Origin of the sequence: Acinetobacter sp. NIPH 542, from assembly GCF_000369825.1 — a bacterium.
GTDB lineage: Bacteria > Pseudomonadota > Gammaproteobacteria > Pseudomonadales > Moraxellaceae > Acinetobacter > Acinetobacter oleivorans.
On record NZ_KB850206.1, the window covers coordinates 327,243 to 557,928 of the forward strand.

The following is a 230,686-nucleotide window of genomic DNA, read 5'->3' on the forward strand; positions in this document are numbered from 1 at the left end:
AAAGGCAGGGTCATACCACCAACAATTGCATACGATAAATTATAAGAAAATGAAATGCCCGAGAAACGTACAGGCGCGGGGAACATTTTGACCATACTGCTCGACACCATGCCGACTGTACCTGAGCATAGACCCAACAACATATATAAACCAAAAATAGTTGAATGGGCTGCATGTCCTAAACTGTTATAAAAAACTGCTGCTGTGAGTGCAACGGCAAGCGCACCGACCATCATGACTTTGCCACAGCCAAAACGGTCAGCAAAATAGCCAGCCAAGATACAGCCGACCATTTGCATAACAATTGCTGCACTTTGCATTTCAAAAGTCTGTGCGCGTTCAAAGCCAAATGAACCAATCAATAAATTTGGCATGGCTAAAATCACTACCACCACACAACCAGTTAAAAACCACGTAAATAACATGCCAATCGCAACGGCTATTTTATGCGTTTTTAAGACTTGTTTTACAGGCATTTCTTTTGAAATTTCTTTACGTGCCTGCATGGCTTTAAACACTGGGGTTTCTTTTAAATAAGTCCGTAAATAAAGTGCGACTAGACCAAAAATACCACCTGCAATGAAAGGAATACGCCAAGCCCAGTCATGGATTTGTCCCTCACTAAAATTCAGTGAAATCCATAGAGACATGAGCGCGCCTAGTAAAATTCCTAGAGACAGTCCGGCAGTGAGTAAACCATTTGCCAGCCCAATTTTTCTTTCAGGTACATGTTCAGACACAAATGTCCACGCGGCTGGAATTTCACCCCCAATCGCAATCCCTTGTACCACTCGCATAAGCAATAAAAGTAGCGGTGCCAAATACCCAATATTTTCAAAGGTCGGCAATATCCCGATAAACAGGGTAGGTAGCGCCATTAGCAAAATAGAAAGTGAAAATAGTTTTTTACGCCCGACCAGATCACCAAAATGAGCCATGACAACCCCGCCTAATGGCCTAAAAAAGTAACCTGCTGCAAAAATACCGTAGGTGTTAAGCATGGCCCAAAAAGGGCTAAGCGTGCTTGGGAAAAAGAGGTCAGAAATGATTTTGGCGTAAAACACATAAATCACGAAATCGTAAAACTCTAAAGCACCGCCCAATGAAGAAAGGGCAAGGGTTCGTTTATCTTCTTTATTAAGATAGTTCGCATCCTGCAAAGTTAAGTCCTGATCCATTTTTTACTTAATTGTTGTAATTGAAGTTTGGATATTAATGGAAAAGTGAAGTAAAAGTAAATGGAGGAAATTTGTTCTATGAAGAGGTTTAGATTTTGCAATCACTCAAATAAAAAAGCTTTAAAACAAAAAACGCATTAGATGAAACAAAAACAGATGTAGGAATGACTTTTCTTTTGAGCTATTCAACGACACAATAAAACTTGTCTAGCTAGTTTAATGAGAGATTCAAAGGATGAGTGTAGTTTTACCAGTCGCAAAGCGTGGTGAAGATATCTTAAAACTGATTGCGGCCCCTGTCTCGGCAAATGAATTAAATAGTGACTGGCTTTATCAGCTTGCTGCTGCTATGCAAGCAACCATGCTTGAGCGTAATGGAGTAGGGATTGCCGCACCGCAAGTTTATATTTCTAAACGCGTCATTATTGTGGCTTCCAGACCAAACCCACGCTATCCCGATGCACCTGAAATGGATGCTGTGGTGATGGTGAATCCTAAAATTTTAGAGTTCTCAAATGAAACGCTTTTGGGTGAAGAAGGCTGCTTAAGTGTGCCAGATGAGCGTGGACAAGTTGAACGTGCAGAAATGGTTAAGGTTAAATATTTAACACTTCAGGGTGAAGCCGTTGAAACAGTTTTCCATGGTTTTCCAGCTCGAATTGTTCAACATGAAGTGGATCATTTAAATGGAGTTCTATTTGTAGAAAGAATAATCTAATTTTCTGTTTAAAGTTTTTAAAAACGTATAATGAGCTTGAAATAAATAAGCCATCGGAATTACAATACTTATATCGTGATTTTTATTTCACTAAAAAATTATAATTTTAATATTATCAGCAGGTTGTGCTGAAAAAATGATCGAAAGTGTAAATCTCCTCATTTAAGGTTACTGACCATGAAAACCCCTCTCCCAGATTATTTGGCAAATGTGATAGAAGCCTGTGAGGTAGATAATAGCGGACATCTAGCTGACTATATTCCAGAGTTAGCAAATGCAAATCCAGATCGATTAGCTTTAGCCATGTCTACGGTAGATGGCGAAATTTATTCGATTGGAGATGATGATGTTGAATTCACCATTCAATCGATTTCTAAACCGTTCGTATATGCCTATGTTTTACAACAGCTTGGTATTGATGCAGTACTTGCGAAAGTAGGGGTAGAGCCTTCGGGGGAAGCCTTCAATGAAATTTCATTGGGTAAAGACGGACGTCCGAAAAACCCGATGATTAACTCTGGCGCAATTACTGTACATTCCTTGATTCAGGTCAAGCATGGTTTACATAGTGCAGAAATTCTACGCCGTTTTATGAGCGAGCTTGCAGGACGTGAATTAAGTTTTGATGAGTCTGTCTATGATTCGGAAGTCAAAACTGCCTACCGTAATCTTTCGATCGGTTATATGTTGCGAACTGTTGGAATTTTAGAGACTGACCCTGTCGATATTGTGAATGGTTACATTCGTCAATGTGCGATCATGGTTACAGTTAAAGACTTGGTACGTATGGGCAGTGCACTTGCCAATGGTGGGGTTGACCCTAAAACTGGAAAGCGTTTGTTAAACCGATCTGTGGTTAGACAAGTGCTCAGTGTCATGATGAGCTGTGGTATGTATGATGCCGCGGGTGACTGGTTGTCGACTGTAGGTATTCCTGCTAAGAGTGGTGTAGCAGGCGGTATTTTGGGTGTACTACCGGGTCAGGTCAGTATTGCTGCTTTTTCTCCTCGTTTAGATGAGCATGGTCATAGTATTCGAGGCATCGATATTTTAGAACGGTTATCCCGTGACATGGGATTACACCTCATGGAAGGTACACCTTCTGCACAAACGATTGTGCAAAGCCATTACCGTACAGGAAAAGATGCTTCATTAAGTGTATATGTGCTTCGCGGTGTATTGAAATTTACCGAAGCTGAAATGTTGTTGCGCATTTTACAAGATGAGACAACTGACCAAAGCACAATCGTCATTGATTTAACCCAGATTTCACTTATCCACGATGTGGGTAAACGTATGTTCTTAGAAGGCGTTGATCGTCTGATTGATGATGGCCATACGCTTGTTTTAGTGGATCCTGAACAACGATTAGATCATGCGAGAACTGGTAAAGATCGTGAGCTTCATGTCTACCACGATTTTGATGATTTGCTCGAAAAGCATGACCTACCTGCAAAAAAAAAGACTTATAGCGACATCGCAGAACTTCTAAACTGCTGAGGTGTTTTTCCTAGATGTCGCTTAAACATCGCACTGAACGCGCTGGGGTTGTTATACCCCAGTGATTCAGAAATTCGAGCAATAGATTCACCATTCGCAATTTTACTTAAGGCAAGTGCAATATGCATTTGCTGGACCCATGCCCGATAAGACAGTCCAGTTTCTTTTTGGAACATACGCATTAGGGTTCTAGAACTCGCACCAATCTCATCAGCCCAATCTGTTAAGTCTTTTGAATGGTCAGGAGTGTGTAATAACTCTTGGCAAATTTTTAATAGTCGCTTGTCTTTCGGCCAAGGAATTTGAATAGGCAACAAATTGGCCCGATGGATTTCTTCAAAAATCAAAATTTGTAAAGAACGGGAAAGCTTTTGAGACGTCGCAGTATTTGGCGTGTCTTCTCGTTCAATTTCATTTAAACGAATCAAAAGCTCATGCAACAGGTTGCTTACCCGAATAATAAAGCAATGCTGACCCATTAGAGCGGCTGCATTTACTTCAACCAACGCCGTATTTAACTTCACGTGACTTAGTGAAATCACACTGTGCTCAACATGAGCAGGAATCCATAAGGCACACATGGGCGGCACAATCCAGACATTGTTCGGCGTAAACACCTGAATGTTTCCTGTGGATGCATACAAAAACTGCGCACGTGTATGTGTATGAGTCGGCGTGATTTCTCGGTAAGAATGCTCAGAAGATAGCCCAATCACAAGTTCAGACAAATCAGACTGAATAAGAGAATCGGACATAAACTATCCTAAAAATTGTCACTTATACAATGATTATTGGAAGATAACTTTATAAGCGACAATTTACAATAAGCATCTTACTTAGAATATTGGAGTTTTTCAGGTATGACGTCTTCAATACAATTGAAAGATGGTATTGCCAATACCGTTGCAAATGATCAGCCTCAAGGAATGATTATTAAAATTGTAGGCGCCGTGGCGGTCGCACATTTACTGAATGATTTGATTCAAGCAGTGCTACCCGCTATTTATCCAATGCTAAAAGCAAACTTTTCACTTAGTTTTGCTCAAGTTGGCCTGATTTCGTTTGTATATCAAATTACAGGTTCACTGCTCCAGCCTTGGATTGGACTATATACCGATAAACATCCAAAACCATATCTTCTACCACTCGGAATGATGGTCACATTCTGCGGCATTATCTTGTTGGCATTTTCACCAAGCTTTACAGTGTTGTTATGTGCATCTGCGCTAATTGGAGTAGGCTCTGCAACTTTTCACCCTGAAGCTTCACGGGTGGCACGAATGGCATCGGGTGGGCGTTTCGGTACGGCACAGTCGACTTTTCAGGTGGGCGGAAATACAGGTACTGCCATTGGTCCATTATTAGCAGCGTTATTGATTGTTCCATTTGGGCAGCATGCAGTTGCGGGCTTAGTGATATTTGCACTTTTAGCCATTTGGGTTTTATTTGGCGTAAGCCGTTGGACGGTGAGTCATGCTAAAAATCAGGTGGCTGCGCGTGCAAACCAAGCACAGAGTAAATTGCATGGCCGTAAGCTTATTATTGCTTTGAGCACAATTAGTTTATTGATGTTTGCTAAATTTACCTACATTGCCAGCATTAGTAACTACTTTACCTTTTACTTAATTCAAAAGTTTCATATCAGTATTCAAACAGCTCAATTACATTTGTTTGCCTTTTTAGCAGCTGTTGCTTTAGGTACATTTGCGGGTGGCCCAATTGGTGACAAAATTGGCCGTAAAGCTGTTATTTGGGTTTCATTTGTGGGTATGGCGCCGTTTGCATTAATGATGCCGTATGCAAACTTATTTTGGACAACAGTTTTCTCAATTATTGCAGGTTTAGTGTTGTCGTCTGCTTTTGCTGCAATGGTGGTTTACGCACAAGAAGCTGTTCCGGGCCGTGTAGGTATGATCGCAGGTTTAATGTTTGGTCTTATGTTTGGGGTAAGTGGTATTGCCGCTGCAGGGTTGGGACATTTAGCTGATATTAACGGCATTGAATGGGTATTTGGTTTATGTTCATTCTTGCCATTACTTGGATTTGCCACCGCATTTTTACCAAACACAAAAGTTAAATAAATGAAAAATACTCTCAGTCATATTCGGCTGAGAGTATTTTTAGATAACTATAGTTCCAATTAAAAAGACTATTTCTGAATACCAAATTTAAATACGGTGACACTGTTATAAGTTTGATTTGGGTTCAAACGTGTAGAAGGGAAAGATGGTTGATTCGGACTATCTGGAAAATGCTGCGTTTCTAATGCTAGCGCATCTGCTTGTCGATAGAGTACGCCATTTGCCCCAGCCACATTTCCGAGTAAATGATTGGCTGTATACATTTGAACGCTTGGTTCTGTGGTTAAAACCTGCAGTGTCCGTTTAGATTTCGGATCAAAAACATGAGCTGCAAGATTTAACTTTCCTTGAGACTTTTGATTAATTACCCAAGTTTGGTCATAGCCATATCCATATGCCAATTGCTGATGATTCGCTCGAATATCTTTTACGATTGCTTTAGGCGTTCGAAAATCAAAAGGTGTACCTGCAACTGAGGCAATCTCACCTGTTGGTAAAGAGTTTTGATCGGTTACCAATACACGGTCTGCATTAAGTTGCACAACATGATCCAGTACGCCATAAGGGTTACCAGCGCCTGACAAGTTGAAATAACTGTGGTTGGTGAGATTGATGACAGTCGGTTGATCAGTTTTAGCCTTATATTCGATTTGGAATTCATTTTGATCAGAAAGACTGTAGATCACTTCTACATCTAATTTCCCCGGAAAACCTTGATCACCATTCGGACTGGTTAACTTAAGAGAAGCTTTAACGATTTCACCTTTAGAAACGAGGGGCTTAACTTGCCAAACACGTTTATCAAAACCCGGATTACCGCTATGCAATGAATTCGGTCCATTATTTTTTTCAAGGTTATACGTTTTTCCATCTAAGCTAAATTTAGCATTGCCAATCCGGTTCGCATAACGCCCAATCAATCCACCAAAATGAATGCCTTCCTTGGTATCAGTGACTTCATAGCCTTTTAGGTCATCGAAGCCCAAAACTATATTATTTTGTTTACCTTGTGCATCGGGAGTCAAAATCTGGGTAATTACACCACCAAAGCTAATAAAAGAAACCGAAACTCCTTTGTTATTGCTCATGGTGTATAGATCAACTTTTTGACCATCTTGTGTTGTGCCATAGGGTTTTACGTTTAATGTTGCTGCATTTGTAATTTGCGCAAAGCTATAAAGGGTGAAACTTAAAATTACTAATTTTTTCATGCTTATACTCTATTTTTTAATCGTAGGATTGGATGAATATAAGATTGATTTTTCGTCTTTTTAAAGAGTTTTTTATTATATATAGTGTTAATGAGGATTAGCGCTGTTAACGCTAAGCATTGAACAAACTGGCACTAATCCTATTAGTAAAACTCAACGGTAAGCAATTTCATGACTCATCCCGACTCGGTTTTAAAATTTTCACTTGGTCTTAATGGCTTGTCATTTGACATAGATAATCAAAATATTCAACTCGAACAGGGCTTGGGGTTTGTTGATTCAAAAAGTATCGGCCATGGTGTTATTGATGAACTTGCTATCGAAAAGATGATTTATTTTATTGAAGAAATCATCGAGTCAAAGCCACTCAGAAATCTAAAGATAAGTGGTGTAGCTGTTACGTCTGATGCCGCTATGACACACCTCAGTCAGTTATTTTTTAGTGCAAAAAAGAAAATCAGCCGTATTGAGCTTGAGCATGGATTCAATGATTTTATTGAGCGTTTGAGCTATTACATAAACCAAGTAGCTCCAGATCAGCTTTATATTTTTACTTACTTTGTATTTGTTCGAGAGATGATGCATCACTTAAGAGTTGAGGAAATTCAGATCCTTTAAGAAATGACTTTCTCAATCCGCCAACTCATCATAAATCCAGTTTAAAAAAAGCTCAATTTTAGGAATAAATTGATGCGTTCGCGGATACACCAAATGATGAGCAGAAATAGGAATCGATAGCTCATCTGCAAAAACTCTAACCAACTTTCCAGAGTCCAAATAATTTTGAGTAAGCAAATTACTTTCTAAAACAAAACCTAGCCCATGTGTGGCTGCTTCAAGTGACATATAAGAGCGATCAAAACTCAAAGTATAAGGAAATTCAGGAATGCTTAAACCCTGATGGGCAAACCATTGTGGCCAAGTAACCAAGGTTGAGCGCGATAAAATCAGTTCTTTTTTTAATAAATCTTGAGGTTTATTTACTGGACTGCGTTCAAGTAGTTTGGGGGATGCAAGTACTTCTAGCTTTTCATTACGAATCGTTCTGATTTCTACCCCTGTCCAGTTGGGCAAACCATGACGAATATCAATATCGATCTTATCGCGAGTAAAGTGCAAATTTTCATAAGAACATGACAAGTTGACCTGAATCATTGGAAATTTTTCTTTAAATGATTCAAGGCGAGGCAGTAACCAGAGCAAACCAAAACTTGGAGATGAATGAATATATAAACTGTCTTTAGGACTTTTATCGGCAGCTTTTTCAGTCGCTAACATTAGGTTATGCAAAATGGTCGTGACATCTTGAAAATAGCGTTCGCCAGAAGGGGTAAGCGTTACACCACGAGCACCACGAATAAATAAACTCTGCCCAATCATTTCTTCAAGTTTAGCAATTTGGTGACTTACTGCCGAAGGCGTGAGATTCAAATGCTCGGCTGCCTTGGCAACATTGCCGAAACGGGCAGTTTGTTCAAAAGCCTGTAATGTTTTAATTGAGGGCATCTGGTTGAAATTGTTTTCACTACTATCCATGAAATGATCCGTTTTTATCCCTAAAACTTATTTAAAAATAGCATAGACATGAATTTTTTTCATGCCTTGTTGAATTCGAGCTGATTGCTGGGCTTTGTGAAAAAAGAGATTCTAAGTCAGAACTCAGGATATAAAGCGTAAAAGAGGATTGAACATGTTACTACAAGGAAAAGTGGCATTAATTACCGGTGCAGCATCAGAACGTGGAATTGGGCGAGCAACCGCAGAAATCTTTGCACAACAAGGTGCTAAGGTCATTATTATTGATTTAGATCTTGCTCAAAGCCAAAACGCTGCAAAGGCACTTGGTGAAGGACATTTAGGTCTTGCTGCAAATGTTGCAAATGAAGAACAGGTCAAAGCAGCTGTTGAACAAGCACTACAGCACTATGGAAAAATCGACATTTTAATTAATAATGCAGGCATTACCCAACCTGTAAAAACACTTGATATTCAACGCAATGATTATGACCGTGTTTTAGATGTCAGCCTGCGCGGAACACTCATTATGTCGCAAGCCGTTATTCCATCCATGAAAGCAAATGGTGGTGGAAGCATTGTGTGCTTATCTTCAGTTTCAGCGCAGCGCGGCGGTGGTATTTTTGGCGGACCACATTATAGCGCTGCCAAAGCAGGGGTATTAGGTCTGGCAAAAGCGATGGCTCGAGAGTTCGGCCCTGACCAAATTCGTGTAAATTCGCTTACTCCGGGTCTAATTCATACTGATATTACTGGCGGTTTAATGAATGATGACCGTCGTCACGACATTCTTACAGGTATTCCACTCGGGCGTTTAGGTAAAGCGCAAGACGTTGCAAATGCAGCATTATTTTTGGCAAGTGATCTGTCAGCTTACTTAACTGGCGTAACACTCGATGTAAATGGTGGCATGCTGATTCATTAAGGCTTGTCATTTAAAAACTAAAAATAGAATGATGGTCACAAGAGGATACTGTGGCCAAATGTAAAGGGATTCGCATGATGGATACAGTATTTTCATCTGAAGTAGATACAACGATTCGTAAATCGGCGTATCGAAAAATTGCATTTCGGCTCATGCCATTTTTAATGCTTTGTTATTTTTGTGCCTACTTAGATCGAGTAAATGTGGGTTTTGCCAAACTCCAAATGATGAGCGATTTACAGTTTAGTGAAGCTGTATATGGGCTAGGCGCAGGGATTTTCTTTATTGGTTATTTTCTTTGTGAAGTACCAAGTAACATCGTACTTCACAAGGTAGGCGCAAGACGTTGGATTGCCCGTATCATGATTACATGGGGAATTTTGTCAGGCTGTTTTGCTTTTGTTCAAACTGAATGGCAATTTTACACCTTACGTTTTTTATTGGGTGTCGCCGAAGCTGGACTAGCTCCGGGTTTGTTGCTCTATCTCACTTATTGGTTCCCGTCTTACCGCCGTGCACGCATGACCGTACTTTGGTTTATCGCGATTCCAATTTCGGGAATGATTGGTGGACCACTTTCAGGCTTAATTATGGACCGAATGAGCGGTGTACATGGTTGGTTTGGCTGGCAGTGGATGTTCCTTATTGAAGCCATTCCTACTGTGCTCGTTGGTCTATTGGTACTCGCTGTTTTAAAAGATTCAGTTCAAGATGCCAACTGGTTAACTCAAGACGAAAAAAACTTGGTGAAGCAAGAGCTTGCTCAAGATAACCAGCACAAAGAAGGTCATGCTAGTGTCAAAGAGTTTATTGCGGATAAACGGTTATGGTTACTCGCAGGCATCTATTTTTGTGTAGTGATGGGCCAATACGCTATTACATTTTGGCTACCAACTCTCATTCGTAACTCGGGCATTAGTGATAATTGGCATATCGGTTTGCTCACCAGCTTGCCTTATATGTGTGCCATTGTGGTCATGATTTTGGCAGGGCGTAGTGGTGACCATTTCCAAGAACGCCGCTGGCACTTAATTATTCCAATGTGTGCAGGTGCTATAGCACTCACATTTGCGACTTTATTCGCTTCAAATCTAATGCTCTCTTTAATTTGTCTTTGCATCGCAGCCTCAGGTGTGCTGACGGCATCCTCTTTATTCTGGATGTTACCGACCAACTTTTTGGGTGGTGTTTCCGCAGCGGCAGGTATTGCAGCCGTCAATAGCTTCGCCAATCTTGCAGGATTTTGCTCACCTTATTTAATCGGTTGGGTCACCACCAACACAGGTTCAAATGCAATCGGCATGTTCTTAATCACAGCAGTTTTAATTTTCGGTGCCAGTCTGGTTCTGCGTGTTCCGGCAAAACTGGTCAATCGTTAATAAGGAATAGTAAATGACAATGTTAAATATTGATAAATCAGGCCAAATTGCCGAGTTGCAACAACGTGCCTACCACATTCGCCAACATGCTTTACGTATGGGGCAAGTACAAGGTCAAGGCTATGTTGGACAAGCTTTGGGTGCAGCAGATTTGCTAGCAGTATCTTATTTCCATGCGATGAAATATCAGCCAGAAAACCCCGAATGGGAAGGCCGTGACCGTTTTTATCTCTCTATTGGGCATTATGCAATTGCACTTTATGCAGCCTTAATTGAAGCAAAAATTATCCCGCTTGAAGAACTTGAAACCTACGGTGCAGATGATAGTCGTCTACCGATGTCGGGCATGGCTTCTTACACACCAGGTATGGAAATTACAGGTGGTTCATTGGGGCATGGTCTTGGAATTGCAGTCGGCGCATGTTTAGGACTGAAACAGAAAAAGTCGGATGCTTTTGTCTATAACTTACTATCCGATGGTGAGTTAAATGAAGGCTCAACATGGGAGGCGGTGATGTCTGCTTCTCATTGGAAACTAGATAACTTGATTGCCATTATTGATGTGAATAATCAGCAGGCAGATGGGCACTCCAGCGAAATTTTAGCGTTTGAGCCGATTGTAGACCGTTGGCAGTCATTTGGTTGGTACACCCAACGCGTAGATGGCAACAATATGGAAGCTTTACTTACGGCATTCGATCAGGCGCGAAACCATAAAGGTACATGCCCACGCGTCATTATTTGTGACACCAAAATGGGTAAAGGCGTGTCGTTCTTGGAAAGCCGCGAAAAAACACACTTCATTCGTGTTGATGAACATGAATGGGATGACGCTTTAAATATTTTGACCCACTACGGACAGTAAGGAATACAACATGAGCCAGTTAGCTAATCCCCCTAAGAAAAAACTAACCACTTCGGCAATGATTGCTTCTATTGCTGCCGAGGGTCAACCAACAAAACCAGCGCCATTTGGTCATGCACTGAATGCCTTGGCAAATGAGCGTGACGATATTGTGGGGTTATCAGCAGATTTATCTAAATATACAGACCTACATATTTTTGCTAAAGAAAATCCAGACAAGTTTTTCCAAATGGGCATGGCAGAACAACTTTTGATGAGTGCAGCAGCAGGACTTGCTCGTGAAGGATTTGTTCCTTTTGCAACAACTTATGCTGTATTTGCATCACGCCGTGCCTATGACTTTATTTGTATGGCAATTGCGGAAGATAATCTGAATGTCAAAATTGTGGCGGCACTTCCGGGCTTAACCACAGGCTACGGCCCAAGCCATCAGGCGACTGACGATATTGCGATTTTTCGTGCAATGCCGAACCTCATGATCATTGACCCTTGTGATGCCTTAGAAATCGAACAAGCGATTCCACAGATTGCTGCTCATAATGGCCCTGTATATATGCGTTTATTGCGTGGACAGGTTCCATTAGTGCTCGATAAATATAATTACCAGTTTAAATTAGGTAAGGCACAGGTGATTAAACCGGGTAAAGACTTACTCATCATTTCCACTGGTTTATTGACCATGCGTGCGCTTGAGGCAGCCGAAGAGCTTGAAAAAGAGGGCATTGAGGTTTCAGTGTTGCATGTACCTACGATTAAACCTTTAAATGAACAAACCATTCTGGATGAAGTCGCAAAAGGTGGCCGTCCTGTTTTAACTGCTGAAAATCATTCAGTCATTGGCGGCTTAGGCGAAGCTGTCGGGTCCTTACTCCTAAGAAATGGACAACATCCTCGTTTTGACATGATTGGTTTGCCAGATGCATTTTTAGATGCAGGAGCATTACCAACCTTGCATGATCGATATGGTATTTCAACTGAGGCGGTTAAAGAAAAGATTAAGGCACATTTGAAGTAAAGATTAAATTTTCAAATTGAAAAGGGCGTGATGGAATTTCCTTCACGCCCTATTTTTAATCAGGATAATTCAAAACTTAAGCAATCGAATCATCTAAATTCGGTCCTAACCAGCGTTTTGCTTCATCAAGTGTCCAACCTTTACGTTTTGCATAATCTTCAAGTTGGTCTTGAGAGATTTTACCTACGTTAAAATATTCACTTTGAGGATGAGAATAATAGAAACCACTTACTGAAGATGGTGGCATCATCGCAAAGTGTTCAGTCAGTTTAGTACCGATCTTGTCAGTAGAACCTAACCAGTCAAACAACACCGCTTTTTCAGAGTGCTCTGGGCAAGCTGGGTAACCCGGTGCAGGGCGAATACCGACATATTTCTCTTTAATCAGCTCTTCATTGCTAAGCTGTTCATCAGCTTTATAACCCCAGAACTCTTTACGAATACGTTCATGTAAATGTTCTGCAAAAGCTTCGGCAAAACGGTCAGCTAGTGATTGAACTAAAATTGCAGAGTAGTCATCACCTTTGGCTTTGTATTCATTTGCCAATTCTTCTGCACCAAAAATCGATACAGTGAAACCGCCTAAGTAATCCTGTTGCTCACGGTCAGCGCGAATGTAATCTGCCAAAGACAAGTTTGGTTTACCTGTGACTTTGTCAGATTGTTGACGTAAGTGCTCAAAAGTATGCGTAACATTTTGGCCAGCTTCATCAAATACGCTGACAGTGTCGGCATCTGTGCGCTGAGCAGGGAACATACCAAATACAGCACGTGCGTCAAAAAGGTTGTTGTCGATAATATCTTTCAACATTGCTTGAGCTTGGTTGTACAGATCAGTTGCCGCTTCACCAACCACTTCATCTTCTAAAATTTTCGGGAACTTACCTGCCAAGCTCCAAGAAATGAAGAATGGTGTCCAGTCAAAATATTCTACAAGTGTTGCAAGTGGGTAATTTGTTAAGACCTGTGTTCCCAAAAGATTTGGTTTTGCAGGAACATAACTCTCATCAATTTTAAAGCCGTTTTTAACAGACTCTGCATAAGTTAGCTTGGCAGCTTTAGGCTGTTTGTTAGCTAAGCGCTCACGAATTTTGACATATTCAGCACGGTGCTCTGCAATAAAATTCCCACGCATTTCTTTTGAAAGGAGAGTGGTTGCGACACCCACAGCACGTGAAGCATCGGCAACATAAATCACCGCATCGTTTTGGTACTGAGGATCAATTTTTACTGCTGTATGTGCTTTTGAAGTTGTTGCACCACCGATCAATAAAGGAATGTTAAAGCCTTTGCGTTGCATTTCTTTCGCAACAAACACCATTTCATCTAAAGATGGCGTAATCAGACCTGATAATCCAATGATGTCACATTTTTCATCAATTGCAGTTTGTAAGATTTTCTCGCAAGGCACCATCACGCCAAGGTCAACAATATCGTAACCATTACAGCCCAGTACCACGCCTACAATATTTTTACCAATATCGTGTACGTCACCCTTAACAGTTGCCATCAGGACTTTACCTTTAGATTGGCTACCTGTTTTTTCAGCTTCAATGTACGGGTTGAGCCAAGCCACAGCTTGCTTCATAACACGTGCAGATTTCACAACCTGAGGTAAGAACATTTTGCCTGAACCGAACAAGTCACCAACAACGTTCATGCCGTCCATCAAAGCGCCTTCGATTACATCTAAAGGACGTTTGGCTTTTAGGCGAGCTTCTTCTGTGTCTTCGTCAATGTAGGTGGTAATACCTTTAACCAAAGCATATTCAAGACGTTTTTCTACAGGTTCGTTACGCCATTCAAGATTTTCTGCTTCGCGTTGAGCACCACTATGACCACGGAACTTTTCAGCGACTTCAAGTAGTTTTTCAGTCGCAAGTTGACCAGATTCACCTTGGTTCTGGTTTAAAACAACATCTTCAACTGCATCTTTGAGTTCTTTAGGAATATCGTCATAAATTGCCATTTGACCGGCATTTACAATACCCATAGTCATGCCTTGTTTAATGGCATGGTACAAGAACACAGAGTGAATCGCTTCACGAACAGGCTCATTTCCACGGAATGAGAATGAAACGTTCGATACACCGCCAGAAATCATGGCGTGAGGTAAATTCTGTTTAATCCAACCTGTAGCTTCAATAAAGTCGACGCCATAGTTATTGTGTTCTTCAATACCTGTTGCCACTGCAAATACGTTCGGGTCAAAAATAATATCTTCAGCAGGGAAGCCTACGTCGTTAACCAAAACGTCATAAGAACGTTTACAGATTTCGCGTTTACGCTCAGCAGTGTCGGCCTGACCAGTTTCATCAAAGGCCATCACAATAATTGCAGCACCATATTGGCGACACAGGCGAGCTTTTTCGACAAACTCGTCATAACCTTCTTTTAACGAAATCGAGTTAACAACAGGTTTACCTTGTACGCATTTTAAGCCTGCTTCAATGATTTCCCATTTTGATGAGTCAATCATGATAGGCACACGTGAAATATCTGGCTCAGATGCCACAAGGTTTAGGAAATGTACCATCGCATTTTGCGAATCGAGCATCCCTTCATCCATGTTAATGTCGATAATCTGAGCGCCAGCTTCCACTTGTTGCTGTGCAACTTCTAAAGCTTCGGCAAAGTTTTCTTCACGAATTAAGCGTAAGAATTTTTTTGAACCGGTAACGTTGGTACGTTCACCGACGTTAACGAACAATGAGTCATCATAAATATTAAATGGTTCTAAACCACTTAAGCGACAAGCTGGCTTAGTTTCAGGAATTTGACGTGGTGCAATGTCTTTTACAGCATTGGCAATCGCACGAATATGGTCTGGTGTCGTACCACAGCAACCACCGGTAATATTGATTAAACCACTTTCTGCAAATTCTTTTAAGAAGGCCGCAGTTTGTTCTGGTGTTTCATCATATTCACCAAAAGCGTTTGGTAAGCCAGCATTTGGATGAGCAGAAATGAACGTATCAGCAACATCAGACACGGTTTTAACGTGAGGACGCATAGCATCTGCACCAAGGGCACAGTTGAAACCAATTGAAAGTAAGTCACCATGGCGTACAGAGTTCCAGAACGCTTCAGCAGTTTGACCTGTTAAGGTACGACCTGAAGCATCGGTAATGGTCCCTGAAATCATGAGTGGTAATTCATGACCAAGTTGCTTAAAGACTTCTTTCACCGCAAAAATTGCAGCTTTACAGTTTAATGTATCAAAAACGGTTTCAATCAAAATGATATCTGCACCGCCTTCAATCAGTGCATGAGTCGCTTCAATATAGTTTTCTTTTAGCTCATCAAACGTAATGTTACGAAAGGCAGGGTCATTTACATTAGGCGAAATTGAACAGGTACGCGATGTTGGACCGAGTACACCTGCTACAAAACGCGGTTTATCTGGGGTTGAATACTTTTCACAAGCTGCTTTAGCTAAACGTGCTGCTTCACGGTTAATCTCTGGAACAAGATCTTCCATGTGGTAATCAGACATTGAAACACGCGTTCCGTTAAAGCTGTTGGTTTCAATAATGTCTGCGCCTGCATCAAGATAAGCTTCATGAATACCTTGAATGATTTCGGGTTGAGTTAGCACAAGAAGGTCATTGTTACCTTTTAAGTCATGTGCCCAATCGGCAAAACGCTCACCACGGTAGTCGGCTTCTTCTAATTTATGGCGTTGAATCATGGTACCCATCGCACCATCAATAATCAGAATGCGTTTGGCAAGAAGCGCTTTTAGGGTGGCAAGCGTAGACATAAAAAACCCCGATATCGTACAAATTTAAAAATGCGGCGCTATTGTAACAGAATAGTTGCGCAATTGATGAGCTATAACGACCCACCATTCACTTGTAATAGATTCATTAGAAAAATGGTTTTTATGACAAATAGAGACTGTTTTTTCATCAAATATTCATAAAATGATCATGATATTGAAATATTTCATCGCCAATATTCCGTTTTATGATAATTATGCTGTTTAAAAAACAAGCATTCGGGTAATTTTTTATATATTTTTGCTTTAAAAATAGTCATAAATAAGGAAGAGGTAAATTGATTTAAATTATTGTATTTTAATAATAAAATAAATTTCATAGAGGAAAGGTGCATCAAATGAGGTCAAAATATGAAAAATTGACTTCATCAGGCGCCGCTTTGTCATATAATTGTCATAATTTAATTTAAGAATACAGAGGATTTTTTTATCCTCTTACCGTCTGCATGAATTCTAATCTACCCCCTGTTTCGGATTCAAAACTTGCGGCAAACCTGCAAGTCAAATCGACGAATGTACATGTCCCGACACCTAAGTTTTTTATGCCGGTGTTTCTGACGATTATTGTTGCAACACTTATTTATATTGGATTTCAGGTGAGTGCTGATTTAGCACACGTACCACCTTTGAGTCTTTATTCGGTTATCCTTTTATCTACTGCACTCTTGATTGCTTTAGGCTTTGAGTTTGTAAATGGCTTCCACGATACTGCAAATGCAGTAGCAACAGTGATTTACACCAATGCTTTACCTGCACCAGTTGCAGTCATGTGGGCAGGTTTTTGTAATTTTCTTGGGGTAATGGTTGCAAGCGGCGCAGTCGCTTACGGCATTATTGCATTGTTGCCTGTTGAACTGATTATGAACATGGGTAGCGGTGCAGGTTTCGCAATGGTTTTTGCGCTTCTTATTGCTGCGATTCTCTGGAATTTAGGTACTTGGTTCTTGGGTATTCCTGCTTCTAGTTCTCATACTTTGATTGGTTCAATCTTGGGTGTGGGCATTATGAACCATCTGTTGAGTGCATCGACTGGCGTAACGACCAGCGGTGTTGATATGGATCAGGTGATTAAAGTCGGTAAGGCCTTATTATTTTCGCCTTTAATTGGTTTTGCTTTTGCAGCGATTGTATTCTTGTTGGTTAAAACTGTTTTTAAACGCCAATTAGAATTATTCCAGCCGCCAGAAGGTAATAAACCACCACCAGCAATCATTCGTGCAATTTTAATCTTTACCTGTACAGGTGTAAGTTTTGCACATGGTTCTAATGACGGTCAAAAAGGTATGGGTCTCATCATGCTGATTTTGGTTGGTCTGGTGCCGTTGGCTTATTCATTAAATAAAAACCTTGATACACAACAAGTTCAATCATTCCATCAGCTTTCTTCTCAAACTGCCGTTTTTTTGAATCAAAATCAGCCAGAATTAACTGATGAAAAAGCACGTCTTATTCTGACTAAATACATTCAAACTAAACAGCAAACTCCAGAAGTAGTGCCTGCATTGGCAAGCATGACTGACCACTTGGGTGAGCGTGTTTCTAGCTATAGCAACTTAAAAGATATTCCAGAAGCTGCAATTAGCGAAATTCGTAATGACATGTATTTAAGTACCACTTCGTTTAAGCGTTTGGATAAAGCGAATGCATTACCAAAAATGGATCAGTCACAAGAAAAACTTGTGAAAGAATACCGTAGTAGCTTAGATTCATTCTTACAATACATTCCAACTTGGGTGAAAGTAGCAGTTGCTTTGGCACTTGGTTTAGGCACCATGGTTGGCTGGAAACGTATTGTTGTGACTGTAGGTGAGCGTATTGGTAAGCATCATATGACTTATGGCCAAGGGATGTCTGCTGAGCTTGTAGCAATGAGTACAATTGCAGCTGCTGACGGTTTAGGTATGCCTGTTTCAACAACACACGTTTTAAACAGTGCTGTTGCAGGTACTATGGTTGCGAATAGATCAGGCTTAAACTTCAATACAGTGAAAACAATTTTATCTGCATGGGTATTTACACTTCCTGCAACAATCTGTTTATCAGGCGGTTTGTACTGGTTATTCTTGCAGTTTGTATAAAAGCATTTAAAACATTAAAGCCACTGTGAACAGTGGCTTTTTTATTTGTTTCTTTTTAAAGTTCAGTCTATTTTCATGTACATTCAATTATAAATTAACAAGTCGTTATAAGGCGTCAAACAGCTTTAAAAGCTGAGCTTAAACTTTTTATATCAGGATAGATTATGGATGCGGTTCAAATAGATCAGCTAAAACAACAATTCCCACTTATTGAGACATTGCAAGCCTATAAAGAGACATTTTGGTTTACACCACATCGCTATCCTTTAACAGAAGCTTTAGAAAAAGTTGGACTCACAGCAGAGGACGTAAGTGAAGCAGAAGCAAGACTAGCGCGTTTCGCACCTTATTTAGCAAAAGTGTTTCCTGAAACTCAAGCACAACATGGAAAAATTGAATCAGATATCGTTGAAATTGCGAACATGCAGCAAGCACTTTCCTCAACAGAACAAGTGCAACTGAGTGGAGCATTCTGGCTAAAAAAAGATAGTCATTTACCTATTTCAGGTTCAATTAAAGCGCGTGGTGGTATTTATGAAGTCTTGGCTCACGCCGAAAAATTGGCAATTGAGGCAGGGCTTCTCAAGTTGGAAGACGATTACACTAAACTCGACCAAGATGCATTTCGCACGTTTTTTTCTAAGTATCAAATTGCAGTAGGTTCTACAGGCAACCTTGGGCTTTCGATTGGCATTATGAGCGCCAAACTCGGTTTTAGAGTCACAGTGCATATGTCTGCCGATGCGAGACAGTGGAAGAAAGACAAACTGCGTTCACTGGGCGTCAATGTTGTGGAATATGCCAGTGACTATGGTGTAGCGGTTGAAGAGGGACGAAAAGCCGCAGAACAAGATCCACACTGCTTTTTCATTGATGATGAAAACTCGAAAACATTATTTTTAGGCTATGCCGTTGCAGGAATACGCTTAAAACAGCAATTTGAGCAAAAACAGATTAAAGTTGATGTTGAGCACCCATTATTTGTTTATTTGCCGTGTGGGGTCGGTGGTGGCCCAGGTGGCGTGAGTTTTGGGTTGAAACTGGCTTTTGGTGAGAATGTACATTGTATTTTTGCTGAACCAACCCATTCGCCTTGTATGTTACTTGGTGTCCACACAGGCTTGCATGATCAGATTTCAGTAAATGACATTGGTATTGATAACGTTACCGCCGCAGATGGACTTGCAGTAGGACGTGCTTCAGGTTTTGTTGGACGTGCTATGCAACAGTTAATTGATGGCTATTACACCATTCATGATGAACGTTTGTATGAACTCATAGCACTTCTAAATCAAACTGAAAACATTCAGCTTGAACCTTCTGCTGTGGCAGGAATGATGGGTCCATATTATGTTCAGACGAGTCCTGATTATTTGGCTTTACATCAACTATCAGCTGAACAGTTGCAGCAGTCAAATCATGTGGTATGGGCGACAGGAGGTGGTATGGTACCACCTGATGAAATGCAAAAATATCTTTCACACTTTCAAAATAAATAAACACAGAAAAAAGCCCAATTCTAGAATTGGGCTTTAATTAAACTATTTTTTAGATGATTTTCCAAAAGGTAGTTTTTCGGTTGCAAAGCCATAGATTGCAGCAAAAGGCAGGGCAGTTCTTGCTAAATAAGCAACACGCCATAATCCGCCGTGGTTAGCACCTTCCATCATGAGTTCAAGCGGATGGTCCAGTTCAGTTTCAGGATTTGCCACAGAAGACTCATTTCTTAAGTCATGAATCCAGAGTGCCGCCATAATGGCATTGGTCGTTTCAGGACTAAACGCTTCTACATCAAAAAGCTCTGCACCATTAAAAGCTGCTTTCAATAATGGATTTTTAGTCACAGAGTGAGTCGTTGTAGATGGAGCAATATTAATACTGACGTGTTGTCCTTGATGACGGGCCAAAATAGCACGCCATTGTTGAATGCGTTTTGCCAAAGCATAGTTTGGGCCTTGTTCAACCACTAGACAGTCGGCAATACCATAAGTTTTTCCATTTTCACAATCAATCAGGTCTTGATAAGGCGCTTGGAAAAAACGATTTAAGGAAAGTGTAGAAACACCTTTCACTGCCAATTTTTGTAGTTTTGTGCGTGATTTAAATTTTTGTTGAGCAGCTTTTGCTACTTCTTTAGGAACTGCATAAACATCGGTTGGCGTACACATAAACATAAGGCTGGTATCAGACTTATGCTCGCTCACATATTGCATAATGCTATCCATTGCCATGGACACACGAACGTGCTTTTCACCATCTAAATAGGCGATTGCGGCTAAATCTAACTTTTGTGGAAACTGCACTAGCCACTGTGCAATCTCTGGTAATTGAGTCAATAAATTTGCACCCAATTTATCTTTTAATTCAGAAGCTTTTGCTGAGGAAGCAATTTGTTCAACACTTGGAGCAATGAGTGTTGAGTTTCCTTTTTGAATCGTATTTAAAATTTTGCCCCAGACACGTGGGTTTGGTAAGTCGACAGCAATAATATTCGCTTTCCATTTGGCTAACCAAGGTAGAGGACCAGCTTCTGAAGCCGCACCAAACAACACCATGGTACGGTCAGATAAATCAAACCATTCTGGATGAGCAGTAGCTTCACGCAAAGCTTTTGCATGGCTTGGTTCAATAATACCAGCCTCTTCCCAACGTTGAATTTGGTCTAGTAAGCTTTGTCCACTGAGCTTTTGCCCTTTGTAAGGAACATACCACTCTGGGGCTGCATCACTTTCACCTTTAAGTTTTACTGTATGAAGGGGGGTAGATGAAGCAATATGAACCGCATCTTTTAAAAGATAATGTTTACTATCACGATAGTAGTCAAAAAGGTGGTGAGCTTTATGCAAGCCCTGCTTAGCAATAGTAATTGGATTGCTGCTATTTGAGATGCCTTGCTTAACAAGCGCTTTAAAATAAATAGGGTAGTTTTTTCGCCAGTTTTTTTCATTCAACACTTGTTGCGCGGTTTTATTATCTACAACAGATAAAGCCTCTGACAAAATCTCTTGGCCTGTAAGAGATGTGCTTTGTTTTTTTGTTGAGGCATGTACTGGAAATTGTAGACCTTCGACTTGACTTGTGCTGGACATAAAATATCTCGTTATAAGACTGGGTTAATATACAGATGTATACATTATCTATGCCAATGAAAGGAAACGAGTGGCAATAACTGACAAAATAATATTGAATATTTATGTGATGAAACTTGAAAGAGCAATTTTTTATGATAAATCCATCTCATTTTGACCTTATTTTTTTTCACATTTTTAGAACATTTTTATAGACTTACGTTACATAAATGATTATTTTGTATGAAGCAAATACATCAGTTTTAACCTGAAGGTAAAATGTTCAAAATGTATCAATAATACAGATGCAGAAATGATTAAAAACTAGACTTTTTTCTTAAAGGATAAGAGAAGTCAGACGGAATAAGAAAGAATTGGGGTGAAACTAGATAGAAGACAACGTAAGATTGTCTTTTAAAAATCTTGGGGATATGGTGATTTTTTTACACCATAATTTTCTAGTTTCATCCCATCTATTTTTGGGTTGGAACCCTCTATTTATGTACTCAGCTTATCATTCAATGAAACTCTATTTCTTTAACTTAACTTCAAAATTAGTTGAAGAATGAGTGTTTCTAACAGCGTCCTTTTTTAGCTTGTCCTGGTGGGCAAAAGTCTCCGGGATGATTGTGATAAGGTGAATCTGGATCAATCACAATACTACCTTCCCGTGTATGAACTGCACAGGCTGATAATGACATTGTGAAAATTGCTGCTATACAGAGAAATAATGCTTTCATCATGTTCTCACTTTTTTATCATTCTCCTTTGTACTATAGAAATATATTGATTATTTTTCGATCTACTTTTCGTTAAAAATATATTTACTAATTCCAATTAAAAGAAACTAATCAGATCTTAAAATTGTTCGAAAGCCAACATGGGTTGCTGCTAAATCAAAGTCTTGCGGATAACGACTACTGTTTCGATAACGCGAACAATAATTTTGAGCACATAGAAAAGATCCGCCTTTAATTACATATTGTGTACTCGCAATTTGTTGTTGTCTTAAATCAGAATAATTTCCCATATGTTGGTCATGAGCACCTTGGTAAGGAGAGGATGTCCATTCCCATACATTTCCAATCGTATCAAATATTTTGAAATTATTTGCCGCAAAACATCCAACCGGTGCTACATCTTTAAAGTGATCTTGATTTAGGTTTTGAAAAGGGAATTCACCTTGCCAGTAATTTGCTTGTGGATGTTGGTGTTTATCGGTAGGAGCTTGATGTAAGGGCGTATCAGTTTTTGAATTGGCTTTAGCTGCATATTCCCATTCGAGTTCTGTTGGTAAATCATGTCCGAGCCAGACTGCATAATGTTCAGCATCATTTTTACTCACATATCGCACAGGCTCATTAGGATTGGCTACAGCACTATTACTGCCATTTGGCGTTTTCCATGTATATCCAGATTTTAGCTGCCACCATTGCTGTGGATGATGAGGATCTGGTGAGAAAACAGCGGCCTGCTTTTGTTTTTCGGCATCGGTAATATAGCCCGTTGCTTTTACGAAGCTTGCAAATTGAGCAACCGTAACTTCAGTCTGATCAATCCAGAATCCTTTAACTTCTCTTTGTTTTTTTCCAAAATTAAGTTCATCGGGATAGGCTTTCTCAGAACCAAAATTAAAATGCCCATCGGCAATTAACACCATTCCAGCTGTAGGCTGTTTGAGCCAACCTTGAGGTAGTCCAGAGTAGTTTTTACACTTTTCAATAGAACCTAGGTCAGCTAAAGACGTTGGCTGTTGAGGCGAGGGTGCTGATTCAGAAACTTTTGAAGATTGGCTACAGCCTGTCATAAAAGACAGGCTGATTGCGGTAACTAAAAATAGTTTTAATCTCATTTGGCGTTATATTCCTGCACACCATTTTTTTCAGTATATTTCTGATAGACCGATAAGAGTTCTTGCACTTTAGCAGGGTAAAGCTGAGCAACGTTCTGTCTTTCCCCTCGATCCGCTTTAATGTTGTATAGCTCCCAAGTTCCTGTACCTAATTCAGGGCGCCCTTGAAGTGCAATTTTCCATTCACCTTGTTTTGCATATTTGCTGCCATGTAATTCATCGGCAAAACTAAAATTTGCAGGGCGAATGGTAGTAGTTTTATTTTCAAGTAAAGGCTTCCATGAAATCCCTGATGGCGTATTAATGGTACGACCATTGTATTGGCCTTGAGGTACTGGAATATGAGCATATTCTAGTAAAGTTGGGAAAACATCCAGTACAGATGCAAAGCTATGATTGGTTTCTTCTGCTTTTTTCTGGTTCGGTAATTTCACAATAGCAGGGGCAGTGGTTGCACCTTCACCAGCTGTATCTTTCCATAAATGAAATGGTGCCGCGCTGACCTCGGCCCAACGTGGTCCAATATAGTGATATGAAGTTGGTGTTCCCACATTTGCTACAGAGTTATCAAAACCGGATTCACTGCCATATCCGCCACGTACAAAACCTTCGGCACCGTTATCGGAAACAAAGAAAATTAAAGTGTTGTCATAAAGATTATTTTGTTTGAGGTATTGGATAATTCGGCCGACGTTAGCATCGAGGTTTTCTACCATGCCTGCATAGATTTCCATTTTACGGGCTTCTAATGCCTTTTGTTCGGCTGTTAACTCATCCCATTTTCCATATTTTTGTGGGGCATTTTGAGTTGCAATTGGTTCTGCTGCCTCAAAGTTTGCAGGGATAATTCCAAGCTGTTTTTGCTTAGCAATACGTGCGTTACGAATCGCATCGTAACCGACATCATAAACTCCGCGATATTTTTCACGGTATTCAGCAGGTGCTTGAATTGGCCAGTGAGGCGCAGTATAGGCAGCATAAGCAAAGAACGGTTTGCCACTATTTTTGCCAGAGTCTAAGTAGCTCAGTAATTTATCAGTAAAATAATTTGTCGAGAAAAAGTCATCAGGCAAAGCCGAAACAGGAATAACCTGACCATCTTCTGTATAAGTTGAATTTCGTTTAAATGCACTTGGCGCTTGCTTAAAGTGGTGATCTAAACCTTGTAATAAAGTAAATGAATGATCAAAACCTTTTGCATGTGCATTGGTTTCAGGGGTTAACCCTAAATGCCATTTACCACTGATGTAAGTGCGGTAACCATTATCTTTAAGTACTTGTGCGATAGATAGAGAGCGTTCATTTAAATATCCCTCGTAGCCTGGTTGTCCTTTTAAATGTTCCGGTGTGAGTTCAGCCATTGCCCCAATACCAGCTAAATGATGATCAGTACCAGAAATGAGCTGAGAGCGTGTTGGAGAACAGGTCGGGGCAGTATGATAATCCGTTAAAAGGCGACCTTCTTGAGCCAAACTATCAATATTAGGGGTGTGAATTTCACCACCAAAAGCCCCTAAATCTGAATAGCCTAAATCATCAGCCATAATAAATAAGATATTCGGTTGCTTAGGTGTAGTTGCTACATTTTCTTGATTATCGTTGTCATTACATCCAGCCAGAGATAAGCTAAATAAAGCAATGGAAAGACTAGATAAAATTGCTTTGTACTTCATTGTATCATCTGAATTATTAAAAGAATTGGCACGATTTTAATCAGATGGTTTTTGCAATCAAAACAAAGAAATGATCAAAGATAATCAGAAAAAAGACTGAGAATTTATAGTGATAAATTAATGAGAAAAAAAGAAAAGCCCACAAGGGGCCTTTCTTTAATTTATTTTGTTTAGAAAGGAAGGCGAGTTAGTTGGTCTAAGAAATGCGGAATAACTTTTGGTTCAAGTAGAATTGTTACGATGATTCCGTAAGCCGCACCCCATAAATGAGCACTATGATTAATATGGGTATTACCGCGCTTACCAGCCCAAATACTGTATGCCACATATAAAATTGCAAAAATAATAGCGGGCACAGGAATGAAAAATACGAAAATGAGCTTCCACGGCTGGAATAGGATATAAGCAAATAACACTGCTGAAACAGCACCTGAGGCGCCTAGGCTGGCCCAATTCGCATCATTTTTATGTTGTAAATAGCTTGGTAAAATCGCGAAGATTAAGCCACCTAAATAGAACAATACAAAACCCATGTCGTAGAAATATTGGCGATAAAAACTTTCAATAATACTGCCAAAGAAGAACAGGGTAATCATATTGAAAAGTAGATGTGTTCCATCGGCATGGATAAAGCCATGGGTAATGAAGCGATCAATTTGTCCACGTTGCATTGCAGGTGGCCAAAAAATCAGCCGGTTCATCACGTTTTGGTTGCTAAAAGCAATTAAAGAGATAATGACCGTAATAATAATAAGAGTAACTGTATGGTTAAATGGCAAATGCAACATAAGAAATATTTAAAAAATGATCAATACTGGCTCAATAATGCCATTAAAAACTTAAGTTGAAACCCTGTTGTGTATAAATCCGACAAATTTAGTTGATTTTTTTTAAATCCACCTCATCTTCGGTTAATATAAAGGCATCAGCTTGAGGAATATTGTTATGTCGACTGAGAACACCAACACTGCTGTTGCAGAAGAAATTCCAAACCTTTTGATTACACCATCTGCACAAGAGTATTTGCACGATTTATTAACGAAGCAAAATACTCCGGGAATTGGCGTTCGAATTTTTGTTGAGCATCCGGGTACGCCACGTGCCGAATGTTGTATGGCATATAGTGCGCCAGAAGAAGTGATCCCAACAGATTATAAACAGGACTATCCTGATTTTCCTGCGTATATTGATGCACCATCTATTCCATATCTTTTAGATGCTGTAATTGATTACAACAAGGACCGTTTTGGTGGTCAGCTCACTTTCCGTGCACCAAATTCTAAGGTTCCACGTGTTGGTCCAGATGCATCAATTGAAGAACGTATTACTTACATTCTTCAAGCAGAAATTAACCCAGGCCTTGCAGGGCACGGCGGAAATTGTAGCTTGGTAGAAGTACAAGATGACCCAGAACATGGTTTAACTGCTGTATTGAAGTTTGGTGGTGGTTGCCAAGGCTGTTCTGCAATTGACGTGACCTTGAAACAGGGCGTTGAAACTACTTTAAAAGAGCAGATTCCTGAGCTCCAACGTGTGGTTGACCAAACTGACCATACGCAAGCAGAAGGTGCTTATTTCAAATAATTAAATTATTTGAAAAGTGACATAAAAAAGCCTCGCAATGAGGTTTTTTTATTATTCAATATAAATAATGATAATTATTATCAATATCATTTGTAATTTTATTTAGATTTGTTACAATGCCGAACTTAAAATGAGAGATGTTTAATAAATCAATATATTGGGAATACTTATGTCGAAGCGTATTATCCAGTCAGTGCTTTCTGTTTCAGTACTGGCAAGTATGATGTCTATGGCTTATGCTGCACAAAATGAGCAAGAACAAGCTGAACAAGCATTAGAAAAGCCTGCTGAACCTGTGAAATTGGAAACAATTTTTGTAACTGCTGAAGAGCAAGTGAAGCAATCGCTCGGTGTGTCGGTTATTACCAAAGAAGATTTAGAAAAACTACCAGTTCGTAATGATATTTCTGACTATGTACGCCGTATGCCGGGTGTTAATTTAACAGGCAACAGTGCAACGGGGCAGCGTGGTAATAATAGACAAATTGATATTCGTGGAATGGGGCCAGAAAATACACTCATTTTAGTGGATGGAAAACCAATTAACTCTCGTAATTCAGTTCGTTATGGCTGGAAAGGAGAGCGTGATACACGAGGTGATTCAAACTGGGTTCCAGCAGAAGCAATCGAATCGATTGAAGTTTTACGCGGACCAGCCGCAGCTCGTTATGGTTCGGGTGCAGCAGGTGGTGTGGTTAACATCATTACTAAAAAAGTGACGAATGAAACCCATGGCTCAGTAGAGTTTTATACTTCACAACCTGAAGACTCTAAAGAAGGTGCATCAAATCGTGTTGGCTTTAACGTAAGTGGGCCATTGATTAAAGACGTTTTGTCTTATCGTTTATATGGTAATTACAATAAAACAGAAGCTGACGATGTCGATATTAATAAATCAATAGGCAGTACCGCAGCTGGCCGTGAAGGTGTTAAAAATAAAGATATTTCAGGCCGTTTAGCTTGGCAGGCAACAGATCAACAAACTGTCTTGCTTGATGTCTCTTCTAGTAAACAAGGTAATATTTATTCTGGTGACTCTCAGTTAAATGCAAATGCTGAAGCGGATGCGATTCTTTCGGAACTTATTGGTAAAGAAACCAATACCATGTACCGCGATAGTTATGCATTAACGCATGAAGGGGATTGGTCTTGGGGTAAAAGCAAGTTAGTTGCTCAATATGATAAAACTCACAATAAACGTCTTCCTGAAGGTCTGGGCGGCAGCACAGAAGGAAAAATTAATAATCTGGATGACAAAGCCACTTCACGCTTAGAAACTCTTCGGTTAAATGGTGAAGCCAATATTCCTTTTGAATATTATGTACCACACGTATTAACACTTGGTACTGAATGGGTTGAAGACAGATTTAAAGATAATATTTCGACAAATCAGGGAGCAGACAGCAGCGGTTCAGGTTATGGCGATCAATTAGCTAAAGGCAATCGCAGTAAAATGGAATCACGTATTGCTTCTGCATATATCGAAGATAACTTAAAACTTACTGATAGCACCGATGCCGTATTAGGTTTGCGTTTCGATGATCACAGCAAATCTGGTTCTAACTGGAGCCCAAGCTTAAACATTACTCAAAGACTCAATGATTATTTCACTTTAAAAGGTGGGGTAGCAAAAGCGTATAAAGCACCAAACATGTATCAAAATGCCGAAGGATACTTACTCAGTACGAACGGCAATGGTTGCCCGGCCAATATTGAGTCACGGTGCTTGTTGCAAGGTAATGGTGATTTAAAACCAGAAACTTCGGTAAACAAAGAGTTAGGCATTCAGTTCCAAAAAGATATCGTGAATGCGAGCTTAACTTGGTTCCGCAATGACTATAAAGATAAGATTGTGGCGGGTACAAATGTTGTCGGAACAGTTGATGGTTCAAGCACCAATGCAAATACAGGAGCTGTGACCAATACCAAGTGGAATATCTTACGCTGGGAAAATACGCCTAAAGCATTAATTCAAGGTTTTGAAGGAAGTTTGGGGTTAGACTTTGGCGACATTCGCTGGACCAATAACTTTACTTACATGATGGACTCGAAAGATAAGCAAACGGGTAACCCATTATCTTTAGTTCCAAATTATACGATTAACTCAATTTTTGATTACGACATTACAGATCAGTTAGATGTGAATTTTGTATTCACTCAATATGGCCGTCAAAAATCTCGCCAGTTTGCTGAAAATAGACTCGAATCGGGCATTGGTTCAGGTGGAACAAATTCTGCGATTAAGCCAAGTACTGTAAAAAGCTATAGCACCGCTGGTATTAATGTTGGTTATAAAATTTCAGACAATATTAGTACGCGTGTTGGCGTAAGTAACTTGTTTGATAAACAAATTTTAAGAGACAGTAATTCGATCAGCCAAACCTACAATGAGCCAGGCCGAGCTTATTACGCTTCTTTAAAATATTCTTTCTAATCAAGACAAATAACAAAGGCGCTTTAAGCGCCTTTGTTGTTGATAATATTTAATGCTTTTTCAGAATAATAAAATTTCTCTAGGTAAACACGGGCGCGGCGTCTTAAATGTCCCGTTATAACTAATTGCTGTAATACAGGCACAAGTAACTGAGTCAGTTCATGTTGAATTAAACTTTCATTAATATTGAGATCATGCAGTAGCAAGTCAAAATTACGTTCCTGATTTCGAACATACCATGTGTAAATACCATCATGGACTTGTTGTTTCAGGTAATCAGTTTGACGCATGTGATCCCAAATCTCGTGTCCTAAACCTACAGTCTTTGATAAATCTTGAACTTCTACATAGTTTTTTAAAACAGAAAGTGGCATAGATTTAACTTTATGCCAAACATTTGCCTGAAAATGATAGAGCTTGTCATTGTCAAAATGTTGATTTAAAACGCGCTCACTCATTTGACTTAGTTTTAAAATATTCTTTTGCAAATAATGATTAATCGTGTCGTCTAAATTTGAATCAGTCACTGTTTCTAGAACAGATTTCCCCATTTTCATAAAACGGCCTACACCCGGTACACGTTTTGACATTGATTCATCTAAGTAATCATGCATTGTTTGTTGAATCAATTGAGTCAAGAGTGCTGAAAATGCAGGATTATTCACAATCATTTTAATGATTTTTTTACGATGCTCTTCTTTACTTGCAACGTATTGCGCAATTCCATCAATTGTTAAAACAGGAATAACATCTTCAATTGTTGTATTTTCATTAGCTGGATGAATAAGTGCAAAGCGAATATGTTCTGCAATTTGTTCAAGCAGAAAATCAGAAGCAGGAGTTTCTAAAATCTGCTTTTGAATCAGCTGCTGAATTTGTTCAAAGGTCCAGAGGTGTTGTAGTTGCTGACTACCCAACCAATGATAAAATTGCTCAAATTCTTGTTGAATGATTTGGGGCTGAGCAAATTCCTCATCTAAAAAATCAAGATGAGCTTCAATGAGTTTTTCTATAAGCGGTTGGGTAGACATAAGGTCTCACAAGTCCGAAGTTTTATTTAAGGTGTAGTCGTTTTTAAAGACTGATTTGTTTCTACTTTAAGTAAAAACGGTACATATTGTTGAATAACCAGCTGCTCGGCTTCCAATATTGGCATATGGCCGACATTCTCTAAAATAACCGGAGGCTGGGCATTCTTTAAAAGTCGTTTTAGTTCACTTGCTACTTCTACGTTAATAATCTTATCTTGCTTACCCCATAAAATCAGTGTTGGGGCATCGATTGTCTTGGTGAGCACTGCAAATGAATCTGGCGTATAGACTTTATTGAGTGCAATAAGCTGATCAACCAGTTTTTGCGTTTGAGGCGCCTGATTAATCATCAGCTTTTCTTGAGCTTGAAGGAACTCTTTAGGAATAAATGGAGGATTAAACATGGTTTGCTTTAACAAATAATTAAAGTCACCTTTTTTAGATACTAAAAGTTGTTTTAAGTAAGCTGGATCTTTTAGGTAAATTGTATTTGCAGAACGGAAAATACCGCCACTATCAACCAAGAATAGACTTTTAGTTTCAAATGGATATTGTCCAGCATAGAGTAGGGCAATCGAACCACCAAGTGAGTGGCCAGCAATGTGAATTGGACCTTTTAAATTTGCAGCTTCAACAAATCGACGTAACTTTTCGGCAAGATTAGGTACTGAGTAGTCGAAATCCTGTGCAACTATGGTTTCACCACTACCCGGTAAGTCTGGAATAATAACGTGATAATTTGCTGTGAGATAACGCGCAACTCGGTTCCAGTTATCACGACTCCCTCCTAATCCATGAATAAGGAGCAATGTCGGTTTAGCCGTAGAACCACCTTCACTATATGACCATGTAACCTCGCCAACTTTTAAACTTTTACTTTGTAAACCTGCCCAACTGCGCTCTTGCTGTAAAATATTCTGAAAGTTTATATCCATGGTATCAGCTGCTTGCGTCTGAAAAACACCTGTTATTGTTGTAAGGCTACAAGCCAAGGCAAGTGCCATAGCTGTTTTCTTTATGGTTGTTTTGGTTGATACAAACAGCGTCGTCATAAGATTTCATCCTTGAAGCATAAGCGAGTTTGAAAATTATTGAAAAACTTTGCCAATGAGTCATTTGCCAAATGATCAAAAGGAGAAAAATTATAGTCAATCCGAGAACCAAAGTATGTCTATTTTTTCGCTAAACAGTAAGGAATTTGCGATAAACATTACATTCAAATAGAGATCGTATTTTTAAATTTTTTCATGGGAAATGATTTAATTTTTTGTCAGTGACATTCAAATTTTGACACATTAAAATGATTTCCAACCTTGAAAAAACAATGGAAATATAAAATGCCTACCGCGCAAGAAGTTTTAGATCGTCTGAAAGCTGGTAATCAACGATTTGTAAATGGAAATAGTTCCCTTGCAAAAACCTTATCGCATCATGAACGCGCTGAAATGGCAAAGGATCAAAATCCGTTTGCGATTGTATTAGGTTGTTCAGATTCACGTGTTCCAGCAGAAATGGTATTTGATCAAGGTCTTGGTGACTTATTCGTAATCCGTGTTGCTGGTAATGTGGTTGCTCCTTCACAAGTCGGTAGTGTTGAGTTCGCGGCAGAACGCTATGACTGTCCAGTTGTTGTTGTATTAGGACATAGTCATTGTGGCGCTATTCAGGCGACAATTGATACGTTAATGAATCCTGATCACCCGCCATCATCTAACTTAATGTCGATTGTGAACCGTGTTCGTCCGTCAGTTGAAATTTTAATGCAGACTGATTTAAAAAATGATTTGAAAAAACTTTCATGTCATGCGGTACGTTCAAACGTTTTTGCTTCGGTAAATCAATTACGTCATGGTTCGGCTGTGTTAGAGAGCCTGATTGCGAAAGGTGAGTTGATTGTTGTTGGTGCAGAATATTCGCTAGAAACTGGTGAAGTAACCTTCTTTGATTTCTGATTATATTAATAATAATGCTTAAAACTAAAAGGTGCCTACAGGGCACCTTTTATATATGGATAAGCTAAATTAAGTAATTTTGACTGTGCTTGAGCATTTGGATGAATCAAGTCATTTTGCATAAGCTGTTTTTGACCTGCGACTCCATCAAGAAAAAATGGTAGTAATTTTACCTGATATTTTTGGCTGACAACTTTATAGTTATTTTCAAAAACTTTGCTATACGCAGCCCCATAATTTGGCGGAATTTTCATGCCAAAAAGAATAACTTGGGCTTTTTGTTTTTGGCTTAATTGAATGAGTTGATCCAGATTTTTTTGAATCATTTGAGGTGGTTGACCACGTAAGCCATCATTTCCACCTAATTCAATCACGACCACATTTGGCTTATAAGTTTGTAATAGCTTAGGTAGTCGGGCTAAAGCGCCGCTGGTTGTTTCTCCACTAACACTTGCATTGACCACTTTGTGTTGTTTGGGATACTGTTGGTCTAAGCGTTTTTGCAGTAATTGTACCCAACCTTGTTTGGGATCAATTCCGTAACCGGCACTAATACTATCTCCTAAAATTAAAATAGTTTTCGCCGATACAAGCATAGGCAGCATACTTAATGAGATGAGCATGATGCTTTTAGAACCAATCAAAAAAGATTTATACATTTGTACTTCGACCCTGATTCTGAATACATAGGACTTTTTACATCATGCCACAACCCATCATTGCTGCCCATCAAGTTACACAAACTATTCAGATTAACCAAAATCAGTTTACGATTTTAAAAGATATCGATTTAGAGATTTTTGAAGGGGAGCAAGTGGCAATTACTGGGCGTTCTGGCTCAGGCAAATCGACCTTACTGGGAATTTTGGCAACTTTAGATCAACCCTCTGAAGGTGAAGTTTGGCTGTGTGGTCAAGCTGTTCATCAATTAACAGAGGAACAACGTGCCCAAATTAGAATGCAGCATATTGGTTTCGTATTTCAGTCTTTTCAACTTTTACCTCAGTTGAGTGCGCTTGAAAATGTAATGTTGCCCTTACGATTACGTAAGGATTTTGATTATAAAACCGCAGAGAAAAAAGCTTTAGATTGGTTGCATCGAGTAGGTCTTAGTCGTCAGGTTGAACAAACGCCTAAAGTCTTATCTGGAGGGGAGCAACAACGTGTGGCGATTGCACGAGCTCTGATTGCCGAACCACAAATTATTTTTGCGGATGAACCGACAGGAAACTTAGATGGTCAGACAGCACAAGAAATTGAAAGCTTGCTCTTTGATTTAAATCGAGAGTTAGGTACGACTCTGATTTTAGTGACTCATGATCGTAATTTAGCAGCCCTTTGTCAGCGTCATGTTGAGTTAGATGACGGCCGACTAAAGACAGTACAGGGTGGTTAAATTATGCGTAATCTTCTCAAACCACTTTTGCTACAAAGTTTTCGTACGGGTGGATTATATCTACTCATTATTGCTTTATCACTTGCGATTAGCGCAACGACAGCCCTGAAATTTAGTAACGATCAAGTGAAAAATGCAGTCAGTCTGCAAGCTTCGCAAATGCTGGGTGCTGATTTAGTTTTGTCGAATAACGAGCCTATAGAACAGCTGTGGAAACAAAGAGCAGAGCAGGTTGGGTTAAAGCAAACTAATGTCACTCTATTTAGTTCTATGGCTCATACACAAGATCAGTTTGTCATGGTTAATGTAAAAGCGATAGAACCTGCATTTCCACTCAGAGGACAGCTTGAAATTGCGCCAAAAACTCAAGCGATTCAATCTGGTGAAGTCTGGCTAAGCCAAAGAGCAGCGGATTTATTAAAAGTACAAAGAGGAGATATTGTTTCTATTGCTGACGGTACCTTCCGTTTTAGCGGCGTGATTGTGCGTGATTCAAATCAGGAACTGGGTTTTTCAGGTTTTTCTCCAACAGTTATTATTCATCAAGCCGATATTGCTAAAACACATGCAATTCAAACTGGCAGTAGAATCGATTATCGACTGTTAATGTCTGGTCAACCTGAACAAATTCAGAGGTTTAGTAAGCAATTTAAGCAACAGCATCAACCTTCTAAAGAAACAGATGAAGCGGCGGGTCTACGTTTGCGTGATGCGAGCGAATCAAATAGTCGGTTATTACGCCCGCTTGAAAACCTAGATACCTTTTTGCAACTGGCCAATATTTTAACGATTTTGTTGTGTGGGATTGCCATCGCTTTAACGAGTCAAAGATATGTTCAGCAAAACCAAGATCATATTGCACTTCTCAGATGCTTAGGAGCCAGTAAGTTCCAAATTTTATGGGCCTATATTGGATTGCTTTGTATTGTCAGTGCGATTTCAATTGTGATGGGAAGCCTATTAGGTTTAGTCATGGGGTATGGCCTGCTGCAACTTATGCTGCAATTGATTCCTCAATTAGAGTTAAATTTTTCGCTAATACCACTTTTACTTGGGCCTTTACCAATCGCTATTTTTACGAGTGTGATTGTGCTGCTCGGTTTTATTTTGCCAAGCATTTGGGAGCTTTTAAATACACCTCCAATTCGGGTGATTCGCGAAGAAGCCAAATCTCGTAAATCTTTATTCTTTATGTTTTTTGCTGGCATTAGCAGTCTGATTGTTTTTAGTTTGGTGTTGAGTGAAAACTTGATGCTCAGCATTGTGGTTTTGGCTGCGATTATTGTTCTTTGTATTTTGCTGTATACCGTTGTTTGGCTCGTGCTTCGTAGTTTAAAAAAGATAAAAAATCGTTTGTCTTTTTATATTCGATCACCCTCGCAAAGTGCCTTACAAATTACTGCACTGGCTTTAGGCTTAAGCCTCATTACTGTATTAAGCGTATTAAGAACAGATTTATTACAGCGTTGGCAGCAACAGCTTCCTGAAGGAACACCTAACCAATTTGTATATGGTTTACCTCCATTCGATTTAAAACCTTTTGAGCAACAGTTAAAGCAACATGGTTGGCAAAGCACGCCGCTATATCCAAATATCCGAGGCAGACTGGTAGCAAAGAATGATGTACCTTTTTCAGAAGAAGCCATAAAACAAAATAACTCTTTGCGTCGTGAATTGAATTTAACGCAATCAAATCAATTGCCGAATGACAACGCAATTACAAAAGGACAAGCTCACTTTAATGGCGTGGGGCAAGTTTCAGTCGAAAGTAAAACTGCCGAAAGTTTAGGAATCCAAACTGGAGACAAGCTGACCTTTAGCCTGCCCGAAGGTACATTACAAGCCAAAGTTGTAAATTTCCGGAGTGTAGAGTGGGAAAGCTTTAGCCCTAACTTTTTCTTTATTTTTTCTCCTAAAACCTTAGATGAAAATGCTGGAAGTTATTTAGGGAGTTTTTATGTACCTAAGCAAGATCAACCTAAAATGATCAATATTATTCAGCAGTTCTCAAATACAGTATTTATTGATGTTGATCGAATTTTAGATGAAGTAAAACGCTTAATGAATGTCTTGGTCAAAATAGTGACTGTACTGGCAGCGTTGGTTGGTTTTTCAGGCGTATTAGTACTGATTGCATGTTTAAACCTATTAATGGATGAGCGCCGTCGGGAAGTCGCTTTATTGCGTTCATTTGGTTTATCTAAAAATAAAATGAAGCAAATGCTCAGTTTTGAGATTGGGTTTCTTGGTCTGTTAGCAGGCATAGTTGCCTGCTGTTTTGCGGAAGTGATTAGTGCGATTGCTAGTTATAAAATGAATATGGCAATGCAGTGGCATTTTGAAATATGGCTGATTTTACCTCTTGGCATGATGCTCATTTGTGCATTGATTGGTCGTTATCGACTCGGTTACCTTTGCAACTTACCACCTTTACAAAGCTTGAGAGAATTAAATCAGCTTTAACTTAAGGAATAATGCCAGGATTTTGGATGATGATCTCATGCCATAGCGGAAGTAAAGGTGAGTTGAGTTGTACACAGTACATATAAAAACCACCCGTAATGATTACTGCGCCTAATAAGCCTAAAATCTTGAGCACACTTTTAAACTTACTGACGTAGCTTAAGTACCACATTAGTGCAAGGAATGCTCCAATAACCATGCCGCCAATATGTGCGGCATTATTAATACCAGTTGCGACAAAACCAAAAATAAGGTTGATTGCCATAATCATTAATAATGCTTTTTTATCGAGTATATAGGCTTGATGCGGAAGTGGTGGAAATAAGGAAAGTACGGTTAACGCAGCACCTAATCCCATTACGGCGCCTGAAGCACCTGCACTGACATGAGGAAGTAAGCTCTGGTCAAAATGTTGCAGTAATTCATGTCCATTTTGAATGGTCATATAACTACTTAAAAGGCTACCAAATAAGCCAGCAAGTAAATACATGCCTACAAAATAGAAGCGACCAAATAGTGACTCGGCAACATTACCGAAAATATATAAGGCCCACATGTTGAGCATGAGATGGACTAAACCAAAATGAAAAAACATGCTGGTAAATAGACGTTCAGGCTGCCCAGAAAAAGTAAGTGGTGTAAAATCAGCTCCCCAATGAATAGCATCTTTCATGGCTGGGTCACTAATATCGACGCCAGATAGAATTTGCCAGACAAACAAACCTACATTGATTGCGATAAGTAGGGCGGTCAGCCACCAAGTTTGTACATTGAGTTTACGATTAATGTGCGGAGGCTGATATTGAGTCATGCTATGCTTTTGTTATATATGAACATGCTTTACAGCTTAACATGAAAAAAGTTGAATACAGGAGATCAGGACGAACATGAAAGCTTTTATTGTTCGCGTGTTGTTAATTTTTATTGGGGCGATTCTCCTTATTCAACTTTGGATTTTTTCGAGTTTAGTCTGGTGGCGGACACATGAAGTGGATACGACCATGTTCATGCGAATTGATTATTGGTCTGATACATCAGAGCCAATTGTCCATCAGTGGCTTGACTATGATGATATTAGCGATAATTTTAAACATGCAATTTTAGCGGGCGAAGACGCAAAATTTATCCATCATCATGGTTTTGACTGGCAAGGTATCCGTTTTGCCCTTGAGCGAAATAATGAAGAGGGTGAAGTAGTTGCGGGTGGTTCTACCGTGTCTCAACAGCTTGCAAAGAACTTGTTTTTATACAACAAACGTTCATTTATTCGTAAGGGACAAGAAACGGTCGCGACTTGGATGATGGAGCGGATGTGGTCAAAACGCCGAATTCTTGAGGTGTATATGAACTCAGTTGAATTTGGAAAAAATTTGTACGGTGTTGAAGCAGCCGCTCATCATTATTATGGTAAAAGTGCTAAAAGCTTAACGCGTGAACAAGCCGCTTTCTTAGCCGCATTATTGCCTGATCCGAAATATTATCAAGATCACCGTAACGATCATAAACTACAATATAGAAAACGCGTTATTTTACGTTATATGAATAGCACCCAGATTCCTGAATAAAGCTGTTTTAAAGATGTGTAAATTTTTTAGTTTTTACCAAATTGTCATATTTTTGCAGCATACTGGTTTATAGAGATTTTGGCTGGATAGAGAATAGAGTTAGACATGAATACAGCGATTACAGCAACAACGAACCCCATAGAATACAGTTATAATGACCGTTATATAAATCGTGAATTGTCTATTCTTGACTTCCATTTGCGTGTATTGGAGCAAGCGGTAGACCCTTTACATCCATTACTTGAGCGAATGAATTTCTTGCTCATTTTTTCGCGTAATCTCGATGAGTTCTTTGAAATTCGAGTTGCGGGAGTGATGGAACAATTTTCTCTAGGCAATGAAAGTCGTAGCCCTGATGGTCTTACCCCAAGGCAGGTTTTACAAAAAATCTCTGAAACTGCTCATGCTGCGATTGAGCGTCAATATCGAATTTTAAATGAGGAAATCTTACCTAAACTACGTGAAGAAGACATTTGCTTCCTACGTCGTGGTGAGTTAACTCCAGCTCAATCTGCTTGGGTGAAAAAATATTTTCAGGAACAAGTTGCACCTGTATTAACCCCAATTAGTCTAGATCCAGCACACCCGTTCCCTCGACTTGTTAATAAAAGCTTGAACTTCATTATTACGCTTGAAGGTAAAGATGCTTTTGGACGTCAAATTGATTTGGCTGTTGTACCTGCACCTCGTTCATTACCTCGCGTTGTACGCTTACCAGACGAATTAACAGGTGGTAAAGAACATCATGTAATGTTATCGGCAATTATCCATGAACATGTGTCTGATTTATTCCCAGGAATGACAGCAACTGGATGTTACCAATTCCGTGTTACACGTAATGCAGACTTGGCCCTGAATGAAGATGTTGAAGACTTAGCTAAAGCATTAAAAGGTGAATTAAGTTCTCGACGTTTTGGTCGTGCAGTTCGCTTGGAAGTAACCCATAACTGCCCACAGCATATTTATGAGTACTTACTGGAAGAGTTCGATCTAACTGATGAGCAATTATATAAAGTTGATGGTCCAGTAAACTTAGCTCGTCTAGTTTCAAACTTTAAACGTCCTCATTTGCGTTATGACTCGCATACGCCAGTTGTGCCTAAAGTGTTTAAAAAGACTGAGAGCATTTTCTCGGCAATGCAGAAGCAAGATATTTTACTGCATCATCCCTTTGAATCTTTTGCTCCTGTCATTCAGCTACTTCGCGAAGCTGCTCGCGATCCGCAAGTATTAGCAATTAAGCAGACGTTATATCGTAGTGGTGCTGATTCTGAGATTGTGCAAATTTTGGCAGAAGCGGCGCGTAATGGAAAAGAAGTTATTGCCGTTATTGAATTACGTGCTCGCTTTGATGAAGAATCAAATATTGAAGTAGCAAACGTTTTACAAGAAGCTGGAGCAGTCGTTGTTTACGGTATTGTAGGTTATAAAACCCACGCCAAAATGATTATGGTCGTGCGCCGTGAAAATAATAAATTGGTGCGTTACGTTCATTTAGGAACGGGTAACTACCATGCGATGAATGCCCGAATTTATACCGATTATGGTCTCATGACCACAGATAAAGATCTGTGTGAAGATGTACACCGTATATTCCAAGAGTTGACTGGGATGGGCAAAATGGCGAAATTGAAAAAGCTATTACATGCACCGTTTACCTTACATGCTCAGCTCATTAACTTTATTGATGAAGAAATTGCCAATGCTAAAGCAGGCCGTAAAGCTCAGATCATTGTTAAAGTAAATGCATTAACTGAAGTCCAGTTAATCAATAAATTGTATGAAGCTTCTCAGGCGGGTGTTCAAATTGACCTGATTATCCGTTCGATTTGCTGCTTACGTCCAGGTTTGCCGAACCTGTCGGAGAATATTCGAGTGCGTTCAATTGTAGGACGTTTCCTTGAGCATACTCGTGTTTATTACTTCAGTAATAATGGTGATGCACGTATTTACTGTTCAAGTGCAGACTGGATGGACCGTAATTTATTTAATCGTGTTGAAGCGTGTTTCCCGGTTGAAGACCCTGCATTGAAAAAACGTATTTATCAACAAGGTTTGGTAAATTACTTACAAGATAATCAACAGGCTTGGCTGCTTCAAGGGGATGGTACTTGGATTCGTGCTGAGCCAGCAGAGGGTGAAAAATTGCATAATGCTCAAAGGGCATTATTAGAAATCATTAAATAATGAACTTTCAAGACTAAATAAAAGCCGATATTTTGTCGGCTTTTTTAATTGACTGAAATTCAAAGTAATTTAGTTAGTTTTTCTAAATGGTTGCTGGATAAACGATAATAATTTGAAACACTGCAATATGTTTTGAAAATATGTGATTTTTTACATAAAACATTGAATTTTAAAAATATACAAATCACGAGAAATCTACTTTAATACGCCGCATTAAATATACTTAACTTTGGTAAATGAATAAGATGCAATGCTTTATTAGAAGTTTACTTATTAAAATACTTTTGGGGATAATACCAGTGACCGCTTACGCAGATCAGAAGTGTTATGGGGATATCATCGTATTTCAAAGATTTGATGATCAAGCGATATATCCTTATTTTGTAAACCCTTCTAATGATAAAGCTAACAAAAGTGGAGAGAAAAATAAAAAAATAATCATCCAAAAAAGAAAACCAAAACAAGATGAGTTTTTAGCCCAAAAGAAAGTTGAAGATGTTCACACCAAGAAAATAGAAGAAAAGAAAAATTTTGACAGTAAAAAGCAACTTGATGCAGCTGTCGCTAAAGAAATCTTGGAAAATGGTGAAAAGAAATGGATGGTACAAGTTGCGCTAGCATCTAATCAAAATAAGGCAAATATGGTTCAGTCGCAGTTAGAAGCAAAAGGGTACAAGGTTGTAACCAGTGCAACGACTAAAGGCATACGAGTCATGGTCGACCCTGCAAATGACTATGCCATTGCACAAATTATTAGAGAAAAAATTATTGCTGATAATAGTTTAAATATGCCATCTGCGTGGGTGTTTAAGTGGGCATCCTTAACGCCGCAATAAAATAAAAAGGAGTCCGAAGACTCCTTTTTTTATTCATGTATTCTTGTCGTGATTTTCTGCATAATTTGCAGTAATACATCGAACTCACTTTGCAATGGTGTACTTTTACGAGTCACTAAAGCTAAAGTACGGCTCGGAGCATCTTCAATTGGTTTTGCAGTAATCTGATCATTAAACTTGATCATACTATTTTCAATTGCAATTTCTGGTAAAAGCGTAAAGCCTAAATCAGAAGAAACCATTTCAACTAAAGTTGGTAACGAACTTGCTTTTAAACGGTTGTCGTTTTTACGCTCACCGATAGGGCATGCACTTAGAACGTGGTCACGTAAACAGTGGCCTTCTTCAAGCAAAATTAATCTTGATAAATCAAGATCATCTAGAGAGTTTGCTTGAAGAGCATTTGTATCTTGTTTACTACATACAAGGTACAAGTTTTCTTTCGAAATTTCAGCGACTTTTAGGCCTCTAGTGTCAAACGGTAGAGCAAGAACGATCATGTCTAGATTACCGTGTTCTAAACGCTCTACAATTTTTTCACTTTGTGCTTCATGTAAATGCAGCTGAATTTTAGGCAACTGCTGATGCACTTCATCAAGTAACCGTGTCAGGATAAAAGGTGCAATTGTTGGAATAACACCCAAATGCAAATCACCCGTTAACGGCTCACTCATTTCACGGCTCAAACGCATTAAATCTTGAGCATCTGCTAGTAGTACACGGGCGCGAGCAACGACTTGTTCACCTAAAGGTGTTAAACGCACATTCTGGCGATCACGTTCTACCAAAACGCCACCTAATAACCGTTCAAGCTCCATGATGCCGCCTGATAAAGTCGATTGAGTGACAAAAGAGCGGCGTGCTGCTTCAGTAAAATGCAAAGTTTCCGACAACGTAACTAAATATGATAGCTGTCTTAATGAGGGTAATGCAGCCATAGTGTCCTAGTCTGATGATTTAAAATGATGCGCAAATAAACCGCTAAGCTGTGGAATAAAATGTGCAGGGATATCATGCCCCATTCCATCAATTAATTCAAACTTAGCACCGGAAATTGCTTTTGCTACAGCCTTACCGTGGCTAGGCGGAAGTAAGCGATCGCGAGAGCCATGTAGGACTAAAGCGGGTTGCTTAATTTCACGGTCGAGTTGTAGTAAAGAGCCTGTACATAATATTGCTAAAAACTGTTGAAGTACACCAGCAGGATAGTAGCTACGTTGATAAAGTTTACGCGCTGTTTGTATTGCTTCAATTTGGTTGATATAACCAGGTGAGCCAATCAATTGAAATAGTTTTAAACTATGATTAACAATACCTTCTTCGTCACGTGTTTCAGGTTTACCAATTAAACTCAAAAGTTGTTTCGGAAAAGGAGGTGGTAAAAAAGGCTGATTATTGCTTGTAAACATAAGCCCTAATTTCTCAACCTTTTCTGGATATTTTGCTGCGAGAATTTGAGCAATCATCCCACCCATTGATGCACCAATTACATGTGCTTTGTTCACGCCTAAACGATCAATCAGCATCGATACATCATCTGCCATATCATGCAGAGTATAAGGTGCACCCTGATTAGCTAGTCCAAGTGCAAAGCGGCCCATCAATTTGACAGTATTTAAGCGTTTACCTTCGTGACGTACTTTTGAAGAAAGCCCAATATCACGGTTATCAAAACGAATAACACGAAATCCTTGATCAATCAGTGATTTACAGAAAAAATCTGGCCAAAAAAGCATTTGGGCGCCAAGACCCATAATCAGCAAAATGGTTGGATGCTCTGGCTTTCCACCGACTTCTACATGTAACTCAATTCCATTGCCTAAGTTGACTTTGGTTTCTTGCATGAAAGATGTATACGGTGAAATGTTAAACTGTAAGGCGCTATTCATGTTATTCATTCCTTAAAGGAATACTCTCTAACTGAGTATTCCTGATACAAACCTTATGCTTGGGCTGGAATAAGATCTGGAACAAGCTTTGTTAAAGTTAAGCGTTGTTTACCTGCGGTTGCACCTAACAATACAAAACCACGCAATGTTCCTTCATTGTCAATTGCTTTGGCAAGCATACCATCGTCGAACTCTTCTGTTTCCCAGTTCACTTCTACATCAATCGGAGCTGGCAAAACTGTAAGTGGAGCTGCTGGCGTTTTTACTGCAACTGGCATAGCAGGGTAGTGCACAGCAGTTTGTTGCCCACTGAGTGTTTTTGCGAGAGCACGAGCTTGTTGCATAATCGGCATTACATATGGAAGTAAAGTACCGTTTACCTCTGCGCAATCCCCAATTGCGTAGATGTCTGCTTGATTTGTTTCCAATAAACCATTGGTAATAATTCCACGGCTCGTTTGAATATCTGCACTTTTAGCAAGTGAAATATTTGGCTGTAAACCAATTGCAGAAAGAACAAGGTCCGCAACCAATGTTTGTCCGTTTGCGAGTGTTATCGCATAGTCTTCGCCATTATTAATTTTACTTACTTTTTCAACCGTGGTTCCAAGTGCAAATTTTACTCCAGCTTCCTCAAGATTTTGTTGGAAAGCAGAAGCAATATGTCCTGGAAGTAAACGGCCTAATGGTTGAGGAGCCAAATCAATCACAGTAATGTCATATTCACTATGCAGTAAGTCATTGGCAAATTCACAACCAATTAAACCAGCACCTAAAATAACAACACGTTTATCTTTACGCTGAGCTAGATTTTCACGGAAAGCGCGGTAATCAATCAATGAGTTCACGACATGAATGTCGTCGCTACCATCACCTGCAATTGCAAGGCGAATTGGATTAGCACCTACGGCTAAAATCAGTTTTGAATAGGGTTGATTCGACGTTACCCCATCTTTTTCTAAAACAAGTTCATGGCGTTCAGCTAAAATCTCTTTTACAAAAGTAAAAGGCTCAATACGCATATTGAGTTGAGTACCCATTTTAGCAGCATCACCTAAAGGAATTTGTTCTGGTGCTTTTTTACCTGCAAATGCATTTGATAATGTTGGCTTTGCATAGTTCACTGCATCATCCGCACAAATCATCACAAGTTCTTGCTCTGGGCTAAGCTTACGGAACTCACGTGCCAAGGTATAACCCGCCATGCCTGATCCGATAATGACGATAGGATGCATTTTTTTCTCCAGAGTTAGAATTATTTATTTAATACGGTGATTGGTAATATTCGTAAAAAAGACCATGTCAATCATGGCCTTTTACTTTACGCTCTTAGATTTCGATCATTTCGAAGTCAGCTTTTGAAACGCCGCAATCAGGGCAAGTCCAGTCATCAGGAATATCTTCCCATTTTGTTCCAGCTGCAATGCCGTCTTGTGGCCAACCTTCCGCTTCGTCATAAATCCATCCACAAACGATACATTGATATTTTTTCATGAGACTCTCCGCACTGATAAGTTTGCTCAAAGCTGCCTTTCAGTAAAACTATTCCATCTATTAATAATGTAACTACGATCCGGTCAATAATAACCAATGTGCCTTTGATCGGATATCAAATTTTTACGCAGTTCTACATTCAAAGTAAAGTAAATAACGGAGTTTAATCATTCGTAAGCAAAGATGAATGGCAGGTTAGGACAAATAAGTGGTTATTTAGGCAAAACTTCGCCATAAACTAATAATAATTAATGCATTCTTACAGTTAATTTTATTTGTGAAAATATCATGAAATAAAGAGTGCCAAATTATTTAAAAAATTCATCTCATATGAAAGCTAAATAACAACAAACTACGATGCTACAGAATGTCATTATTAAAACCGAAAATTAAAATTTGCTGTCATTAAGACGGTATAAATCAGGGAAGTGAAATATGGAAAATTTAGTATATGAAGTGGAAATTGATGCTCCTATAGAAAAAGTGTGGGACATACTTTGGAATAGCGAAACCTATAACGCTTGGACGAAATTTTTTGCACCAGATTCCTCAATGCGTACTGACTGGCAAGTAGGTGGAAAAACTTATTTTCTTGATGGCGAAGGAAATGGGATGGTTTCTACAATTGAACAAATGCAAAAACCGGAAATATTGATTTTTAAACATTTAGGAATGATTAAAGAAGGTAAAGAAGATTTAGAAAGTGAAGAAGTTAAAGGTTGGAGTGGTTCTCAAGAAAAATATTTTCTAAACCAAAAAGATAATATAACCACTTTAAAAGTTGAATTGGCCACCTTGCCCGAATATATGGGCATGTTGAAAAGTGGCTTCGTTCAAGGTTTTGATGTGGTTAAAAAAATGGCGGAAGCGAAATAAAGCTTCTTTAAATCACATATAAACCTGTTTTTATAATCAAACGATATAAATCTAGGCCAAATATTTTTTATAAATTTTTATAATCAGATCATTAATTCGAGAAGGATAGGCTAAGCGATGATGTCCACCTTCAAACGTTTCAATATTCATGTAGGGTGCAAGTTTTTCTTGAACCTGATACATATCAAGTTGCTCATCTCCTAATTCTAAATAGGCCATTTTAGGATTAGAGAGCATGAGTTCATCTTCAGAAAGTTGAGGATAGTCTGCCCGAAAATTGGGCGTAAGACTTGGATTTGCCACTATCACCGCTAATTTATGTTGAGCAGCAGTTTTTAGTGCCCAATAGCCTCCAATGCTATGACCCACCAATAAATCTGGTTTGATCGTCTGAATAGCCTGATGGTAAAAGTACTCAACAGATGCATAACTTAAGTTACGATAATCGACGTCAATACAAAATTTTTCAGGATGTAAAATGGCATGGAACTTTGTCGATTCCCGGGAAGAATCCAAGCCATGTAAAAATAGAATTTTCATTATTTACGACACAATCTCATTGATAAAATAAAAGGCAAATCGGGCCTTTTGAATATCGAGGTTATTTGGATTTTTTTATATTTTACTAAATGCTTTAAAAAATGATCTTAGCGATTGGTCTAAGTCACTTTGCCTTTAAAAAGTGGTGTTTTGTTCTATAAAATTGTCTTTTTTCATTTTTGTTTGATTGAAATCATTCGAAAAACGCCTGCAATCTGTTAGGATATAGCACTTAATTTTTACTTAATCGAGGCAGAGATGACGCAACAAAACGCTCAATCGACTTCTGAACCAACTATTTCCGAAAACGATTTAATTGCACAGCGTCATGCCAAATTAAAGCAAATCCAAGATGTTGCGAAGGAAACTGGAAAGAGTCCTTGGCCGAATACCTTTAAGCGTGAACACTACGCAGCTGATCTACAAGAACAATTTAAAGATCAGTCGAAAGAACAAATTGAAAGCGCTGAGCATGTCTATGTAAAAGTGGCTGGCCGTGTCATGTTAAACCGTGGTTCTTTCATGGTTATTCAAGATATGACTGGTCGTATTCAGCTATATGTTGACCGTAAAGGCTTACCAAAAGATATTCTTGAGACTATTAAAGGTTTAGACCTTGGTGACATTATTGCTGCCGAAGGTTATATCGGACGTTCAGGAAAAGGTGACTTATATGTTCATCTTGAAGGTTTTGAACTTCTTACAAAATCTCTTCGTCCGTTACCAGATAAATTCCATGGCTTAAATGACACAGAAGTTAAGTACCGTAAACGTTACCTTGACTTAATTGTGAATGAAGAAACACGTAAAACTTTTGAAATCCGTGCCAAAGTTGTTGCAGGTATTCGAGCATTCTTAAACAATGAACGTTTCATGGAAGTTGAAACGCCAATGATGCATGTGATTCCGGGTGGTGCGTCTGCGCGTCCGTTTGAAACACATCACAATGCTTTGGATATGCCTTTATTCTTACGTATTGCACCTGAGCTTTATTTAAAACGTTTGGTTGTTGGTGGTTTCGAACGTGTGTTTGAAATTAACCGTAACTTCCGTAATGAAGGGGTATCAACGCGTCACAACCCTGAATTTACGATGATCGAATTTTATCAAGCTTATGCTGATTATAAAGACTTGATGCAATTAACTGAAAACATGCTTGAAAAGTTGGCTTTGGATATTCTGGGTACAACTGATGTGCCTTACCAAGGTGAAGTGTTTAGCTTCAAAGGGCCATTCAAGAAAATCTCTATGTTTGATGCGATTTTAGAGAATAACCCACAATTTACGCCTGAAAATGTTGGTGACCGTGAGTTCCTTGCTCAATTTATTCGTGAAGAATTAAAAGAACAAGTTAAGCCTGGTTTTGGTTTAGGTAAGCTTCAAACGATCGTATTTGAAGAAACTGTTGAAACCAAACTTCGTCAGCCTACATTTATTACTGAATATCCAGCTGAAACATCTCCACTCGCTCGTCGTAATGATGACAATGCACATATTACTGATCGTTTTGAGTTTTTCATTGGTGGCCGTGAATTGGCAAATGGTTTCAGCGAGTTAAATGATCCAATCGATCAGGCTGAACGTTTCCAAGCTCAGGTTGCTGAAAAAGATGCTGGTGATGATGAAGCAATGCATTACGATGCAGAATTCGTTGAAGCGCTTGAGTATGGTTTACCACCAACAGCAGGTGAAGGTATCGGTATTGACCGTTTGGTTATGTTATTTGCCGATGCTCCAAGTATTCGTGATGTAATTTTATTCCCTCATATGCGCCGTAAAGAAGGTTAATCTTCTAAAGGCAAAAAGGCAGTATTTATACTGCCTTTTTTATTACTTTTATATCTCAAAAACTTACCTATCTACACTAATCTTAAAATAGCGTTAAAAAATGTAATTGCACAGTTTAACAATTGCAAAGTTGTGATAAAAAATTTAAGGTGTTGCTCATAAATAACTTTGAGAATTGGCTGGCATGTTTCTAAGAAAAACACTTTCGATTGCAATATTGGCAACTGCTTCATCCGCTATTTTTGCACAAGGTTTAGTGCTAAATAATGAGGACTTGCGTACAGACTTAAACTGGTTGAATCAACAAGGTGTTATTAACATCAGCACCTCAACTTGGCCGTTAAGTGGTGATGAAATCCAGAGAGCACTCTCTCAAGCACAAGTGACGCATCCAGCTCAACAAAAAGTTATTAATTCAGTTCTTAATGCATTAAAAGCAGATAACGATACGGTTAAAGTGGGCGCTTTTGCTGAGACCGATAGCAAAAATATTCCACAAGCATTCGGTGATAACCAAAAAGCTCAATATCAAGGTTCTTTAGAGTTTAATGCGGGCGGTGAAAACTGGGATGCAAAAATTCGAGTAAATGCAGAAAAAGACCCACAAATTGATAATGGTCAAGATGTGAATGTTGAAGGCTCATATCTTGCTGGTAAACTTTGGAATCAGTGGGTAGTTGCGGGGCAAATTCCAACATGGTGGGGTCCAGGCCATGATGGTAGCTTAATTCGTGGTGATGCTAGTCGTCCGGTTTATGGTGTAACAGCACAACGTGCAGTGCAAAATGCTTTTGAGAGTAAATGGTTATCTTGGATTGGACCTTGGCAATATCAGGCCTTTGCTGGTCAATTAGATGATTATAAAATACATAATGCAAAATTAATTGGGATGCGTTTAACTGCACAACCATTTCCTGCTTTAGAACTTGGTGCTTCTAGAGCGATTCAAATTGGTGGAGATGGTCAGCCAAATAGTTTTAAAGCTTATTGGAATGCGATTATTGGTAAAGATAATGGTTGTACTGAAAATAGTTGTGTAGGCGAAGATAATGCATCTAATCAGTTAGCAGGTTTTGATGCTCGTTTGCAATTACAACCGTTGTTTAATATCCCAGTCAGTGTTTACGGGCAATATGTAGGGGAAGATGAGGCCGGTGGTTTGCCATCTAAAAAAATGTATTTGGCTGGCGCTGATTATTCTTCAATAGTTAATAATATGCCTTATCAACTCTATGCTGAATGGGCTGATACACGTACCAATGGTGATGTGAGAGGAATTTCATATAATCACCACCAATATACAGATGGTTATTACCAACATGGTTTCCCGTTAGGTCACGCGATGGGTGGTGATGGACAAATGTACTCAGTGGGTGGTGATATCCGCTTTGATGTCATGAACCGTTTAAGTGGTCGTGCAATGGTGGTTAAAGTTAATCAATCTAACTTGGCAATCAATAAAGCATTCCCTAAAGACGATGAAATCAAAGCCCTTGATTTAACTTGGACGCATTACATCAAACCTGATCTTCCATTAAAAATTAATGGCTGGGTAAGTGATTCTGATCTAGAAGGTAATGATGCAGGTGCATCTATTGGAATTGAAATTCCATTAGAACGTAAAATGTTCGGTTTCTAAGAATAGATCACGTTTTAGAAAAGAGAAGCGATCAAAGCTTCTCTTTTTTTATGGTTTTTAGAGAAATCTAAAGACTAGAACATGATTTGCTTAAGTTGGCTACACAAGCTACGATTGCAAAGTTACGCAAGTGAATCAGCATATTACATGTATATGATGAAATCGAATATCAATATGAAAAAACAAGCAAAAGGAATCGGTTTTAAATCACTATAATGCATAACTAATGCTATAAGCCATATAAAGGCTTGTGGTTGGATTATCTATCACGAAAAATTGGAGTTGTTATGGCACTCGTTCCTCCACATGGTCTTCTAGGTGGTGGTTTAATACTACTTCTAGATTTTATGGGCAAAATGGATAGAGAAGGACGTGTTCATGACTGAATCAAGACTCACACATCTCAAGCAACTTGAAGCTGAAAGCATTCATATTATCCGTGAAGTTGCTGCTGAATTTGAAAATCCAGTCATGCTTTACTCAATTGGTAAAGACTCTGCGGTAATGCTTCACCTTGCATTAAAAGCATTTTATCCAGCGAAACTTCCATTTCCTTTATTGCATGTAGATACAGGTTGGAAGTTTAAAGACATGATCGCGTTTCGCGATAACATGGCAAAAACGCATGGCTTTGATTTAATCGTTCATCAGAACAAAGAAGGTCGTGAAGCTGGAATTAATCCATTCGATCATGGTAGTTCAAAATATACAGATATTATGAAAACCCAAGCTTTAAAACAGGCTTTGGATAAATATCAATTTGATGCTGCTTTTGGTGGTGCGCGTCGTGATGAAGAAAAATCACGAGCGAAAGAACGTGTTTATTCATTCCGTGATAGTAAACACCGTTGGGATCCTAAAAACCAGCGTCCTGAACTTTGGAATCTTTACAATGGTAAAGTGAACAAAGGTGAAAGTATTCGTGTATTCCCTTTATCTAACTGGACTGAGTTGGATATCTGGCAATATATCTATTTAGAAAATATTCAAATCGTTCCTCTTTATTTCTCTGCTGTTCGTCCAGTAGTAGAGCGTAGCGGTACATTAATCATGGTTGATGATGAACGTATGCGTTTAAAAGAAGGTGAAGTTCCACAGATGAAGTCTGTACGTTTCCGTACGCTTGGCTGTTATCCATTAACTGGTGCAGTTGAGTCTGAAGCAGATACGTTACCTGAAATTATCCAAGAGATGCTTTTAGCCACGAGTTCTGAGCGTCAAGGTCGTATGATTGACCATGATGAAGCGGGCTCAATGGAAAAGAAAAAGCAAGAAGGCTATTTCTAAGACAATTTCTAAATTTGTGGAGTTTGAGCAATGTCTCATCAATCAGAATTAATCAGTCAAGATATCTTGGCCTATTTAAAGCAACATGAACAAAAAGACCTTCTGCGTTTTTTGACTTGCGGTAACGTAGATGATGGTAAAAGTACACTTATTGGACGTTTACTCTACGATTCAAAATTGATTTATGAAGATCAATTGCAAGCTGTAACGCGCGATAGTAAAAAAGTAGGAACCACGGGTGATGCACCAGACTTGGCATTACTTGTAGATGGCTTACAAGCTGAGCGTGAGCAAGGTATTACCATTGATGTGGCTTACCGCTATTTCTCAACTGAAAAACGTAAGTTTATTATTGCTGATACCCCAGGACATGAGCAATATACCCGTAACATGGCAACTGGAGCGTCAACTGCTGATCTTGCAATTATCTTGATTGATGCGCGTTATGGTGTGCAAACTCAAACTCGTCGCCATACGTTTATTGCTAGTTTACTTGGTATTAAAAATATCGTTGTTGCTATCAATAAAATGGACTTGGTTGAGTACTCTCCTGAACGCTTCACTGAAATTCAGATTGAATATGATGCTTTCGTAAGCCAATTGGGTGACCGTCGTCCAGCTAATATTCAGTTTGTACCGATTTCTGCTTTAAATGGCGATAACGTAGTAAATGTTTCTGAGCATACTGCTTGGTACAAGGGTCAAACCTTGATGAGCATTCTTGAATCTGTGGAAATTAGTCGTGAATCAAACAAACACGAATTCCGTTTCCCTGTTCAATATGTGAACCGTCCAAACCTCGATTTCCGTGGTTTTGCTGGTACTGTTGCTTTAGGTGAAATCAATGTTGGTGATGAAATTCTTGCATTACCATCAGGTAAGCGTTCAACAGTTAAAGAAATCGTAACATTCGATGGAAATCTGGACCAAGCTGTTGCAGGTCAAGCGGTTACATTAACGTTGAATGATGAAATTGATATTAGCCGTGGTAACGTATTAGTACGTGCAGGCGAACAACCATTAATTTCTCGCAGTGTTCGTGCTTCAGTAGTCTGGATGAATGAACATCCACTAGTGAAAGGCAAGTTGTACAACGTTAAGATTGGTACACAAACTGTTCCTGCCAAAGTAACTAATATTCACTATCGTGTGAATGTGAATACGCTTGAGCATACTCAGGTTGAAGAGCTTGAATTAAATGCAATTGCAGATGTTGTTGTTGAATTTGATGCACCAGTCGTATTTGACCAATATCAAGATTCACGATACACAGGTTCATTTATTTTCATTGATCGTTTAAGCAATGTAACGGTTGGTGCGGGTATGGTTGAGTCTGCGGTAGAGTGGACTGCACATAGCAATCCTGTTACTGCTGAAGATCGTGCTGCGCGTTTAGGTCAAAAACCTGCGGTGATTGGGATTTCTGCACAGTTAATCGAGAAAGCTCAAGTTTTAGAAAGCTTATTGATCCAACAAGGTGTAGTTGCGATTGCAAAAGCTAATTTAACTGCTGAGCAAATTACTTTATTGCGTGAGACAGGTGTTGTGGTTATCACTACGGCTGTGGATGGTACTGATACAGAAGTTACTGCTGAAACTGTTGAAGAGGCAGCTGAAAAAGTTGTGGAATTAGTCCGTCTTTAATAGATTGAATTGATTTTGAAAAAACCCGCGTAAGCGGGTTTTTTATTGGGTTCAGAAAATATTTTGAGTTTTTAAAGTTAAATATTCTCTTAAATCTTTAGGATAGCTCTGAATCATCTTTAAAAATATATCTCGATCGCCTTGATATAAGGCGCGTGTTGCTTCTTCGTAATTTGGCATATTACCCAACATGGCAGACATAAAACGGTCGATGGCTTGTTTAGCGAGCATAATATTACCTTCAGAATTTGGGTTATTTAACTCTTTATCAATTAACTTACGAATTATTGCTGATGCACTCGCACTTTGTTGATCTAACCAATCCCAATGTTTTTTCTGTAAAGTGATTTCACGAGAAATTACTCCGAGTTTAGGTCGTCCAACTTTTTTAATTTCTTCCGGTTCAGCATAACGTTGTTGAAATTCTTGTTCCGAACCAGAAAGATCAAGATCAATTTGTTGACCTGTTTGATCATTAAAAATCAGAATATTTTCCGTTATTTTCGGAAGATCTTTGAGTTTTTTTGCAAGTTCAACTAGGGAGTCGCTTGCAATAAGCGTGCTTCCAGTGAAAGCAGTATAGGTGATTTTAGTATTCATTTTAGCCATATATTTTTATCTGGGTAAAATAATATTACCTGGGTAAAATTATTTTGGCAAATAATTAATTTTATAACCAAAGAATTATTTGATTTTATGAGTGTTGTCTATGAAGTTAGGACTATAAAAATAGTCAAGATAATAGGCTATTTAAAATTTTACTCTGCTTTGATATCGCTTTTATGAGACAATGTTTTTTTTATTTTTGTGTATTAGGACTCCCATGATTGAGCAATCTCCTGAATCTTTAAGCGATATCGAAATTTTAGACATTTTACAGTCTATGAAAAAAGATAAGCTGGATACGGAAGCAAATGAGATTATCCGTAATGGGGGGAAAGCTGGGCGTCAAGAAGCACATAAACAGGCTTTAGTTGCGTTGAATGCAAACTTTGAAGAAAAGTTTGTAGAAGCTGCCACGCTGGCATTAGGCTTGAATTCAGGTCAGGCGAAAAAGATTCGTTATAAAAAAGACCGTATCCGTATTTTTAAAGCACGTGGTATTGATTATTTAGCTATTGATGGTGCAGAAACCGCTCAGGTTTTAGCTCAAGTTGCTCAAGCGATTAGTCGTGAAGACGCGATTGTGACTGAAGGTCTACACAATATTTTTCCATTTTGGAAAGAAGGTTGGCCAATGGTTCAGTTTGATAATGCTTATAAAATTTTAGAAGAAGACATTACATTGCATTTTCAAATTGTGTTAGATCACTTAATTGAATATGTACAGAAATAAAAAAAAAGCCCCGATTGGGGCTTTTTTATTGCATATGAATAATTAAAGCGTACTAAAGAGTGGGAAAACACCAATTACTAAAGCAGTACCCATTAATACCATACAAGTTATGAATGCCCACTTTAAAGTGAACTTTTGATGGTCGGCAAAATCGACTTTAGCAAGACCACATAACAAATAGGTTGATGGAACAAGAGGTGATAGCAAGTGTACAGGTTGACCTACGATCGAAGCGCGAGCAATCGCTTCTGCACTAATACCATAATGTGAAGCAGCTTCAGCAAGAATAGGTAAAACGCCATAGAAGAATGCATCATTTGACATAAAGAATGTCAAAGGCATACTCACTAAAGCTGTGATCGGTGCAAGGTATGGACCCATGCTTGGAGGAATCATTGCGACGAATTCTTTAGACATCGCCTCAACCATACCTGTGCCAGATAAAATACCTGTGAAAATACCCGCTGCGAAAATTAAGCCCACAACAGCTAAGACACTGTCTGCATGCATTGCAATGCGTTTTTTCTGCATATCAACATCTGGGTAGTTAATGAGCATTGCAATACAGAACGCTATCATGAACAACACAGACATAGGTAGAATGCCTTTGATCAAAGCAATCATAAGAAGGATTGTGAGCACCATATTTACTTTACGTAAATGTGGGCGAGTCGCTTCAGGATCTTTCGATACGGTAATGTTGTCACCATGGTGAGTTTCAAGTTCAATAACGCCTAAACGTTTTTGCTCGTAACGACCATATAAGTATGCCAAGAAGAATAACCAACCAATACTAATGACCATTGGGATAATCATTGGTACGAAAATGTGGCTTGGGTCAACTTGCAGGGCACTTGCAGCACGAGCTGTAGGGCCGCCCCATGGTGTTAGGTTCATTACACCACTACATAACAGCATAAGTGCAGTCATGATAAGTGTATTCATTCCTAAGCGTTGATAAAGTGGCAGCATTGCAGCTACACAAATCATATAGGTTGTTGAACCATCGCCATCTAAAGAAACCATTGTGGTTAAGAACACAGTTCCTAGTGTGATTTTGAGAGGATCACCTTTAACCTTTTTTAAAATCCATTTAACCGGTGGATCGAAAAGACCTGCATCGATCATTAAGGCAAAATATAAAATTGCGAATAAAAGCATTACGCCAGTTGGCGCTAATTTTTTGATGCCATCCAGCATCATCTCACTGAGACCTTTGAGTTCAATGTGACTTAAACTTTCAAAGTAGTGACCTAGGCCCCAGGCAACAAGAGAAAAAATAAATGGGATGAGAATTAAAGCAATAATAGGGCTTAAACGTTTGGACATGATTAAGTACATGAAGCACAAAATCATGCCAACACCAAGTAATGTCAGCATACAATCAATCCTTTGCCTATAGTTTTACTGAACAAGTTTATTCAAAACTCTGACCTTGGTTATTCTTATTAATTTTTATTAAAAAGACAAATAATATATTTAGTTTATTTGGTTAATATATATTCAGTTGGAGAGGTATATTTAGGCGAAATACTGAACATATATATTAAGATTATAGTAAGCTTATAATAAATGTGATTCATTATAATAGATTATAAAGGTTTTATAAAAATAAAAATTATATGATATTTTTTTAAATTATATGTGGTTTGATGGGGGAAATGAGAAGAAGAACCATTTAAAGACTTGCTTTGAGCTAAGTTCCATAAGTTTTGAGGTAATGTAATTGAGACTTAACTGCTTAGTGGTAATTGAGATATATGGATTATTCTATTATTTTTCAGTATTTAAGATTTAATATAAATGATGATTTAAATAATATTGCTTTTAGATTAAAAGAGCAACTTGAATTTATGAATCTAAAATAATTATTACACATATTTGAAAAATTTATTTAGATTAAAAAAATACCCCACATAAAATGGTGAGGTATTTAAATTAATATAAATTAATTGTCATCAATAGATGAATGTACTTCGGTTTGCTCTAAAATTCGAGTTACAAGAAGTTGGTCAATTTTAAAATGATCGACATCGACTACTTCAAACTTGTATCCACCGAATTCTACAAAATCTGCTGGACGTGGAATTTTGCGTAGGCGGTACATCATGAAGCCTGCTAAAGTTTCATAATTTTCCTCATCAGGCATTTCATCAATTTCAAGTGCGTGTCTTAAGTCATCAATTGGTGTACTGCCATCAATTAACCATGAGTTATTATCACGCTTAATGATTTGTTGCTCTTCATCAATTGGTGTTACCCAGTCGCCCATAACCGTAATCATAATATCGCTTAAAGTAATAACACCTACGACAAGCGCATATTCGTTTATCACAACCGCAAATTTTTCTTTTGTAGAACGAAAACGATCAAGTAATTCCGATAGGGTTAGGGTGTCAGGAATCATCAAGACAGTACGAATGGTTGATTCATTCAATTGAGTTGGGGATTGGTTGTTTAAAATGCGAACAAGAAAGTCTTTGGCATCGACATAACCAATGACTTGATCAATATTTTCATTACATACCAAAAATTTTGAATACGGATACTCTGCTAATTTTTGACGAATGCTATCTTCATGTTCATTTAAAGTGAAATAAACAACATTTTCACGTGTAGTCATGCTCGAAGGTACGTTACGTTCTTCTAATTCAAAAACATTCTCGATAAAGTGGTGTTCTTGTTTTTGAAGTACGCCTGCTTGAGCACCTGCATCCATTACTGCTGAAATATCATCAAAAGTAATATTGTCTTCTCGTGTTGTATTTACTTTAAACAAACGGAATAGCAGGTTGGCAATAGCATTAATTCCCCAAGCTAAAGGTTTGCAAATCTTAATAAAAACCTGAATTGGGTTAATAACACTAATTGCAATTTTTTCAGGTGCAATCATAGCCAAACGTTTTGGCATAAGATCGGCAAATAAAATAAAGAGTGAGGTCACTAGGGTAAAGGAAAGGGCAAAACCGATCGTTTGTGTCCAAGGGCCTGTGTAAAAGCGGTCCACTAAAGTGACGAAATAAGGACGAAAAGCAGCTTCACCCAAAATACCGCCTAAAATCGCAACTGCATTTAGACCAATTTGAGAGGCTGCAAAAAAGTCAGCAGATTGTTCTTGTAAATCTAGTACTTGTTGGGCGCGTTCTTCACCCGCTTCGGCTAGAATTTTTAGCTTAACTTTTCGGGCACCTGCTAGTGCAATTTCAGTTAAAGATAAAAAGCCTGCTCCGATGATAAGCAGTACGATGATAATGATATTTTGAAAGAGACTCACAAATCACCTGAGATTCATCATTATTATGACTATGTTTTAACATAAAAAAGCGCTGAGGTAATCAGATTGATTGCTCAGCGCTTGAAGATAGGACAATTAAATTAAAATTTATTTAATAGTGAGAAAATTGTGAATTATTGGTTAGAAATTCACGGTTTTCTTCTTCAATCATTTGACGAGCAACAAATAAGATAAGTTGGCGCAGCCAGCGATGAGCAGGGTGATGATGTAACAACGGACACCAAGCCATTTTAAGTTCGAACTCTGGAATATAAAAAGGAGGATCCTTTATAACTAGTTTAGGGTTCTGTGTTTGTAGGCGTGCCATGCGTGTTGGTAATGTAGCAATAAGATCTACATTTTGAGCAAGTAATGCAGGCATTTGGTAGTGGCGAGTAAATACAGAAATTTTACGACGTTGACCAATACGTTCTAATGCTTGATCAATCCAGCCTAAACCACCTTGTTTATCAGGGTTTACACCAAAACCTACACCCATACCTGTTTTAGAAACCCAGATATGTTGTGCATCTAAATAGCTTTTTAAATTTAAATGAGTCACGGCAGGGTGTTTGTCGTTCAGAATACAACTGAAACTATCACGCCAAACTAAAACCTGATGGAAACTTTGCGGTATTTCATTAAATCTATTAATTGCAAGATCAACTTTACCTTGTTCCATATCTCTATAAGACACATCACTCGGTGTAAGAAAATCAAGAACAACATTTGGAGCTTCAGAGCGGAGCGCTTTGACAAGACGAGGAACTAAAGTTGCCTCAGCATAGTCAGATGTCATAATGCGGAAAACGCGATTACTTGTATAAGGGCGGAATTCGGTACGGGGTTCCAAAATCATGGAGAGATCAGAAAGGGCATCACGAATACGAGGCTGTAATTCAAGTGCGCGTTCTGTTGGAGTCATGCCTTCGGACGAGCGGATAAGAAGAGGGTCATTAAATAAATTACGCAAACGACGTAAAATATTACTCATTGCAGGCTGAGTTACCCCAAGCTGTTCGGCTGCGCGTGTAACATTTTTTTCACGAAGAAGTACATCAAGATATATTAATAGATTAAGATCTACTCGCTCCAGATTCATAAAAAAAATACCGAAAATAAAACCCTGAAATTGTTTCAAATTATGCCATATCTAATAACTATTGTGTGAAAAAATGATGAGAAAAACGACATTTTTTGTAGGAATTAAGTAGGGGTGAGAGGTACTTCAAAGGCTCGATTTTATTGTCTTTGCTACGTTTTTAAGTATGAAGGAGATAAATAGAATATATTTATATATAACTTACTACTTTTTAGCATGTAAATTGACTTTTTACATTGGCAAAAATAGCCTAATTTACAATTGACTTTTTAAATTAAAAATGGCTGGAAAAACTTCAAAAATTGTATAAAAATAAGACTTACTAGGTTTTTAGAATAAAACTCTATACTCCTTTAGAATAATTTTATTTTTATAAACAAAGTGTTAATGTTTTTGGTTTTATCTATAATATCGATTTATCGGTATATTTTTTAAATAAATACTGAAGATTAATAAAGGATATTGGATTAATTGATTGGCTAAGTCTAAGCTGTGTTCATGACGAAGCAGCTGGTGTCATAAGAAATTTAAGTAAATGACTCTAGGCTTCAATCGATGAAATCCTAAAATGAATACAGGACAATATCATGACTACATATCAAACAGCGATTGATGCAATCCGCGAACTAAAAGCAAAATTCGGTAGCACTTGGCGCGATATTAGCCCAGAAGATGCTGCACGTATGCAAATGCAAAACCAATTCAAAACTGGTTTAGATATTGCTAAATATACAGCTGCGATTATGCGTCGTGATATGGCTGCTTATGATGCTGACTCTAGCAAATATACTCAATCATTAGGTTGCTGGCACGGTTTTATCGCACAACAAAAAATGATTGCGAACAAAAAATACTTTGGTACTACTGAACGTCGCTATATCTACCTTTCTGGTTGGATGGTTGCTGCTCTTCGTTCAGAATTTGGTCCACTTCCTGACCAATCTATGCACGAAAAAACTTCAGTACCTGCATTAATCGAAGAAATCTACACTTTCTTACGTCAAGCTGACGCAAAAGAATTAAACGATTTATTCCGTGCGCTTAAAAAAGCAAACGAAGCGGGTGATACTGCTAAAGCTGCTGAAATCACTGCTCAAATCGACGGCTTCCAAACTCACATTGTGCCAATTATTGCTGACATCGATGCTGGTTTTGGTAACGAAGAAGCAACTTACTTACTTGCTCGTAAAATGATCGAAGCTGGTGCTTGTGCGCTTCAAATCGAAAACCAAGTATCTGATGCTAAACAATGTGGTCACCAAGCTGGTAAAGTAACTGTTCCACACGAAGATTTCATCGCTAAAATCCATGCATTACGTTATGCATTCTTAGAGATGGGTCTTGATGACGGTATTATCGTTGCGCGTACTGACTCTGAAGGCGCTGACTTGACTCAAAAAATCCCAGTGGTTAAAGAGCCAGGCGATATCGCATCTCAATACATCAGCTACTTAGATACTGTTGAAATTGACATTGCTGATGCTCAAGAAGACGAAATCTTGATCAAGCGTAATGGTAAATTACACCGTCCTAAGCGTTTAGCTTCTGGTTTATATCAGTTCCGTGCTGACACACAAATTGACCGTGTTGTACTTGACTGTGTATCTAGCCTTCAAAACGGTGCTGACCTTCTTTGGATCGAAACTGCGACTCCAAACGTAGAAGAAATTGCACACATGGTTAACCGTGTTAAAGAAGTTGTTCCAAATGCTAAGCTTGTTTATAACAACAGCCCATCATTCAACTGGACTTTAAACTTCCGTCAACAAGCTTACGACCGTTGGGTTGCTGAAGGTAAAGACGTTTCTGCATATGACCGTGCTAAATTAATGAGCGCTGAATATGATAATACTGAATTAGCTGCTGATGCAGACGCTAAGATCCGTACATTCCAAGCAGATGCTTCTCGTGAAGCGGGTGTGTTCCATCACTTGATCACACTTCCGACTTACCATACTGCTGCTCTTTCTACACATGAGCTTGCACAAGGTTACTTCGGTTCTGAAGGTATGTTGGCTTATGTTGCTGGCGTACAACGTAAAGAAATCCGTGGTGGTATCGCTTGTGTTAAACACCAAGCAATGGCGGGTTCTGACATCGGTGATGATCACAAAGAAATCTTCTCTGGTGATAACGCTCTTAAAGCACATGATGATGCTAAAAACACAATGAACCAATTCGCAGCTCACTAAGAATTGATTTCAAAAGAAAACCCGCTCACATGAGCGGGTTTTTTTATATTAAAAATAATTATTTTTTCAAAACATAATGCTCAGCTAAAGAGCCTTCAATTTTCTTACCTTCCATATCTAAAGCAGTTGCCGTATTTTCACCAATAAAGAATTTACGGTTTTGTCCTTTATCATCTAACGTAATGACTGAAGTATTATCTTTGTCAAAAGTAAATGTACCATGGGTTTCAAATGGTTTCTTATCACCTTTACCAAGATAAGTTTCAGTCAATTCATAAGTTTTATCATCTTTTAACTCTAAATCAGTTTTGATGCCTTCACAGTCTGCACATGGAAGAGTGCCTTTATATGTGCCATTCCAATCTAGTGAGTTTTCAGCTGTATGAGCAGTATCTACTGCATTGTTATTCGCTTCAGTGGTTTGAGCTGGAGCAGAGGCTTGTGTCGTTGTATCGGCTTTATTTTCGTTTTTGCTACAAGCAACAAGAAGGGCACTTACAAGTGCAACTGATAATAATGTTTTTTTCATGATGATCTAAACCTCGGAAAATAAATAAAAAAGCAAATAACAGGCTATGAAATATGAGAGCTTAATAAAAGTTTAAGTATGTAATTTAATTTTAACAAAAGGTAAAGTGAGTAAATTTTGGAATAATTATTAAAACAAAAATAAAAAGCAGGTATTCACTAAAACGATTTAATGAATACCTTATAAATTACGGTTGCGCTGAAACTCCCCCTAGAGAGTCACATGCTGACTTATAAAGTTGATATTGTTGCTTTAAAACTTCATCTAGCGGCATGTCGAATAATTCTTCACCATTTTTGTAGCTTTCTACGTATGAAGTTGCTTTTTCTTTGCTTACTGCTAAAGATTGCTGGTAATAAGAATTAATCGAGCTTGTTGCAAGCTGGCTTGTCTCAACATTTTTACATTCGAAATTGTGCAGGATCTTTTCTGCACGTTTGACCTCACTAGATTGGCCAAAAATACACCCAGTTAAAAAGACAAGTGGGGTTAACACGAAAAAAAGTTTCATGGAGAGCAAGTATGGAAGCAACGGTGGGCGCTATTGTATAAACAATTCCATAAGTTACTGTGGTTTTATGTTAGACATTGATGATTTTTTAACTCATTAAAATCGAAAAATTGTATCTAATTTTATCAGTTGACTTATTTTCATATTTGGTGCGTATTTTGCTTATAACTTTAAGCACTTATTTTGAACATATGAACCAGAATGAATCAGGTACAAACGTTTTCAAAAAATTCTTTAGCACCATTTTGGTATGCGCGATTAGAGCTCGGATTTTGTTTTGAAAATTCACGCACCATAATGAGTCATAGGAAGCATCATGGCCCTGTTAGGGTGCAAAAAATGCTCTGGCCTGAAAGAACGGGTATATGTCATGCCATTATTGTTCATCCTCCAGCAGGAATTGCAGGAGGAGATCATCTGACGTTTGAAATTGAAACCAAAGATCAAGCCCATGCGGTAGTAACTACTCCGGGCGCAGGGAAATGGTACAAAACCAATGGTAAGCAAGCTTTTCAACATATTCACTTGCATGTGAAAGATCAGTCCATTTTAGAGTGGGTTCCACAAGAAACGATGCTGTTTGATGGAGCTTTAGCACATTCAGAAACTCATATTCATCTTGATCATGCTGCGAGTTTTATTGGCTGGGATATGTTGGTGCTTGGGCGACAGGCACGTGCGGAGCGCTTTATTCAAGGGAGTTATCACAACCAGTTTAAATTGTGGCGAGAACATAAGTTATTGGTTGCAGATACATTGTATTTTGAGGGAGAAGATCGTTGGCTGAGTTCATGTTTGGGTATGAATAATCAAGCCGTAATGGGAAGCTTTTGGGCAGCCGCTCCCGAAAAGTATCGCTCAGCTTTTTATTTAGAACAGCAGTTAGAACTCATTCGAGAATTGATGATGCGTATGCAAGCACCTGTCACATTAACATTATTGGATGATGTGGTTTCGGCCCGTTTTCTAGGAACTGATGTCCGACATTGTCATGATGCTTTTGCGGCTATACGAGCAAGATTAAGACGTTATTGGTTTGATTTAGATGAAGAATTTCCAAGAATTTGGAAAACTTAAGTTACGTTAAATTGCGTATTTAAAAAACAGTTAAAACAAGTATGCTACTTTTGAGCACGTATTTTGCTTAAACAATATAAATGCAATTTAGGAAAGAGAAATGGAACTCAATCCAACAGAAAAAGATAAGTTACTCATTTTTACTGCAGGTTTAGTGGCTGAGCGTCGTAAAGCGCGTGGATTGAAACTGAATTATCCAGAAGCTATTGCTTTTATTTCAGCAGCTTTACTTGAAGGTGCACGAGACGGTATGACGGTCAGTGATTTGATGCATTACGGCACTACCTTATTAAAGCGCGAAGATGTGATGGATGGTGTGCCAGAAATGATTGCTGAGGTTCAGGTCGAGGCAACTTTTCCAGATGGCTCGAAATTAGTCACAGTCCATCAGCCAATCGTATAAAAGGAACGCTTATGATCCCCGGTGAAATCATTACTCCAGATGCTGATATTGAACTGAATGTTGGGCGACAAACTTTAAAAGTTGTAGTTGCCAACATTGGTGATCGACCTATTCAGGTGGGTTCCCATTTTCATTTTTATGAAGCAAATGATGCATTACAGTTTGATCGCGAAATAGCCAAAGGTTTTCGACTGAATATTGCTGCTGGCACAGCAATTCGTTTTGAACCGGGGCAAACTCGAGAAGTGGAGCTTGTTGCTTTGGTCGGTAAACGAGAGGTTTATGGTTTCGCAGGCCGCGTCATGGGCAAGTTGGATTAAACATAACAACGATAATGAAAGAGATGAGTAATAAGTTATGAAAATGTCACGTCGTGCATATGCTGAGATGTTTGGTCCAACGGTTGGTGATCGTATTCGTTTGGCAGATACAGAGCTCTTTATTGAAGTTGAGCAAGACTTAACGACTTATGGTGAAGAAGTTAAATTTGGTGGCGGAAAAGTTATTCGTGATGGGATGGGGCAATCACAGCTTTTAGCTGATGAAGTTGCTGATACGGTCATTACCAATGCTTTAATTGTGGATTGGTGGGGAATTGTTAAAGCTGACGTGGGCTTAAAAAATGGCCGAATCTGGAAAATAGGAAAAGCTGGAAATCCGGATATTCAACCAGACATTACGATTCCTTTAGGAGCTGCAACAGAAGTGATTGCGGGTGAAGGACAAATTCTAACAGCAGGTGGTATTGATACCCACATTCACTGGATTTGTCCTCAACAAGTTGAAACTGCGCTAATGTCGGGTACAACAACCATGGTCGGTGGTGGTACAGGACCAGCAGCCGGAACCTCGGCAACGACAGTAACTCCAGGGCCTTGGCATATTGCGACCATGTTACAGGCAATTGATGATTTACCTATGAATATTGGTCTATTAGGCAAAGGGAATTTAAGTTTACCTGACCCCATTCGTGAGCAAATTAAAGCTGGAGTAATTGGCTTAAAGCTGCATGAAGATTGGGGTTCAACACCAGCAGCTATTGATAACTGCTTGAGTGTGGCAGACGAGTTTGATGTGCAGGTGGCGATTCATACAGATACTTTAAATGAAAGCGGTTTTTTAGAAGAAACTTTAGCTGCATTTAAAAATCGTACGATTCATACCTACCATACCGAAGGTGCGGGCGGTGGACATGCACCTGACATTTTAAAAGCGATTGGGCAAAGTAACGTATTGCCATCATCAACTAATCCAACGCGACCTTATACGATTAATACCATTGATGAGCATTTAGATATGCTCATGGTTTGCCATCATTTAGACCCAGCAATTGCTGAAGATATTGCTTTTGCAGAAAGCCGTATTCGCCGTGAAACCATTGCCGCTGAAGATATTTTGCAAGATTTAGGTGCAATTGCCATGATGTCTTCTGACTCTCAGGCGATGGGGCGTGTAGGTGAAGTGATTTTACGTACTTGGCAAACTGCCCATAAAATGAAAATTCAACGTGGTCCTTTAGAGGGTGACAATGAATTTCATGATAACAATCGCGTTAAACGCTACATTGCTAAATATACGATTAACCCAGCAATTACACATGGTCTAAGCCATGAAATCGGTTCGATTGAAGTCGGGAAACTTGCTGATTTAGTGTTATGGAAGCCAGCCTTTTTTGGTGTGAAACCTTCGATGATTATTAAAGGCGGCATGATTGCAGCAGCACCGATGGGTGATATTAATGCTTCAATTCCGACACCTCAACCAGTGCATTACCGTCCAATGTTTGGTGCCTATCCACGTGGTGTTCATAACACTTGCATTACCTTTTTATCTCAAGCAGCAATTGATGAAAAAGTTGCTGAAAAATTAAACCTGAAGAAGTTAATTAGTCCGTGTAAAAACACACGTGAAATTAGCAAAACTGACATGAAACACAACACATATTGCCCTGTCATGCATGTTCACCCTGAAACTTACGAGGTGCGGGCCGATGGTGAGTTATTAACGTGTGAACCTGCTGATGTATTACCCATGGCACAGCGTTATTTCTTATTCTGATGAGTTTTGTCGAGGTGAATTACCTCATTAATTTATACAACATGAATGAAATAAATAAGGAGAGAAGAGCTAAATGAAAATCTATACACAACGCCTTGAACATATTTCTCCTGATCAAGCATTTGAAACGGTTGAACTGACTTTTGATACCCGCCAAAAATCTCGCTTTCGGGCGACTTTACCGAGTGGTGTAGATATTGGCGCTGATTTACCACGTACTGGCATTTTGCGTAGTGGTTCATATATTGCAACTCAACAAGGTGATGTACTACGTGTAGATGCTAAGCCTGAACGTCTGATGCAAGTCAGTGCAGCAAGTGATTTTGATTTGCTTAAAGCGGCTTATCACTTAGGTAACAGACATGTGCCATTAATGTTGACGCCTACAGCTTTATATTTTGAACCTGATCATGTGCTTGCAGAAATGGTAGAGGGGTTGGGGCTTACAGTTTCAGAAACTGATCATCCGTTTGAGCCTGAAAGTGGAGCCTATGCACAACATAGTCATGACCACCGCTTAAGCCCAATCAAAGCTTTGCATCATGTCCATTCATAACGCAGCACAATTACTTCAATTGCTGACATTGTCTTCTACAGCACTGCCAGTTGGAGCATATTGTTATTCACAAGGTGTAGAAACAGCCATCGATATTGGCTTAATACACGATGAAACCTCGGCAATTGCTTATTTTGAAGAAGTGCTGGAAATGCTGTTGGTACGGTTTGAGCTACCAGTATTAAAACGTCTCATGCAACATCATGATGACCAAGATCAGTTTCTGGTTTGGGCAAATTTATATAAGGCAAGTCGTGAAACTAAAGAGCTTTTGGCAGAGTCTCAACAGCTGGCATTTTCTTTGAATGCGTGGATTAGAGATGTTTTAAAAAAACCTGTTGAAGTTAAAAAGCAGTTTGGTTTTGTGCCTGTCTATGCACAGCTCTGTGGTCGACTTGGGCTTGCTGACATTGACGTGCTTACAGCTTATACCTTTACCGTTTTAGAAAATCAGGTTTTAGCAGCAGTAAAAACTGTTCCTTTAGGGCAAATGGCTGGACAAAGAATTTTATGGCACTTACATGGTTTAGTGCCTCAAGCTGTGGAAAAAGCTTTGCAACTTGTTGATGAGCAATTGAGTAGTGCTTTACCCCGTTATGCAATGCTGAGTATGAAACACGAAACACAATATTCACGGTTATTCAGATCTTAAGTTTAGGAAAGAAGGATAAAAATCATGACAGAACGTAGTCCATTACGAGTTGGAATTGGCGGACCAGTAGGTTCGGGTAAAACTGCGCTTACACTTAATTTATGTTTAGCCTTACGTAATAAATACAACATGGCTGTGGTGACAAATGATATTTACACCAAAGAAGATTCAAACTTTTTAACCCGTAACGAAGCGATGTCGCCAGATCGTATTGTGGGTGTAGAAACAGGTGGCTGCCCTCATACAGCAATTCGTGAAGATGCTTCAATTAACTTGGCTGCAATTGATGATTTGTGTGAAAAGTTTGAAGGCTTGGAGCTTATTATCATTGAAAGCGGTGGCGATAATTTAGCTGCAACATTTAGTCCTGAGCTTTCTGATTTAACTCTATATGTGATTGATGTGGCAGGCGGAGAAAAGATTCCTCGTAAAGGTGGGCCGGGTATTACCAAATCAGATTTACTGATTATTAATAAAACTGACCTTGCGCCAATGGTCGGTGCAAATCTTGATGTGATGGATCAAGATGCGAAACGCATGCGTGGAGAAAAGCCATTCTTATTTTCAAATATGAAAACCCAAGATGGTCTTGAAGAAATCATTCAATTTATTGAGAAGCAAGGGCTGTTTAAAGCTTAAGGAGAGATTATGAACTTCATTAAAAAATGGGGCATAGGGCTCCTTGCATTATTGCCGGCACTTGCAATGGCACACCCAGGACATGACCATGAACATTCTGGTTTTATAGCGGGTTTTATTCATCCCTTTACTGGTTTAGATCATTTAATCATGGCTTTGGCTTTTGGTGTTCTACTCTGGTCAGCAGCTAAGCAATGGCAAATTGCAGGTGTCATGACTTTGAGTGTTACTCTAATTACTGGCTTTTTAATCGGTGCTCAAGGCTTAGTCCCTGTAAATGTTGCTGAATATGGAATTGTTGCTTCTTTAGTTGTTACAGCAATTGCACTATGGACAAAATCAAATCGGATTTTACCTATCGCTGCGGCATTACTTGCGAGCTTTCATGGCGTAGCGCATGGTGTTGAATTAGCACATTCAGGCCATGTCGTTGCATTAGTAATGGGTATGGTTTCAGCTATGGTTTTAATTTATTGTGGTGGATTGGCATTGGGTGCTGCGCTTACACGATATGTACCATATGGCAAAAAAATTGTTGGCGCCTGTGCAGCAGTTGTTGCAGTGATTGGATTAAGTTAGTCATCATTTCGAAAGTAAAAGGTAGCATTAGGCTACCTTTTTTATTCAGCTACTTTTTGATAAAGCCCTGCGTGAACGGTACCAGCTTTCGTTGTTTTAACTTGTTGCCATGTTGAAGGGAGGAGAAGTTGAGATAAATCTCGATCAGCTTCAACATAAATATACCCATTCTTTTTAATATGGGGTTCAGCCAAGTTTGAAAGTTCTTGCCATAAATCTAGACTATAAGGTGGGTCTAAAAACACAACATCGAATTGTTCTTTTAAACGGGGTAAAGCTTGCTGAGCAGTCGCATTGATTAAATGACAATTTGGGGCTTTTAATAGCTCAACATTATCTTTTAAAAAACGTGCCTGAGTTTTGTCTGGTTCAATCATATAAACTGACGCAGCACCACGTGACAACGCTTCAAAACCTAATGCGCCAGAGCCTGTGCAAACATCGAGGACATGCGCATTTTGAATGTCCCACATGAGCCAGTTAAATAGAGTTTCGCGGACTCTGTCTGGAGTTGGGCGTAAGCCCTCAATGCTAGCGAAGGGAAGTACTCGTCTTTTCCATTCGCCACCAATAATGCGTAATTGATTCTTCATTATTCATCGACCTCATTGGTTGCAGGGCGAGCTGGTGTAGCCTGTGGTGTTGAGGCTGCAGTTGAAGTAGCTGATGCTGCTGGAGTAGAGCTCGCAACTTCGCCGCCACTTGATAGCTCACCTGGCTTAATTCCAGCAGTCATTAGTCCACCATTGACTTGATGGTTTGCTGGTCGAACTGGGTTTTTCTTACGAGTTAATAACCAGTAATCAAAAATAGGTCTTGCAAGTTGAGCAGCAGAACCACCATGACGACCATTTTCCCAAATCACGGCAATCGCAATTTCTGGCTTATCAGCTGGTGCAAATCCAACGAATAAACCATGGTCAAGTTGGCGTTCGCTCAGGGCTGCTTCATTGTAGCGTTTACCCTGTGCAATACTTTTAACCTGCGCAGTTCCTGTCTTTCCTGCAATTTGATAGAGAGGTGTACGAATGCCTCGACCAGTACCTGATTGAATTACATCAATCATGGCATCGCGCATTTGAATCCAGTCTTCATCTGTTCCGTTGAAGTTGATTTTGCCATCAGGTGCATTACGTACAGTAAATGGTTTTGCACCATGCGTTGCACGTAAAACATGAGGGGTGACATGAGAACCATGATTGGCTGTAATTGCAGTCGCCATAGCTAGTTGTAAAGGTGTAGCTGTAAATGCACCTTGACCAATACTCACAGAAATCGTTTCACCTTTCATCCATTTGGCTTTGCGAGTACGCATTTTCCATTCAGGATTTGGGTAAAGACCTTCACTTTCACTTGGTAGATCGACACCTGTTTTTTGACCGAACCCAAATTGACGCATCCATTGGTTCATTTGATCAATACCCATTTGATGGGCAAGAATATAAAAATAGGTGTCACATGACATAATGATGGCTTTATGCATGTTTACGATTCCATGACCGGTTTTTTTCCAGTCGCGGAACTTATGCGAATCGCCAGGTAAGTGGAAATAGCCTGGGTCAGAAATGGCTGTTGACCAGTTTACAATGCCGTAGTGTAAACCACCCATCGCTTCCATTGGTTTAATGGTAGAACCTGGAGGATATGCACCTTGTACCGCACGGTTATAAAGCGGTTGATCTAAATTATCCCGTAAGGAACTATAATCTTTATGGTTAATACCCGTCACAAATAAATTAGGGTTGAAACTTGGGCTAGATACTAAAGCCAGAATTTCGCCAGTACGAGGGTCGATAGCAACAATTGCGCCACGACGGCCTGCGAGCTGTTGAGATGCAACAACCTGTAAACCATAGTCTAAAGATAAATAGAGGTCATTGCCGCGAGTAGGGTCTTTACGGCCTAAATGGCGCAATATGTTACTGTGAGCATCTGCTTCAACAGATTCATAACCCGGTGTTCCGTGTAGCAAATCTTCATAGCTTTTCTCAACGCCAATCTTTCCAATTAGATTGGTCCCAGCATATAAATCTTTATCAATACTTTTTAATTCTTTATCGTTAATACGCCCTACATAACCAATCACATGAGCAAATAACTCACCGTGTGGATAGTAACGAGTCATTTGTGTTTCGATTCTTACGCCGGGAAATTTATATTTGGCTTCACTAAACTTGGCAATATTGGCTTCAGTTAGATTAAGTTTAATTGCGACACGTTCAGTTTTTCGAGCAGTTTTTATACGACTTTTGAAACGGTCAATATCTTCTTGCGTGAGGTCTAAAATAGGCTGTAGCTGCTCAACAACACCATCCACATCTTCTACATCGGTTTTACTTAAAGTTGCTGTAAAAACAGGATAATTATCTGCTAGTAATACACCATTTCGATCATAGATATAACCACGAGCAGGTGGAAGTGGCTGTAAGCGAATTCGGTTTTTATCAGATGCTGTAGAAAATTCGTCATAGTGAAAAATTTGCAGATAAGCGTATCGGCTAATCAGAACTAATAAGCAAACGATAACAAGGCCTACGGCAAAAAAGATTCGTCCTCGATAAATGCGCTTTTCTTGCTGGATATCTTTTAAAGGAAAGTGCTGCTTCATAAGGATCGACTTAATGACATAGGGTAGAAAAATAGCTGCTTATTCTAACGCAAGAGCGCTTAAAATATTGCATAATTTTCAAAGTTTCCGTGCATTTCGATAAGATACGTTTTGACTTTGCAGACAACAAAATTGTAGATACTTGTATATAAGAAGCAAAATAATTCTGTTAAAGTCTCTCATTCAATAGAATAGGGTTGTTCTCACCATACGATTAGGGAAAATGGAGAAAATAATGAGAAAAATTTATCCCTTACTTGCTGTTCTGACGGTAAGTAGTTGGGCTCATGCTCAAGACTATTCGTTTCTTCCAGAAGCAAAATTAACAGGACATACTGCATCTACGTGGAATGTGGGTGCCGGTTTTACACAAAAACTATTACATTTAAACGGCGAATGGGTAAATCCTTATGGGATTGCCTATGCCAAAGTTGGCGCATTTTTGAATGGTGATAAAACTGCTGGTGGCCAAGTTGGGTTTAGATATCCTTACTATCTTACCGGCACAGATAAAAATGGTTACTATATTGGTTTTTATGCTGGGCATCTCGATAGTAAAGAGGTCGATGGTGATTATAAATCCCGTTTAGGCGCTGGCGTCGATTTGGCCTATGTATTGTTGAATTCAGAAAGAATTAGTACTTTTAGTGTGGGTATTGGCGCGGCGGAAAAACTAACTGACCAGAACGGAGCAGTTGCTGCGGATACTAAACCACAGATTCAATTTTCTTATTCTCTAAGTTTTGGTTTATAAAACAAAGCAGTTTATCGTTAACTCGCCATAAGCAGAGCACAAATAAATACGAGAGTCTTACATGTTAGAGTACGTCAGCGGATTGTGGCAGACCTTTTTACACAGACCTGATTTTTGGGCCGTTTTGAGTATCATTCCAGTCACTGCCTTTGTTACATGGGCACACGTTTGGATGGCTTTAAAAATGGTGTTTTACCCAATTAAATTTTGGGGATTCCATTTAGGTCCATTACCAGTAGGTTGGCAAGGTATTGTGCCACGTAAAGCTGGACGTATCTCGGGTATTATTACCGACAATACATTATCTAAGTTAGGTTCATTGCGTGAATTTTTAGAGGCAATGGACCCTGAAGATATGGCACGCATTATTGGTGAGCAGGTTGGATTTGAACTTGAACATCTGATTGATGAAGTCATGATCGATCGTAATGCTGTTCTTTGGGAAAATTTACCTTATTCAATTAAACGCCGTATTTATGCACAGGCACATAAACAATTACCAGGCGTGTTAAGAGAATTAGTGACTGAGCTGACCATGAACGTCGAGTCGCTGGTTAATATGCGTGAAATGGTAGTGAGCCAAATGGAAGGTGACCGCCGTTTAATGGTACGTATGTTCTTAAAAGTTGGGCAAAAAGAAATCAACTTTATTTGGCATATTAGTGCTTTAATTGGAATGTTCTTTGGTATTTTCCAAATGATTGTTTGGTTTGTCGTACCTTGGCACTGGACTGTACCGTTTTGGGCTTCAATTTGGGGTTTTTTAACGAACTGGATTGCGATCTGGATGGTATTTAATCCGATTGAACCACATTATATTCGTTACCCACAGATTTTTAGATTAACAAAAGATCGTAAGTTCCCTTGGATTGTACCCGTTCTTCGGATTGGGACTTATAATTTCCAAGGTGCTTTCATGAAGCGTCAAGAGGAAGTCTCTGACGTGTTTTCAAGCGTAGTAACAGAAGATTTAATTACGTTAAAATCGATTATGACCGAAATGATGTATGGGCCGCGTAAAGATAAGACCCGCCGCATTGTGAAGCGTCATATTAACGAAATTATGGAAACACCGTTAGTTCGTACATCTTTACAGCTTTCTTTAGGGCCAAGAGAGTACGCAAGATTAAAGACGGACTTGATTGATCGATCAATTGAAATTACGATGGGACCCGTATGTGACCCAGCGCTGAACGCAAGCCGGGCACAGAAGATTTTTCAAATGTTTAAAGAGCGTATTCGCGAACTGACACCAAAAGAGTTTCAGAATTTATTGCGTCCTGCATTTCAGGAGGATGAGTGGATTCTTATTGTACTAGGTGGGGTAACCGGATTTATTGCTGGTACAATACATTTGTTTGTGGCTTTCTTATAATTCGACGTCGGGCAGGATCTATTGAAGATTAACGAGACTTTTTCTGCCGGACTTCATATTCATTGTTTTAAATGAGGATGTTTTTTATGCGCATTATTTTACTCGGACCACCTGGAGCAGGCAAAGGGACTCAGGCTCAGTTGATCTGTAAGCGCTACAATGTCCCACAAATTTCAACCGGTGATATGCTCCGTGCTGCAATTCGTGAAGGTACTGAATTAGGTCTAAAAGCTAAAAGTGTAATGGAATCTGGTGGATTGGTTTCAGATGAACTTATTATCGGTTTAGTAAAAGAACGTATTGCTCAGCCTGATTGTGTAAATGGCTGCATTTTCGATGGTTTCCCACGTACTATTCCACAAGCTGAAGCTTTGGAAAAAGAAGGGATTAACATTGATCACGTGATTGAAATTGATGTTCCTGACGAAGAAATCGTACAACGTCTTTCTGGTCGTCGTCAGCATCCAGCTTCTGGCCGTGTTTATCATACAGTTTACAATCCACCTAAAGTGGAAGGTAAAGATGATGAAACTGGTGAAGATCTTGTTCAACGTCCAGATGACCAAGAAGAAACAATCCGTAAACGTTTAGCTTCTTATCATACTGAAACTGAGCAATTGGTTGGATTCTATCAAAGCCGTGCTGCATCTGGTGAGAATGCACCAACATATGACAAGCTTGATGGCTTGCGTACAATTGAAGATGTACAAAAAGATTTGTTCAACATCTTAGACAAATAATTTAATATTGTTTGTGATAATGAGCCCTCTTTGTGAGGGCTCTTTTCTTTCATTCAGTGCAGGAGAACAATATGAAAATCATATTGATTTTGGTGGTATTGCTAAGTCTGGCACTATTGTTATTTTTACTATATCAAAGTCAAAAAATGCTACGTCATGTGCAGAAACAACAGGCTTTGGAAAATAAAAAGAATGGACGAGAACGTCAACTACATCCGAAATTACAGCAGATTAAGAAACCTCAGGATTAACTGAGGTTTTTTGTTGGAATCGTTTTTATAGCACCAAATTCAAAGCGGTCTGGCCAGTTACATACATCGGAAACGACACACTCTGAACATTTAGGTTTACGGGCAATACAACAATAACGACCGTGTAATATGAGCCAGTGATGCGAATCTAAAATAAATTCTTTAGGAATAACCTTAATTAAGCGGTGCTCAACTTCAAGTACATTTTTACCTACGGCTAAACCAGTTCGATTTCCCACTCGGAAAATATGGGTATCGACAGCCATAGTCGGTTGTCCAAAAGCTGTATTTAAAACAACATTTGCGGTTTTACGCCCCACACCCGGTAAAGCTTCTAAGTCTTTTCTATTGCTTGGAACTTCGCCGTTAAATTGTTCCATTAAAATCTTACAGGTCTTAATGACATTTTCTGCTTTAGCGTTGTAAAGGCCAATTGTCTTGATATATTCCTTTAACCCATCTACGCCCAAGTTATAGATTTTCTCGGCTGTATTAGCCACAGGGTAAAGTTTATCAGTTGCTTTATTCACACTCACGTCGGTCGCTTGAGCTGACAACATAACTGCAATGAGTAACTCAAAAGAAGATGAGTATTTTAACTCGGTTTGAGGAGAGGGCCGTTGTTCGCGAAGGCGTTCAAAGAAAATTTGAATCTGCTTTTTCGTCATATTTTTGACAGCCATTCAGACCTCCTGTAATTGCATGAGTTGCTGTTGTAGTTCTTCGAGTTGAAGACGTTTTTTAGCATCTTCACGTACACCTAACTGTTTTTCCAGTTTCTTAATTTGTGTACGAATTTTAGCTAACTCAATTGTAGTTTTAGCATCAGTTGGCACAGTCTCTTTAGGTTTCTCAATGAGTTCAATTGAAGGTAATTCATCAAGTGCCTGAGAAAACTGCGCAAACAGTTGAGTATCAATTTCAGCACGTACTACAGGCCCTTTACGGTGACTGCGACGCTTTTCTTCACGCTGAATGTGAGCGTAATAACGTTGTCTTAAATCATTTTGCTCTGCAGTACGTTGTTGTTCATTTGGTAAAGCTTGCGTGTCTTCAACCAAATCAATGCAATCTATGGGACATGGTGGAATGCATAACTCACAACCTGTACATAAGTCAGTCAAGATGGTATGCATGAGCTTACCACTGCCAATAATAGCATCTACAGGACAAGCACTAATACATTTGGTGCAGCCAATACATTCATCTTCACGAATAATTGCTTTCATGCGCTGCGGTCGGCCATCTGTTTGTACAGGCCATACGCTTCTTTCAGCAGGTAATGGAGAGCGATTTAATAGGTTTGCGAGTGCATCAGCAACAGGTTGTCCACCTGGAACACATTTATTTGCTTCTTCACCTTCAGCAATCGACTTTGCGTAGGGTAGACATCCATCACGATGTCTACATAGACCACATTGTGTTTGTGGTAATAACGCATCAATCTCGCGTATGAGAGAAATAGATGAATTCATAGTGGGCAAATAGCTTGGTTAAAACGATGCGATAATGAAGAAAAACCTAAGTAAGGTCAATGGATTTTAACGAATTTATCGGGTTTTTAATTGACCTAAAATGTCGCTAATTCTGCACAATAATAGATCAATAAAAATGAAAAGTTAAATGACTATTTCTTATTTTTAAGTAGTTTTTCTAAAAATAAGTTTTTGATAATTAAGGTGAATAAAATAATTTAAAATAACTATTGTTAAAATTGATGGAAAGGGATTTAATATTTTGCTGCTAAATGATGCATTTAATAATGTATTGCACCAATTTAATTCATTACTATGCTGAGGACCGTGCATTGAAATATAACAACCTGAATGAATTCCTGAATTACGTGCAAGCGCGTGATCCGCATCAACCTGAGTTCTTACAAGCTGTCGAAGAAGTAATGACAAGTTTGTGGCCATTTATTGAAAAAAATCCGGAATATGCAGAGCAGGGTTTGTTAGAACGCTTAGTTGAACCTGAGCGTGTGATTCAATTTCGTGTTTCATGGATGGATGATCAAGGTCAGACTCAAGTTAACCGAGCTTTCCGTGTTCAATACAATTCAGCAATTGGTCCATTCAAAGGGGGAATGCGTTTCCACCCATCGGTCAATCTATCAATTTTAAAATTTTTAGGTTTTGAGCAGACTTTTAAAAACTCACTTACTACTTTACCAATGGGTGGGGGAAAAGGTGGTTCAGATTTCGATCCTAAAGGTAAATCTGATGCTGAAATTATGCGATTCTGTCAGGCATTAATCATTGAGCTTTATCGCCATTTAGGACCAAATACTGATATTCCTGCGGGAGATATTGGTGTGGGTGCGCGTGAAGTCGGTTATATGGCAGGCATGATGAAAAAGCTGAGTAATGACACCGCTTGTGTCTTTACTGGTAAGGGAATTTCATTTGGTGGTAGCTTAATGCGTCCTGAAGCAACTGGCTATGGTACAGTTTATTTTGCAGAGGAAATGCTCAAAGCACGTGGACAATCTTTTGCTGGTAAAACTGTTTCAGTATCTGGCTCTGGTAACGTTGCACAATATGCAGCAGAGAAGGCCATGTTCTTAGGGGCAAAAGTTGTTACTTTGTCTGACTCTAACGGCACAGTTTATGTAAAAAACGGTTTTACAGATGAGTTGCTTGTTGAAGTCATGGAGCTGAAAAACGTTAAACGTGGTCGTATTTCCGAGTTTGCTTCTAAACATGGTTTTGAATATTTTGAAGGAAAAACACCTTGGCATATTCCTGTCGATATTGCTTTACCATGTGCTACGCAAAATGAATTAACAGGTGAAGATGCTAAAAAGCTTATTGCAAATGGCGTAATTTGTGTGGCTGAAGGCGCTAATATGCCATCTACACTTGAAGCAGTTGAACACTTCATCGAAGCTAAAATTTTGTATGCGCCAGGAAAAGCATCTAATGCGGGTGGGGTAGCAACATCTGGTTTAGAAATGTCTCAAAATGCAATTCGTTTAAGCTGGACACATGCTGAGGTCGATGAACGTTTACATGCAATTATGAAAGACATTCATGCCAATTGTGTAAGATATGGTACTAAAGAAGATGGTACTGTTAACTATGTTGATGGTGCCAATATTGCAGGTTTTGTAAAAGTAGCTGATGCAATGCTTGCTCAAGGTATTTTCTAAAAATAGAAATAAAAAATCCGATGCAAAAGCATCGGATTTTTTTAGTCTAAAAACTTATTTTTTAGGTTTTTTAACTAATTCTTGCTCAACAACCATATCTAATACATCAGCTTGACTAGATTGGTCTGCTGCTGGGTTTTTCACTTCAAAACGTTTTACACGTAAAATTACGCGTTGATCTGGATTGTGCTCAAAACCTTCAATTTGGCCATAATATAATGACCAGTTTTTGTCAGCGTAAGTTTTAACGCCTTTGTCATCATATTTAATTTCACGAACTTGCATACAAGTTTGTGGTGCAACACCAGTACATGATTTAGTTTGTGGAGCAACTTCTAGGAAAACAGTTTTTCCTTCAGATTGATATTTTGCTTCAGGTGTCATTTTACCAGTAAAGGTATATTTTTGACCTTGAGCATCAGATACCGTTAGTGTTGGTTGATCAACGTTTGTGGTATTGAGTTCAAACGGAACCGCACGTTTTTGGAAAAGGCTGCTAGAAAATTGTTCCTGTTTCATTAAAGCAGGTTCACACGCCATCATTGTTGACATTACATCAGCAGTTACGATGGTGTTGTTTTCAACTTTCCAAGTTGTTCCTTGGCGGTTACAACCCGTTGCGATCGATAAACGGTCGTTGGTAAAGTTAAGAACGATAGGTTTTTTTGTATTTTCAGGCTGATAAGACCAAGAGTAGTCTGTTAAAGCTTGAGTATTCACTGCTTTTTGACCTTGGAAAATATGCTTTTGACCAGTTTTGTCTGTCACGCTTAAAATCACCTGACCATTATTGTTGCTAATTTCGATTGGTAATTTTGCGTCACTAAAGATGCTATTAGAAAGTTGTTCTTGTTTCATTAAATCATCTTGGCAAGCCATCATTGTTGAAACAAGATTAGAGGTAACAAGTTGGTTACCTTCAACTTTCCAAGTACCGCCTTGGCCATTACAACCTGTATTGATTGCTAATTTGCCATCTGCATTAAAGTTAAGGATAAGTGGTTTAGAAGCTTTTACATTTTGATAAGTCCAAGCATATTCACCTAAAGTGGCTGCAAGGTTTTGTTGTTGCTCAGATACAATTGGAGCAGGAGTATGGGTAACTGTTTGACACGCCATCAAAGAAAAAGGTAATAACGCAAGAATTAAATATTTAATTTTCATTTAAAAAAACTTCAAGTAAAAAAACAACAGCAATAAGCTTAAAACATTCTTAAAAAAAGAAAATGTAAACATTTGATTGTTTCGGTTTTTAAAATGTATAAGTTTGTAAGTTATTCTAATTTTCAACAAGAATGATGGTATACCCCGCAAAACGGGGTATTTGCTAATAATTAATCAAAACGATAGATATCCATGCCTAGCGAGCCCATTGTGAAGCTGCTGTGAACAATCGTAAAACGATTGCCTGTACCCATAGCAAAAAACAACGGGGCAAAATGTTCAAGGGTCGGATGATTACGTTTTACAAACGGCAACGATTGCCAGTCTAGTACACCATCATAATCTTGATGGGTAAGTTTATTCACCACAGCATTTCTAAAAGTTGAGGCCCATTCTGGAACTTTAGAGTTGTCTCCTTGCCAAGATAGCTCTGCAAGATTATGAGTGATACTGCCTGAACCAATCAGTAAAATCTGTTTGTCACGTAAAGGCGCGAGTGTTTGTCCTATGCGATAAATTTCTTGTGCGCTTAAATTGGTTGGCAAAGAAATCTCGACCACAGGAATGTCAGCATCAGGATACATATGCAATAGAGGCATCCATACGCCATGGTCACGAGGGCGCGTACTATTCGCATGTGCAACTAAATGAGCATCTGCCAGTAATTTTAAGATTTCTTCAGCAAGTTCTGGTTGCCCAGGTGCGCTGTAGCGAATTTCATATAACTCTTTAGGAAAGCCGCGGAAGTCATGCCATGTTTCAGGACGAGTCGAAATACTCACTTCAAGTGCTTTACTTTCCCAATGCGCCGACATCACAATGATTGCCTTTGGTACGGGAAGATTTGCTCCTAAGCGGTGTAGAGCGGGGCCTACTTGTTCTGGATCAAGTGCAAGCATGGGTGAACCATGTGAAATAAACAGTCCGGGAAGGGTTTGTAGTTCCATTGCATTACACCTGAGTTAAAAAACAGAATAATAGTTATTATGCCAAAATCAGGACATGTTAAAAGTATCCTGATTTCAACGGATTGTTCCTAAAATGAAACGGTTGTTGTTTTTATGCACGGTGATAAGGATGATTATGATTAATAGTCATTGCCCGATATAGTTGCTCAATTAATAACACGCGTACCAAAGGATGGGGCATTGTGAGTTTTGAAAGTGACCAATGCCATGCGGCAGCTTTACGTACTTGATCTGATAAACCGTCTGGTCCACCAATAGCAAGTGCTACATCATTGCCTTCAAGCATCCACTGTTTCATGGTGTCAGCCAGTTTCTCTGTGCTGAGTTCTCGGCCACCAACCTCTAGAGCAATTAAAGTTTCATTGGGTTTTAAAGCATTCAAAATGCTTTCACCTTCAATTTGACAATATTTTAAAATATCCGCTTCTGAATCATTCTTACCACGTTTGGCCATAGGAAGTTCAATGACTTGAGTTTGAACAAAAGGTTGAATACGTTTGAAGTAATCTTCAAAACCAGTGAGAACCCAAGCAGGCATTTTTTGACCAATGGTCAGAATACGAATTTTCATATTGTCTATTCATTTAAAACAGCTGGCGCATTATACCTGAGGAAGAGATAAGTTCGTGGTAGTAAAATAGGCATAAAAAACGCAGTCCAAAAAACGGTGTTGGACTGCGATCAAATGATCATCTGTCTGGAGTTCAGATGATCATAGAGAATAAAACAAGGCTATCTATAAAATAATAGATAACGAAGAATACTTAATTTAATTAAATACTCTTAATACCTATTATGAGGATGGTTGGATATTTTTCAATCAAATTGTGTAACAAAAAAAAGAGAGCCGAAGCTCTCTTTTTTCATATTTTAATTAGTGACGTGCTGCTTTTGAACCTTCCACCGGTTTTACAATCGGTGTTTTAGGTAAAGGCTTTGGCATCGAAACTAATGCTAAAGGTAAGATGTCATCAATACTTTTCACAGCTTTGATTTCTAAACCTTCTTTAACATTGGCTGGAATTTCTGCCAAATCACGAACGTTATCTTGTGGAATAAATACAAGTTTAATTCCACCACGGTGTGCTGCAAGAAGTTTTTCTTTTAAGCCACCAATACGCATTGCACGACCACCTAAGCTTGTTTCACCAGTCATTGCAATATCAGGACGAATCGCAATACCTGTAAATGCTGATACAAGCGCAGTTGTTAATGCTAAACCAGCAGATGGACCATCTTTTGGTGTTGCACCTTCTGGTAAGTGAACGTGTACATCAGTTTCTTCAAAACGAGAAGCTTCAATACCTAGTTCATCGGCACGCGTGCGTACTAAAGTCATTGCTGTAGTAATAGATTCTTTCATTACATCACCAAGTGAACCGGTTGTAATGAATTTACCTTTACCTTTGACAGCTGCAACTTCAATGGTAAGTAACTCACCACCTACAGATGTCCAAGCTAGACCATTTACGCGGCCTACTTGCGCTTCATCTTCTGCGATACCAAAGTCAAACTTGTGTGGACCTAAGTATTCTGGAAGATTGGCAGAAGTCACATCAAGTTGTAAGTTTTTAGACTTTTTACTTACTGCTTCTTTTACCACTTTACGCGCAATTTTAGACACTTCACGTTCTAAACTACGTACACCAGCTTCACGTGTATAGCGCTGAACAATATCACGAATCGCTTCTTCATGAATTGTTAACTCTTTTGCACGCAGACCATTGTTCTTAATCGCTTTTGGAACAAGGTAACGTTCAGCAATGTTAACTTTTTCATCTTCGGTATAACCCGGTAGACGAATAACTTCCATACGGTCAAGCAATGCCTCAGGAATATTCATGCTGTTTGCAGTACAGATGAACATCACTTCAGATAGGTCAAGATCAAGATCTAAATAGTGATCGTTGAACTTACTGTTTTGTGATGGATCTAATACTTCAAGCAATGCAGAAGCAGGATCACCACGGTAGTCTTGTGCCATCTTGTCAATTTCGTCGAGTAAGAACAGTGGGTTCTTCACGCCAACTTTTGTTAAAGACTGCACGATTTTACCTGGCATCGCACCAATATAAGTACGACGGTGACCACGAATTTCAGCTTCATCACGTACGCCACCGAGTGCCATACGAACAAACTCACGACCTGTTGCTTTCGCAACTGATTCACCAAGCGAAGTTTTACCTACACCAGGAGGGCCTACTAAACATAGGATCGGGCCTTTGAGTTTTTTAACACGAGACTGAACCGCTAGGTATTCAACAATACGATCTTTAACGTCATCTAAGCCGTAGTGATCGGTATCAAGAATCTCTTGAGCTTTCGCAAGGTTAATGCTGACTTTGCTCGCCTTATTCCACGGCGTATCTAAAATTACTTCTAGATAGTTACGTACAACAGCCGCTTCACTAGATGCAGGTTGCATTGCTTTAAGCTTACGGAACTCAGCTTCAGCTTTTTTACGTACATGTTCAGGTAAATCAGCTTCAGTAAGACGTTTTTCTATTTCAGCAACGTCATCTTCAGCACCACCATTCATGTCAGAAAGTTCACGTTGAATGACTTTCATTTTTTCATTTAGAAAGTATTCACGTTGGTTTTTTTCCATTTGGCGTTTTACGCTGTCATGCAAAGTTTGTTCAATTTGCTGTTCGGCAGATTGATTTACCAAGTAGCTCATAAGCTCTTGCAAATGTGCTTCAAATTCATCGTGCTCTAAAAACTTCTGTTTAATTTCAATATTTAGAGGTACACGTGTTGCCACGAAGAACATAAGCTGTAGCAAGTCTTCAATTTTATTAGCAGCTGCAACCAGTTCACGTGCATTACGTAATTTTGCTTCAGCATATTGAGCAAATAAATTACGCAACTCTTGTAAACGAGTCTCTTGAGTAGCTTTATCTACGTTAATTGTCATTGGACTTAAGCTATGCTCAGCAGTCAAATGACTATCTTCATCGATAATTTTTTCAAGCTTAGAGCGCTGTAACCCTTCAATCAGTACTTTGATACAGTTTTCATCATTCTCATGATTTACGACCTGAACAATCTTAGCGACAGTTCCGTACTGATAAAGGTTATCGTGATCAATATCTTCTGTAAGCGAATCTTTTTGCGCAACTACAAATACTAAATTGTCACTGTTACGAGCCACATCAACTGCATTGATCGATTTTTCACGACCCACGAATAACGCAATTTGCATGTGTGGGTAGACCACTACATCACGTAACGCTAAAAGTGGTAATACACTTGGAACCTGAGGCTCTAAGTCAGTTTTTTCATTCATAATAAGTTCAGACATGGGCACTCCTAATGAGTGACAACGAGGTTGCCATGTTTTTATAGTGATGTGTATTTTGAAAATTACAAGGGCCTTTCAATAGAAAATGTGGAAAAAATGACTAATTTAGTCAACTTTTTTTAAAAATATTATGAATCAATGAATTAATTCTTAAGAAGAATAAAATTTTGTAGCAAGGATAAGTAATTTAGCTTAATAATTATGAAATATTCATATAACAAAAAAACCGTTTGGATGGAAAGTAATCAGTTTCTTGTGCCATTTATAAGCAATGTATTGTTAACAATAATGCAAAACTTATTCGATATTGAACATTAAATAGGCGTGTTAATATAACCTAGTAAAGCGGTCTGTCACTTAAAAGTAACCATCCTTAGGGTGGTTACTTTTATGATTTTAGAGGCATGAAAAGTAAAGGATGATTTTAAGCTGTTGAATTGAAATTGTTTTTATATAAAGATTATCTTTTGAAATAATAAATATGTTGAGGGGTGAGTAAAGCATCTAAGGGTTGATCCCAACTTTGACGTTTTAAAGTATGCTCAATAAATTGAAATTGATGGGCCACACCCAAACGATAAGGCCTGTGTTTTGCAGTTGCCAATGTACGGTCATAATAGCCGCCTCCCATACCAATACGCGTACCGTATCGATCACAAGCTAAAAGTGGCATTAACACTAAATCAAGTTTTGATACATGTTTTCCTCTTGTTGCCATAGGTTCTTTCATACCCAATGGATGATGAGAAAAACGTCGATTTAAATATTGGTTTCTAGATATCTTTACCCAAACTAAACGTTGATTCATAGAGCAAATCATAGGTAAATAAACTTGTTTATTTTTTTGAAGACATAACTTTATGAGAAGGTCTGTATGAACCTCTCCAAAGGCATGTAAATATAAACCAATTTTTTTTGATGAATGAAAAATAGCAAGACTGTTTAAATGATGGAGAACATTAAGCTGAGCTTTTTTTTGCTCCAATGGGGACAAAAAGCGTCTTTTAGATCTTAAATTTTTTCTAATAAAACTAAGTTCATTCATGCGTAAATCTAACAAAGATTTGAGATCAGTCGAGCAAAATTATACCTATTTTTCTTAAGATTTATGGAAATAGAGAACTAATTAAGAAATAACTTTAAATTTACTTGATGCGAGGTATGTTCTTTAGCGATAAAAAATTCTATTTCTTTACGTATTACCAGTATTTATTTACATTTAATCAGATAAGAATATTTAAAAGGATGAATGTGAAATTGTTAAGCCTATGAAGTTAAAAATTTTAACCATTACAATAAGCGCCGTATTGATGCTAGGCGGGTGTACAAAACAAACAGAACCTGAAGCTGCTGAAGTTGACTATAAAGCTCAATTCGAAGAGTCTGACCGTAAAATTGGAGAGTTTTTAGATCAACTGGATAATCCGAATACACCACAAGAAGTTAAAGTCAAAATCTTGTGCCATGACTATCCTGAGGTTTATAAGACCCAATATATGCCTGCATTAATTAAAATTTCACCTAAACCTTATACCGAAGAAAAATTATTGTCAGATTTGAAGAGTGCAACTGATTACTACAAAGATGCCTTTGCGATTCGGTGTAATCAATAATTAATTGATGTTTTAACTCTCAAAAAATCCGATAAGTGTGAATTGATTGGCATTATTGAGTTGTGGTAAATTTCATTTTGTCTTTATAGTTGCTAATTTAGGGGGTTCTAGATATGGAAATCTTGAAATTCTTACAGAGTTTTAATACGGTTGGTACATACTTAACGATTGCTTCAACTGTTTTAGCTGGGCTTATTATTTATTTTTACGTGATTAATCCAGCGTGATCTTTTAAAAAGAAATAGTAAGAAATCTTCTATTTCTTTTTTTATAATTAAATTTTGTTATAAATTTCAAACTATAAAAATAAGGTAGGATCATGAAGTTTAAATTATTTTTTCTTAGTTTTTTAGCTTTAGGATGTCATGCCGACGACAAGTTAAGTGATCCTGATATTTGTAATGTAGTAAAAAAAGTCGCTTATACTGTCATGGAAGCACGTCAACAAAAAGTTCCATCTCAAGACTTGCAACAGATAGCGAATGGTCTTGAAGACCCAGAAGCCAAACAACTTTACCAAGATTTAATTAACTCGGCTTACTCTGCCAAAATATTTAGAACCAGTTTCTTTAAAAGAAAGGCAATAGAAGATTTTCAAGCAGGCTGGTATGAAGAGTGTCTGAATAGAAATAAAAAATAATATTAGAGAAGGCGAAGTAGATTAATCAGCTAAGCTGCAATTTAATGTTTAAAAAGAAAATTTTAGACTGAAAGGTCTGTATGGAAAGCTAAATTAAAATAAATATTTTGAATTTTTCTTAAAGTTAAAAATAAATGCTCCGAAGATGCCGCTGCATGTGTCGTTACCCTGAACCCGATGAGTTCAAGGTGGACGCGACGTATACTTGCTGGGTTTCCTACACGAAGGTAGGCATACACTCTAAATATACAGAACACATCCATAAGTTTAAGTATCGGCAGGGGAATAGACCCGCTGGCGAACATCCCAGAGACAATTTAAGTATAACCGATCTGACCATGTTGGCAATCACCTAAACCTCTGGAACTGTAAACTTAGTTTGCGTTTGATGAAGCTTTGTACATTAACAAGCATAAAGTAATTTCAATTACGCTTAATAGTGCCAATAAAAAACGCCTTGCAACTATTATTCATAGAGCAAGGCGTTTTTGTATGGATAATTTATTTAAACAATTTGTTCAACATCATCCAATATCGTTTGCAGTAAACGTTCACAGTGAGTGTATTCTTGCAAAGATTTATTAAGGCTCAGTACTTCTTGAGTCAATTGTAGAGCAACCATAATGACCAGTTTGTTGTGCTCAACACGTGGAGCACTACGACGCATCTCATTAAATTTCTCATTGAGAAGTTCTGCTGCACGTTCAAGTTCATCTTTTTTGTCTAAAGTAGTCGCGAGTCTAAAGGTCTGCTCAATCAGCCTAAGCTCTACCATGACTTGTTCACTCATGATTGTGTCTCCTCACCAGTTTCAGCATTAGGATGGGCAAGCTGCTGAATTTCTTGAGCATGCTGATCTTGAGCAGTGCCTAAAATTCCTAAACGTTGAATAATCGCTTCAACTTTTGATTTAGCAAGCTCATTTTTTTGTAACAAACGATCACGATCTTGTTGTAAATCATGAAGCTCTTGTTGGGTTTGACGCTGGTGGGCTTGTAACTTTTCTTTTGCAACACGTAATTCATTGCGCTCGGCAAGAATTTCTTGAAAACGATTTTTTAAATCAGTCGTACTTTTTTCTAATCGGCTATAACGTTCCGCAAGTGTGTTAGCATCCTGATTCAACTGTTGAAATTGACCTTTTAACTGAGATAGTTGCTCAGTTACCGACTCAATTTCCTCTTGTTTTTTAGTGATAATACTATTTTTTTGCACAACTTGTGCGTGATGCTCTGTTTCAGCCAGTTCTTTAGCTTCCGAGAGTGCCGCATGTTCACTCTCTAAATGATGTAAGCGTGTTTTTAATACGCTAATATGCGCTTGTAGCCGCTGTAATTGTTCTAACATAACGAGGTCGCACAGAATTGCAATCAAAGGTAATATATACAAAGTATAGAGATTGGATAAACGAATGCAAGACGATATTTCAGGCTGGACAGATTGGAACGCTCATTTTGAAGGAATTGAAGAAATTTCAAGCCCTAGTGAGTTACATGGTCTATTAACAGGTATTGTTTGTGTGACAGAAGCGCCAACGCGTGAACAATGGTCACAAATTTTAACAACCCTTAATGTGCCAGAGTTAAGTGAAGATGCTTTAACGCTTTTAACTGATGAAGCAGAAGATGTTATTCATGCACTATCTGAAGATGAATTAGATTATTTACCTATGCTTCCTGACGATGACCATCTACTTCAAGAGCGTGTACAAGCTTTATCAGATTGGTGTGCAGGTGTTGTATTAGGTTTTGGATTGGCATCGGGTCATATTCGTCCAGATGAACTTGAGTTGATTGAGAACCTTCAAGATATTGCAGCAGTCGAATTTGAAGACTCTGACAATGATGAAGAAGGTGAAAGCAGCTACGAAGAGTTATATGAATTTGTACGCTTAATCCCTGTAAGTTTGTCTATTGGCAGAAAAAAAATTACTGTAGCTGAAAGTTCTTTATTGAAAAAATTTCATGCAAAAAGTAAATCTGCTGCGTTAGACACAGAACAAAATATTGTAGAAATGTTTACTCCACATCGCCCAAGCTAATTGAGGCAATGTGTTATTGGTTGTATTTTATTTTTTGACTTTAAAATTCTAAATCAAGTAGATCATTATGAAATTGCCTCAAGCTGATTTTCGACATCGTAGAGACCGTCTGGCAGAAAAAATGGGTCCAAACAGCATTGCAATTATTGCAACGCGTGAGGAAATGTACCGTAATCGTGATGCGGATTATAAATTCCGTGCCGATAGTAGTTTTTTCTATTTGACGGGCTTTGCTGAGCCTGAGGCAGTTGCTGTCATTGAAACCTTCGACGATGAAGAATATAGCTATAGTCTTTTTTGCCGTGAACGTAATCGCGAGATGGAAATCTGGAATGGTTTCCGTGCTGGAGTTGATGGTGCAGTTGAAGACTATGATGCTGATGAAGCATATGTAATTGATTTGCTTGATGAAGAAATTATTGAAAAATTATTAAATAAAGAGCGTCTTTATTATCGGATTGGGCACGATGCTGAGTTTGACGCGCGAGTGAGCCAGTGGATTAAAAAAGCAGATGCCGAGCACCGACATGAAAACGCTCCCGCTCAATTGCTACAGCTCGACCGTATTGTTGATGAAATGCGTTTAGTTAAGTCACCACAAGAACTTGAGCTAATGCAAATTGCTGCAAATATTAGTGCTGAAGCACATACGCGTGCGATGCAAACGGTGCACCCAGAAATGATGGAATATGCTCTTGAAGCTGAACTCAATTATATTTTTGGGAAAAATGGCTGTGTTCCGTCTTATAACAGTATTGTAGGCGGTGGAGCTAATGCTTGTGTTTTACATTATGTTGAAAATAACAAGCCACTCAAAGATGGTGATTTAGTCTTAATTGATGCTGCATGTGAATATGAATTCTATGCTTCGGATATAACTCGTACTTTTCCGGTCAATGGTAAATTTAATGCTGAGCAAAAAGCATTATATGAAGTTGTATTGGCTGCCCAATATGCAGCGATTGACGCAGTTCGTATTGGTAATTCATACCGTGAACCTCATGAAATAGCAGTTAAAATTTTAACTGAAGGTCTAGTTAATTTAGGTTTGCTCAAAGGTGATGTTAACGAACTCATTGAAACCGAAGCATATCGTCAGTTTTATATGCACGGCACAGGTCATTGGCTAGGCATGGATGTACACGATGTCGGGTCTTACAAAAAAGGTGAAGACTGGCGTCAATATGAAGAGGGTATGGTCATTACAGTTGAACCTGGTTTATACATCGCACCAGATGATGAAACTGTAGATGAAAAATGGCGTGGTATTGGTATTCGTATTGAAGATGATGTGGTCGCAACCTCGAAAGGACCACGAGTTTTAACTGCTAATGTGGTTAAAGATATTGCAGATATTGAACATTTAATGGCGCAAGCTAAAGCATAATTAAACGTATTCGCCAAAGGAGCAAAACTCGATGCAACAACAAGTGATTATTGTAGGTGGGGGAATGGTGGGTTTGAGCCTTTCACTCATGCTCGCGAAGGCTAATATTGCGGTAAAGCTATTAGAAGCTGTGAAATACCCAAACTATGATGATCAAAATGTTGCTCCTTACCATTCGAGTTTTGATGCGCGTAATACGGCTTTATCGCGTCGTAGCGTACAGATTTATCAGAAGCTAGGGTTATGGGATGCATTACAGCAACATGCGACCCCAATTTTGCAAGTCCACATTACTGAGCAAGGCAGTTTTGGTAAAGCACGTTTAATTGCAGAACAAGAGAAAGTCGAAAGCTTTGGTCAGGTAATTGAAAATGCTTGGCTTGGTCGTGTGTTGCTAACTCAAGTGCGTCAGCAACCTTTGATTGAACTCATTGATGGTGTACAGGTTACCGCTTTAACTCAAGATGCCGAACAAGTACATATTGAAGCTTTGCGTGGTGAGGAAACTTTAAAACTTGAGTCAAAATTATTAATTGCGGCTGATGGACGTGATTCTTTTTGTCGTCAGGCAATTGGCGTGGGTGTGGATGTTCACGACTATGATCAGGTTGCAATTGTGACTACGGTTCAGACATCAAAACCGCATGAACAGGTAGGTTTTGAACGGTTTAGCGCATTAGGTCCTTTAGCCTTATTACCTTTACCGGGTGAGTACCGCCGCTCAGTGGTATGGCCTGTGAAAAAAGGCACTGAAAATGAATGGTTGGGCGATGAAAATGACCAGCATTTCTTAAGTGCTTTACAACAAACTTACGGTGACCGAGCGGGTAAATTTGAAAAAACGGGTAAACGTTTTAGTTATCCGCTTTCACAAGTGCTTGCACATAAACAAGCTGTTGGTCGCGTTATTTTAATGGGTAATGCAGCGCATACAATTCATCCGGTTGCAGGGCAAGGTTTTAATTTATGCCTACGTGATGCCGATGTTTTAGTGCGTTATTTAGTGAACCAGTTAAGCACTTCTGATGATTTGGGTAACCCTGATAACTTACTTGCCTATGAACAGGCTCGTTTATCAGATCAGCAGCGTGTGATTAAGTTCTGTGACACTGTAGTTCGTGGTTTTAGTAACCAAAATCCATTATTAAAATTAATTCGTAATACGGGATTAATTGTGTTTGATGTCATTCCGGGTGTAAAACCATTGGTGGCTAACTATGCAATGGGGTTAAAAGCATGAGTGAAGTGTTCGATGTCGTCATTGTTGGTGGTGGATTGGTTGGTGGTTTAACTGCTTTATTACTTGCGCAAGGCGGGGTACAACCCACAGTGCTTGATGCGGCTCCTGTGCTTGATGTTGAGAAAACATTAAGCGTGATGAATCCACGTGTTTTAGCGCTTAGCCAAGCGACCATTCATTTGCTTAAAACGGTAAATGTTTGGGATGATCTCGCACGCCAAATGCCTTATACAGGCATGCAGGTCTGGAATCTTAATGGCTACGGTGAAATTAATTTTGGTCAAGACTCTGCACGTCAGCCTTTAGCTGAGCAAGCCTTAGGTTCTATGGTGGAACCCAGTGTACTGAACGTTGCTATTCAGCAAAAAATGTTGCAGCAGCTTACAGATTACCGTACTCAAGTTCGTGTTACACGTATTGAGCAGGGTGTTGGATGTTGGCATATTCAATTAGCAGATGGCACGACACTTAAAACTAAACTGCTTATTGGTGCAGATGGGGCGAATTCCTTTGTACGTGAACAGGCTTTTATTGACCTCGACGTACTAGATTACAAACAAGCAGCCATTAGCTGTGCAATCAGAACAGCAAAGCCTCATCATTATGTTGCCCGCCAAATTTTCTTACCTACAGGCCCTTTGGCATATTTACCAATGGCAAGTCTTGAAGAAAATGAAAATGGATATTGGCAATCCATTGTCTGGACACTACCAGATGATTATGCCGATGAATATTCAGCTTTAAACGATACCGCCTTTATGCAGCTTTTAACTCAAGAAAGCCAACACATGTTGGGTGAGGTGTTAGAAGTTCGTTCAAGAGCACAATTTCCGCTCAAAGCTCGCGCTGCTAAACAATATGTAAAAGCAGGTTTAGCTTTGATTGGTGATGCAGCACATGTGATTCATCCACTTGCTGGGCAAGGGGTAAATATTGGCTGTCTTGATGCCGCAGTACTGTGTGATGTATTGCTTCACGATTTAAACCGTGGTGTATGGGCACATGAGCAAACTTTATTGCGCTATGAACATCGCCGTAAAGGTCAGAATGATGCAATGATGCATAGCATGTCGGCAATTGGTTGGCTTGAAAGTAGTGAGCTATTTCCAGTCGTGTGGGCTCGCAATATGGGGCTTAAGCAAGTTGAGCTGACTCCGGTTTTAAAAGACCGATTTATGCAACAAGCAAATGGTTTAGGGGCTTTACAAAGTACCCGTTATAAGCATTAAAATATTTACTGGGTCTATACTCTACTGAGTGAATTAAATACCAGTAGATATTTTTTGAACAATCATTTATATATCATTACCAATTTGGTCATAAAAGATACGGAATTGACCAAATTGGCTCTTTGCTAAATGCAAAGAGATTGCTAAATTTCTGAGGTCTTGGGACCATAGCAATGATGCAATAAAATCATTCTGGGGAGTGTGAAATGTCAGATATCAATGATTATGAAGATGCAGAAGATTCTGCTGTAGATGAAGATGAAGCGAAAGCAGCCGAAAGCGGTGCAGCTGATGAAGAAGCAGGCAGTTTGAGTGATACTGACCTTGCCGAAGCAGAAACGCTGACTGTAACTGCTAAACAGAAACAGCGCCAAGCGTTGGAAGATGAAGTTGCCGCATTTTTAGCTCGAGGTGGTAGAATTACCGAAGTTCCTCCTGATGAACATAGCGACCATTAATCTTAAAAAAGCATCACATGAGTGGTGCTTTTTTATTTGTATGAATTTATCAAAATAGGTTTAAGGCGAGCTTTGCAGTTCTTTTAAAATTCCACACTCATCCACTGTTCGATTGGTAGAGCAGTGCTGTTTTAAATCAATTAAAGATTCTTTTAAAAGTAATAATCTTTCAATTTTTTCAGTTACTTCATTTAAGTATTTATCTACTAAATTATCAATTTTTGTACATGCCTGTTTAGGCTCAGCTTTCATTTCTTTTAAAGTTTTAATATCACTGAGTGAAATATCTAATTCGCGGCAATGTTTAATAAACAATAGGTCGTTGAGGGTCTGCTCGGTGTAAATACGATAATTATTTTCTGAACGTTGGATACGATCAAGTACACCTACTTTTTCGTAATAACGGATCGTATCAATTGGAACATCCGCTTTTTTTGATAATTGACCAATAGAAAGACTCATAAGGCTTGACTCTGGAGCTACTCAAGGGTTTTTAATCACTATAAAAGAGTTCTTGAGGAAATAAAATGGCTGGATGTGGTTGTGCTTCAACATGTTCTCCTTCAAAGAAAGTGAGTCCACGTTTTAGAAAAGCGTTATGGTTTGCTCTCGTGATCAATGCGTTGATGTTTGTAGTAGAAATATTGGGCGGTTATAAGGCTCAATCTGTTTCGCTATGGGCCGATGCATTAGATTTTGCCGGAGATGCAGCAAATTATGCATTATCTTTAGTTGTGCTTTCGATGAGTTTATATTGGCGCGCAACAACTGCATTACTTAAAGGAATAACGATGGCAGCTTTCGGTATTTTTGTTATTGCAAAAGTGGTTTGGTCTTATTTTTATGGTGTTTCACCTGAACCAATGGTCATGGGAGCAATTGGCGTGATGGCTTTAATTGCTAACGTTTCAGTCGCGCTTATGCTCTATGCGTACCGTGATGGAGATGCCAATATGCGTTCCGTCTGGTTGTGCAGCAGAAATGATTCTATTGCCAATATTGCTGTGATTTTAGCGGCCGTTGGTGTATTTGGAACAGGGAGTGTATTTCCAGATTTATTTGTTGCCTTTGTAATTGCGTACTTGGGTGTGTCTTCTGGTTACGCTGTCATAAAACAGTCTCAGCAAGAAAGAAAACAGTCAAAACTGGTGTTGGGTTCTCAAGCATAATTATGAGCGCATAAAAAGTACCATTCAGACATGGTACTTTTTACTGTTTGAATGCATTAGATGAGAAGCGATATTGCAATACCCCACATAACACAACCGATAATGAAATCTAAAATTTTCCAAGCTTTTGGATTGGTAAATAATGGTTTTAATAATCTTGCGCCATAACCTAAACTGAAAAAGAAAATCCAAGAGGCAACAATGCTGCCCAAAGCGAAACTAATTTTGTCTTCTAGTTGAGTTGCAACTGAACCAATCAGAACAATGGTATCTAAATAGACATGTGGGTTAAGCCAAGTAAAGGCAAGACAGGTCACTAGTGCTTGAGTTAAAGTCTGTTTCTGGCTGCTATCAAGCTCCATACTCTGGGTGGTTTTTAAGGCAGCATAGAATGCTTTCGCACCGTAGACCAATAAAAACGTTGCCCCTAAATATTTAGCGACCGTAATTAAGATGGGTGATGCTGTCATGATTTCGGCAAAACCTAATACACCAAACGCGATTAGAATTGAGTCGGACAGCGCACAGATTAAACATAGCCAAAATACATATTGCTGTTTGAGCCCCTGTTTTAGAACAAAAGCATTTTGAGCTCCAATTGCTACAATAAGGCCGCTACCAATACCGAAACCTTTAAAAAATATACTAAGAGAGAACATAACAATAAGGTGGAAAAATCAGATGTGGGAATTATCTGACTTTTTCTTAAGAAATAAGTAAAATTAAGAATATTTAGGTTTAGCTAAAAAAAATTTAGGTTTGATATGCTAGATAGCAAACAGTGTGAAGCCTTTCTTGCAGTCGCAGAAGTGGGAAGTTTTGACGCGGCAGGTGAGCATTTATATATTACGCCCTCGGCAGTGTCCTTACGTGTGCAAGCTTTAGAAAAGTATTTAGGCCAAATTTTAATTATACGTGGGCGGCCATGTGTACTCACACAAGCTGGGCAAACGTTATTGCAACATTTACGTCATACGAGATTAATGGAGCAAAACTTATTACAAGGTTTGATGGGGAAATCATCGGAATCGGAATTCTATAAAATTGCTCTAGCGTCCAATGCAGATTCGCTAGCGACTTGGCTTTTACCGAGCATTCAGCAAACACTTTTTAAAGAAAAAATAGTCTTAGAACTAAAAATTGATGATCAATCGCATACGCATACTTTATTAGAAACAGGACAAGTCAACGCATGTATCTCTGCAGAAGAACAGGTCATGTCAGGCTGTTTAGCTCAACCACTCGGGAAAATGCGTTATAAAATGTTGGCTTCTGATGCATTTGCAGCTGACTGGTTTAAACATGGCGTAAACCGAGAAACTTTAAGAAGTGCACCAGCTGTAATTTTTAACCATAAAGATCTTATGCATTCAGAGGTATTACTGAAATATTATGGTTTGCCTTTGCAGAGCTATCCTTATAGTTTTATTCCTGCTACAGATGCGTTTGTGAAAGCAATCCAATTAGGTTTGGGATATGGCATGGTGCCTGAACTTCAGGTTCAATCTTTACTAAGCAATGGAACTTTAGTGGATGTTATACCTGAAGCTGAGCTCGACATTCCGTTATATTGGCACCATTGGAAAAGGCAGTCTAAACAGTTAGATGCCCTGACAGAGACTATTGTCGAGTCAGCAAAACATATATTGAGATAGTTTTACATGTTTCTTTTTAAATGAAGATTTGAAATATGCTGAATATAAAACTCTATATCATGCGCTGAGTAACCTAAAAGTTGTCCAATTCTTCGTTCAAGCCCTATACATTTTTCAAAATTAGTTTCTTTAAATAAAGTTTCAATACATATCATGAGTTCATTTAAATCTGCTAAAGCTACATCTTTATAGATCAGCATAATTGAAAAGGGTAAAGGTAATGAGGTTTCAATATCTTTACTCAGCATTGATAAAGTACCTTGTTCGAGATGCTTTAAAAAACTGACAGGTAATAGATCGTAAAATAGAGCGATAGATTTCTCGCCTGAAAGTAATAATTCTAGCTCTTGTCCTTCATGAGGACCAAGTTTGCCCATTTGTTCAGTCATATTAATACTCTTATTCTTATATTTTATTATGCAAAATTAACAGATGGTGATGACAAATAGTCCGTGTCATCACCATATCTAATTAAAAAATTAAGATTGAGTTAACTCGAGCGCACGTTGATAAGCGACTTTCTTCTTAATTCCTGTTAAATCGGCAGCGAGTTGAGATGCTGCTTTAACAGACAAATCTTGAAGTAAACGTTTTAAAAGTTCATCTAGTTTTTCTTGTTCTAGATCTGTTTTTGCAACTGCACCACCCACAACCACTACAATTTCACCTTTTTCTTGGTTGTGGTCGTTTTCAATGAAGCTGACCAAATCTTTTAAGGTCATTTTTTTGATGGTTTCAAAGGTTTTGGTAATTTCACGTGCAAACCCTACAGGACGGTCTTCACCAAATACCTGAGCCATATCTTTAATAGACTCTAAAATACGATGAGGGGCTTCATAGAAAATTAAGGTCTGGGTCTCGTTCTTAAGTTTTTCTAATTGAGAAATACGTTGTGAAGCTCTAGATGGTAAAAATCCTTCAAAGCTAAAACGATCACTCGGCAAACCTACCGCACTTAAAGCAGCAATAGCAGCACATGCGCCTGGCACTGGAACAACTTTAATACCGTTCTCTTGAGCAGCACGGACTAATTTAAAGCCTGGATCACTGATGAGCGGTGTACCTGCGTCACTAATTAAAGCAACGCTATCGCCAGCAAGTAATTTTTGAACTAACTGCTCAATTTTATTGCTTTCATTGTGGTCGTGGCATGCAGTAAGTTGAGTCGATATATTATAGTGCTTAAATAATTGTGCTGATTGGCGAGTATCTTCGGCAGCTACAATAGAAACTGATTTTAAAATATCAATTGCACGGAAAGTCATATCATCTAAGTGCCCGATTGGGGTGGCTACAACGAATAACTGAGCACTCATTTGGTTTTACTCCGTACAGATAAACAATTTTAATGGGGTAGTTTACCCGAAATTATGATTTGGGCGTGAACAATGTCTGCCAACCTTTGCTTTTCCAAAATGATCTGATTTTCATTTGTTCAATTTAAATCAGAAAGTACGGGTGGATTTAACGAAATAATTTAAGCATCAAAATATGTGGTGCTACTTTTAATTTGGGGAAGATAAAAATGTTAATAGCGCAGCAGTTGGGTAAATGGGCAGAGCAAACGGCTTTAAACCTGTTACAAAAGCAAAACTATGTATGGGTAACCAGTAATTATCATTCACGCCGTGGTGAAGTGGATTTAATCGTTAAAAGAGGGCAAGAGCTGGTTTTTGTTGAGGTAAAAGCACGCACTATAGGAAATTATGGACAGGCTTGCGAAATGGTGACAAGAGCAAAGCAGAAGAAAATTATCAAAACTGCGATGCGTTTTTTACAGCGCTACCCATCTTATCAGGATTTTTATTGTCGTTTTGATGTGATTTGTTTTGATTTTCCACAGAAAATTGCAAAAACAGTACAGCAAGACTTTTCAAAATTCCATTATGATCTGCAATGGATCGAAAATGCATTTACTTTGGATTAAGAGTTCATTACTCTTTTGAGCAAATTTAAGTCTGATGCTTTATGATCAAGCCAAGAAATTGATAGGAGTCTGGTGGAGTGTTAAACCGTATTGCTGTAACAATGCTTTGTGTCGCAAGTTTATCAGGTTGCGCAAGTTTTATTTCTGGTGGAACAGGCACAGCTCCAGTGGGCACAGATAGCGGTGTCCGCAGTCTAGGCCAAGTATTCATTGACTCTTCAATTAAACGTACAGCGAATATCAACATTTATAAACTTGATCAACGTTTCAAGCAGTCACGTATTAATATTGAAAGCTTCCACAGTACAGTTTTATTAACTGGCCAAGTGCCAGACCCGTACTTGAAACAATTGGCAGAAGACAATCTTAAAGCCATGAGTGATGTGAAAGCCGTACATAACTATATTACGGTGGGTAACAAAGTTAGCTATAACACCATCATGCAAGATGCGGGTGTAACAGCAAATACACGTGCTCTTTTAATGAAAGCGCCAGTTGTATCGGACAGTAAAGTACTTGTCCATACTGAAGATGGTGTTTTATATGTGATGGGCCGTTTAAATACCGCTGAAATTAATGATTTAAATAATGTGCTTCAAAATGTTGGTAACGTGACCAAAATTGTGACGCTCATTGATAATGTTGATTTGGCGCCTGCTCCAGCAGCGAGTACTGGTAGTACAACGACTACACCAATTATTAATAACGTCATTGCTCAGCCAACAGTTCAAACACCTGTTGCAATTGATCCTGACCAAACAGATCCTGCTTCGACTGCACAGTAATATATGAATCTGATTGAACAACTACAAAGCAAAATTGAACAGGCGCGAACTCTTTATAAAGAGTTCCGCCTGTATGATTTGGGGAGTTTTGCTTTAAACCGTTTTACGCCAAAAGATGGTTTTGAACAGGTTCCAAATGTTCGTTATGGGCTAAAGCCTCGCCACCGTTTGGATATTTATCGATCTGTTAAAAAGCTATCTCACCAGCCACTCATTGTTTTTGTGCATGGTGGGGCGTGGCAACATGGTAATAAACGAGATTACCTTTTTATTGGTGAGACTTTTGCCAAAGAAGGCTATGACGTTGCTGTGATTAACTATCAGTTAGCACCTAAAAATATTTTCCCAAGTTTTGTTGATGACCTGACTCAGGCATTGAATTATTTGCATCAAAACCAAGACAAGCTAGAAATCTCTACAGAAAATGTTGTGCTTATGGGGCACTCAGCAGGGGCATTTAATGTGATGTCTGCTGTTTATCATCCAAAACCCACCACTATTCAATGTTTGGGCAATATCAAAGCGATTTTTGGTTTAGCTGGACCATATCATTTTGATTACAAGGGCGATCCATTGGCTGAAGATGCTTTTGACCAAAGTATTTCTTATCAAGAAGTGATGCCATACTATTTCGTCAATCAAAATAGTATTAAACATTACTTACTCATGGCTGAAAATGATCAGCTTGTAGGCAAAGAAAATACTTTAGATTTGGACCGAGCTTTAAGACAAAGTGGAAATCACAGCCATATTGCTGTGATTCCTAAAACTGGACATATTACAATTTTGGCCAGTCTTTCTAGTTTTATTAGTCATTATTTTAGAACGAAAAGAACGATCTTACATTTTCTTGAAGAAGTGTTTTAAACGAGAATATCGCTTAAAAAACGGCAGATTACCCAGCTTGGGTAATCTGCATAATCATTGAATGAGCAATACTACCTTTAAATGGAATTTCAGGTAATTGATCAATTTTGAAGAATTGTGCATCTGCAATTTCTTCTTCTTGCAGCTTAATTTCACCAGACTCATATTCTGCTCTAAACGCAACCATCAGGTTACTTGGGAAAGGCCAAGGCTGACTTGACATATATTGAACATTTTTGAGTCTTAGGCCTACCTCTTCAAAAGCTTCGCGTTGTACCGCTTCTTCAAGCGTTTCACCGACCTCAACAAAACCTGCAATCAAACCATACATGTTAGTTTTATTGTGGACTGACTTCGCTAGTAAGATTTCATCATCACCTCGAGTAATGACCGTAATAATGCACGGGTTTACGCGAGGGTATTGGTGATAGCGACAAGAAGGACACACCATTGCGTATTCGGTTGGATGAACTTCTGTCGGGTGTCCGCAGTGGCTACAAAACTTATGATTACGTCGCCATTCAAGTAACTGTACAGCGCGGCTTGCTTGCAAGAACTGTTCTTTCGACCAACTTGTAATGAGTTGACGAATTGGAACAAGTTGTAAGCCTTCGGGAATGGGTTCCTCAGCAAGCAAGTCACGTGCAATGACCTGCTCATCATGAGTGAAAAGTAAATCACTTGCTAACTTTTCGACTTTGGGTAGTTGAAGGTTTTGGTCAACCAGTAATTGTTGATGATGAAAAATATAAGCAAGTGATAATTCAGACATTAAGCTGCCTTTTCTTGAAGTTGTTGACTACTCGACAATGCTACATTAAACATGGATTGTAGAACAGGTTGTTTATTTTTTAAATTGTCAACCAACATGTCAAGGCCCGCTAATACGTTAAAAATACAGTGAATTTGGTCTGTATTAAAAGGCTGGTTTTGTTCAAGTTGTTGTTGAACAAATTGAGCAGTTTGAAGTAAAGCATCTTGTTGAATGGTACTTCCTAGAAATTCGGCCGCGCCTGCTAGCTCTTTTAGTGAACCTGCAATTGCCTCTATATTTTGTGTTGAATCATTTGCATATAACGTAAGGCTCTGACAAATAAAATCAATTAAATTTTTTGTCTCGGTGAGTAAGGCTTGATGTGCCTCATCGAGACGATCTAAGGAAATATTCGTATTATTCACATTAAGTTGTAAGCGACTAGATGTATATTGGCGGACCAAAATACCAATTGAGTTCATGGCAGACAAAATGCTGTCCATAAGCTGCTGTGCATAGTTTTCATTACTTAATATATTGAGCTGACTTAAACTGCTCGCTTGTTGAGAAAGCTCAACTGAGGCTTCATCAAGGTTAAGTAGTTTGAATGTATAAGCGAGCTGTAAAAGACTCGTTTGCAATTGTTGTGCTTTTTCAGTCGACATATTTTGATAGTTATATTCAATATCGTTACGCACTTTGTTCATTTCGCTCAAAATTAATTGGCTGACTGCGTGCATGGTGTCGAAATCAGGACCAAAAAGATGACGGCTTAAAACCAGTAGTTGCGTATCTGTCGGTGTTTCATCGCCTATATGAAGTTGGTTGCGAATATGGTGAGCAACCTCATCTTCTTGAGCGATAACTATACTTAAAATATCTGCAAGTGCAGGCAAATCAGGCTTGAAAGTTTCCGGCGTTGCTAAGAACTGACCAATATAACTTTCAATATTAATGAGTACACGTAGGCGTGAATCATTTAGAAGCAAGTTATCAATATGGTCGAAAGCATAATTTACGAGTTGCCAATATTGTTGGCTTGGCTGATGTTTTGCCATGCTGACCAAATAGGTACCGATCAGTTTAAAAGCTTGGTAATGATGAGTAGCTTCTGTTTTATTTAAAAATTGATGTAGAGATAGTTTATAGAGTTGATGAATAAACTGAGTTTTTTCGTTAATGAATACTTCTGGGAATGGAAGTTCAAGCGAAGCATTTGCAAGTAAAGGAGCAATCGCTTGTCCAGAAGACGTCAGTGGTTTATTTAAAGCTAATTCTAAATTATTTAAGGTATTAAGAAGAAACTGAGGGACTTGTAATTCACGCAAGCAGATAAATTCAATATATCGTTTTACCATGGTCGTGCCCTCACTCAGCGCAACGACATCATCAGTATTAATTTGCGTTGGTTTCGCAATAATTTTTTGCATCAGCTCAGTTGAATATTGAGTGATTTTTGCAAGATAGGGGATATCAATTAAACGTAGGACTTGAGTGCATTGCTTAAATTGTTCTAATGCATCATCAATACCAAAAGGGAGCGTTTGTTCTTCAATTAAAGTGCTTACTGCACCTTCAACCAGTTTTATTGAGCGATCAATTTCATGTTTGATGATGAGTAAAGCTGTTGGATCGAAATGAATCGAAGTATGCTCAGACATAAACGTTCCCCTTTGAAAAAAAAATCAATTGTTATATTCGTAGTGCTCGGTAATTTGAGCTAAAAATCTATGTGACTAATATAACTTAACTTACAAAGGGGAAAAGCTAAAAACGCTAAAGAATCAAAAATTTATTTTGCAAAAAGGCAAGGTTCTCCATGTTTTTTCTCAAATTCTTTGACCCAAGTCTCATGTGTATTTAGCTCTTCTTCAGAAGGGTAAATAACTGGTAGGTCAATTTGAATCCTAGTTTTATTTGTTATGTTCTGGCTATTTTCACTTTGGGATAAGGCATCTATATCAAAAGAAACCTGTCCACCTGTCATTGCTAGGTAAACGTCTGAAAGAATTTCAGCATCGAGTAATGCACCGTGGAAGGTACGGTCGCGTGCCGGAATTTCATAACGTCTTACAAGAGCATCAAGCGAGTTTTTTTGTCCCGGATGTTTGCTTTTTGCTAAAGCTAACGTATCTGTTACCTCACATACTTCGGAAAGTGCGGGAAGACCAGCGCGTCTAAACTCCATATCAAGGAAGTTCATATCGAAGGTTGCGTTATGGGCAATAATCTCTGCGCCTTTTAGATAATCAAAGAGCGTGTCGGCAATTTCTGCATAGAGCGGTTTATCTTTTAAGAAATTATCACTGATACCATGGATATTTTCTGAGTCACCCACTGGTTTTTGTGGGTTAATATAAATATGAATTGAGCTACCGGTGAGTTTCCGGTTAATCATTTCAATAGCGCCCACCTCAATAATTCGGTCGCCATCTTGGAAATAAAAACCAGTGGTTTCCGTATCGAGAATCAGTTGTCGAGGCCCTTGTAATTGTAATTTGGCTTCGGTCACAACAATTTGAGGATGAATATTATTAATGGATTGCTTACTTTCTGGTTCAGCAGCTTCAACTTCAATAACTTCTTCTTCCACAATAATCATCTCAACTTCTTCGGGCTGTTCAAGATCAATATTATCTTCTTCGGCTACTTCTGCCATATCAAACCCAAAAGGGTCATCAAGCAACCAATCCTCTTCAGGCTTTTTTATATCTTGCAGGGCAGTCGCTTGAACTGTTTTTTTTTGAAGTGCGGTTTGATCGGCTCCGATATTTGCAAGCTCATCGGCCATTTCGTTGCCAGCATGTCCAGCATGGCCTTTAATCCAGTTCCACTCAATATTTCTACCTGCACATACAGCATCTAATTTTTGCCAAAGATCAGGATTTTTTACATCTTTCCAGTTTTTCTTTTTCCAGCCATGAATCCATTCAGTAATGCCTTGCTTCACATAATTTGAATCTGTCCAGATAATTAAGTGAGCATCGGGTGGGCAAAATGAAACGCCTTCAATCGCAGCAGTAAGCTCCATGCGGTTATTGGTTGTCTCAGGTTCACCGCCAAATAATTTATGCTCACCCTGCTCGGTAATGACATATGCGCCCCAACCACCTAAACCCGGATTGCCACGACATGCACCATCAACATACAGTGTGATTGTTTGAGACATAAATCGAAACCTAAACTAAAAGAAAAAGAACTGAATATGGTGTATTGTATACGCAAAAAGTTCGGTTCCATCGTTACAAAGCAAGGTTTTTTTAATTTCTTGTAACATTTCCATGCAAATGACATCAAATTATTGCCTTGTCTATCTTGCACGCTTTACTACAATGGCATCGAAGACCTAGGGTTTGTGGCCAAACCCCAAAAAAATATTACGCGAGTTGTTTGGAAGTTTTTATGTATAAACCAACCACATTTGTGTGGCAGCCATCTGCGGCATCATTGTTCAAAATTACCGTACTTAGCTCTGCTTTAGCTGCGTTGGGTATTACAACAGGCTGTTCATCGACTCCGCAATCTGCAAAAACCTCAAAATCGAAACAGGTCAGTGGTGCAGGTTATTTAGATGCGAGTAGTCTTGACTCTTTGGAAGACTTACTTTCAGCAACCGATATGCGCGCTGTAGAAGGTGATCGTCTGCTTATTTTGAAGCATGGTGATGTCTGGAAGCGTATGTCTGTTGGTTTCAAAATGGACTTGAATCATTGGGATTCACGTATTGAAGCTCAGCGTAGCTGGTTCATTTCTCGTCAGCCTTACCTTGATCGCTTGAGTGCTCGTGCCAGCCGTTATTTGTACCATACTGTAAAAGAAGCTGAACGCCGTGGACTACCGACAGAACTTGCATTATTACCGGTAATTGAAAGTTCTTATGACCCAGCTGCAACAAGTAGTGCAGCAGCAGCGGGCCTATGGCAGTTTATTCCAAGTACTGGTCGTATTTATGGCTTAAAGCAAACTGGTATGTATGATGGGCGCCGAGATGTGGTTGAATCGACTCGCGCAGCTTATGAGTTTTTAGGAAGTCTCTATAACCAATTTGGTTCTTGGGAACTTGCATTAGCTGCCTATAATGCTGGCCCTGGACGTATTCAGCAGGCGATTAACCGCAACCAAGCTGCTGGTTTGCCAACTGATTATTGGTCATTAAAATTGCCTCAAGAAACAATGAACTATGTTCCACGTTTCTTAGCTGTTGCTCAAATTATTAAAAATCCAAAGGCTTATGGTGTAGAACTACCGCCTATTGCAAATAGACCCCATTTCCGTGAAGTGACTTTATCTGCACCTTTAACGTTAAATGAAATTGCTTCTACAGCAGGATTAAGCCGTGCAGAACTTTATGCATTGAACCCAGGATATCGTGGTGAAGCAGTAGACCCTGCGAGTCCAATGCGTATTTTGATTCCAGCAGATTTAAGTCCTTCAATTGATAATAAATTAAAAGGGAAAAAAACGGGTGGTAGCTCAGGTTGGTGGGCAAATGCAACTTCACCGTCTACACCGACAACTGTTAGTCCATCTACTACAGTGACAACAAGAACAACACCAACAACACAAGTTCAGCCAGTTAAACCCTCTTCACCAGTGAAGAATACTTCAACGATTTCAAAATCTACACCACGTGGTTCAGATGCGTTAGCTGCCTTTGCAGCATCCGCGGATGTACCAAGTGCGCCGCGTATTCCTGTAGCTGTGACCAATGCAGCTAACATTACGAAGCCTGTTAAGATGGAGCCACCAATTTCAGCTGCAGAGCGTGAGAAGATTTTAGCGGCAGTACGAGCTGAAGGTGAGAAAGAAACAGTTCAACAAGCTTTAGAGCCGCAACCAACACAAGCTGAAAAAGATCAAGTCGTTGCTGAATTAAAAGCAATCGCGCCTAAAGGAACCGAAATTGTCGATCCGTATGATGGCAAAATTAGGTTAACCGCAATTCAGACGAGCCAGTCAGTTGCAGAGCAACAAGGTAAAGAGGTCAGTAGAGGTTTTGCCTATCCAAAAACTTTAGCTGAAGACGTGACTGTAGCTAACTCTGAAGACGGACAGCGTAATAAAGACAAACCTTACATCAAGACTGATACTGATGTAGTGGTTGTACAGCCTAAAGGTAAGCGTAGTACCTATACTGTTTTACCGGGTGATACGTTGGCCGTTATTGCAATGAAAAACGGGGTAAACTGGCGCGATGTTGCTAAGTGGAACCAGATTGACCCTGAAAAGACGTTATATGTAGGTTCAACACTTTACCTCTATGATGCTAAACCACAAGAAACTCAAACTACTTCTAAAAGTACAGCTAAACCAGATGTATATGTAGTTGAAGCTAACGACAGTTTAAGCGGTGTTGCTAATCAGTTTAATTTGTCAGTAAGACAATTGGCTGAATATAACGATTTATCAGTAACAGATGGTCTATTTGTTGGGCAAAAATTACTGTTAAAAGAGCCGAAGAATAGTCGCTCAAGTGCTAAAGCCGAGCCGAAAGCAGTTCTGGCAAATGCAAAACGTATAGCAACTAAAAGTTATACTGTGAAGCGCGGTGAATACCTTAAATTGATTGCAGATCGTTATGCGCTCTCTAATCAAGAACTTGCTGAATTAACGCCAGGTTTATCTGCGGGTAGTAACTTGATGGCTGGGCAAAAGATTAATGTGCCTACACAAGATATTTCTGTAGATGAAGTTGCTGAAACTAAAACTTCTAATAAATCTGAGAAAGCTACTGCTAGTATTTCTTACAAAACAGAAGGCTATAAAGTGCAGCGTGGTGATACTTTATCGAGTATTGCAACGAAATCAAAAATTAGCCTAGCTGAGTTAGCCGAGTTAAATAACTTAAAAGCAAATAGTCATGTACAGCTTGGTCAAACGATAAAAGTACCAGCAGGGTTAAGTGTTCCAGAACAATACGTTGTAAAGTCAGGTGATAGCTTAAATGCGATTGCGAGTAAATATAACTTGCAAACAGGTTATTTGGCTGACTTAAATGGTTTGTCTCGTACTGCTGGGTTACGTGCTGGTCAACGTTTAAAACTAACAGGTACAGTTGAAGAAGAAGCACCAACAAAGCCTTCTAAAAATACTAAAGAAGAAACACCAGAAACGTATACAGTCAAATCTGGTGATAGCTTAGGTAATATCGCTAACCGTTACCACTTACAGTTGGACTACCTTGCATCATTAAATGGTCTTTCACGTACCAGTAGCGTTCGTGTCGGGCAACGTTTAAAGCTAACAGGTGATGTACCTACAGTAGAAACAGCTAAAGTAGACACCAAGTCTTCAACTAAAACAGTTGCGGCTGGTAAAAACACTGAAAGATATACTGTGAAATCTGGTGAGTCTTTAAATAGTATTGCGAGCCGTGCAGGCATTTCAGTTCGTGAACTTGCTGAAATGAATGCATTAAAAGCGAGTGCTAATTTACAGCGCGGCCAAAATATTGTAATTCCAAAAACTGTTGTGGAATACAAAGTGAAGCGTGGTGATACATTAATTGGTCTTGCTAGCAAATACGGTTTAGAAACCAATTTCTTGGCTGAGCTAAATAATTTGACACCTTCTACTCAGCTTCGCATTGGTGATGTTATTAAAGTGCCTAATTTATAAAATAATTAGCAATTTATGCATAAATCATCTTTTCAACTGAGCCTGCTAGTCGGGCTCAGTGTCGTTTCGCATGCAGTTTTTTCTGCACAGCAAACCACTTCATATATAGCGATTCATTCCAAACCTAAATATTTAGGAATGATGGCTATGCCATATGCAAACCCGAATGCTCCTAAAGGTGGTCTGTTAAGTCAGGCCGCTCAAGGAACTTTTGATAACCTCAATAGTATGAATGGTAAGGGGAATGCTACAGAGGGCGTTAATTATCTTTTTGATACTTTAATGACTCAATCGTTAGATGAGGTCGGGGTTTTATATCCGCTTTTAGCCGAGAAAGTGAGTTATGACCCAGAAAAAACGCAGTCTGTTACTTTCTATTTAAACCCTAAAGCGCGTTTTAGTAATGGAGAGCCAGTCACTGCGGCAGATGTTAAATTTAGTTTTGATGCCTATCAGACGAAGTCTAATTTAGGTTTACAGATGTACCTTGCTGATTTGGCAAAAACAGAAGTAATAAACGCCCATCAGGTAAAGTTTAGTTTTAAGTCTACTCATAATCCTAAAATGCCATTCATTTTGGCAACCTTACCAATTTATTCAAAAGCAGATTGGCAAAAAAGGGATTTTAGCCGAATTACCCTACAGCCGATTGTTGGTTCGGGGCCATATGTAGTTGAACGAGTTGATGCAGGTAGAAGCATTAGTTATAAAAGAAACCCAAATTATTGGGCAAAAGATTTGCCTATTAACAAGGGGCGTTACAATTTTGACCGATTAAAATATGTCTATTATCGAAATTGGGATATTGCTTTTGAAGGATTTAAATCTGGGCAATACACTTTGCATGAAGAAACTAATCCTAAAAAATGGGTAACAGATTATCGTTTTCCAGCCTTAAAAGTGGGACTTGTTACTCAATATAAGTTTCGCCACCACAACCCGATTGCCACTGAAAGTTATGTTTTTAACACCAGACGAAAACCTTTAAATGATATTCGTTTTAGACAAGCTTTAACCTATGCCTATGACTTTGAATGGCAAAATAAAGCTTTGTTTTATGGTCAATATCAGCGCCTACAAAGTTATTTTGAAAATAGTGAATTAGCAGCAACAGGTCGACCTTCAAAAACTGAATTAGACTTGTTAAAACCGTTATTACCTAAGTTATCTCCACTCATGCAACAAGGTGTTTTAGCCGACTGGAAATATCCAGTGTCGGATGCAAGTGGGTTCAACCGTCAGAACTTGTTAACTGCACGGCAATTACTCATACAGGCTGGTTATAAAGTTAAAGAAGGGCAGCTATTTACACCAGAAGGAAAAAAAGTTCAGCTTGAGTTCTTAATTCAGCAAGATGGTAAACAACGAACACTTTTACCTTTTATTCGTAACCTAAAAAAGTTAGGCATTGCAGTTAATTTGCGTCAGGTCGATGCTCCGCAATATTTAGAAAGGACTCGTCGTTACGATTTTGATATGACCACAATGAATCTGCCGCAATCTCTCAATCCGGGCAATGAGCAAACTCAATTTTGGGGAAGTATCGCCGCAGCGCAGGATGGAAATTACAATTATGCGGGTATTCGCAACCCAGTAATTGATCAAGTGATTTCAAAACTCGTTGCAAGTAAAAGCCGTGAACAACAGATTATTTATACTCGCATTCTCGATCGATTGCTTAGAGCTAGTTATTATCAAATTCCGACCTATGGTAAAGGTGAAAACTGGTATGCTTATTGGAATATGTATCAACAACCTAAAGTTAAACCAGTACTTTCTTCCGGAATAGAATATTGGTGGAGTGATGCAAACAAAGCCAAAACAGTTGCCAAATATTTACATCAACAATAAAAAGCACCTGCCATAAAGGAAATCCTGTTATATGGGTTCATATATTCTCAAGCGACTTCTTTTAATGATTCCCACATTGTTTGTCATTTTATTGATTAACTTTGTGGTTGTGCAAATTGCACCGGGTGGGCCAGTTGAGCAAGCAATACATCAGGCACAAAGCGATTTGGGAATTGGCCGTGCATTGAGTGCAGAAACTTATTATCAAGGTGCTCAAGGTTTAAGCCCTGAAATGGTTGAGCAAATTAAGGCTCAGTACGGCTTTGATCGTTCTGGCCCTGAACGATTTTTTCTAATGTTAAAAGGCTATTTAACTTTAGATTTTGGACAAAGTTTCTTTAAAGATAAACCAGTCGTGGAATTGTTGTGGGAAAAAATACCTGTTTCGATTTCGCTTGGGCTAGTGAGCACTTTTCTGATTTATTTAATTTCTATTCCACTTGGGATTAAGAAAGCAAAACAGCAAGGCTCATGGTTTGATCGGTCCACCTCTTTAGTTCTTGTAGTGGGATATGCTGTACCAAGTTTTGTATTTGCCATTTTACTGGTTGTTTTTTTTGCAGGTGGCTCTTATTTTCAATGGTTTCCCTTACAAAACTTAGTATCGGATAACTTTCATCAATTTAGTCTTTGGGGCAAAGTTACCGATTATTTATGGCATATGACTTTACCACTGATTACGATGGTATTAGGCGGTTTTGCCAGTTTAACCTATTTAACTAAATACTCATTTTTAGAAGAACTCAATAAACCCTACGTTTTGGCAGCCTATGCAAAAGGTTTGAACAGCCAACAAGTTTTATATAAACACGTATTTCGTAATGCTATTTTAGTTGTGCTCGCAGGCTTGCCAGAAGTGTTAGCAGGTATTTTCTTTGTGGGTAACCTGTTCGTAGAAATTATTTTTCATTTAGATGGGGTGGGTTTGCTGGGCTTTGAAGCAATTGTTCAGCGCGACTATCCTGTTATTTTTGGGGTTTTATTTTTCTTTACTTTATTTAGCCTAATTTTACGTCTCATTTGTGATGTGCTGTACCAATGGATTGATCCACGAATTCACTTTGACGCAAAAGGAGGCAAATAATGTCTTTAATTGTGCGCACACGATTACAGCGTTTTAGACAGCATAAATTGGGCTGGGCCAGCTTTATTTTATTTAGTCTTATTTTGGTTTTGTCCTTAGCCGCGGAGTTGATTGCTAACGATAAACCATTGTTAGTGAAGTATGAAAATTCTTACTATTTGCCTGTGTTTAAAACATATCCAGAAACCACGTTTGGTGGAGTGTTTGAAACAGAAGCTGATTATAAAGATCCCGCCGTACAAGCGCTTATTGAGGCTAAAGGATGGGCAGTTTGGCCGCTTATTCAATTTTCATATCAAACTCCCAATTTAGACTTGGCCGTTCCTGTACCGTCACCACCCTCCAAGCAAAACTGGTTGGGAACAGATGATCAGGGAAGGGATATTTTTGCCCGCATTCTTTATGGCTTAAGAGTATCGTTACTTTTCGGTTTAGCCTTAACATTTTGTTCTGCTTTATTTGGAATTACTGTAGGTGCCATTCAAGGTTACTATGGCGGTTGGGTAGATTTATTAGGACAACGTTTGGTTGAGGTCTGGAATGGCTTACCCATGCTTTTTATGGTCATGATTTTAGTCAGTATGTTTGTTCCAAATGTATATTGGCTCTTTTTCATTATGTTGTTTTTTGGCTGGACCGTTTTGGTGGGTATTGTTAGAGCAGAATTTTTAAAAGCTCGCCAGCTTGATTATGTTCGTGCAGCCCAAGTTTTGGGAGTGACCGATCGCGCTATTATTTTTAGGCATATTTTGCCCAATGCGATTAGTTCGAGCTTGTCTCAGTTACCTTTTATTTTAACGACTAATATTAGTGCCTTAACTGCTCTTGATTTTTTAGGGTATGGCCTGCCACCCGATGCAGCCTCATTAGGCGAGTTATTGCTACAAGGTAAAAACAATTTAGATGCGCCATGGCTGGCAATTTCAGGCTTTTTTAGTCTGGCTATTGTTCTTTCACTTTTAATTTATATTGGGGAGGCGGCCCGTGATGCGTTTGACCCAAGAAAATAATTTAAATATCGCCTCAACGTTGTTAAAGGCAGAACATCTTTCCGTTCAAACCAAAGACCAAAAAGTTTTATTAGAAGAGCTAAATTTTTACTTAAGTGAAGGTGAAACACTCGCTATTGTGGGTGAAAGTGGTTCAGGTAAATCGATGAGCTGCTTAGCCATAATGGGATTGCTGCAAGAAAAATTAGAAGTAACGGGTCAGGTCTGGATTGGCTCACAAAACATGCTTGAGTTAGATGAGAGAGCTCAATCATATTTACGTGGTCGACAAATCGCTATGATTTTTCAGGAACCTGCTACTGCGTTAAATCCGCTCCATCGGGTTGAGAAAATTGTAGGAGAAAACCTTCTTTTATCAGGTTTTTCAAAACGCGAGGTTCGACAACAAATAGTTGAACTGCTAAAAGATGTGGGAATTATTGAACCAGAAAAAATTTTAAAACGCTATCCACATGAGCTCTCTGGTGGACAAAAACAACGTGTCATGATTGCGATGACATTGGCGCTTCAGCCTAAAATTTTGATTGCTGATGAACCTACGACTGCGTTGGATGTGGTCTTACAGATACAAATTTTAGAACTATTAAAATCTTTACAAGCAAAATATGGAATGGCACTTATTTTAATTAGCCATGATCTAAATTTAGTACATCGCTATGCTGAGAAACTGATTGTATTGCAAAGTGGGCGTGTAGTAGAGCAAGGTGAACTGAGCCAAATCTTTGCAAACCCTAAAACAGCTTATACAGCACAGTTGTTAGATCATGATTTTGGAAGTGTAGAGTCTAGACCCGTTCAACAGAACGTTTTATTAGTTCGACAGCTCAGCGTGCAATTTCCTATAAGAAAAGGAATTTTAAATCGCATTCAAGGATATTTCACTGCAATAGAAGATTTGAGTTTCGATCTTGCTCAAGGTGAATCACTGGGGGTAGTTGGTGAAAGTGGTGCGGGTAAGTCATCTTTAGCTCTGGCTTTGGTTCAGCTTATTAAGAGTAACGGGCAAATTGTTTTTTTAGGGCAAGATTTGAATCAGTTACAGCCAAAAGTGCTACGGTTGATGCGATCAGATTTTCAACTTGTATTCCAAGACCCATTTGGCAGTTTAAACCCGCGTATGACAGTAGGGCAGATTATTGCTGAAGGGTTAAATTTAAAAGCTATAAATGAAAAAGGGGTAACTCAGCAAGTTAAATCTGCTTTGGTAAAAGTTGAATTGGCTGAAGATTTTCAACATCGTTATCCTCATGAACTTTCGGGTGGCCAACGTCAACGTGTAGCCTTAGCTAGAGCTTTAGTGGTTCAGCCTAAACTTTTAATTTTGGATGAACCTACATCGGCCTTAGATCGAACCACGCAAAAAGCCATAATTAAGTTGTTGCGACAATTACAACAAACTGAGCAGTTAAGTTATATTTTTATTAGTCATGATCTAAATATAGTGAAATCACTGTGCCATAAAGTAATGGTATTACGTCATGCCAAAGTTGTTGAATATCAGGAAACTGAACTCTTATTTTCTAAGCCTCAAACTGAATATACCAGACAGTTAATTAGAGCATCTTTTTAAGATTTTATTTTAATTATTTGTTTTTTAATAGAATAAATTTAATTTTTGACTTATGCAAAAAGTTGTATATTTTTATATTCTTTAAAATTGACATGTGCTATTGTCAGTTATCGATTATGTCTTGACACGCTCAATAACTCATTTAAATTAGAGTAATTGCTCTATAATTCAAAAAAAGAGGTTAACCATGAACCAGATTGCTCAACCCATCACAATTCGTAATACCACCTTTAAAAACCGAATTATTAAAGGTGCGATGAGTGAGGCGCTTGCAAATTATGAAGGCCAACCAAATGATTTACATTTGGGCTTATATGGTGCTTGGGCAAAAGGTGAACTTGGCTGTGCCATTACGGGCAATGTCATGGTAAATGCTGGAGCAAAGAATGAACCGGGTGTTGTGGTTATTGAAACTGAACGTGACTTAGAGCGCTTAAAAGAGTGGGCTGCGTTAGGTAAAAAATATGGCATGGTGCAGTTGATTCAACTGTCTCACCCAGGTCGTCAGTGCCCAAAAGGTTTAAATAAAGAAACCGTGGCGCCATCGGCAGTACCTTTTAGCCCAGCTTTAGCAACCATGTTTGGAACGCCACGTGAACTTACTCATGATGAAATTCTAGATATTATTAATCGCTTTGCGAAAGCAGCTCAGATCTGTGAAAAAGCAGGTTTCGAAGGCGTGCAATTGCACGGCGCACATGGTTATTTAATTAGTCAGTTTTTATCGCCATTAACCAATAAGCGTACAGATCAATGGGGCGGTTCAGTTGAAAATCGTAGCCGTTTTTTATTAGAGGTTTATAAGGCGGTACGTGAAGCAACCTCTGAAAATTTTATTATTTCCGTGAAGCTTAACTCGGCTGACTTCCAGCGTGGCGGTATTAGCGAAGAAGATGTGATTTCAGTTTTTAAAGCAGTAGATGAAGCTGGTATCGATTTAATTGAAATTTCAGGCGGTACTTATGAGGCACCAGCAATGGCTGGGGCTAAGGCGGATAAACGTAAAGCAAGCACGATTGCGCGTGAAGCATACTTTTTAGATTTTGCTGAGAAAATCCGCCAGCATGTTAAGTGTAAGCTCATGGTGACAGGTGGCTTTCGTACAGTAGAGGGCATGAATGCTGCACTCGCAAGTGGCGCATGTGACTTTATTGGTATTGCTCGCCCATTTGCCGTGGAAACCGATTTAACAGAACGTTTAATTGCAGGGCAAGATGTGCGTTATGCCGTAAAGCCGATTAAAACGGGCTTACCTTTTGTCGATAAAATGGCAATTATGGAAATTATTTGGTATGCCGCTCAATTTAAAACCATTGGCAAGGGTAAAAAACCAAATCCAAAACTTTCACCACTGGTGGTGTTTTTAAATTATGCCAAAGGCAATATTAAAGCGGTGATTCAAGGGCAAGTGAATTCACGTAAGTCAGCTTAAAAGATGATACGCCATTTCAGCAAATGAAATGGCGTATTTATTTTTCCAGCTAAAAGAGTAATTCATAAACATTTGAATGGTGTGTGGTTTATTTAAGGTAGCTATATAAAATAAAAGTATTTGCACTATGAGTAATAAAAATTAAGAAATATAAAAATAGATGGACTTAAACAATTATAAATTACAGTCTAAAATAGAGCATCAAATACATAAAACAATAGCTTTTAAAATCAAACAAATAATTTATAGTTAGCCGTTTTAAAATTGTATTTTTTAAAGATCAGTTTGTTTTTTATTTTTATCAAGGGGAAGTTTAATGTCTATGCTTGTCGGCATGGTTTTGTTGACCATAATTATATTGGCAATTTTAAGTGTTTTAAAGAAAGGGGAAAGTAAAAATCGAAATGCAAAACGTAACCCAATTAAGGGAAAGCGTATCATTACTATGAATGAACAACCGACTTTTATAAAGCTAAGAGAAGGCTTGCCTGAACATATTATTTTGGCACAAGTTGCTTTTAGTGCTTTTATGACAGCACAAGGATATGCGACACGTAATTTGTTTAATCGCAAAGTTGCTGATTTTATTGTGTTGGATAAAGCATTTAATATAGTTGCTATTGTTGAGTTAGATGATTCTAGCCATAAGGGGAAAGAAAAGTTTGATGCAGAGCGAGATGCTTTGATTCAGGAAGCTGGTTTTAGAGTTGTACGTTATAAAAGAACACCAGAGCTTGCACAAATACATGCTGATTTTAATATTGTATCAAGTTCATTAGCTCAAGTTTCAATAGAACCAGATTTAACAAAAACAAAGTTAGTTACTGATGCAATAATTATTGAGAAAGATGATCCAAGTGTACAACCCACTCAACATATTGGTGAAGTAAAGTTGAAGTCTTGATTTTGAAAATAAAAAATTTATCTCATGGATAAAATTTGAAGTGAGATAAATAATTTAAAGAAATGATTCTTTATAGAAAAAATATGGCGTCCCTACGGGGATTCGAACCCCGGTTACCGCCGTGAAAGGGCGATGTCCTAGGCCTCTAGACGATAGGGACGTTGAGGATGGCGGTATCTTAAGAAGCCGCCACCAAACTGTCAAGTAGGTAAGGAGACAGTTTGTTCAAAATATAGCAAAACAGTTCAGCAGTCTTCTGAGTATCGTATAAAGCAGAGTGTGCTTCTTTACCATCGAACTCAATTCCAGCTTGAATGCAGGCTTTAGCAAGGACGGTTTGTCCAAACATTACAGCACTTAAAGTAACTGTATCCATGACTGAAAAACTATGAAAAGGGTTCTGGTTTTTTGTGCTTGTACGTGCAATTGCTGCTTGAACAAAACCAAGATCAAAATGAGCGTTATGACCGACCAAAACTGCATGAGTGCAGTGTTGCTGTTTGCGAACTTCATTGACTGATTTAAAAATACGGCGTAATGCAGTCCGTTCATCTTCAGCCATTGCAATACGCATTGGATTGAATGGATCAATACCAATAAAGTCTAGCGAACGACGGTCGAGGTTAGCCCCTTCAAATGGGTTAATGTGCGCATGAAATGCTGGACCAGGGACAAATTGTCCCTGAGCATCATACACAATCGGAATGCACGCAATTTCTAGCAATGCATCTGTCTGGGCATTAAAACCTGCCGTTTCAACGTCAACAACAACAGGTAAGAAGCCACGAAAACGTTGGCCAATGACCGGGACAGAGGTTTCTTGTGTCACACTTTTCTCCATTGCAGCGTTTTCCCGGCATGCAGCGGGATAATTTTTTGATCATCTAAATAATCAAAAGATTCTGGAACAAGGTTATCTTCTTTTACCAAAGTAATGGTAGAAGTATTACGTGGTAGACCATAGAAGTCTGCGCCAAAATGGCTAGCAAAACCTTCTAAGCGCTCTAATTTACCCACTTGGTCAAATGCTTGGGCATAAAGCTCAATTGCATTAGGTGCACTATAACAGCCCGCACAGCCACACGCATTTTCTTTTGCATTTTGTGAGTGAGGAGCACTGTCTGTACCCAAGAAAAATTTAGGGTTACCACTCGTTGCAACTTCAAGCAAAGTTGTTTGGTGTGTTTGGCGCTTTAAAATTGGCAAACAGTAAAAATGCGGTTTAATGCCACCGACCAACATATCATTACGGTTAAATAATAAATGCTGGGGAGTGATTGTTGCCGCAACATTACGGTCATGCTCTAAAACAAAATGAGCCGCATCGCTTGTTGTAATGTGCTCAAGTACCACTTTAAGTTTTGGAAACTGTTTTAAGAGTGGGTTGAGTACTTCATCAAGGAAGCGTTTTTCACGGTCAAAAATATCGACATGGTTATGAGTTACTTCACCATGAAGTAATAACGGAACTTGATGTTCTTCTAATTGTTCAATAACTGCATAAACCTTACGGATATCACTCACACCATTATCAGAATTGGTGGTTGCGCCCGCTGGGTAAAGTTTAATTGCATTTACATGTCCAGATTCTTTAATTTTACGAACTTCGTCTGGTGAGGTGAAGTCAGTAAAATAAAGCACCATACGCGGGTCAAAATTGAGACCTTCTGGAACATGAGCAAGAATACGTTCACGGTAAGCCAGTGCTTCTTCCACAGTCTTTACTGGTGGAACAAGGTTTGGCATACAGATCGCACGAGCAAACTGTTTAGCCAAATCAGGTACAGTACGTTTTAATGCTAAACCATCACGTAAATGTGCATGCCAGTCATCTGGCTGGAGCAGGGTAATAGAGTCCAAGGCAGTTCAAACTTCGAAATAAAACAAATGATAATCGATAAAGTGTGAAAATGGTAACGAGAATTACGGACAAATGGCAAAATAAAGCGCAAGAGGCCTCAAAAAATAATGTTATATTTTGTTAATGTGTAAGAGGTAGGAATCGGGTAGTGGTAAATAGGGGAAATGTACAGGAATTACTCAAAGCAAAAGAAGAAATAGAATATCTGGTAACTTTACATACCCATCGTTATGCCAATACACCTTTGCCTCATCAATTAGAAAAAAAGTTCTGGTGCTTAAATCTTGAACGAACTAAACAAAATATCTCCAAATTTTTAGCAAGTGGCGTTCTCACCTATCTAATTTTTATTTTATTAGCGCTCCCTACAGACTACTTAGTGATTGGCGTACCTTACATTACTTGGGATTTTATTTACTGCTTACTGAGTGCAATTAATATTGCTTGTGCGCTGCTGCTATTTTGGGTTTTTGCCAAGTTTAAAAAACTCACTGAATATTTTTATATCGCTGCGTGCGGGATTGTATTTTTTACCATTATTTTCAATGCAATGTTACTGCTTAGTGTAGGAAATATCGCTCTAAAAAATCAGTCGATGTTACTACTTTCTTTTTTATATATGCTCGGCTTTATTTTGAGCGGTATAAAGCCTCTACATATGCTTTATGTGGGTTTAACAGCCGCAATTTTTGTTTTTTCTTCATTGATTCTACTGCAAGCGAATTGTGACTACATTGCTTTAGGGCGGGCACTGTTTGGTAGCTGTATTCTAGGTTTCTCAATTAGTACGATGCTTACGTCTAGGGAAAGAAGTCTTTTTTTAAATAATCAGCTTGCTGAGCTTAACGAAAAGATTTTACGTATTGAGGCATCTGAATTGCTTCATTTAAGTCAGCAAGATGCACTCACTAAAATTTCTAATCGACGTACTTTCGATGAGATGTTTGACTTTTTTTACTATCGAGCAAAGCAAGAGCAACGACCATTGGCCGTTTTATTTATTGATATCGATTTTTTTAAAAACTATAACGATTTTTATGGGCATCAGATGGGGGACAAAGTCATCTCATCTATTGCCTCTGCAATTAAAAATTCGATTCGTCATGTTGATTTTGTTGCCCGATATGGCGGAGAAGAGTTTGTGGTTCTTTTGCCAAAAACACCTGCTCAAGGTGCATATGCTGTGGCTGCCAATATTTATAAAGCGATTGAGCGCCAAGCGATTCCTCATGCTGCATCTTTGGTCTCTACGCATGTAACGATTAGTTTGGGTTTTACTGTTTACACAGAGGGCTTGAAAGTTACTCAGGAAAATTTAATTCATGCTGCCGATCAAGCTTTATATCGGGCTAAGCAGCTTGGGCGTAACCAGATTTATTATCAGCCTTTACAAGTCGCCGAAATTGCCTAAATAAATTATTAAAAATAAAAAGGCCACCTTAATAGGTAGCCTTTTTTGACGCTATAAGAAAATTATTTTTTCTTACTGTCTAATTGAGGAATAGCAGAACCTTGACCGATTGAAAGTAAACCAGCATCTGTATAGATACCAAGTTTTGCACGTGTATCGGTAATGTCGAGGTTACGCATAGTCAACTGACCAATACGGTCCATAGGCGAGAACATTGAATCGCCTTTTTCCATTGTTAAACGTTCAGCTTCGTACGTTAAGTTTGGAGATTCAGTGTTCATGATGGTGTAGTCATTACCACGACGCAGTTCAAGAGTAACTTCACCTGTAACAGCTTTAGCAACCCAACGCTGTGCAGTTTCACGCAACATAAGTGCTTGAGAATCGAACCAACGACCTTGGTAAAGTAAACGACCTAAACGTAAACCGTTAATGCGGTATTGTTCGATCGTATCTTCGTTATGAATACCAGTAACCAAACGCTCGTAAGCAATATGAAGAAGGGCCATACCCGGTGCTTCATAAATACCGCGAGATTTCGCTTCGATAATACGGTTTTCGATTTGGTCAGACATACCTAAACCATGACGACCACCAATACGGTTTGCTTCAAGAATAAGCTCAACTGGATTGTTAAAAGTTTGACCGTTTAATGCAACAGGTACACCTTCTTCAAAACGTACAGTTACTTCTTCTGGTTTGATTTCAACTTCTTCTTTCCAGAAAGCAACACCCATAATTGGGTCAACGATTTTGATACCAGCATTTAGATATTCAAGATCTTTTGCTTCGTGAGTTGCGCCCAACATGTTTGAGTCAGTTGAGTACGCTTTTTCTTTTGACATTTTATAGTCAAAACCGTTGTCGATCAGGAACTGTGACATTTCTGCACGGCCACCGAGTTCATCGATGAAGTTTTGATCTAACCAAGGCTTATAAATTTTAAGATTCGGGTTGGTCAACAAACCATAACGATAGAAACGTTCAATATCGTTACCTTTGTAAGTTGAACCGTCACCCCAGATGTTTACGTCATCTTCTTTCATTGCAGTAACTAACATTGTACCTGTTACTGCACGACCTAATGGAGTCGTATTGAAATAAGGAACACCACCTGTACTGATATGGAATGCACCACACTGAATTGCAGCAATACCTTCAAGTGCAAGTTGTAAGCGGCAGTCAATTAAGCGAGCTTTTACAGCGCCGTATTGTTCTGCTTTCTTTGGAATTGCATCGTAGTCATCTTCATCAGGCTGGCCTAAGTTTGCAGTATATGCATAAGGCTCTGCACCCTTTTGTTTCATCCATAATAAAGCAGCTGAAGTGTCTAGGCCTCCGGAGAAGGCAATCCCAACTTTTTTGCCTACTGGTACATGCTGCAAGATAGTTGCATTATCAGTCATTGCTAATCCTAACATTTATAAAAAAGACCCCGTTGAGGTGGTCTCGAGAATTCTGAATGGCGGCTATTGTAGCACTATTCATGGTGCTTTTTTTGGCAAAAAAATCATTAATTCACTTGTTCTGATTGGTATTTATTATTTGAAGAAAATATGGGATTGTCTTCTTTATATATAGATTGACCATAATCTCGAATAAAAAATAATTCTGGGTCATCCAAAATTATCAAAAAAGTATTAAAGTACTATGCAACAAGTTGCAAAAAATTATTGGGACGCAGCATGACAAGTTACGCCAATTTATTAAAACCATTACATTTAGGCTTTACCACCATTAAAAACCGTGTGGTGATGGGATCCATGCATACGGGACTTGAAGACCGTTTTTTTAACTACCCAAAACTGGCAGCTTATTTTGAAGAGCGTGCAAAAGGTGGGGTTGGCCTGATTGTGACAGGTGGTATTTCTCCGAACCGTCAGGGATGGTTGGCACCTGCGGGTGGAACCATGAACAGTCTCTTTGATGTTCCTCAGCACCGTTTGGTAACCCATGCTGTTCATAAACATGGCTCTAAAATCTTAATGCAGATTTTGCACGCTGGCCGATATGGTTACCAACCATTTGTTGTGTCTTCAACGGCAATTAAATCTCCAATTTCACCATTTAAACCGCGTCAGCTTTCTGAAAAAAATATTCTCAGCACAATAGAAGATTACGCTCAGTGCGCTGACATTGCCAAAAAAGCAGGTTATGACGGTGTCGAAATTATGGGCTCGGAAGGTTATTTAATTAACCAGTTTTTAAGTAGCCACGTTAACCAGCGTACTGACCGTTGGGGTGGTGAAATTGAAAACCGGATGCGTTTTCCAGTCGAGATTGTGAAAGCGATTCGTGCCAAAGTTGGTGAGAAGTTTATTATTTGTTTCCGCTTGTCTCTACTCGACCTTGTGCATGATGGGAACACCATGCAAGAAGTAGTTACTGTTGCAAAAGCTTTAGAAAAGGCAGGTGTGACTTTATTAAATACTGGCATTGGCTGGCATGAAGCGCGTGTACCGACCATTGTAACATCTGTGCCTCGAGCCGCTTTTGTCGATTACACGGCACATGTAAAACAACATATTTCTATTCCGATTATTGCGTCAAACCGTATTAACATGCCTGAAACTGCCGAAGAGATTTTGGCAACTGGCAAAGCTGATATGGTTCAAATGGCACGCCCTTTATTGGCCGATGCATTTTGGGTAAATAAGACTGCGACTAACCGTGTTGATGAAATTAATACCTGTATTGCTTGTAACCAAGCCTGTTTAGACCATGCTTTTAAAAATAAGCGCGTGTCTTGTTTAGTGAACCCACGTGCAGGCCATGAAACAGAACTGGTTTATTTAAAAACCAAGCAGCCTAAACGTATTGCTGTTGTAGGCGGTGGTGTAGCAGGTATGTCCGCGGCAACTGTTGCTGCAAGCCGTGGCCATGCAGTGACGCTATTTGAAGCAACTTCAGATGTGGGCGGTCAGTTTAACTTTGCCAAAGTTGTACCAGGTAAAGAAGAATTCCACGAAACGATTCGCTACTTCAAAGTACAACTTGAAAAAACAGGAGTGGATGTACGTTTAAATACTCGTGTGAATCGTGAGCAGCTTGAACGCGAAGGTTTTGATGAAGTGATTGTTGCTACTGGTGTAATCCCTCGGGCATTAAAAATTGAAGGAAGCAATGCACCACAAGTTCTTTCATATGCTCAAGTTTTAAAAGGGGCAGAAGTTGGACAAAAAGTAGCAGTGATCGGTGCAGGCGGTATTGGTTTTGATGTATCTGAGTTTTTACTTAAACCTCCACATCAACCACAGCCTCAACCTTTAGCCGAGTGGCAACGTGAATGGGGGGTAGACCCAGATCCGAACTATGTTTCTGAAGGTGGTATGCAGCCACCAATAGTTGAACCAGCAATCCGCGAGATTTATTTACTACAACGTAAAACAACACCTCTCGGTATTGGCCTAGGCAAGACTTCAGGTTGGGTACACCGTGCACAGCTTAAAAAGCATGGCGTGCGTATGTTACGTGGTGTGCAATATAAAGCTGTCACTGATGAAGGGCTTTGGATTGAGCACAATGGTCAAGACCAGCTTTTACGTGTAGACACGGTTGTAGTGTGTGCGGGTCAAGAGTCGGTAAAAGACTTGATGCCAAAAGAAGGTGAGTCGACTATAGCGAACTACCATATTATTGGTGGAGCAAAGCTCGCAGCAGAGCTAGATGCGAAGCGTGCGATCAAAGAAGGAGCAGAATTAGCTGCTCGATTGTAAAATTGATGAAACAATATGCACTTGAACACAAAGCGATGATATTTTTCTTGAATAAAATGAATAAGCTTTGTATTCTTACGCACATGGAAGCGTGGCAGAGCGGTTTAATGCACCGGTCTTGAAAACCGACGAGGGTGTGAGTCCTCCGTGAGTTCGAATCTCACCGCTTCCGCCAAATTCAAATTTCTGACACTGTTTAACACTATGTAAGTGGTTGACTTATAAGGTTAAAGTTGGAAATGAACGATATAACGAGCTATGACGCAGTACGTCAATGAGCGGTTATAAAGTAGTAAAAAATGCAGTAAGATAATTTCTTACTGCATTTTTTTATGTCTGAATTATGGCGACTCGTGGAATAAACAAGCTTAGTTCTTTACAAGTTAAAAAAGCTAAACCTGACCCCGATAAAATGTATAAATTGTCAGATGGGGGAAACTTGTATTTGCGTATTGATCAGAGTGGTAGCAAATACTGGATATTCAATTATACACGCCCATTTTTAGGCAAGCGCAACGATTTATCTTTGGGTACTTACCCTGAAGTTTCGCTAGATGATGCTCGTACCATTCGAGATGAATATAAGAAGCTCATTAAGCAAGGTTTTGATCCAGCAATGGAGCGGATTGAAACCAAGTCACAAAAACAAAAAGAAGCAGAGAATACCTTTCGTGTTGTTGCTGAATCATGGTTGCATAAGCGTGAGCTTGAACAAAAACAGGATGAAGAAACGATCCGTCGTCTAAAGCATGATGTTTATCCCTATATTGGCGATCTAACCTTTCCTCAGCTTACTTTGGAAATACTTGAGATTAAGGTATTTAAACGTATTGTAGAACGTGGTGCTTTGTCTGTTGCCAAACGTCTTAAATCAGACCTCAATCAAATATTTAAATCGGCACGTAAGAAAAAGCTAATTCAGTACAATCCTATTGAGGATATTGAACTGCCAAAACCACAGGGTGGAAATTTTGCAGCAGTGACAGAAGAGCAGGACTTAGCTCCTATGTTGAATAAAATCTGGAATTACTCCAAATTGTATCCTCGTTGCTTACTGACGACACAGGTTGCGCTAAAAATCTCAGTATTGACTTTTCAGAGACCGGGGGAGATACGAAAGCTGAAAAAGGAATTTTTCTATCGTGAGGAGCGTTGTTTTAAATTTACAGCCAGTAAAACCAAGCAGCTTCATATTGTGCCTTTATCTGATCAGGCCTTTGATCTGATTGTGTCAATTATTGATTTACATCCTTACAGTGAATATATCTTTGTGGGGCGGGATGGAAAAACATTTATTTCTGACAATACCATCAATTCAGCTTTAAAGCGTCTGGGTTACGGTGGTGAACAGACAGCACATGGTTTCAGGGCAACTGCTCGTACTATGTTGGATGAGATTTTAGAGCAACGTGTAGATTTTATTGAACATCAGTTAGCCCATAAAGTTAAGGACAACAATGGTACAGCCTATAACCGAACTAAGTTCTTGAATAATCGTCGTGAGATGATGCAGGAGTGGGCGGATTATTTGGAATCATTACTTATTCATAATATATAGAAAAAGCCTGTCATAGAGACAGGCTTTACTGACTTATGCAGCCCTACTACTACGAGCCTCAAGCCATGTATTAATTTGGCTTTCTGTCCACGTTGGCATACTTGCTGTCAGATAGGTGGGTGGTGGAAAGTCACCCCTGCGAACCATTTTCCAGAATGTAGATTCTGCGATATTCAATAAGCCCTTTGTTGCGGGTTTATAAGATAATCGACGATGGCGACCACCACGATCAATATAGTCTTTTGCCTGACGTTCCGGATAGTTTACGAGGTCTTTTACACGGTAGCGATTTTCGATCATTTTGAACGCTCCTTACGCATGCCAGGTAATTTGTCGTTATTGCGGGTATAAAGGATTTCCATTGTTGGCTTCATGTCACCAATTCTTAGGTAATAATCCGTATGGAGTAAGTAAGATTCCAAACGTTGCATATGGTTACCGAAGTTGGGTGCATTACGATGAAAGAAATTGGGCTGAAGTTGCTCGGGTAAAAGAACTCGCTCAATGATAACGAAGCCCTGATTCTCGGGAGTAGTATGTAGCTTTCCAGATACTTCATTAGGCTCACTAAGTAAGTGATCAGAATCGTTGCACTCAACCAAAACAAAAACTTTCAAAATTAACTGACCAGATGGCATGATGGTCCACTTGGAGATGATTGAGATTACCTCTGGCCGATATTTGTGTTCTTTTACGATAGATTTAACGTGTACTTCAAAAAGAAGACTATCTTTTGGTGATTTTGGATGTATCTCATCAGGCTCTTTAATGTCATATATTTCAATATAGAAACCTCTAGACTGTTCAAATACAGACATGAGCCAAAGATTGAAATTGGAAGTCGCAACCTTTTGTCTAGTCTCCCAGTTTTTTTCTTGTTTTCTGATGTTGCCTTGCATTGCAGTATAGTGAATATCGGCAATAAAATTATTGAACCGAGGTTCATTTGGTGGATCATATATATTGATTTGAGGTAGAGCATGTTCTTGAATTTTATTTAGTACAAGACTGCTAAGAGGAGAGAGCAATATAAGGCCTTGGGTATGCAAATGGGCAACGGGTGAGTACAAAGCGAACATGACAGACTCATGAATATTCTTACCGAGTTGTGTTAAATTGACCTTAGGATGATATCCATGGTAATAGTCAATTTTGCTTAATTTGTTTGTATTACATTTCGTAAAGTAATTACAATAGGCATAGAAATCACCAATTGAAGGAGTTGGTGGGTCAACAGGTCGTGGTAATCTTGGTACGGATTCTTGTAACATCATCCTTACATTCTGGGATGCCATTGCTTGCCCGAATTTATTGAGCGGGTTCATTTTTCACCTCCTTCCTTGCTGCACTTCTTTGTTTTAGGCAGTACAATGTCAGGGTTAGGGTATTTACGTGGACGTCCGGCTTTAGACCGCTTTTGTGGAGCTGCTGATTTTTGGATTGCTCGATAAGCGACTTCAGCAAGAGGTTTAAACATAAAGAACTGAGCTGATTTACTCATGTATTGCAGGCAAATCAGTAGGTTAGTGCGTTTTTCAATATCGTAGTATTCCATTGGACCTATTCCTAAATTTACATACTGTTTTTTTTCACGGTTGCAGTTGTAGGTATATCCCTGACCATTGGTCAGTTTGATCCAGTAGTTGCTAATTTCATTTGCATAATACTCATCGCGCTCATGGGGCTGGCCGTTAACCAGAAACATGGCATGAATGTGCATCCCTTTGCGGACACCGTGCTCGAACTTATATGCAAAGCCAACAATCTTCTGGAGTAGTTTGTTGTTGCTTTTGTTGTGTCTAATTCTCTTGACCCTGTTCTTGAGGTAGTTCAGGTTGTGCTGAGAATGAAAGGCGTTGTTAAAATCCACCAAGTTGTTATCGATCAGACTGGATTGAGGTGGCTTTAATGCCAGATCAATCCGAATGACCAGTAATTTGCTATAGACTTCAAAGTGAGCATCAATCCATTCTTTTAATGAACGAAATTCGTCTCTACTTTTCCGTTCTCGTTTCGCAATTGCAGACCTGTGTTTCGGGCTATTTAATACTTCACGAATTAATTTGATAAACTGATTGAGTGGTTGAATTCTATGTTTTAGGTAAGTTTCCTTCCCTAATGCAAAACACCCCTCATATACACCAATCAATTGTGGATACTGAGTTTGCAGTTTATCTTTTGCTTCAAAAAAAGCCTGAATCTCATTACAGACCTCAAAATCCTTAAAGTCCGATATGTCACAATCTATGAGCATGTCAAAGAAAGGAACATAGGGCTTAAACCATTTTGAATATTTCAAAACGATTTTGGGGTCGGGTTCGTCAATTGAAATAATCTTTGCTGGTGGTGATCTATTCCTCTTGATGGCTTCAACCATTTGTCCACACAACAACATGTAGTCGATCCGGTAATCACTGAAAATCAGGGTGGTGTCATCATCTGTGGGTGACAAGATAAGCTGACTCTCTCGTATCATTGCTGCAAGCAAGTGATGCGGAATAACCGGTTCTCGTATTTTGTTTGGTCTCCTTTTTCTGATTACCATTGGCTATATTTCTCACAATAAATATTTATTTATCTGGTGTTATTTGTTAAACAATAACACTCAGATTGTTAATTAAATAATTACACTTGAAACTATTATTAATTAGATAATTATTGATACTTAAATTAAATAATTAATAATTAGATTTTAATTCCTATATTTATCTCCTCCTTTTTTATTAAAAAATCACTTCTGTAGCGATAATTTTTAACAAAAAGTTGTTCAAATTGATGCGGATACTTAATGATTTTAAGTGTTGGATAAAATTAATATGTCTCCTCTTAAAATATTTAGTTTTGCAGCAAAAAATTAAGGGGGAGTTTTCCTTAAAAAGACAAGTCATTTCCCTTTCCTTTTTTACTCTGTAGGCAGCGTATAACTGTTCTTTTGCTAGGTAAATAAGAAAGATAGATGTTTGTATCATTGTGATATTTTTATATAATTTTAAATAAATCAAATATATGTTGGATTTATGGTGAAGCATACATTTGGTTAAAAAAGTAATGTATAGATATTGACTTTTATTTTTTGTTTTAATTTGTTTGTAGGCGGAATGACGGTAATTCTATCGTTGATGAAGATAATTAAAGGGAATAAATGAAGAATTAATAATAGATTTTTTTGAAGAGATGTTTGTTTTTTATAATGAGAGTGTAATATTTTTTATGGCTAGATTTCTATTTTAAGAATAATTTTTTCCATTCTGGTTTTGATATATTTTTAGTTATCCAAATTTTAAATGTTTTAGCGCTATATTTTTTTTGATTTAAGAATGTAAGAGTATCTATCTTGTTTAGAAGTTCCTTTTCTATTAATAAAACTTGGGTTAGATTGTCTATCTTAATTTGAGCATTAGTAAGTGCTTCTTTATTTTTTTGAACCCAGGCATTGTCTGTTATTTCTGTGTTTAAACGTTCAATCATTTTAATATAATACTCAATCAACTCTTGTCTGCCTTTTTGGAAAAGTTCTTTATTGGATTTAACTAGATTGGATATTTCCTCATTCATTTTGTTTTCAAGTCTGATTGCAGCAAAGTTAATAGATTTCCATTTAGTCCCATTTTCTAGAACACTCTCATTAAGTTTATTGTAGAGGATCTGCTTATAGTGGTCTGTCAGAATAGATTGTATTTCTTGTCGTATGGTGATCAGAGTACTTTTGGTGTCAAAGACATTAGGACTGGAATCTAATACGTATTTAAGAAAATGGATTTTAAAATGGGGAAGGTAATATAGTTTATCCTGATAAGTTGATTGTTCCGTTTGCTTTTCATCAATATAAAATGCCATGTACGGGGAGATAGCAGTGTATTCTATTCCCGATTTAATGATGTTATGCGTTGTTTCATGAACCTTTTGAATGTGTTGTATGATGCTATTGGCTTCTATCAAGGAATATGAATGTATTTTTGAACGGGCATCTTTACATAGACAAAAAATATAAGTTGCTTCTACCGATCCCATTTGAAATGGGTTCTTAAGCAATTCTTCCCGAAGGTAGACATAGTCTAATGGAGGGAGTATTAATTCAACTTTAAGTGATTTATCGTATTGATTCCCATTATCGAATGTAATAGAGGCATGTATTTCTTCGAATTTAAGACGTTTGAAGTTATTGGAAGTGTAGTAAAAACAATCAAGAATATTTTTTTCATAACCATTGATTTGTTCAAGAAGTAGGTTAGGTATAAGTTCTTCCATTTTTTTTGAGTTTATTTTTAAGAGAAGTAAAACGCTATCAAACTCTGTCGGTTGATGCAAATGGGGGATGTGAAATCATGTGGACACTTATTTTTAACTATTTGTTTTAAAGTATATTAATTGCCTTTTTTAGGCAAAATCTAATGGTTCTAATGCGTGCTATAAGGAGGTGAAAAAACCACCATTCACGTACGCATTTCATAAGCAAGGTACGGGTTGTTGGGTATAGGCCGATTATAAAAACAGATAAAACTATAAGACTTTCAGGAGATAGTCTTATGGCGTATGTTTTAGATTGCATCTAAATTTTCTTCACCTGCCGCAAAGCAAGGCATAAACTCTTCATAGATTAACTGCCCGGTTAAAGTATCTACTACCGCCTGATACCACGTACATTGAAAGCGAGCGGAATCGATAACAGCTCGGTAAAGTATTTCATTTTCATTCAACTCTAGCCAACCATCAAATGAAAGAGCCACATCAGATACATTAGGCCGACCAAATGCCTGGTTGACGAATTTAGGGCCATTATCATGCATGAATGTAGATATTCCTTTGATTATTTTAGGTGCAGATGAAATTGGTTTTAACCCGTGGTCTTTGGGGTTTGAGCTTAAATTTATGCTGGCATGATATTCAGTATCGATCTGTCTTAATAATTCAGGGTCGGTATATTTTCGATAACCAGGAGCACTGAAATCGGGAAAATTTAACTCCGGGTAGAGCTGGTTATCATCAAGACTAGAGGGGGTGGCATCATTCCAGTTTAGGGCAGAAACTTCTTTTTCGAGGTTCGGTGGAGGTGTTATTGGCGTAGCACTTGACCATCTTAATTTTCCATCAAGTGAATAGTGTTCAGTTACGTTGCCTAAACGATGTACCACGTAAAACTCATCTTCTTGAGTTTTGACTTTTTCATAAAACTCACCTGATTTTAGCTGAAATGGTAGTTCGTTATTTTGACTTTTATCCCATTTTTCAATAATTGCTCGTATCGAAAAGCGAGCCCCAAGATTAGCTAAAGCTTCACTAACTTCAGAGGGAATTGGCAATTTACAACCAGATAATGTTGTGGTGAGTACACTCCCTACAATAATAAAAATTCGATATAACTGTTTTTGCATATTCTTCTATTCCAGTGGTAATGGATGAAGAATAAATAATGCTGAGGACAGGATATGTCGTGATGAAAAAAATTTATCAAAGACACAGCCTGTCTAATGTGTTGTGTAGGTTAATGGGATGTCTATTTTAGGAATGCGCGAATGACGTACTTTTTATAACTAAATCTAGTCCTGTTTGTGGGTTAACGCCTAATGCAGAACAATACCAAACATATTCGACTAAATCTAAACGACGGTCACCTTCTTCGACCCGTTGTACAAACGAATGTGGTCTTTCCATGCGTTCAGCTAAAGTACGCATAGTCATCTTTTGTGCTTTTCGCTGGTTTCTAAGCCAATTTCGAAGCGCAACCATCTCATCTGTGTGAATGCTTCTAGTCATGCCTCTTATTTATGGTACATTGACTAAATTACTCAAATTGAGTACAAATAAAAGGAATAACCAAATATTTGATATTTTTTTAGAAATAACAGTTATTTGTTTTGAAAAAAGATTCAAAAAGAATGAAGGAGTGACACCACCTGTCAAAGTGATGAGTGAAAATAATACACGTTAGATACTTTTATATAAAAGATGATCCCTGAACTTTCTAAAATCAAAACGGAACGGACGTCATCAAAAATCTAACAACAAAATGAAGTGGGATGGTATAGGGGTAAATATGGAAGGCAGCCTTTCAACACATGAGCGATTGGCAGAACGGTTAGTTAAAATTATTGTTAAATTAAACTCAGGTGAAAAACTGAGCGTACATGAGTTGGCGCAAGAATTTAAGACCCACCCACGTACTATACAGCGTGATTTTGAGCGTTTGGAAATTACAGAGTTACCGATTGTACGTGATGAAGTGACTAAGCGAGTTTATTTAAATCCGATGGCTTTAGGTAACTATGGTATGCAAGACATTGTCCATTTTGCACAGTTGTCTGGTGTGCAAAAGTTATACCCGAAATTGAATATTCCTTTTTTACGTGGGCTTTTGGATCAACAGAAGCCACAGGCTTATGCAGCAAAAGGTTATACCTTCGAAGATACATCACTTTTTACAGAGCACTTTCAACAATTAAATACTGCTATACGACAGAGACAACAAGTCCAGTTTCTTTATAAAAATGTGATTAGACATGTTTTGCCATATCGGGTGATTCATCATCATGGTAGTTGGTATTTGGCAGCTACTGAGCAAGAAGAACTCAAAACATATCGATTAAGCCGCATTAGCCATATCACTATATCTCAAGATCTTATCTTTGAGCATGATGCTGATGTAATACAGCATTTGGACAATGAAGACAGTATTTGGTTTGGTTCAGAAAAAACAGAAGTCATTTTAACTGTTCAAGCTGATGTTGCGATGCATTTTTTACAACGTGCATTGCTGCCAGAGCAACAGGTGATTAAACAGTTGGAAGATGGTGGGTTATTGATTTCTACTCAAATTAGCCATTACCAGCAAATTTTACCTTTAGTTCGTTATTGGATTCCACACGTAAAGATTGTGAATCCTGTTAGGTTACAGGAAGAATTGGAAGAGGAACTGAGAGGATATTTGAATTTTATTTAATTAAAAGATATTGGTTTTATAAATTTTATTTTAATGAGATCGAATATCAATTCATCAACACAAGTTTAAATCTATATTGAAAGAGGAAAAAAATCATGCCATTACCAGTAATTTTATGGGGTGCAGCTGCTGCACTTGGAGCGACTGGAGTCTTTAAAGGGGCTAAAGCCATAGGAAATTTAAAAGAAGCCAAAGAAATAGGCAACGATGCAGAAAGTAAATATGGCTTAGCACTTGATAAATTAGAGAAGAAAAAGGAAAAGACGAATAGTGCGTTAGAAGAATTAGGACGTCTTAAGTTAAATATTTTTACTCACCAAATTAAACATACGATTGATGTCATAAAAAAATCTAAAGATGCAGGTGGAAAGTTGGAAAATTTTGAATCATCTATTTCTATAGATGAGCTTAAAGAAATGGAAGCAATGGTTCTTAACTCTTTAAAACTTGAAGCAGGATTATTAGCTGGAACAACAGGAGGTGCTTTAGCAGGTTTGGGAGCATATAGTAGTGTTGGTTTATTAGCATCAGCATCAACAGGTACTGCTATATCAGGCCTTTCAGGTGTTGCAGCAACAAATGCGACTTTAGCTTGGCTTGGTGGTGGTTCTTTAGCTAGCGGGGGGTTTGGAATGGCAGGTGGAATGGTTGCTTTAGGGGGAATTGTCGCTGGCCCTGCCTTAGCAATAGGGGGCTTTATGTTAGCAAGTAAAGCAGAAGAGGCACTAACCAAAGCTATAGAGTATGCAGCTGAAGTTGATGAGGCCATTGAAGAATTAGATCTGTTGGGTACTGTTCTGAAAGGGATTCAAAAGAACGTCAAGGAGGTTACTTATACGTTAAATGAATTGGTTCAAAGATTTGAGACTATGAAGGTTAATGATGATTCAGATCCACAAGCATTTAAACAGATGATAGCAAATACTAAAATCTTAAAAGATTTATTGGATTGTAGAATTATAGATGAAGAAGGTTCACCTATTAAAAATATTAAGCATACCTGCCAAGGTTTTTTAAAAATTTAAGAAAGGTACATATCATGGCTAAACAAGAGCTGATGAAAGCTACTAAAAATCTAAAAAATGTCGCAGTTATTCCGAAACCTTCACCAGATATGGCTTTTCAGGCATTTAAAATGCTTGCAGATGCGCATCATGAATATCGGATGACTGTGCAGACTGAAACAACAAAAAGAGAAGCAATACATGCTTGGCGAGATGTGAATGTTGGAAAAATTGAACAGCAAACAGAGTTTTTAAAAGCATATTTAGCAGAAACTTTTAAAGAAAGACGTCATTCAATTGATGAAATGTTTGAGCGTTTAGATAAAGGTATTGAATCTGGAAATATGGATTTGGTTAATTTAGCAATGGAGAGTATTACTACCATTGTTAAATCATCGCCATTAAAAGAAGCTGAGAAAATTATTCAGGCAATGAATGATCCTAAAGTTGAATCAATTGAGTTTTAAGTGCAAAAATCATTCCCATGTACCCAATGCGGGGCATGTTGCCGACATGTTAATTTTTCAGAATTGACTGCCTATCTTGATCGTGGTGATGGTATTTGCCGTCATCATGATACAGGTACACATTTATGTACTATCTATGAACAACGTCCTGACGTGTGTCGGGTAGATACCTATTATGAGCAACATTTAAAAAAACAGTATATGTGGGATGAGTTTATAGAAATTAACTTGATTGCCTGTAAGCAGTTAAGTGAATTAGATAAAAGTGAGTAGATTAAAGAATAAAGAAAATTTCTCTATCTTTACCTAAAAACTCAAAACCGTCCGTCCAATCAACCCCGATGCCTTGAATCTTCGGATTCATTGAGCATTAAGTTGGTTGTAGTAGGCGGGACAAACTTACGAACTGGATAGAAAATTCATTTTCTATTGGATTACATTTAATGCGATTCATGCCCAAGAATTGAGTCATGGTATAACCTAAGATAAAGCTTCATATTTATAATACGTATTGTTAGATATAAAGATGAAAACTGCCCTTTCGTATATAGAAAGGGCATGAGCTTTTTTATTTGGCAGGCTCACCATATTGGTTGCGATTCGAAGAACCTTCACTTGCCCACCAGTAGATCAGCAAGAATATACCGATGATGGTTAAGCTAATTAAATACCACCAACCTGATTTCCCAATATCATGTAAACGTCGGCTACTTACAGCAAGTGTTGGTATTACAGTAGCCAAGTAAACTAAGGCATAAAATAAAAATTCTGTTCCGAAGACTGCATCTAAAATCATTGCAAGCATATTACAAAGGACAACCCCTAAATTAAAAAACCAGAACTCTTTTCGTCTTGCGCGGCCATTGAAGTTAGCATAATTTTTTAAGCCTTTGGCAAACCAATCAAATGGGTTGTAATCATCTTCATTTTTTGATGGCTGCTCTGTAGTTTGAGTTGAAAAGGTAGAGGTTGCCTTTATCTCAAAATAAATCGCAACTGCTTGTCCTTGCTCATTAATGTCGTAATCGACCATTTGGCCACGTTGTGGTGCCACGGTTTCTTTCCATTCTGAACCAATGAAGTGATAGCGCTTCGTATCTTCACCTGAAATAATTCCTGTATTGGTTTGGACAGAAAAATCAAGAACAATGCCTTTCATATTGACCCCATGATGATGCTGTAATCATTATTAAATGTGTTTAGTCGAGTGTATTAATGTGGGTTGACAGGTTGTGTCTAGTTATGAAGAGCATGTTTAAAATATAAAAAAATAAAGAAATTTTAAATACATATTACCTCAATGAGAGAGCTGACGAATTGCTCTCATTCATAAAGCTATTTCATGAAACCGGAAGGGGGATGCATGATGACAACACAACCTAAGAATACTCATATCCAGACTTTTATTATTGGCGTTTTATCTGCACTGGTTGTGGTCCTTGCAGGATGGGTCGGCTATGACAAGTTACTTAAACCTAAATCAGAAGCAACTGTTACAGCATCTGTTTCTGAACCTGCTGCTGCCTCAGAACCTGTTATTCTGGCAGCCAGTGAACCGGCATTAGACATACAGCAAAAAGAAGCAGACTCTACTCAAAAATCAATTGGAGATACTAAAGGAAAAGCACTTGGTAATGGGTTATATACGACCAACATAGATAGTGGTAAATGCATAACCTCAGATAAAGTATCCTGCGGTTTATTTGAAATTAGCCAACTTCCTAAAGAATGGGAAGATGTATTTTACGAAACCCAAGATAAGAATACGGAATATTGGTTCTCTATTACAGATGGGAATACAGTGACTTCAATTCCGAATAACTGGTCAGGCTGGCAAGTGATGCAATATGGCCCAGAACAGGAATATGTAATGGCAATATTCCACAGTGCTTATACCAACACTGGTGAATGTTTACTCATGCAAACGATGTTTGATATCAAAACGAAACAAACCATCGACAGTGCTGAACTTACTTGTACCTTATAAATCATTAAGAAATATAGAGAACGTTCAAGAGTCTGCGACTTCGCAGGCTCTTTTTTTTATGCCTTTTATTTAAGGGAGAGGTACATGCACCAGTGTCCTTACTGTCATTCATTACACATTGCATTAGTACGCCAGACTGGGCCAACTCATCAAGGCGTCTTTGCAAAGCTTTCATCATTCTCACCCATGTCCCTGGCAGCAGCCTGTATGCAGCTATCCAAACGCAGTCCCGTTCATCCTTTGGTAGGTGGCTTTGTTGGTTTGGTGATCGGGGGCATGTTTCTGCTCTACGTCCAGCATCAGGACAACATGCTGACCCTGCATTATCAATGTGAGCAATGTCTGGGGCATTTTGAAATCCAGCAATCTGGATTTTCATAACTCTTATCTTTTACAGCGTTCAAATTATTTAAATCAATTAAAGGAAATCAATCATGGCACATCAAATAGAAACAATGGCATTCGTTGGTCAAACTCCTTGGCATGGCTTAGGTAATCAACTCCCTCAAAATCAGCCAATAGAAGTTTGGGCACGGCAGGCAGGTATGGACTGGCGAATAGAATCATCCAATGTCAGTTATATGGCAAAGAATGAACGGGGACAAAGTATTATCTTGCCCTTTGAAGAACAACGCGTGCTTTATCGTTCAGATACTCATGCACCATTATCGGTGGTGAGTCAGCGTTATCAGGAAGTACAACCTAAAGAGATTCTAGAATTTTACCGAGACTTGACCGAGCAATCGGGTTTTGAACTGGAAACGGCAGGGGTCCTCAAAGGTGGGCGTAAGTTCTGGGCTTTGGCAAGAACGGGGCAATCCACAGCATTGAAAGGTAAAGATGTCAGTAATGGCTATATTCTACTGGCAACTGCATGTGATGGCACACTGGCAACCACGGCGCAATTTACCTCGATTCGCGTAGTATGTAATAACACTTTGGCGATTGCCTTACGTGGGCAGAATAGCAATGCTGGTGTGGTAAAAGTTCCACACAGTACCAAATTTGATGCGGAGAAAATTAAACAGCAGTTGGGTATTTCAGTTTGTGCTTGGGATGAACACATGTATGAAATGAAACAGTTAAGTCAACGTAAAGTCACCCAACAAGAAGCGGCTGCTTACTTTGATGCAGTCTTTAATGCAAACAATAGCTATTCATCAACCGCAGTATTCCAAGACAATATCATTCGCTTAAATCGCAATATTTCATCTAGTGCATTTAATCCAGCTCTAGGCAGTGACAACAAAGCCGAACCGAATGGACGTGCCATGTCTAAGGTCATGACCATGTTTAACGGGCATGGTCGTGGGGCTGAGTTAGCTTCAGCTAAAGATACCGCTTATGGGTTGCTTTGCAGTATCACGAAATTTGTGGATCACGAACGGCGTGCGATATCAACGGATCACCGGATGGATTCAGCGTGGTTTGGTGCAGGGGCCAATATTAAACAAAGAGGATTAGAACAAGCCTTAAAAATGGTGGCTTAATTTTGATTTAGCCTAAGCCATATTTAAACGAGATATTCATCATGAAAAGCATGATAGGCCATACCTACAAAGGTATGGTTTTTTTATGCCTTCAAATTTTAAACCTAATTAGGAGTAATCAATGGGACAAGCAATTTCAACCGGTCGCACCGTACCGACAACACTTTCACCTAAACCGCCCTTAACCCATCAGCTTATAGACCAACGAACAAAACGATCAGCTCGTCATACCACTGCCAAACGTCTAGCGAAAACCCAAAAAATGAGCCGTGAACAATGGTTACAGATACGAAAGCAGGGGATTGGGAGTAGTGATGCTGCAACAGCCTGTGGATTGAATCCGCACATGTCAATGTTGGAACTGTGGATGATTAAAACTGGTCGTATGCAGCAAAACATTGAAGATGAAAGTGCAGGTTATGCACCATTATATTGGGGCAACCGTTTAGAACCCTTAGTTGCTGAATACTACAGCATGCATACCAACAACAAAATACGCCGGGTCAATGCGGTGTTACAACATCCAGATGAAGACAAAGCATTTATGCTAGCAAATTTGGACTATGCCGTAGTTGGCAGCGATGATGTACAAATATTGGAGTGTAAAACCGCAGGTGAATACGGCAGTAAATTATGGCGAGATGGTGTACCCCTATATGTGCTGTGTCAGGTACAACACCAACTCGCTGTAACAGGTAAACAGGCAGCCCATGTTTGTGTACTGATTTGTGGGCATGAAACCCGTATTTATAAAGTTACCCGTAACGAAGCCGTTATTCAACATATTGTTCATGCAGAGCGCCATTTCTGGCAATGCGTTGAGCGAGATATTCCACCAAGTGTTGATGCTTCTGAATCCGCAGCCAAAGCCTTGCAACAACTCTATCCTGAACAAACTCCGCTACTGGTTGAAGACCTCACCGAAAATGAACAGGGCAATTACCTGTTTAATCAACTGCTTGATGAGAAACAAAAAATTGACCAGCACCAACACTACTTTGATGAGCTGAAACACCAAATCCAATTGCTCATGAAAAACGCTGAACGAGCTGTGTTTATCTGTGGTTCAGTGACTTGGAAGAAGGCACAAGATTCGATCGCACTGGATAGCAAAGCGTTGCTGAAACAGCATCCAGAATATTTAGAGCAGTTTCCACAAACTAAAGCAGGGACACGGCGTTTTCAGATTTATCCGAATGGTCATTAACTTTAAACAACGCAGCAAGTGGATTACATCATACCACCTATTCAACCTATACCGCCCATGATCCCATGCCGTTAAACAGCATGGGATTTTTATTTAACGGACATAATGAGGCCAAATATGATTAAAGGTCTAGCAATTACCCCACCGATATTGGGTCGTATCAGTATTGGTAAAGTCATTGAAAAGAACGGCAAACGACTCCCTGAAAAGGATGATCAATTTACTATTACCAGCCAAATCCAAGGTAAAGACGGTTGGGTGAAACACCCATTGGATGAAACCCTGCGCACTAAGTCTACCAACAATAAACTTCGTAGTATTCCAGTTCGAATGATCTTTAATGATCCAGAACTCAACCTACGAGCTGAATACACTTTGTTTGATCGGCAGACTGGGCGTCCCATCTGTATCGGTAATGGTGAAACTTGCCAACGACAAGGACAACATGGCGTTGAACAACATCCTTGTCCATCACCAAGCCTTTGCCCATTGGCACAAGGCGGCTTATGCAAGCCCTATGGCAGACTTTACGTTAATTTAGATGATGCAGATGAGTTTGGTACTTTTATCTTTAGAACTACAGGCTTTAATAGTATCCGAACCTTAGCAGCCCGATTAGCTTATTACCATGCTGCTTCAGCCAAGCTTCTTTCATGCCTACCATTGCAACTCACTTTGCGTGGTAAAAGCACCACGCAAAGTTATCGTACTCCAATCTACTACGTGGATTTAACCTTAAGAGATGGAACGAGTTTACAAGAAGCGATTACAACGGCAAAGCAGATTGATGAGCAAAGCAGGCTGGCTGGGTTTTATCAGGAGGCTTTAGATGAGGTGGCACGACAAGGCTATGCCAATGCCAGGTTTGAAGTGGAGAGTGAGGAAGGATTAGATGTGGTGGAAGAGTTTTATCATAGTGATGAGCAAGAACAACAGAACCAAACTGAGGTTGTTCATACAGATGTTAGATCGCTGCAAAAGGGATTGGCACAGAGTGTTAGGGCGGTGAATTAGATCAGGTGCAAGAAGTCTTAGGGTTTCTTGCACCTTGTGGTACGACTTTTTATTTTTGTTCTTTTTGTGTCGTATGTAGCAGTTCTTGTTGGGGAGTCAAATTTCTTTCAGATAATTCAATAAATCTTAAAGCATTTGATTGTTTCATAAAGAATTTTAATATCCGAGTTCCTATGAAAATGATTGCAAACATCAGGAAATAATTGATACCAGCCCAAGCGACAATATCTCTCGTATTGTGGAGTGGCATATCGTAGATATAGAGCATATAAAGCAAGAACCCGTAGGCGAATAGTCCAGATGTAAAGAAAAGACATACTCCGATCTTCTCAAGTTGTTTAGCTCGTTTAGGGTCAATTGGTTTAGCGAGTTTGAATTGATTAGTAACATAATCAAATGCAAGCAACAAACTACAGTTTTTATAGAATCTTGCAGCAAATTCACTGTCGGTTTTACGTTTGATACAGCGCAGCTTCTGTAAGTCTTTTTCGTTGAGATTGAGTTCTTTTTGTAGTGTCACAACGCTTAACTCATTCTGATATGTTTTTTTATCCTCTTCCTCAACAACGGGGGAGGCCAATTGATTCTTCAGATATTCTATTTTTCGGTTTTTTAAGTATTGATAAACATTAAAAACACTGTGGAAAATTCCAATATTTTTATTGTTTGAACCAATGAAAAGTAAGATGAGAAATGCAATGAAGCTGAGAACTGCGGCTGTATCTGATGATACTAAAAAGTCTTCGAACATAAGAATCCCTTCCTTTTTAATTGTGAACTGACTGATCTCAGAACACATTAAAAATTACTATAAGAGTGAAGTTTTTGTCTATTTTTTATCCGGATTTTAATTGTTATCAATGTGTAAAACTATCAGGGTGTGGAGAAATGCTATACAAAATACTTATTTAAAATTTTCCATTTCAAGCCCAATTAATGTTCTGATATATACCCATGTTTTTTGAGGTTGAAGCAAGCTTTCATCTATAGCTGAATCACTGATTACACCATCTAAAATGTGAATAAATAGGTTAGTTAACATTCGGAGATCATTAACCTCTAGTTGCTCAAATAACGATGATACTTGTTGGAATAGCCAGCTTCGATATTCGTCTAGTGTAATTAAAATAGGTGGGTATAACTCAGCGACATCCATTCGTGCTTTATGAAATGGACACCCTTTACCCCCATTTTGATCAATCCAATCGATATACCACATATAGAGTTGATGTAGTTTTTCTAATGGTGTCGATAGGTTAAAGATACGATCTTCTACACTGACTCGAATCTCATCTTTCAAACGTTGCAGGCAGGCAATGACTAGATTTTCTTTAGATGAGAAATGCTTATAAAAGGTCGCTTTGGCAACCTGAGACTCATCAATAATTCTATCCACGCCAACAGTGATATAACTCTCTTTGGTGAACAGTTGAATGGCTTTTGCCAAGATCATTTCTTTTTTTGTGCTCGATTTTTTCAAATCACCACTGCTCCTGATTCCATTCACATCAGTGTGTTGCCTGTTTGCGTACTATATCCCAAAATAAAACTTTATTAATGTGCTAATTACGAAAGTTGCATCTTAAAATAGATAATCTTGTCTGTCTTTAATAAAATGTGGTCGATTACGGCTTAGATTTATAATAATGATGCTCTTGAGGAGTATTAATAAGCAAATTATTAAATCTTGAGATGATATAAAAGATTATTTGAATTTACTGTAAAATCTGTTTACTGTAAATTTGTTGTGGGGTATATTTGAGCCACTATTTATTGACTGATTGTATATGACGACAGATAAGTATGAAGTATTTCTCAGAATGCGAGCCATTGAGCTACTGGCGTATTGGGAAGGACGTTTAGTCACCACGCGTTTAATGAACTGGTTTGGACTCAGTCGCCAGCAAGCCTCTGCGGATATCAAACGCTACAATACGTTATATAATCTTGATGCCTTGTTTCATGATCCTTCTGTCAAGGGCTATGTACCTAAAGCCAGTTTCCAACCAGTGCTGACCACAACTCATATCAATGAATATCTCAATATGCTTTCAGGTTTGGTGAGTGAATCACATGCCCTAATAGCCACTCCAGAAGCCCACCTTTCAGCGGTGCAGTTACCCGATCGTAGTGTTCGCCCAGAAGTGCTCCGCGAAGTGCTCCGTGCCTGCCGAACACAAAGCACTTTAAAAATTATTTATGCCTCCATGAATAATCCGGTTTGGCATGAAAGGGTGATTTCTCCACATACTCTAGTGTATACCGGGTTCCGTTGGCATGTCCGCGCCTATTGCCATCAGAGCAAGCAGTTTAAGGACTTTTTACTCTCCAGAATTGATCGCACACCTGTTGTGATGGCGATTGAGCCAGTAGACCCAGCTCAGGATCAGCAATGGCATGAAGAAGTTGTACTGACGCTGATCCCGAATCCAAAATTGAATGCAGCTCAAAAAGCTCTTGTCGAAAAAGACTTTGGCATGCCAGATGGCAGATTACAGATTCCGGTGAAAAAAGCCCTGGCTCACTATACCTTGCAGCGCTATCAGGCCGCAATCACGCTGGCTGAGGCGGAAGATGCCTTGAAATATCCACTGGTTTTACAACGTTCAGATATCGAAAAGCTGTCGTCTTATCTGTTTGATCAGACCTCATAGGAGATTGGCCATGTTAGAGCAATTTCATTATGACAGTGACCTGATTGGTGGTTCATTGATGGTGCGTGAAAGTCGGTTAATCGCGGATCTGTTATTGCGTGAAGCCACAACAGAGCAATGGTATCAGGCGATTCAGGTGGACAATATTCTGCAAAAAAGAACTGCGGCTTCGGCGCAACGTAATGCCACCGCTATTCGCAAGCGTCTGGAGCGTTTAGAACCTGATTTCTGGAAAGCTTTGCGTGATGGCGATGATGAGCTGGCGACCCAGGTGGCTTTTTGTGGTGCATTGGAACGCAACCTGTTGCTGCTTGAGTTTATGGAAACGGTGATGAGAGAAGCTTATATCTCTCAGGCTCAATACTTGGACAGTTATATCTGGTCCGACTTTTTGGAAGAACGTACACAACGAGATCTGGATATCTGTGAATGGAAAGAGTCCAGCAAGAAAAAAATGGGGCAGGTGGTCTTTCGCATGCTGACAGAAGCCGGTTACTTTAAAAGTACCCGTAAGCTGGAGTTGCAGCGTGTGATCGTCAGAGCAGAGCTACGTAGCCTGTTGGAAGAACATTATAAACAACGCATTAAAAGATCTATGGAAGTGTCGCTATGGATGCGGTAGTGGTAGAGGGGTAGCAATGAGTCAAGCAATACATGAGCGTCTGAACCAGATTCCAGAGCGAATTCTTTCAACCGAATTTCTGACTGGTCAAGGACTGGGTAATGAAATTGGCTTCTGGATTTTTGATTATGCGCCTGAAGATGAACTGAAAGTCCGCGAATATCTGCATTTTCTAAACGGGATGCTGGAGAAAAAACACAGTCAGCTGAAGGTGGTTAATATCAACCTGCTACAAGCCGTGGTGGATTACTTGACTGAGCGCAACTTCATCGATAAAGCCATCCAAATGCAAAAAGCTAAAGGCGAGGAGGCGCTACTTAAAGCCCTGAAAGGCCCACTACATATGGATAAGTTCGCGCCGTATCTGGTGAGCAAATATGCCACCAATGAGCAAGATATTGTGTTAATGACCGGGGTAGGGTCGGTTTGGCCACTGTTACGTGCCCATCACTTATTGAACAGCTTGCATTCGTTACTGGGGCATAAGCCAGTCGTGCTGTTTTATCCAGGCTATTACGACGGTCAAGAGATGAGTTTATTTGGAAAGATTCCAAGCAACAATTACTACAGAGCATTCAGATTAGTGCCTTAACACGGCAAATAGAAATAAGAATTCGGGGGAATTGATTGAAATGAATATTAAAGAACTTTTTTACAAGCCATTAGATCGTGCGATTAACGGGGTGGTCAAGGCAGACCAGAATGACAATACCACGGTATATCAGGAACTCGATGAATACGTGGTCACCAATGAGCTGGAAAAGCATTTTCGTGACTTTTTCCAGTCTTATGGCACAGATCTAAGCGATCCTTCGATTGCCAACCGAGTCGGTGTGTGGATTTCGGGATTCTTTGGTTCAGGTAAATCACATTTCCTGAAAACCTTGTCGTATATTCTGGCCAATAAAGTGGCACGTGACGCGGAAGGTAACGAACGCAGTGCTGCAGAATTCTTTGATGAAAGCAAAATCCGTGATGCGTTTATCCGTGCGGATATTGGCAAGGCCGTTAGCCATCATGCCGATGTCATCCTATTTAACATCGACAGTAAAGCCAGTTCAAATGATGACGGCAATCCGATTCTGAATGTGTTTTTACGCGTGTTTAACGAATATCAGGGTTTTAGTGCTGACCATCCACATATTGCACATATGGAACGTCACCTGAGCCAGAAAGGGGTGTATGAGCGCTTTAAACAGGCTTTTGAAGAATCTAGCGGCATGTCTTGGCTAGAAGAACGTGACGGCTATCAGTTCTATCAGGATGATGTCGAAACCGCAATTTCCCAAGCCCTCAACTTATCTGCTGAAGCGGCACACAAGTGGTTTGAGGATTCTGAGCAGACTTTTAGTGTTTCGGTCGAAAACTTCTGTCAGTGGGTGAAAGAATACCTGGACAGCAAAGGACCCCAGCAACGCATGTTGTTTCTGGTGGATGAAGTGGGGCAGTTTATTGGCAGCGATACCCGCTTGATGCTGACACTGCAAACCATTACTGAAAACCTGGGTACGATCTGTAAAGGCCGCGCTTGGATTATCGTCACCTCACAGGCAGACATCGATGCTGTTTTAGGTGAGATGTCTTCTTCCAAAGCCAATGACTTCTCCAAGATTGCTGGACGTTTTAAAACCCGTTTATCACTGTCCAGTTCCAATACCGATGAAGTCATCCAGAAACGTTTATTACGTAAAACCCCAGAAGCAGAAGCATTGCTCAGATCGGTGTTTGAGCAAAAGGGCGATATCTTAAAAAATCAGATTACCTTTGATCGTTCAGGCCCAACCCTCAAGAACTATGAGGGGCCAGACAGCTTTATTCATAACTATCCTTTTGCGCCGTACCATTTTCAGCTGGTACAAAAAGTATTTGAAGAAATCCGTAAAGTCGGTGCGACCGGTGCACACTTGGCCTATGGTGAACGGTCCATGCTGGATGCGTTCCAGATGGCCGCGAATGCGATTGCTACAGATGAAGTCGGTGCCCTGGTTCCTTTCCACCGCTTCTATACTTCAGTCGAAGGTTTCCTGGATACTGCAGTGAAGCGTACCATCGACCAGGCAGGGCAGAATAAGACCCTGGATGGTTTTGATGTGCAGATGCTGCGTACCCTGTTCATGATCCGCTATGTCGATATCATCAAAGGTACGCTGGATAACCTGGTGACTTTGTCGATTGAGAAAATTGATGAAGATAAGCTGGCATTGCGCAAGCGGATTGAAGAGAGCCTGCAGCGTCTGGAAAAAGAGAGCTTGATTACTAGGAATGGCGATGAGTTCCTGTTCCTGACCAATGAAGAACGCGATATCACCCGCAAAATTAAAGCCACTGACTTAGCAGCTTCAGAAGAAAATAAAGAGTTAGCCAATCTGATCTTTAAAGATTTACTGCGGGATCAGAACAAATACCGCCATCAAGCCAACAAGATGGACTATCAGATTGGTCGTTTTCTGGATGGTCATAGCCTGGATGGCAAGTATGAGAGCGATTTGAAAGTTGAAATCATTTCTCCACTGGATACGGAATATAACCTCTACACAGAAGCTTTCTGTATTGGTAAGAGCGCCGAGGCCGAAGGGCAGATACTGTTTAAACTGGCAGACGATAAACAGTTCTTTAATGAACTGCGCACCTGGCTGAAAACCAATAAATTTATTCGGTTAAATGATGATGGCACCCAATCGGATATCAGCCGTATCCTGGCAGACCGTGGCCGTGAGAACCAGGAGCGTAAAAAACGCCTGCGTGCCCGGGTCGAAGAAATGTTGCTGGACGCGGAAAGTTATGCCTTGGGGCAACATTTACAACTTTCATCATCAAGTCCAACCACCAAGCTGGATGAGGCTTGTCGTTATTTGCTGGAAAATACCTATACCAAACTGAGCTATCTGCAAGTCTATCAGCAGGATGCCTGGCGTGAACTGAACGCCGTCTTGACTGTGGATGATATGGCGCAGCTCGGATTGTCTCTGGATGGCGGGCAGAGCAATCCGAAAGCCCTACAGGATGTCGAACAGTACATCTCGCTGCGTGCAACCGGTACCGAACGTATTCTGGTGTCAGATGTGGTGGATCGTTTTGCCAAACGTCCTTATGGCTGGCCAGATGCCGAGATTTTACTGTTGGTGGGTCAGCTGGCTGCGATGGGGCGGATTTCACTGCAGTTAAATGGCGGCAGCTTACAGTTAAAAGATGCCTTTGAGCCTTTACAAAACAGCCGCCGTCGCCGTGATGTTTCCATTATTAAAAAGCGCCAGACTGATGATCAGGTATTGAAACAGGCACGCCAACTCACCCAAGACCTATTCTCGGCCATGGGACCAGCGACTGAGAAAGAGCTATTTGAATTCTATTTGAAGCATTTTAAGACTTGGTTAGCCAACTTTAAGTCGTACAAAAGCAAAACAGATGTCGGGCAGTTCCCGGGCAAGAAAGTGATTGAAAAGTCGATTCTGACTTTGGAACGTCTGCTGGCGAATAGCGACAGCTTCGATTTCTTTAAGGCCGTGGTCGAGAACAAGGACGACTATTTGGATCTGGAAGAAGATTATCGTGACATTCATGAATTCTTTAGCAACCAGATGCCAAGCTGGCAGCAACTGCAACAGGCCTTACGTCATTTTGAGAAAAACAAACAGGCGCTGGGCAGTGATGAGCTGGCGAAAAAAGCCCTCTCCGAATTACATCGCATTTCGACCACTGAATCACCCTATGGCCTGTTAAATAAAGTCGCTGATTTGGTTCGTACAGTGGAAAGCGTCAATCAACGCTTGCTGACTGAAAAGCGCAGTCAGGCGCTAGAGCAAATTGATGACAAGATCAAGCAGCTGGAAGCCGAGATTAAAAACAGTGGTATTGCCACCGCTGAGCTGAGTAACAAGCTACTGCGTCCGCTGCAATTGCTCAAAGCGGATATCGAAGTGGAAAGCAGCCTGTCCACCATCTATATGCTGCAAACCCAAACCGCCATTGAACGTTTTGACGAAGCCTTGTATGAGCTGGAGCGAGAAGTCCAGTTAGAGATTCAGCGTCAGGCGAAAGCTGCACAACTGGCTCAAAGCAAAGCTGAAAGTGTGAGTAGCAACTCAACCACTTCCAGCACAGCAAAAGTTTCTGCTGCTACGATTCCTATACAGCCTGCTATCGCAGTAGTACCACCGAAACCTGTTGTGGAAGTCGATGTGGCAAGTATTTATAGCAAGACCTCGAACAGTGTTTATCTGGAAACAGAAGAATCGGTCGAACAATTCATAAAAGCACTCGAAGTCGAATTGAAAAAAATCGTGAGTGACAAAAAGCGTGTGCGTATCCGTTAACTGGGGTTATGGATATTGTCATTAGTCATTAATTTAAGGTTTAAACATGAATACCAGTAATATTAAAAGATATGCACCGCAAGCACGAAATGATTTTATTGCAGCCATGCGAAAGCAGGCTGCGAAGTATGGCATTACACCCAACAAAATTCTGCCAGCAGAACAGAAAGGGGATCTTTTACTGATTGGGGATCAGACTTTTCCTTTATCAGTGATGAAACCACGTGAGAAGCTGATCAAACGTATTCAAGCGACTAACTTCGAGCAAACTATTGATTATATCGCTTACAGTTGGTTTAACCGCCTCTGTGCGATTCGCTATATGGAATGCAAAGGTTTACTGGATCATGGTCGTCGTGTGCTTAGCAGTGCTGATGGTAGTGCAGGCTTGCCGCAGATTCTGGAAGAATGTTTAGACATTGACCTGCCAAGTTTAAATGCCAATCGTGTGGCTGAACTAAAGTTGGACGGCAATAAAGACGAAGAGTTGTACCGAGAATTATTACTGGCTCAATGTCATGCGTTGAATCAGGTGATGCCATTATTATTTGAACAAGTGTCCGATGAGTCTGAGCTGCTGTTACCAGATAACTTGACCAAAACTGATTCTTTGATCCGTGATTTAGTGGCTAGTATTCCTGAAGAAGATTGGTCAGATGTGCAGATTATTGGCTGGTTATATCAGTTTTATATTTCTGAAAAGAAAGATCAGGTGATTGGTAAAGTCGTAAAAAGTGAGGATATTCCAGCTGCGACACAACTTTTTACACCAAACTGGATTGTAAAATATCTGGTGCAGAATAGTGTTGGTCGTCTATGGATGATAGCACATCCAGAAAGTATACTAGCGAGTAGTTGGGAATATTATATTCAGCCAGCGGAACAAACTGATGAGGTCAATGCACAATTAAAACAGTTGATTGATGTACGCATTAGTGAGGATGGAGATACCTTAAAACCTGAAAGCATTACGGTGCTGGATCCAGCCTGTGGTTCGGGCCATATTCTGGTAGAAGCTTATGATTGTTTAAAAGCGATTTATCTAGAGCGTGGCTACCGCAGCCGTGATATTCCACGTTTGATTCTGGAAAACAACCTGTACGGGATTGATATTGATACCCGTGCTGCACAGCTCTCCAGTTTTGCCTTGTTGATGAAAGCGCGTGAAGATGACCGCCGTTTATTTAGCAATCCACCAAAACTGAATATTATTGCTTTACAGGACAGTCAGGGGCTGGATGCAGATCAAATCTGGCAAGATCTCAACTTAAATCAAGCATGGCAAAAAGGCAGTCATGTCGACCTTTTCGGTAACGACCAAAATGATTTAAGCAGTCCAGGCAATGATGCACGTTATATTTTAATTCAAGAACTGGTCGAGAAGTTTAAAGAAGCTACAACTTTTGGTTCTTTAATTCGCATGGATAGTTCAGAACAAGATTTTGTTGACTTTCAGAACACCTTAGAAGGGTTAGCTAGTGAGGGTGATAGTTTACAGAAAGCTGCTGCTAAAAAATTATTGCCTATGGTGATTCAAGCAAAATTCTTAGCTAAAAAATATGATGCTGTAATCGCTAACCCACCGTATATGGGTGGTAAAGGCATGAATACAGAACTTAAAGATTTTGCTAAAAAGCAATTCCCTGACAGTAAGTCAGATATGTTCGCTATGTTTATAGAGCGTTGCCAAGAACTTTCTAATGCTTCAGGTGAAACAGCATTTGTCACGCCTTATGTCTGGATGTTTATTTCGTCTTATGAACAAATGCGTAGCAAACTAATAACAGATGCAACAATTCAATCACTTGTACAACTTGAGTATAATGCGTTTGAACCTGCTTGTGTTCCTGTGTGTGCCTTTATTGTAGGAAAAACACACACAGCAGATTTTGTTGGTAGTTATATTAAATTATCTGAATTTAAGGGATATGAAAATCAGGCACCTAAAACATTAGAAGCTATTAATAGTCCTGATTGTGGTTGGTTTTTCAATGCTAAGCCTGATAGCTTTAAGAAAATCCCGGGAAGCCCTGTAGCTTATTGGATTAGTGATAAAATATTTAAATCATTTGAGAATGGAAGGCCTCTATCTAATGTAGCAATGCCATCTGTTGGTCTACAAACAGGTGATAATGATTTATTTATTAAATTTTGGTTTGAAGTAAACAAATCTAATATTGATTACACTTATAATAAAACATCTGATAATAAAATTTCTGAGAAAAAATGGTTTCCATATACTAAAGGTGGGGAATTTAGAAAATGGTATGGCAATAATTTTTGGGTAGTTAATTGGCAAAATGATGGCTATCAAATTAAACAGCATCGAAGTTCCCGACCTCAAAATAGAGATAAATATTTTTTAGAAGGACTTTCTTATACAAATATTAGTTCAAGTCAATTTGCTTCTAGATATACCCCCCCTGGTTTTATTTTTGATCAAAAGGGGTCAATGTTCTTTAGTGAAAAACTAATAAATATCAAAAATGTTGCTTGTTTTCTTCATAGTAAAATAGGTAGTGAACTATTAAAAATTACATCACCTACATTGGATTTTAATCCAGGATCACTTGCTAATCTCCCACTATTAGATGTCAATTTAGTTGATATTGAAAGAATGTTCGATAAAGCTGTATGTTCATCAAAAAAAGATTGGGATTCTTACGAAATCTCATGGGACTTTACTGTAAATCCAATTATTCGTACTCGACAACTAAACCTAGAGCAAGCTTTTAACAGTTGGCAACAGCAAAACTCAGACGCTGTGGCTGAAATGAAGCGTCTGGAAGAAGAAAACAACAAACTGTTTATTGACGCTTATGGTTTACAGGATGAACTGACACCAGATGTACTTGATGAGCAAATTACTTTAACTCGTGCCGATCGTGAAAAAGACAGCCAGAGGTTAGTATCCTATGCCATTGGTTGCATGATGGGACGTTACAGCTTAGATGAACCAGGTCTGATCTATGCCCATGCAGGCAATCAAAACTTTGATGCAAGTCGTTATCAAACATTCCCAGCTGATGCTGACGGCATTATTCCATTAACCGAAATGCACTGGTTTGAAGATGATGCTACACATCGTATCCAAGAGTTCTTAACTGCGGTTTGGGGTAAAGATAAGCTAGATGCCAATATGCAATGGCTTGCAGAAAGCTTAGATAAAAAAGCAAGTGAAACAGCGGAAGATACCATTCGCCGTTATCTTGCTAGTAAGTTTTACAAAGACCATATGCAGACCTATAAAAAGCGCCCAATCTACTGGCTATTTAGCAGTGGTAAGCTAGGGGCTTTTCAGGCATTGGTGTACTTGCACCGCTATAATGAAAGCACTCTGGCACGTATGCGTACAGAATACGTGATGCCGCTGATTTCCAAAATGGCAGCGATGGTTAATTCTTTGCAAAGTGAAATCGAAAACAGTGATTCCGCTGCTGAAATTAAACGTAAAGAGAAAGAACTACAAAATCTGCATAAGCAACAGGCTGAACTGAGTATCTTTGAGGAAAAACTGCGCCACTATGCCGATCAGCGTATATCACTGGATCTAGATGATGGTGTGAAAGTGAACTATGGCAAGTTTGGGGACTTGTTGGCTGAAGTCAAAGCAGTGACGGGGGAGAAATAATGCAATTAAGAAGCTTAAATGAAATTTTTGAAAATCGACTTATTCGGATCCCTGACTATCAAAGGGGATATGCCTGGCGTAAACAACAACTTAAAGATTTCTGGGAAGACTTAACCTTACTTGAAGCAGATCGCGTTCATTATACAGGGGTTATTACCTTAGAAGCAGTAGACCGTAAAACTTGGTCGAAGTGGGAAGACGATGAATGGCTGATTGATGATCTTGATTATAAGCCCTACTTTGTCGTAGATGGTCAGCAGCGATTAACGACAGCGATTATTTTAATACAGGCGATTATTGAAACTGTTCCTGAAGGAAAAAGTATCGCAAATCAGTTTGTTTCTGATTTAAAAGCCAAATTTGTTCAAAGAAAACCAACTGATGGGATTCGTGAAAGCTATATCTTTGGCTATGAAAAAGATAATCCAAGTGATGAGTTTTTAAGAACTAAAATTTTTGGTTTGCAGTCTCATACTAATCAATTGCAGGAAACGCTGTATACACGCAATTTATTCAATGCAAAGAAATTCTTTAAAGAAAAATTAGCGGAACTGAGCTTTGAAGAAATCACGGTTTTATATAAAAAATTGACGCAAAAACTGCGTTTTAACTTGTATGAAATTGATGATGAGATCGATGTATTTGTTACTTTTGAAACCATGAATAATCGTGGCAAATCCTTAACCAATTTGGAATTGCTGAAAAACCGATTGATTTATCTGTCGACATTATATCGTGACAATCAGGGGCGTTCTAAGCTTCGAAAAAATATCAATGATGCATGGAAAACCATTTATGAGTATCTAGGTAAAAATCCTGAAAAACCTTTGCCAGATGATGAGTTCTTAAAAAATCATTGGATTATGTATTTCAAATACAGTCGTGATAAAGGGGATGATTATAAAAAATTCCTGCTGGATGAAAAATTTAATGCCCGTTGTATCACGCATCCAAAAAATGCCCAGGACACCTTGAAAATTGAAGAGATTCAGGATTATGTAGCAAGTCTTCAACAGTCTGTTATGAATTGGTTCTATTTACATAATCCTTATTTCCCAGTAGCAAATAATCTTTCTGATGATGAGCAATTATGGCTAGATCGACTAGGACGTTTGGGTTTTAATGCATTTAGACCTCTAATCTTAGCTGCTTATAATACCAATACTCCTGCAACCAAGATCTCTGAATTGCTGAAAGTTGCAGAGCGGTTTGCTTTTACTTTATTTAGTTTGAGTCAACGACGTGCCAATACAGGAGACTCAGCAATTTATGGTTTAGCACGTGAGCTTTTAACGGGGAGAAACACAATCGATGCAACGATTAATTCAATAGAGGGATTAATCACACGATTCTTTGATCCACATAACTATTTCACTTATATCGAAGACAAATACAAGTTTAGGGATGGATTCTACTCATGGAAGGGTATTCGTTATTTCCTTTATGAATATGAACATTATCTCAAAGAGAAAGGAAAGAATCCTACAACCAAATTAATGTGGAATGAGTTTACTGAAAGCTTGGAGGGTTATGTAACTTTAGAGCATATCTATCCACAAAAAGATACAGATCCATACTGGGTTAGTAAATTTGGCCATCTTGATGGGCAACAACGAAAATGGCTTACACATTCTTTAGGTAACTTATTGCCATTATCTCATTCAAAAAATTCTTCATTACAAAATGACAGTTTTGATTTAAAGAAAAATAATGACGAAGGTATTGGATATTACAATGGATCTGTTTCGGAAAATGAAGTCAATCTTAAGAATGATTGGACACCACAAGAAATCTTAGAACGAGGTCTAGAGCTACTTCGTTTTATGGAGGAAAGATGGGACGTTCAATTAGGAGATGAAGCATTTAAACGAAAACTACTTCACCTTGATAGTATCCAGATATTTGTTCCTCAAGATCAAAAAGAGGTAGTTGCATGAATCTGGATCAATTACAAAAAGGTCTGGAACAGGCTTTCTACACTGAAAAACATCGAATTGTCTTCTGGTACGATGCGGAACAGTCATTTACTGAAGAAATCAAAGCCCTAGAGCTAAATGATGTCCAGATTCTGAATATGGCAGAAGAGTCGAGTCTGGCGATCAAGCTCAAACTGGAACTGCAAGATCAGCAGGGCAAATACCTGCTGTATTTCCCAAGTGCTGAGCCTGAAACCGAAAAAGACTGGTTACTGGACATCAAGCTCTATTCACGCAGCTTCTATGCCGATCGTTTCTCGATTATTTTCAATGAGCTGGGTTTACAGCAGCAGAGTCTAAGAGAACATCTGGCCAAACGTGAAGAATTCCTCAAAGCCAAAGCTCGTCTGAGTACATTGAAACACTATATCCAGCCTGATGCAGATGAACAGAATCTGGATATGGCCATGATTGCAGCTGTGGTCAAGGCTGACAGTGCCGAACTCATGCATATCGTTCTGGCACTGGCAGATGAAATGGTACAGCAGAACCTGGCTCTGGAAGTCAATCCAGAATCCTTTGCTGAACTGGAAAAGTTCCAACTAGTGCCGGCTTTAGTTACCGCATTACAGGCGGAAATTGGTTATCCAGCATCGGTTGAGGAGCTGAATGGGGAAACACAGTTCAAGCTCGGTACATTCTTTATCCGGTTAATGACCACAGGTTTCTGTGAAAGCTTGGGCGATGTACCGGTATGGGCCCAGGAACTGGTGATGTCTTCTGTCAGTTCCCGTGCAACAGCCAGAGCCTTTTTGTCGCGCTGGAGAGACAGTTCTAAATACTACCCAACCTTCGATACACTCTCCCAGACCGTGGCCAATGCACTGCGGATCCAGGAGAAGGTCGGGACTTTTGATCTGGAGCAGCTGCTCGATGTCATGACCTTTGAAGTGATTGAACAAAAGATCATTGTTGATTTGGCCAGTCATATCCCCGCAGTAGCCAAAGCTGAACTGGAACATTTCAGAACGATTATTTCTACCCGTCTGGATGGCTATTGGGCTTCCAAACATAAGGACGATGCAACCCGCCGTAAATATCGCACTGTCTATACAGCGTTGCAGTCAGCGATTGAGCTCTTCAGCCTGCGACTGCAGTTTGATTCTGGGTTTTATTTCGACTCTAGCGAAGCCTTGTATAAAGCCTACGAGCAGGAGTTGTATTGCTTTGATATGGCCTATCGCCACTACAGTGCAGCCTCGCAACGAGCTCATGTCGATATTCTCAAAAAACTCGATGAAGAAATCGAAAATTGTTATTCCTACTGGTTTATCGATCACCTGGCACGCAACTGGGGTGAGCGGATTGAAGCAGAGCAACGTCTGAATGTCTGGAAAATGGCGGATATCCCAAATCAGCAGAACTTCTATGATACCCATGTCAGACCTTTGCTTAATTCTGCAACTAAACGCCGTATTGTGGTGATCATCAGTGATGCTTTCCGCTATGAAGCTGCAGTAGAGCTGTGTGATCGTATCAATGAAAAGCGTTATTCAGAAGCGACTTTGTCTTCACAGCTGGGAGTTGTGCCAAGTTACACCACACTCGGCATGGCCTCATTACTGCCACACCAGACTTTGGAGTACAAAGAGAGTGCAGGGGATGATGTTTTAGTAGATGGGCAGTCCAGCAAAGGGACTGCAGCACGATCCAAAATTCTGGCTGCCTATAATGGATTGGCAGTAACCGCTGAAATGGTAAAAGGCTGGTCGCGTGATGAAGGCCGTGAAGCGCTGAAAGACCATGAGCTGATTTACGTTTATCACAACGTGATTGATGCACGCGGTGACAGCGCCTCGACAGAATCAGAAACCTTTATGGCGGTGGAACATGCCATTGAAGAGCTGACCGAACTCAGCCGCAAAATTTTAATGCACTTCAATATTTCCACCCTGTTGATTACAGCCGACCATGGCTTCTTGTTCCAGCAAAGTAAACTGGAATCTGTGGATCGTTCAAGCTTGACTGAAAAACCTACCAATACATTGAAGAGCAAAAAACGCTATGTGATTGGGCATGGTTTACCAGAGAGCAAGGAAGCCTGGAAAGGCTCAACCCAAGCTACGGCAGGCACACTATCTGCGACTGATTTCTGGATTCCAAAAGGGGCGAACCGTTTCCATTTTGTAGGAGGCTCACGTTTTGTGCATGGCGGCATCATGCCTCAGGAAATTGTGGTGCCGGTACTGACGGTAAAACAGCTACGTGGTGAAAAGGCTGGACAGCGGACCAAGCGTAAAGTTGAGGTCATTTCTACCAAATCCACGCTGAAGATGGTCAATAACATCCAGAAGTTTGATTTGATGCAAACTGAAGCTGTCAGTGAGCTGGTCATGCCAGTGACTTTATCCATTGCCATTTATGATGGGGATCTCAAAGTTTCCAGTGAAGAAACTTTGACTTTTGATAGCAGTACCGACTCTGTTGCCGATCGGGTCAAACAGGTCAGATTGTCATTGTCTGGCACTGATTTTGACCGTAAGAAAGATTACTTCCTAGTACTGAAGGACAAAGACCTGAATATCGAGATGCAGCGCTATAAGGTCACCATTGATCTGGCATTTACCGATGACTTCTTCTGATAACGAATTAACGATAGAGCGTAGCCTACATGGAATCTGCTAACGATAAAGAACTGGATCAGCTGCTGAATGAACACTTTGCTGGGCGGGTGGTACGTAAGGATCTGACTAAACTGATCAAAGAAGGGGCTAACGTTCCTGTCTATGTACTCGAATACCTGCTAGGGATGTATTGTGCCTCGGATGATCCTGAGATCATTGAGCAGGGACTACGTAACGTAAAGACCGTGCTGGCAGAGAACTATGTACGACCTGATGAAGCGGAGAAAGTAAAATCCCTGGTTCGTGAACGTGGCAGTTATAAGGTCATTGATCGGGTGACCGTAAAGCTGAATGAGCGTAAAGACAAATACGAAGCCTCTTTCAGTAATCTAGGTATTAAAGATGCTGAGATTTCGGCAGGCATCGTCAAAGAGTATGAAAAATTACTCGTTGGTGGTATCTGGGTGATTGCAACACTCAGTTATTATTTTGATGAAGGACAGTCAAATTCTCCATTTGGTGTGAGCCTACTCAAGCCGATTCAAATGCCGAATATGAATATGGATGAACTCTTCAGCGGCAGAGCAGCATTAAGCACTGATCAGTGGCGCGAGAGTTTAATCCGTTCGATTGGTATGGAACCAGCTTCTTTAAGAGAGGACGTTCAATGGCACCTATTAGCGCGTATGGTTCCGTTCGTTGAAAATAACTATAACGTTTGTGAACTGGGACCACGCGGTACTGGGAAAAGTCATATTTATAAAGAATGTTCACCGAATAGCATTTTAGTCTCTGGTGGACAAACGACTGTCGCCAACCTGTTCTATAACATGAGTAGTCGCCGTATTGGTCTGGTTGGCTTATGGGATGTGGTGGCCTTTGATGAAGTCGCTGGTATTTCCTTTAAGGATAAAGATGGCGTACAGATCATGAAAGACTACATGGCCTCAGGATCTTTTGCACGTGGTCGTGAACAGATGGAGGCCTCGGCTTCGATGGTTTTTGTGGGGAATATCAACCAGAGTGTTGAGTCCTTGGTCAAAACCAGCCATCTATTGGTACCTTTCCCTGAAGCCATGATCGATTCAGCATTCTTCGATCGTTTTCATGCATATATTCCAGGTTGGGAAATTCCGAAGATGCGCCCGGAGTTTTTCACCAACCGTTATGGCCTGATCGTTGATTATCTGGCTGAATTCTTCCGGGAAATGCGCAAGCGTAGCTTTGCCGACTCGATTGAAAAGTACTTCAAGTTGGGAAATAACCTGAATCAACGCGATGTGATTGCGGTTCGTAAGACTGTATCTGGTTTGATGAAGCTGCTCTACCCCCACGGGCAGTTTAACAAAGAAGATGTGCGTCAATGTTTGGAATACGCCCTTCAGGTGCGTCGTCGAGTCAAAGAACAGCTGAAAAAAATAGGTGGCATGGAATTCTATGACGTGCATTTCAGCTATATCGACAATGACACACTTGAAGAGCACTTTGTTTCAGTAAAAGAGCAGGGTGGTGGGGGGCTGATTCTCGAAGGTCCTGCTAAACCAGGTTTTCTGTATACCATCGGACTCAGTAATAAGGGCATGCCAGGCTTATACCGCCTAGAATTGCAAGTCACTAAAGGTTCAGGAAAATTGGCAACATCTGGTTTATGGAATTCAAGTAGCGCAAAAGAACAAGTTAAAATTGCTTTTGATTACTTTAAAGCCAATGCAAATCGGATATCAGGTGGAAGTAAGGTACTTGAACATGATTTCCATCTACATGTAGTTGAATTGCAAAATACTGGTCCACTTAGCCATCTTGCCCTCCCAAGTTTAGTGGCTTTTGCATCTGGCTTGTTAGGACGATCGGTACAAAGCCAGATGGTCGTGCTCGGTGATATGAGTCTAGGTGGTTCTGTGACACCAGTGGAAAGTATTGCTGAATGTCTTCAGGTTGCTTTTGATGCTGGTGCCAAGAAGGTTGCTTTACCAATGAGTAGTGCGGCAGATATCCCCACGATTCCTGTAGAATTGTTTACCAAGTTCCAGACCAGTTTCTACGCGGATCCTGTGGATGCGGTATTCAAAGCTTTGGGTGTGGATTGAATTTATTCTGTATAAATCAATTAAAGAGAAAAGCTTTTGAAATGATTAGGAAATATGAATCACATGAAGGATTTAATAACAGCTATTTTGGTTAAACAGCCCAAACTCACTGCTAGAGAAATTGCCAAAATTATTGGTATTGAAAAGAAAGAAGTGAATGCTTTCTTATATCAAAATAAAGATATCTTTTCACAAGATGAAGCCTTTTGTTGGTCTTTAGCTATAATCCCGTCAGTTAAAAATTTAGAAAGACCAATGATGAACTCTGAACTTGAATTAAATGATATTGTTAAAAACAAACTAATTCAATTGTTGGATTATGTATCCCATCAAGCTGAGGATACTCAAAAAATTCAATATGAAATGAGTGGTAATAGATTTTATTCTCATGATCTAGAAAAACTGCGTGGCTTAAAAATTCTGAATGATGACGATTGGTGGTTCCAAATTGAACGATTACAGCTTCAATCGGTGCCGAAACCATCTCAAATACTCTCCTCCTACATTCATGTTGATGCCGAAAAAGAACCCACTGTTAATTTTTCTAGTTTAAATAAGATTGTATCTTTCAAAAAAGTTCATCAATTCCGCTTGCCCTACAGTAGCGTGGCATGTGATTTGATTACTAAAATTGACATACTTCAGAAGCTGTTCAAAGAATTCGAAAGCTATCAAAATATTTGGGAAGATTGGAAACAAAATAACGATGAGATTAAAAAATCTATTGTTGTTTATGACAAATTATTCTCATGGAATACAGCGATTAATTTAGGTGGAACAGGTGATGGTGAGGAAATTGTCGCAGGCTTTGGTTTAGTTGACTGGGTACTTCCAACGACTCAAAAATCTTATTCATATCCTCTTATGACTATCCCGTTAGAAATGGAGATAGAAAAAAATGGATTAATACGTGTAGGTGCCAAAGATACACGTGCCAATATAGAAATGGATGCCATCTTATTAGAGGATGATCTGCCTACTTCAGGACAAGTAAAATTAGCTTTAAAAGAAAACTTAAATAATGGTCGCTCATTACAACTATTTGAAGGGGAAACTTACTCTGATCTAGTTGAAGCATTCGTTGCGAATATTTTTTCAAGAGGAGTAATTATTGAGGCAGAAAATAGGGCTATACCATCTAAAAATCTAGCGGTGACATTAACATCTGTATTGTTTAGTCGTCCAAAAAGAAATTCTATTTTAAGTGATGACATTGAGTTATTGAAAACTAAACTTAATGATCCTTCAGTGGCTATACCTGAACAACCTTTATCGTTAGTGACAGAATTAAAAAGCGATATTAATCAAAAAGAGACTTACAGTTTTAGGGGGCGTTCTGGTACCGAAGGATTCGGATCAAAAGTTGAAGAACTTTATTTCCCGCTCCCTTATAACAAAGAACAAATTACTATTGTCCAGAATCTGCTAACCAGCAGTGGTGTAGTGGTGCAAGGTCCACCAGGTACAGGTAAAACACATAGTATTGCCAATATTATTTGTCACTATTTGGCAAATGGTAAAAAAGTACTAGTAACTGCACAGCAGTCACATGTCCTTAAAACGGTACATGAAAAGATTCCTGATGAATTAAAGCCTTTGGTGGTCAGTCGAATTGGTTCAAGCAAAGAAAGTAAAAATCAGCTTGAATCTTCAATCGATTTGATCGTGCAAAAAATTACTCAGATGAATGTTGCAGAAGTTCGAAAAACGATCGAGGTTCTAAAACAACAAATAGATCATAACCATCATGAAATGGCATTGATTGATCGAGAAATATATAACTTTGCAGAAAAGCATTATCAGAATATTGAGGTAGATGGTAATAAAAAATTACCTATGGATATCGTGAAAACGGTATTAGAAAGTAGAGCATCTTACGAATGGTTTAACGATCAATTAACTTTAGAGAATAAAGACCAGTTTCCTTTTTCCCAGATTGAGTTGATTCAACTGAGAGACTCAAGGAAGAAAATAGGTATAGATTTACCATTCATAAATTATGGTCCTCTGCCAGTTCCTGAGAGATTATTAGATTCGACCAGTCTAAAGAAATTAAGTGAATTCTTAAAAGAAAAGGATGAGATTGAGGAATTCTTAAAGAAAAATGACCAACATATTTTCAAGGAAATTACTTCTGAAGTAGAAATTAATGAGCTAAGAGATTGGTTAAAGATTTATTTGGAAGATCTAAACCTTGTTCTTGATCATTCAGAACCATGGTTATTGAGTTATTTCAAAAAGATAAATTCAGAAGATAAGGGTATGGAGCTGGATATCTATACCAATCTCATTCAAGAAGTCCAATCTTTATTGGAATATAGAAAATCACTATTAACTGATCCTATAGAGCTAAATTTTGAGATACACCCAAACTCAAAAGAATATCAAGCTGTTCAACGAGCTGTTGATACAGGTAAACCATTTAATTGGTATCATTTTGGTACTGCTGAATTACAAGAACTATTTAAGTCAATTAAAGTTTCTGGAAAATATCCTGATACGGCAGATGAATGGAAAAGAGTTAAAGAATATATTGATAGAAGGCAGACTCTTAATATTTTTATGAGCAAATGGAATAGTATTGCAGCTCAATTAGACATTCCTTTAATTGAATTAAATAATCGTGGTATAGATACAATATTAAAAGAGTTCACACAGCTCATTAGCAGAACCCAAAAATGCCTGGATTTGAAAAACAAGTATTTAGATGTATTTACTGCTAATTATTTAAAAGTTTTTTGTAGGGCTAAATCTTTTGATTTCTATGGATTACCTAAAAATATTGATGACTTGATTCAATTGTTAGGTCAGAAGTTAAAAATATTTAATTTAGAAGTCTATCAACAGCAACTGTCTGATCAAATACTTTATCTGTCGGAATTTGATAATAAAATATCAAATCGGCTGCAAAAAATTGTGTCTCAGACTGATTCAGATTTGCTGTATGAAAATGAACTCAGAGAATATGCTGATCTATTAAAGCAATTGGTACATTTGAAAGATTTAACTGAAGATTTTGAAAGAGTTAAATCAGCCAGTATTAAATTGAGCCAAACAAATGCTTTGATTCTTAGTAAAGATATTCTTGAGATTCCGTACGCTGAAGAAATTGAGGATCCTGTATTACGTAATACATTGCTTGAGGCTTGGGAATGGAAACGTCTTGAGATTTTTGTAATGGACATTAGCAATACAAGTCGAATTGAAAATTTGTATGAGCGCCGTCGTATTCACGAGAAGAATCTATCTCAAAATTATGCTCAATTGGCAGCAAACAAGACGTGGTTGGCGTTAAAGGAAAATGCCTCAGATAAAATTTTAGTTGCATTACAGCGTTATAAAATTGCTGTACAACACTATGGAAAAGGGACAGGTAAGAATGCTCCACGTTATAGAAAAGATGCTCAAGTAGCCCTTAAAGAGGCAACAGCAGCTATTCCTTGCTGGGTCATGTCACATCTTCAGGTATCTGAATCTATGCCTGCTGAGTTAGGTCTCTTTGACTTAGTGATTGTGGATGAGGCATCACAATCATCAATTGACGTATTACCTGTTTTAATGCGTGCTAAAAAGTTATTAGTTGTGGGGGATAATAAGCAGGTTTCTCCAAGTAATGTCGGCCTAGCAAGTGCTCAAATTGATGTATTAAGGAATCGTTATCTACATGGCCAGCCACATGCTGCATATTTAACACCAGATATGTCTTTATACGACATGGCTTCTTCTATCTATGAGTCAAGCGTGATGCTTCTAGAGCATTTCCGCTGTCATCCTGCAATCATTAGTTATAGTAATAAAAACTTTTATGGTAACCGTATTAAGCCAATGCGACTATCGAAGAAGTCTGAGCAGTTAAGCCCAGCTTTAGTCGCAATTTATACACCGCAGGGGTATAGAGAATCTAAAAACAGCAAACATATTAACCGAATAGAAGCGAAAGCAATTATTGAGGAAATGAAGCTACTTCTTAAAGATGAACGATATGCGAATAGATCAATTGGCGTGATCTCTTTGTTAGGTCCAGCCCAGGCTGAGTTCATTCAATCAGAAGCTTTGAATGAATTTGGTGCAGGGACTCTTACGCAGGTTCAATTTGCTTGTGGGGATGCTTCAGCATTTCAGGGCGCAGAAAGAGATATTATTTTCTTATCTATGGTAGCAGATCCTGAGAATTGTCATGCTTTGAGTCGATCCGATCATGAACAGAGATTTAACGTGGCTGCAAGCCGCGCTCGTGAACGGATGTATCTTGTCCACTCCGTGAGTCGTGATCATATATCTCCAAAAGATCTAAGGCTGAATTTACTCAATCATTTTTATGATTTGCAAGAGGATCAAAAAGCGTCATTTGAAGCAAAATTAGAGTTATGTGAATCAGAGTTTGAAAAATCTGTATTCATGGTATTACATGAAATGGGATACACAGTTACTCCACAGGTTAAGGTTGGAAGCTATCGAATTGATTTAGTCGTTGAGTCCGATGGCGATCAGCGTTTAGCTGTTGAATGTGATGGTGATAGCTATCATGGGCCAGAACAATGGCATGATGATATGACTCGTCAACGTGCTTTGGAACGCGCAGGATGGACATTCTGGAGATGTTTTGCATCGAGTTGGTCAATTGAACGTGAAAACATGGTTATGTCATTAAAGGAAAAACTTGATGCAATGGGCATAAAACCTACACATGGAATGATTAGCTTAATTCAAGAGGTAGAACAAAAACTGTGGGTAGATGAAGAATCTGAAATTAATATTAAAAGTGATTTTAAGGAAGATTTATTAGAAGTTTAACTTACATATATTTTTGTTATTTGACTTTGCTTCATTACGAAGCAAAGTCAAATAATTATGCATCCAGAGTTGAGCAATTGATACATGGTAATCCCCTGAAAAATAAAAGGATGTAAAAGTAGAGTTTTCTCTTAAGATAGAAGCAGGAGATTCTGCATGAAAACATCTAAATTTACTGACAACCAAATCATGCTTATTCAAAAGTAAGCTGAATTATGCCTTACATTGGGTTCCCTCGGTTTGGAGGCATATATCAAAATTATAGAGGGAGAGCCTAAATCTATGCTATGTTTAAGCAGGCTTATTCTAATTGTAGAGCAAGATGGTTGGACGTAATTATAGTGATGTACTCAATCCGCAAAAGGCATTAATTTGGCGTATTGTGCATCGTGATAATATTCCGTGGATATTAGAAAATGGCTTACATAGCAGCAATAGTCCAACACAATGTGTAAATTGGGTTCAGATTGGCAGTCCAGAACTGATTGAGAAAAGACAACTGCATCCTGTTCCTGTAGGGAAAAAGGGTGTGCTAAGTGACTATATTCCATTTTATTTCACACCATTTTCACCTATGCTGCTGAATATAAAGAGTGGCCGTGGCGGTGTACGTCAGCGTACTAATGATGAAATTGTTATTTTAGTTTCTAGTTTGTATCAGCTACAGCAACAGCAAATTCCTTTTGTTTTTACAAATAGTCATGCCTATTACCAATGGGCTGAATTCTATACAGATTTATCTAGCTTAAATGAGATCGATTGGTCAATATTACAGGCAAGAGATTTTAAAAGAGATATGGATGATCCTGCGAAGTTTGAACGTTATCAAGCCGAAGCGTTAGTTCATCAACACTGCCCAACAAAAGTATTGATTGGGGTGATATGTTATACTGAAACAGTTAAAGCTCAAATAGAACAGTGGCTGCAACAAGCAGATGTTAATATTCCTGTGCATGTGAGACAAGGGGTGTATTTCTAATGATTCGTTATACAACAGGAAACTTATTAGATGCTCCTGTAGAAGCATTGGTAAATACCGTGAATACCGTTGGTGTAATGGGTAAAGGTATTGCTTTAATGTTTAAGGAGCGTTTTCCAAAAAACATGGCAGCTTATAGTCAAGCGTGCAAAGCTGGACAGGTTACAACTGGAAAAATGTTTGTGACTGAAACTAATGAGTTAATGGGCGCACGTTGGATTATTAACTTTCCAACTAAACAGCATTGGCGGGATAAATCCAAACTCCAATGGATTGAAGATGGTTTGCAGGATCTTAAAAAGTTCATCATTGATCATCAAGTTAAATCTATTGCAATTCCACCATTAGGTGCGGGTAATGGTGGGTTAGAGTGGAGTCGTGTTAAATCAAAAATTGAGACAGAATTATCCGATTTAGAGTATGTGGATATTTTGATTTTTGAACCAACCACACAGTATCAAAACGTGGCAAAGAAAATAGGTGTATCACAACTTACACCAGCACGAGCCATGATTGCAGAGTTAGTACGTCGTTATTGGGTATTGGGGATTGAATGTAGTCTATTAGAAATCCAAAAACTGGCATGGTTTTTACAGCGAGTTATTGAGCAAAAACAATTACCAAATGAATTGAAGCTTAATTTTCAGGCGAACTATTATGGTCCTTATGCTTCTAATTTAGACCATTTGTTGAATGCAATGGATGGTAGCTATCTCAAATCGGACAAGCGAATTCCTGATTGTGACCCCTTAGATGTGATTTGGTTCAATGATCAGCAAAAAAGTAAAGTTCAAGGTTATCTGATTAGTGAAGCAAAAGAGTATATGGCTGCTGTAGAAGGAGCTGCAACATTGATAGAGGGTTTTGAATCACCATTTGGTATGGAACTTTTGGCAACAGTAGATTGGCTTATCTATAAGGAAGGTTATCAACCTAATGTTGAATCAATTCAAGAAGGGTTAGCGAATTGGAGTGCAGGTGAGCGTTGGGCAAGACGGAAATCTGATTTATTCAAAGCAGAGCATATTCAATTTGCATTACAAAAATTAGATGGTTTTGCTTATTCTTATTCAGATGTAACTTAAATCTTAGTATTCGACTTTTTTCTTTTTTTAGTAAATAGAATGCTAAAGATTATAATGAGAAAGATTAAGCATTGGGTGAATTTGCCAAGATTTTTTACGATGTAATCTGACTGTTGAAGTATTCGTATTGCAAGGTCTCTGGTGTATGATTGTTCTGATTGGCGCATAAGATTATCCTGACTCATTTGTTACTTCATGGAATAAGAGTAAAGCTGGATGAATAGTTACAAAAAAGATAGTAAAATTTTATAGTAGTAAAAATGGTAGTAAAAAATATTAATGATAAATAATTTTGTAATTAAAACAATTGATTATAACTTTAATGTGACTACCACCGCTTCCACCAAATTCGAAAAGCCTCTGTTAAAAGCACAGAGGCTTTTTTATGTGAATGTTTTAATGCTTAGAAGCCTATATAAAAATTTGGATTGAGTTAGGCAGATTTTGATTTCAGTTTAATTTGATATTTTGTAGTTAATTGCACCTTCATAATGATCAATATCTTGTCATTGTTTGAAGAATTCTTTCAGGTCAACTATTGCTGCTATATGTATAATTATGAGTAAAATGGCTACTTATAATATAAACCCCTTTGCATCACTAACTTGCAAAGTAAAATCGCCTGATATGTACCAAATTTAAATTAAGAGATATGGATAATTCATGAATTTAATAAAACCTAGTAGTAAGTTATTTCTTGCAATTTTTCTTATGATGAATCTTTCAAATACATATGCAGCAAAGATACAGGCTGTAGATGCTGAAGTACAGGAGAGTGCTGTAGATGTAATGGAAGCTGCTGGAGCAGAAGCTGTAGGTGGGCAAGAGGATATGTGCCGTGTTGACGAGGCATGTGATGTTGCATCTGCTGTTTCTGAGGATGAAATGTACGGTGGGATTCAACAAGAATATGTCGTAAAAGGTTGTAAGGTAACAATCTACAACGATGGGCCTGTGAAAATGGTCAATGTAAAGACGGATCAACCATGTGATGCTCCACTTCCTAAAGACCATAAATTTTCTAGATAGACTCTGTGAGCCTATAAATTATTTTGAGTACCTTTAAAAAAGTTTTAGTACTTAGCAACTCATATGGAAATTTGGATTGAGTTAAGCAGATTGAGATTTCAGCTTAACTTTATATTTCATCGTGTCTTGGGACTGAATCCTCGTTTTCTACTATTTAATCTTTAGCATGTTGTTTTTTCTCAAAATCGTGAACCATTCGAATACGCTCTTCTGTTGCAGGATGAGAGGATAAAGTATCAAGCACAGCTGTAGATAGTTTATTCGCTGAAGATTCTTCTTGAGAAGTTGATGGGTTGGACTGATTTTTTTTATCGATACCTTCTTCTGTTGTATCGCTTAAGCGTTGTAAGAAATTTGCGAAGTGAGAGACTTCTATATGCTTCCTATCCATCAGTTGTAAAGCATATAAATCGGCTTCGGACTCAAATTTACGTGAGTAATTTGCACCTATCATAGCCGCAGGTAATGACGTAAATAAGTCTGAATTATCTCCGGTCATTGCAATGTATAATATACTTAGGCCTAAACTAGTTAACCCTTGTTGCAAACTATGGCGATAAACCAAATGGCCTTGTTCATGGGCTAATACGCCTAAAACTTCCTGATTAGTATGGGCCATTTTGATCAGTTCATCTGTGACGATAATTGTATTATTAGGTAGCGCTACAGCATTTGCCCCTAAATGATCGCCTTTACGGAAGACTAATTTGGCTGGTCTGTTTTCAGCAATAGTATTCAAATATTGCTTAGTAATTTGGTCTTTTTGAGTTTGTGCTAATTGGCTGGGTGCAGTCCAATTATTTAATACATAATTCTCGGCTTCATCACCTAGTTTCTTTAAAGTATTCTCAGGTAATTGAAAAGCAAGATAATGGGATGTGGCAGGAACACCCCATTTCACTAGACTGATCGCAAAAGTAATAACGAAAATTACACTAAAAAGAATAAGACTCGGAGAGCGTTCAAGTTTCCAGATCGAATGTTGAACCTTTTTAGTTGTGTAATTAAACCATTCTGGTAATGCACTATGAAATTCAATTCTTGCATCATCAGATAATTCAATTACTGGGTGTAACTGTCCCAGCGCACCAATCAATTTCATATCAGTATATTGATAATGACGTTGTTGTTCTAATTGCTCACCATACCGAATGAGAACTTCAGATTTAGATTGAGCTGAAATCTGAGCACGGTGAGGTTTAGACACTATGCCATCATAGAAAATGATATCTACTGCTTGGGACATAAATTATTAAACTCAGATTATTATAGAGAGATATCAATATCAAAAATATCACTGATTTCTTCAGCTAAAGCACTTTGTTCTTGCTGAGCGAGATTCATCATTTGATCTGGATCATCTAATAAAATTAAACTCATCGATTCAATCTGATATTTGTGAATACGAACCGCAGCCCAAGCAGACATTAAACCTATGGTTAAGATTTTTACAATCCAGTTTGAAGCTACAATCCATGCAAAACGCCATTGATTACAGTCTGTTTTAAATTGACTGTTTCCAACTGTCGTATTGTTCCATGTCGTAATAAAAATACGTGCAGCAATTAATGGATAAATAAATAATCCAATAAATGCATATACCATAACTATTCCGAAGACTGCAACGTTCGGTGAGAACCCAGCAATTGTGCCAGCCATAGCAAAGTAAATGATTGAAAAAATAGCAATTATACCAATTGCAATAAAAACTGGTATATAAACTGCAGCCATATATGCAGACCATTTCGCGTTTAATTTAAAATTTAATTGTCCAGCATATAAGTTGTTAAGATAATATTTTTTATATAGCCAAATAGCTACAGGTGTAAAGATTCCTAATGTGAAAATATATACCAATATACTCAAAAGAAAGACTTTATAAGATTCTTTTATCGTTCCACCAAAATAAAAACGTGCGTTGCCGAACTTACTATTTCTTGCAGTAAAACGCAAAGTAGCGCGAATTAGCCAAGGTATTGCTGTATATAGTGCAACTAGTCCAACCATAGTCGCAACTATTGAATACTGTGATGAAATTGCAAATACTGCGTAAATTCCTAATGCAATTAAACGTCCAATCAAAATCTTGGTTGGAATTCCTGTAAAATCAAAGCGACGTTCAAAAAATTCTGTATTGCCATAGAAATAGCGTAAGCGACGAACTTTAGCCCACGGTGCATATAAGCTTAAAGTAATAATAGTCAAAAGAATATTAACGATCCAGATTCCAAAATATTCTGAGGCTTTACCATGAAACTTAAAATGATGAATGCCTGATTGAGAAATTGGTGGAGACGTAATATTTTGATCCTCATTCAAATCTTGAGGAGATGAGGGTAAAGCTTGTTCTTGCATTTTATTCTCTTTATTGAAACTAAATGAGCTTGATTGAATGTAATAGATAATTAGAAAGCTATTGAGAACATTATATATTTTTTATAAATGGAAAGAAATAGAATGAAAAGCAAACAACTATTTTTACCATTATATTCTTATTGAATTGTTCGGAGCAGAAAGCAGATCGAGAGAAGTATAAATAATAGGTTTAAAGGGATATTGGTGACTTATTGCAATTTCTAACTGAAACTGTTCTACATCCTTCATTTTATCATTTACCATTTTTTATATTCTAATCTTACCTGTTGAAACTAATATAGCTATATAAATTTCAATACCGTTATAAACCCTTCTTTAACAATAACTCACTCATTATTTATCCTTACTTTTTAATGATCTATTTTAAAGCAAATGTCGTTTAGTGTGCTTGACTACCAAAGGGTAGAGCACTATCCTTTGCCTGCTGGCCACATTGCCAGTCGGTTGTCGCAGACCGGGAAAACAAAGTCGATATGCAAAACTCTTGTTTTGTGTGTCGGGAACTCGTTCGCCCCCTTTTTCTCTACGGTAGGGCGGAAGGGGGACACCTTCGGGTGTGCTGGTTCCTTTGTTTCCAGTCTGCGAACCCCCTTTCGTTCTGCCACCATAATTTTAATGATTTGGCAGAACTCCCAATAAAAAGGAGTTGGCTTTGCACATTCATTATTTCTTGGCAACCTTTGCCAAAAGCTATAACGACACAACTTAAACTTTTAAAGCAGTTTGAAAGTCACTAGGCTTTTCAGGCTTTAAATCGTCTTAACTAAAAACTTAATCAACAATAAAACTTGAGATGTGCCAAGCACAGTCTTTAGGGGCTTTGCTATGCCTTTTTTCTCCCAAAAACGGCAGCGGTTTTTATATCTCATTTATATACAACAAGAATTTATTTTATAACGGTAAAACTATGCCACATTCAGATCTCCCATCTCGTGCTTTAAGTGTGCTTCATACTTCCCGATATCTGTTTAACAACTATGGCTTTCACAATGTCGGGATCGACCGAATTATTGAGTCAGCAAAAATCCCAAAAGCGACTTTTTATAATTACTTTCACTCAAAAGAAAGGCTAATTCAAATGAGTTTAACCTTTCAAAAAGACGGTCTAAAACAGGAGGTACGTTCAATCATTCATGATCAAAAAGACTTAACGATGCTTGAAAAGCTTCGCAAGCTTTACTTTTTACATGCCGATTTAGATGGACTTTATCATTTGCCTTTTAAAGCTATTTTTGAAATTGCGAAAACACATCCCAAGGCCTATCAGGTGGTCGTTGAATATCGAAACTGGTTTATTAATGAAATCTATAATTTGCTTTTAACCACCAACACAAATGCTTCAAAACAAGATGCTCACATGTTTTTGTTTGTGATTGATGGGGCAATGGCTCAGCTTTTAGATCCAAACAAGCCCGATGAAAGAGAGAAGTTGTTAGATTATTTTTTAAACTGTTTGTCTAGTATGAATGAATAACTTATATGGCAAAATGAATAGATTACTTGGATTAAGGATATTACCTATAAATCTTAAGCACAATATTAAAAGCCGAAGTTAAATTTTATTTAAATTGCTTAAGTTATTGATTTGTTGTGTGTTAACAGATTGAGAGATTATAGAATTATATATGTTTATAGTGTTATTTAATCTTATAGTTAGTGAAAATATACAATCTCAATGATTTATTTTATGAGTTTTAATAACTATAATTTAAAAAATTTATTTAATAGCAATGATATCATTATGTCAAAATTAGAAGTAAAAGCTGAAAACCATAAAATTTTTGTTTTTAAAAAAATATTTGAGTTTGATTCAGCAAAGCAACAAGCTGAAAAGAAGAAGGTTAATGCTTTTGGAATGTTAGCAAAATTTAATTTTTTAAAACGTCCTACGGAAGAAACAGTACACTTAAAAAATCATATATTACGTTATGAACCATTTTGGTTTGTCTCAAGCGAACGTAACCTTAATTACGATTGTGTTGTGACTTATTCTATTCCTGTACATAATCCACATGCGAAGCAAATTCAGGTTTATGAAGACCCTGAACAAAAAAATTATCCTGTTACACGCCAGCAGGATAAAGGAAAAGTAGAATTACAAATGAAGGAAGTCTGTAGCCGAAAAATAGAGTTCTCAAATTATTTTGATGGTCTACAGCGTGAACTCAAATCATCTCATTTAGCTGAATATATTAAAAAATTTGAACTTTCCGAAGTAGATAAAGTCGAATTTGAGAATGTACTTCAACCATTACTTTCTCTTGATTCTATTACTAGCATTGTCAGATCGGAACTACAAAATCAAAAAGTTCATGCGACTAATATTATTGAAGATTCAGAGGAAATAACCCAACTGTACCTATATTTTCGTCCAGTTTATGCATTTGAATATATTTGGTCTAATGCAGATAAAATTGGTGTTATTGAAGTTGATGGGCTTACTGGAGAAGTTATTGAACAAGGAAGTTGGTTCCGGAATACTTTTGATCAAGCTTTTACTAAAGAAAATTTAGTAGAACTTTCGGCGGAGTTAGCTAGTACGGTTGTTCCTGGTGGAGGTACTTTGGTAAAAGTCGCTTCCAAGGCTATTCCTCTTTAATATAGTTTATAGCCGTCCGATTCTTCTAGCCAAACTTATAGTTTGGCTTTCTATTTTTAGAATTTAACTTCGATTTATTGGGATTCATCTAAATCGCGTTCGCGGCATGATAATTCATAGTAATTACCTTTGGGTAATAAAGTGATTTTAAATCCATAGTAAGTTCTATCTTGTTCTACAGGAGAGATTTTGCATTGATTGGTTTTTGCAAATTGTTTAATCAATTTCAAATTAGAGGTTTGTTTAAATACTGCTCCCCAACCTTCACTAACACAGCAGCCCACATATTCAGACATGTATTCATCTGAGATTAATACAACATTTTGCCCCATAAATTGATAAGGCTTTTTCAGTTTGTATATATCATTATAATCAGCTCTTGAAATATTTGCTTTTTTTGCTATAAAGCCTTGTTTTTTTAGTATTTCAAACTTTAAAAAGTCATTAGTGCCAGTGCCAAGTCCACGGTAAATTGAACTATTGTCTTCAGCAAAACTATATGAGCTAAGAATACTTACTAAACTTAAAAATAATATTTTTTTCATTTTAACTTTCAGATGTTATATGAGGTAGCAATTTTTTCATGTCCTCTTGATAATGTAAAGTAAGTTACTGTTTTTGAGTGCTTCTCTTCACTAAAGTTAGTTGTAAATATTTTGTTGTTAAAATTTAAGGTCAGTTTTAGATTTAAATAAAGCAAGTGAGAAGATACTAATATAAACAAAACATGAAATACCTTAAATTGAGACAGACTTGTCATTCTGTTAGACTTGTTTAATTAATAATAAGGTTTGCATCATAATGTTGAACAATATCTTTAGTATTTTGGAAAAAATAGGATTTGGCGCTCAAAAACGTGCGATTAGTATCCAGTTTTCAAATACTGAGCTTAATTCACAGATTATGTTGCAACGTATTGATGGTTATCATGGTATTAATGATGGACTATCGGCAGAGCTTATTTGCTTATCTACAAATCCATATATTGAATTAAAACAGTTTATTGGATGTCAGGTTGCAGTTGATCAAGTAACAGATTCAGGTCAGCTTTTTAGAACTACAGGTATTGTCACTGGTGCTAGCCAAGGTCAAAGCGATGGTGCTTTTAGTTTATATCGCTTGACTATGCAGGACGCTACTAGCTTATGGCATAAACGACGTAACAGTCGTGTGTTTATGAATAAAAGCGTTGTGGATATTATCGAAGTCATCTTTAAGGAATGGCAGAATAAAAGTCCGTTATTTGCGTCAAGTTTACAGTTAGATACGAGTGGTTTAACTAAAGCGTATGATGTACGTCCATTTTCTATGCAGTCGAATGAAAGTGATTATGCATATTTAACTCGAATAATGCGTGAAGAATCGATTAATTGGCTTGTGGATGAGGCGAGTTATCTTGTAGCAAGTAATAGCCAGAGCATTGAGGCACAAAAACTACGTTTAATTGATGATAATGGTCAGTTTCAATCGCTCGAACGCAGATCCATTCGTTATCACCGTTCAAATGCGACTGAACAATATGACAGCATCACTAGTTTTATTGCTCAGCGACAGTTACAACCAACTGCTATCCATGTACAACGTTGGCAAGCTGATAGTCTAAGTCAAGAAGATGCTAGTGGTTCAGTGGTCAGCTCACATCAACACAGTGCTCAGCGAGAAAATGAAAGCTTAAGTTTAGAACAGGCGTGGAATATATCTCCTGCTTGGATAAGCGATCTTAAAGGAGAGGATCAAGCCACCGCTTCAAGTAATTCTCAGTTAGAAAAACTGAATATGCACTTAAACCAATATCAGGCATTACAAGCCAAGTATTTTACTGCGCATAGTAGTGTACGAGATACTCAAGTTGGTTATTGGTTCCAATTGATTGACTATCCAGAGTTAGAAAAAAATCATAGTCAGCAAGATAGGGAGTTTTTGATCCTTAATAAGTACTTTTATAATCAAAATAACCTACCTAAAGATATTCAAGACCAAGTAGAGAAACTATTGACCTTAAGTCACTGGCAAAACAGTAAAGACAGTGAACAAGAGCGTCAGGCCAATGAATTTGTAGTTGTTCGTAGAAATATTAACGTTGTCCCTGAATATGATCCATTGAAGCATCGCCCTGTTGCCTATGTCCAACGTGCCAAGGTAGTCAGTGATGGTGAAGAAATTCATGTGGATGAATGGGGGCGAATAAAAGTCAGATTCCTATTTACGCGTACAGATGACCATGCCCATGATGGTGGTGCGGGGGCTAATAATAGTGATACAGATTCGGCTTGGGTAGACGTCCTCACTCCTTGGGCTGGTGAAGGTTACGGAGCACGTTTTTTACCTCGTAAAGATGAAATCGTAGTAATTGATTTCTTTGATGGCAACATTGATCGACCATTTGTAACGGGACGCATCCATGAGGCGCAGCGTTCTCCAACGAAGTTCGATATTAAAGGACAATTACCTGACACAAAAAAACTGAGTGGTATTCGTTCGAAAGAAGTCGGAGGTATGGGCTATAACCAACTTCGCTTTGACGACACAACTGGCCAAATTAGTGCTCAGCTACATAGTAGTCATGGTACTACACAGCTTAACTTGGGAAATTTAAGTTATCCTAAAGAAACTGCGACGAGTGAGGGGCGTGGTGAAGGATTTGAATTAAGAACAGATCGTGCAGGTGCAATTCGAAGTAAAGGATTGTATATCTCAACATTTGTTCAGAGTAATGCAACGGATATACATTTAGAGGCAAAAGAAGCGGTTCAAAACTTCACGGAAAGTTTAGAAAGTATGAAAGCTTTATCTGAGTATGCCGTGAAACAGAAAGCAGAAGCTGCTGACATGCTTGAAAATATTGATCAGTATATTAAAACGATTGAATCTCAGTGGTCTGACCTAAAAGCGACTAAAGAAGCTTTGATGTTACTTGCCTCTCCAGATAGTATTTCTTTAGTTTCTGGAAAGAATATACATATTAATGCTCTGGATAGCGTAACAGTTGGCAGTGGGCAATCCATTAATGTCAGTACTGATGAACATCTAATTTTAAATGCTAAGAAAAAAGTAAGCCTGTTTGCAGGTGAGGAAGATTTAAAAATTTACGCAGCAAAAGGGAAGTTTGATCTGCAATCGCAAGATAATGTATTAGATGTTTCTGCAAGACTCGATGTAAAAATAACATCCTCTGAAGGTAAAGTAGAAATCCATAGTCCAACGGAAATTGTATTTAAAGCAAAAGATAGTGCTCTAAAAATTAATGGTGATGGCGTCACGGTCATTACACCAAATAAGTTTACTGCGAAAGCAGGTCAACATCTCTTTACAACAGGTGCAAGTGAAAGCCCAACGCTTCCGATCTTTCCAAATAATATTTGTTGGGAATGTCTTGCTCGACGCGCAGCACAACGTGGAGCTTTCATCAATAAAGGAGATGGAATGTAAATGATAGATAATCAAAGTCTCCAGTACTTATTTAAAACGTTTGAAAGATATCCGCTTGATCAAATTGGATTAAATATTTATGCAATCGCTGATGCAGCCCAAGATAAAAAGTTTTTAAAGGTTTTAGAGCATTTACGTCAAAAATGTCTACTTAAAGAAGCTAGTGGTGAAAAAGCTAAAGAGATTTCTCCACATTTAATTCAGCTACCTAAAAATTTTACATCACTTGAATGGGAGTGGATTGAAAGTAATATTGCTGGCACACCCAAAATGACAATTATTATTACGCCTTTAACTTTTGATTATCTATATAAGCACTTAAGAAATTTTTTAGATGTTGAATTTGACGGTGGTCTAGAAATGATGTTGGCATTTTGGGATCCCGCTATCTTAGCGACATTAGTTGGGCACAAAGCTGATAAAACTTTATATGTACAAGGCCCTGTATTTAATCCTCAGCAAATTGAAGCTTTACTAAAACCTATTCAAAGCTGGTGGTATTGGGATCGATTAAGCAATCTGCAAAGTATATTTGGATTAAATGAGCGTGTTGAAGTACTGCCATCAATCGAAAAGCCTTTACATTTCACGGTGGAACAAGAAGAAATGATGGTCGAGGCTACTTTTCCTGACAATCTAATTTATTACCTTAAACTCAATAACTCATTTTTGGTTGATAAAATTGATGATGAGTCATTATATGAATTTGTAATTGAAAGCATCCCTGAAGCAAGAGATCACTATTTATCTGGTACTCGCGATATTTTAAATTTTATCTGCCTAAAATTGATGTACGGAGTCCAGTTTGAGTCAGATGATAACCTACAGCATTTGTTAAATAATTTGAAAGATAGAAAGCTAACAATGGATCAGATTATGAATAGTTTGATGTCTAAAGCTGGGTAATCAATTTTTTTAATTATGATTAATATGGCTTTAGTGAGAGTAAGTCAATATGAATTTAAAATGGAGAGAAATAATGAAATATAAAATGCTATTTATTTTACTTGTTATACCAGTAATTTTAACAGGTTGTAATTGGATGTATGGACAAATTTAAGTGATGGGAGTGAGCTTATGAATATTCATTTGTATATTTGTAGCCTGTTTATACATTAGAAACTACCACATCTAATAATTGAGTAAGTTCAGCTATAAAAGGTCCAAGATAGCAAGGAGAAATGAGGAAATACCATGAGTCTTAAAAAGTTTTTACTCTTACCAATAAGTTTAGCATTTAGTGCTGCAGGTTGTGCTGGTATTGGCCCAAACGCAACATATTATATGGGCACCACATCATTCAACTATGATCCAACTTATTCTGATTATATGTTGAAATTGAATGGTCAGGAAATTGGAGGCGGTTTTGGAGGTGCTATGTCGACTAACTCAATTAAAACTGGTGCTCAAGTCATTACATGGAAAGATGCAAAAACTGGTGAACCTCACTCTGCAAAAAATCAAGTGATTATTACTAAAGAGCAATTAAAAGGTATGAAATATTTAGCTGCACATTTATATCCAGATGATACGGTAGAAATTACGACATCTAATAATTGGCCTGAACCAACTGAAAAAGGTATTAAATGGTTAAATCAACTAAAAAATAATAAAAAGTGAGATTAGTTCATGTTTAAAAAAACAATTATAAAACGGACTATAGAAACAAATAGTGATGTTTCTAATACTCCTCCATCTGCAAAACAGGATTGTTCAGATGTAGTCCATATTTCAGTTTTTTTTGACGGTACCGGTAACAATAAAGATGCTGATGAGGAGCAAAAGAAATGGTCGAATCCTGCCCGATTATGGCGGAATGCCAGAGCTCTTATTGATGATCATAAGAAAGAAGGAAAAGATAGCTCAAATTATGCGATCTATGTATCAGGTGTAGGAACGCGTTTTAATGGTCAGTTAAATATTTTCCAACGAGCACTTGCTATGATCCAAGATCATAGTGGTTTGGGACTTGGTGTAGGATCAGGCGGTACTCGGCGGCTCGATTATGGAGAAGATCAACTTAATGATGCATTAAAACAAGTCATGATTCTGAATGCGAAAAAAGCAGAAATAGATACAAGTAAATATGCAAACGAAAAAAAGGTTTATAGTTTTGCTGAAGTAGAGAAAAGTTTAAGTCAACATCGTCTCATCAAAAAAATTAATATTTCCACTTTTGGCTTTTCTCGGGGCGCGGCTTTAGCACGTGCTTTTAGCAATCAGTTTATGTGGCAATGCGAATCTGATTGTAATGGTTTAACTTATGGTACTGGAAAATATCCTATCGAATTTAAATTTATGGGGATATTCGATACTGTCGCCTCTTTTGGCTTACCTGCGACTAACTTAAATAATAATTTAACTTTTGAAGGCCGTGATATGGTCATTGATGAACGAGTCAAAATGTGTGTTCATCATATTGCAGGAAATGAACAGCGTTTTGCCTTTCCTGTTGATTTAATACATAAAGAAAATGGTGAAATTTCGAATCCTAACTGGAAGGAAATTGTTTACCCAGGTATGCATTCGGATGTTGGGGGAGGTTATACTCCGGGAAGTCAAAATGTAAATGATAACTATGCTCGTATTCCACTGAAGGATATGTTGGAGGAAGCGGTAAATGCAGGTGTGCGAATGTTTGACTATAATCAATTAAAAGAAAAATATGGGGTTCTATTTGCTGAGCAATTTGAAATACAGGATAAAACCCTACATTTATATAATGCTGTGAAAGCAGAAATGCAGTCTAGCGGTAAAATTCAAGATCAAATTATTGCCACAATGAAAGTCTATTATGCAGCTTACGGGGCTTTAGCTGAAAAGAAAATTCTCTCTGTAAGTCAGCAAGCGCGTAACGACAATAAAATTCGTGAGTATATTCCGATAGGTCCATCAGATATGGCAACCGAAATTAGTCGTTTAGAAAAATTGCAAAAACTCACTGCTCCAAATACAACAGGGGGAATTAATATTTTTAGATTATTATCACCTGTTTCGAAAGCTTATGAGTTTTACTTGGGTATTGATGATTGGGAGTTTGCAAGCTGGAGAAAAGGAGCAAGCCCAGAAATTATGGACTTTTATCAGAATTATATACATGACTCCAAATATGGTTTTATTAGTAATGCGGAACCATTTAGTTACTTCCGACAAAGAACAGTTTACGAATCCCGTCGTAGTGGAAAAGGGAAAGAGGTAGATCAAAAAGTCGCTGAAGATAAAGCTGTATGCAGTGTAGGTAGTCAAGATGTTAAGCAAGAACAGCTTTTTGATGAATACCAACAAGTCCAGCAGGGCTTGAAAGCAGCCAGTTAACTCAATAAGAGTCGGATTGTCGTCTAAAACATTTCTTATTTTTCAAAAATAAGGCCTGCATTTATAAAGTATAAAGTACTGATAGTGTTTATGGGGCAGGAGAGCTAGAGCAACTAGTTCTCCTACTTAATTGGTTTTACTTCTTTTGCTTAAAGCGATATTTACATTTTAGACAGCGATAATCCTGAAAAATATTTTTATCGATCATTACGCCTGCTTTTTTACCAAAAATATTGCCAACCACACCGCCAGTAATACCTGCGCTAATTGCACCGACAAAAGTTCCTACAGTTCCACCAACAATTACACCTAAAGGGCCAGCAATCGTACCAATCGCTGCACCAACAGAAGCTCCAGTTGCAGCACCACCTACAGTGCCTGCTGTTGTACCAGCAGCTGTCAGTAAAACACCGCCAGTTGTTCTAAGTAATTTGTCATGGTCACGTGCTTCAATTTCTGTAGAACCACACTTAGGACATTGCAGAGCTTTTTCCATAAAATTTCCTGTCTTTCATCATTGAGTGACACAGTACGGCGCTAAATCAGTGCAGTGGGTAAAGAGCCTGTCTTGCGATGAAGTGTCTTTTGCCTATTGAGTGATCGTAACGATAACTGGTCTGCTTTGATTTTAGCTGAACATTGACACAAATATTTATAGATCATGTAAACACTTGTACTTTAATAATTATCTCATTAAATACCAATGTTTAGAATGACTAAGGCTTACATATCAATGTGTTTAGTAGAGAGAAATTCAACAATGATGAATAGAATGTGAATGGTTTTTTGAGTAGATTTTCTGAAGTTACTTAGGAAGACGCGAGCTATTCAATGATAAAAGGCTTATCCTGTTTGAATAAGCCTTCTTTGAAGATTAGATTGATTTTTTCCAACTCAAAAATTTATATAATCCAAACATGAATGTAATCCAAATTGGAATTAAAATCACTGATTTTTCAAACCCTTTAGTCCACATGATATATAAAATCATGCCAATAAAAATCAAAACGATATAGTTACTTAAAGGTGAAAATAGTGCAGGGAATTTGACAACTTTACCTTCAAGTTTCATGGCACGTTTAAACTTCAAATGGGTAAAACTAATGATTGCCCAGTTTAAAACTAAAGCTGCCACAGCCATGTACATGAGATAGCTTAAAGCTTCTTCTGGGATAAAATAGTTCAGTAATACACAACCAAAAATCAGAATAGAAGAAAAGATAACAGCAGGTGTAGGAACACCTTGTCTGCTGACTTTTGTAAAAATTTTGGATGTATGGCCTTGTACTGCTAGACCATATAACATACGACTGTTTGCGTACATACCGCTGTTATAAACAGACAGTGCGGCTGTTAAAATAATAAAGTTAAGCAAATGCGCTGCCCAACCAATCCCAAGCTGGCTAAAAATCATCACAAATGGACTTTTATCTAAACCACCGAGGTCAAGCTGATTCCACGGAATGAGCGACATGATGATGGCAAGCGAAGCTACATAGAAAACCAAGATTCGAAAGATGACTTGGTTAATGGCTTGTGGAATGCTTTTTTCAGGATTTTCGGCTTCAGCAGCAGTCATCCCAATCAGTTCAATACCACCAAAAGCAAACATTAAGAAGGCAAGCATATAAAACAGGCCCGAAAACCCATGCGGGAAAAATCCGCCATGCTGCCATAAGTTTGAGAAGCTAGCGATAGAATCACTACCTGCGGTGAGCAATAAATATAAGCCAAACACGATCATGGCAATGACCGCTGCGACTTTAATAATGGCTAACCAAAACTCAGATTCACCATAAAATTTAACGTTGCCTAAGTTCAAACATGTAACCAAGACAAAGAAAAATAAGGCTGATATCCAAGCAGGAATATGAGGCCACCAGTAATGCACATATTTAGCAACGGCTGTCAGCTCGGTCATTGCGACCAAAATATAGACCACCCAATAGTTCCAGCCCGATAAAAAACCGGGGAATCTTCCCCAATATTTTTGTGCAAAGTAACTAAAGGAACCAACCACAGGTTCTTCTACGATCATTTCACCCATTTGGCGCATAATTAAAAATGCGACCAAACCGACAATGGCATAACCTAAAATAATAGAAGGGCCAGCAGACTGGATGACTTGTGCAGAGCCTAAAAATAAACCTGTCCCGACAGCGCCACCCATAGCGATTAGCTGGATGTGGCGATTTTTAAGTCCGCGTTTTAATTGGGAAGATGAGTTGCTCAAAATATATGCGCTGAATAAAAAAAAAGCTGATGCTATTGTAATAGATTGGCTAGGGATAACCTAATTTGAAAAGGATTTTACTCAGCTAAATAAAAAAGGATCCGTACAAAGCTATACGAATCCTTTTTTAGAAAATTAGTAATTCTATAAATTAGAAAGACACCATTTTGCCCGGGTTAATCAGTGCGCCGATGCCATACATACTTTTTGCGAGCGGAATAACAACGGGTGCAAGGGTACGACCAAACATAATATTTTGATGGTCAATTTTAGATAACATTTCAAAGTCGTTAGATTGCCCAATAAAGTCATTTGCAATCGCTTTACCAATGCGTACCGTCTGTGCAACGCCGTGACCACTCCAGCCGTGAACAGCATAAATTGGGAATTTATTGCCAAACTTACGGCTATCGACTGCACCATTTACAGTTAAATCGGTGGTGCCACTCCAGACAAAATCCATTTCTAGATTTTTAATTTGAGGGAAAACCGTATGAATTCGATGTTCTAGATAATTTAAAGTTTTCTCTGGTCCCCAACATGTTCCTGTGCCTTGGCCACCAAACAGTAAACGGTTGTTAAACACAGGACGGTAGTAATCAATCTGGAACTGAGTGTCATAGACTGGATGCTCAAATGGCAGAAGCTCTTTTGTATCAAGCTCTAGTGGGGCGGTCGTCGCAACATAGGTGTAAAATGGAATAGTAGTATTGTTTTGCTCTGATAAAAGTTTAAACGAAGCATGGTGTACTGCTAACACCACAGACTTTTTAGCTTTTACGACAGCATTTGCTGTTTGAACATAAATACCATCTGCTTTTTCTTCTATTGAAATGACTTCTGTTTGTTCATAAACAGTACCGCCATTTTGGCAAAAGCCATAAATTAAGCCACGGTTCAAAGCTAAAGGATGGATTTGTCCGCCTAACTCATCAATTAAACCACCTGTGTAATAATCAGACTTAATAAAGTCCATGAGTTCATGCTTACCTACAATGCGCGTATGGTCTTCACCTAAATATTTTCGTGCATCGGCGCCCTGTGTTAAACCAACTAAATGTCCTTCATGAACGGCGGCGGTAATGTGACCATGTTTTCGGTCAAAGTTGAGTTGGTACTTTTCCGAGATGTCATCAATAAGTTGCATGGCTTCTGTAGAGGTAAAATGCCATAGTTTTTTTGCATCTTCATAGCTTAAGCGATCGGCCATTTCTTGAGCTTCCCAGCGAGCTAAACCAGGGGTAAGTTGTCCGCCATTTCTGCCAGAAGCTGCACTACCAATACGGTTTTTTTCTAATAAGACTGTATCTACGCCTTGTTCAGCTAAATGTAATGCACTTGATGAACCTAATAAACCACCGCCAATAACCACCACATCGCATTCAATATCAGCTTGTAAACTGTCAAATGTATGCCAATCAGAAAGTGAGCTTTCATAGTAGTTTGCTGGATTATCTACCGCTGCACCTTCTACATTTGTTGTGTCAAAATTTGCATGTTTTGGATTTAACCAGCTCCACTCTTTGCCCACTTGTAGAGATTTACTTGGTTTATATTGCACGTCTTTTAAAAGTTGAGGTTTAGAAATAATTTTCATGACGAAGTTCCTGTAAAATTAATAAGCATTACTAATCGCAATACTTTGTTTTTTAATCGTTTTATAGATAAATAAAAGAATGCCTAACGATAACCAGAAACATCCGAAAGTGAGTGAAGATGAATCAAGGTTAAGCCACAGGCAAATAATGCTGATGACTGATAAAAGCGGTAAAAAGAGGTTTAGAAATTTATTTTTAAACCCTGAGCGCTGTTTATCTTTAATATAAAACTTCATAAAAACTGAGAAATTTACGGCTGTAAAAGCGACTAGCGCACCAAAGCTGATCAGGCTTACGACTTGTGCTAGATCTAGAAAAACCGCAGACATTGAAATAAGACCAACAAATAAAACCGAAAAAAATGGTGTACCTAAGGAGATGTGAATTGTCCCAAAATACTTTTTAGGAAAAATATTATCGGTGCCCATTATATACAGTAAACGTGAAGCGCTGGCATGAGAGGCAAGACCAGAGGCGACAGTGTTCATAATTTGTCCGCATAAGAATACGGATTGGAAAAAAGCACCGCCGACATAAAGCACAATTTCAGGAAGTGCTTCAGTAGGGTGCTGGAAGCGCATATTATTTGGAAAATAAAGCTGAATAAACCAAGCAGCCGTGAAGAAAATAAGTCCGCCAGCGAGAGTTGTTAACATGACTGCTCGAGGAATATTTTTAGTAGGTTGTTTGGTTTCATTTGATAGCGTGGTAACCGCATCAAAGCCCAAAAATGAAAAGCACAAAACTGAGGCACCCGCAACGAGCGGTAGGATAGTTTGGTGCTCATGCCAGAGTGGGGCTAATGTAAGCACATGCTCATAACCTTGAGTTGAGCCAATACCCTTAATCACTAAATAGACAAAAATAACCATGAGTATGATGGGTGCAAACACAAACAAGAGGCTTAAATTGGCGAGTAATCGAATGCGGAAACAATTCACTAAAGTGACTAGGCCTGCCGATACAAGCACCCAAAACCAATAAGGCAAACTTGGAATAAGGGCTGTGAGATAAATTGCGGCTAGCAAAACATTAATGAGGGGTAATAACAGATAGTCGAGTAGGGAACACCAACCGACAAAAAAGCCACTTTTAGGCCCTAAACTTTCAGCGGTATAGCTATATGCCGAGCCTGATTTTTCTGAATTTTTGCTGAATCTTGCATAGCTCCAAGCGGTGAGTAACATGGCACCAAGTGCGAGTAAATATGCGAGTGGCACATGTCCATTGGTAATGCCAGAGACAATACCGAAAGTATCAAACACCGTCATTGGTGTCATGTAGGCAATACCAATAATCGTGACTTGCCAAAGAGACAGTTTTTTTAAGGAAGACGTTTTATTTTCCATGTCCTTTCAACCTCAAATTTCGTTGTTTTGCTTTTCATCCGGAAAAGCGATGCTATTTTTGAGCCAAAACTTCCCCAAGACCTGAATGAGCAAGTCTGTTTGAAGAAAGTTTGAACAAAAGCCAGAGGCTTCAGGTGCTGTTTCGCTTTGGTGATGCCCTAAAGCAAGGTCAAATATTTATATCTTTGACTTCGCTCTAGATAACGACCAATTGAAAAGATTGACACGGTCGTGAGAGAACCTGCTCGGGGCTTTGTCCTCTAAATAGTGTGCCTGTTCTGATCGTGACGTCATTTGAAGTAATGACTCGAGAAGAATCGTTAATCACGATTGCTTTTTGTTTGATGTTTTTCAGCTTCGGCATGAGAAGTTTTTCGAGTGCGGAAACTAAAATGTCGGTGGCAATTACACCGATAAATTGATCACGAATCATGACCGGATGGGCAAGGGTGATGGTATATGCACCATTGCAGATATAGTCGACGTAAGGCCCATGGATGCACGGACTTTTATTTTGAGCAGGTTTATGGAACCATTCAAAAGAGCGAAAATCTAAAAAGCGCTGAGCATTTTGATAGTTTTCAAGTTTGGCTTGTTGTAACTGATCTTCTTTTTTATACCACCATTCGAGTGTCCAATAATCTTGTTCTTCTTGTGTTGCTGGGCTATAACTTGCAAAGCCGATACCTTGACTGTAATGGCTTTCCTGTAAGGCCTTTTTAATTTCCTTTTGCAAAGCTGAACGTTCTGAACCTGAAAGCTTAATGTCTTTTGTTTTTTCAGGTTCATGTTTGGATAGTATTTTGCTCGCTTTAGTTGCCAGCTTTTCTGTAATGGCTGTCGTTTCCTCAACCACCGTCTTTAACAAATTTTGAAGCTCTTCTATATCTAAATGTTGGGTCATTCCTATAACTCCTAAAATTCCATATTTCTCACTCGATATTTGATAAGTGCTCTGTTTTATTATTTTTATTCGATAGATAACTTATATCGAAGCATTTGATCCGTTAGCATCGAAATAATTTTTCGTGCTTGAATAACAGCATCATCTTCATTGGCTTGAACAAAAGATGATAAAAGTTGGTGGTATTGAGCGACGACCAGTTGATGAAATTGATCATCTTGGTAAAGCACAGCAATGAGCGGCGCCCATTCGGCTTGTATAGTTAACTCTTGATTTGCTAGACGAGCTGATTGAGCAAAAGAGGTGAGGGTCAGCAAACAACGTAAATCAAGTTGGGCACGCGTGTCTGCTTCAACGGCCTGTTCAAATTGTTCAATCAGCTCTTTGATTTTGTTTAGTTCATATTCAGTGGTTCTTTGTGCTGCCAAATATGCACCATGGCTTAAAATTGCACTATGAAACTCGCCTAAATCAGCTAGATATTCATTTGAAGCTTGACGCAGAGGGTGCTTGTTTAAGAGTAAATCGGAAGGCAACTCACAAACAAAGCTTCCGCCGTTTCGCCCGCGTCGTGTATCAATCAGACCCTTTACGCGTAAAGTATTTAAAGCTTCACGAACGGTAATGGGTGACACTCCCATTAAGCGAGCTAAATCCGCCTCGTTAGGAAGTTGTTCATTGCTTTTGAGCAATCCAGAGATAATTGCATTTTCCAAGCGTTCAACAACTTGTTCCGAGCGAGTTGCCTGAGCGATAGGTGCAAAAATTATCGTATATGCTGACATGGCGAATTCTCTAAAAGCTAAGTCAGTGACTTAGCTTAATGAAACGGATAAATGATTAAAACACGCCATATTGATGGACTGCCTGTTCATCTTCAGGCACAGCTGGTATTGCATCCCAAAGTTCAACAATTTTGCCATTATCTACACGCCACAATTCAAAATAGGCATGTCGGTTTCCAGCAATATTTCCTTCGGAATGTGTCAATACAAATTGACCATCAGCAATGGAGCGATGAGTTTTGGAGTATACCAAACCTTGCCCTTCATTACGGATATTGTTCAAAAAATCAATCACTGCCTTAACGCCATCCCCAATATCTGGGCTATGCTGAATGAATTGATCGCCATGGGTGTATTCTTTAAATGCTTCGTAATTGCCATCAATTAATGACTTCTTAAAGAAAGAGGTCACAATCTCACGATTTTCTTCTGGGTCATGGTGAGTTACGATTTCGGTTGGACCATCTAATTGCGTTCTACCACTCACATTCGGAGCTGCTTCTGCTACCAGACCATCCCAATGCTCTACAATTTTTCCATCTTTCACTCGGTAAATATCAAAGCCAACTAACGGGTTTTCATCTAATCCCTGAAAGCGCCCATGAATCGCAACCAAGTCGCCATCTGCCAATACACGTACAGCTTCATGTTGCATGTCGGGGCAGTCTTCTACCAGTTGACGCAATCCTGAAATACCGTTGGCAACCAGCGGTGAGTGCTCTATAAAGTCGTCAGAAAAATAACGGTCCAGAGCAGTGGTGTCGTGCAAATTAAATAGCTCGTGATGGGCTTTAGTCACCAAGTCTTTCATTTCTTGTTTATTCATTTTGATCTCCTTTCAAAGTTCATTTTTATTATTCGTTTGAACTCATCACATGTTTAACGCGCGTATATTCTTCAAAACCATAGCCAGATAAATCTTTACCATAACCTGACTTTTTGAAACCACCGTGTGGCATTTCTGCGGTTAAAGGAATATGAGTATTAATCCAAACTGTACCGAAATCGAGTTCACGTGACAGACGAGTTGCGCGGGCATGATCTTTAGTCCACACACTTGAAGCTAGGCCATATTCAACATCGTTGGCTTTTTCAATCGCATCATTTTCATCTGTAAATTTTTGAACAGTGATGACTGGTCCAAAAATTTCATTTTGAATGGCTTCATCTTGTTGTTTTAAACCACTAATAACAGTTGGTTCAAAATAGAAGCCTGGACGGTCTGCCTGTTTTCCGCCTGTTTCAACTTTGGCGTGAGCAGGTAAGTTGTCAATAAAAGCTTTAACATTCTTTAATTGGTTCGCATTGTTGAGTGGACCATAAAGTGCATCTTGATCATCGGGTTCACCAAAACGGGTATTTTTTGCAGCTTCAACTAACTTGCTTAAAAACTCATCATGAACGGCTTCAGACACAATCACACGTGTTGCCGCAGTACAGTCTTGGCCTGCGTTGAAATAGCCCGTTAAAGCAATCATTTCAACTGCTTTATCGATGTCCGCATCTTCAAAAACCACGACAGGTGCTTTACCACCAAGCTCAAGATGGGCTTTCGCTAAATTTGCTGCGGCAGAGGCTGCAACTTGTAATCCGGCACGAACCGAACCTGTAATAGAAACGAGTGCTGGGGTTTTATGAGATACAACTTTTGAACCCACTTGAGCCTGACCTAACACCACGTTAAATGCGCCTTTAGGGAAAAAAGGTGCAGCAATTTCTGCCAGTAAAAGGGTGCTTTCAGGGGTGGTATCACTTGGTTTTAGTACCACTGTGTTACCCGCAGCCAAAGCAGGCGCAATTTTCCAAACAGCCATCATAAGTGGATAGTTCCAAGGCGTAACTTGACCAACTACACCAACTGGTTCGCGGCGAATAGAAGAGGTTAAACCTTCTAAATATTCACCTGAAGCTGTGCCATTGAGTAAACGGGCAGCACCTGCAAAGAAACGAACCTGATCTGCCGATGCACCCACTTCTTCCGATGCAATTAAGTGTTTTAACTGACCTGTATTACGACTTTGCGCCTCAATTAAACGCTCTGCATTTGCTTCAATAGCATCTGCCAAATTCAATAATGCTTTTTGACGAGTTGAAGGTGTGCTGCGTCCCCAAATTTTGAATGCTTCTTTTGCAGCAGCATAAGCTGCATCAACTTCGGCCTCGGTTGCATTCGGTGATTGTGCATAAACTTCACCAGTCACTGGGCTTACCAAGTCGAAATAATCATTTCCTTTGCTAGCAACATATTCGCCGTTAATAAAGTGTTGTAGTTGAGTTTTAGCCATTTTTTATACCTTGTCCTTAGGTTTTTAACATATAACATATAATACTATATGTATTATGTTTTAAATTTTCTGTCAAATGCTTTGATGAGGGGAGTGAGTGAAAAAAGTTGAGATTTAGATCAAATTAGAATTTAAGTTTTTGATTTGATTGTTTAAAAAAAATTAAAAATTTGTGAAGATTTTTAGAAGAGGCTCTTTGTCGTACTCGTTCAGTAGATTTGATGAAAAATAATAGAATAATTTTTCTAATTGAGAGCAGCTTGATGAGCCAAACCTTGTGCTTAGCTCATCAATTTCGAGTTCTTATTTGTTGAAATTAAAGTGAATAATTAGGTCTTATGACTCGCAAGCAGAATACTAGTTTCACTGTTATAAATACCTGAAATGTTTCTGATTCTTTCTAAAACTTTGTCGAAGTTTTCTAAGGTGTCAGAACGCAATTCAACCAAAATATCCCATTTGCCATTGGTTTTATGCAGACATTCCACGGCACTTTCTAGGCGTAGTTCTTTAATCACAGACTGCGCTTTGGTCCCTTCAACCATAATGCTCATCCATGCACGAATAATGTTGCGTTCAGCATTGGGTTTAAAGCGTACTGTATATCCAGTAATGATGCCCGAAGACTCCAAATACTCCATTCTTTTTTTAATAGTTGCTCTTGAAACGTGAACTTTTTCGGCTAACTCGGTAACAGACATCCGTGCGTTATCTTTAAGTAAACCTAAAATAATTTGATCAATGTTATCCATATTGTAATTGTCAATTATCAAATTGGTAAAAAATAATTCATTTTTGACTGAATTACAAATTTTGTGAATCAATTTGATTTTGAATAATAGGGTCATCAGCTAACCCTCATAATTTTAATTTAATGGACTAGATAAAATGAATAATTTTGCAGTTTCACGTAGTGACTTTAACGAGTGGATGGTTCCAGTTTTTGCACCGGCAAATTTCATTCCGGTACGTGGCGAAGGTTCACGTATTTGGGATCAAGAAAATAAAGAATATATTGATTTTGCAGGCGGGATTGCAGTAAACGCATTAGGTCATGCGCATCCAGTGGCAGTAAATGCTTTAACAGAACAAGCAACAAAACTTTGGCATGTAGGCAACGGTTATACAAATGAACCTGTTCTACGCCTTGCAAAACAACTCACCGATAATACATTTGCAGACAAGGTTTTCTTCTGTAACTCAGGTGCAGAAGCAAATGAAGCTGCTTTAAAACTGGCTCGTAAAGTTGGTCTAGACAGCGGTGTTGCCGGTAAAAGTGGCATTGTGGCATTTAATAATGCTTTCCATGGCCGTACTTTATTTACCGTTTCAGCGGGTGGTCAACCTAAATATTCACAAGACTTTGCACCACTTCCAAATGGTATTAACCACGTTGCCTTTAATGATTTAGAAGCTGCAAAAGCGGTAATTAATGAGCAAACATGTGCAGTCATTGTTGAACCGATCCAAGGTGAAGGCGGCGTTATTCCTGCTGACATCGAATTTTTAAAAGGTTTACGTGCACTGTGTGATGAGTTTGGTGCCTTACTTATTTTTGATGAAGTGCAAACTGGTGTAGGCCGTACAGGCGCACTTTATGCCTACATGAACTCTGGCGTTATTCCAGATGTGTTAACAACTGCAAAAGCACTAGGCGGTGGTTTCCCAGTGGGTGCAATGTTAACAACAGATAAGTTTGCTCCGCATTTTTCGGTGGGTACACATGGTACGACTTATGGTGGTAACCCGTTAGCAAGTGCGGTTGCAGGTGCAGTATTTGAGTTTATTAATACGCCTGAAGTACTCGAAGGTGTGAAAGAACGTCATGATTACTATAAAAACGCTTTAAATCAATTAAATGAAAAATATGAAATCTTTGAAACGATTCGTGGTGAAGGGTTACTGATTGGTTGTGCCTTAAAAGACAAATTTGCTGGTAAAGCAAAAGATATTAATAACCTTGCAGGTGAAGAAGGTTTACTGAGTCTTATTGCAGGTCCAAATGTTCTACGTTTTACACCGTCTTTGATTATTCCATTTGCCGATATTGATGAAGGTCTAAAACGGTTCGAACGTGCGCTTGTTCGCTTTGTGGAAATTCAAAAGGATGAACAAGCAGCATGATGATTATTCGCTACATCGAACCTAAAGATGTTAATGACCTTTACCTGTTGGCGCAAAAAGCGGGTTTTGGTTTGACATCTTTGCAACCAAATATGGAAAAACTTGCTGCTCGTATTGAGCGGGCGTGTAAAACAGTTGCAGGCGAATTATCAAAAGCAGATCAGGTCTATTTATTTGTTTTAGAAGATACTGAACTCAACAAAGTCGTTGGTGTTTGCGGTATTGAAGTCGCACTTGGTTTAAAAGAGCCTTGGTATAACTTCCATGTAGGAACCCAAGTTCATGCGTCAGAACCCTTAAGTGTTTATAACGCTTTACCTACTTTGTATTTGAGTAATGACCATACTAACTGTAGTGAGCTTTGTACTTTATTTTTAGATCCTGACTATCGCTTAAATAAAAATGGCAAGTTTTTATCTAAAGTTCGCTTCTTGTTTCTTTCAGCATTCCGTCAATATTTTGAAGAAACGATTGTTGCTGAAATGCGTGGTTACTCCGATGCAAATGGACAATCACCATTTTGGAATGCGGTAGGTCATAAGTTTTTTAATATTGAATTTACCAAAGCTGATTATTTGAGTGGAGTCGGGCAAAAGGCTTTTATTGCTGAGCTAATGCCAAGACATCCACTCTATGTCGATATGTTACCTGACGATGCTAAAGCCGCGATTGGCATTGTTCACCCAAATACTCGACCAGCTTACAACCTCTTGCTTGAAGAGGGACTACGCTACAAAGGCTATGTCGATATTTTTGATGGTGGGGCGACATTGCAGGCCGATATCGAAAATTTACGGGCAATTAAAGAAAGTCAATCTGTAGCAGTACAAATTGAACAACCTGAAAATATTGCGGTAGGTGATGAAGCTTACATTGTGGCTAATGATGACTATGAAAATTATCGCGCCATTCTTGTGTATAGCAAACCGCATCAAAACATATTGCAGTTAACAAAAGAACAAGCAAAACAATTGAATGTTGAAAATGGCTCTTTAGTTCGGGTGCTAAGTGTTCAAGTTAAACAACTTTCGAGCCCAGAAGTGGTCAATAAACTCAAAGCCACTGAACATTTTCGAATGGCTGTTAATTAAGCAGAAATTACTATACATTTCACCAAATTTAAGAAGGAATACTATATTATCGCTAGCGCAAGATGGGTATATGGACAAATACAATCTTGCTCGCTGAGCTGGGATTAATTAGCCTGTTTCTCTATATAAAGAGTAAGTAAATAAAATATTTAATTAATCTATATATTTTAAATATTTATTGAAATTATATTGAGAAAATCAGGCTAATATAATAATGAAGGAAAGGATTGATGATTAATTTTTATTGTTATAGGTAATAGCTTTTAAAAAGGAATTTATAAGGTTTTAAGTGGTTTAATAATATTATTAACATGATTTAATGGACTAAATTAATAATCATATAATTTATTTATTATTAAAGCATTTACGACGGTTGCTATAAATTGGAGTAAATATTACATGAGTAAGAATAACGGAAAGCAGTTCCTGGAAGGAGATCTTCTTGGTAGTCAACATATGACTGAACAAGAAGAAGAGAAATTGCAGCGCTCATTAACCAATCGTCATATTCAGATGATCGCAATTGGTGGTGCAATTGGTACTGGATTATTTATGGGTTCCGGGAAAACATTAAGTGTTTCGGGTACTTCAATTGTTTTAACCTATTTAATTATTGGTTTCTTCTTTTTCTTCGTGATGCGAGCAATGGGTGAGTTGTTGCTTGCGAATACCAATTTTAAAACCTTCGCCGATTTTGCAACGGCTTATCTCGGCCCGTGGGCGGGTTTTTTCCTTGGTTGGTCGTACTGGTGTAACTGGATTATTACTGCGATTGCAGACGTGATTGTGATCGGAGGGTACATGCAGTTTTGGTATCCCGATTTACCCGTTTGGATTCCTGCATTTACTTCATTGGCGGTTTTAACCATACTCAACTTTGTGGCCGTTCGATTGTTCGGTGAACTAGAATTTTGGTTCTCACTCATCAAAATTACTGCAATTATTCTGTTTATTTTGGCTGGTATTTATTTAATTAGTACTGGATTTACTTCTCCAAATGGGGTTAAGGCCTCAATGAGCCATTTGTTTGAAACACAATCTATGTTTCCTTATGGTGTAACAGGTTTCTTAGCTGGCTTCCAAATTGCCATATTTGCGTTTGTGGGTATTGAGCTTGTTGGTACAACTGCTGCTGAAACAAAAGACCCGCATACCTCACTTCCAAAAGCAATTAACTCTATTCCTTTACGTATTTTATTATTCTATGTGGGCGCATTGGTTTGTATTATTGCAGTTACATCTTGGGCTAAGGTTTCACCAGAAAAAAGCCCATTTGTAGAAATGTTTACTTTAGTTGGGTTACCAATTGCGGCAGGTTTAATCAACTTTGTTGTTGCCACTTCAGCACTATCTTCGGCAAACAGTGGAATCTTTGCGACCAGCCGTATGTTATATGGCTTAGCTTTAGACAACGATGCGCCTAAAAGCTTTAGTAAGCTGTCTAAAAGAAAAGTTCCGATTAGAGGCCTCGTATTTTCAATGGCTTGTGTAACGCTTGGAACATCCATTTTGTTTATTGTTCCAAATGTTATGACGGCATTTACGATTATTTCAGCGCTCACTTCAATTTTATGTATTTTTACATTCATGCTGATTGTGCTTTCATATATTTATTATCGTAAGAAAAGTCCTGAATTACATATCCAGTCAAAGTATAAAATGCCAGGTGGCTTATTTATGGCATGGATGACGATGCTATTTTTAGTCTTCACTATAGTAATTTTAGCTTTAGATCATGATACGTTAATTGCTTTAGAGTTTTCACCAGTATGGTTTATTGGGTTATTTATTGCCTATAAGTATAAAAAGAAAAAGATGTTGCAGCTTGATATTTTAAAAGCTCAAAAGGTTGATTATATTTAAATTAGATAATGAATTTTTTATAAGCTAGGCCGAAGCCTAGCTTTTTTATTTTTAAAATAATAATTTTTATATTTCTGAATAAAATAAGGTTGTTGGTTGTATTTTGATCATGAAAGCTGGATTTTAGATTTTATATGTGTAAGTAATCATTTTTTCTATTGTTTTTTTATAAAATACTTAAAAATATATTGATTATATATTTAAAAAGGTATTGAAAATCATTAGACTAGAGAGCTTGTGTGGGGTTTAACTAAACTTAAAATCAAGTTGTGATATTAATTCTTTAGAAGAACTTACATATATAAATACTTTCTTAATTTAATACTTAAAAAATAAGAAGAGGCTGCATCATGGTTGCGATTGTATCAGGTAATGGTTTAGGTTTATCAAATAGCTCATTAAACCAGCTTGGGAAACGAGGGGTACAAGGAAATGCAAGCTTTGGGCAGGCCCGAATAGAGGACTATATTAATATTGCCGATGGCAATCTGGTGATTCGCCAGCAGGGCTATAATCTGGCAGCAACAGGTCAGGATATTCAATCGGTCCAGACCTATAATTCTAAAGGTTTATTAAATAATAATGCCCAGTGGAGCGGGGAGTGGAGCAGACGACTCAGTTTAGTCGGTAACTTAAATGAAGCGGGCAGTAAAATTATTGTCACCGCTGAAGATGGTCACGAAGTCACTTTTAACTTTTCCTCTGCCAATAACTATATTTCTAAAGAAGGCGATGGGGCATACGATAAGCTTAGCATTTCAGGAACGACCTGGACCGTCACCGATGGCAAGACACTTGCCCGAGAAATCTATACGTATGATGCAGCCAAAAAGACAGGCCGCCTCACCAGTATTCAAGATAACAATGGCACCAATCTGGTATATAACTATGACAGCGTAGATCGCCTGATTTCTATTAAGGACAATAGCAGTTTAAATGAGCTGATCTATCAATATGACGGAACCAGCAACCGTATTAAAAGAATTGATACGAAAGTTGGTGGGGTGATCAGCCAGAATGTCTATTATGAATATGATACGGCCAATCGCCTGATTAAGGTGGTGACTGACCTCACCCCAGCTGACAAGGTGATTACCGATCAGCAGGTCTATACCACCACTTATGGTTATGATGGCAGCTCTTCGCGCATTGCAAGTATCACACAAAGTGATGGCAGTAGCGTACAGTTTAGCTATGAGCTGGATACGGTAAACAATGTTTACCGGGTAAAAACCGTCAAGGACAGCCAGGGAACCACCACGTTTAGCTATGCTGCCAATAAAACGACCGTTACCAATAGCTTACAAGAGGTATGGGAATATAGTTACGATGCCAATCAGCAGTTAACCAGCATCAAGAATGCCAATGCCGAGGTATCCAGCTTTAGCTATGATGCAGATGGCAATGTACTGACCATTACTGATAATGAAAGTAATAAGCTCACTTACCGCTATGACAGTAATGGCAACTTAACCGAAGAATATGGCCCGACCGGTAAAGCGATTAAATATAGCTATACCAATAATACCCAGCTTGCCACTATCACCGAATATCTCACGCTCGCGGTGAAAGATGCCAGCGGCAACTGGGTATTACCAGCGACAGGTGAAACCAAGAGTACGCAGTATCTCTATGATGCCCAACGCCTGCGCTTTGTGATCAGTGCAGAGGGTGCGGTCGTAGAATATATTTATAATGAGAAAGGCCAGCTGGTCAGTAAAGGCGGCAACTATCAGGCCAAATATGCCAGTACCATGACCTATGCGGCTGTAGATACCTGGGTAAAAAAACAACTAAAAAAAGAACTGAGCAGCTATGAATATGATGTCTATGGCAACTTAAAAAAAGAGATTCATTATAGTTCAATTGATGCTACTGCAGATGCTACAACAGGCGTGATCAAGAATCAGGGGATTGTGGATGATGCCGCCGAGCTGATTGACTATGTCTATGATGCGCGTGGTTTATTATTGCAGAAGATCACCCGTCGTGGTGCGGATCGGGCCACTGCCGGCACAACGGCAGCATCGAGTTTACAGTCGTTTGCCTATGATGGAATGGGACGTGTGCTTTCAGAAGTGGGACGTACAGGTACCACCAGCTATAGTTATGCTACCAGTAAAATTACGGTGACGAACGCAGCGGGTTTAAGTACGGTTCAAAGCTTTGACAGTTATGGCCGTTTAACCAGCACTGTACAGACTGCCACCAATCTACCGGATCGTACCACCAGCTATCTGTATAATGAAGCGGGACGTCTGATTTATAGCAAGCAGCCGAGCGGTTATGAACAATTTAATTTCTACGACAAGAAAGGCCGTTTAACTGGTGTGGTCGACAGCTCAGGTCTGTTGACTGAATATGTCTATAACAAGAATGATTTACAGACTAAAGAAATCCGTTATGCCACTGCGGTGAGCAGTGCAGGATGGCTTGCCAACGGGGTGGTGAGTAAAAAACGCGTCGAAGAGATCCGTCCTGCAGTTGCTGGTCTTGACCGGGTGGTGGAGAAGAGTTATGACAGTAGTAGCCGACTGATCAGTATTAAACAGGCCAATGGTTTAATCACTGAATATAGCTATGACAGTTATGGCAATATCATTCAAACTAAAGCGGGCGACCGGATCAGCCGCTACTTCTACAATAAAGACAACTTGCAGGTGGCTGCCTTGGATGCCGAGGGCTATCTGGTTGAAACTGTTTATAACAGTGCTGGCCAGAAAGTCCAGGTGAACCGTCATAGTAAAGTTACAACCGAGAGCTTGCGTGCGACCGGGACGTTGGCACAGCTCAAACCAACCGGTACGGATAATACCGTACTGAGCAGTTTCTATTTCTATGATGCGCAAGGACAACTGATTGGCACAGTGGATGAAAAGAAATTCGTCACGGCCTATTTATATAACCAAAAAACCAATAGCGTAACCACACGTCAATATGCCTTGGCAACGACAGCAACGGTGGCTAGTACCAGCGTGTGGACGGATATTATTAAGTTACCTGCAGGTAATACCTATCAAGACGCGACTAAAACTTATGATCTTCAAGGGCGTTTGATAACAGTGGTCGATCCCCGTCAGGGAACCACCAGCTATGTCTATGATGAGGCGGGTCGTCTGATCAAGGAGACTCTAGCTGCAAGTACAGCCAATGAACGCGTTGCCTATACCCGCTATAACGCTTTTGGTGAAGTCACCCAGGTGTTAAGGGGCGAAGCTGCTAATCAATTAACGACTGGGATGACGGCTGATCTGGTTGAACAGGTCTATAACCAGTATGCGGTTAAATCCTTCTATGATGCAGCAGGCAGAAAAACCCAGGTTATGAGTGCGGCTGGGCAACTGACCACATTTTATTATGATAAAACAGGCCGCCTGACCCATCAGATCAATGCTGAAGGCAATGTGGTTGAAACTGGCTACAGCCTGTTTGGTGAAGTTGCCAGCAGCACGCAATATAGCAAGAGCCTGGCTACAACAGCTACGGATCTGGCGGGTGCAGCAGTTCCGAGTGCCTTGGCGAATGCGGTTGGGGTAGGCAAGAACCTCAAAGGGGGGGAACTGACCACGACCTTTAGCAGTTTGGTGACAGCGATTAAAGATGCGACCAAGGATCGTATTGAAAAGCTTGAATATGACAAGCTGGGTAAGGTCAGTAAAAAGACCGATGGGCTTTCTAATAGTATCGCATCAGTTTATAACCTGTATGGTGAACTGGAACAACAGACCCAACAGGTGACTTTAGGAACGACCAAAACCACACTACAAAGCAGTTATGCCTATAGCAAACGAGGCGAGCTGAAGAGCACGATTCTAGACAGTAGCGGCTTAAAAAACACGACACTTAAACAGTACGATGCCTATGGCCGTGTGATCACGGAAACCGATGCCAACGGCAATGTTACTCGCTTGGATTACAGTCAGGATCAGGGCCGTACCATTCAGGTCACCTCAGCGGATAATGGGGTAACTAAAACCACTTATGATGCCTGGGGACGCCAGCTTAGCGTTAGCGTAAATGGCAACCTGACCAGTTATACATACAATGATCAGGCGAAGACTCTGACAGTTAAAAGCCCGGAAGGCTTGCAAACCACCACTCAATATAATGAGTTTGGTGATGTGGTGCAGGTCACACAAGCCAATCAGGGTAAAAGCACTTATTTATATAATGATGATGGTCAAAAGACCAAAGAGACCAATGCGGTAGCGGCGATCACCAATTATGTATATGACAAGAAAACAGGATTATTAAGCGAAAGCACCGATGCGGTCGGGGTGAAGACCAGTTATTACTATGACAATGCCAACCGGATTATCTCTCAGATTGTTACATTGTCTGCAACTGAGAGTCAGGAAACCAGCTATAGCTATGATGGTTTAGGACAGCGTCTTGAAGTCACGGAAGCCAAGGGTAGTGCCAATGAGCGGGTAACCCAGTATGGCTATGATAAAGCTGGGAACCTGATTTCGGTGACCCAGGATGCCAAGGGCCTCAAACTTGTGACCAGCTATAGCTATGACGAGAGTGGACGTCAGGTGAAGGTAACCGATAAGGGCCTGACCACGGTATATACTTATGATGCGCTGGGACGACGGATTTCCGAGGTGAAAGACCCGACTGGTCTGGCCTTAAAGGTTGAGTACCGTTACGATGCCAACGGCAATGTCACGCGTAAGATTGACGAGGCGGGCAATAGCAGCTGGTATGTCTATAACGCGATGAACCAGTTGGTCTATACCATTAATAGTCTGGGTATTGTCAGTGGATCTGTTTATGATCTCAATGGCAAAGTGATTGCCCAGTATCAATTTACTGCCTTACAAGATATTAGTAGCTGGACGACCAAAGATATCGTGACTGCTGCTAATGTAACGGTCAGTAAAACCACGGCCAACCTGACCCGCTTTGTTTACAATAAAGATGGGCTGGAAATCTACCGGATTGATGCCGAAGGTGCAGTGACTGAAACCCAATATAATGAGCTGGGTAAAGTTGCACATGCCATTCAGTACGACAAAGTTGTTAACCTGACAGGTGAGGCATTAACTGCCGATACGATCAAGACGGCCCTCACCACAGCAGAAGCCTCTGCGCAAACCCAGTCTTACTATTACGATGCCTTGGGCCGGGTGATTTACAGCATGAATGCAGCGGGTTATGTGACCCGTAATGACTATGATAAATTGAATCGTATTATTAATGTGCTGGACTTTAGAGTCGCGACTACATTGGCCCGTAGTAGCACTTTGGCGCAGATGGATGCGGTCTATAAAGTCAATCCATTACCCGCTTATTTTATCCACTATATGTACTATGACAAGCTGGGCAGAAAGATCTATGACCTGGATAAAAATTCGGTTCTGACCCGCTACAGCTATGATGAACTGGGGAATCTGACCAGTAAAAAAGAAACAGCCATTCTTTATACATCCCTACTTGATTTACTGAAAACCAAAGATGCGGCAGGTAACTTAAGCGCTCGCCCACCTGCTAATATTGAAAACTATGATGCCGGTTTGGCGTTATTGACCGATGCCCAATACCGCGAGACCAATTACTACTATGACAAGGTCGGCCGGATTGCCTACCAGATCGATGCCTTGGGTTATGTCACCCGATATAATACCAATGCAGCCGGACAGATTACTAATACCGTCAAGTACACCACTGCTTTGGCGGCACCGCTAAGCCGTAGCAGTACGCTGGCCGATCTCAATACCCTCTATTTGTCTTCAACGCCACCCGCCTATACGGTGACGGGTACCTTCTATGATGCAATCGGGCGTAAGGTCGTTGATTTTAACGAAATGAACCTGGTGACTCACTATAGCTATGATGCTTTAGGCAATGTGGTGAGTCAAAAAGTGACGACAGTCACTGTCGGGGAATTATTAGACCTGCTCAGAACTAAAGATGCCAATGGGGTCTATACTTCGGCCAGACCTGCGACCACACTTGCGAATTGCAATGCGGCGATCTTGTTATTACCTGCGAGCAAAATGCAGGAAACTCAATATTTCTATGACAAGGCGGGACGACGCAGCCATGATGTTGATGCGCTAGGTTATGTCACGGCCTATAGCTACAATGCACAAGGCCAGCAGACCTCGGTTAAACAGACTGCCCTGAACAGTGATGCCATTTTAGATTTACTCAGAACTAAGGATACGGCAGGTAACTTTACCGTCCCGCGTCCGGCATTGACAGCAGACAATCTGGATAAGGGCATTAAACTGCTGGCTGCTACCAATTACCGGGAAACCAGTTCTTATTATGATAAGGATGGACGACTCAGTTACCAGATTGATGCACAGGGCTATGTGACCCGTTACAGTTATGATGCCTTTGACAATATAATAAGCACGGCACGCTTTAATGCAGCAACCAGCTTAAGTCGTAGCAGTACACTGGCACAGCTGGATGCCAGCTATAACATAGCGACTTTACCTGAGCATGCATTCACCCAGTATGCTTATGATGCACTGAACCGTAAGGTCAAGGAAACCGATGCGCAGGGTAATACAGTTGAAACTGGTTATGATGCCTTTAACAATGTCATCTGGGTCAAAGATAAACTCGGCAATAAGGGCTATTTCTACTACGATGGCCTTAACCGGAATACGGCAAAAATCGATCCTGAAGGTTATATCACTTACTATTACTACGATACATTTGGTAATCAGACCATTGAACGAAAATACTTATCACCAGTGAATGCACTGGATAAGATTGAAGGCAGCAATGGTTTATATACTAGCGTTAAGATACTCGCAAGCAGTACGGAAGTTGCACCCACCACTCAGCCTTATTTGAACTTTGGTGCTGTATATACGCACGTCGTTTACCAGTATGACAAGTTAAACCGTAAGATCCGTATCACTGATGTCTCGGGGGCCTATGAAGCCTATACCTATACGGATGGGTCAGCTAAGCCAGCCACTTACCGCAATAAACTGGGTGGCGAGTATAGCTATAGTTATGACCGCTTAGGTCGACTGGTCAAGGAAACCCTGCCTGAGCCATCGGCAGGTAAGCCAGTCACGCATCTGTATGAATACGATGCCTATGGTAATAAAACCAAACAGGTGGAAGCGAGCGGGCTGACTGAGCAGCGGGTTTCGGTCTATCAATATGACAACCTCAATCGCCTGACTGCCAAGATTGCAGAGGCAGTTAGCACGGTTCAGTTACAGGTCAAGGATGCCAGCAAACCGTATTTAAAAGGCAAGGTTGAGGTAGCGAGTAATGTTGCACAAGAAAGCTATCAATATGATGGCTATGGCAACCAGATCTTAAAAATCGAGGCCAACGGGGCCAAGACCTTTAGCTATTACGATAAGAATGCGCGCAAGATCGCGGAAGTAAATCCGCTGGGTGGCTTGACCCGCTGGGAATACAATGCAGCAGGATTGGTGACCAAGCTGCAAAGCTATGAAACGCCGGTCAGTTTGCCGACACAGGCCGGAGGTGCTGTACCGACGACACCAGCAGGTAATGTGCGTGTAGTTGAATATGGCTATGACAAGGTCGGCCGCCAGACCAGTGTGCTTAGCCCGAATATTGCAAGTTATGAATATGATAGTCAGGGCAAGGGTGCGCTCATCACCCAGAGTGCCATTGAAAAGACCTATTACGATGGCAATGGCAATATCATTCGGGTTGAGGATGCTAAGGGCAATAGCAGTTATAGCTATTATGACAAGGCGGGTCGCAAGATCCTGGCGATTGACCAGGAAGGCTATGCAACCAGCTGGAGTTATGGCAATGACACGACGTCTCAACTGAGTATCCTGACTGAAGTCAAATATGCCAAAAAACTGAGCCGTGCTGTCACGGGTGCGGATACCTTCACGAGTCTGACTGCTTCGCTGGTTAAAGATGCAGGGAATGACCGTACCACCGTGAGTACTTATGACAAGCTGGGCCGGGTGATCAAGACCGAGCTGCTTAATGTCAGTTATAGCGATAACGGTGTGCTTAAAACAGCCAGCAGCATGACTTACTTTACCTATAACGCACTGGATAAGCTACTCACCAAGAAAGAAAGCGCAGGTGAGACCCTTAATATCACGTATGACAAACTGGGGCGTGAGAGCATCCGGACCTTCGGTAGTTATACCGACAGTAAAAGTGCCACTGTCAAGCAGCGGATCTCCAGTGTCTATAACGGACTGGGACTGTTATCGAGCAGTGCGGTACTGGGCACGAATGATACGGTCAGTACCGATGACCGGGTGACCCAGTATAGCTATGACAAGCTGGGTCGACTGACCCAGGAAACCGATGCCAGCCTGAGCCATAGTGTCAACTATGGCTATGACCTGATGGGGAACCGCACCTGGACCAGCAATAGCCGTAAGGCCAACGATGGCATCACCAAGTATGATGAAACACTGATTGAATATAACCTGATGGGTAAGGAGATTACCCGCCAGACTAATGAGGGCAGTCTCCCGACCGGTGCGACTGCGATCAGCTGGAAGACCCTGGAGGAACGAGAAACCCGCTATAACGTGTTTGGTGAAATTACCGGCAAACGTCTGGTCAAGACTGACAGCACCACCAAGAGCACGGACTCATGGCAGGAAGTCACCGAATATAACAACCAGGGCAAGGTGTGGAAGAGCAATGCCAATAATGGGGTGACCCGTTATTACTTATATGACCGCAATGGCAATGCGACCTTGCAGCTGGATACCACGGGTACGGGCATCACTGCCAAGAGTGCCGATCAGCTTAAGGATTTGACCGGGGTCAGCTATACCGAAACGGTGTATGACAAGCGTAATCAGATGGTTGAGGTTCGGGAGCCGAAGTTTAACCAGGACAAGCTGGACACCAGTTTAAACCTGTTTAACCAGACGATTTCGCGGACGGTGGACAAGTCGACGGTAAGCCTGACCGACAGTGCCAGCAAGCTGAGCTTTAATGCTGATACCCAGAAGCTGAGCATTCAGGCCAATGCCCAGGCGAAGCGTGTGATGATCAAGTACTGGCCGAAGGGCAGTACCGCTACCGCGAGTAATACCCTCACCGTGGATATGCAGGCGACCACCACTGCCACTGCGGGATTGTTCGTGCTGGACATCGGGGCGATTCAGGCCAATATCGACTATAGCTATAGTTACAGCAGTAGTGATGCGACAGGCAAGGTACTGGACAGTGGCACAGGGGCGATCAAGCGCTCTGTGAATGTGGTGGATGTATTCTCAGGCGGAAGCGTAAGTGCCAATCCTTCATTGGTACCTAATATATCAACTATTCCAAAAGCTACACTTAGTACAAACTCAGTTCAAGATAGTTTAGAAGTGAACTATAACTTAAAAGATGTAGTTACTATTACTCAACAAACTACAACTGGTACTCAAAAAGTTTGGAAAGGTATTAAAGAGGATTATCTTAACTCTCTTACTATTAAGCTCCCCGTGCTAAATAGTTATAGTGGAGATTTTGTAGTAAAAGTTATAATTAATACAAAAGAGATTGCGAAAACTTTTTCGAATAATACTTCCGTGGCGATTTTAGATGGAATAAATAGTTTTGTTTCTGGTCAAACTATTAAAATTCAAATTTCAAAAAAACATAATAATGAGGAATTGAAGGTTGCTGATTATAATTTTGTTTGGAAAAATAAAGAAGATTATAATTTAGTAGAAGATGTAAGTGCAACAAACTCATTTTTAAATACTTATAGTTTAGTTGGTGGTAAATATTATAAAAGTATTGCGACTGATTTTATTTCAACAATAAAAAATATTCGTAGCTCATATCAAACAATAGTTTTTAATAATATGCCTGATGGAGTGACTAATTTTTTATTTTATACTAAAAAAGAAGGTGATCAAGGTTGGAAAGAAGTTACTCCTTCTTCAGGATTGATCGAAAAATTTATTGATGATAAGGGCTATGAAGTTTATCAGATATCTAGTGATTTAGAGTTTCAATATTTCGGTGTAGATGCTCTAGGAAATAAGTTAGTAGGAGGCAGAGGACGTTATAGCTTTGATAATCAAACTCATACTCCATATATTGTTGATCACACATCAATACGTACAGAAGATAATTTATTCTTAAATTCAAAGGGATCAATATCAAGTTCAAATGATATTATTGCGTATGAGGATAGAATATTAAAACTAAAAAATCAAAGGCAGGATGTAAGTAGCGTTCTTTTATTTATTGATGGTTATTCTATTTTTATGGAGAAAGATAAAACAATCAATGGCCAGTTTAATATGAATTTAACTGCATTTGATATAATTTTTGGAGTTAATAGTTTTTCGGATAGAAAATTAGAATATGTTTCATTGGATATTAATGGGAATGTTGTAAGTAGACAGAAAGCTATAATTGATTTTAATTATATAAAAAATATTAATCCAGTTAATATTGATGGGAATGGTTTTGTTGTTGCAAGCTATAATGATATTTATTCCGCGCAGAATGCTTATAATTCAGGCCGGATTGCCCCACTTAAAAATTCTGATCCTTATGCTATTAACCAAAAGCCATATATATATGCATTTAATCAAAAAAATGATAAATATATGGCGACTGACATTGAGATTGAGGCTCTTCGTAGTGATCTCTTGGAATCTGGTTATCATCCATATGATAAAAAATGGACTCATTTTTCTAGACGGGATGGTTTTTTTTATGGTCAAACTCAATATGCTTTCTTTAGTGAGGCGGGAGATTACACTTTTAGATTAAAAGCTTTGTATAAAGATAATACTTTAAGTAATCCTATAGAGGTTAATACTGTAATTGGAGCACTTTCTTTGAGTGCTTATAATAGTTCTAAAAGCCGTTATGATTTTACTTTGAACTCTTATGTTTCTCAGGACTATGCTAGTAATAAGGTTGTATTCTCTGGTCAACCTACTGGAAGTAGTAAAATTCGAGTAAAATATGGAACTAGTGTCAATAATTTAAATTCTGAATCAATTCTTAATATTGATTCAAATGGTAAAGCTATTTTAGATGTTTCTGATCAAGTATTTTTAAATATACTCGGTACAGTACCTATATATTATAGCTATGAAACTTTAAATAATTCAGATCAAATAATAAATAAAGCTACTGGTTCGTTAGAGGTGGGTTTAGGGGGAGGGAAAAGTCTCCATACTAATAGCCTTACCGATCGCTGGCTTGACTTCCAGCCTGCGCAGAACAACGGCAGCAAGATGGAGTTGTTCTACCGTAAACGTCAGGTTGATGCCAATGGTAACTTTGTTTCCGATCTGGTCAGTGCCGATATCAATAGCGATGCCTACTGGGCCAGCAGCAACCAGTTCCAGAAAGTCAGTATCACTTCTTCAAATGGGATCTATCGCTGGAACCTAAATGATCTGGTGCCAAAGTCAGGCTTCGAAAACTACGAGTATTTCTACCAGCTCTATGACAGTGCTGGCAAAGTAATTGCCTTTGTACCGGGTAAGCTCAGCATTGACAGTAAGGGTAATGGTAGTAGCCAGCAAAACAAGTGGGTGATTAACGGATCCGGTGACCGTGCTAGCCAGATTGTTAAATCACAGGCCTATAATGCCTTTGGTGAAATCATCAGTGAAACTGATGGCAATGGTAATACCAGTAGCCTGAGCTACAACACCATGGGTAAACTGACCAAGAAGGTTCTCCCTACAGTGGATATCCGTAAGTCAGATGGTACGGTTACACAAGGCACCCCAACCCTTGAATATGGCTATGACTTAAGTGGCCGCTTACTGACCAGTAAAGATGCCAATGGCAATATCAACAAGCAAAGCTACTTAAACGGGCGTAACCTTGAAACCGGGGACTGGCTGGTTGAGAAAGAAACTCATGCCGATACTGGTGAGGTCAGTAATTTATATGATGTCTATGGCAACCTGGTTGAACAGTCCAATGCGCTGGGCGTTAAAACGGGTTATAGCTACGATATCAATGGCAACCTGATCCAGATCACCCGTGCAGCACGAACCACGGGGACGGTAGGTGCGACGCACATTACTGATACAGCAGGAAAGCAAGCCAGTCTTATCGACACCTTCACTTACGATGAACTGGGGAATCGCCTGAGTGCAACCAATGCGCTGAAGAATACCACTACCACAGATTATGATGCCTTAGGCCGTGTGATACAGAGTAAAACCGCTGAAGGGGTGACCACCAAAGTCGATTATGTTTATGATGCGACAATTAGCAACCTAAACAGCAGTAAGGGTGGCATTAGACGCACGGAAACAGATGGACTTGGTAAAACTCTGGTAGATGAACAGGACTACTTTGGCCGGACCATCAAGCATACCGACAAGGGTGAACATGTCTTTACCTATACTTATAATGCAGGGGGCTGGCTGACCAAACAGACCAATAGCCAGGGCCAGAGCCTTGACTATAACTACTACAGCAATGGTTCGATCAAGGAAATACGGGATACCGCACTCAACCTATTAACCTCTTATCGTTATGATGATAACGGTAACCGGATTGAAGAGCGCTATCAGGAACTCAATGGCAAGGTGGGTGAACCACGAGTATTCCAGAATGCCTTGATCAACTACGATAGCTTAAACCGTAAGATCAGCGTGCAGGACCAGTCCTTCAATATTCATTATGAATATGATGGTAATGGCAATATCGTGCATATGCTGGCGAACTACCGTGATGCTGTAAATGCTGCACCGAAGATTCAGGATTTCTGGTACAGCTATGACAGTATGAACCGCTTTACCATCAGCATGGGTGTACTCAATAGTACAGCGAAGAAAGTAGAGCGCGGCAATACCGGTATTGCGATTAGCTATGACAAGCTGGGTCAGCGCCTGACAGCAGATTATGGTAAAGATGCACTGAACTCGACCAAGGCGCATAAAGAAAGCTATAGCTATACCACTGACGGCTATCTTGAAACGGTGAAGAATGCAGATTACTCAAGCACAGGTACTCTAGGTACCCAATATACGGTATCCACCCGTTATAACGATGCCTTGGGCCGAGTAACCCAATATACCGATAACAATGAAAACAGTGCGACGGTCTATCAGACCACCACGACCACCTATAGCAAAGATAACCAGATTACCGAGCAGAAAAAAGAAGGCGGTAATGGTGCGGGTACAACGAAATATACCTATCTTGCAGATAAGGCGACCCTTGACAAGACGGTGATGACCCCGACTTCAGGTTCCATCCAGACCACTCAATATTCTTATGAATGGTGGGACAGTGCCAAGCAAAGCAAAATCACCACGACAGTGGATAACTTAAAAGGTGAAACCAGCCTGAGCTATAACATCAACGGCCACCTAAGCGGTTTTGTTGATGACAAGAATGTACAGAATACACGCTCAGCAACTTACATTAACAACTCACAAGGAATGGTGTTACAGCGAAACGAATGGCTCAATAGCAGCATGAACCGTTACCGTAACTTCTACTATGTCAACGGGCAACGTGTAGGTGACTTAAGTAACGATGGTCCATCGCGTGAGGACTACGTACAGAACCTGCAAAACAACCGCGCGACAGCGACTCAGGCCAAGGACTTTAAGCCGATTTCATCGGCGGACTTTGACCAGAACTTTGAGCCGATTAATGCGCAGTATCCATCGAGTGCATCGACCAGTTATGTGGTGAATAACGGAGATACCTTACAAAGCATCGCGTTGTCGGTTTGGGGTGATGCTTCGATGTGGTACATGCTGGCTGATGTAAATGGCTTGAGTGCGACGGACAAGTTAACTGCGGGGCAGGTATTAACGGTTCCGAACAAAGTCACCAACATCCACAACAACAGTGAGACGTTCCGGCCTTATAACCCGGGAGAGGCGATTGGGAATACCCAGCCGACGGTACCGAGCCCGCCACCGCCACCGAAGCCGAAGAAGAAGTGCGGTGGTATTGCCCAGATTGTAATGATCGTAGTGGCAGTTGTCGCTACCATATTTACAGCTGGAGCCGCATTAAGTGTTATTGCTCCTGGAATGAGTCTATTTGCTGGTGGCATAAGTGTATTGGCAGGAACGAGTAGCTTGGGGATCGCTGGTTCCATGGCGGTAGCTGCAGGTGCGGCAGCTGTGGGAAGTGCAGCGTCACAACTGGTTGGTAAGGCCATGGGAGTGGTTGATAGTTTCTCTTGGTCACAAGTGGGTATCTCTGCTCTTACAGCCGCCGCTACAGCTGGCGTAGGTGGAGCATTGGCTCCTACAGCTGGAACGACTGGAGCAACTGCGACACAAAGTAGCTGGGCAAGCGCAGCGAAGACGGCTATTAATAATGGCGATTGGGTCGCTAAAGGAGCTGTGTACGGGGCTGTCAGTTATGGTTCAACGTACCTTGCCAACCAAGTGTTTGGCAATAACCAGAGCTTTAGCTGGGCAGCATTAGGTTCATCTATTGTAGGTTCGATTGCAGCAGCCGGAATGGGGGCAAAAGGGGTATTTGAACGTCTAGGCACGACAGCAAGCCCATATGCCTATTCTTTAGCAGGCGCTAATGCAGCAGCAGTGATTGATGATAAATGGTTTGGTGGAGCGAAACCGGATTACTTAAATGTATCGATGGCAGCGATTGCAAACACAGTAGGGCGTCAGTTTGGGGAAAATGCTGATGGATGGTTTGCTGATAGTAAGACTAATGATTTGGTGGCTAACTTTAATGAAGAAGAGTTCCTGCGTCAGGAAGCTATCCGTTCCAAAACTAGACCTTTATTAGTGGATGCCAGTTATAAAAGTGGAACGGTCTCCGACACAGTATATATATTACCGACTATCCATGTCTCAGCTAGTGAGAAAACACCATGGATAGATGATGATAATATGCTTTATGCACTTGAGGGAGCTAAAAGCTTCTTCCAAAATCGTGCACAAGCATTAGAGGAGTGGGGTAGCGCTTCAGTACCATTTCAATATTCATGGGCTACACCAACAATAAATACAGGTAATCCGAGACTTGATCGATATTATTTCCAGCCGATAAATAATGCATTTAATACAGTATTAAATGCTGGATGGAACACCTTAAAATTAGCAGGTAATACAGCAGCAATTGTATCAAATTTACCTGCCGCTGGATTTAGTATCATTAGCGGTGATTATGAAGCATCCCAACAGTTTTATGAGGATTTGTACTTATCTAATCCTGTGACAGCTCCTATTGGTGGCGTAAGGAGTGGACTCAGATATTTAGGCGATGTAAGGGAATTTAATAAAGCTACTGTTATTGGCCGAACCATTGGAGCTAACCAAAGAGGTAGCGCTAGCCTTGGTTTGTTGAATGACATTCCAGTTGGTAGTACCACTGGAGAAGTGCTAACGGCTTCAATGCCAGCTCCTCCAATAAAAGCCTTGTACCCAAGTACAGCAAGTACACGAGTTAAAGCACCATTTGTTAGTACTGCATCACGTACTTTACATTTCGATAATATTGATACTTTTAATAGGGCTGCGAATAATCCTTTTCCAAATACTTCCTATAAATATGGTGGTATTACATGGACTACAGATAATTTAAGTCGTGTATCAACCATTGAGGGAGAGGTTTCACTGAAGAATCATGGGCGTTATGTTACTCCTGGTGAGCCAAATGCAACAGTAATTGGCTATAGTGGTGCTTTGGAAGATGTTGGTTTCCATTTTATTGGTAATCAATTTGATGGACCAATAAATAGACTGAATGTCATTCCAGGGAGTGGGCGCTCTGTTACACTATCAGATAGAACTTTATTGAAAAATTTAAATCAGAGTCGTTATAAGATAGACTTTGAAAATCCTGTAGCTGAAATTTATAGGCAAACAGGTAAAAATGTTCCTGTTGGAATAAAAGTAATATACAATCGCGATACTAAAACTAGTAGACCGGATTTTTTTGAAGTTAAATATCAAAAAGATGGCCGTTGGTTAACAACTCCATTTGAAAATAAAGCAGGGGGATAGAGTGAATTTTATTGAAAAATCTCAACTTATTAATGTGATAGTTCAAGAAGTAGTTGAGGCTATAATTCCTGTTAATTGGAAGTATATTTCTTTTTATACTGAAGGTTTAAGAGATAAAGAAATTGGTCTAAGAAAAAAAACAACTGTTGAATGTTGGATTGGAGAAAAACCAGTTTTATATACTAAGGATTATGCATTAAATACAAGTGGAGAGTTATTAATAGCAATTAATAAACTTTATTTGGAGTGTGAAAAAGATAATGATATTTGGACTGGATTTTTACTAAAAATAAATAATACAGGAAAATATTCTTCTAAGTTTTATTATGAAGGGACTCCTCTTCTTGATGGTAATGAAGAAGAGTTAGATAAAAGAATGAATGATTTAAGATCTTAATTAATTAAATTTAGCCTAAATATCTTTTTAAAATTTTTAGATATTTAGGCTTCTTTATATACCACAATTTAATTATTTCATGGAAATAATAATATTTTACTATTCTAATCGACTTGATGTGTAAAACCCCACTTTTATTAATTTTTTAAGAATAGAAAAGTTTTACTAATAAATGCATCCTTTTTACTAGTTCAATGAACTATTTTTAATTTTTAAAAAATATGGCACTAAGTCATTAAAACTTAATGCCATAATTTTAACTAAAAATAATACGCTCTTTACTTAATCTTTTTAAAGATAAAGTCATTAATCTTATGACCTGACTCAATACCACGGCGTTCAAACTTAGTCACTGGACGCCAGTCTGGACGTGGGTAGCTATTGCCTTTACCTGCCAAGTTTTCAAGATCTGGACGATTATCTAATACATCTAGCATCCATTCAGCATACGGTTCCCAATCTGTTGCAGCATGGAACGTACCGCCAAGCTCAAGTTTTTGTTCAACCAATGGCATACGCTCATGAGCAACAAAACGGCGTTTAAAATGACGTTTCTTTTGCCAAGGATCTGGGAAGTAAAGCTGAACACAGTTAATGCTGTTGTCTGGCATTTCACGTAGAACCTGAATCGCGTCTGCATCAAGTACACGTAAGTTTTTAACTTCTGCTATACCTGCTTCATATAGGCATTGAGCGATACCAGGTACATGGACTTCAATACCCACATAGTTGCGTTCAGGGTTCGCTTTTGCCATAAGAACTAACGAACGACCCATACCAAAACCGATTTCAACAGTTAATGGACGCTCTGGGTGTTCGAAGTGTTGACGTAAGTCGCCAACAGGATATTCCAAAATTAAATCGCGATGTTGTTCTAATGCCGTGCGTTGAGACGTATTAAGTGGTGCTGAACGACGCATAAACGTCACAATTTCACGGTGTTCAGGCAAATTGTCTAAGTCTGCAATTTGCGTTTCTAACTGATCGATCGACATAACCTTGGCAATATTGAAATTCAAATGCGGTATTTTAAGTCTTCATGTGATCAAGTCAAATGTTTCGGTGTTTTTCTTCATGTAGATGTCATGATCAATATTTACTCTAAGAGACTAATTAAAACTCATATGAACACTTTTACTCATGAAAACTTTTCAATTAAGAACACTTTCGGTCTTTTTAAGTGCATTAGGTGCATTTTCATATAGCTCAGTTGCTCAAGCGCAGCTCATGTTTAGCCAATATGTGGATGGCAGCAGCAATAAAAAAGGCTTGGAAATTTATAATCCAGATGGCGCTACGGTTAATTTAGCCGATTATGAGATTCAACAATTTAATAATGGTGGTACAGCAAAGACTGTGGCTTTTCGTTTACAAGGCACGCTCGCGAGTAAGCAGAAGTTTTTAGTGGGGCGCTCAGAGTTACAAACTGAGCTTGGAAGTAAAGTTAATCAGGTGGCTGCTTTATCTTTTAATGGAGATGATGCGGTTGTACTTGTTTATAAAGGTACGCCTGTAGACCGTTTTGGCCGTATTGGTGAACGCCCAGCAGCGGGATGGGGGACAGCAGTTTCAAGCTTGGGAAATAGTTTTAAGCGTATTGAAACTGAGAACCCAGCTTTAAGTGTTGATGCAACCGCAGCATTTGATTTGGATCATTCATGGTCGGCTTGGACAAACCGAAATGACTTTTCAAATTTATCGGGTTCTACAACTCAGCCTCCTGTTGAAACAGTAAGTTGCTCAAGCTCAGATACAGCCATTGCTGACTTGGCGGCGGCAACTCAAGACCAGACTTATACTGTGCGTGGTGTGATTACAGCTGACTATCGTTATGCCAATGGTTTCTCTGGTTTTTATGTTCAAACGCCAGATACAAAAGCACGTGCAAATGTCAGTAATGCTATTTTTGTTTATATTCCAAATAGTAGTGCGGTAAAAGGTGGACAAGTTGGCGATGAAGTTATTTTACGTGGTCGTTTAACGTCTTATCAAAATCAGCTACAGATAGATCAATTACAACAAGATATTCAAACCTGTAATAGCAATATGGCAAATCAGGTTCAGCCGATTAGTCTCGAACTTCCGTTTGCTAGTTTAACGGATGGCTCAGTTAATTCACCGCAGCGTTATCAAGGTATGTTGGTCAAATTACCTCAGACTTTAACGGTGAGTGAGAACTATAATTATGGTCGTTATGGCGAACTATCGCTAAGTTTAGGGCGTTTATATATTCCAACCAATTTATATCCAGCGTTATCTCCTGAAGCCAAAGCTTTAGCTCAGAAAAATTTATTATCGAAAATTATTTTTGATGATGGCTATAACAATCAAAACCGTACACCTTGGTTACCAAGCAATTTTAGCGCTGCTAATACGCTACGTTCGGGTTATCAACTTAAAAATGCTGAAGGTATTTTAGAATATCGTTTTAATGGTTGGCGTGTGCAACCAGTGCTTGGACGTAATCAGCCTGAAGTTATTACTCAAACAAACTCGCGTCAAAGCGTCCTTACTAAAAATGCTAATCACATTCGTGTAGCTTCATTTAACGTTTTGAACTATGACAATGGTGCAACGGGTTTCCCAACAGAGCGTGGTGCGACAACACAAGCTGAGTTTGATAAACAGCATCGTAAAATTGTGAGTGCATTAAAAGCGATTGATGCCGATGTTTACGGTTTAATGGAAATAGCGAACAATGGTTATGGGCCTAACAGTGCAATTGCCAATTTGACCAAAGCTTTAGGTAGCGATTGGAAATATGTAGTTCCTGAAAATCTAGATCGTTTAGGTGGTGATGCGATCGCAGTTGCTATTATCTATAACAGCAAGCGTGTTAAGCCTTTAAATAAACCTGTTGTGCTTGATTTAGGCGACAAGAACCGAACAACTTTGGCGCAAAGTTTCCAAGCGGTTCGTGGGAATAAAACATTTACTGTTATTCCAAACCACTTGAAATCGAAAAGCTGTAGTGGGGTCGATGCTAGCTCTACTGACGCAGACCAAAAAGATGGTCAAGGCTGTTGGAACCCAACTCGTGTGAAAGCCGTTGATCAAATTGTGCAATGGCTCGCGAAAAATCCAACTCAAGTGCAAAAGCAAAATGCTTTACTTGTAGGGGATATGAATAGTTACGCAAAAGAAGAACCTATTTTGTCATTTGAAAAAGCGAACTATAAAGTTTTACTTAATGACGCTAAGGTCGGTCAGGGTACTCAGGCATATAGCTATGTGTATGGCGTTGTGAGTGATGCCAACGGCAATGGCGGAGCAGGTAACTTAGACCATGCAATTGCTGATGCAGCTTTATATCCAAAAGTGGTTCGAACCTTTGCATGGCATATCAATGCAGATGAGCCAACGGTTCTAGATTACAACGAAGAATATAAAACGGATGAGCAAAAGGCATTGTTTTATGGGGAAGATGCTTATCGTTCTTCGGATCATGACCCCGTAATTGTCGATCTAGATTTAAATGGAAAAGACTCAAGTCATCCTGACGATGATAAGAAAAATGGAATTTTTGATTTCTTAACTGAATTAGTGAATTGGCTTAGCCAGCTTTTTAAGCGTAATTAACGGAAAAATTGCGTGACGCAAATGTGTTTTATCATATTTTAAACAATCGTCACGCAAGACAACTTGCAAGGAATGACTTTTTGAAGAATATTAGATGGTGTAAGTATTTTATAAGTTTACGCTTTTTTACAATTAAAGAATTGTGCAAACCTTGCAGGTTTTCTAGAAGCAATTTAAAACGTTAATATGAGATAACAAGGATCAGATATGAAATTATATTATTCGCCAGGCGCATGTTCTTTAGCTGCACATATTATTTTAAATGAAATTAATGTTGATTTTGACTTAGAACGGGTAAATTTAAAAACTCATAAAACAGAAAAAGGCGCAGATTATTACGAGATTAACCCAAAAGGATATGTACCAGCTTTAGAAATTAATCCGGGTTTAATGTTAACTGAAAACGTTGCTATTTTACCTTTCCTTGCTCAGCATGATCCTAAACAAGACTTAATTCCTCCATCAGGGATGGGCCGTGCGAAAGTATTGGAATGGTTGGGATATTTGAACTCTGAATTACATGATGCATATGCAGTCTTCTTTGGGGCGCCGTTAACGACTGATGAAAAAAACAAAGCTTATGCAGAAATTGATCGCCTTTTAAAATATATCGATAACTATTTGGCTGAGTCTGATTATGATTATTTGGTAAATGATAATTTCGGCCCAGCAGATGCTTATCTATTTGTTTTAACAAACTGGTCAAACTCAATTGAACATGATTTAACGCCATATAAACATATTATTGCTCTACGTAATAAGGTAGCAGAACGTCAATCTGTACAAATTGCGATGCGTGATGAAGGTCTAATTTCTTAATCAGTTTTTTAGACTTTAATAAAAAGCCCCTGTATGAACAGGGGCTTTTTTTATGCTAAAGATGATTAGTGTTGAGCATCTTTTTTCACATCAGCAGCAGTATTTTCAACAGCTTGGGCAGCATCAGCAGTTGCCTTACGAGCAGTTGCTTCAGTTTTTGCAGCAGCTTCAGCGGTTGCATCAGCAGCATGGTCAGTTGCAGCATCGATTTTTGCAGTAGCATTATCAGTTGCAGTAGCAATATCGCTTGCAGCTTTGTCACCAGCTGATTTGATATCTGCAGTTGCTTGTTGAGCAGCATTTTCTAAGTGTTCACCCGTTGTCGCACCTGTTTCTGGGGCTTTATCTTTATTACATCCAACAAGGGCAACGGTCGCAGCAAGACCTAAAGCAACAAGTAATTTATTCATTGTGTTTTTCCTTCTAATTCATGGCATCCAAATATGGATGTATAAAATATAAACATAAACTAACTGATTAATAAAGATCGAAAATTGTTAAAGAGTTGTAACTCTAATATTAAAAAAGCCTAGCATTTTGTAATGCTAGGCTTGGGTTAAATCATACTGGTTGGACTAAATTTTATTGCCCAGAACGGATGATGTAATCAAACGCAGAGAGTGATGCTTTAGCGCCTTCACCTGTAGCAATAATGATTTGCTTGTAAGGCACGGTTGTACAGTCACCTGCAGCAAACACACCTTTGACATTGGTTTCGTTGCGATCATTCACAATGATCTCACCACGATTGGTTAACTCAACTTCACTGTCTTTTAAGAAGTCAGTATTTGGGAGTAAACCAATCTGTACAAAGATCCCTGCAAGTTCAACTACATGCTCTTCATCAGTGGCACGGTCTTTATATTTAAGACCAGTCACTTGTGAGCCATCACCTAACACTTCTGTGCTTAACGCATTCATAATCACAGTTGTGTTTGGCAAGCTATGTAGTTTGTTTTGCAAAACTTGGTCAGCACGAAGTTTTGTATCGAACTCAACCAAAGTCACATGCTCAACAATCCCTGCAAGGTCAATTGCAGCTTCAACACCTGAGTTACCACCACCAATCACCGCAACACGTTTACCTTTGAACAATGGGCCATCACAGTGTGGGCAGTACGCGACACCACGGGTACGGTATTCTTGCTCACCCGGTACATTCATTTCTCTCCAACGTGCACCTGTTGAAAGGATCACAGTTTTCGATTCAAGTTTTGCACCGTTTTCAAGTTCAACTTCAACTAGACCATTGATCGTTTGGTTTGCACCTGTGATTTTACTAACACGTTGCAGGTTCATGATATCGACATCGTATTCACGAACATGCGCTTCCATTTCGGCAGCAAACTTAGGACCTTGAGTCTTTTGCACAGACGTGAAGTTTTCAATGTCCATGGTATCCATCACCTGACCACCGAAGCGTTCAGCCACGATACCAGTGTTAATACCTTTACGTGCCGCATAGATGGCTGCTGTTGCGCCCGCAGGTCCACCACCAATTACCAATACATCAAACGCATCTTTGGCATTGAGTGCTGCTGCATCTTTTTCAGCTGAGTTGGTGTCGAGTTTCGCCACAATCTCTTCAAGGGTCATACGACCTTGACCAATGTGTTCATTGTCTTGGAACACCATTGGTACAGCCATGATTTTGCGTTGTTCCACTTCGTCTTGGAAGAATGAACCATCAATCATGGTTGCTGTGGTGTTCGGGTTATAAATGGCAATCAGGTTCAGCGCCTGTACCACATCTGGACAGTTATGACAGCTTAACGATACAAACACATCAAAGTTAGCTTGGAGGTTTAAACCTTTAATCTGGTTCAGCACTTCATCAGAAACCTTCGGTGCATAACCAGACACCTGTAACAGTGCCAAGATCAAAGACGTAAACTCATGGCCCATCGGTAAGCCAGCAAAGAACACACGAGGTTGTTCACCTGCTTTAGCGACACCAAAGCTTGGACGACGTGTATTGTTACCATCAAAACGGGCAGTCACTTTGTCAGAAAGCTCAGCGATTTCTGTCACTAGTTCTTTAATTTGAGCTGCTTTATCTGATTCATCTAAAGCAGCAACTAATTCGATTGGACTTTCTAAACGTTCTAAATAAGCTTTTAATTGAGTTTTAATGTTTTGATCTAACATCTGTTTTTACTCCAATGCATCCAAATTCTTTCAATAGATGCATAGTACGTGAAAACATAGAATAGGTGAAACAGTATGTTTTTATAGATTTAATCGGTTTTTTGAATGTTAGTTAACACTTATAAGTAATATCAAGAAGTTAAAGTGGAATTTGTCTTTAGGTCGTCTTTATTACTCTTTTTTATCTTTTAAAGTGAAAGTGTTTAAAAATTTATATATGTTATATGGCTGTAAAGATTTTATGTCATAACATTAAAAGGTACTTTCATGTCATTGCAACGCGGTATTTATCAGCATTATAAAGGTAATCTCTATCAAGTTTTTTCTGTGGCAAAGCACAGCGAGACTGAAGAGCAACTCGTGGTTTATCAGTGTCTTTATGGTGACTATTCAACTTGGGTACGTCCGCTTGTTATGTTTACTGAAACGGTTCAAATGGCTGATGGAAGTATCGTGCCGCGATTCAAGTTAATTCAAAGCACTTAACTCAAACGGCTGTCATATAAAATAACGATTTTAAAGGGTGAAGATATGCCAAATATTTTTTTCTTACAAAGAGTTGCAGATTTATATGACACCTTTAAACGACATGATGCCCAGCAGTCAGATCGCTTGCTACGCTATCGAAATATTGAGGCTGAATCTGCAAAACTTCTGTCGCAATTTATCCGAATGCAGCAAGCCAAATCAATTTTAGAAATTGGTACTTCAACGGGTTATTCTACTCTATGGCTTGCTGAGGCTGCACAATCGACTCATGGAAAAGTAACCACGCTTGAAATTGATGCCAATCGCAGTACCGAGGCGAAACGCCATGCTACGGAACTGGCATTAAATGAAGTTGTTGATTTTTGGATAGGGGATGCAGCCGATTATTTAAAAGAAACTCACGAAACGTTCGATTTTATTTTGTTAGATGCTGAGCGTAATGCTTACGAAAATTATTGGCCCGATTTAAAGCGTCTGATGAAGCCCAAAGGTGGTGTTCTTATTATTGATAAGGTTATTTCACATGCGGCTGAAGTAAGTTCATTCTTATCTTTAATTAAAAAAGATGAAAATTTTATGAGCAGTATTTTGCCAGTAGGCGCAGGTTTAAGTCTGGTAGTTTTAAAGTAGGTTTGCTTTCTTGAGATATTCTTGCCGATAAGCTTGTGGACTACAGCCCTTTACTTTATTAAATGCACGGGTGAAATTGGCAGGGTTGGAATAGCCCAGTTCATAGGCAATATGAGTAATGGTAAAGGTAGAGTTCTCTAACAAATCAATGGCACGCTCAGTACTGATCTGTTGCTTTAAATTTTGAAATTCAACGCCTTGCTGTTGTAAATAGCGTTGCAAAGTTTTGGTCGAAATATTTAATACTTTGGCACATTCCATTAGGGTTGGGACTTGATTGGCTTGCCGCAACATCATGCTGACCCATTCAACAATTTCACCTTGATGATAGATCTTCTGGATTTGTTCCTGACAGCGTTGTTCAACTATTTTTAAACTATGTGCGTCAGCTAGAGGCAAGGGAAGTGCTAATTGTTGTTGATCAATCACCACGCGGATACCTGAAAGCCACGTATAGTTAAAGTGGAAATTGGCTTTTACTAAGGATATGTAACGTTCTTGATAGCTAGGCTCTGGAACACTCAAATACACTTGGTAGCGTTGTAATTGTTGACCTGCCAATTCTAACAAGCTGTAGTAAAAGGCTACGGCAATCGCTTCAATATGAAAGGCCAAACATTGCTTATTCATCTGCAAAATCGGTTCAAATAATAGTTCAACCTTTTGCTGATTGGCCGGAAACTGAATGCTGAGCTTAAAACTCGGCATAATCAGTCTAAAATATTGTGCAATTAGCCTAAGTGCATGTTCCAGATTAGGACTGGTCATTAGTGCATAGCCGACCAAACTATGTGAGCTGAGTTTGATATTTTTACCCAGTTCAAAGGCTAAGTCTTGAGTGTTGGGCAGACTTAAACCCATCTCAATGAATTGTTCAATTTGTTGAATCGATAATAATTCTGTTTTTGCCAGTTCTTGCTGGAATGCCGCCAATAAATCATTATCGTATTGATGCGTGCCGATTAAAATTTCAATCAGCCGTAAATAATAACGTGATGGAATAACAGGAATCTGTTGCTTCTGCACAAGAAAAACTCAGCAAAGTCTTAAAATGATAATAGCAAGTCTTAAAATGATAATATAGAGGGGCTATGAACGAGCACAATCAATTCAAGCAAAACATTTTGTGTTTGATTGGAGTCTCTAATGAATATGCATACTCAACTGGATGTCGAGCAAGCGACAACAACATTTAAGGATAAGAAACGTCATTTATGGCTACTGGGTTTGGCTGTACCGACCATTGCAATGGGTGGGCTAGCAGGCTATCAATTTGGTCCTAAAAAAACTAAAAAATTCTTCGCTTCATTTGGGCCATTATTTATTCATGGTGTTATTCCTGCATTAGATAAACTGATTGGAGAAGACAAGGAAAATCCACCATTAGATGCAATCGCGGATTTAGAAGCGGATCCGTATTACGCTCGTATTGTTAAACTTTTTATTCCTTTGCAATATGCGACCAATATTTATGGAGCATATTTAGCCAGTCGTAAAAATACACCTCTTGCTGATCAGGTTTTACTTGGAACTTTGGTGGGAATGGTTAATGGGATTGCCATTAATACGGCACATGAACTTAGCCACAAGAATGGGCAGCTTGAACATTATTTATCTCATTTAGCGTTAGCACCATCGGGTTATAACCATTTCCGAATTGAACACCCTTATGGACACCACCGTCGAGTAGCGACACCTGAAGACCCAGCATCTTCACAATTTGGCGAAACCTTTTGGAAGTTCTTACCACGTACCGTAATTGGCAGCTTTAAATCGGCGATTGAAATTGAAAAAAATCGTTTAGAACGTAAGAAATTGCCTTTCTTCTGTAAGGAAAATGAGCTGATTCATGGCTGGGCAATGTCGGCTGTGTACCATGCAGCCATGTTTGCGAAATTTGGTGCGCGTTCGATTCCATTTCAAGTTACTCAAGCTGCGTATGCAATAACTTTGTTTGAATCGGTGAATTACATTGAACATTATGGTTTAAAGCGTGCAAAGAAAGAAAATGGCCAATATGAACGTACTTTGCCAGAGCACAGCTGGAACAATAATAATGTGGTGACTAATTTGTTCTTGTATCAATTACAACGCCATTCAGATCATCATGCCAATCCAACTCGCAGCTTTCAGACCTTACGTCACTTTGAAGATGCGCCTCAATTACCAGCAGGTTATGGTGCAATGATTTTGCCTGCATTTATTCCATCTTGGTGGTCAAGAATTATGGATGATCGCGTTGTCGAGCACTATAAGGGTGACCTTAGTAAAATCAATATGCATGTTGATGTGAAGGAAAAAATGCTAGAGAAATATATTGGTCAAAATGACGCGGCTTAATAGCCAAAAGATATAAAAACAGATCAGCCCCATTGGGCTGATTTTTTATGATTAAGCAGAAATACGGAGCCTTTTAAAATGCAGATCAAACTCAAGATATTTGTGAACAAATGCAGTTTTATCATTGGTACGTAACAAATTATTGTAGATAAACTCTGGAACGGGATGATAAAGCTCACCTGAGCCATTGCTATAGAAAATTTTTAAATAGCGTGAAGAAACATCGTATTTCCAAGAGGTTACAACAACAGATTTTTCCATATAACTACTCCTACTTTTGTTTGATCTTTTAATACATATATAAAGCTCTTTTGTTTCATAATTCGACAGTACTCTAAGTTAAGCAGGCTGACAATTCATAAATGAAGATTGCTATAAATTTATAAGTATAAGAATTGTAAAAAATTAGCTATAAAATTTGAGTAGAGAATAGGGCTTAGATTTATAAAAATAACCAATAAAAAACCACCCTAAAAAGGGTGGTTTTCAGACGTATTGGTCTAATCTAAAAAATTAGATTTTACCAACTAGGTCGATAGATGGAGCAAGAGTAGCTTCGCCTTCTTTCCATTTAGCTGGGCAAACTTCACCTGGGTGAGCGTGAACGTATTGAGCAGCTTTTACTTTACGAAGAAGTTCAGACGCGTCACGGCCGATACCGCCAGCGTTAAGTTCAACGATTTGGATTTTACCTTCTGGATCGATAACGAAAGTACCGCGGTCAGCTAAGCCTTCAGATTCGATAAGAACGTCGAAGTTTTTAGAAAGAGTCCAAGTTGGGTCGCCAACTAATGGATATTGAATTTTTTTGATTTCTTCAGAAGTGTCGTGCCAAGCTTTGTGTGTGAAGTGTGTATCAGTAGATACGGCATAAATTTCAACACCAAGTTTTTGGAATTCAGCGTAGTTGTCTGCTAAGTCACCAAGTTCAGTTGGACAAACGAAAGTGAAGTCAGCTGGATAGAAGAATACAACAGACCACTTACCTTTAAGGTTAGTTTCGTTAACTTCAACAAATTGGCCGTTGTGGTAAGCAGTTGCTTGGAATGGTTTAACTTCAGTATTAATCAAGCTCATCATTGTCTCCATGATTGAGGTTTATATTTAAACTTGTTTACGAGATGTAGAATAAATAAAAATTCTTTATTGGGGAAATAGTATTTTTACATGACTAAAATCGGAAAATTGAATAAGTGATAAATTTGCGATTTTTAAGTCCCCAAATACTGTACTCGATTTGACTGCAAAAACATGTAAATCAAATGACAGTTATAGTAAAAGAAACTTGCCTAACAACATGAAGTCTCATTAGTGAGAATTCAAGGGTAAAATGTAAAAAAATTAAAAATATATCAAAAACCAATTGTTTTACCTTATGCACATTAAAGCGTAAAATAGCGGATTGTTGTATTTTCAGGAAAGTTTGTTTGTGCAGAATGGTTTAAATATAGATCAGTGGGTGATGGCAAGAGATCGTCACCGTTTAAATCGTTTACGTAAAGATAAAAAAGCCAATACAGCAGAGATTGAAAAATTATTTGAACAATCTAATGCCAAAGTAAGACAGCGCTTTGCACGTTTACCTGAAATTAAACTAAATCAGGAACTACCGGTTTCTCAATATGCTGACCGTCTAATTGATGCAATTCAAAAGCATCAGGTCATTATTGTGGCAGGTGAAACAGGTTCCGGTAAAACCACTCAGCTTCCCCAAATTGCAATGTTAGCAGGTCGTGGCTTAACAGGTATGATTGGTCATACACAGCCACGCCGTTTAGCAGCACGTAGTGTGTCGCAGCGTATTGCAGAAGAAGTCGGCGAAAAACTTGGTGAGTCGATTGGTTTTAAAATCCGATTTAATGAACAAGGTTCGCAAGATTCGATTGTTCGGTTAATGACCGATGGTATTTTACTTGCCGAGTTAGGCAATGACCGTTTCTTATCTAAATATGACACGATCATTATTGATGAGGCGCATGAACGCTCACTCAATATCGACTTTATTATGGGCTATTTAAAGCAGTTACTGCCAAAACGCCCAGACCTTAAAGTTATCGTGACTTCTGCAACTTTAGATGTAAATCGTTTTAGTAATTACTTTAATGACGCACCAATTTTTGAAGTTGAAGGGCGTAGTTATCCAGTTGAAGTGCTTTATCGTCCAATTTCAGAGATGAATATTGGCGGAAGTGACGACGATGAGTTTGATGATTTTGAAGAAAATCTACCACGTGCAGTGGTACAAGCGGTTGAAGAATGTTTTGCCGATGCCGAAGCAAAAGGTCATCCTGAACATGCCGATATTCTGATTTTCTCAAGCACAGAGCAAGAAATTCGTGAATTACAGGAAACCTTGCAAAAGTACGGGCCAAGACATACCGAAATTTTACCGTTGTACGCGCGCTTAGCTGTTTCTGAACAACAAAAGATTTTCAGTCCAGGTGGTAAAGGCCGTCGTATTATTATTGCGACCAACGTAGCCGAAACAGCGCTTACTGTTCCCAATATTCGTTATGTGATTGATAGCGGTTTTGCCCGTATTTCTCGTTATAACTATCGATCACGGGTTCAACGCTTACCGATTGAAGCCATTTCCCAAGCCGCTGCCAATCAGCGTAAAGGGCGTTGCGGTCGTATTGCTGCTGGTGTCTGTATTCGTTTATACAGCGAAGAAGATTTTTTAAGCCGTCCAGAATTTACCGAACCGGAAATTAAACGAACTAACTTAGCTTCCGTTATTTTGCAAATGCAAAGTTTGGGCTTAGGTGAGTTAGAAAACTTCGATTTTATTGAACCGCCAGATTTCCGTCTTGTGAATGATGGTCGAAAGCTCTTGATTGAGTTAGGGGCAATGAATGAGAAGAAAAATGAGCTAACCAAAGTCGGGCAAATGATGGCACGTATGCCGATTGACCCACGTTTAGCACGTATGATTATTGGTGGTGCACATTTTGGTGTACTCAAAGAAATCTTGATTGTGGTGAGTGCTTTAGCGGTTCAAGATCCTCGTGAACGCCCAGCAGACAAACAAATGCAGGCGGACCAAAAGCATGCATTGTTCAAAGAAGCAGATTCAGATTTTCTGTTTTATTTGAAACTTTGGGATACTTTAAATCCTAAAGGTGAAGCAAGTATGTCTGAAAATAAACGACGTCAGTTTGCTAAGGAGAATTTTTTAAGTTGGTTGCGTTTACGTGAGTGGAAACAAACGCATCAGCAATTAGTTGAATTAGCAGAAGGTTTAAAACTCAGCTTTAATGAAAAAGATGCAAATTATGAAAATTTGCATCGTGCGTTGCTGACTGGGTTACTTTCTTTCATTGCCAATAAAACAGATGAACGCAACACCTTTATGGCAGTGCGTCAGCAAAAGGCAAAAGTTTTTCCAGCAAGTACTTTGCACAAAACCAATACCTCTTGGGTGATGGCTTTTGAGATGGTCGAAACATCGCAGGTATATTTACGTACTTTAGCCAAAATTGATCCTGAATGGATTTTGCTCGCTGCACGTGACTTGTTGAAATATCACTATTTTGAACCGCATTGGTCTAAGAAAGCGGGGATCGTAAATGCGTATGCGCAAATTTCCTTATTTGGTTTAATTATTGAACCAAAACGTTTAATTAATTTTGAGAAAGTTGACCAGCCTGCTGCACATGAAATTTTCTTACGTGATGCATTAACTACAGGTAATTTGGGTACAGTTCCACCATTTTTAAAACACAACTTACTTAAACTTGAAGAAGTGGAGCGAGTTGAAGATAAGTTGCGTCGCCGTGATTTGGTGGTTGATGAAGAAACAATTTATCAGTTCTATGCCTCTAAAATTCCCGAAGAAATTGCAAGCCGTCGTAGTTTTGAAGACTGGCGAGCGACGGTAGAAGCAAATAATCCGCGTTATTTATTTGTTGAGGATGATGCGCTTTGGCTCAATGATCGACCAACTACGCAGCAATTTCCAGATCATCTGCATAATGGGCAGCTACGTTTAGCCACAACATATCATTTTGACCCAAGCCATGACGAAGATGGTGCAACTGTTCAGATTCCTGTTCAGGCACTACCTCAGGTTGATGAAAATATTTGGTCATGGGGAATTCCGGGCTGGCGCCAAGACTTAATTGAGGCTTTACTCAAAGCGTTACCTAAAGACAAGCGTCGTAATGTGGTGCCTATTCCTGATACAGCTCGTAAGCTCATGCAGGGTATTGATGCAGTACATTTACGCGAACATATTTTTAGTTATTTAGCTTTTGCCTTACGTGGCGAGCAAATTACAGACAAAGATTTCTCGTTTGAGCGAATTGATCCATATTTGGTGCCGTTCATTAAAGTCATTGATGAAAAAGGTAAATTAATTGCCAAAGGCCGTGATCTGCCAGAGCTAAAAGCACGTTGTCGTGTGGAAACGCATCGTCCTGTTAAACAGCAAAAAGGTGAGTTTAAAAACTTCCCTGACAACTTTACTTTTGAGGCTTCACACAAGGTCACAGGTGTTGTTGTGAAACAATATCAGGCTTTAGTGCCGACCAAAGCTTTTGCTGAAACTGATGCTAAAGATGACTCTGGTATTGTCATCCAGACTTTTAATGATCAGGCTGAAGCCATTAAACACCATCGCGAAGGCATTATCCGTCTGGTACACATGCAACTTGGTGACTTGGTTCGTCAGTTGAAAAAGCAGATTTCAAAACCGCTTGCTTTAGCTTACTCACCTTTGGGCGATAAAGCTAAACTTGAGCAGATGTTGGTCTATGCAACTTTGCAAATGGCAATTACAACTCTGCCAATTAATGCAGATGAATTTAATAAACTGCTCGAACAGGTCAAAAAGCAATTTTTGAGTTATGGTCAGCAGGCTCTTGAGCAATTGAGCGAGATTTATATTCAATGGCAGCAAATTCGCCGTCAGCTTTTGGTGCTTGATCCAGAGATATTTGGGCGAAGTATTGATGATATTGAAGATCAGTTAGATTTAATGTCACTTGGCAATTTTGTTTATTGCCAGCCTGTCGATCTTTGGCAGGAATACCCGCGTTATTTGAAAGCGCTGCTATTGCGTTTAGACCGATTGCCCAATAATCTACAGCGAGATCATGCAGCAATTGACGATGTCGATCCATGGATGGACAAGGTGTTTAAATTAAAAAATGATCCTAAAATCAAAGAATTGTATTTGATGTTGGAAGAATTTCGCATTTCTTTATTTTCTCAACCGATGAAAACCAAGATGCCTATTTCACCAACTCGACTGCAAAAGTTATGGGATCGTTTGGGAATCAGTTAAAATAGATATGGGTCTGTTTATGTTGTTTTTAGCGAACAACGCAATTTATAAATGAAAGATTAACAGACCCTTTTCATTTTTTTAGGAGTTTTACATGGGCATTCGTATTACAGGTACTGGGCTATTTCATCCAACAGAAACCATTTCTAATGAAGAACTGGCCGTCAGTTTAAATGCTTATGTGGAACAATATAACCAAGACAATGCAGAGAAAATTGCATCTGGTGAACTTGAAGAGTTACGTGGTTCAAGTGCTGAATTTATTGAAAAAGCTTCTGGTATTAAAAGCCGTTACGTAATCGAAAAATCAGGAATTCTCGATCCGACTCGTTTACGCCCTCGTTTGTCTGAGCGTTCAAATGATGAGCTGTCTCTTCAGGCCGAATGGGGTGTTATTGCGGCTAAACAAGCAATGGAAAATGCAGGGGTTACTGCTGAAGATATTGATGTCGTAATTTTGGCATGTTCAAACATGCAGCGTGCTTATCCGGCTGTAGCAATTGAAATCCAGTCGGCGCTAGGTATTCAAGGTTATGCATATGACATGAATGTTGCATGTTCAGCTGCTACTTTTGGTTTGAAACAAGCGGCAGATGCAATTCGTTCAGGCGCTCGCCGTGTTTTATTGGTGAATGTTGAGATTACCTCTGGTCACCTAGACTACCGTAATCGTGATTGTCACTTCATTTTTGGTGATGTTGCAACAGCTTCTATTATTGAAGAGACTACGACTAAAACTGGTTTTGAAATTTTAGATATTCATCTATTTACTCAATTTTCAAATAACATTCGTAATAACTTCGGCTTCTTAAACCGTAGCGAAGATGCTGTAGTTGACGACAAATTATTCCGTCAAGATGGCCGCAAAGTATTTAAAGATGTTTGTCCACTCGTAGCAAAAATCATTAATGCGCAGTTAGAAAAAATGCAGTTAACTGCAAACGATATTAAACGTTTCTGGTTACACCAAGCCAATGCCAACATGAATGAATTAATCTTGAAATATGTTGCTGGTAAAGAGGCAGATTTAAGCCGTGCACCAATTATTTTAGATGAATTTGCCAATACCTCTTCAGCAGGTGTGATTATTGCTTTACACCGTACAGGCCACGAAGTGAATAATGGTGAATATGGTGTGATTTCATCTTTTGGTGCTGGTTATTCAGTAGGTTCGATTGTTGTACAAAAGCACGTTGCTTAAGTTACAAGATTAATTAAAAACGCTCGTAAGGGCGTTTTTTTATGAGTGAAATAATATAAAAAAGCGAGCCAAAATTGGCTCGCTTAGATTGAATCAAAAGTTATTAAAACTTTTTGGTGTAGTTTACAAACAAGCGGTCTTCACCAAAATCATTGCCATGTTTAACGTTGTAATCAATGCGAATATATTGCAGGGCAACTCCCTTTAAGTACGGCTGTTGAAACGCATAGTTTAAAATCACGTTCGACTCAGTTTCGTGGTTTTTCTCACCATTGGCTGCTTTAAAGTCATGGCCATACACATATTTCACCATTGCGTTTAAACCAGGTACATAGTTTTTAAAGTCATAGCCATACATGACATGGTAAGACTTTTCATCTTCTTTAAAGAAACCAGTAGCATTCCAGTTAATGAAATAGGTTTCCGGTAAGAAACCATCCGGTAATGGATAAGCTGACTCACCCATAATTTGTTGGTAGCCTAAACCAAAGGTATGATTTTTCACTTTAAGCGTTTCTAGTACTCCAATGTTTTGTGCATCAATGTCAAAAGTGTTGCCATCATCTTTTGCATTGAAGTATTTAAACTTAGAAGTAAGAGCGAAATTAGGTTGTTTCCAATTATGCTCAACCCCAACATAGTGTTTGTTATAGAGGTCTTCTAAATTACCAAAGTAGTACTCACCCTTTAAAGCAGGCGTAAATTGGTAGCGTAGGTCAATATAATTTAAGCCATCAGATTCTTTGGTAATTCCATTTGCCGTGAATGAAAACTTTTTAAAGTCTTCTTCATTTCGTGGGGATACTTTTTCAACCCGACCAATTTCAGCATAAAGCTGATCTGAAAGTTGCGACTTTAAATTGGTTCCCCAATAAGAAGCGAGCAATTGTCGGCTGGCATCGACAGCGGTTACAGGCAGGTCTAGCCAAAGCTCACCCACACTCAAAAGCGTTTTGTCATAACCTAATTTTAATGTCGCCCCGTATTTTAAAAAGTCTGATGCTTGTGACTGAGTTTCCTTGTTAAAAGGCAAAACTGTGTCTGCAACATGCTTGTCTGAACTCAAGCGCACGGCGTATTGAACAGAAGCATCGGCACCAATCGTGATGGGCTTATCTGCAATTTGCAGTGGGGTGTCATGCATTTTCGATTTATAAAATAAAGATGCTGCCTGAGACCAGCTGCCTGTATCTTTCAGTGCATCATTATCAAAATTACGGTTGATATAGGCATTTTTTAAAGTGAATTTCCATTCATCTTCGGACTGCTGATTTGGATTTGCAGCGAATGAATTGCCACACATCAACACTAAGGTTGCGAAAGTTAAAGCACATGGCTTAAAGCGGTGTAATAATTCCATAATCCATTTCCAAAAAGATGCGCCAGTCCTCGGCGCATTTATATTTACTGCTGGGTAAGCGTGTTTTGAGTGTTAAATGTTGATGGAGTCTGTGCAGCAACAGAGGCTTTTAGATTGACCATAAATATTGCAAGTGCAGCAATCACACCTGGAATCGCAATTGCTAAGAAATTCATTTGGTGAGGAAGCTCAAGTGTGAGTAGGGCTCCGGTTAAAACTGGTCCGATAATCGCACCGATACGGCCAATTCCAGATGCCCAGCCCATGCCAGTTGAACGAAGTGCTGTCGGGTAGAACTGTGCAACAAACGTGTAGAGTAAGATTTGCGAGCCAATTGTGGCAGCACCAGCAATGGCAATGAGGCTATATAAAATAAATTGCGGACTATTGATGCCAAGTAAAATTAAAGCTGCTGACCCAACAATAAACATGATGGTAATAACAGGCTTTAAATGGAATCTGTCTGCTAAAGCCCCTCCACCAATTGCACCGACCATGCCACCGATGTTGAGTGCGAACAGGAACAACATGCTCGCACCTAGCGAATAGCCCGCTTGCAGCATAAGTTTAGGTAACCAGCTTCCTAAGGCGTACACCATGAGTAAGCACATAAAGAAAGCAACCCAGAACATAAATGTGCTGAAGGTACGGCCTTGTTGGAAAAGCGCACGGACAGGTGCTTCAGTTGTTGTGCTTTCGTTTAACACCAGTTGTGTATTGGCATTTACCTGAGTTTGAGGCGCAATTTTGCTGACAATACTTTTTGCCTGTTCACTCTGATTAGATTTCACTAAAAAGGTGAGAGACTCAGGCAGAAATTTCCAGATCAGTGGGAGTAATAGCAGTGGAATACCTGCAAGTAAAAACATGATTTGCCAGCCCATATCCTTAACGAGCCATGCACCGAGTAGGGCAGATGTCATGCCACCAATTGCGTAACCACTAAACATGATTGCGACCAATGTACTACGAATTTTTTTAGGCGCATATTCGGTCATGAGTGCGACCACGTTTGGCATCACGCCACCAATACCAAGGCCAGCAATAAAGCGCAAAATTGCAAATTCAGTTGGTCCTTTGGCAAAAGCACCGATAAAGGTAAATCCGCTAAATAAAGTCACACAAATCAGGATGGTTTTTTTACGCCCGAGCTTGTCCGAAAGTGTGCCGAAAATCATGGCACCAAACATCATGCCAAATAGAGCCGCGCTTGCGAGCAACCCTGCTTCTACCGCAGTTAATGACCATTGTTGCATTAATAGAGGAAGAGCAACCCCGTAAATGACTAAATCATATCCATCAAAAATAATAATAAGTAAGCACCAGATTAAAACTTTCCAATGAAAAGAAGTAAAACTGGCCTTATCAATTAGCTCATTAATATTAACCTTGCTCGTATCCATTTTCTTCACCTCCAATTTGTGAAGCATTGCGTTATTTTTTAATAAACTATTTTGTTATTGGATTAGAGTCAAAAACCTAATTGATATATCTTTATGTCTTTAAGGTATTGTGCTTAAATTAATCTAGGTATTTGAAAAATATAATTTATTTTTATTTTTTTTGTGGGTGTTTTTGTTGCGTTTAAAATAGGGTTAAATATTGTATGGTGAGAATTTCAATGTTTTTATTGCTGTTTTATTCTTGATTTTCTTGCTAAGAATCACTGATAAAAATAGAGCTAAATTTATATTATTAATTGGAATGAGAATATTAAGATAGGAGATTAAAGTCTATTATTTAATTATTTTAGAAATTGACCTTTGAAAATGAAATTTAATTGATATTAAATAAAAATCGCCAAATCAGGGTTAGCAAATTATTTGCATCCTGATTTGGCGATTGAGGCTTTATTTTGGTTGGAGTGTTTAGATAAAAAACTTAATTTGTGGCTGGAGTTGATCGTGGTGTGAGAATGAAGTGGGCGATTACACCAATGCAAATACCCCAAAAAACTGAGCTTAATCCAAGAAAATGCATGCCTGATGCTGTTGCTAAAAATGTAATGAGAGCAGCATCGCGTTGACTATCATTTCTCATAGCAACAGAAATATTTGTGGCAATCGCTCCAAGCAAGGCTAAACCTGCTAGTGCTGCAACCAACTCTTTAGGAAGTAAGCTAAATAGCATGACAATACTGCCAGCAAATAAGCCTCCTAAAATATAAAAAATTCCATTAGCGATACCCGCAATATATCGTTTTTCTTTAAGTTCATGTGCATCTTTGCCCATACATAAAGCTGCGGTAATTGAGGCAAGCACAATGGTAATACCACCTACGCAAGCAACAACTAAAGAGGCAATACTGGTAACGCTAATAATCGGTTTGGCTGGCGTGTCGTAACCGCTGAGTTTCATAATCGCCATACCCGGTAAAAATTGGCCGGTTAGACTGACTAAAATGAGAGGAACTGCGAGATTCAGTGTTGAGTTCCATGTCCACTCTGGGCTAATCCACTGCGGAATCGCTAAACTAAAACTCACATCAACAGGATTCATTTTTCCTAAAATGAGGCTGAGTAAAACTCCAGCAGCTAACACCCAAATCATGGTGTAGCGTGGCATTAAACGTTTGGCAATTAAAAAGACAATGAGCATGCTAAAGACAATAAAGGGCATGCTATCAGATGCGGTAAATAGGCCAATACCGAATTGAAAAAGAATACCAGCCATCATGCCAGCAGCGACATCTTGCGGAATCCACTTGAGTAATTTGTCGAAGTAACCAGTAATGCCAATTAAAAAAATAACAACGGCAGAAGTAATATAAGCGGCTACCGCTTCATTCAATGAGATATGTGGAAATAGCGTCACTAACAGGGCAGTACCTGGTGCAGACCATGCGGTAATGACAGGAGTTTTATATTTAATCGAAAGATAAATACCTGAAACAGCAGCACCAATTGAAATTCCCCAAATCCATGACACCATCATATCGGTTGACACATGGGCGCGCTGAGCAGCTTGAAAGAAAATAATCAGTGGGCCTGAGTAAGAAATTAAAACCGCAAGAAAGCCAGCAACTGTTGCTGATATAGACCAGTCATTTTTTAATGTCTTTAACAGGGTTGCCATGTGTGATTGCCTCCATGCAAATCATGTTATTTACCCAATCATGTAAAAAGATCAGGGTTAACCCTGATCTCCACCTCCGACCGAAATAACCGATCCGGTCATATATGATGCATCGTCTGATGCAAGAAATAAAATCGTATTTACTTGTTCTTGAATTGTGCCATAACGACCCATAAATGTTCGATCTATGGTTTGATCAACCACTTGCTGCATCCAGTCTTTTTCATTTTGACTTAACGGATTAGCGTTACGTGGCACTTTACGAGGGGGTGCTTCGGTTCCGCCAGTCGCAACGGCATTGACTCGAATTCCATCTTTGGCATGTTCAAAAGCAAGCGATGCGGTTAAAGCATTTACCCCACCTTTAGATGCAGAGTAGGGAATACGGTTAATACCACGGGTTGCAATTGACGATACATTTACAATCACACCCGATTGTTGCTTAATCATGGCGGGCAACACAGCGCGGCAGCACCATAAAGTTGGAAACAATGAGCGATTTACTTCCTTAATGATCTCTTCTTCAGAAAACTCTTCAAAAGGTTTCATCCAGATCGCGCCACCTACATTATTAATCAGGATATCTACCCGACCATAGTGTTCGATGGCTTTTGCAACTACCGCTTGCGCGCCTGCATAGGTTTCAAGGTCGGCATTAATCGTGACGGCATTGCCATTTGCACTCTGAATTTCTTTGAGAACTTCTTCAACATATTCAGAGCGGTCAGCCATGATGACTTGGCCGCCTTCAGCTGCCACTTGTAGTGCCACACCACGACCAATACCTTGGGCACTACCCGTAACAATCACGACTTTATCGGTAAATCTTTGACGGTTTGACATATATAACTTCTCCACCTTGAATTAGTTTGCAGAGAATTTTTCAAACAAGAAGTTAGCAGGTTTGATATTTTCAGTTTCTAACCAGCCACGTACCGCTTCTACCATTGGTACTGGGCCACATAGATAAACATCGACGTCGCCACCGTTTAACCATTCACTTTCAATATGACCAGTGACATAGCCTTTGCGTTCATGGTTGCTCTCAGGGCTTGCAACTACAGTTCGATATTCAAACCAAGGGAGTTTCGCTTGCAACTCATTGAGTTTTTCTAGAGCAACCAAATCAAAGTCATTGGTGACACCAAAGACTAAGCGAACTGGTTGTTCTGAACCTTTTTCTTCAAGCACTTGTAACATTGACATAAATGGAGCAATACCAGTACCGCCTGCCAGCATCAGCACTGGACGCACTACATTACGTAAATAGAAGCTACCGAATGGACCGGTAAATGTCATTTTGTCGCCAGCTTGGGCATTTTTGCTTAAGAATTCACTCATTTTTCCGTTCGGTACGTTACGGACCACAAAGCCCGTTAAGCGATTGCCCGGTTTTGAGCTAAATGAATATGAACGTGTTTCACCAGTTTCTGGAATCGCAACGTTGACGTATTGACCTGCAAGGAAATGAATATCTGGTTGACCTTCATCAAGTTGAATATCAAATGTGATCGTTGAGTCTGATAAGTTTTCAACGCGGGCTAATGTACCTTGGAAGCTATGAATTGCTGTTTTGCAGACATCTGACGATGCTTGAATTTGAAATACAGCATCTGAGGTTGGGCGACATTGGCAAGCAAGAATATAACCTTGCTCAGCTTCTTCTGGTGTTAATGCATCTTCAATATAGGTTTCTTCTGGCATGTCATAACTACCGGACTCGCAAAATGCGCGGCAAGTTCCACATGCACCATCACGGCAATCCAAAGGAATATTAATTTTTTGGCGATAGGCTGCGTCAGATAGGGTTTCGCCTTGAGCTACGTTAATGAAACGTGTAACACCATCTTCAAATTGAAGTGCGATATTGTGGTTTGACATGGCATGTATCCTACAAAATATTTGAAACTTTTACCCTCAGCCAACAGTCCGTTTAGCTGAGGGGGTATGTCTTAAAGGTGGTAGATATCAATGACTTGATTGATGTAGTCATTTTTCAAAACGACATACTTGCTCAAGATTTTTGGTTGATCACCTGAAAAATCGATCACATAACGTGACATACCGAAATAGCTGTAATTTGTCTTGTAACGGAAACTCAAGGTATTCCAGTTAAAGCGAACAGTAACTTTGTCTCCGTCGCGCTCTACGACTTCAACGTTGGCAATATTGTGGCTTGTGCGTGTGTCCGGCATGGTTGCCGATGAGCGCTCGGTTTTAATACGGAACACACGATCTTCTAAACCTTGACGGTCTGGATAATAAATAAGTGAAATTTCAGATTGCGGATCTTCAGTTAATCTATCGTCGTCGTCCCAAGCTGGCATCCAGAAAGACGCTTCGGGTGCATAGCATTCAATCCAATCTTCCCATTGTTCATCATCTAAAAAACGAGCTTCACGATAGAGAAACTGAGCAATATTTTCTAAAGTTGCTTTGTCTTGAGCACTCATGCTGTTTCTCCCTGATCAGCAATTTCTTTCTCTGATGCAATCGCATGTTTCATGGTGTGTAACCAATATTGATGTTGGGCCAGATACAGTCCTTCATCTTCAGTTTTGATACCACTTAACATTGGTTTTAAACCGATTTCATTCGCTGCATCGTCTGGTCCATAAATCCAGTGTTTTGAACCACGGCACATGTCATTCCATTCAAGGGCAATACCTGCGTAGCCTGCCTGACAAGCACGGAATTCTTCTAAATCGTCTGGTGTTGCCATGCCAGACGCATTAAAGAAATCTTCATATTGACGGATACGGCGTGCGCGAGCTTCAGGTGCTTCGCCTTTAGGTGCGATACAGTAAATGGTGACTTCGGTTCTATTGACAGAAAGTGGGCGAAGTACACGAATTTGCGAACCGAACTGATCCATCAAATAAACGTTTGGATAGAGGCAAAGATTACGTGAACGCTCAATCATCCATTTCGACATCGCTTCACCGTATTTTTCGGTGTATTCGTCTGCTTTCGGGAAGTTTGGACGGTCTTCTGGGTTTGCCCATTGTGTCCAAAGCAACATGTGGCCATTTTCAAAGCCATACGAGCCACCGCCTTGTTTACCCCAAGAACCTGCGCTCATCGCACGGATGTTATCGGCAGCTTGTGTTTCTTTACGGTGTTGAGTTGTTGCTGCGTAGTTCCAGTGAACAGCAGAAACATGGTAACCATCGGCACCATTTTCAGCGGTGAGTTTCCAGTTGCCTTCATAGGTATAGGTAGATGAACCACGTAAAACTTCTAAACCATGTTCAGACTGGTCAACAATCATGTCGATGATTTTGGTGGTTTCACCCAAGAATTCTTCAAGTGAAGGAACATCGGGATTTAAGCTACCAAATAAGAAACCTTTGTAGCTCTCAAAACGAGCCACTTTTTTAAGGTCATGTGAGCCTTCTTGGTTGAAGCAGTCTGAGTAACCAGCTTCGCTTGGATCTTTAACCTTGAGTAATTTACCTGAATTGTTAAACGTCCAGCCGTGGAAAGGGCAGGTATATGTTGCTTTGTTACCACGCTTGTGACGGCAAAGTTGTGCTCCGCGGTGTGAACACGCATTGATCATGGCATTGAGTTCGCCGTTACGGTTGCGGGCAATAATGACTGGCTGACGACCAATGTGAGTGGTGTAGTAGTCATTATTATTTGGAATTTGGCTTTCGTGCGCTAAGTAAACCCAATTACCTTCGAAGATATATTTCATTTCGAGGTCAAATAGGGCTTCGTCAGTAAACACTGAGCGATGAAGTTTAAATTCACCTGTATCGATATTATCTACAAGTAATTCATCAATACGGTCAAGATGGCTAGTATTGATTACAGGAATACGTGGCATGTCCGTTCTCCGACTTTCCAAAAGTGTGGAAGTCACCAAGGCCTTAGCTACGATTTACAAGGTCTTGATATCCTAATATTGTCAATGAAGCGCATGAGTGCGCTGGGTGTTTAACCGTGAATTGATGAAGATGAATCACTGGAAGATTGGCAAGAGGGCTTTTTCACAAAGCAATTCATCACTTCATCGGTTTGTTGCTTGTATATACCTTAAAAGAATGGTTAAACTGTGTCTAAGACTGAATTTGCATTTTTTTATATCTTAAAGGTATGGATGCCTTATGGAACTAAGACACTTACGGTATTTTGTGGCTGTTGTTGAAGAGCAGAGCTTTACAAAAGCTGCGGAAAAACTATTTATTGCTCAACCACCTTTGAGTCGACAGATTCAAAATTTGGAAAGTGAGCTTGGAATTCAACTGTTTGAGCGTGGAAGCCGTCCTTTACAGACAACCCCAGCCGGACATTTCTTTTATCAGCACGCCCTTAAACTTTTGTCGAATGCTGAAGAAATAAAAAGTATGACCAAACGTATTGGACTGATTGAACGTAGTGTGACGATTGGTTTTGTTGGGTCTTTACTTTATGGTTTACTGCCTCGAATCATTTATTTATTTCGACAACAACAACCTCATTTGAATATTCAATTGATGGAGTTAAGTACGACCGAGCAACTACAGGCATTAAAAGAAGGACGTATTGATGTTGGCTTTGGACGCCTAAGAATTAGTGACCCTGCGGTGAGACGTATTCTGCTACGTAAAGAACGTTTGGTGGTTGCTGCACATACGAGTCATCCCATCGCTCAGCGTACCGAAGGGGTATATCTGGCCGATCTCATTGATGAAAAGATGTTTATGTATCCCACTTCTCCGAAACCGAATTTTTCGACCCAGCTTTTGAATATCTTTGCCGAGCATAGTTTGGTTCCAAAAAATATGCATGAGATACGGGAAATTCAACTGGCTTTGGGCTTAGTGGCAGCGGGTGAAGGTTTGTGTATTATTCCTGCCAGTGCCGATACCATTCGCTTTCCTCATTTAAATTACATTCCGATTTTAGATAACGGTGCAGTCAGCCCGATTTTCATTACTGCTCGTGCAATGGATCGAAGTGAAGACTTACAGCTTTTATTTGATTGTATTTATCAGGTGTATGATCTTGAAGGTATTCCATATAAACGCACCGTTTTCACGCTCGATCAGAATCCGATAGATGATTCAGACGGTATCGACTTTTAAATAAAGCAGGGCATAGCCTCAAGGTTTGAAGCTATGCGTTGATGTGTTTTAGAAAGCCCAAATCAGTTTTAGCCAGCTGGTATGGCCTTCGGGACGATATTCGACTTCGGTTTCTTTTAAAAATTTGGCTTCAATAGACCAGTTTTTATCGGCATATTGAATGCCTGGCCCAATTGCAAAAGCCTGTCCTTTAAACCCAATGTCACTTCCGTTTACTTTGTCATTTGTAGTTTGTTTAAAAGCATAGCCTTCAACTGCAACTTTGAGTTTGGGGTTAATGCGATAACCTAAGCTATAGTCACCCGCAATGTATTGTCCAGACTTATAGTCGGTCGCATCGTTACGTGTATTCCAGCTATAAGACAGTTTAGTTGAAAGATCTAAACCTGCCGCGTTGGAATAACTATAGGCAAGAATAGGTCGAATGGTGTGATAGTTTTTCCCGAGATTGGCTTCAACTGGATGTGTCGTACTTGGAGTGTCGTATTCACCTGTTCCCAGTACCGTTTCGAGGGCTGCAATCCAGTGATGATTTCCTTGATGCCAGCCGAGCATGCCACCCAAAATCAAGTCTCCGAGACCTTGGTTTGAGTCAGCCATCCCATTTACTTTTAGTCTTAGATCAACCAATGGCTGGGCTGCATAAAAACCGAGTTGTCCATCCATAATTTTTTGATCGGTCATCCAGACCAAACGAGGAACCACGGCGTTGACATCAACATGGAACTGATCGGGACCATTTTGAAACTCTGATGCGTGGTAATTTTGATAATAACTGAGTAGATAGACCCCAGCAGGTGGTAGGGCACCAGCCATCATACCTTCGGCACCTAATGCAAAAGAGTCCGAGCCGTTTTCTGTCGCAAATGCAGAGGGAAGGTGAAGGGCACTGATTACACCACATATGATTGCAGCAATTTTGTTATTCATAGAATGTCCTATTCTGTGTTGTTTGGCTTGTCACTAAAAAACGTTATTCCTTAACGGTCTTTAAAAATCTGAGTCTGTTTAACCTATAAATTTGGGATGCAGAACTCCTGTGAGCTTTGTATTAGCTTTCTAAACTGCAAATACAAAGCTCATTTGAAAAAGCGGAGTGCTTAAAGGTTTATCTTTAAATATGTTTGAATAAAGCCGAACGCGATTGTCCAGCAGCGCCATCGGCTGCACTTAAGAACCGTTCAGTGTGAATGTCTCGTTCGAATAAGCGACTTTGCATGAGCGTTGAAATTGCCGAGTCGATCATGATTGGTGGGCCGCACAAATAGGCTTTGTGTCCACCACATCGATTTTCAAAGTAATCGGCAACAGCCTCATGCACAAATCCAGTAAATCCAGTCCATTGGTCTTCTGGTTTTGGTGCATTCAGGGCAGGGATATAGCGGAAGTTTGAATAGTCTTTTACGAGTTGTTCAAACAATTCTCGGTTGTACAGCTCTGCCAAGTCTCGTGCTCCTTGGAAGAGGTAAATGGTGCGACTATCTCCAGACTCAAGTAAATCTAAAATCATCGATTGTGGACTTGAAAGACCTGAACCTCCTGCAATGAAAATGGCATTTTGATCATCTGACTTGCGTACGAAAAATTGACCATAAGGGCCTGAAATATCAAGCTGATCACCTGTGGCAAGTTGTTCATGTACATAAGTCGTCGCTGCACCGCCTTCAACTTTACGAATATGCAACTCAACAATGCCCACTTCACTTGGTGAATTGGCAATTGAAAACGCTCGAGTTCCTTCAATATCTGGGAACTGGACATTGATATATTGACCAGCTTGGAACTCGATTGGGCGATCTAGTTGTAAACGGATTCCTTTAATGGTTGGCGACAAGTCTTTCATTTCAATGACTGTCGCTTGATAGTCTTGAACCAAATGACCTAAGAAATCTGGGTCTTCATCGACATCGGCTTCAATGACCATGTCGGATTGTGGTTTGCAGCAGCAGGCAAGCACCTTATTTTCATCACGTTCAATATCCATGAGCGCAAATGGTGAAGCTTCACCGACATCATAAAAACCGTCAGTGACTTGAACCTTACATGTCCCGCAAGTGCCATGACCACAGGCAAAGGGTAACCAAACGCCTTGACGTAAAGCGGCATCTAAAATGGTTTGGTCTTCTTCTACTTCAATCGTTGTTCCGATCGGTTCAATGGTGACTTGATAACTCATGACACACCTCCGAATTAAACGTAGCTGTCGTTATAGCCATTTAATTCTGGCGTAACGAAACGAAGTAATGACTTATGCCCAAAACCAAGCTCTGCCAAAGTTTTTGTACTCTTAGGACTAATTGTTTGACCATCTAAGGTGTATTGCACTTTTGACCAATCAATTTTGGCAAAATCTGGATGTTGGGCAAAACCACCTGTAATTTGTTGCTCAATCAACTGTCCCAAAGTTTGTTGAGGCGAGGCAAGCATGGCATGTGCCGAGCAAAAAAGTGTGTGATGATCCCAACCCACGTAAAGTAAGAATTGATCACCATAATTTTCTTGCAGATCAAGCGGTTCAAATTGATAGTTGTTGTGTATCGCGTGAACAGTCATGTTCAATCTCCTTATTTTCTATCAGGCAGCTTGATCACTGCCTGAATAATTCCTTGTGCTTAAGCTGCGTTACCTTTCCATTTTTTCCAGCGCTGTTGGTCTGGCGAGCCTTCAATATCCAGATTGTCGGCACCGACATTCATGCGGTAATAATCGCGGAGCATGGTTTCGAGGTCACCGCCACCACAGTTGCCTTGCAAAATTTGATTTACAGGGAGCCATGCTTGTATATATTTCTCAGGTTCACGCTCGAAAATGTCATGACAGCCATCTGAACAGGTGTGGTAGCGTTCGCCTTGGTAAATGCTATGGCGATAACTAAACTGAGTTGGATCATCGCCCATTTCGGTAAAGGTCATTGGAATCTGACAAACCTGACAAAGCTGTGGTAAACCTGCGCTGTAGAAGCGTTTACCTTCGGCTTCCATTTTGCGAGCCAACTCCCATTTTGGACGGTAGTATTTATCGAAAGTGTCTGGATATTTAGCAGATAACCAATCCATTTCTTCGTCGGTTGGAATCCAAGTATGGAAACCAGCAGCATGACCAAAGTTATAGAAAATCCACCATGCCTGATG

At 39.2% G+C, this 230,686-nt stretch carries 186 protein-coding genes, 2 tRNA genes, 1 other RNA gene and 2 pseudogenes (2 of these 191 only partly in view); 104 read left to right on the forward strand and 87 right to left on the reverse strand.

Annotation, left to right across the window (positions count from 1 at the left end; translation table 11 throughout):
- On the reverse strand, positions 1-1,178 hold the 5' portion of the coding sequence (locus F886_RS07185; protein ID WP_005303288.1) for an MFS transporter. Its footprint begins 121 nt before the window's first position; the window shows 1,178 of its 1,299 coding nt (coding positions 1-1,178); the start codon lies at positions 1,176-1,178; the stop codon falls past the left edge of the window.
- A gap of 235 nt (positions 1,179-1,413) precedes the next feature.
- Here F886_RS07185 and def point away from each other — a divergent pair, with 235 nt between their 5' ends.
- On the forward strand, positions 1,414-1,896 hold the full coding sequence (gene def, locus F886_RS07190) for a peptide deformylase (protein WP_005303289.1): 483 nt from the start codon (positions 1,414-1,416) through the stop codon (positions 1,894-1,896).
- 177 nt (positions 1,897-2,073) lie between these two features.
- Positions 2,074-3,396 carry a glutaminase gene (locus F886_RS07195; RefSeq protein WP_005303291.1) on the forward strand — a complete coding sequence of 441 codons (1,323 nt, stop codon included), beginning with the start codon at positions 2,074-2,076 and terminating at the stop codon, positions 3,394-3,396.
- Here the strand turns inward: F886_RS07195 and F886_RS07200 are convergent.
- Positions 3,363-4,151 carry an AraC family transcriptional regulator gene (locus F886_RS07200; protein ID WP_005303293.1) on the reverse strand — a complete coding sequence of 263 codons (789 nt, stop codon included), beginning with the start codon at positions 4,149-4,151 and terminating at the stop codon, positions 3,363-3,365. The two genes, F886_RS07195 and F886_RS07200, sit on opposite strands and share 34 nt — an antisense overlap.
- 105 nt (positions 4,152-4,256) lie before the next feature.
- Here F886_RS07200 and F886_RS07205 point away from each other — a divergent pair, with 105 nt between their 5' ends.
- Complete coding sequence (locus F886_RS07205; protein ID WP_005303297.1) at positions 4,257-5,477, forward strand: MFS transporter; 1,221 nt, start codon at positions 4,257-4,259, stop codon at positions 5,475-5,477.
- Positions 5,478-5,545: 68 nt separating this feature from the next.
- On the opposite strand, the gene F886_RS07210 is transcribed toward F886_RS07205, so the two are convergent.
- The gene (locus F886_RS07210; RefSeq protein ID WP_005303299.1) at positions 5,546-6,688 is read right to left on the reverse strand and encodes an aldose epimerase family protein; all 1,143 of its coding nucleotides are present in this window, start codon (positions 6,686-6,688) and stop codon (positions 5,546-5,548) included.
- 171 nt (positions 6,689-6,859) lie between these two features.
- Here F886_RS07210 and F886_RS07215 point away from each other — a divergent pair, with 171 nt between their 5' ends.
- Positions 6,860-7,306 (forward strand): hypothetical protein, encoded by a 447-nt coding sequence (locus F886_RS07215; protein ID WP_005303301.1) that lies wholly within the window; start codon positions 6,860-6,862, stop codon positions 7,304-7,306.
- A 12-nt stretch (positions 7,307-7,318) separates the two neighbouring features.
- Here the strand turns inward: F886_RS07215 and F886_RS07220 are convergent, their stop codons facing one another.
- Positions 7,319-8,194, reverse strand: coding sequence for a LysR substrate-binding domain-containing protein (locus F886_RS07220; protein WP_081402222.1), 876 nt, complete (start codon positions 8,192-8,194; stop codon positions 7,319-7,321).
- A 184-nt stretch (positions 8,195-8,378) separates the two neighbouring features.
- Between F886_RS07220 and F886_RS07225 the strand changes: the two genes are divergently transcribed.
- The 4 genes from F886_RS07225 (at position 8,379) to F886_RS07240 (ending at position 12,387) form a co-directional block, all read left to right on the forward strand.
- Positions 8,379-9,128: an SDR family NAD(P)-dependent oxidoreductase gene (locus tag F886_RS07225; RefSeq protein WP_005303304.1), complete on the forward strand. Its 750-nt coding sequence runs from the start codon at positions 8,379-8,381 to the stop codon at positions 9,126-9,128.
- Between the two features lie 77 nt (positions 9,129-9,205).
- A complete protein-coding gene (locus tag F886_RS07230; protein WP_034590992.1) occupies positions 9,206-10,507 on the forward strand; it encodes an MFS transporter in 1,302 nt (433 codons plus the stop codon).
- 19 nt (positions 10,508-10,526) lie between these two features.
- Positions 10,527-11,372 (forward strand): transketolase, encoded by an 846-nt coding sequence (locus F886_RS07235; protein WP_081402223.1) that lies wholly within the window; start codon positions 10,527-10,529, stop codon positions 11,370-11,372.
- Positions 11,373-11,382: 10 nt separating this feature from the next.
- Positions 11,383-12,387: a transketolase family protein gene (locus tag F886_RS07240; RefSeq protein WP_005303313.1), complete on the forward strand. Its 1,005-nt coding sequence runs from the start codon at positions 11,383-11,385 to the stop codon at positions 12,385-12,387.
- A gap of 76 nt (positions 12,388-12,463) precedes the next feature.
- Here F886_RS07240 and metH read toward each other — a convergent pair whose 3' ends face one another.
- The gene (metH, locus tag F886_RS07245; RefSeq protein WP_005303316.1) at positions 12,464-16,150 is read right to left on the reverse strand and encodes a methionine synthase; all 3,687 of its coding nucleotides are present in this window, start codon (positions 16,148-16,150) and stop codon (positions 12,464-12,466) included.
- Between the two features lie 464 nt (positions 16,151-16,614).
- Between metH and F886_RS07250 the strand changes: the two genes are divergently transcribed.
- Together F886_RS07250 and F886_RS07255 are read left to right on the forward strand one after the other, a co-directional pair.
- The gene (locus tag F886_RS07250) at positions 16,615-18,246 is read left to right on the forward strand and encodes an inorganic phosphate transporter (RefSeq protein WP_005303318.1); all 1,632 of its coding nucleotides are present in this window, start codon (positions 16,615-16,617) and stop codon (positions 18,244-18,246) included.
- A gap of 164 nt (positions 18,247-18,410) precedes the next feature.
- Positions 18,411-19,745: a D-serine ammonia-lyase gene (locus F886_RS07255; RefSeq protein WP_005303320.1), complete on the forward strand. Its 1,335-nt coding sequence runs from the start codon at positions 18,411-18,413 to the stop codon at positions 19,743-19,745.
- A gap of 42 nt (positions 19,746-19,787) precedes the next feature.
- On the opposite strand, the gene F886_RS07260 is transcribed toward F886_RS07255, so the two are convergent.
- The 5 genes from F886_RS07260 to F886_RS07280 all read right to left on the reverse strand — a co-directional run bounded on the left by F886_RS07260 (position 19,788) and on the right by F886_RS07280 (position 25,627).
- Positions 19,788-21,335, reverse strand: coding sequence for a hypothetical protein (locus F886_RS07260; RefSeq protein ID WP_005303322.1), 1,548 nt, complete (start codon positions 21,333-21,335; stop codon positions 19,788-19,790).
- Between the two features lie 554 nt (positions 21,336-21,889).
- A complete protein-coding gene (locus tag F886_RS19700) occupies positions 21,890-22,054 on the reverse strand; it encodes a hypothetical protein (protein ID WP_005303324.1) in 165 nt (54 codons plus the stop codon).
- A gap of 107 nt (positions 22,055-22,161) precedes the next feature.
- A complete protein-coding gene (locus tag F886_RS07270) occupies positions 22,162-23,166 on the reverse strand; it encodes an SUMF1/EgtB/PvdO family nonheme iron enzyme (RefSeq protein WP_005303326.1) in 1,005 nt (334 codons plus the stop codon).
- Entirely contained in the window at positions 23,163-24,839 is a 1,677-nt protein-coding gene (locus tag F886_RS07275) for an arylsulfatase (protein ID WP_005303328.1), read from the reverse strand. Before F886_RS07275 ends, F886_RS07270 begins: the two co-directional genes overlap by 4 nt.
- 170 nt (positions 24,840-25,009) lie before the next feature.
- Positions 25,010-25,627 (reverse strand): rhomboid family intramembrane serine protease, encoded by a 618-nt coding sequence (locus tag F886_RS07280; RefSeq protein ID WP_004793994.1) that lies wholly within the window; start codon positions 25,625-25,627, stop codon positions 25,010-25,012.
- 157 nt (positions 25,628-25,784) lie between these two features.
- On the opposite strand from F886_RS07280, the gene nfuA reads away from it, so the two are divergent.
- Positions 25,785-26,423: a Fe-S biogenesis protein NfuA gene (gene nfuA, locus F886_RS07285; RefSeq protein WP_005303330.1), complete on the forward strand. Its 639-nt coding sequence runs from the start codon at positions 25,785-25,787 to the stop codon at positions 26,421-26,423.
- A gap of 169 nt (positions 26,424-26,592) precedes the next feature.
- Complete coding sequence (locus tag F886_RS07290) at positions 26,593-28,857, forward strand: TonB-dependent siderophore receptor (protein WP_005303331.1); 2,265 nt, start codon at positions 26,593-26,595, stop codon at positions 28,855-28,857.
- A 23-nt stretch (positions 28,858-28,880) separates the two neighbouring features.
- Here F886_RS07290 and F886_RS07295 read toward each other — a convergent pair whose 3' ends face one another.
- Both F886_RS07295 and F886_RS07300 read right to left on the reverse strand, forming a co-directional pair.
- Positions 28,881-29,888 carry a hypothetical protein gene (locus F886_RS07295; protein ID WP_005303333.1) on the reverse strand — a complete coding sequence of 336 codons (1,008 nt, stop codon included), beginning with the start codon at positions 29,886-29,888 and terminating at the stop codon, positions 28,881-28,883.
- Between the two features lie 26 nt (positions 29,889-29,914).
- Complete coding sequence (locus F886_RS07300; protein WP_005303335.1) at positions 29,915-30,940, reverse strand: alpha/beta fold hydrolase; 1,026 nt, start codon at positions 30,938-30,940, stop codon at positions 29,915-29,917.
- 285 nt (positions 30,941-31,225) lie between these two features.
- On the opposite strand from F886_RS07300, the gene F886_RS07305 reads away from it, so the two are divergent.
- The gene (locus F886_RS07305; protein WP_004793989.1) at positions 31,226-31,840 is read left to right on the forward strand and encodes a carbonic anhydrase; all 615 of its coding nucleotides are present in this window, start codon (positions 31,226-31,228) and stop codon (positions 31,838-31,840) included.
- Positions 31,841-31,875: 35 nt separating this feature from the next.
- On the opposite strand, the gene F886_RS07310 is transcribed toward F886_RS07305, so the two are convergent.
- The gene (locus F886_RS07310) at positions 31,876-32,499 is read right to left on the reverse strand and encodes an arylesterase (RefSeq protein WP_005303337.1); all 624 of its coding nucleotides are present in this window, start codon (positions 32,497-32,499) and stop codon (positions 31,876-31,878) included.
- Positions 32,500-32,543: 44 nt separating this feature from the next.
- Here F886_RS07310 and F886_RS07315 point away from each other — a divergent pair, with 44 nt between their 5' ends.
- Together F886_RS07315 and F886_RS07320 are read left to right on the forward strand one after the other, a co-directional pair.
- Positions 32,544-33,236, forward strand: coding sequence for an ABC transporter ATP-binding protein (locus F886_RS07315; protein ID WP_005303339.1), 693 nt, complete (start codon positions 32,544-32,546; stop codon positions 33,234-33,236).
- A 3-nt stretch (positions 33,237-33,239) separates the two neighbouring features.
- A complete protein-coding gene (locus F886_RS07320) occupies positions 33,240-35,699 on the forward strand; it encodes an ABC transporter permease (RefSeq protein WP_005303341.1) in 2,460 nt (819 codons plus the stop codon).
- 1 nt (position 35,700) lies between these two features.
- On the opposite strand, the gene F886_RS07325 is transcribed toward F886_RS07320, so the two are convergent.
- A complete protein-coding gene (locus F886_RS07325; protein WP_005303343.1) occupies positions 35,701-36,510 on the reverse strand; it encodes a rhomboid family intramembrane serine protease in 810 nt (269 codons plus the stop codon).
- A 76-nt stretch (positions 36,511-36,586) separates the two neighbouring features.
- Here F886_RS07325 and mtgA point away from each other — a divergent pair, with 76 nt between their 5' ends.
- Both mtgA and ppk1 read left to right on the forward strand, forming a co-directional pair.
- The gene (gene mtgA / locus F886_RS07330) at positions 36,587-37,264 is read left to right on the forward strand and encodes a monofunctional biosynthetic peptidoglycan transglycosylase (RefSeq protein ID WP_004793982.1); all 678 of its coding nucleotides are present in this window, start codon (positions 36,587-36,589) and stop codon (positions 37,262-37,264) included.
- 105 nt (positions 37,265-37,369) lie between these two features.
- On the forward strand, positions 37,370-39,451 hold the full coding sequence (gene ppk1 / locus F886_RS07335) for a polyphosphate kinase 1 (protein WP_005303345.1): 2,082 nt from the start codon (positions 37,370-37,372) through the stop codon (positions 39,449-39,451).
- A gap of 59 nt (positions 39,452-39,510) precedes the next feature.
- On the opposite strand, the gene F886_RS19705 is transcribed toward ppk1, so the two are convergent.
- The gene (locus F886_RS19705) at positions 39,511-39,639 is read right to left on the reverse strand and encodes a hypothetical protein (protein ID WP_081402124.1); all 129 of its coding nucleotides are present in this window, start codon (positions 39,637-39,639) and stop codon (positions 39,511-39,513) included.
- A gap of 57 nt (positions 39,640-39,696) precedes the next feature.
- Here F886_RS19705 and F886_RS07340 point away from each other — a divergent pair, with 57 nt between their 5' ends.
- The gene (locus F886_RS07340) at positions 39,697-40,287 is read left to right on the forward strand and encodes an SPOR domain-containing protein (protein WP_051080043.1); all 591 of its coding nucleotides are present in this window, start codon (positions 39,697-39,699) and stop codon (positions 40,285-40,287) included.
- A gap of 29 nt (positions 40,288-40,316) precedes the next feature.
- Here F886_RS07340 and oxyR read toward each other — a convergent pair whose 3' ends face one another.
- From oxyR to rubA, 4 genes are all read right to left on the reverse strand, one after another.
- Positions 40,317-41,225 (reverse strand): LysR family transcriptional regulator OxyR, encoded by a 909-nt coding sequence (oxyR, locus tag F886_RS07345; RefSeq protein WP_004793979.1) that lies wholly within the window; start codon positions 41,223-41,225, stop codon positions 40,317-40,319.
- A 6-nt stretch (positions 41,226-41,231) separates the two neighbouring features.
- Positions 41,232-42,176, reverse strand: coding sequence for an esterase EstB (gene estB, locus F886_RS07350; RefSeq protein WP_005303349.1), 945 nt, complete (start codon positions 42,174-42,176; stop codon positions 41,232-41,234).
- 53 nt (positions 42,177-42,229) lie between these two features.
- Complete coding sequence (rubB, locus tag F886_RS07355; protein WP_005303351.1) at positions 42,230-43,411, reverse strand: rubredoxin reductase RubB; 1,182 nt, start codon at positions 43,409-43,411, stop codon at positions 42,230-42,232.
- A gap of 94 nt (positions 43,412-43,505) precedes the next feature.
- Positions 43,506-43,670 (reverse strand): rubredoxin RubA, encoded by a 165-nt coding sequence (gene rubA, locus F886_RS07360; protein ID WP_000760495.1) that lies wholly within the window; start codon positions 43,668-43,670, stop codon positions 43,506-43,508.
- Positions 43,671-44,105: 435 nt separating this feature from the next.
- Here rubA and F886_RS07365 point away from each other — a divergent pair, with 435 nt between their 5' ends.
- Entirely contained in the window at positions 44,106-44,546 is a 441-nt protein-coding gene (locus F886_RS07365; protein ID WP_005303353.1) for an SRPBCC family protein, read from the forward strand.
- Between the two features lie 51 nt (positions 44,547-44,597).
- Here the strand turns inward: F886_RS07365 and F886_RS07370 are convergent, their stop codons facing one another.
- Positions 44,598-45,086: a YqiA/YcfP family alpha/beta fold hydrolase gene (locus F886_RS07370; RefSeq protein ID WP_004793973.1), complete on the reverse strand. Its 489-nt coding sequence runs from the start codon at positions 45,084-45,086 to the stop codon at positions 44,598-44,600.
- Between the two features lie 258 nt (positions 45,087-45,344).
- Between F886_RS07370 and lysS the strand changes: the two genes are divergently transcribed.
- From lysS to cysN, 5 genes are all read left to right on the forward strand, one after another.
- Positions 45,345-46,874, forward strand: a complete 1,530-nt coding sequence (lysS, locus tag F886_RS07375; protein ID WP_004793971.1) for a lysine--tRNA ligase — start codon at positions 45,345-45,347, stop codon at positions 46,872-46,874.
- 184 nt (positions 46,875-47,058) lie between these two features.
- Positions 47,059-48,513 (forward strand): capsule assembly Wzi family protein, encoded by a 1,455-nt coding sequence (locus F886_RS07380; protein ID WP_005303358.1) that lies wholly within the window; start codon positions 47,059-47,061, stop codon positions 48,511-48,513.
- Between the two features lie 254 nt (positions 48,514-48,767).
- Positions 48,768-48,899, forward strand: coding sequence for a hypothetical protein (locus F886_RS19710; protein WP_002117520.1), 132 nt, complete (start codon positions 48,768-48,770; stop codon positions 48,897-48,899).
- The gene (gene cysD / locus F886_RS07385; protein WP_000140408.1) at positions 48,892-49,800 is read left to right on the forward strand and encodes a sulfate adenylyltransferase subunit CysD; all 909 of its coding nucleotides are present in this window, start codon (positions 48,892-48,894) and stop codon (positions 49,798-49,800) included. Before F886_RS19710 ends, cysD begins: the two co-directional genes overlap by 8 nt.
- A 30-nt stretch (positions 49,801-49,830) precedes the next feature.
- On the forward strand, positions 49,831-51,444 hold the full coding sequence (gene cysN, locus F886_RS07390) for a sulfate adenylyltransferase subunit CysN (protein WP_005303361.1): 1,614 nt from the start codon (positions 49,831-49,833) through the stop codon (positions 51,442-51,444).
- Positions 51,445-51,495: 51 nt separating this feature from the next.
- On the opposite strand, the gene F886_RS07395 is transcribed toward cysN, so the two are convergent.
- A complete protein-coding gene (locus tag F886_RS07395; protein WP_005303362.1) occupies positions 51,496-52,053 on the reverse strand; it encodes a DUF2239 family protein in 558 nt (185 codons plus the stop codon).
- Positions 52,054-52,267: 214 nt separating this feature from the next.
- Here F886_RS07395 and F886_RS07400 point away from each other — a divergent pair, with 214 nt between their 5' ends.
- The gene (locus tag F886_RS07400) at positions 52,268-52,780 is read left to right on the forward strand and encodes a hypothetical protein (protein ID WP_004793963.1); all 513 of its coding nucleotides are present in this window, start codon (positions 52,268-52,270) and stop codon (positions 52,778-52,780) included.
- Positions 52,781-52,822: 42 nt separating this feature from the next.
- Here F886_RS07400 and F886_RS07405 read toward each other — a convergent pair whose 3' ends face one another.
- The 3 genes from F886_RS07405 to F886_RS07415 all read right to left on the reverse strand — a co-directional run bounded on the left by F886_RS07405 (position 52,823) and on the right by F886_RS07415 (position 57,156).
- Positions 52,823-54,160 carry a CitMHS family transporter gene (locus F886_RS07405; RefSeq protein ID WP_004793962.1) on the reverse strand — a complete coding sequence of 446 codons (1,338 nt, stop codon included), beginning with the start codon at positions 54,158-54,160 and terminating at the stop codon, positions 52,823-52,825.
- A gap of 568 nt (positions 54,161-54,728) precedes the next feature.
- Positions 54,729-56,054: a polyamine export protein PaeA gene (locus F886_RS07410; protein ID WP_004793961.1), complete on the reverse strand. Its 1,326-nt coding sequence runs from the start codon at positions 56,052-56,054 to the stop codon at positions 54,729-54,731.
- 112 nt (positions 56,055-56,166) lie between these two features.
- The gene (locus tag F886_RS07415) at positions 56,167-57,156 is read right to left on the reverse strand and encodes a LysR family transcriptional regulator (RefSeq protein WP_004703082.1); all 990 of its coding nucleotides are present in this window, start codon (positions 57,154-57,156) and stop codon (positions 56,167-56,169) included.
- A 587-nt stretch (positions 57,157-57,743) separates the two neighbouring features.
- On the opposite strand from F886_RS07415, the gene F886_RS07420 reads away from it, so the two are divergent.
- Positions 57,744-59,348, forward strand: a complete 1,605-nt coding sequence (locus F886_RS07420) for an isocitrate lyase (protein WP_005303365.1) — start codon at positions 57,744-57,746, stop codon at positions 59,346-59,348.
- Between the two features lie 58 nt (positions 59,349-59,406).
- Here the strand turns inward: F886_RS07420 and F886_RS07425 are convergent, their stop codons facing one another.
- Positions 59,407-59,877: a copper resistance protein NlpE gene (locus F886_RS07425; protein ID WP_005303368.1), complete on the reverse strand. Its 471-nt coding sequence runs from the start codon at positions 59,875-59,877 to the stop codon at positions 59,407-59,409.
- Between the two features lie 187 nt (positions 59,878-60,064).
- A complete protein-coding gene (locus F886_RS07430) occupies positions 60,065-60,388 on the reverse strand; it encodes a hypothetical protein (RefSeq protein ID WP_005042208.1) in 324 nt (107 codons plus the stop codon).
- Between the two features lie 201 nt (positions 60,389-60,589).
- Between F886_RS07430 and F886_RS07435 the strand changes: the two genes are divergently transcribed.
- The 8 genes from F886_RS07435 to F886_RS07470 all read left to right on the forward strand — a co-directional run bounded on the left by F886_RS07435 (position 60,590) and on the right by F886_RS07470 (position 66,352).
- Positions 60,590-61,465 (forward strand): urease accessory protein UreD, encoded by an 876-nt coding sequence (locus F886_RS07435; RefSeq protein ID WP_212749660.1) that lies wholly within the window; start codon positions 60,590-60,592, stop codon positions 61,463-61,465.
- 100 nt (positions 61,466-61,565) lie between these two features.
- Positions 61,566-61,868, forward strand: a complete 303-nt coding sequence (ureA, locus tag F886_RS07440) for an urease subunit gamma (protein WP_002117495.1) — start codon at positions 61,566-61,568, stop codon at positions 61,866-61,868.
- Between the two features lie 11 nt (positions 61,869-61,879).
- Positions 61,880-62,188 carry an urease subunit beta gene (locus F886_RS07445; RefSeq protein ID WP_004793951.1) on the forward strand — a complete coding sequence of 103 codons (309 nt, stop codon included), beginning with the start codon at positions 61,880-61,882 and terminating at the stop codon, positions 62,186-62,188.
- Positions 62,189-62,225: 37 nt separating this feature from the next.
- Positions 62,226-63,926, forward strand: a complete 1,701-nt coding sequence (gene ureC / locus F886_RS07450; RefSeq protein WP_005303373.1) for an urease subunit alpha — start codon at positions 62,226-62,228, stop codon at positions 63,924-63,926.
- Positions 63,927-63,999: 73 nt separating this feature from the next.
- Complete coding sequence (gene ureE, locus F886_RS07455) at positions 64,000-64,482, forward strand: urease accessory protein UreE (protein ID WP_005303375.1); 483 nt, start codon at positions 64,000-64,002, stop codon at positions 64,480-64,482.
- The gene (locus F886_RS07460) at positions 64,469-65,134 is read left to right on the forward strand and encodes an urease accessory protein UreF (protein WP_005303376.1); all 666 of its coding nucleotides are present in this window, start codon (positions 64,469-64,471) and stop codon (positions 65,132-65,134) included. Before ureE ends, F886_RS07460 begins: the two co-directional genes overlap by 14 nt.
- A 24-nt stretch (positions 65,135-65,158) precedes the next feature.
- A complete protein-coding gene (ureG, locus tag F886_RS07465; RefSeq protein WP_002117800.1) occupies positions 65,159-65,773 on the forward strand; it encodes an urease accessory protein UreG in 615 nt (204 codons plus the stop codon).
- A gap of 9 nt (positions 65,774-65,782) precedes the next feature.
- Complete coding sequence (locus F886_RS07470; protein WP_005303378.1) at positions 65,783-66,352, forward strand: HupE/UreJ family protein; 570 nt, start codon at positions 65,783-65,785, stop codon at positions 66,350-66,352.
- Between the two features lie 41 nt (positions 66,353-66,393).
- Here the strand turns inward: F886_RS07470 and rsmD are convergent, their stop codons facing one another.
- Both rsmD and mrdA read right to left on the reverse strand, forming a co-directional pair.
- On the reverse strand, positions 66,394-66,945 hold the full coding sequence (rsmD, locus tag F886_RS07475) for a 16S rRNA (guanine(966)-N(2))-methyltransferase RsmD (protein WP_005303380.1): 552 nt from the start codon (positions 66,943-66,945) through the stop codon (positions 66,394-66,396).
- On the reverse strand, positions 66,945-68,960 hold the full coding sequence (gene mrdA / locus F886_RS07480; protein WP_005303382.1) for a penicillin-binding protein 2: 2,016 nt from the start codon (positions 68,958-68,960) through the stop codon (positions 66,945-66,947). Before mrdA ends, rsmD begins: the two co-directional genes overlap by 1 nt.
- 235 nt (positions 68,961-69,195) lie before the next feature.
- Here mrdA and F886_RS07485 point away from each other — a divergent pair, with 235 nt between their 5' ends.
- The 4 genes from F886_RS07485 to F886_RS07500 all read left to right on the forward strand — a co-directional run bounded on the left by F886_RS07485 (position 69,196) and on the right by F886_RS07500 (position 72,080).
- Positions 69,196-69,714: a hypothetical protein gene (locus F886_RS07485; protein ID WP_005303385.1), complete on the forward strand. Its 519-nt coding sequence runs from the start codon at positions 69,196-69,198 to the stop codon at positions 69,712-69,714.
- Between the two features lie 61 nt (positions 69,715-69,775).
- Positions 69,776-71,089, forward strand: coding sequence for a DUF445 domain-containing protein (locus F886_RS07490; RefSeq protein WP_004793941.1), 1,314 nt, complete (start codon positions 69,776-69,778; stop codon positions 71,087-71,089).
- 86 nt (positions 71,090-71,175) lie between these two features.
- Positions 71,176-71,829: an adenylate kinase gene (adk, locus tag F886_RS07495; protein ID WP_005303386.1), complete on the forward strand. Its 654-nt coding sequence runs from the start codon at positions 71,176-71,178 to the stop codon at positions 71,827-71,829.
- Positions 71,830-71,900: 71 nt separating this feature from the next.
- The gene (locus F886_RS07500; protein ID WP_004703056.1) at positions 71,901-72,080 is read left to right on the forward strand and encodes a hypothetical protein; all 180 of its coding nucleotides are present in this window, start codon (positions 71,901-71,903) and stop codon (positions 72,078-72,080) included.
- Here the strand turns inward: F886_RS07500 and nth are convergent.
- Together nth and F886_RS07510 are read right to left on the reverse strand one after the other, a co-directional pair.
- Positions 72,077-72,763 carry an endonuclease III gene (gene nth, locus F886_RS07505; RefSeq protein WP_005303389.1) on the reverse strand — a complete coding sequence of 229 codons (687 nt, stop codon included), beginning with the start codon at positions 72,761-72,763 and terminating at the stop codon, positions 72,077-72,079. The two genes, F886_RS07500 and nth, sit on opposite strands and share 4 nt — an antisense overlap.
- Entirely contained in the window at positions 72,764-73,555 is a 792-nt protein-coding gene (locus F886_RS07510; RefSeq protein ID WP_005303390.1) for an RnfABCDGE type electron transport complex subunit B, read from the reverse strand.
- A gap of 272 nt (positions 73,556-73,827) precedes the next feature.
- On the opposite strand from F886_RS07510, the gene gdhA reads away from it, so the two are divergent.
- Positions 73,828-75,231, forward strand: coding sequence for an NADP-specific glutamate dehydrogenase (gene gdhA / locus F886_RS07515; RefSeq protein WP_081402126.1), 1,404 nt, complete (start codon positions 73,828-73,830; stop codon positions 75,229-75,231).
- Positions 75,232-75,285: 54 nt separating this feature from the next.
- Here gdhA and F886_RS07520 read toward each other — a convergent pair whose 3' ends face one another.
- From F886_RS07520 to F886_RS07540, 5 genes are all read right to left on the reverse strand, one after another.
- Positions 75,286-76,395, reverse strand: a complete 1,110-nt coding sequence (locus F886_RS07520) for an META and DUF4377 domain-containing protein (RefSeq protein WP_005303394.1) — start codon at positions 76,393-76,395, stop codon at positions 75,286-75,288.
- A 170-nt stretch (positions 76,396-76,565) separates the two neighbouring features.
- A complete protein-coding gene (locus F886_RS07525) occupies positions 76,566-77,342 on the reverse strand; it encodes a DODA-type extradiol aromatic ring-opening family dioxygenase (protein WP_005303395.1) in 777 nt (258 codons plus the stop codon).
- 112 nt (positions 77,343-77,454) lie between these two features.
- Entirely contained in the window at positions 77,455-77,934 is a 480-nt protein-coding gene (gene rlmH / locus F886_RS07530; protein ID WP_004793934.1) for a 23S rRNA (pseudouridine(1915)-N(3))-methyltransferase RlmH, read from the reverse strand.
- Between the two features lie 303 nt (positions 77,935-78,237).
- Positions 78,238-80,667 (reverse strand): endopeptidase La, encoded by a 2,430-nt coding sequence (gene lon, locus F886_RS07535; protein ID WP_005303397.1) that lies wholly within the window; start codon positions 80,665-80,667, stop codon positions 78,238-78,240.
- Between the two features lie 460 nt (positions 80,668-81,127).
- Positions 81,128-81,712, reverse strand: coding sequence for a 5-formyltetrahydrofolate cyclo-ligase (locus tag F886_RS07540; RefSeq protein WP_005303399.1), 585 nt, complete (start codon positions 81,710-81,712; stop codon positions 81,128-81,130).
- A gap of 223 nt (positions 81,713-81,935) precedes the next feature.
- Between F886_RS07540 and F886_RS07545 the strand changes: the two genes are divergently transcribed.
- The 3 genes from F886_RS07545 to F886_RS07550 all read left to right on the forward strand — a co-directional run bounded on the left by F886_RS07545 (position 81,936) and on the right by F886_RS07550 (position 82,920).
- Positions 81,936-82,280, forward strand: coding sequence for a hypothetical protein (locus F886_RS07545; protein WP_005303401.1), 345 nt, complete (start codon positions 81,936-81,938; stop codon positions 82,278-82,280).
- 113 nt (positions 82,281-82,393) lie between these two features.
- Entirely contained in the window at positions 82,394-82,507 is a 114-nt protein-coding gene (locus F886_RS19715) for a hypothetical protein (RefSeq protein ID WP_004793930.1), read from the forward strand.
- A gap of 92 nt (positions 82,508-82,599) precedes the next feature.
- Positions 82,600-82,920, forward strand: coding sequence for a hypothetical protein (locus F886_RS07550; protein WP_005303403.1), 321 nt, complete (start codon positions 82,600-82,602; stop codon positions 82,918-82,920).
- Between the two features lie 132 nt (positions 82,921-83,052).
- On the opposite strand, the gene ssrS is transcribed toward F886_RS07550, so the two are convergent.
- The 3 genes from ssrS to F886_RS07560 form a co-directional block, all read right to left on the reverse strand.
- Positions 83,053-83,236: non-coding RNA, 6S RNA (gene ssrS / locus F886_RS19720), on the reverse strand.
- A 189-nt stretch (positions 83,237-83,425) separates the two neighbouring features.
- On the reverse strand, positions 83,426-83,710 hold the full coding sequence (locus F886_RS07555; protein ID WP_003652859.1) for a cell division protein ZapA: 285 nt from the start codon (positions 83,708-83,710) through the stop codon (positions 83,426-83,428).
- Positions 83,707-84,267: a hypothetical protein gene (locus F886_RS07560; protein WP_003652857.1), complete on the reverse strand. Its 561-nt coding sequence runs from the start codon at positions 84,265-84,267 to the stop codon at positions 83,707-83,709. The genes F886_RS07555 and F886_RS07560 overlap by 4 nt, the downstream gene beginning before the upstream one ends.
- Positions 84,268-84,331: 64 nt before the next feature.
- On the opposite strand from F886_RS07560, the gene F886_RS07565 reads away from it, so the two are divergent.
- From F886_RS07565 to F886_RS07585, 5 genes are all read left to right on the forward strand, one after another.
- Positions 84,332-84,961 carry a UPF0149 family protein gene (locus F886_RS07565; RefSeq protein ID WP_005303405.1) on the forward strand — a complete coding sequence of 210 codons (630 nt, stop codon included), beginning with the start codon at positions 84,332-84,334 and terminating at the stop codon, positions 84,959-84,961.
- 67 nt (positions 84,962-85,028) lie between these two features.
- On the forward strand, positions 85,029-86,348 hold the full coding sequence (gene pepP / locus F886_RS07570; protein ID WP_005303408.1) for a Xaa-Pro aminopeptidase: 1,320 nt from the start codon (positions 85,029-85,031) through the stop codon (positions 86,346-86,348).
- 31 nt (positions 86,349-86,379) lie between these two features.
- Positions 86,380-87,588: an FAD-dependent monooxygenase gene (locus F886_RS07575; RefSeq protein ID WP_005303410.1), complete on the forward strand. Its 1,209-nt coding sequence runs from the start codon at positions 86,380-86,382 to the stop codon at positions 87,586-87,588.
- A complete protein-coding gene (locus F886_RS07580; RefSeq protein WP_005303412.1) occupies positions 87,585-88,817 on the forward strand; it encodes an FAD-dependent monooxygenase in 1,233 nt (410 codons plus the stop codon). Before F886_RS07575 ends, F886_RS07580 begins: the two co-directional genes overlap by 4 nt.
- Positions 88,818-89,023: 206 nt before the next feature.
- On the forward strand, positions 89,024-89,275 hold the full coding sequence (locus F886_RS07585; RefSeq protein ID WP_005303414.1) for a hypothetical protein: 252 nt from the start codon (positions 89,024-89,026) through the stop codon (positions 89,273-89,275).
- A 60-nt stretch (positions 89,276-89,335) separates the two neighbouring features.
- Here the strand turns inward: F886_RS07585 and F886_RS07590 are convergent, their stop codons facing one another.
- Positions 89,336-89,737: a MerR family transcriptional regulator gene (locus F886_RS07590; protein WP_005303416.1), complete on the reverse strand. Its 402-nt coding sequence runs from the start codon at positions 89,735-89,737 to the stop codon at positions 89,336-89,338.
- A gap of 65 nt (positions 89,738-89,802) precedes the next feature.
- Between F886_RS07590 and F886_RS07595 the strand changes: the two genes are divergently transcribed.
- Positions 89,803-90,444 (forward strand): cation efflux transmembrane domain-containing protein, encoded by a 642-nt coding sequence (locus tag F886_RS07595; RefSeq protein WP_005303417.1) that lies wholly within the window; start codon positions 89,803-89,805, stop codon positions 90,442-90,444.
- Between the two features lie 56 nt (positions 90,445-90,500).
- Here F886_RS07595 and F886_RS07600 read toward each other — a convergent pair whose 3' ends face one another.
- Positions 90,501-91,103: a LysE/ArgO family amino acid transporter gene (locus F886_RS07600; protein WP_005303419.1), complete on the reverse strand. Its 603-nt coding sequence runs from the start codon at positions 91,101-91,103 to the stop codon at positions 90,501-90,503.
- A 105-nt stretch (positions 91,104-91,208) separates the two neighbouring features.
- Here F886_RS07600 and F886_RS07605 point away from each other — a divergent pair, with 105 nt between their 5' ends.
- Positions 91,209-92,099: a LysR family transcriptional regulator ArgP gene (locus F886_RS07605; RefSeq protein WP_005303421.1), complete on the forward strand. Its 891-nt coding sequence runs from the start codon at positions 91,209-91,211 to the stop codon at positions 92,097-92,099.
- Positions 92,100-92,101: 2 nt separating this feature from the next.
- Here F886_RS07605 and F886_RS07610 read toward each other — a convergent pair whose 3' ends face one another.
- Together F886_RS07610 and rsmI are read right to left on the reverse strand one after the other, a co-directional pair.
- On the reverse strand, positions 92,102-92,488 hold the full coding sequence (locus F886_RS07610; RefSeq protein ID WP_005303423.1) for a hypothetical protein: 387 nt from the start codon (positions 92,486-92,488) through the stop codon (positions 92,102-92,104).
- A gap of 90 nt (positions 92,489-92,578) precedes the next feature.
- The gene (rsmI, locus tag F886_RS07615) at positions 92,579-93,415 is read right to left on the reverse strand and encodes a 16S rRNA (cytidine(1402)-2'-O)-methyltransferase (protein WP_005303425.1); all 837 of its coding nucleotides are present in this window, start codon (positions 93,413-93,415) and stop codon (positions 92,579-92,581) included.
- A 209-nt stretch (positions 93,416-93,624) separates the two neighbouring features.
- Here rsmI and F886_RS07620 point away from each other — a divergent pair, with 209 nt between their 5' ends.
- From F886_RS07620 to F886_RS07630, 3 genes are all read left to right on the forward strand, one after another.
- The gene (locus tag F886_RS07620; protein ID WP_005303427.1) at positions 93,625-94,026 is read left to right on the forward strand and encodes a YraN family protein; all 402 of its coding nucleotides are present in this window, start codon (positions 93,625-93,627) and stop codon (positions 94,024-94,026) included.
- Positions 94,027-94,103: 77 nt separating this feature from the next.
- Positions 94,104-94,811, forward strand: coding sequence for a BON domain-containing protein (locus tag F886_RS07625; RefSeq protein ID WP_005303429.1), 708 nt, complete (start codon positions 94,104-94,106; stop codon positions 94,809-94,811).
- Positions 94,812-94,814: 3 nt separating this feature from the next.
- Entirely contained in the window at positions 94,815-95,678 is an 864-nt protein-coding gene (locus F886_RS07630; RefSeq protein WP_005303430.1) for an alpha/beta hydrolase, read from the forward strand.
- Between the two features lie 28 nt (positions 95,679-95,706).
- On the opposite strand, the gene nudC is transcribed toward F886_RS07630, so the two are convergent.
- From nudC to dnaQ, 3 genes are all read right to left on the reverse strand, one after another.
- Positions 95,707-96,450: an NAD(+) diphosphatase gene (nudC, locus tag F886_RS07635; protein ID WP_005303431.1), complete on the reverse strand. Its 744-nt coding sequence runs from the start codon at positions 96,448-96,450 to the stop codon at positions 95,707-95,709.
- Entirely contained in the window at positions 96,450-98,093 is a 1,644-nt protein-coding gene (locus F886_RS07640; protein WP_005303434.1) for a hypothetical protein, read from the reverse strand. Before F886_RS07640 ends, nudC begins: the two co-directional genes overlap by 1 nt.
- A gap of 131 nt (positions 98,094-98,224) precedes the next feature.
- Positions 98,225-99,601, reverse strand: coding sequence for a DNA polymerase III subunit epsilon (dnaQ, locus tag F886_RS07645; RefSeq protein WP_005303435.1), 1,377 nt, complete (start codon positions 99,599-99,601; stop codon positions 98,225-98,227).
- A gap of 233 nt (positions 99,602-99,834) precedes the next feature.
- Here dnaQ and F886_RS07650 point away from each other — a divergent pair, with 233 nt between their 5' ends.
- The 7 genes from F886_RS07650 to F886_RS07680 all read left to right on the forward strand — a co-directional run bounded on the left by F886_RS07650 (position 99,835) and on the right by F886_RS07680 (position 110,901).
- Positions 99,835-103,050, forward strand: coding sequence for a LysM peptidoglycan-binding domain-containing protein (locus tag F886_RS07650; RefSeq protein ID WP_005303437.1), 3,216 nt, complete (start codon positions 99,835-99,837; stop codon positions 103,048-103,050).
- Positions 103,051-103,065: 15 nt separating this feature from the next.
- Positions 103,066-104,901 carry an extracellular solute-binding protein gene (locus tag F886_RS07655; RefSeq protein WP_034591005.1) on the forward strand — a complete coding sequence of 612 codons (1,836 nt, stop codon included), beginning with the start codon at positions 103,066-103,068 and terminating at the stop codon, positions 104,899-104,901.
- A 31-nt stretch (positions 104,902-104,932) separates the two neighbouring features.
- Positions 104,933-105,985: a microcin C ABC transporter permease YejB gene (locus F886_RS07660; RefSeq protein ID WP_005303441.1), complete on the forward strand. Its 1,053-nt coding sequence runs from the start codon at positions 104,933-104,935 to the stop codon at positions 105,983-105,985.
- Positions 105,985-106,995, forward strand: coding sequence for an ABC transporter permease (locus tag F886_RS07665; protein WP_005303443.1), 1,011 nt, complete (start codon positions 105,985-105,987; stop codon positions 106,993-106,995). Before F886_RS07660 ends, F886_RS07665 begins: the two co-directional genes overlap by 1 nt.
- Complete coding sequence (locus F886_RS07670; protein WP_081402127.1) at positions 106,970-108,565, forward strand: ABC transporter ATP-binding protein; 1,596 nt, start codon at positions 106,970-106,972, stop codon at positions 108,563-108,565. Before F886_RS07665 ends, F886_RS07670 begins: the two co-directional genes overlap by 26 nt.
- Before the next feature lie 187 nt (positions 108,566-108,752).
- Positions 108,753-109,997 carry an NADH:flavin oxidoreductase/NADH oxidase family protein gene (locus tag F886_RS07675; protein ID WP_005303447.1) on the forward strand — a complete coding sequence of 415 codons (1,245 nt, stop codon included), beginning with the start codon at positions 108,753-108,755 and terminating at the stop codon, positions 109,995-109,997.
- 316 nt (positions 109,998-110,313) lie between these two features.
- A complete protein-coding gene (locus F886_RS07680) occupies positions 110,314-110,901 on the forward strand; it encodes a DUF2726 domain-containing protein (protein ID WP_005303449.1) in 588 nt (195 codons plus the stop codon).
- 84 nt (positions 110,902-110,985) lie between these two features.
- Here F886_RS07680 and F886_RS07685 read toward each other — a convergent pair.
- The 3 genes from F886_RS07685 to pyrC all read right to left on the reverse strand — a co-directional run bounded on the left by F886_RS07685 (position 110,986) and on the right by pyrC (position 112,761).
- Positions 110,986-111,061, reverse strand: a tRNA-Glu gene (locus F886_RS07685).
- 18 nt (positions 111,062-111,079) lie between these two features.
- On the reverse strand, positions 111,080-111,742 hold the full coding sequence (gene rnt, locus F886_RS07690) for a ribonuclease T (RefSeq protein WP_002117536.1): 663 nt from the start codon (positions 111,740-111,742) through the stop codon (positions 111,080-111,082).
- Positions 111,727-112,761, reverse strand: coding sequence for a dihydroorotase (gene pyrC, locus F886_RS07695; RefSeq protein WP_004793881.1), 1,035 nt, complete (start codon positions 112,759-112,761; stop codon positions 111,727-111,729). The genes rnt and pyrC overlap by 16 nt, the downstream gene beginning before the upstream one ends.
- A 149-nt stretch (positions 112,762-112,910) precedes the next feature.
- Here pyrC and F886_RS07700 point away from each other — a divergent pair, with 149 nt between their 5' ends.
- The gene (locus F886_RS07700; protein ID WP_005303451.1) at positions 112,911-114,173 is read left to right on the forward strand and encodes a GGDEF domain-containing protein; all 1,263 of its coding nucleotides are present in this window, start codon (positions 112,911-112,913) and stop codon (positions 114,171-114,173) included.
- A gap of 62 nt (positions 114,174-114,235) precedes the next feature.
- Here the strand turns inward: F886_RS07700 and argG are convergent, their stop codons facing one another.
- Positions 114,236-115,594 (reverse strand): argininosuccinate synthase, encoded by a 1,359-nt coding sequence (argG, locus tag F886_RS07705; protein WP_009390370.1) that lies wholly within the window; start codon positions 115,592-115,594, stop codon positions 114,236-114,238.
- Between the two features lie 264 nt (positions 115,595-115,858).
- Between argG and F886_RS07710 the strand changes: the two genes are divergently transcribed.
- The 3 genes from F886_RS07710 to F886_RS07720 all read left to right on the forward strand — a co-directional run bounded on the left by F886_RS07710 (position 115,859) and on the right by F886_RS07720 (position 119,447).
- Positions 115,859-117,889, forward strand: coding sequence for an NADPH-dependent 2,4-dienoyl-CoA reductase (locus tag F886_RS07710; RefSeq protein ID WP_005303455.1), 2,031 nt, complete (start codon positions 115,859-115,861; stop codon positions 117,887-117,889).
- An 85-nt stretch (positions 117,890-117,974) separates the two neighbouring features.
- A tRNA-Ser gene (locus F886_RS07715) sits at positions 117,975-118,064 on the forward strand.
- A 168-nt stretch (positions 118,065-118,232) separates the two neighbouring features.
- On the forward strand, positions 118,233-119,447 hold the full coding sequence (locus F886_RS07720; RefSeq protein WP_005303457.1) for a tyrosine-type recombinase/integrase: 1,215 nt from the start codon (positions 118,233-118,235) through the stop codon (positions 119,445-119,447).
- Between the two features lie 33 nt (positions 119,448-119,480).
- On the opposite strand, the gene F886_RS07725 is transcribed toward F886_RS07720, so the two are convergent.
- The 6 genes from F886_RS07725 to F886_RS07750 form a co-directional block, all read right to left on the reverse strand.
- Positions 119,481-119,747, reverse strand: a complete 267-nt coding sequence (locus tag F886_RS07725) for a helix-turn-helix transcriptional regulator (protein WP_005303459.1) — start codon at positions 119,745-119,747, stop codon at positions 119,481-119,483.
- Positions 119,744-120,718 carry a hypothetical protein gene (locus F886_RS07730; RefSeq protein ID WP_228129966.1) on the reverse strand — a complete coding sequence of 325 codons (975 nt, stop codon included), beginning with the start codon at positions 120,716-120,718 and terminating at the stop codon, positions 119,744-119,746. Before F886_RS07730 ends, F886_RS07725 begins: the two co-directional genes overlap by 4 nt.
- Before the next feature lie 50 nt (positions 120,719-120,768).
- A complete protein-coding gene (locus F886_RS07735) occupies positions 120,769-121,992 on the reverse strand; it encodes an inovirus-type Gp2 protein (protein ID WP_034591006.1) in 1,224 nt (407 codons plus the stop codon).
- A 677-nt stretch (positions 121,993-122,669) separates the two neighbouring features.
- Positions 122,670-123,695 carry a hypothetical protein gene (locus F886_RS07740; RefSeq protein WP_005303463.1) on the reverse strand — a complete coding sequence of 342 codons (1,026 nt, stop codon included), beginning with the start codon at positions 123,693-123,695 and terminating at the stop codon, positions 122,670-122,672.
- Between the two features lie 290 nt (positions 123,696-123,985).
- Positions 123,986-124,819, reverse strand: a complete 834-nt coding sequence (locus F886_RS07745) for a hypothetical protein (protein ID WP_005303464.1) — start codon at positions 124,817-124,819, stop codon at positions 123,986-123,988.
- Positions 124,820-124,946: 127 nt separating this feature from the next.
- Positions 124,947-125,201, reverse strand: a complete 255-nt coding sequence (locus F886_RS07750; protein WP_005303465.1) for a helix-turn-helix domain-containing protein — start codon at positions 125,199-125,201, stop codon at positions 124,947-124,949.
- A gap of 280 nt (positions 125,202-125,481) precedes the next feature.
- Between F886_RS07750 and F886_RS07755 the strand changes: the two genes are divergently transcribed.
- From F886_RS07755 to F886_RS07770, 4 genes are all read left to right on the forward strand, one after another.
- Positions 125,482-126,384, forward strand: a complete 903-nt coding sequence (locus tag F886_RS07755) for a helix-turn-helix transcriptional regulator (protein ID WP_005303466.1) — start codon at positions 125,482-125,484, stop codon at positions 126,382-126,384.
- Positions 126,385-126,479: 95 nt separating this feature from the next.
- The gene (locus tag F886_RS07760) at positions 126,480-127,409 is read left to right on the forward strand and encodes a hypothetical protein (protein ID WP_005303467.1); all 930 of its coding nucleotides are present in this window, start codon (positions 126,480-126,482) and stop codon (positions 127,407-127,409) included.
- Between the two features lie 14 nt (positions 127,410-127,423).
- Complete coding sequence (locus F886_RS07765) at positions 127,424-127,855, forward strand: hypothetical protein (RefSeq protein ID WP_005303468.1); 432 nt, start codon at positions 127,424-127,426, stop codon at positions 127,853-127,855.
- Complete coding sequence (locus F886_RS07770; RefSeq protein ID WP_005303469.1) at positions 127,856-128,128, forward strand: YkgJ family cysteine cluster protein; 273 nt, start codon at positions 127,856-127,858, stop codon at positions 128,126-128,128.
- 295 nt (positions 128,129-128,423) lie between these two features.
- Here the strand turns inward: F886_RS07770 and F886_RS07775 are convergent, their stop codons facing one another.
- Complete coding sequence (locus tag F886_RS07775) at positions 128,424-129,014, reverse strand: DUF805 domain-containing protein (RefSeq protein ID WP_005303474.1); 591 nt, start codon at positions 129,012-129,014, stop codon at positions 128,424-128,426.
- 204 nt (positions 129,015-129,218) lie between these two features.
- On the opposite strand from F886_RS07775, the gene F886_RS07780 reads away from it, so the two are divergent.
- The 5 genes from F886_RS07780 (at position 129,219) to F886_RS07800 (ending at position 133,553) form a co-directional block, all read left to right on the forward strand.
- Entirely contained in the window at positions 129,219-129,842 is a 624-nt protein-coding gene (locus F886_RS07780) for a hypothetical protein (protein ID WP_005303476.1), read from the forward strand.
- Positions 129,843-129,926: 84 nt separating this feature from the next.
- On the forward strand, positions 129,927-130,223 hold the full coding sequence (locus tag F886_RS19725) for a hypothetical protein (protein ID WP_005303480.1): 297 nt from the start codon (positions 129,927-129,929) through the stop codon (positions 130,221-130,223).
- Between the two features lie 53 nt (positions 130,224-130,276).
- Positions 130,277-131,332: a DUF932 domain-containing protein gene (locus tag F886_RS07790; protein ID WP_005303482.1), complete on the forward strand. Its 1,056-nt coding sequence runs from the start codon at positions 130,277-130,279 to the stop codon at positions 131,330-131,332.
- A 121-nt stretch (positions 131,333-131,453) separates the two neighbouring features.
- Positions 131,454-132,539 carry a YqaJ viral recombinase family nuclease gene (locus tag F886_RS07795; protein WP_005303484.1) on the forward strand — a complete coding sequence of 362 codons (1,086 nt, stop codon included), beginning with the start codon at positions 131,454-131,456 and terminating at the stop codon, positions 132,537-132,539.
- 117 nt (positions 132,540-132,656) lie between these two features.
- Positions 132,657-133,553 (forward strand): recombination directionality factor, encoded by an 897-nt coding sequence (locus F886_RS07800; protein ID WP_005303487.1) that lies wholly within the window; start codon positions 132,657-132,659, stop codon positions 133,551-133,553.
- Positions 133,554-133,602: 49 nt separating this feature from the next.
- Here the strand turns inward: F886_RS07800 and F886_RS07805 are convergent, their stop codons facing one another.
- Both F886_RS07805 and F886_RS07810 read right to left on the reverse strand, forming a co-directional pair.
- Positions 133,603-134,304, reverse strand: coding sequence for a hypothetical protein (locus F886_RS07805; protein ID WP_005303489.1), 702 nt, complete (start codon positions 134,302-134,304; stop codon positions 133,603-133,605).
- Positions 134,305-134,457: 153 nt separating this feature from the next.
- Complete coding sequence (locus F886_RS07810; RefSeq protein WP_005303491.1) at positions 134,458-135,033, reverse strand: TetR/AcrR family transcriptional regulator; 576 nt, start codon at positions 135,031-135,033, stop codon at positions 134,458-134,460.
- 307 nt (positions 135,034-135,340) lie between these two features.
- On the opposite strand from F886_RS07810, the gene F886_RS07815 reads away from it, so the two are divergent.
- The 12 genes from F886_RS07815 (at position 135,341) to F886_RS07870 (ending at position 159,287) form a co-directional block, all read left to right on the forward strand.
- Positions 135,341-136,207: a BrxR family helix-turn-helix transcriptional regulator gene (locus tag F886_RS07815; RefSeq protein WP_005303494.1), complete on the forward strand. Its 867-nt coding sequence runs from the start codon at positions 135,341-135,343 to the stop codon at positions 136,205-136,207.
- A 10-nt stretch (positions 136,208-136,217) separates the two neighbouring features.
- Positions 136,218-136,829, forward strand: coding sequence for a DUF1819 family protein (locus F886_RS07820; protein WP_005303497.1), 612 nt, complete (start codon positions 136,218-136,220; stop codon positions 136,827-136,829).
- 16 nt (positions 136,830-136,845) lie between these two features.
- Complete coding sequence (locus F886_RS07825; RefSeq protein ID WP_005303499.1) at positions 136,846-137,421, forward strand: DUF1788 domain-containing protein; 576 nt, start codon at positions 136,846-136,848, stop codon at positions 137,419-137,421.
- A gap of 40 nt (positions 137,422-137,461) precedes the next feature.
- The gene (gene brxC, locus F886_RS07830; RefSeq protein WP_005303500.1) at positions 137,462-141,142 is read left to right on the forward strand and encodes a BREX system P-loop protein BrxC; all 3,681 of its coding nucleotides are present in this window, start codon (positions 137,462-137,464) and stop codon (positions 141,140-141,142) included.
- 46 nt (positions 141,143-141,188) lie between these two features.
- A complete protein-coding gene (pglX, locus tag F886_RS07835; protein ID WP_005303502.1) occupies positions 141,189-144,773 on the forward strand; it encodes a BREX-1 system adenine-specific DNA-methyltransferase PglX in 3,585 nt (1,194 codons plus the stop codon).
- Positions 144,773-146,710 carry a DUF262 domain-containing protein gene (locus F886_RS07840; RefSeq protein WP_005303504.1) on the forward strand — a complete coding sequence of 646 codons (1,938 nt, stop codon included), beginning with the start codon at positions 144,773-144,775 and terminating at the stop codon, positions 146,708-146,710. Before pglX ends, F886_RS07840 begins: the two co-directional genes overlap by 1 nt.
- On the forward strand, positions 146,707-149,331 hold the full coding sequence (gene pglZ, locus F886_RS07845; RefSeq protein ID WP_005303506.1) for a BREX-1 system phosphatase PglZ type A: 2,625 nt from the start codon (positions 146,707-146,709) through the stop codon (positions 149,329-149,331). Before F886_RS07840 ends, pglZ begins: the two co-directional genes overlap by 4 nt.
- Positions 149,332-149,360: 29 nt before the next feature.
- Positions 149,361-151,400, forward strand: coding sequence for a protease Lon-related BREX system protein BrxL (brxL, locus tag F886_RS07850; RefSeq protein ID WP_002010967.1), 2,040 nt, complete (start codon positions 149,361-149,363; stop codon positions 151,398-151,400).
- Positions 151,401-151,463: 63 nt separating this feature from the next.
- Positions 151,464-156,194 (forward strand): AAA domain-containing protein, encoded by a 4,731-nt coding sequence (locus F886_RS07855; RefSeq protein ID WP_002010669.1) that lies wholly within the window; start codon positions 151,464-151,466, stop codon positions 156,192-156,194.
- A 322-nt stretch (positions 156,195-156,516) separates the two neighbouring features.
- On the forward strand, positions 156,517-157,173 hold the full coding sequence (locus F886_RS07860; RefSeq protein WP_000233088.1) for a type II toxin-antitoxin system toxin DNA ADP-ribosyl transferase DarT: 657 nt from the start codon (positions 156,517-156,519) through the stop codon (positions 157,171-157,173).
- Positions 157,173-158,258, forward strand: coding sequence for a type II toxin-antitoxin system antitoxin DNA ADP-ribosyl glycohydrolase DarG (locus F886_RS07865; RefSeq protein WP_004669001.1), 1,086 nt, complete (start codon positions 157,173-157,175; stop codon positions 158,256-158,258). Before F886_RS07860 ends, F886_RS07865 begins: the two co-directional genes overlap by 1 nt.
- 711 nt (positions 158,259-158,969) lie before the next feature.
- Complete coding sequence (locus tag F886_RS07870) at positions 158,970-159,287, forward strand: hypothetical protein (protein WP_081399348.1); 318 nt, start codon at positions 158,970-158,972, stop codon at positions 159,285-159,287.
- Positions 159,288-159,441: 154 nt separating this feature from the next.
- Here F886_RS07870 and F886_RS07875 read toward each other — a convergent pair whose 3' ends face one another.
- Complete coding sequence (locus tag F886_RS07875; RefSeq protein WP_005303510.1) at positions 159,442-160,533, reverse strand: M48 family metallopeptidase; 1,092 nt, start codon at positions 160,531-160,533, stop codon at positions 159,442-159,444.
- Positions 160,534-160,553: 20 nt separating this feature from the next.
- Positions 160,554-161,642 carry a YjgN family protein gene (locus tag F886_RS07880; RefSeq protein WP_005303512.1) on the reverse strand — a complete coding sequence of 363 codons (1,089 nt, stop codon included), beginning with the start codon at positions 161,640-161,642 and terminating at the stop codon, positions 160,554-160,556.
- 928 nt (positions 161,643-162,570) lie between these two features.
- Between F886_RS07880 and F886_RS07890 the strand changes: the two genes are divergently transcribed.
- Entirely contained in the window at positions 162,571-163,137 is a 567-nt protein-coding gene (locus F886_RS07890; RefSeq protein ID WP_034591008.1) for a TetR/AcrR family transcriptional regulator, read from the forward strand.
- A 201-nt stretch (positions 163,138-163,338) separates the two neighbouring features.
- A complete protein-coding gene (locus F886_RS07895) occupies positions 163,339-164,262 on the forward strand; it encodes a hypothetical protein (RefSeq protein ID WP_005303516.1) in 924 nt (307 codons plus the stop codon).
- 74 nt (positions 164,263-164,336) lie between these two features.
- On the opposite strand, the gene F886_RS07900 is transcribed toward F886_RS07895, so the two are convergent.
- Positions 164,337-164,807, reverse strand: coding sequence for a hypothetical protein (locus tag F886_RS07900; protein WP_005303524.1), 471 nt, complete (start codon positions 164,805-164,807; stop codon positions 164,337-164,339).
- Between the two features lie 256 nt (positions 164,808-165,063).
- Here F886_RS07900 and F886_RS07905 point away from each other — a divergent pair, with 256 nt between their 5' ends.
- From F886_RS07905 to F886_RS07920, 4 genes are all read left to right on the forward strand, one after another.
- Positions 165,064-167,691 carry a type VI secretion system Vgr family protein gene (locus F886_RS07905; RefSeq protein ID WP_005303527.1) on the forward strand — a complete coding sequence of 876 codons (2,628 nt, stop codon included), beginning with the start codon at positions 165,064-165,066 and terminating at the stop codon, positions 167,689-167,691.
- Complete coding sequence (locus tag F886_RS07910; protein WP_005303530.1) at positions 167,692-168,597, forward strand: DUF4123 domain-containing protein; 906 nt, start codon at positions 167,692-167,694, stop codon at positions 168,595-168,597.
- 288 nt (positions 168,598-168,885) lie between these two features.
- Entirely contained in the window at positions 168,886-169,311 is a 426-nt protein-coding gene (locus tag F886_RS07915; protein WP_005303536.1) for a hypothetical protein, read from the forward strand.
- A 9-nt stretch (positions 169,312-169,320) separates the two neighbouring features.
- Positions 169,321-171,006 carry a T6SS phospholipase effector Tle1-like catalytic domain-containing protein gene (locus tag F886_RS07920; protein WP_005303539.1) on the forward strand — a complete coding sequence of 562 codons (1,686 nt, stop codon included), beginning with the start codon at positions 169,321-169,323 and terminating at the stop codon, positions 171,004-171,006.
- A 136-nt stretch (positions 171,007-171,142) separates the two neighbouring features.
- Here the strand turns inward: F886_RS07920 and F886_RS07925 are convergent, their stop codons facing one another.
- The 9 genes from F886_RS07925 to F886_RS07965 all read right to left on the reverse strand — a co-directional run bounded on the left by F886_RS07925 (position 171,143) and on the right by F886_RS07965 (position 180,912).
- Positions 171,143-171,502 (reverse strand): C1 domain-containing protein, encoded by a 360-nt coding sequence (locus tag F886_RS07925; RefSeq protein WP_005303542.1) that lies wholly within the window; start codon positions 171,500-171,502, stop codon positions 171,143-171,145.
- A 378-nt stretch (positions 171,503-171,880) separates the two neighbouring features.
- Positions 171,881-173,239, reverse strand: coding sequence for an amino acid permease (locus tag F886_RS07930; protein ID WP_081402128.1), 1,359 nt, complete (start codon positions 173,237-173,239; stop codon positions 171,881-171,883).
- A 151-nt stretch (positions 173,240-173,390) separates the two neighbouring features.
- Positions 173,391-174,836: an NAD(P)/FAD-dependent oxidoreductase gene (locus F886_RS07935; protein WP_005303547.1), complete on the reverse strand. Its 1,446-nt coding sequence runs from the start codon at positions 174,834-174,836 to the stop codon at positions 173,391-173,393.
- 18 nt (positions 174,837-174,854) lie between these two features.
- Positions 174,855-176,186, reverse strand: a complete 1,332-nt coding sequence (locus F886_RS07940; protein WP_005303551.1) for an APC family permease — start codon at positions 176,184-176,186, stop codon at positions 174,855-174,857.
- Between the two features lie 196 nt (positions 176,187-176,382).
- Positions 176,383-177,090 (reverse strand): cache domain-containing protein, encoded by a 708-nt coding sequence (locus F886_RS07945; protein ID WP_005303553.1) that lies wholly within the window; start codon positions 177,088-177,090, stop codon positions 176,383-176,385.
- Between the two features lie 65 nt (positions 177,091-177,155).
- Positions 177,156-177,875 (reverse strand): FadR/GntR family transcriptional regulator, encoded by a 720-nt coding sequence (locus F886_RS07950; RefSeq protein WP_005303556.1) that lies wholly within the window; start codon positions 177,873-177,875, stop codon positions 177,156-177,158.
- A gap of 55 nt (positions 177,876-177,930) precedes the next feature.
- Positions 177,931-178,701 carry a nuclear transport factor 2 family protein gene (locus F886_RS07955; protein ID WP_005303558.1) on the reverse strand — a complete coding sequence of 257 codons (771 nt, stop codon included), beginning with the start codon at positions 178,699-178,701 and terminating at the stop codon, positions 177,931-177,933.
- 28 nt (positions 178,702-178,729) lie between these two features.
- Positions 178,730-180,160 (reverse strand): gamma-aminobutyraldehyde dehydrogenase, encoded by a 1,431-nt coding sequence (locus tag F886_RS07960; RefSeq protein WP_005303560.1) that lies wholly within the window; start codon positions 180,158-180,160, stop codon positions 178,730-178,732.
- A 329-nt stretch (positions 180,161-180,489) separates the two neighbouring features.
- Positions 180,490-180,912 carry an Lrp/AsnC family transcriptional regulator gene (locus F886_RS07965; protein WP_034591286.1) on the reverse strand — a complete coding sequence of 141 codons (423 nt, stop codon included), beginning with the start codon at positions 180,910-180,912 and terminating at the stop codon, positions 180,490-180,492.
- A 136-nt stretch (positions 180,913-181,048) separates the two neighbouring features.
- Here F886_RS07965 and F886_RS07970 point away from each other — a divergent pair, with 136 nt between their 5' ends.
- The 5 genes from F886_RS07970 to F886_RS08000 all read left to right on the forward strand — a co-directional run bounded on the left by F886_RS07970 (position 181,049) and on the right by F886_RS08000 (position 201,555).
- Positions 181,049-182,284 carry an aspartate aminotransferase family protein gene (locus tag F886_RS07970; RefSeq protein ID WP_005303566.1) on the forward strand — a complete coding sequence of 412 codons (1,236 nt, stop codon included), beginning with the start codon at positions 181,049-181,051 and terminating at the stop codon, positions 182,282-182,284.
- Positions 182,281-183,375 carry an arginine N-succinyltransferase gene (gene astA, locus F886_RS07975; protein WP_005303569.1) on the forward strand — a complete coding sequence of 365 codons (1,095 nt, stop codon included), beginning with the start codon at positions 182,281-182,283 and terminating at the stop codon, positions 183,373-183,375. The genes F886_RS07970 and astA overlap by 4 nt, the downstream gene beginning before the upstream one ends.
- Before the next feature lie 399 nt (positions 183,376-183,774).
- Positions 183,775-185,238 (forward strand): amino acid permease, encoded by a 1,464-nt coding sequence (locus F886_RS07980; protein WP_004793843.1) that lies wholly within the window; start codon positions 183,775-183,777, stop codon positions 185,236-185,238.
- A 350-nt stretch (positions 185,239-185,588) separates the two neighbouring features.
- Positions 185,589-201,158 carry a DNA/RNA non-specific endonuclease gene (locus tag F886_RS20510; protein WP_005303571.1) on the forward strand — a complete coding sequence of 5,190 codons (15,570 nt, stop codon included), beginning with the start codon at positions 185,589-185,591 and terminating at the stop codon, positions 201,156-201,158.
- A gap of 1 nt (position 201,159) precedes the next feature.
- Positions 201,160-201,555: a hypothetical protein gene (locus F886_RS08000; protein WP_005303574.1), complete on the forward strand. Its 396-nt coding sequence runs from the start codon at positions 201,160-201,162 to the stop codon at positions 201,553-201,555.
- Positions 201,556-201,833: 278 nt separating this feature from the next.
- On the opposite strand, the gene trmB is transcribed toward F886_RS08000, so the two are convergent.
- Positions 201,834-202,550: a tRNA (guanosine(46)-N7)-methyltransferase TrmB gene (gene trmB, locus F886_RS08005; RefSeq protein ID WP_004642023.1), complete on the reverse strand. Its 717-nt coding sequence runs from the start codon at positions 202,548-202,550 to the stop codon at positions 201,834-201,836.
- Positions 202,551-202,695: 145 nt separating this feature from the next.
- Between trmB and F886_RS08010 the strand changes: the two genes are divergently transcribed.
- Both F886_RS08010 and F886_RS08015 read left to right on the forward strand, forming a co-directional pair.
- Complete coding sequence (locus tag F886_RS08010; protein ID WP_005303577.1) at positions 202,696-205,134, forward strand: ExeM/NucH family extracellular endonuclease; 2,439 nt, start codon at positions 202,696-202,698, stop codon at positions 205,132-205,134.
- A gap of 207 nt (positions 205,135-205,341) precedes the next feature.
- A complete protein-coding gene (locus tag F886_RS08015; protein ID WP_005303579.1) occupies positions 205,342-205,953 on the forward strand; it encodes a glutathione binding-like protein in 612 nt (203 codons plus the stop codon).
- A gap of 65 nt (positions 205,954-206,018) precedes the next feature.
- Here the strand turns inward: F886_RS08015 and F886_RS08020 are convergent, their stop codons facing one another.
- Both F886_RS08020 and ahpF read right to left on the reverse strand, forming a co-directional pair.
- The gene (locus tag F886_RS08020) at positions 206,019-206,363 is read right to left on the reverse strand and encodes a hypothetical protein (RefSeq protein WP_005303582.1); all 345 of its coding nucleotides are present in this window, start codon (positions 206,361-206,363) and stop codon (positions 206,019-206,021) included.
- A gap of 172 nt (positions 206,364-206,535) precedes the next feature.
- The gene (ahpF, locus tag F886_RS08025; protein ID WP_005303584.1) at positions 206,536-208,101 is read right to left on the reverse strand and encodes an alkyl hydroperoxide reductase subunit F; all 1,566 of its coding nucleotides are present in this window, start codon (positions 208,099-208,101) and stop codon (positions 206,536-206,538) included.
- Between the two features lie 267 nt (positions 208,102-208,368).
- Here ahpF and F886_RS08030 point away from each other — a divergent pair, with 267 nt between their 5' ends.
- Positions 208,369-208,587, forward strand: coding sequence for a DUF1653 domain-containing protein (locus tag F886_RS08030; RefSeq protein ID WP_005303587.1), 219 nt, complete (start codon positions 208,369-208,371; stop codon positions 208,585-208,587).
- A 45-nt stretch (positions 208,588-208,632) separates the two neighbouring features.
- Positions 208,633-209,220 (forward strand): O-methyltransferase, encoded by a 588-nt coding sequence (locus tag F886_RS08035; protein ID WP_005303591.1) that lies wholly within the window; start codon positions 208,633-208,635, stop codon positions 209,218-209,220.
- On the opposite strand, the gene F886_RS08040 is transcribed toward F886_RS08035, so the two are convergent.
- The gene (locus F886_RS08040) at positions 209,212-210,246 is read right to left on the reverse strand and encodes a helix-turn-helix domain-containing protein (RefSeq protein WP_005303594.1); all 1,035 of its coding nucleotides are present in this window, start codon (positions 210,244-210,246) and stop codon (positions 209,212-209,214) included. The genes F886_RS08035 and F886_RS08040 overlap by 9 nt on opposite strands.
- A 120-nt stretch (positions 210,247-210,366) precedes the next feature.
- Between F886_RS08040 and F886_RS08045 the strand changes: the two genes are divergently transcribed.
- Positions 210,367-211,560 (forward strand): alkane 1-monooxygenase, encoded by a 1,194-nt coding sequence (locus F886_RS08045; protein WP_005303597.1) that lies wholly within the window; start codon positions 210,367-210,369, stop codon positions 211,558-211,560.
- A 51-nt stretch (positions 211,561-211,611) separates the two neighbouring features.
- On the opposite strand, the gene F886_RS08050 is transcribed toward F886_RS08045, so the two are convergent.
- Entirely contained in the window at positions 211,612-211,821 is a 210-nt protein-coding gene (locus tag F886_RS08050; protein WP_005303600.1) for a KTSC domain-containing protein, read from the reverse strand.
- Positions 211,822-212,073: 252 nt separating this feature from the next.
- The gene (ahpC, locus tag F886_RS08055) at positions 212,074-212,637 is read right to left on the reverse strand and encodes an alkyl hydroperoxide reductase subunit C (RefSeq protein WP_003652649.1); all 564 of its coding nucleotides are present in this window, start codon (positions 212,635-212,637) and stop codon (positions 212,074-212,076) included.
- A gap of 352 nt (positions 212,638-212,989) precedes the next feature.
- Here ahpC and hrpA point away from each other — a divergent pair, with 352 nt between their 5' ends.
- Entirely contained in the window at positions 212,990-216,847 is a 3,858-nt protein-coding gene (gene hrpA / locus F886_RS08060) for an ATP-dependent RNA helicase HrpA (RefSeq protein WP_005303603.1), read from the forward strand.
- A 94-nt stretch (positions 216,848-216,941) separates the two neighbouring features.
- Entirely contained in the window at positions 216,942-218,048 is a 1,107-nt protein-coding gene (locus F886_RS08065) for a beta-ketoacyl-ACP synthase III (RefSeq protein WP_005303606.1), read from the forward strand.
- Between the two features lie 103 nt (positions 218,049-218,151).
- On the opposite strand, the gene F886_RS08070 is transcribed toward F886_RS08065, so the two are convergent.
- The 7 genes and pseudogenes from F886_RS08070 to benA form a co-directional block, all read right to left on the reverse strand.
- Positions 218,152-219,408 (reverse strand): OprD family outer membrane porin, encoded by a 1,257-nt coding sequence (locus F886_RS08070; protein ID WP_005303609.1) that lies wholly within the window; start codon positions 219,406-219,408, stop codon positions 218,152-218,154.
- A gap of 44 nt (positions 219,409-219,452) precedes the next feature.
- Positions 219,453-220,811 carry an aromatic acid/H+ symport family MFS transporter gene (locus F886_RS08075; RefSeq protein WP_005303612.1) on the reverse strand — a complete coding sequence of 453 codons (1,359 nt, stop codon included), beginning with the start codon at positions 220,809-220,811 and terminating at the stop codon, positions 219,453-219,455.
- Between the two features lie 478 nt (positions 220,812-221,289).
- On the reverse strand, positions 221,290-222,483 hold the full coding sequence (gene benE, locus F886_RS08080) for a benzoate/H(+) symporter BenE (protein WP_005048080.1): 1,194 nt from the start codon (positions 222,481-222,483) through the stop codon (positions 221,290-221,292).
- A 57-nt stretch (positions 222,484-222,540) separates the two neighbouring features.
- On the reverse strand, positions 222,541-223,326 hold the full coding sequence (locus F886_RS08085) for a 1,6-dihydroxycyclohexa-2,4-diene-1-carboxylate dehydrogenase (RefSeq protein WP_005303616.1): 786 nt from the start codon (positions 223,324-223,326) through the stop codon (positions 222,541-222,543).
- Positions 223,327-223,347: 21 nt separating this feature from the next.
- Positions 223,348-224,364 carry a benzoate 1,2-dioxygenase electron transfer component BenC gene (gene benC / locus F886_RS08090; protein ID WP_005303617.1) on the reverse strand — a complete coding sequence of 339 codons (1,017 nt, stop codon included), beginning with the start codon at positions 224,362-224,364 and terminating at the stop codon, positions 223,348-223,350.
- 52 nt (positions 224,365-224,416) lie between these two features.
- Positions 224,417-224,936: pseudogene (gene benB / locus F886_RS08095) on the reverse strand (benzoate 1,2-dioxygenase small subunit).
- A complete protein-coding gene (benA, locus tag F886_RS08100; RefSeq protein WP_004793610.1) occupies positions 224,933-226,315 on the reverse strand; it encodes a benzoate 1,2-dioxygenase large subunit in 1,383 nt (460 codons plus the stop codon). Before benA ends, benB begins: the two are co-directional and overlap by 4 nt.
- A gap of 106 nt (positions 226,316-226,421) precedes the next feature.
- On the opposite strand from benA, the pseudogene F886_RS19735 reads away from it, so the two are divergent.
- Both F886_RS19735 and F886_RS08105 read left to right on the forward strand, forming a co-directional pair.
- Positions 226,422-226,551, forward strand: a pseudogene (locus F886_RS19735) (hypothetical protein).
- Between the two features lie 44 nt (positions 226,552-226,595).
- Positions 226,596-227,555 carry a LysR family transcriptional regulator gene (locus tag F886_RS08105; RefSeq protein WP_004702719.1) on the forward strand — a complete coding sequence of 320 codons (960 nt, stop codon included), beginning with the start codon at positions 226,596-226,598 and terminating at the stop codon, positions 227,553-227,555.
- Positions 227,556-227,603: 48 nt separating this feature from the next.
- Here the strand turns inward: F886_RS08105 and F886_RS08110 are convergent, their stop codons facing one another.
- The 4 genes from F886_RS08110 to F886_RS08125 form a co-directional block, all read right to left on the reverse strand.
- Entirely contained in the window at positions 227,604-228,485 is an 882-nt protein-coding gene (locus F886_RS08110) for a SphA family protein (protein ID WP_005303620.1), read from the reverse strand.
- A 184-nt stretch (positions 228,486-228,669) separates the two neighbouring features.
- Entirely contained in the window at positions 228,670-229,731 is a 1,062-nt protein-coding gene (locus F886_RS08115) for an NADH:ubiquinone reductase (Na(+)-transporting) subunit F (RefSeq protein ID WP_005303623.1), read from the reverse strand.
- Positions 229,732-229,745: 14 nt separating this feature from the next.
- A complete protein-coding gene (locus F886_RS08120; protein ID WP_005303626.1) occupies positions 229,746-230,108 on the reverse strand; it encodes a phenol hydroxylase subunit P4 in 363 nt (120 codons plus the stop codon).
- Between the two features lie 59 nt (positions 230,109-230,167).
- Positions 230,168-230,686: the 3' end of an aromatic/alkene/methane monooxygenase hydroxylase/oxygenase subunit alpha gene (locus F886_RS08125; protein WP_004702709.1), read on the reverse strand. It continues 1,008 nt past the right edge of the window; 519 of the gene's 1,527 nt are visible here — the last part of the coding sequence; the start codon falls outside the window, past its right edge; the stop codon is at positions 230,168-230,170.

Excerpts from the sequence above, each read along its gene's own strand:
- F886_RS07900 (WP_005303524.1), bottom strand. The coding sequence starts at position 164,807 with ATGAAAAAAATATTATTTTTAAGTTTAGTAAGTATTCTTAGCTCATAT.
- F886_RS07340 (WP_051080043.1), top strand. The coding sequence starts at position 39,697 with ATGCAATGCTTTATTAGAAGTTTACTTATTAAAATACTTTTGGGGATA.
- F886_RS07325 (WP_005303343.1), bottom strand. The coding sequence starts at position 36,510 with ATGACTCAATATCAGCCTCCGCACATTAATCGTAAACTCAATGTACAA.
- F886_RS19700 (WP_005303324.1), bottom strand. The coding sequence starts at position 22,054 with ATGAAAGCATTATTTCTCTGTATAGCAGCAATTTTCACAATGTCATTA.
- rubA (WP_000760495.1), bottom strand. The coding sequence starts at position 43,670 with ATGAAAAAATATCAATGTATCGTTTGTGGATGGATTTATGACGAAGCG.
- F886_RS07250 (WP_005303318.1), top strand. The coding sequence starts at position 16,615 with ATGAATTCTAATCTACCCCCTGTTTCGGATTCAAAACTTGCGGCAAAC.
- F886_RS07260 (WP_005303322.1), bottom strand. The coding sequence starts at position 21,335 with ATGTCCAGCACAAGTCAAGTCGAAGGTCTACAATTTCCAGTACATGCC.
- F886_RS07270 (WP_005303326.1), bottom strand. The coding sequence starts at position 23,166 with ATGAGATTAAAACTATTTTTAGTTACCGCAATCAGCCTGTCTTTTATG.
- F886_RS07935 (WP_005303547.1), bottom strand. The coding sequence starts at position 174,836 with ATGAAAATTATTTCTAAACCTCAACTTTTAAAAGACGTGCAATATAAA.
- F886_RS07755 (WP_005303466.1), top strand. The coding sequence starts at position 125,482 with ATGGAAGGCAGCCTTTCAACACATGAGCGATTGGCAGAACGGTTAGTT.
- cysD (WP_000140408.1), top strand. The coding sequence starts at position 48,892 with ATGACTGAATCAAGACTCACACATCTCAAGCAACTTGAAGCTGAAAGC.
- rsmD (WP_005303380.1), bottom strand. The coding sequence starts at position 66,945 with ATGAAGAATCAATTACGCATTATTGGTGGCGAATGGAAAAGACGAGTA.
- nudC (WP_005303431.1), bottom strand. The coding sequence starts at position 96,450 with ATGTCTGAATTATCACTTGCTTATATTTTTCATCATCAACAATTACTG.
- metH (WP_005303316.1), bottom strand. The coding sequence starts at position 16,150 with ATGTCTACGCTTGCCACCCTAAAAGCGCTTCTTGCCAAACGCATTCTG.
- F886_RS07295 (WP_005303333.1), bottom strand. The coding sequence starts at position 29,888 with ATGTCTACCCAACCGCTTATAGAAAAACTCATTGAAGCTCATCTTGAT.
- F886_RS07205 (WP_005303297.1), top strand. The coding sequence starts at position 4,257 with ATGACGTCTTCAATACAATTGAAAGATGGTATTGCCAATACCGTTGCA.
- F886_RS07655 (WP_034591005.1), top strand. The coding sequence starts at position 103,066 with ATGCATAAATCATCTTTTCAACTGAGCCTGCTAGTCGGGCTCAGTGTC.
- F886_RS07880 (WP_005303512.1), bottom strand. The coding sequence starts at position 161,642 with ATGCAAGAACAAGCTTTACCCTCATCTCCTCAAGATTTGAATGAGGAT.
- F886_RS07825 (WP_005303499.1), top strand. The coding sequence starts at position 136,846 with ATGAGTCAAGCAATACATGAGCGTCTGAACCAGATTCCAGAGCGAATT.
- F886_RS07575 (WP_005303410.1), top strand. The coding sequence starts at position 86,380 with ATGCAACAACAAGTGATTATTGTAGGTGGGGGAATGGTGGGTTTGAGC.
- F886_RS07520 (WP_005303394.1), bottom strand. The coding sequence starts at position 76,395 with ATGAAAATTAAATATTTAATTCTTGCGTTATTACCTTTTTCTTTGATG.
- F886_RS07665 (WP_005303443.1), top strand. The coding sequence starts at position 105,985 with ATGTCTTTAATTGTGCGCACACGATTACAGCGTTTTAGACAGCATAAA.
- F886_RS07320 (WP_005303341.1), top strand. The coding sequence starts at position 33,240 with ATGCGTAATCTTCTCAAACCACTTTTGCTACAAAGTTTTCGTACGGGT.
- F886_RS07305 (WP_004793989.1), top strand. The coding sequence starts at position 31,226 with ATGCCTACCGCGCAAGAAGTTTTAGATCGTCTGAAAGCTGGTAATCAA.
- F886_RS07840 (WP_005303504.1), top strand. The coding sequence starts at position 144,773 with ATGCAATTAAGAAGCTTAAATGAAATTTTTGAAAATCGACTTATTCGG.
- F886_RS07210 (WP_005303299.1), bottom strand. The coding sequence starts at position 6,688 with ATGAAAAAATTAGTAATTTTAAGTTTCACCCTTTATAGCTTTGCGCAA.
- F886_RS07790 (WP_005303482.1), top strand. The coding sequence starts at position 130,277 with ATGGCACATCAAATAGAAACAATGGCATTCGTTGGTCAAACTCCTTGG.
- F886_RS07735 (WP_034591006.1), bottom strand. The coding sequence starts at position 121,992 with ATGGTAATCAGAAAAAGGAGACCAAACAAAATACGAGAACCGGTTATT.
- F886_RS07280 (WP_004793994.1), bottom strand. The coding sequence starts at position 25,627 with ATGTTGCATTTGCCATTTAACCATACAGTTACTCTTATTATTATTACG.
- F886_RS07600 (WP_005303419.1), bottom strand. The coding sequence starts at position 91,103 with ATGTTCTCTCTTAGTATATTTTTTAAAGGTTTCGGTATTGGTAGCGGC.
- F886_RS08035 (WP_005303591.1), top strand. The coding sequence starts at position 208,633 with ATGCCAAATATTTTTTTCTTACAAAGAGTTGCAGATTTATATGACACC.
- ureC (WP_005303373.1), top strand. The coding sequence starts at position 62,226 with ATGAAAATGTCACGTCGTGCATATGCTGAGATGTTTGGTCCAACGGTT.
- dnaQ (WP_005303435.1), bottom strand. The coding sequence starts at position 99,601 with ATGTCTCAAACAATCACACTGTATGTTGATGGTGCATGTCGTGGCAAT.
- F886_RS07945 (WP_005303553.1), bottom strand. The coding sequence starts at position 177,090 with ATGACCCAACATTTAGATATAGAAGAGCTTCAAAATTTGTTAAAGACG.
- F886_RS07910 (WP_005303530.1), top strand. The coding sequence starts at position 167,692 with ATGATAGATAATCAAAGTCTCCAGTACTTATTTAAAACGTTTGAAAGA.
- rsmI (WP_005303425.1), bottom strand. The coding sequence starts at position 93,415 with ATGAGTGCTCAGTTATTCGTTGTAGCCACCCCAATCGGGCACTTAGAT.
- F886_RS07550 (WP_005303403.1), top strand. The coding sequence starts at position 82,600 with ATGAAGTTTAAATTATTTTTTCTTAGTTTTTTAGCTTTAGGATGTCAT.
- F886_RS07750 (WP_005303465.1), bottom strand. The coding sequence starts at position 125,201 with ATGACTAGAAGCATTCACACAGATGAGATGGTTGCGCTTCGAAATTGG.
- F886_RS07875 (WP_005303510.1), bottom strand. The coding sequence starts at position 160,533 with ATGTCCCAAGCAGTAGATATCATTTTCTATGATGGCATAGTGTCTAAA.
- F886_RS07905 (WP_005303527.1), top strand. The coding sequence starts at position 165,064 with ATGTTGAACAATATCTTTAGTATTTTGGAAAAAATAGGATTTGGCGCT.
- ureG (WP_002117800.1), top strand. The coding sequence starts at position 65,159 with ATGACAGAACGTAGTCCATTACGAGTTGGAATTGGCGGACCAGTAGGT.
- ppk1 (WP_005303345.1), top strand. The coding sequence starts at position 37,370 with ATGAATACAGCGATTACAGCAACAACGAACCCCATAGAATACAGTTAT.
- F886_RS07485 (WP_005303385.1), top strand. The coding sequence starts at position 69,196 with ATGAGAAAAATTTATCCCTTACTTGCTGTTCTGACGGTAAGTAGTTGG.
- mtgA (WP_004793982.1), top strand. The coding sequence starts at position 36,587 with ATGAAAGCTTTTATTGTTCGCGTGTTGTTAATTTTTATTGGGGCGATT.
- argG (WP_009390370.1), bottom strand. The coding sequence starts at position 115,594 with ATGTTAGGATTAGCAATGACTGATAATGCAACTATCTTGCAGCATGTA.
- F886_RS08015 (WP_005303579.1), top strand. The coding sequence starts at position 205,342 with ATGAAATTATATTATTCGCCAGGCGCATGTTCTTTAGCTGCACATATT.
- F886_RS07870 (WP_081399348.1), top strand. The coding sequence starts at position 158,970 with ATGATGAATCTTTCAAATACATATGCAGCAAAGATACAGGCTGTAGAT.
- F886_RS07605 (WP_005303421.1), top strand. The coding sequence starts at position 91,209 with ATGCTAGATAGCAAACAGTGTGAAGCCTTTCTTGCAGTCGCAGAAGTG.
- pglZ (WP_005303506.1), top strand. The coding sequence starts at position 146,707 with ATGAATCTGGATCAATTACAAAAAGGTCTGGAACAGGCTTTCTACACT.
- F886_RS07510 (WP_005303390.1), bottom strand. The coding sequence starts at position 73,555 with ATGAATTCATCTATTTCTCTCATACGCGAGATTGATGCGTTATTACCA.
- F886_RS07675 (WP_005303447.1), top strand. The coding sequence starts at position 108,753 with ATGAACCAGATTGCTCAACCCATCACAATTCGTAATACCACCTTTAAA.
- brxC (WP_005303500.1), top strand. The coding sequence starts at position 137,462 with ATGAATATTAAAGAACTTTTTTACAAGCCATTAGATCGTGCGATTAAC.
- adk (WP_005303386.1), top strand. The coding sequence starts at position 71,176 with ATGCGCATTATTTTACTCGGACCACCTGGAGCAGGCAAAGGGACTCAG.
- benA (WP_004793610.1), bottom strand. The coding sequence starts at position 226,315 with ATGCCACGTATTCCTGTAATCAATACTAGCCATCTTGACCGTATTGAT.
- F886_RS07815 (WP_005303494.1), top strand. The coding sequence starts at position 135,341 with ATGACGACAGATAAGTATGAAGTATTTCTCAGAATGCGAGCCATTGAG.
- lon (WP_005303397.1), bottom strand. The coding sequence starts at position 80,667 with ATGTCTGAACTTATTATGAATGAAAAAACTGACTTAGAGCCTCAGGTT.
- F886_RS07435 (WP_212749660.1), top strand. The coding sequence starts at position 60,590 with ATGAATCAGGTACAAACGTTTTCAAAAAATTCTTTAGCACCATTTTGG.
- F886_RS07370 (WP_004793973.1), bottom strand. The coding sequence starts at position 45,086 with ATGAAAATTCTATTTTTACATGGCTTGGATTCTTCCCGGGAATCGACA.
- F886_RS07195 (WP_005303291.1), top strand. The coding sequence starts at position 2,074 with ATGAAAACCCCTCTCCCAGATTATTTGGCAAATGTGATAGAAGCCTGT.
- gdhA (WP_081402126.1), top strand. The coding sequence starts at position 73,828 with ATGATGCATTTAATAATGTATTGCACCAATTTAATTCATTACTATGCT.
- F886_RS07965 (WP_034591286.1), bottom strand. The coding sequence starts at position 180,912 with ATGGATAACATTGATCAAATTATTTTAGGTTTACTTAAAGATAACGCA.
- F886_RS07290 (WP_005303331.1), top strand. The coding sequence starts at position 26,593 with ATGTCGAAGCGTATTATCCAGTCAGTGCTTTCTGTTTCAGTACTGGCA.
- nfuA (WP_005303330.1), top strand. The coding sequence starts at position 25,785 with ATGTCGACTGAGAACACCAACACTGCTGTTGCAGAAGAAATTCCAAAC.
- F886_RS07855 (WP_002010669.1), top strand. The coding sequence starts at position 151,464 with ATGAAGGATTTAATAACAGCTATTTTGGTTAAACAGCCCAAACTCACT.
- F886_RS07640 (WP_005303434.1), bottom strand. The coding sequence starts at position 98,093 with ATGTCTGAGCATACTTCGATTCATTTCGATCCAACAGCTTTACTCATC.
- F886_RS07595 (WP_005303417.1), top strand. The coding sequence starts at position 89,803 with ATGGCTGGATGTGGTTGTGCTTCAACATGTTCTCCTTCAAAGAAAGTG.
- ahpC (WP_003652649.1), bottom strand. The coding sequence starts at position 212,637 with ATGAGCTTGATTAATACTGAAGTTAAACCATTCCAAGCAACTGCTTAC.
- F886_RS20510 (WP_005303571.1), top strand. The coding sequence starts at position 185,589 with ATGGTTGCGATTGTATCAGGTAATGGTTTAGGTTTATCAAATAGCTCA.
- F886_RS07560 (WP_003652857.1), bottom strand. The coding sequence starts at position 84,267 with ATGTTAGAACAATTACAGCGGCTACAAGCGCATATTAGCGTATTAAAA.
- F886_RS07725 (WP_005303459.1), bottom strand. The coding sequence starts at position 119,747 with ATGATCGAAAATCGCTACCGTGTAAAAGACCTCGTAAACTATCCGGAA.
- cysN (WP_005303361.1), top strand. The coding sequence starts at position 49,831 with ATGTCTCATCAATCAGAATTAATCAGTCAAGATATCTTGGCCTATTTA.
- F886_RS08105 (WP_004702719.1), top strand. The coding sequence starts at position 226,596 with ATGGAACTAAGACACTTACGGTATTTTGTGGCTGTTGTTGAAGAGCAG.
- F886_RS07425 (WP_005303368.1), bottom strand. The coding sequence starts at position 59,877 with ATGAAAAAAACATTATTATCAGTTGCACTTGTAAGTGCCCTTCTTGTT.
- F886_RS07580 (WP_005303412.1), top strand. The coding sequence starts at position 87,585 with ATGAGTGAAGTGTTCGATGTCGTCATTGTTGGTGGTGGATTGGTTGGT.
- F886_RS08075 (WP_005303612.1), bottom strand. The coding sequence starts at position 220,811 with ATGGATACGAGCAAGGTTAATATTAATGAGCTAATTGATAAGGCCAGT.
- F886_RS08110 (WP_005303620.1), bottom strand. The coding sequence starts at position 228,485 with ATGAATAACAAAATTGCTGCAATCATATGTGGTGTAATCAGTGCCCTT.
- F886_RS07585 (WP_005303414.1), top strand. The coding sequence starts at position 89,024 with ATGTCAGATATCAATGATTATGAAGATGCAGAAGATTCTGCTGTAGAT.
- F886_RS19715 (WP_004793930.1), top strand. The coding sequence starts at position 82,394 with ATGGAAATCTTGAAATTCTTACAGAGTTTTAATACGGTTGGTACATAC.
- F886_RS07920 (WP_005303539.1), top strand. The coding sequence starts at position 169,321 with ATGTTTAAAAAAACAATTATAAAACGGACTATAGAAACAAATAGTGAT.
- F886_RS08120 (WP_005303626.1), bottom strand. The coding sequence starts at position 230,108 with ATGACTGTTCACGCGATACACAACAACTATCAATTTGAACCGCTTGAT.
- F886_RS07960 (WP_005303560.1), bottom strand. The coding sequence starts at position 180,160 with ATGGCTAAAACTCAACTACAACACTTTATTAACGGCGAATATGTTGCT.
- def (WP_005303289.1), top strand. The coding sequence starts at position 1,414 with ATGAGTGTAGTTTTACCAGTCGCAAAGCGTGGTGAAGATATCTTAAAA.
- F886_RS07490 (WP_004793941.1), top strand. The coding sequence starts at position 69,776 with ATGTTAGAGTACGTCAGCGGATTGTGGCAGACCTTTTTACACAGACCT.
- F886_RS07820 (WP_005303497.1), top strand. The coding sequence starts at position 136,218 with ATGTTAGAGCAATTTCATTATGACAGTGACCTGATTGGTGGTTCATTG.
- pglX (WP_005303502.1), top strand. The coding sequence starts at position 141,189 with ATGAATACCAGTAATATTAAAAGATATGCACCGCAAGCACGAAATGAT.
- F886_RS07590 (WP_005303416.1), bottom strand. The coding sequence starts at position 89,737 with ATGAGTCTTTCTATTGGTCAATTATCAAAAAAAGCGGATGTTCCAATT.
- F886_RS07415 (WP_004703082.1), bottom strand. The coding sequence starts at position 57,156 with ATGAATCTGGAGCGAGTAGATCTTAATCTATTAATATATCTTGATGTA.
- F886_RS08020 (WP_005303582.1), bottom strand. The coding sequence starts at position 206,363 with ATGAATAAATTACTTGTTGCTTTAGGTCTTGCTGCGACCGTTGCCCTT.
- F886_RS07500 (WP_004703056.1), top strand. The coding sequence starts at position 71,901 with ATGAAAATCATATTGATTTTGGTGGTATTGCTAAGTCTGGCACTATTG.
- F886_RS07795 (WP_005303484.1), top strand. The coding sequence starts at position 131,454 with ATGGGACAAGCAATTTCAACCGGTCGCACCGTACCGACAACACTTTCA.
- F886_RS07230 (WP_034590992.1), top strand. The coding sequence starts at position 9,206 with ATGGATACAGTATTTTCATCTGAAGTAGATACAACGATTCGTAAATCG.
- F886_RS07215 (WP_005303301.1), top strand. The coding sequence starts at position 6,860 with ATGACTCATCCCGACTCGGTTTTAAAATTTTCACTTGGTCTTAATGGC.
- F886_RS08085 (WP_005303616.1), bottom strand. The coding sequence starts at position 223,326 with ATGTCAAACCGTCAAAGATTTACCGATAAAGTCGTGATTGTTACGGGT.
- benE (WP_005048080.1), bottom strand. The coding sequence starts at position 222,483 with ATGGCAACCCTGTTAAAGACATTAAAAAATGACTGGTCTATATCAGCA.
- rnt (WP_002117536.1), bottom strand. The coding sequence starts at position 111,742 with ATGGAGAAAAGTGTGACACAAGAAACCTCTGTCCCGGTCATTGGCCAA.
- F886_RS07400 (WP_004793963.1), top strand. The coding sequence starts at position 52,268 with ATGATTGAGCAATCTCCTGAATCTTTAAGCGATATCGAAATTTTAGAC.
- F886_RS07660 (WP_005303441.1), top strand. The coding sequence starts at position 104,933 with ATGGGTTCATATATTCTCAAGCGACTTCTTTTAATGATTCCCACATTG.
- ahpF (WP_005303584.1), bottom strand. The coding sequence starts at position 208,101 with ATGTTAGATCAAAACATTAAAACTCAATTAAAAGCTTATTTAGAACGT.
- F886_RS07565 (WP_005303405.1), top strand. The coding sequence starts at position 84,332 with ATGCAAGACGATATTTCAGGCTGGACAGATTGGAACGCTCATTTTGAA.
- lysS (WP_004793971.1), top strand. The coding sequence starts at position 45,345 with ATGACGCAACAAAACGCTCAATCGACTTCTGAACCAACTATTTCCGAA.
- F886_RS07470 (WP_005303378.1), top strand. The coding sequence starts at position 65,783 with ATGAACTTCATTAAAAAATGGGGCATAGGGCTCCTTGCATTATTGCCG.
- F886_RS07860 (WP_000233088.1), top strand. The coding sequence starts at position 156,517 with ATGGTTGGACGTAATTATAGTGATGTACTCAATCCGCAAAAGGCATTA.
- F886_RS07240 (WP_005303313.1), top strand. The coding sequence starts at position 11,383 with ATGAGCCAGTTAGCTAATCCCCCTAAGAAAAAACTAACCACTTCGGCA.
- F886_RS07915 (WP_005303536.1), top strand. The coding sequence starts at position 168,886 with ATGAGTCTTAAAAAGTTTTTACTCTTACCAATAAGTTTAGCATTTAGT.
- benC (WP_005303617.1), bottom strand. The coding sequence starts at position 224,364 with ATGTCAAACCACAATATCGCACTTCAATTTGAAGATGGTGTTACACGT.
- F886_RS07315 (WP_005303339.1), top strand. The coding sequence starts at position 32,544 with ATGCCACAACCCATCATTGCTGCCCATCAAGTTACACAAACTATTCAG.
- pepP (WP_005303408.1), top strand. The coding sequence starts at position 85,029 with ATGAAATTGCCTCAAGCTGATTTTCGACATCGTAGAGACCGTCTGGCA.
- F886_RS07765 (WP_005303468.1), top strand. The coding sequence starts at position 127,424 with ATGGCTAAACAAGAGCTGATGAAAGCTACTAAAAATCTAAAAAATGTC.
- F886_RS07970 (WP_005303566.1), top strand. The coding sequence starts at position 181,049 with ATGAATAATTTTGCAGTTTCACGTAGTGACTTTAACGAGTGGATGGTT.
- ureA (WP_002117495.1), top strand. The coding sequence starts at position 61,566 with ATGGAACTCAATCCAACAGAAAAAGATAAGTTACTCATTTTTACTGCA.
- brxL (WP_002010967.1), top strand. The coding sequence starts at position 149,361 with ATGGAATCTGCTAACGATAAAGAACTGGATCAGCTGCTGAATGAACAC.
- F886_RS07895 (WP_005303516.1), top strand. The coding sequence starts at position 163,339 with ATGATTTATTTTATGAGTTTTAATAACTATAATTTAAAAAATTTATTT.
- F886_RS07760 (WP_005303467.1), top strand. The coding sequence starts at position 126,480 with ATGCCATTACCAGTAATTTTATGGGGTGCAGCTGCTGCACTTGGAGCG.
- trmB (WP_004642023.1), bottom strand. The coding sequence starts at position 202,550 with ATGTCGATCGATCAGTTAGAAACGCAAATTGCAGACTTAGACAATTTG.
- F886_RS07630 (WP_005303430.1), top strand. The coding sequence starts at position 94,815 with ATGAATCTGATTGAACAACTACAAAGCAAAATTGAACAGGCGCGAACT.
- F886_RS07745 (WP_005303464.1), bottom strand. The coding sequence starts at position 124,819 with ATGCAAAAACAGTTATATCGAATTTTTATTATTGTAGGGAGTGTACTC.
- F886_RS07955 (WP_005303558.1), bottom strand. The coding sequence starts at position 178,701 with ATGAATAAACAAGAAATGAAAGACTTGGTGACTAAAGCCCATCACGAG.
- F886_RS07220 (WP_081402222.1), bottom strand. The coding sequence starts at position 8,194 with ATGCCCTCAATTAAAACATTACAGGCTTTTGAACAAACTGCCCGTTTC.
- F886_RS08065 (WP_005303606.1), top strand. The coding sequence starts at position 216,942 with ATGGGCATTCGTATTACAGGTACTGGGCTATTTCATCCAACAGAAACC.
- F886_RS07310 (WP_005303337.1), bottom strand. The coding sequence starts at position 32,499 with ATGTATAAATCTTTTTTGATTGGTTCTAAAAGCATCATGCTCATCTCA.
- ureE (WP_005303375.1), top strand. The coding sequence starts at position 64,000 with ATGAAAATCTATACACAACGCCTTGAACATATTTCTCCTGATCAAGCA.
- F886_RS08010 (WP_005303577.1), top strand. The coding sequence starts at position 202,696 with ATGAAAACTTTTCAATTAAGAACACTTTCGGTCTTTTTAAGTGCATTA.
- F886_RS08115 (WP_005303623.1), bottom strand. The coding sequence starts at position 229,731 with ATGAGTTATCAAGTCACCATTGAACCGATCGGAACAACGATTGAAGTA.
- F886_RS07775 (WP_005303474.1), bottom strand. The coding sequence starts at position 129,014 with ATGAAAGGCATTGTTCTTGATTTTTCTGTCCAAACCAATACAGGAATT.
- F886_RS07545 (WP_005303401.1), top strand. The coding sequence starts at position 81,936 with ATGAAGTTAAAAATTTTAACCATTACAATAAGCGCCGTATTGATGCTA.
- oxyR (WP_004793979.1), bottom strand. The coding sequence starts at position 41,225 with ATGGCTGCATTACCCTCATTAAGACAGCTATCATATTTAGTTACGTTG.
- F886_RS07940 (WP_005303551.1), bottom strand. The coding sequence starts at position 176,186 with ATGGAAAATAAAACGTCTTCCTTAAAAAAACTGTCTCTTTGGCAAGTC.
- F886_RS08070 (WP_005303609.1), bottom strand. The coding sequence starts at position 219,408 with ATGGAATTATTACACCGCTTTAAGCCATGTGCTTTAACTTTCGCAACC.
- estB (WP_005303349.1), bottom strand. The coding sequence starts at position 42,176 with ATGAATAGCGCCTTACAGTTTAACATTTCACCGTATACATCTTTCATG.
- rubB (WP_005303351.1), bottom strand. The coding sequence starts at position 43,411 with ATGCATCCTATCGTCATTATCGGATCAGGCATGGCGGGTTATACCTTG.
- F886_RS07365 (WP_005303353.1), top strand. The coding sequence starts at position 44,106 with ATGGAAAATTTAGTATATGAAGTGGAAATTGATGCTCCTATAGAAAAA.
- F886_RS07300 (WP_005303335.1), bottom strand. The coding sequence starts at position 30,940 with ATGACGACGCTGTTTGTATCAACCAAAACAACCATAAAGAAAACAGCT.
- F886_RS08050 (WP_005303600.1), bottom strand. The coding sequence starts at position 211,821 with ATGGAAAAATCTGTTGTTGTAACCTCTTGGAAATACGATGTTTCTTCA.
- F886_RS07680 (WP_005303449.1), top strand. The coding sequence starts at position 110,314 with ATGTCTATGCTTGTCGGCATGGTTTTGTTGACCATAATTATATTGGCA.
- F886_RS07740 (WP_005303463.1), bottom strand. The coding sequence starts at position 123,695 with ATGGAAGAACTTATACCTAACCTACTTCTTGAACAAATCAATGGTTAT.
- F886_RS07925 (WP_005303542.1), bottom strand. The coding sequence starts at position 171,502 with ATGGAAAAAGCTCTGCAATGTCCTAAGTGTGGTTCTACAGAAATTGAA.
- F886_RS07540 (WP_005303399.1), bottom strand. The coding sequence starts at position 81,712 with ATGAATGAACTTAGTTTTATTAGAAAAAATTTAAGATCTAAAAGACGC.
- F886_RS07805 (WP_005303489.1), bottom strand. The coding sequence starts at position 134,304 with ATGTTCGAAGACTTTTTAGTATCATCAGATACAGCCGCAGTTCTCAGC.
- F886_RS07650 (WP_005303437.1), top strand. The coding sequence starts at position 99,835 with ATGTATAAACCAACCACATTTGTGTGGCAGCCATCTGCGGCATCATTG.
- F886_RS07865 (WP_004669001.1), top strand. The coding sequence starts at position 157,173 with ATGATTCGTTATACAACAGGAAACTTATTAGATGCTCCTGTAGAAGCA.
- nth (WP_005303389.1), bottom strand. The coding sequence starts at position 72,763 with ATGGCTGTCAAAAATATGACGAAAAAGCAGATTCAAATTTTCTTTGAA.
- F886_RS07445 (WP_004793951.1), top strand. The coding sequence starts at position 61,880 with ATGATCCCCGGTGAAATCATTACTCCAGATGCTGATATTGAACTGAAT.
- F886_RS07620 (WP_005303427.1), top strand. The coding sequence starts at position 93,625 with ATGTTAATAGCGCAGCAGTTGGGTAAATGGGCAGAGCAAACGGCTTTA.
- F886_RS07235 (WP_081402223.1), top strand. The coding sequence starts at position 10,527 with ATGTTAAATATTGATAAATCAGGCCAAATTGCCGAGTTGCAACAACGT.
- F886_RS07200 (WP_005303293.1), bottom strand. The coding sequence starts at position 4,151 with ATGTCCGATTCTCTTATTCAGTCTGATTTGTCTGAACTTGTGATTGGG.
- F886_RS07405 (WP_004793962.1), bottom strand. The coding sequence starts at position 54,160 with ATGCTGACATTACTTGGTGTTGGCATGATTTTGTGCTTCATGTACTTA.
- F886_RS07395 (WP_005303362.1), bottom strand. The coding sequence starts at position 52,053 with ATGGCTAAAATGAATACTAAAATCACCTATACTGCTTTCACTGGAAGC.
- F886_RS07525 (WP_005303395.1), bottom strand. The coding sequence starts at position 77,342 with ATGGAACTACAAACCCTTCCCGGACTGTTTATTTCACATGGTTCACCC.
- F886_RS07800 (WP_005303487.1), top strand. The coding sequence starts at position 132,657 with ATGATTAAAGGTCTAGCAATTACCCCACCGATATTGGGTCGTATCAGT.
- F886_RS07460 (WP_005303376.1), top strand. The coding sequence starts at position 64,469 with ATGTCCATTCATAACGCAGCACAATTACTTCAATTGCTGACATTGTCT.
- F886_RS07275 (WP_005303328.1), bottom strand. The coding sequence starts at position 24,839 with ATGAAGTACAAAGCAATTTTATCTAGTCTTTCCATTGCTTTATTTAGC.
- F886_RS07720 (WP_005303457.1), top strand. The coding sequence starts at position 118,233 with ATGGCGACTCGTGGAATAAACAAGCTTAGTTCTTTACAAGTTAAAAAA.
- F886_RS07255 (WP_005303320.1), top strand. The coding sequence starts at position 18,411 with ATGGATGCGGTTCAAATAGATCAGCTAAAACAACAATTCCCACTTATT.
- F886_RS07730 (WP_228129966.1), bottom strand. The coding sequence starts at position 120,718 with ATGTTACAAGAATCCGTACCAAGATTACCACGACCTGTTGACCCACCA.
- F886_RS07710 (WP_005303455.1), top strand. The coding sequence starts at position 115,859 with ATGACAAGTTACGCCAATTTATTAAAACCATTACATTTAGGCTTTACC.
- F886_RS08030 (WP_005303587.1), top strand. The coding sequence starts at position 208,369 with ATGTCATTGCAACGCGGTATTTATCAGCATTATAAAGGTAATCTCTAT.
- F886_RS07430 (WP_005042208.1), bottom strand. The coding sequence starts at position 60,388 with ATGAAACTTTTTTTCGTGTTAACCCCACTTGTCTTTTTAACTGGGTGT.
- F886_RS07380 (WP_005303358.1), top strand. The coding sequence starts at position 47,059 with ATGTTTCTAAGAAAAACACTTTCGATTGCAATATTGGCAACTGCTTCA.
- F886_RS07980 (WP_004793843.1), top strand. The coding sequence starts at position 183,775 with ATGAGTAAGAATAACGGAAAGCAGTTCCTGGAAGGAGATCTTCTTGGT.
- F886_RS07225 (WP_005303304.1), top strand. The coding sequence starts at position 8,379 with ATGTTACTACAAGGAAAAGTGGCATTAATTACCGGTGCAGCATCAGAA.
- astA (WP_005303569.1), top strand. The coding sequence starts at position 182,281 with ATGATGATTATTCGCTACATCGAACCTAAAGATGTTAATGACCTTTAC.
- F886_RS19725 (WP_005303480.1), top strand. The coding sequence starts at position 129,927 with ATGCACCAGTGTCCTTACTGTCATTCATTACACATTGCATTAGTACGC.
- rlmH (WP_004793934.1), bottom strand. The coding sequence starts at position 77,934 with ATGAAAATTCGTATTCTGACCATTGGTCAAAAAATGCCTGCTTGGGTT.
- mrdA (WP_005303382.1), bottom strand. The coding sequence starts at position 68,960 with ATGAAGCAGCACTTTCCTTTAAAAGATATCCAGCAAGAAAAGCGCATT.
- F886_RS07610 (WP_005303423.1), bottom strand. The coding sequence starts at position 92,488 with ATGACTGAACAAATGGGCAAACTTGGTCCTCATGAAGGACAAGAGCTA.
- F886_RS07950 (WP_005303556.1), bottom strand. The coding sequence starts at position 177,875 with ATGTCAGCATATACGATAATTTTTGCACCTATCGCTCAGGCAACTCGC.
- F886_RS07780 (WP_005303476.1), top strand. The coding sequence starts at position 129,219 with ATGATGACAACACAACCTAAGAATACTCATATCCAGACTTTTATTATT.
- F886_RS07555 (WP_003652859.1), bottom strand. The coding sequence starts at position 83,710 with ATGAGTGAACAAGTCATGGTAGAGCTTAGGCTGATTGAGCAGACCTTT.
- F886_RS07890 (WP_034591008.1), top strand. The coding sequence starts at position 162,571 with ATGCCACATTCAGATCTCCCATCTCGTGCTTTAAGTGTGCTTCATACT.
- F886_RS08045 (WP_005303597.1), top strand. The coding sequence starts at position 210,367 with ATGAATATGCATACTCAACTGGATGTCGAGCAAGCGACAACAACATTT.
- F886_RS07420 (WP_005303365.1), top strand. The coding sequence starts at position 57,744 with ATGACTACATATCAAACAGCGATTGATGCAATCCGCGAACTAAAAGCA.